This window comes from Streptomyces sp. NBC_01506 (assembly GCF_045040295.1).
Taxonomy (GTDB): Bacteria; Actinomycetota; Actinomycetes; order Streptomycetales; family Streptomycetaceae; genus Streptomyces.
This window is the reverse complement of sequence record NZ_CP109422.1, coordinates 5,674,834-5,903,996: the sequence shown is the minus strand read 5'-3', so window position 1 is coordinate 5,903,996 and position 229,163 is coordinate 5,674,834. Positions and strand designations below refer to the sequence as shown.

The window sequence follows — 229,163 nt, the reverse complement described above, 5'->3', positions numbered from 1 at the left end:
GGAGCTGTACTGGCTACGACAGCACGACGAACTGGGCGGGAGCCGAGTCCGGATCGTCACCGTGGATCAGGTGGCGGACGTCGAGAAAATGCGACAGCTTCCAGAACTGTTGATCCTCGACAGCCAGGTTCTTTACAACGTCGTCTACAGCGACTCCGGCGTTCCGATGGGCTCCATCCGCTTCACCGACCAACAGCACGTTCAGTCCTGGGAGCAGTACATCCGATCGCTTTTCGAGATCGGCGAGGACATCGCCCCGTACTTCGCCCGCGAAATCGCACCCCTGCCCGCGCCAGTCCCGTAATCCGGAGCACATCATCAACGAGCACAGCGGTACACCGGACGTTCCCGACAGCTCGCACAACGACCTGTCGGGAACGTCCCACGACGTCGTCCAGGCCGGGAACGTCACCGGCGGAGTCCACTTCCATCGGCATGGAGAGAGCGATTCGGGCCGTGAAGGCCCCGTGCCACGCCAGTTACCGGGCGACGTGCACCGCTTCGTCAACCGCACCAGCGAACTGGGCCAGTTGAACGCCGTGCTGCCCAGCGAGGACGGTGACGGCGCCCCCGTCGTCGTCTCGGTCGCCGTTGTCGCGGGCACCGCCGGTGCGGGAAAGACCTCGCTCGTCCTGCACTGGGCGCACCAGGTCCGTGAGCGTTTCCCTGACGGGCAGTTGTACGTCAACCTGCGCGGGTACGACCCCGCGCAACCACTGAGTGCCCAGGAAGCTCTGCGCGGGTTCCTCTCCGCGCTTGGGGTGCGCGCCGACTCCGTGCCCCAGGAACCCGACGCCGCCGTCGCGCTCTACCGCTCCCTGCTGGCCGACCGGACGATGCTGATCGTCCTGGACAACGCGGCCACGGTGGCGCAGGTCCGTCCGCTGCTGCCCGGCGGATCGAACTGCCTGACCGTGGTGACGAGCCGCAGCAGGCTCTCCGGTCTTGCCATACGGGACGGCGCGCACCGGCTGACGCTCGGCACACTGCCCGAGCCCGAGGCCGTTGCCCTGCTGCGCGCCGTGACCGCCGGCTACCGGCCGGAAGACGATCTGCGTGAACTCGCCGAACTTGCCAAGCTGTGCGCTGCGTTGCCCTTGGCCCTACGCATCGCCGGTGAGCGCGCCGCCAGCAACCCGCACTTGCGGCTGGCCGACCTGATCGAGGAGCTGCGCGACGAGTCCGCGCTCTGGGACGCGCTCAGCATCGGGGACGCGGATGAGGCCGAGGCCGTCCGCACCGTGTTCGCGTGGTCCTACCGAGCCCTCTCCGAACCGGGCGCGACGCTTTTCCGGCAGCTCGGCGTCCACCCCGGACCGGAGTTCGGCCTGCCCGCTGCCGCCGCGCTCGCCGCGCTGCCAGCCGTACAGACTCGCCAGCTCCTCGACTCCCTCGTCGGCGCCCATCTGCTGGAGCAGACAGGGCCGGACCGCTACCAGTTCCACGACCTGCTGCGCGCGTACGCCGCCGGGCTCACCCGGAATGAAAAGCCCCAGGAAGAGGGACAGGCCGCCCTTCGACGGGTGCTGAGCTGGTATCTGTGCACTGCGGAGGCTGCACGAACCAAGCTCGCCCCCTCCGAGGAGTCCGTATCTCACCCTGAGCTGCCCGAGGCCGTCCGGCCACTGGATTTCGCGGACTACGACGCGGCGATGGACTGGGCGGAGCGTGAACACACCAACCTGCTGCGGACGGTCGCAGCCGCCACCGCAGGGGAACACGACGTACTGGCCTGGAAGTTGGCGCTGGTCCTGTGGTACGTCCAGCCGCCGTCCGCGTCCATGACGGACTGGGTGGCCGTCGGCACTACGGGGCTGGAAGCTGCCCGCCGAGTGAACGACTCCGTCGCCGAGGCGGAACTCCTTAGCTGCCTCGGCATGGCCCACCACCGGGTCAACGCGTGGGACGAGAGTCTGGACTGCCATCAGCAGGCGCTGGCGATCCGTCGCACCAGTGGCGACGGCAGCGCCGAGGCGGACTCGCTCAATCTGATCGGGCTCATCCATCTGCGCCGCCGTCAACTGCGCGACGCCGCAGCCCATTTCGAGCAGGCGGCGACACTGTGGCAGGCGGCGGGTTCCGAGAGCTGGGCGGCCTCGGCCCTGTCGAACCTGGCGACCACGCACTACAACGCAGGGCGCCTGGAAGAAGCCTCTGTCTGCGTCCAAGGGGCGCTGGCCGCGTACCGCGCCCTCGGAAACGCCGGCCCCGAGGGCAACGCGCTGCGCATCGTGAGCTGTTTGCAGCGTGAACGCGGCGAGCTGGACGCCGCCCTCGGCTCGGCCGAAGAGGCCATGAACATCGCCCTTGCCCTGCGTGACCAGATCTACGAGGGCTACTGGCTGCTCACACTTGGCGATGCCCGACTGGCCCTGACCCGCCACGCGGACGCCCTCGCCTCGTACCAGCGCTCCGCCGACCTGCACCGGCGGCTGGGCAACCGCAGTCGCGAAGCGATGGCGTGGTACGGCACCGGTCAGGCGTACCAGGCACTCGGCAGGACGGAAGAGGCCACCCACTTCCACCGCCGTGCGGCTGCCGTCCACCACGATCTTGGCGACTCGTGGCACGAGGCGCTTGCCTTGGAGGCACTGGCCTCGGCGCTGGACGGGGACGGTCCGCACAGCACCGAGGCCCTGCGGCTCATCGCCCCGTACGACGACAGCCGGGCGGTGGCCATGCGCCGGCGTCTCGCTGAGCGGAGCGCGTAACCTCCGCCGCGTCAGGCCGCCCGCGACCCGGTGTGTGGGTGCGCGTCGGGGGCCGTCAGCCAGACGAGGCGGGCGGACAGGTTCTCGGCCCGGCCGAAGTACCGCACGACGTGTTCGGCGGCGGCGAGTTGCCAACGCCGCTGTCCCTCGACCGCGATGACCTCGGCGGCGCCGTCCTCGTACGCGAGCCCCCAGGCGACGACGAAGGCGTCGGAGTCGGCGTCATCCGCGCCTGGGCGGTACTCCTCCACGACCGCGAAGAGGCGTGGCGCGGTGGTGCGTACGAGTTCGTAGACCTCCTGGGCGAAGTCGGACGGCTCCGGGGCGGGGCTGCTCTGCGGCGATACGGTCGTCATGGAATTCCCCTGTCGGCGAGAGGGTGACGCCTGCCCGGCGGAAGTGGTTGGGCAGGGCGAGTAAGACGCCTTGCGGCGCGGCCAGTTGAAGTGGCGTGAGTCACACGGTAGCGAGTGAGGTAGTATCTAGTCCACCCAATCGCGGTTGATTAGCCCCTAGGTTCACCCGTATGGGTAGTTCCGGAATAAGGAGAGGACGGAGACGATGCCTCCGAGCAAGCTCCCGCCGACGATCCGGCAACGGCGCCTGGGCGCCGAGCTTCGCCGCCTGCGTGAACTCGCGGAGCTTTCCGCCACGGAGGCGGGGCGGCTGCACGGCTCAACTCAGTCGCGGATCAGCAACATCGAATCCGGTGGCTATCCAGTGAGCGCCGACCGGGTGCGGACGCTGGCGCGGTTGTACGGCTGCACGGATCAACCACTCATCGACGCGCTCGCGGGCATGACCGGCGGACGGACGCGTGGGTGGTGGGACGAGTACCGCGAAATCCTTCCCTCGGAGTTCCTGGACCTCGCGGAACTGGAACATCACGCGGTGGCCATGCGCGTCGCCTGTGCGATCCACCTGCCCGGACTCCTACAGACGACGGAACATGCCCGCGCTCTCATCAAGGACATCGTGCCGCCCTTCGATCCACCGGAGGTCGAGCACATGCTCTCGTTCCGGATCAAGCGGCAGGCGGTGATCTACGGACAGAAGCCGACGCCACTGTTGACGGTCATTCATGAGGCCGCCCTGCGCATGGGGTTCGGCGGCCGGGAGGTGGCGCGAGCCCAACTGGAGCACCTGTTGGACATGAGCGAGCGCGACCACATCACCGTCCTCGTCGCGCCGTTCGGCACTGGCAGCTACCCGAGTGCCGGATCCGGCATCATCTACCTCAGGGACGCGGTGCCTCAGCTTGACACTGCACAGCTCGACACTGATGTGGCCTCGCTCTACGCGGGTGCGCAGCCTCAACTGGCCAGATACCGTGCGGTGCTGGACCGGTTGGAGGCAACCGCGCGGACCCCGGAGAAGTCCCGGGACCTGATTCACAACATCGCGCAGAGCATGTGATGAGGTAGAGAGCATGTCCACCTACGACTGGCAGAAGTCTTCCTACAGCGGAAACGCCGGCAACTGCATCAACGTCAGCGCGTCCGACGACGGCACCATCAAGCTCCGCGAGAGCGACGACCCCGACGTCATCGTCACCACCACCCCCGAAAAACTCCGCGCCTTCATCCTCGGCGTCAAAGCAGGCGAGTTCGACCACTTCGCCGTGGAGCAGTCACCGCGCGGTTGACGGCTGCCGGAGCAGGCCGTCCGGGGTGTCGAGCCAGGGGCGTTGCGTACCGTCGCGGGTCACCGTCAGGCCGTAGCGGTAGAGGTCGGGGCGGCCCGACTGCGTCCAGTGGGCGTGGGCCTGGTTGAGTTCGTCCAGCAGGGCGCGCGGTCCCCACTGCCGGGCCGTGCCGCCGCACACGTACGCCCACGACGTACGGGTGGACAGCCACCACGCCGGTTCGTCGCCGTCGCCGTCGCCGGAATCCGCGTCGTCCTGGCGGTCGACGTGTACGCCCGGGAGCATCAGGCCCACCGCGAATCGGGCGTGGTAGTCGTCGTCCAGCCAGTGCGGGCCGGACCGGACCGGGCGCGTGCGGCTGTCCTCCCACGCGTCACGGGAGTAGACGTCGCGCAGCGGCGAGTGATCGTCACGGCGCTGGCCCCGCAGGTCCATGAAGGCCATCGGGTAGCCGAAGTGGCCCTGCGCCCGGCCGTCGTCGGTGACGCGGAGCACCGCCATGCCGGACGTCGCGAGGGTGGTGCGCCACGGCGTCACGATCAGCCCGCCCGGCCGCACCTGTTGGACCCAGGCGCCCGGCACGTGGTGCGACGATGCCGTCGAGAGCAACCTGTCGTACGGTCCCCCGGACGGGTGCCCGGCCTCGCCGTCCGCGACGACGACAGCGGGCCGGTACCCGATCGCGTGCAGCGAGCTTTCAGCGCTCTCCGCCAAGGCGGGATCGATCTCGATGCTGACCACGTTCCGCATCCCGACCCGCTCGCACAGCAACGCCGCGTTGTATCCCGTACCGGTGCCGATCTCCAGGACCCGGTGGCCGGGCTCCAGGTCGGCCGTGGCGAGCATCGTGAACACCGCGTTCGGCGCGCTGATGGAGCTGGTGGGCAGGGCTCCGCCATCGGGACCGGGGCGCCCGTCGTCCACCTGCGTCACCACGGACTGCGTAGCGTCGTTGACAAGGTGGGCCCAGCCGACCGGGTCAGCGGTCCGGTCGAGCGGCCGATAGACGTCCGTCGACCACACCCACACCCGGTCGGGCACGAACGCGTGCCGCGGAGCTTTGAGGAACAGTTCGCGCATCCACGGCTGTTGGAAGCCCTCGGCGGCATCCAGTTGATCGGCTGTGCGGGCGCTCAGCGCGTCAAGGTCGGGGCCGGTCATTTCCGGTGTGTGCCGCCTCCGGGCTTGGAAACATCTGGGTGCTGGCCGTCCGAATCACGAGGCGACGGCGGTGGGGTCGGCGGTGTCGGTGGCGGCGGTGATCCGTGGTTTCCCATTCTGTCCCCCTTCACCCACCAAGTGGGTGTGCCATGTGGCATGGCGTGACGTCGCGTTCAACTACGTTCGCAGAGATGACGCTCGGTCACAACGGCGCGATAGGGCACGCCGGAGGTGAACGAGTTCCGCCCTGCGCGCCTCCCGCCGTGTAGGGGGAATGACGACGCGATGCCCAACTGGCCCTGACGCGCCGAGCATGTGATGAGGTAGAGAACATGTCCACCTACGACTGGCAGAAGTCCTCGTTCAGCGCCGAGGCGAATAGCTGTGTCTACCTCGCCGCGGCCGACGACGGCACCATCAAGCTCCAGGAGAGCGACGACCCCGACACCGTCGTCACCACCACCCCCGAAAAACTCCGCGCCTTCATCCTCGGCGTCAAAGCAGGCGAGTTCGACCACTTCGCCGTGCCGGCGTCACCCCGCGACTGAACCGGGCCCGGTCTCGGCGGACGGCCGGTGGTCGGTGGCCGGGCCGTGTCGTCGGGTCAGTCGCGCCTCGCCATGCCCGGGTCGATGTCCTCGGCCTCGGGCGTGTTGATGTAGTGCTGCGACAGGTACCGGCCGCGGATCTCGCCCGTGGTCAGCATCTCCCAGCCCTCCGGCTTCTCCTTGCCCGCCTTCTTCAGCTCGGCCGTCCACGCGGTGATCAGTTCCTCACGGGTCTGCGGCATGTCCGCGTTCGTCGCGGACTCCGGCTGGACCGTCACCTTCGCGCCGTCGTCCGCCGCCACCGTCACCGTCACCGCGAACATCGCCCCGGCGCCGACGAGGAACGCCACCACGCCCACCGCCGCCACCTCCTTGCCCGTCATTGCGGCCTCTCTCCCTCGCGTGCAGCGCCTGTCCTACCGTTCCATACATCCGAACTTCCCACAGCCTTCACCGAGTTGGGACGTGGGGGCACGTGAACCTGTGGGACCGCGCGGCCGTGTACTCCGTGGGGAGCCTGGGGAGACTGCCCGATGTGAGTCCGCCGCGCCACCGCGCAACCCGGCGCGCCGGGTGGGGGGTGGGCGGTCAGGACACGCACGGTTCACCCATAACTACGGCACAGTTCGTCGCAAGATCAGTTACACAGTCATGGCATTGCCTTTACTCTCTCCAAGGCCCCTCCGAGCCGTGCGGCACGCCCGGCGGGGCGCGCAGCACCGGCAGCGACACCCACCCCGTCCTCGGCGTGAACTGATCAAGTAGCGGAGGCCAAGTCTTGGGCGACAACGAGATGTCCGTCTTCGGCGTCTCTCCGACCGAGGAAGAGATCTACCGCCACTTTCTCCGCAACCCCGACACGTCGGCGGACGACATCCATCTGCTGGTCCACACCGAGCAGGACGACGCCCGACACAGCCTTGACCGGCTACGGGAGTTGGGGCTGCTGCACCCCGACAGCAGTCTCGAGTGCGTCTCCCCCGCCGACCCCGGTGTGGCCCTGGCCCGGCTGACCGACGCGCGGCTCAACGCGCTCCACGAGGAGCTGCGCCTGGTCATGCAGGCGCGCGACCTGGTCGAGGGGCTGCGCGCCGAGCAGGGCTCGCGGCTGCCGCCGGTGCAGGGCATCGAGCAGTTGGAGGGCCTGTCGGAGATACGGAACCGGATAGACGACCTCGCGTTCTTCGCGCGCGACGAGATCCTGTCCGTGGAGCCGTACACGAAACTCTCGCCCGAGAACATCGAACGGTCCCGTCCGCTGGATCTGCGATGTCTGCGGCGCGGGGTGCGCATCCGTAATGTGGTGCTCGCCGCCGCGCTGGACGACCTGCCGACCCGTGACTATCTGCGCGAACTGGTCAAACGCGGGGCGCAGATCCGGGTCGCCGAGAACATCACGGAGCGGATCCTGGTGTACGACGGCCGTACGGCCCTGGTGCCGCTGGATCCGCAGAACACGGCGCGCGGGGCGTTGTTGGCCCACAAGAGCGGGCTCGTCTCCAACATCATCGCCCTGTTCGAGAAGATCTGGACGCAGGCGGAGGACATTCTGACCGTCACGAAGGAGTCCGGCGACGCCGTGGGCGGGCTCAGCGAGATCGAGCAGCAGGTGCTGATCTCGATGTGCACGGTGGGCAAGGACGAAGCCGGGGCCCGGGACCTGGGGATCTCGGTCCGTACGTATCGAAGACATGTGGCCGACCTGCTTCAGTCCCTGGGCGCCGCGAGCCGTGCGCAAGGCGCGCTGCTGGCCCGCGAACGGGGCTGGATCTGACCGGCGGGTTGTGTCAGCGTTGTTCCGTCCAGCCCCACAGCGCCGCGTCCGACAGGACCGCGCGGACCGCGCGATGGATGTCGGTGTCGCTCGTCCCGCCGTCGCGGGCTATCCAGAGGCGGATCCGGTCCTCCCCCGCCTCCGGGACACATCTCCAGTGCCGGGGCAGCAGACCGAGCAGCCGGATGACCGTCGTCTCGGCGGACGGTGCCGCGCTGTTCTCGCGGACCGTCACCACCTCCACGTATCCGGGGCCGTGTTCGATGTCCGCGCTCCACTGCCACTGGGCCGTCATCGTCACCGTGTCTCCTTGAACAGATGCCTGGCGGCCGTCGCCATGGCCGCGATACCGGCCGGCAGCGCGGTCCTTACGTCGGGGGCGAACTCGGCCGAGTGGTTGGGCGGTACCGGCCGGCCGCCGGAGCGTGCCGCGCGCCACTGGCTCGGGGACGCCGTACCGAGCATCCAGTACGCCGTGCGCACACCGTCGACGGCGAAGCGCGGGAAGTCCTCGGTGGCCATCGAGCCCGGCCACCGGGCCACCCGGTGCGGGCCGAACTCCCGCTCGTGGGCGGCCCGTACGGTCGCCGTGACGGCCGGGTCGGGCAGCAGGGCCGGGGAGCGGGAGACGAGCGTGACGTCGGGGTCCTTGGGGCATCCGGAGGCCGCGCACTCGGCTCGTACGATCCGTTCCGCCGCCGCCACGGCCCGTTCCAGCGCCTGATCGGTCGCCGCGCGGACGGTGATGCTCAGCTCCGCGTCGTCGGGGATGACGTTGCCGCGGCGGCCCGCGCGCAGGGAGCCGACGGTCAGGACGACCTGGTCGGCGGGCGCCGTCTCGCGCGAGACCACCGTCTGGAGGCGCATCACGGTCGCGGCGGCCGTCACGACGGGGTCGACGGTGAGCTGTGGGGTGCCGGCGTGGCCGCCGTACCCGTGGACGACGACGTCCAGCGCGGCGCTCGCCGCCATCATCGGGCCCCGGCCGTGGGCGAGTATCCCGGCGGGCAGGGGCGCGGTGTGCTGGGCGAGGACGGTGTCGGGGGTGCCGAACCGCTCGTAGAGACCGTCCGCGAGCATCGCGCCCGCCCCCTGAAGGGTCTCCTCGGCGGGCTGGCCGACGACCAGGACGGTGCCGCTCCATGTGTCGGCCGACCGTGCGAGCAGGGCGAACGCCCCTGCGGCTGACGCGAGATGGAGGTCGTGGCCGCAGGCGTGCATGGTGCCGGGGACGGTGCTCGCGTACGCCAGACCGGTGCGTTCCTCGATGGGCAGGGCGTCCAGTTCGGCGCGCAGCAGGAGGGTGGGGCCGGGGCCGTTGCGCAGGACGCCGACCACGCCGTGGCCGCCGATGCCACGGGTGACGGCCGCGCCGTCGCCCTCCAGACGGGCGGCGAAGCGCTCGGCGGTGCGGGCCTCGGCGCCGGACAGCTCCGGGTGGGCGTGCACGTCGAGGTAGAGCTCGAGGGCGGCCCGCAGGGTCTCGCGCGGGACGGCGGCGGGAGCATGCACGGGTGGGGGTTCTCGGGGTGGGTCCGCGTTCAGCGCGTCGGTCATGCGCCGCCTCCTTGCTGAACTCGCTGAACTTGTTTGAGCATTCCTTGAGGTTCGAGCGTGCGGCACACCGCGCTCACCTGGCCCTCTTTCCGCTGACACCAGGTGTCAGCGATGTGACAGCGAAAGCCGGGCCCAACTGACAGCGCTCACCGGTCAAATGAGGCCATCGCAAGGGAGCGCCGCCGGACAAGCCGGTGAAGCCCCGGTGACCGAAGGAGACCCCCATGGCCCCGAAGACCGCTCTCACCACCCTCGCCGACGAGATCCTGGAGCTCGAGTCGGAGACCTTCGAGATCTCGGACTACTCGGACGCGTCCGAGGTCGTCCTCGCCGGTTCCACGTCGTGCTCCTCGACGTCCACCTGCTCCAGCACCACCAGCACGACCTCCTGCTCCGCCTGATCCGGCTTCGCAGCCAGGTCTGTCCGCCGGCCCCTTTCCCCGTGGGAACACCCACCGGGCGAGGGGCCGGCTGCCGTCGTGCCGCAGACCCCGACCGGTTACGGGAACGGATGCGGGACCGCCTTGATCCCCGACTCCGGCAGGTCGTCCGTGCGCCGCCCGGCCACCCGCAGCGCCGTCCGCAGTCTCGGCATCAGCAGGGCGCGCTGCCGCGTCCACCCGAAGTCGAGCGGCAGCAGACCGGGCACCGTCGTACTGACCGTGTGCAGCCCCATCCGCCGCTGCTCGGGCGTCGTCTGGTCGACGGCGATGACGTCGTACCCCGCACCCGCCAACTCGTCACGCAGCAGCCGCAGATCGTCCAGCAGATCGCCGGTACGCGGCCGGACCGGGGCCCAGTCGGCGTACGTCTCCTCAAGCGTGCGCACGGCGGTCGGCTCCAGATACTCGCGCGCGTGGTGCGCCATCTCCGGCAGGCCGTACAACTGCGCGTGGTCCTTCAGATGCAGGACCTTGCGGTAGTCGGCCGCCATCTCGCGCAGCTCGCCCTCGCGTTCGGCGACCTGGTAGGGCAAGTGGGGGATGTATGTGAGGACTTCGGACAGCGCGGCGTCGACCGTGCCCTCCGGGTCGAAGCCGGCGGCGGCGCTGAACGACAGCGTGCCGAGACCGCCGTCGCGCCGCACGGCGAGGGCCGTGACGACCGGCACGGCGAGATCCATGCGGGTGTCGAAGGCGTGCACGTCGTAACCGTGCAGCGCGGCCCGGTCGAGCATGGTGCGGATCGTGTCGCTCCGGCACGAGCCGAGGTCGATCTCGGTGAGCCGGGCCCTGCCGTACCAGGCGAGCAGGAACGCGTCGCGCTCGATCCGCTCCAGCAGTCCGAAGAGGATCGCCTCCTCCAGACTCCCGCCGGTGGCACAGCCGTTGGAGCACTCGAAGACGAAGTTGTCGGCGTCGACGCCCGCGCTGTAGTGCGCGAGGCGGGCGGGGACGAGGATCGGCCGCTCGTCGCGCAGCGAGTAACCCCACACCCAGGGGATCGGCCGGTCGGGGTCGAACGGGCTGACCAGATGGTCCTTCTCGTACGTCGCGTCCGCGTAGAAGCCGCAGTCCGCCGGGTCGAGCACGTCGAGCGCGTTGAGGGCGTCGGCGGCGAGGTTGTTGTACGAGTCGGTGACCGGGGTCGTACCACGGCGGCGGTGGGTGCCCGCGTACCGCTCAAGTCCCTCCAGGAAGGCGAGCGTTCGGCTGGTGGAGTAGCTGTTGGCCTGGCCGCTCCAGGTGACGTCGTTGAGACCGGCGTAGCCGCGTACGAAGTGGGTGCCTGCGACGGGAGCGGTCGTCGTGGACGCCGGGTTGATCCAGGTGTCCGAACCGAGCGTGCCGCAGACGGGGTTGGCGAGCGCGGCGGTCGGCAGCGGGTACGCGCCGAGCGGGCGCAGCCGGTAGCCGTCAGGATCCGGTTTGGGCTGGGCGGTCAGGCGCATGCGCGCGGCGTCGGCGGTGTCGGGGCGCCCGGGGACGCAGGACGGGCAGAGCGGTTCGGGCAGCAGCGGGAACGTCGCGAGGGCGAGGGTGCCGAGGTCGATACGGGTGACCTGCGGCAGCTCACGGTCGGCGGCGGTAGTGGCGGGCGGGGTCAACTCCCCCGTACGGACGGCGAGATACGCCGCCCAGATCGCGTCGGCGGCGTAGTCGGTGAGCAGCGGCCAGTCGGCGGCGCCGTTCGGTTCGTGGCCCAACTCCAGCGCCTCGCGCTCGGAGCGGCTGCGCAGCCGCTGCCAGCGCATGGCCAGGCACTGGCCGCAGGCGGTCCCCGTGGAGCCTCCCCACGGGCCCACGAGGGCGGCGCGCGAGGTGAGCTGGACGTTGGCGTGGGGGCGGACGGCGGCGTACGGGTCAAGGTGCCCGAAGCCGAGGACGTCGGCGGCGCCGAGGGGCACGACGAGCGGTGCGAGCAGAGCCGGCGAGGAAGCGTGCGCGGCCTCGAACCGTACGGTCAAGGCGTGTTGGAGGGTGGCACGGCCGCGCTCCAGCGGCGTGCCCTCGGAAACGACCACCCCCGCCTCCGTCCCTGTCGTCATGACTGGTCGCTCCAGCGGAAGGTCTTGAGCGCGACCGCGCCGAAGACGACGGCGAAGGCGGTGATGCCGCCACAGGCCACCAGGATGTCGCCGCTGCCGCCGTCACCGGTGATCGCGGCCGAGATGCCGTCGTTGAAGTAGCGCAGCGGCAGCACGAGCGACACATTCCGCATCCAGCCCGGCATGGCATCGAGCGGGAAGAACGACCCGGACAGGAAAGCCATCGGCACCATCAGGCAGTTGGCGACGGCGGCGACCGCCTCCGGCGTCCTGGCGAACGAGCCGACGATCACGCCGACCGCGAGGAACGCGGTGATACCGAGGAACAGCACCGGCAGCGCCAGCGGCCAGCTCCCCGCCGGTTCGAGACCGAAGAACGGCAGCATCGCGACGAGCACGAACATCGCGGCCTGCACGGTGCCGATGGCGAGCGCCAGCACATAGCGCGAGCCGAGGATCGTCGGCAGCGGGGTCGGCGTCATCCGGATCAGCCGCAGGATGTCGTCACGGCGCCACTGCATGATGACGAACCCGACGCCGAAGACGGCGGCGTTGGCGACGCCCCACGACAGCACACCGGGCGCGATGTAGTTGATGTACGGGCGTCCGCTCTCCTCGACGGTCATGCCGTGGAAGATCAGGCCGAAGACGACCAGGAAGAGGAGGGGGAAGGCGAAGGTGAAGAAGAGGGTGGTCTTGTCGCGCGTGTACGCCTTGTAACCGGCCTGGCTCAGCGCGGAGTAGGCGCTCATGGCGCGCGTGCGTGTACGTGGCGTACTCGTGGCACGTGTCGTGCTCATCGTGTCGGTGCTCCGTCTCTCGATCAATGCTCGGGGCTACGGCTGCGCGCTGCCGGTCAGTTCGAGATACACGTCCTCCAGGCTGGCGGTGCGTGTCTGTACGCCGTGCAGTCCGGCGAGCGCGTCGACCGCCGACAGCACCGGCCCCGAGTCCTCGGTCTCCAGCACGATCGAGTCGCCGTCCTCGGTGGCCCGCAGCACACCGGGGATGGCCTGCGCGTCGGCGAGCGTGAGCCGGTCGGCGGGGACCAGCAGCCGGGTCAGCGTGCTGCTGGCGGCGACCAGCTTTCCGGGGGTGTCCAGCGCGACGATCCGGCCGTCGACAACGATCGCGACGCGGTCGCACAGCGCCTCGGCCTCGTCCAGATGGTGCGTGGTGTAGACGATGGTCCGCCCGGCGCCCTTGAGCGCGCGCAGCACCTGCCACAGCGCGCGGCGGGCCTGTGGGTCGAGCGCGGCCGTCGGCTCGTCCAGGAAGATCAGCTCGGGGTCGTGGACGAGCGCGGACGCGATGGCGAGGCGCTGGCGCTGGCCGCCGGAGAGGTCGTCGACGCGGACGTCACGGTGTTCGGTGAGGTCGACGGCGGCGAGAGAGCGCTCGGCCGCCTCGCGGTCGGCCTTGTACAGCGCGGCGACCGTCTCAAGGTGCTCGCGGGCCGTGAGCCGTACGAAGAAGGCGGACGCCTGCGTCTGGACGCCGAGCCGGGGCAACAGCTCGGGATCGCGCGGCCAGGGTTTGCGGCCGAGGACGGTGACGGAGCCCGAGTCGGGGCGGCGCAGGCCCTCCATGATCTCGACCAGCGTCGTCTTGCCCGCGCCGTTGGGGCCGAGCAGCCCGAAGAACTCACCGCGCGCGACGGTCAGCGAGATGCCGTCGACCGCCCGCTTCTCCCCGTACCGCTTGTGGATCGTGTCGAGGACGACGGCGGGGCCGTCGGTCGGGTCGTCGGTGGGTGTGGGGGCCATGCGGGTCTCCTTGAGGGTGGGGCGGTGTGCGGGCTCACGTGGCGAGGAGGTGGACCGTCAGCGCGACGACGGCCGCCACGATCCCGGCGAGGACGAGCGACGAGCCCGCCGTGTAGGCGAGATAGGCGGTACGGGCCCTGCGCGGGTACGCCTTCGCCGCCGGATCGCGCCGCACGGCCAGACGTACGTACTCACGGCTGGACGCGGCGAGCGCGGTCGCGCCGCACAGTTGCGCGGCGATCTTGTACCCGTCGAGCGGCGGGAACGGTACGAGCATGGCCAGCGCCTGCACACTGCCCAGGAGCAGCAGCCCGGCCAGCGCCTCGCCGGTCGGCTCGTCCACCGGGGCGAACAGCCACACCGCGCAGAACGGCAGCAGGACGGCGAGATTCATCACCGCGCCCGCGGCGGCGGTCGCGACGCGGTGCCAACGCGTACGCAGATAAGGGTAGTTGTCGACCGTGCAGTACATGATCACGACGGGCAGGCGCCAGCGCAGTCCGATCTCGGCGACCTGCCCGCCGTAGCGTCTCGCCACCACCCCGTGGGCCAGTTCGTGCAGCGCGGTGCTGAACCAGAGCAGCGTGGCGGCGCCGGCGAGCAGGACCGGGTTGGTGAACAACGCCACCGCTCCGTCCACGAGTTCGCCGAGCCGCGCGACGGCCACCACCTCCATGGCGGTGATCAGCAGGAGCAGCGGGACCATGAAGGGTGCGGCGAGCAGGAAGCCGAAGACGCGGTGCAGGCGGTCGGCCGTCGCGTCGGCGTCGGCGACCAGGGGGAGCGTGCCGCGCAGCAGGGTGCGCTCGGGCTTCGGCGGCTCCTCGGCGGCGGGGACGGCGGAGGCGGCGGGGCCCGTCGGGGCGGCGGGGCCGCCCTCCAGCAGTCCCCGGGCTCCCAACATGCCCAGAAGTTGCTGCCAGTTGGCGTCGCCGAGGCGCTTGCCGTACTGCGTCGCGTAGTCCGCGCCCAGCTCGTCCAGACCGCGCGTGCCGTCCATGCGCGCGATCAGGAAGTGCTCCTTGACCCCGACCTCGTACGACTTGCCGCTCCCCGGGTTCTTGACGAGATGCACGGTCCGGGGGCCGAGCAGGAACGCGTCGCTGACCAGCACGTCGGGGCGCAGCGCCGGCCGGTACCGGTCGGTGGGGACCTGGTCGGGGACCTGGTCGGGGGCCCGGCCCGTGGGGGCGGTCATGGCGCGCCCACCGCCTCCGCCCCAGTCTTCTCCGAAGCCCCCGACTCCCGCAGGGTGCGGCCCAGTACGTGCGACAGATACGCCTCGTCGCGGATGGTGACATGCAGCCGGTTGTTGGTCATATGCATGTACGGGGAGAGCAGCAGCGGCAGCGCCACCGCCGGGTCTCTCACCCGCTCGTCGCGCTCGCCGTCCCAGGAGCGGAAGACGAGATCGCCGTCCAGCGTCAACTTCCTTGCCCGCTGGTGCAGTTCGGCACAGTGCTCGGCCCAGCCGGCGAGGAATCCGGGCAGCCGGCCGATCTCACCGGCACCGATCGCGGACCTGACCCTGGCGAACCGCTCGGTGAGACCGGGGGCCATCGCCGCGTAGTTCTTGTCGTACTCGACGGTCCCGATGAAGCCGGTGCCGGGGAACGCCTTGTGCCAGAACTCGTAGTAGCTCTCCAGATATTCGGTCAGCTCGCGGTCGTCGGGCAGGAAGGTCCCCGACATGACCATCATCAACTGCGCGGACGTGCCCAGCAGTACGGTCCGCAGATGGAGGTTCTTGGTGCGCAGGGCCTCGATGACGAGATCGCTGGAGTGCCTGAAGTGCCACTCGGCCAGCTCGATCCCGGCGGGGCCGCCGTACTTGCCGTACTCCGGCTCGTACGGCTCCGCGCTGCGCGAGTTGTTGGGGCGCAGATTCATCCGGCCCTGGTCGTCCTGGTAGTGGCCGCGCTCGCTGCCGGGGAACTCGATCTCGAACAGCGTGTTGTAGAAGTCGTTGAGGAAGCCGGAGTCCACCTCGTACAGCGCCGGGCGCTCGGCCAGGAAGGCGTCGACGGCCTGCTCGGTGCGGGCGCGCACGGCGGGGGCCGCCGCCTCGCTGACGGGCTTGAGGCGCAGCCGTACGTGCGGGCCCTCCAGCCAGTAGTTCATGAAGAAGTAGTTGTCGATCAGCCCTTCCGCCTCCAGCTCGGCGACGAGCGGACGCACGCACTGGAGGAGGAAGGGGCGCGGGTTGGCGGCGTAGAAGACGTGCGTGGCCTGCCAGTTGCCGGGTACGGGTCCGGGTACGGGTCCGGGGCTGGTCATCGGGCGTTCCTCCGTGCGGAGTCGGCGGATACGAGTTCTTGCGGGGCGGCAGAAGACGCGTACGGGCCCGGCAGCGTTTCGACGGCCAGCTCGGCCACATGGCGGCCACGGTCGGAGACGGCGTGCAGCCCGTCCTCGTCCGGCAGCGTCTCGCGGAACACGACACGCGCCTCGGCCGTCTTGAGCAGCGCCTCGAACGCGGTGAGCGACAGCGCGCTGTCGAAGTCCAGATACTGCGGTTTCGCGCCCGTCGCACCGCGCGCCCCGCTGTCCGACACGGTCACGAAGACCCGGTCCGGCAGCCCGGTCGCGCGCCGGAAGCGGTGCCAGCCGAGGAACCACTCGTCGTCGGAGGTCCCCGGCGTGTGCAGCGGGAGTCCGGCGGCGGGCGCGCTCCAACTGCGCCTGCTCAGTACGACGCTGCCGTGCCGCACGCGCGGCCTGCGCGTCACCCCGCCCACCGGCGCGCCCTCCGGGACCCCGCCCCACACATTGAGCGGGGCCATCGAGGTCGGCGACAGGAGCAGCAGGGTGCGGGGCAGTTCGGGCAGGGCGAGCGGCACGAGATAGCCGAGGTAGACGGGGATCACCTCGCGGCCGAGCCGTGTCGAGCGCAGCACCAGCCGGTCTGCGGACTCGTCGTGTTCGATGTGCAGGTCGTCGAGATGGATGCGGTACTGCTCCGGCAGCGTGCCGCTCTCGCCGGGGCAGACGATCTCGTACTCGGTGAGCCGCCCGTGCAGATTGAGATTGCTGGTCACCGGGCCGCCCGTGACTTCGGCGAACACCGCGCCCGGCGGCTGCACTTGGGCGGCGCCGGCCAGCAGGTCGGTGTCGAGTCCTTCGAAGCACTGGGTGAAGCGGCTGAAGGGGAAGGACAGACCGCCGTACGAGCGGTTGAGGACGATCAGCGGGTCGTGCGGGCGGTCGGCGAGCTGGATGTGGTGGCTCATCGGCGCGAACGCCGGTGCGGCCGGGGCGAGTTCGGCGGCGACGTCGGCGAGGAAACCGGCATCGAGGTCGATCTCGTCGCTGTGGCCCTCCGCGGACCACAGCGCGCGCATCCGTTCGATGAACATCTGCCGCGCCGTGTCGACGGCCTTGAGCTGCGGCAGTCCGAGCCAGTTCACCTCAGGCACGTACCGCCCTTCGGCGTCGAAGGTCGTACGGCTCGCGGTGAACGTCATGTACTGGTCGAAGAAGTCCTCGTGGAAGTCGTGCACCAGCTTGAGGAGATCGTCGCAGCGCCCGCCCTGTCCGTATCGCGCCAGGAAGAAGCCCTTGAACGTGACACGCTGAGGCAGCGTCAGATCGAAGGCGGGCAGTACGCTCTCCACCCGGCTGAGCGGCACCGCCGTCAGCTCGCGCCACGCCCCGAGGTCCATCACCGTCCCACGTCCGGCCGCCGCGTCCTCGTACAGCAAGGTCTGCGGCACCCGGGGCTTGTCGGCGCCGAGTTCCGACTGAATGTCCTGGAGCGTGGTGCGGAGCGCGGCCAGTACGTCGCGGCGCTCGGCGGGCGCCGCCCCCGCGAACCGGTCGGTCAGCGCCACGGCCTCCTCCAGCCGTCCCGCCAGCTCCGTGGCCCACGGCCGGTCCAGCTCGCGCAGCGAGCGCTGGAAGGCGCGCAGCGGGTCGGTGTCGTGAACCGCCGTGCGCAGCGCGGGTACTTGGACCATGCCGAGGTCCAGCAGCGCGGCGAGGTACTGCTCGGCCTCGTCGGCCCCGGCCCGCGCGTCGTCGGCGAGCCAGGCCGCCAACTCGCCGTAGCGGAGCACCGGATGCTCCTCGAAGAAGTCGAGCAGCCGCTCCAGCGTGCCGCTGCGGCGCAGGAAGAACAGCCGGTCCTTCACCGCGTCGAAGGTGACGGCCGTGTCGTCGTCACCGGTGGTGACCCAGCGGCGTACGTAACGCACCCGGTCGTCGTCCCGGCCCCAGCCGGAGGCCGGGGCGACGGGCAGATCGGCACGGCGTACGGGATCGGCGATCACGCACTCGGCGAGCCGGCCCAGCGCGACGACGTTGAGCCGCGCGTGCCCGGTCCACTCCTCGGCGACCCGCACCTCGAAGCCGTCGCCCTCGGCCGTCACTGCGGGCGCGTCCTCGAACTCACCGAGCGCCACCCCCGTGAACGTCGAGAACGGGCTGGTCTTGCAGACCGTGCGGTACAGGTACGACAGCAGCGACCGCTCGATCTTCCTGCGCCGCTTGTCGGGCTTGCCGTCCCCCTGCCGTACGAAGGCGTCGATCTGCGCGTCGAGCGTCGGCGAGGCCAGCAGCAGCCCCTTGCGCAGCCGCTCCTCCCCCGCGACGGCGCGCAGCGCGGCCCGCGCCTCGGTGCTCTCGCCCGCGAACAGCTCGGCGCCGGTGGCCCGCAGCTCGGCCAACTGCCGCCGGGCCAGCAGCCACCGCGACAGGGCCTCGCCCGTCGCCGCGTCGCGCCCGGCGACCAGCCCGAGGGCCGCGCCGGGCCGCTGCGGCAGCCGGTTGTTGAACACCTCGCGGCGCAGCTTCAGCAGCGCGCGCCGGTCGGCGGCCTCGTCGGGCCCGGCGTCCGCGCCGTCGCCGGTACGGCCGACCAGGTCGTGCAGCATGTCGCCGACGCGCTCCCCCGCCACCCGCAGCCGCTCCTCCTCGGCGAGCACGGTGTCCGCCCAGCGGCGGCTCGCCGGGCAGCGCAGGGCGCGCACGGTGTCGATCGGCAGCCCGGCGACGCGCAGCATGAACGCGCGCCTCGGGCCCCGGCCGTGCGCCGAGTCGTCTGGCTGGTACGCCTGATCAGGCATCCCTGTTCCCCTTGGAATAGTTCATCGGCTGCTCCATCGGCTCAGGCGATCTCGTACCGGAAGTCGGCGGGGGCGGGGCGCTCGTTGCCGACCATCATGATCAGAAGCGGGGCCTCGCCGGTGGCGTCGAGCCGCAACTCCTCGATGTACGAGACGTTGTCGAAGCCCAGGGCGACGCCACAGCCCAACTCCAGTGCGCTGCACGCGGTGTAGACGGACTGCGCGACGGCGCCGATGGTGGCGTTGACGAGGCGGTAGCCGCGGTCGCCGACGGCGTCGAGGACGGCGGAGGTGCGGATGGTGGGCACCAGTACGGCGCCGGCCTGCTCCAGGTTGTAGTTGGAGAGGAAGTAGTTGCGCTGGAGGAATTCGCCGGGGCGGCCCGCCTTGACCAGCCGCAGCTCGCGGGCGTCGGGGTCGTACTCGTACGCGCCCGGCTCCACCCCCTCGACGTGGTTGACGAACGCGTACAGCTTCGTGAGCCGTACGCCGTCCTCTTCCGGCCCCGGGGCCGTGCCCGTGCCCGTGTCGCCGCCGAGGTGCGAACCCGCGACGGACGCGGCGAGGCACGCCGCCAACTGCTCGCCCGTGACCGGGCGGCTCGCGTCGAAGCGGCCGAAGCTGCTGCGCCGGCGGCGCAGCACGGTCCGTACGTCGGCGGGCATCGGCCGCGCGGCGGGCAGCGCCGTGACCGGCAGCTCCGGGTCGGCCGGGGGCGCGGCGGCCGGGGCGAGCACGCCGGGGGCGGGTCGCTCGGCGGCGTGGGCGGACGTCGCGGCCTGCATCTTCAGCAGCGCGTCGAAGGTGAAGACCTCGCGCGAGCGCTCGACGTCCCGGCGCCGTACGGAGACGTTCGCGCCGGTCGATGCCGCTGAACTGGCCTGTGTGCCAGCCCACTTGAGCGGCACGACCGCGAACACGCCCTCCTCCTCGCCCCGTACCCCGAGCAGCTTCTGGAGCCGCGCCTCGTCGAACCACATGGCCGGCTCGACGGACAGCCCCCGCGCGCCCGCCCACATGCGCCACGTCTGGACGGCGGCGCCGAGGTCCATGCTCACGGCGTGGAAGGAGAAGCTGTTGTACTTGAAGGAGTTCTGCCAGTATTTGATGCCCAGGACCAGGTACTGATCGGTCTCCGCACCGTACCCGGCCAGCGACGCGCGTACCTCGCCGGACACATCGCCGGTGAGCAGCCGCTGCATGGCGTGGTGGCGGGTGGAGTAGTAGTGCACGCCCGGCGTGACGGGGCCGCTCGGCCCGCAGACCCAGTAGACGCTCACGGGGTAGAGGCCGCCGCCGGAGGCGGAGCCGCGCGACCAGTTGGCGAGCGGGTAGAAGGGCAGGGCGCTGAGGTCGGTGTTGGCCTGGACGCCGAGCCGGCGGCCGGTCAGTCCGTACGAGTCGAGGAGCATGCCGGAGAGCGACGTCAGGTCGAACGCTCCCGGATCACCGGGGCCGCCGAAGGCGCGGTCGAGGCTCGCCTCCGTCGGATAGTCGGCGGCGGGCAGCGGCAGGCTGTCGACCCCCGGGTAGTACTTCGCCTTGCGCGGCCCGTCGGACCAGTTCGGCACGAAATCGACCGGTGGCATCGGGACCCGGCCCCGCTGCATGATCGCGGCGGCGTAGTCATGGGCGTACCCCATGGTGGTGCTCCTCTCAGGGGTTCGGGTCAGGTGGTTCGGGTCACGGGAACGGGTGCGGCGCGAGGTTCAAGTCGGCGTCGGTCAGGTCGCGTTCACGCATCCCGGCCTCGCGCAGCGCGGTGCGCAGCCGGGGCATGCCGAGCGCGCGCTGCCGGGTCCAGCCGAAGTCGATGGGCAGCAGACCGGGCACGATCACCGAGACCGTCGTCAGACCGAGATCACGCTGCTCGGGCATGGTCTGGTCCACGACGACCACGTCGAATCCCTTGTCGGTGACGGCACTTACGCACCGGATGAGGTCGTCGCGCAGATCGTCGGAGACGGGCGGCAGGGAGCCGTCGCCGTACGCCTCGGTCAGTGACCGCTTGCGCTGCCGGGGCGCGCCGGGCTCGCCGATCAGGAAGTGGGCGTTGTTCCCCATCTCCGGGATGCCGTAGGCGAGCGGGTGGTCGTGCAGCGCCGCGACCTTGTCGTAGTCGGTGGCCATGGCGCGCAGCCTGGTCTCGTCCCGCTCGGTGCGGCCCTGGAGGTTGACGGCGTCCGTGGCGATCTCGCACAGCGCCCCGGCGAGCGCGGACTCCGGGTCGAGCCCGGCGCCCGCGCCGAAGCACATCCGGCCCCTGCCGCCGTCCGGGCGGACGGCGACGCCGGTGATGACGGGGATCGGGAAGCTGATGCGGGTGTCGAAGAAGCGGGCCTCGTAGCCGTACATCTCCAGGCGGTCGACCATCTGCCGGGTGGCGGCGCGGGTGCTGGTGCGCGAGTCGAGTTCGGGGAGGGCGGCGCGTCCGTACCAGGTGAGCAGGAACGCGTCGCGCTCCACGACCTCCATGAGGCCGAAGTAGACGGCCTCCTCCATACAGCCGCCGGACGCACAGCCGTTGGAGCTCTCCTGCACGAACCGGTTCTCCAGGCCCGGCGCGTGATAGTACGTCAGCACTTCCGGTACGAGGACGGGCCGGTGATCGCGGAGCGAGTAGCCCCAGACCCAGGGGAGTTCACGGTCCGGGTGGAACGGCTTGACGTGCGGGTTGGCGCGGTGGAACTCCTCGGAGTACAGGCCGACTTCACGCGGATCGAGTGCGTGTTCACCGGCGGCCCGCAGGCCGTTGAGAGAGCCGTGCGTGCCCGCCGCCTTGGCGCGCGCCCGCATCCCGGCGTACCGCTCAAGTCCCTCCAGGACACCGATGCGCACGCTCTGCGCGAAGGTGTCGGCGTGGCCGCCCCAGAACGTCTCGCGCAGATACTCCCCGCTGCGCATCGAGAAACAGCCGATGGTGGCGGAGGTGGACGCGGAGGAGATGTCCTGTACGACGGAGGGGCCGAGCGAGCCGCAGACGGGGTTGGCGTACGGCTCCACGGGCAGCTCGTACGCGCCGATGTCGCGGAGCCGGAAGCTGCCCGGCCTGTGTTTGGGCGCGGGGTTCAGCGTGAGGACGGCCGCCTCGGCGGTGTCCTCGTCGGCGCGTCCGCAGCGGGGGCATTCGGGGTCGGGTACGAGCGGGTAGTGGCGTACCTGAAGGGTTTGCAGGTCCACGAGGTGGACCGCCGGGAAGGAGCCGATCGACGGCCCCTGCCCGGCGAGTCTGGCCGCGACGATCCCGGCGAGGGCGTCGGCGGTGAACGGGGTGATGTACGGGGACCGGCCGGCGGCCCTGGTGCCGGAGCCCAGCTCCAGGGCCTCACGCAGCGCGACGGAGCGCACGCCCTGCCAGCGGCGGGCGAGACAGCGGACACAGGGGCGGTGCGTGGCCACGCCGGGGTCGGGGTCGGGGTCGGGGTCGGGGAATGGTCCGACGACGGCGTGGCGGCCGTAGAACCGTACGGGCACGGCGTCCGTACGCGTCGGCTCCTCGTCCGCGAAGGCGTCGTGGACGCCGAGCGGCGCGATGTCGAGCACGGGTCCGGCGGTGTCGAGACTGCGGTGCATCAAGGTGGCGAGGTCGCGGGCGGACCGCTCCCAGGGTTCAGCCGGCATCGGGCGCACCCTCCGGGCCGGTGGTGAGCAGGACGCGCGCCGTGCTGATGCCGCCGGCGGGCAGGTCGGCCGGGGTGGTGGCGACGTACAGCACGTCGCGTCCGGCCGCGCGCAGTTGGTCGAGAACCGCGTCGAAGGTGGTGGCGGTCGCGTCGGCGGCGACCGGCTCGGCGGTCAACACGACGGTGGCGGAGGCGAGTTCAGCCATCAGCGGGTCCCCGGTGTCGACGGTGGTGTCCGGGTCCTCGGCGTCGAGCTGTACCTGGCCGATGAGGTCACGCAGCGCGGCGCACGCGGCGGTGGTACGCGACAGCCCGGCGGCGACGGCCCAGCGCCCCTGCCCTTCCGCTCCGGCCCCTTCCCCTCGCGTCTCGCGGGCCAGTACGACATGGCCGCCGGAGTGCTCCTGCTCGCCGAGGTCGACGAGTTCGGCCCGTATCCCCACGTTCGGCACGGACTTGAGCAGGAACACCAGCTCCGGATCGGCGTCCGGCTCACCGGCCGCCGGGGAGGTGACGAGCGGGGAAGTGACGAGCGGGGAAGTGATCAGCGCGGTGCGGGCCTCGCCGCGTACCGCCCGCAGCAGCGCGCCGTGGGCGAGCGCCGACAGCAGACCGCGGCCCGCCGCCTCCTGCGGGCTGGGGCCCGCGCCCGCGCCGGCGGAGGTCGCCTGGTGCAGACGTCCGGAGTTGTACGGGCCGAACGGCCGTACGGCGGCGGCCGGTACCCGCACGGGCTCCTTGGTGAGCAGCGACATCGCGGTGAGCCAGGCGCCGACCGTCTCGACGCCCGCGCCGGTGCCGCCGCCCGTCGTCAGGCGGTCGGGGGCCAGCGCGGCGATGCCGGCCGGGGGCGGGCCAGCGTCGGGGGTCACGGGCACGACGTGCTCGACGTACGTCTCGGCCGCCGCGTACAGCGCGCGCAGCCGGGCGCCCGCGAGGTGGTGCACGTCGAAGGCGGCGATCCGCCTGCGCGGCCCGTGGCCGACGGCCAGCTCGACGCGGCTGATCTTGAGGGGGGTCTGGGTCAGGCTCTCGTCGTCGTAGCGGCTGAAGATGCCGGTGAAGGGGCGCACCAGCGCCGTACTGATCCGGTTCAGCCCTTCGACCAGCTCCTCGGCCTCGCCCGCACTCTCCACGGTCGGTGTGACGGGGAGGGTCAGTCCGCCGGGGAGAGTGGGGCGTACGGCCGCGGTGGCGGGCGCGCACAGCGCACAGCGCGGGTGGGGCTGGACGGGCTCGGCCATGACGTCGAGCGATTCGAGGTCCTGGACGAGGACCTGACCTTCGGTCTCGGCGGGCAGGACTCCGGTGGTGAGGCGGAAGATCTCGTAGCCGAGGAGGTTGCCGGACATCGCGGCGACGGGGCCGGTCGGGGTGGAGCGTCCCGACGCGCCGCCGGTGGCGCCGCCCGCGACCTCGCTCCAGATGTCGGCGGCGGTCCCCGCGTCGGTGTTGCCGCCGAGGCGTAGCACCGCGCAGGACCAGCAGCCGGCCGAACCGGCCTTGCTGAGCGGCCCGGTGACCGACCTGCGGCCGAACGTCCAGGCGGGGATGAGGGTGGTGCCGTCCGGCACGCCCGCCGACAGCAGGGCGTGGGTGCGGGCGGAGGAGTCGGCTCCGGTCACGACGACGATGTCGTAGCCGTCGAGCGCGGTCCAGTCGGGGTGCGGGGTGGGGGTGCCGAGGGTGTCGGGGGTGTCGGGGGCGTCGAGGGCGTCGAGGGCGTCGACGGCGTCGACGGCGTCGAGGGCGTCGAGGGCGTCGAGGGTCACCGGGCAGTCCTGGGTGGCCAGTTCGGCGATCTCGGCGCGCAGGGTGCGGTCGTTGATCGCATCGCCTTCGACGGCGAGGCGGGCGCAGCCGTTACGGACGAGGCTGAGCGCGCACCAGCGGGCGACGGGTCCGGTGCCGAGGATCGCGACGCGGGTGGTGCGGTAGCGCGCGAAGCGGGCGAGGGCGCCGTCCGCGTAGTGGTCGGCGTACGCGATCTGGGCGGCGAATCGGGTGGTGACCGCGTCGGTGAGGGCATCAGAGACGGGGGTGGGCGTCTCGTCCTCGGGGATGTCGCGGGCGAAGCCGCGCTCGTACAGCGTCTTGACCAGCTCGGCGGCCATGGCCTGCTGGGCGGGTCCGAAACCCTGGCAGATGTCGGCGAGCCGGTGGTGGCCCGCGAGGTGCGGCACCATCAGCGAGGCGAAGCGGTAGGCGGTGCGGCCGGTGAGATGGAAGCCGCCGTCCGCGTTGTGGAACAGGACCCCGCCGGGCGTCTCGGTGAACAGGACGTCCCGGCGCACTCGGGGCCGGGTGCCGGCCAGGGAGTCGAAGGCGGACACGGCGGACGCCGGCCGTGAGTGAGTCTGTGCCGCCGGAGGCGCGGCGGCCGGGGGAGTCGCTGTCGCTTCTGGAGCCATGGGATTCACACCTTCTGTATGGGTCGGGATCGAAACGGCGCGGTTCTACGCGCGTACACACGCAGCAGTTCGTGCACCCGGTACGGGCCGGGCGGCCCCTCTTCCAGCAGTCCGGCGTCGGCGAGCCGGTCCAGCACGTCGTCCGCCTCGACGGGGGACATTCCGAGCACGCGTACGCCGTCCTCGGCCGTGAAGTGGTCCGGGATCTGCGCGGCGACCTTCAGGAACGCGTCGACCAGTCGCGGATCGAGCCGGTCGAGCGCCCCGCCCAGCACACGGTGCACCGACAGTTCGGGCGAGTCGGCGAGCGAGAGCCGGGCCAGCGGGTCCTCCGCCAGCCAACTGACGGAGTCGGCCAGCCGCAGCGCCGGCCGGGTGAGCAGCCGGGCCGACATGATGCGCAGGGCGAGCGGGTGGTGGCCGCAGGCAGCGGCGAGCCGCTGGGCCGCCTCCGGCTCCGCCTCGACGCGTTCGGCGCCGAGGACGGCGAGCAGCAGCGCGTACGACTCCTCCTCGGCGAAGGTGCCCAGGCGCAGCACCCAGCCGCCATGGGTGGCGACGAGACCGGCGAGACCGCGCCGGCTGGTGACGATCGCCGCGCCGTCCGCGCCGGCCGGCAGCAGCGGCCTGACCTGGTCGGCGTCGACCACGTCGTCCAGCACCAGCAGGGCACGCTCGCCGCGCGCTTGGTCGCGCAGGGCGGCGGCCACCTCGGCCGCCGCGTCCTCGGGGGTGCGTGGCGTACCGTCCGGGCCGACCATCCGCACCATGAACAGGCCCGCGGGGAAGGCGTCCTTGACCTGGTGGGCGAGATGGCGGGCCAGCGCGGTCTTGCCGATACCGGGCGCCCCCGACACCAGGAGGGTGACGGGTTCCGGACCGGGCGCGGTCAGCCGCTCCAGCAGGGCGGCGGTCTCGGCCGCGCGCCCGGTGAAGGAGTGGACGGGCGCGACCGGTCCCACCATGGGCGAGCGCGGCACGGCGGGCACGGCTGGCGCGGTGGGCCGGCGCTCGCCACCGGAGGCGGAGGCGTACGCCGGCCCTGCGGGGTGGCGGTCGTCGGCGGGCCCCAGGTCCTCGCCGCGCAGGATGGCCAGCTCCAGTTTGCGCAGCGCGGGCGAGGGGTCCACCCCCAACTCGTCGTGCAGATACTCCTTCACCATCCGGTACTCGGCCAGCGCCTCGGTCTGTCGGCCCGTGCGGTACAGCGCCTCGATGAGCTGTTCGCGGAACCGCTCATGTCCGGGGTGGGCCCTGCTGGCGCTCCACAGCTCCACCAGCGCCTCACCGCAGCGGCCGAGCAGCAGCTTGAGGTCGCAGGCGCGTTCCAGGGTCCGCAGGCGCTCCTCGACGAGCCGGGGGACTTCGTCGCGGTGCAGTACGTCGGAGCGGACGTTGGCCAGGACGGAGCCCTCCCACAGCGACAACGCCCCTTTGAGCACGTGCAGTTCGCTCTCCGGGTCGGCGATGTCGGCGGCGCGCCGTATCTCCTCCCGGAAGCCGATCAGATCGAGATGCCGGGGCCCGGCCGTGATCCGGTAGCCACCGGGCACGGCCTCGATCGGGGTCTCGGTCACCCCGTGCTTGGTGAACAGCCGGCGCAGCCGAAGGACGCACGTCTGGAGCGCGGCCCGCGAGGTGGCGGGCTGCTCCTCGCCCCACATGGTCCGCTGCAAGTAGTCGGCGGAGACGACCGTGTTGGCGTGCAGGAGCAGTGAGGCGAGAAGGATGGTGGGTTTGGACGGCTGGAGGACGACGGTGTCGGGGCCGTCCGTGATGCTGAGCGGCCCGAGGAGCTGAAACCGCACCGGCTACGCCTCAGTCCCAGCCGTTGACAAGCTTGCCTGTGATCACGACCTCGCCGCCGGCCGGAGCGGATGCGAAGGCGGTCCCCGCGGACAGGGTCAGCGCTGCCGTACAGAGACCAAGAGCGAGGGCGGTACGTGCGGTGCAGGCGGTGTGAGCGGTGCGAGCAGTGCCAGCGGTGCGAGCGGTGCGCGAACGGGCCGTGATCTTCTTGGAGTTGCAGTGCGGTAGACCGAGCACAATTCCCCCTGTTGAATCATTTCCGTCGGACCGGATCGCTTCCGGTGGGACGACGATGACAGCGGGTGTCTCGAAATGGGGGGCCGGGGCGTGTCAGCTTGCTGCATCTACGCGCGCAGCTTGTTGTCATCACCGCTGTGACCTGCGAGAACGAAATCGGCTCCAGTGGACGTTGAGGACGCCCACCGGAGCCGAAAACCTACGTTGGCCGACTACCGGCCGGACCTAGTCCGTGGCGATCGCGTTCAGGACGTTCATGCGGCCGGCCCGGAAGGCCGGGACGAGCGCGGCGAACAGTCCCACGAAGGCCGAGGCCACGAACACCCCGGTGATGGTCGGCCACGGGATCTCCAGGACCCCCAGCCCCTCCAGGGCGAGGAGCTTCTGGGCCGCCGTGCCCCAGCCCATGCCCAGACCGAGGCCGAGCAGGGCTCCGAAGAGGGCGATGACCACCGACTCCAGCCGGATCATGCGGCGCAGTTGACGGCGCGACAGGCCGATGGCCCGCAGCAGTCCGATCTCCCTGGTCCGCTCCACGACCGACAGCGCGAGGGTGTTCACCACTCCCAGCACCGCGACGATGATCGCGAGTCCGAGCAGACCGTAGACGATGTTGAGCAGTTGGCCGATCTGGTCCTTCAAGTCCTGCTTGAAGTCCGTCTGGTCCTGCACCTTGTACTGCGGGTACGCCGCGAGCGAGTCCTTGAGCGCCGCGTACGCCTCCTTCTCCTTACCGTCCTCGGCCGCCGCGAACATGATCACGTTCCCCGGCACCTTCTCCGCCGGCAGATACCGCTCGGCCGTCGCTGTGGAGATGTACTTGGCGCCCTTGTCCACCGCCACGTCGTCCGACGTGATCGCGGCCACCTTCAACTTGGCGTTCTCGCCGCCCTTGAACGCGACCGTTATCTCGTCCCCGACCTTGACGCCGTGTTCCTTGGCGTAGGTGTCGCCGACGGACATCGAGTCCTTGCCGTACGCGTCGGTCAGCTTGCCCGCGACGGTCTCGCGGCGCAGATCCTGCGCGTACGTCGAGTCGGCCGCCGACAGGTCCTCGCTGACGGTCTTTCCGTCGGGCGTGGTCAGCTTGGTCTCGATCGACTTGTACTCGGTGATGTGCGCGATGTCCGGTGCCTTCTCCAGCGCCGCCTGGGCCTGCGGCACGATCGGCTGACCGGTGCCGGACTCGATGATGAAGTCCGCGCCGACCGTCTTGTCCAGCTCGTCCGTCGCCGAGGCGACCATCGACGAGCCGACGACCGACAGACACGCCACCAGGGCCAGACCGATCATCAGGGCCGCGCCGGTGGCTCCCGTGCGCCGTGGGTTGCGCAGCGCGTTGCGCTCGGCCATCCGGCCGACCGGGCCGAAGATCCGCAGCACCACGGCGCTCAGCACCCGGACGAAGAAGCCGGCGAGCAGCGGGCCGATGACGACGAAGCCGATGAGCGTGAACACCACGCCCACACCGAGATACAGCGAGCCCTCGCTCGCCTTGTCCGCCCCCGTGGACACGAGCAGCGCGGCGGCACCACCGGCGGTCAGGAGCAGGCCGATCGCGCCCCGGATGCGTCCGGCGCGGCCGTCGGCCGGCGTACCGGCGTCACGCAGCGCCGCCACCGGCGAGATCTTCCCGGCCCTGCGGGCCGGTATGTAGGCGGCGAGGACGGTGACGATGACACCGAGCGCCAGCCCGATCGCGGGTGTCGTCCACTTGACGGTCAGGTCGTTGGTGGACAGCTCCATGCCCATGGACGACATCAGTTCCATCAGGCCCACGGCCAGTCCGACGCCCGCGGCGACACCGGCGACGGAGCCGACGATCCCGAGCAGGACCGCTTCCAGCAGCACCGAGCGGTTGACCTGCTTACGGCTGGACCCGATGGCCCGCATCAGGCCGATCTCCCGGGTCCGCTGGGCGACCAGCATGGAGAAGGTGTTGACGATGAGGAAGATGCCGACGAGGAAGGCGATCCCGGCGAAGCCGAGCATCGCGTACTTCATCACGTCGAGGAACGAACCCATGCTGTCCCGGTTCGCGTCCGCCGCTTCCTTCTGCGTCTGGAGCTTGTACGTGCCCCCGAGCGATCCCGCCAGGTCGGCCTTGACCTGGTCGTCGCTCACCCCGTTGTCGGCGACGACGTTGACCTGTGTGAACAGACCGGTCTCGCCGAGGAGTCCACGCTGGGCGGTCTCGGTGTCGAAGTAGACGATGGCGGCGCCCGGGTTGGTCACCTTGAAGGTGGCGATACCGACGATCTTCGCGTTGAGGTCGCCCGTGACCACGATGGTGCGCAGCTCGTCACCGATCTTCAGGTCGTGCTTGTCCGCGGTGTCCGCGTCGATCATGACCTCGGTGGGACCGCGCGGGGCGTGCCCGGAGGTGATCTCCATCGACTTGAGGTCGTTGTCCGTCCAGTTGCCCGCGATCGTCGGGGCGCCGGAGGACGCTCCCACGTTCTCGTTCTCCGAGTTGACGACCGTGACGCTCATGCTGCTGACCGCGCCCTCGGCGGACTTCACGCCCGGTGACTTCTCGACGCGTCCGACGACGGAGGCGGGCAGCGACTCGGGCTTGCCGGTCCCGGACGGCGAATCGTCGGGCGCCGCCGCGTCCTTGGGGCTGACGGTGACGTCGGACGACGTCGAGGCGAACAGCTTGTCGAACGTGGTGTTCATGGTGTCGGTGAAGACGAGCGTCCCCGAGACGAACGCCACCGACAGCAGGACGGCGACGGCGGAGAGCGCCATGCGGCCCTTGTGCGCGAGGAAGTTGCGCACGGAGGTCTTGACCACAGTCACGACGTCCGCCCCCGGGCGTCGAAGTTCTTCATACGGTCCAGGACCTGGTCGGCGGTCGGGCTGCGCATCTCGTCCACGATCCGGCCGTCGGCGAGATACAGCACCCGGTCCGCGTACGAGGCGGCGACCGGGTCGTGCGTGACCATCACCATGGTCTGCCCCAGCTCGTCCACGGACTTGCGCAGGAAGTTCAGCACCTCGGCGCCGGCCCGCGAGTCCAGGCTTCCGGTCGGCTCGTCGCCGAAGATGATCTCGGGCTGGGCGGCGAGCGCGCGGGCGACGGCCACACGCTGCTGCTGACCGCCGGACAACTGGGTGGGGCGGTGCTTGAGCCGTTCGGCCAGACCGACCGTCTCCACGACCCGCCGCAGCCACTGCCGGTCGGGCTTGCGGCCCGCTATGTCCATGGGCAGCGTGATGTTCTCCAAGGCGTTGAGCGTCGGCAGCAGGTTGTACGCCTGGAAGATGAAGCCGATCCGGTCCCTGCGCAGTTGCGTGAGCTTCTTGTCCTTGAGCTTCGTGATCTCGGTCTCGTCGAGGTAGATCTCCCCCGAGGTCACGGTGTCGAGCCCGGCGAGGCAGTGCATCAGCGTCGACTTGCCGGAGCCCGAGGGACCCATGATCGCGGTGAACTGCCCGCGGTCGATGTCCACATCGACATGGTCGAGCGCGACGATCCGGGTCTCCCCCGACCCGTACGCCTTGACGACCTGTCGCGCTCGCGCGGCGACGGCCAAACGCCCTCCCGTGCCCCCGTGCCTGGGGATGGTCATAGCCGTTGTCACCGTAAATCTCCTAAGTCAGTTGATAATCCGGCGTGTTGAGGCGCGGAGCGCGCCCCGCGCCGTGTGCTGGTGTGGTGGTGCGATGTGGTGCGCGACGTTCTGTCGCGCACCCGATCGTCGTGCGGCGGGCGGTCCTGCCTGCGTTGATTCGATTCTGCTCGTCCGACGCCCTGCGGCGCGCTGGGGAAAATCTCAGACTTCTCCTGGGGTTTTCCTCAGGATTTACGGGTGGTAGCCCCCCCCTCGGGCCAGATCCCCCCTCACCGCCCGGCCCCCCGACCGGCCCCCCGCGGTGTAAGACCAACTTAAGGAACCGGCACCCCCCTTCTCCTCCTCCAGTGGGACGAACCGTCCCTGGGCGTAAGTAGGGAGAACCACCTAAGGGCTCTCCACCCTCAGATGGAGCGGCCCTGAGGGTCCCCCCGAGGAACGAAGACTGCGCCCTGCCGCGACGAGAGGGTCAAGTGAGATGGTGTCCCAGGGACATACCCGCATGGGGAAGGGATCCTGTGACCGCCACCGCCGTACCCGAGCGCCGCGGTCCCGTCGTCGCCGCCCTGATGCTCGGCATGGCACTGGCCGCGCTCGACGGCACGATCCTGTCCACCGCCGTCCCGCAGATCGTCGGGGACCTCGGCGGTTTCTCCGTCTTCTCCTGGCTGTTCTCCGGCTATCTGCTCGCCGCGACAGTCACTCTCCCCGTGTACGGAAAGCTCTCCGACACCTTCGGCCGCAAGCCCGTGCTGATCGCGGGCATCATCATCTTCCTCATCGGCTCGGTCCTGTGCGCCACCGCGTGGAACATGGGGTCCCTGATCGCCTTCCGGGTCGTCCAGGGCCTCGGCGGCGGCGCGATCCAGGGCACGGTGCAGACCATCGCCGCCGACCTCTACCCCCTCAAGGAACGCCCCAAGATCCAGGCCAAGCTCTCCACCGTCTGGGCCACGTCCTCCATCGCGGGCCCCGCGCTCGGCGGACTGCTCGCGGGATACGCCGACTGGCGCTGGATCTTCGTGATCAACCTGCCGGTGGGCGCGCTCGCGCTCTACCTCGTCGGGCGCCACCTCCACGAACCAGGCCGTACGAAGCAAGGTCCCCGCCCCGCGACCGGCGACCGGCCCGGATCACGGCTCCGAAAACGGCCCCGAATACGAGTCCGAGAACGACTCCGAATACCGCCCCGGACCGGGCCCCGCCCCCGGCCCCGTATCGACTGGGCGGGCGCGCTCGCCGTCTTCGCCACCGGCACGCTCCTGGTCACCGCCCTCGTCCAGGGCGGTGTCGCCTGGCCCTGGCTCTCCGCGCCCTCGATCGCGCTTCTCGCCGGCAGCGCGCTGCTCGCCGTCGTGACCTTCCTCGTCGAACGGCGCGCGGCCGAACCGATCATCCCCGGCTGGGTCTGGCGCCGCCGCCCCATCGCCGCCGTCAACCTCGCGCTCGGCGCGCTCGGGCTGCTGATGATCGCCCCGACGGTCTTCCTGCCGACGTACGCCCAGTCCGTCCTCGGCCTCGGCCCGATAGCCGCCGGGTTCGTCCTCTCCGCGATGACCCTGACCTGGCCGATAAGCGCGGCCCTGTCCGACCGCGTCTACAACCGCGTCGGCTTCCGCCGCACCGCGATCACCGGCATGACCTTCGCCCTGCTGATCCTGCTGGCCTTCCCCCTGCTGCCCTTCCCCGGCCAGGCGTGGCAGCCCGCGCTGCTGATGCTGCTGCTCGGCGCGGCGCTCGGGCTGTTCCAACTCCCGCTGATCATCGCCGTACAGGGGACGGTCGGCTGGTCGGAGCGCGGCACGGCCACCGCGTCGATCCTCTTCTGCCGCCAGCTCGGCCAGAGCGTGGGCGCCGCCCTCTTCGGAGCGCTGGCCAACGGCATCCTCACCAACAAGCTCTCCGACGCGCCCAGCACCGGTCTCCCGCGCGACCTCGACTCCGTGGCACACGCCCTGGACGACCCGGCGGCCCTCACCGCCCGCGCGGCCGACTTCCTGCGCCGCGCGGTCGACTCGGCGGTCGACTCCGTCTTCCTGGGGGCGGCCGGAGCCGCCGCCCTGTGCCTGCTGGTGCTCCTGTTCGTGGCACCGCGCCGCTTCCCCGTCCACCAGGACCCGGCCCCGGACCCCACCCCGAATCCCACCCCGGACCCGAAACCGGCCCCTCAGCCCTGCCCGGTCACCGACCCCGCGACGGACGCCTCCTGAGCCTCCTGAAGAGGAGCGTCGACAGCCGGGGAATCACTCGCCCGAGGTGCCGACCTCCGCGTCCACGGGCGCCCGGCCCGTCAGCGCCGCCAGGCTGTTACGGACATGCGTCATCCGTGCCTGCACGTCCTCGCGGATCTCGGTGTGCTCCCGCAGGATCCGCTCCGTCTCCCGTACGGTCCGCTCCTGGGCCGCCCGTGCCAGCGCGATCAGCTCCTCCGCGCGCGCCGTCGCGTTCTCCTGAATATGCCGGGCGTTCTCCTCCGCCTCCGCGAAAGCACGCTTCGCGTCCGCGAGTCGGGCGTCCGAGCGGGTCGCCAGCTCCGTCTGGCGCTCCTGCGCCTGCGCCTCACGTCCGGCGAACTCCCGTGTCGTCGCGGCCAGTCGCTCCGCGTGCTCCTGCGCAAGACCGGTGAGCAACGCCTCCGTACGCTGCCGGATCTCGTCGAACCGGGCCAGCGCCGCGCCCCGTACCTCCTCGGCGTCCCGGCGCGCGGCCGTACGCCACTCGTCGGCCGCGCCCTGCGCGCCCTCCACCGTCCGCGTCGCGTACCCGTCCGCGTCGGCCGTGACCGCCTCCGCGTGCGCGCGGGCCGCCTCGCGCGTGCGGCGGGCCGCGTCACCCGCCTCGTCGTACAGCGCCTGCACGTCCTCCCGCGCGGTCGCACGCGCCGCGTCCGCCTCCTCGGCGGCGAGAGCCAGGATCTTCTGGGCGCGCTCTCCCAAGGAGTCGTACGTCTGCGGCGGCAGCGCCTCGACCTGCCGGCGCAGCAGCTCCACCTGCGCCTCCAGCCGCTCGGCCAGGCCCGCGAGCCGCAGCTCCTGCCCCTGGGCGTCCTCCCGGTCCCTCGACAGCTCCGTGACCCGCCGGTCGACCTGCTCGGGGCTGTAACCACGGCCCCGGGCGGGGTCGAAGCCGTGAGCCGATGCCCGTGCAGCAGCCATTCGTGAAGCCTCTCTCCGACCTACGGTGACGAGAAGAGGCGCCCTTACGAAACGCCCCACCCGTCCATCCTGCTCAAGGATGCGGCATTTGACGCCGGTCGCCCGACGCCGCTTCCGTACCGATGACGCGGCCGACGCGTTCAAGCCATCGCCCGACCCCGGTGCCACGACGGCGAAGGCGCCCACCGTGGTCCACGGGGGCGCCTCGCGCGGGGTCGTACACAGGGACGTACGTGGCGGATCTCACCGCCCGATCAGCACCGCCGGATCAGCTCCGTACGGTCAGAGCAGCCCGTCCCACATCTGCTCCAGCAGCACCGACCACCAGCTCTCCGGCGACGACAGCGCCGCCGGATCGATCGTGGCGAGCTGCGCCTGGAAATCGACCGTCCAGCGGCCCGCCTGCTCCGGATTGAGACCGAAACGCAGCCGCCACATGCGGCCCAGCAGCGCCATCGAGCGAGTGAACTCCGGCAGCCCGGTGTTCACGAACTGCGGCGGGATCGTCTGACCGCCAGGACCCGTCTCGACCGACACGGCCATGATGTGCGCCGTGCCGTACTGGACACAGATCGCCCGGCCGAAGTCGCTGCCCATCACCAGATACGAGCCCGCGTCCGCCGCCGGCTGCACCTGCCGCTGCGTGGCCAGCTCGGCCAGCGTCGGCACCACCGGCTGCGGGGGCTGCGCCCAGAAGAACGGGCCGAAGTCGGCCGGCAGCCCCGCCCACACGAGCGTGCGCGCCACGGCTTCCGGTACGCCCTGCCGGGACACCGCCCGCTGGTCGAACCGGCAGATGCCCTGCGGGCCGAACGCGCCCGCCAGCTCCTGCGCGATCGCCTCCGGCGGCAGCGGCTGCGCGGGCGGCACCTGCGGCAGCGGAGCGCGTACGGGTGCCGGCCGCGCGGGACCGTCCGCGACCTGGTGCAACTCGCCCTGGTGGGTGATCAGATGCCGCATCCCCTGCTGACGGCTGGAGTGGTCCCTGCCGTACGGGGCGACGCTGGTGATCCGCACCTGCGGCCAGGTCTCGCGGATCATCCGCGCGCAGTAACCACCGGGCAGCTCGCAGGACTCCAGCTCGGTGTGGAGTTCGAGCACCTGCTGCGGCGGCACGTTCATGGCGCGCAGTTCGTGCAGGATCTGCCACTCCGGATGAGGGGTGCCGGGCGCCGAGCGGCGGATGAGCTGGGCCTCGGAGCCGTCGGGCGCGCGGTAGCGCAGCACGGCCTGGTAGCCGGGGCCGACCGTGGGCATGCCGGTGGGCTGCTGCGGATAGCCGTACGAGCCCGGAGGGGCGCCGGGAGGCGCACCGGGAGGGCCGGGCGGGCCGGGGGTTCCCGGCGGCGGACCCGGTACGGCACCGGGGCCGGCCAGCATCGTCGCCGCGTGGTGCACACCGCCGGGCGGCGGCGTACCAGGCGGACCGGGAGGACCGGGAGGACCGGGAGGACCGGGAGGTACTGGCGGGCCCGGCGGCATCCCCGGAGCACCGGGCTGACCGGGAGCGCCGGGCGGGCCCGGCGGCCGGGGGCCACCCGGAGGCGGAGACTGGCCGCCCTGACTCGAATCCGCGAACATCGTCGCCGCGTGGTGCACACCACCGGGCGGCGGCGTACCGGGCGCACCCGGCGCACCGGGAGGCCCCGGCGGCTGCGGGCCGCCCGGACCGACGTGCGGGGCGAGCTGCGTCGGCTGGTAACCACCGCCCGGAGCGCCGGGCGTACCCGGCCCTGACGGCATCGGTTCCTGCGGCCGGGCACCAGGCACGCCCGGGGGACCGGGCGGGGCGGGGACTCCGGGCACGCCCGGGGCACCGGGCGGCGGCGGAGCCGACGGCCCGCCGCCGCGCGTACCGCGCGGCTGCGCCGTCGCCTTGCTCGTCGCCGCGTCGGCGATGTCGGCGGCACCGGACCCGGCACCGGACCCGGGACCGGGCACACCCGGCCCGCCCTGGCTCGGAGGCGCCGAGCCGAGACTCGGGGCCAGCGACGTGCGCGGCAGATGGCTGCCGCCCGACATCAGCGCGGTCGGCGCCTCGGCCGCCAGACCGGGCGGCGGTGTGTCGTCGTCGTCCGCGCCCGACAGCGGCGGCGCGAAGACCGTCGCCGGAAGCCCCACCGAAACATCCTCACCGGCGGCGTTGGTGTCCGTACCGGCCCAGGGCGTCGCCCCGGCCGGAGCGGCGCCCGACGACGCGGGTCCGTGATCCCCGCTGCGATCGGCGTCGGGCCACGGCGAACTGCTGCTCTGCGACGCCGAGACCGAGGGCGCCGACGAAGACGCCCCCGCACCGGAACCCGAGCCCGCACCCGCACCCGCACCCGACGACGAAGACGCCGCCGCCGAACCCGAACCCGACCGCGCCCCCGACCCCGAAGTACCCATCCTGTCCGCCGCGTCCTGCAACCACTCCGGCGGCGTCAGCAGGAAAGACGTCTGATTCAGATCGATACGCTGCGGCGCCCGCGCCGGCTCCGGGACCTGCGCCTGCGACCCGTACTCCTCCTCGTACCGCCGGATCACCTCACCCACCGGCAGCCCCGGCCACAGCGTCGCCTCACCGCTGTCCCGCGCGATCACCAGCCGCTGGAGCCCGCCGTCCGACCTCGGACCCTCCGCCCGGTCCTCCGCCCACACCACGAACCCCAGCTCGAACTCCCGCACCCGCACCTCACGGTGCTGATACGCGGGCACGTCGCCGTTGACCCACTCGTCCGCGCGTTCCTGCGCCTGAGCGAATGTCACCATCGCGCTCATCCCTCCACCGGGACGGCGCGGGCGAAGCCGCCGTCCACCATCAGGTTCGCCACCGTGTCCAGCTCCGGCGGATTGCCCGCCAACCTCATAAGGAAGGCGTCGAAGTCCGCACCGCAGGGCAGCAACAGGCGCTCCACCCGCTCCTGCACGCTCCAGCCGTCCCGGTCGCGCGCGTCGTCGTACGCGCAGAACCACACCGAACCGGCCGACTCGCCCCGCACCTTCACCGCGAGGATGCCGCCCTGGACGAAGGCGACGCCCAGATAGTCCTTCGTCAGATGGTCCCGCAGACACTTGTTGACGTACAACAGGTCGTTGACCGCCGCCTCTTCACGCACCGTGAAGAACGGCTGGTCCACCAGCAGCCCCAACTCCGCGTCCAGCGCCGCGCCCACCGGGGCGCAGCCGCCCGCCGCCTTGAGGAACGAGCGGTACGCGCCGGGCAGCCGGTAGCCGAGGTCCTCCTCCACACCGAGCAACTGCTGCTCGGTCACCGACACCGAGCCCTTCGGCAGTCCGAAGTGCACCGGCCGCGTCTCCTGAAGAGGACGCGTCCCGCGCTTGCCGTGGTCCACCGGCGTCGTCACGAGACCGCCGTGGTGGCGCAGCAGCGCCTTGACCTCCACCGGCACCAGCAGCAGCCGGCGCGAACTCGGCGCGTGGTGCCAGGTCCAGCCGTGCGGAGTCGCCACGGCGGGGATGGTGTCCCACAGTTCGTGGCCGTCGGCGTGCAGCGCGGCGTTGGCCGACACATAGTCCGTGAGCCGCAGTTCGTCGACTCCGAAGCCCTCGGGGGGCTCGGCGATCTCGGCGGCGGCTCGCGCGTACGGCGAGAAGTCCGGGAAGCCGTTGCCGTCCACCGGCACACCCCTGGGGTGGCGGGAGGCCCGGACCGGGTCCGGGAAAAGCACGACCTGCCCGGCGTAAGCCGCATTCGGTGGCGCGGCTTGCTGCCCGAGCCGACCTGTCGTCATGGCGGATGCCCCCTGCTGGCTTCTGACTGGTTCGACACAGCCTATGCGGTGAAGCAATGGGGGACGCCGTCCTTCCGCTCCGCCGCCGGCCCCCTCCACGGCACCCGTTCGGGTGCCGGTGACAACCGGTCACCGCAGGTCACGCAGTGCCGACGCCACGCCCCCAAGCCGCCCCGGCTTCCCCATCACGTGTCACATTTGGCAGGCTGTCACCCGCAACTCGGGGGATTACGTGGGGATTGCGTAGGGAGGGACAACGCTTTGCACACAGCACAACAGGACACATCGGGAGATCCACGCCTCGGCTCACCGGACCGATCGGGTGCGGTGTCGGGGCGCCTCGCCACGGACACCGCCGGGACCGGGCACGAGCACGGACACGGGCACGAGCACGGACACGAGCACGAGCACGGGCCCACCGCGACCACGGACCGGACCGGCGAGACCTCCGGAGACCCGCGCCTGAGCTGGAGCAGCACCGAACCGAACCGCCCGCCGCCGCTGCGCCGGCGCCGCGACGGAATCCTGCCCGCCGTCGCCGCCGCGCTCTCCGTGCGTGGCGAAAATCTCACGTGCACCGCGGGCAAGGCCGACCAGCCGCCCGCCCTGCATCCCCTCGTACAGGACTTCCTGGACACCCTCACCAGCGGCCAGCGTGAACGATTCACCGGCCGCTGCCCCGAAGCCATCCTGCTGTCCCGGCATCTGACCGCCGTCGACGGCGCCCGCTCCAAACGCGCCCAGCGCAAGCCCCTCACCCACAGCGAGGCCCGCCGCTCCCTCAAGCACGGCAAACTCACCGCACGCCGTATCCGCGAGGACGGTGACCCGCTCCACGGCAGTTACGCGCCGCCCTGCCGCTCCTGTACGGCGATGCTCGCCCAGTTCGGCGTACGCCCCGTCGACCCGACGCAGAACGGCTGACCACCCCGTGCCCGACCTCACCACCACCCGCTTCCCCGTCGCCGTCGATGTGGCCCTGCGCGAGGCCGGCTGGCAGCCGGGCCGCTGGGACATGCGGCAGGCCGAGGAGTGGGCGGACACGCTGCGCGCCCACATCACCCCGGCAGGGCACGTGCACGCCGTGTTCGCGGCCGTCGTCGAGATCTGGGCGGAGTTCGGCGGACTGACCGTGACCGGGCCCGGACCGGGGCGGCAGATCGCCCCCGCGACCGTACGGTTCGACCCGCTGGCCGGCATCCATCTCGCCCGCACCCTCGGGGACCTCGGGCGCTCCCTGGACACCGAGATCAGCCCCATCGGCGAGGAAGGCGACGGCCAGGCCGTCCTCGCCGTCGACGCGACGGGGCGCGTCTACTCCATCGACCACACCGGCGACTGGTACCTCGGCCCGCACATCGACCACGCGCTCGCGGCACTGGTGACCGGAACACAGCCCCAGCGGCTCACGTCCGACTGAGCGCCGGACAGGACCTACGCGGCGTCCCGGTGCGGCAGCACCGCCGACACCCTAAAACCCCCCGCGTCCGTCTCCCCCGACACGAACACCCCGCCCAGCGCCAGCACCCGCTCACGCATCCCCACCAGCCCGTTCCCGCCGCTGGGCAGCCCGGCGTCGGCGGCACCGTACGACGGCCCGTTCTCCACCTGCATCGCTATCTCGGCCTCCCGGTGCGCGAGGCGCACCCTCACCTTCGAGCCCGCCGCGTGCTTGTGCACATTCGTCAACGCCTCCTGCACCACCCGGTACGCGGTCTGCTCCACCTCCGGCGCGTAGACCCGCGACGCCCCCTGCACCGTCAGCTCCACCACCATCCCCGCGTCCCGCGACTGGCCCACCAGCGCCTCGATGTCCTCCATACCGGGGCCGTCCTCCGCCGCCGCGGCAGCGGCAGCAGCCGCGGCCACACCCACCGAGGCCAGCGGCACCGTCGCCGTCCCCAAGACTCTGTCGCCCGCCTTACGGGCCGCCTGCTGCTCCCCCGCGCGCAGCACACCCAGCATCTCGCGCAGCTCCGTCAGCGCCTGCCGCCCCATGTCACCCACCAGCGCGGCGTTCTTCACCGCCTTCTGCGGATCCTTCAACGCCACCGCCTGCAAGGCCGCCGCGTGCACCACCATCAGACTCACCCGGTGCGCCACCACGTCGTGCATCTCGCGCGCGATCCGCGTCCGCTCCTCCGTACGAGCCCACTCCGCCCGCTGCTCGGCCCGGTCGGCGAGCAGCGACAGCTCCTGCTCCAGACTGTCCGCGCGCTCGCGCAGGCTCTCCATCAGCCGGCGCCTGGCTCCTACGTAGAGGCCGAGGAGCACGGGCGGCAACGAGATGCTCAGCGCCATGAAGACGGCGATCAGCGGGATGTACCACCGCGCGGATTCCAGATCCGCGCCGCCGACGTCCTGCCGCGTCCGTACGAAGGCGACGATGAGCGTCCCCACGAGCGACATCCCGGCGAGCGCGCCGATGATGCGGCGCGGCGCGTCGGAGGCGGCGAGCGTGTACAGCCCGACGATCCCGAGCAGCATGCCCATCTCGGCCGGTGTGACGGCGACGGAGACGAGCACGACGGCCATCGGCCACTGCCGCCGCACCAGCAGCACGGACCCGACCAACACCCCGAAAACGACCCCGAGACCCACCGGCAACTGGGCGGTGCCCGCGAACCGGATCCCCTCGAACGCGCACTCCAGGGCGGACACCGCGGCCAGCCCCACATCCAGCACGACGCTGCGCCGCCGCCTCCACCACCAGAAGCCACGGGTGGTCAAACCCGCGGCCTCCTCGTGTGCCCCCGTTGTGGTCATGCCGTCCAGCCTACGGGCGTGCGCGACTCAATTTCCGGCGAGTGCGATCAGCACGGGAACGGGCCCCGCACCAGCGGAACGGCCGTCGATCACACGATCCGGCGAACCGACCACACATTCGAGCCGGACGTCCGCATTCCGGACGATGATTTTCTGCATGACGAACTTGAACGGCAAATATGCCGACTTCGAAGGACTTCGCGAGCAGGCGGTGGCACTGCGGCGGGAGGGTCTGAGCCGCCGCCAGATCCGCGACCGGATCCAGGTCCAGAACAACGACATCCTGAACCGCCTCCTGGACGGCGAACCGGCCCCGGAATGGACGAAACGCCCGAACGCGAAGGACGACCTGCGGGCCAAGGCGCGGGAGCTGCGGCTCCAGGGCCTCACGTACGACCAGATCGAGCTGGAACTGGGATGCTCGAAAAGTTCGATCTCGTTATGGGTGCGGGATCTGCCGAAGCCGCCGAAGCGCACGCGCGAGGAGGCATCGGCGATCGCCAAGCGCGGGTGGGAGGCAACGCTTCAGCGGCGCGAACGGGAGCGCCAGGAGACGAAACGCACGGCCGCCGGGAGCATCGGCGCGATGTCCGACCGCGAGCTGTTCCTGCTGGGCGTGGGTCTGTACTGGGCTGAAGGAACGAAGGACAAGCCCTACGCCCGGCGCGAACGCGTGGCCTTCGTGAACAGCGACCCAGGAATGATCAGGATCTTCGTGGCTTGGCTGGACCTGCTCGAAGTCCCGAGACAGCAGCACAAGTACCACGTGCTGATTCACGAGAACGCGCATGTCCGAGAGGCGGAAAACTACTGGGCCGACCTCGTCCAGACAAGTGTCGAGAGCTTCGGCAGGACGACGCTCAAGAAGCACAACCCGAAGACCGTCCGCAAGAACACGGGCGAGGCTTATCGCGGCTGCCTGGTCGTCGAAGTGCAGCAGAGCGCTGATCTTTACCGTCGCGTCGAGGGGTGGTGGTGCGGCATAGTAGATGCCAGCGTTTCGAGCCGGGATCTCTCCGGCTCCTGAGGCGCGGTCCGCCGTAGTGTAATCGGCAGCACGGCATCCTTTGGAGATGTTCGGTCTAGGTTCGAGTCCTAGCGGCGGAGCTGCACAGTTGCGGAACTGCACAGTACGGGTCCTGACCTCTCCGGTCAGGACCCGCCTTCGTTTCCGTTCCGAAACCCCCCGGTATCCTGCGGATGTCCGTCACGCCAAGCATCCGAAGCCGAAGGGCAATCCCGTGAGCGCCAATCGCCCGGCCGCCGTCGTCGTCCTCGCAGCGGGTGAGGGCACCCGCATGAAGTCGAAGACCCCCAAGGTTCTGCACGAGATCTGCGGGCGTTCGCTCGTCGGTCATGTCGTCTCCGCCGCGCGGGAGCTTCGGCCGGAGCATCTCGTCGTCGTCGTCGGGCACGCGCGGGAGCTGGTCGAGGGGCATCTGGCCGTCTCGTACGACGGGGTGCGTACCGCCGTCCAGGCCGAGCGGAACGGCACCGGGCACGCCGTGCGGATGGCCGTGGAGGAGCTGGGGCAGGCCCCCGACGGGACCGTCGTCGTCGTGTGCGGCGACACCCCGCTGCTGTCCGGGGCGACGCTCGCCGCGCTCGCCGCGCGGCACGAGAAGGACGGCAACGCCGTCACCGTGCTGACCGCCGAGGTGCCGGACGCGACCGGCTACGGGCGGATCGTGCGGGACGAGGCGAGCGGTGCCGTCACCGGGATCGTGGAGCACAAGGACGCGACGGACGAGCAGCGTGCGGTGCGGGAGATCAACTCGGGGGTGTTCGCCTTCGACGGACGTCTGCTCGCGGACGCGCTCGGCAAGGTCCGTAAGGACAACAGCCAGGGCGAGGAGTATCTGACCGATGTCCTCGGCATCTTGAGGACGGCGGGGCACCGCGTCGGCGCCTCGGTGGCGGACGATCACCGCGAAATCCTGGGCATCAACGACCGTGTTCAGCTCGCCGAGGCGCGCCGGCTGCTGAACGAGCGGCTGTTGAGGCGGGCGATGGCCGCCGGTGTGACCGTGGTGGATCCCGGCTCGGTGCTGATGGATGTGACGGTGACGTACGAGCCGGACGCGATCGTGCACCCGGGCACGCAGTTGCTCGGTGCGACGCATCTGTCGGAGGGCGCCGAGGTCGGTCCCAACTCGCGTCTGACGGACACGAGGGTGGGCGTGGGCGCCCGGGTGGACAACTCGGTGGCCATCGGCGCGGAGGTGGGCGATTCGGCCTCGGTGGGCCCGTTCGCGTATCTGCGTCCGGGCACGAAGCTCGGCGTGAAGTCGAAGGCCGGGTCGTTCGTGGAGATGAAGAAGGCGACGATCGGCGACGGTTCGAAGGTGCCGCATCTGAGTTACGTGGGTGACGCGACGATCGGTGAGCAGACCAACATCGGCGCGGCGAGCGTGTTCGTGAACTACGACGGTGAGTCGAAGCACCACACGACGATCGGCTCACACTGCCGGACGGGTTCGGACAACATGTTTGTGGCGCCTGTCACTGTCGGGGACGGTGCTTACACCGCCGCGGGGTCGGTCATCACGAAGGATGTCCCGTCGGGTTCGCTGGCCGTCGCGCGGGGCCAGCAGCGGAATATCGAGGGTTGGGTGGCTCGTAAGCGACCGGGCAGCGCCGCCGCGCAGGCCGCCGCCGCCGCGGCCGAGGAGCTGGCGCTCGAAAGCTGACCGGAAACAGGCGCCTCGTGCAGCGCGTACCGTGATAGATGCTCACGTTCGGCTGGCTCGCAGGGACGCGCGGGTGCAGCGGCAATCAACACGTCTGAGGAGACTGTGCTGTGACCGGGATCAAGACGACCGGCGAGAAGAAGCTGATGCTCTTTTCCGGCCGCGCCCACCCCGAGCTGGCCGAGGCGGTCGCCCACACGCTGGGTGTCGGGATAGTGCCGACCAAGGCTTTCGATTTCGCCAACGGCGAGATCTACGTGCGCTATCAGGAGTCGGCCCGTGGCGCGGACTGTTTTCTGATCCAGAGCCACACCGCTCCGATCAATAAGTGGATCATGGAGCAGTTGATCATGATCGATGCTCTGAAGCGGGCTTCGGCCCGGAGCATCACCGTGATCGTTCCCTTCTACGGATACGCCCGGCAGGACAAGAAGCACCGTGGGCGGGAGCCGATTTCGGCCCGTCTGGTCGCGGACCTGATGAAGACGGCGGGCGCGCACCGCATTCTGACCGTGGACCTCCACACGGACCAGATCCAGGGCTTCTTCGACGGTCCGGTGGACCATCTGTTCGCGCTGCCGATCCTGGCGGACTACGTGGCGACGAAGGTCGACCGCTCGAAGCTGACGGTGGTCTCGCCGGACGCCGGCCGGGTACGGGTGGCGGACCGCTGGTGCGACCGGCTGGACGCGCCGCTGGCGATCGTGCACAAGCGCCGCGACAAGGACGTCGCCAACGAGGTGACGGTCCATGAGGTCGTGGGCAATGTCGAGGGCCGGGTCTGTGTCCTGGTGGACGACATGATCGACACGGGTGGCACGATCTGCGCCGCCGCGGACGCGCTGTTCGCGCACGGTGCCGAGGATGTCATCGTGACGGCGACGCACGGGGTGCTGTCGGGTCCGGCGGCTGACCGGCTGAAGAATTCGAAGGTGAGCGAGTTCATCTTCACGGACACCCTGCCGGATCCGGGCAATCTGGAGATGGACAAGATCACGGTGCTGTCGATCGCGCCGACGATCGCGCGCGCGGTGCGTGAGGTGTTCGAGGACGGTTCGGTGACGAGCCTCTTCGACGAGCAGGCTTAGACAGGCACAGCTCATAGGCTTTGAAGATCGATTTCTGGGGCGGCCTCCCCGCCGGGTAGACTCACGGAGTTGCTCGGCGAGGGAGGCCGCTTTCATTCGCGGCCGTCCGTTATCGACGCGCTCTTCGTAGCAGGCCGTATGTCGTGGCCGGGTGACCAGAAGTCCCGTCGTCACCAATGCGTCTACGTGTCACCTACGAGGAGTGCAGTCATGGCTGAGGTCAAGATCACCGCTGAGGTCCGGTCCGAGTTCGGCAAGGGCGCCGCCCGCCGTACCCGTCGTGAGAACAAGGTTCCCGCGGTCATCTACGGTCACGGCGCCGACCCCGTCCACGTGTCCCTGCCGGGCCACGACCTGATGATGGCGCTCAAGACCGCCAACGCCCTGCTGAGCATCGACATCGAGGGCCGCAAGGAGCTGGTGATCCCCAAGGCCGTCCAGCGTGACGCGCTCAAGGGCTTCATCAAGCACGTCGACCTGCTCGCGGTGAAGCTCGGCGAGAAGGTCACGGTCGAGGTCGCGGTGCACACCGAGGGCGAGCTGGCCCCGGGTCCGTTCCTCCTGGAGAACGTGCTGAGCACCCTGACCGTCGAGGCCGAGGCCACGCACATCCCCGAGTCCGTCACGGTCTCCGTGGAGGGCCTGGAGGCCGGTGCCTCCATCCTCGCCAAGGACGTCCCGCTGCCCGAGGGCACCACGCTGGTGACCGACGAGGACGCGGTCGTCATCCAGGTCCTGGCCGCGCAGGCGGAGGAGCCGACTGCCGAGGACGCGGCCGACGAGGCCGCCGCCGAGGCCTGAGCCCCGGCCGGATCCTGACAAACGCTTGCCCGACGGGGTGGCGGGCCGCTGCCCGCCACCCCGTTCCTTCTTACCGAGAGGAGACGCGGCGCAGATGACGACCGATGTCACCGCCCCGTGGCTGATCGTGGGCCTGGGCAATCCCGGCCCGGGTTACGCGGCCAACCGCCACAACGTGGGTTTCATGGTGGCCGATCTCCTCGCGGGCCGGATCGGCGGCTCGTTCAAGCGCGCGCAGAAGGCCCAGGCGCAGGTCTTGGAGGGCCGGGTGGGACCGATGGGTCCTGGCAGCCGGCGGGTGGTGCTGGCGAAGCCGCTGTCGTTCATGAATCTGTCCGGGGGGCCGGTCGCCGGGCTGCGGGACTTCTACAAGGTGCCGACGGCCAACATCGTGGCGATCCATGACGAGTTGGACATCGACTACGGCACGCTGCGGCTGAAGCTGGGCGGCGGCGACAACGGTCACAACGGTCTGAAGTCGATGACCAAGTCGATGGGCCCCGACTACCACCGGGTCCGGTTCGGGATCGGCCGGCCGCCGGGGCGGATGCAGGTGGCCGACTTCGTACTGAAGGACTTCTCGTCCGTGGAGCGCAAGGAGCTGGACTTCCTCGTGGACCGCGCGGCCGACGCCGTGGAGTGTCTGGTGACGGAAGGGCTGGAGCGCGCGCAGAGCGCGTACAACTCCTGACCACCCCCGACAACAACGACCAATTTTCGGCCACAAGTTGACCGACCGCGTCCGGATGCCCAAGGATCGCGGTCCATGAAGCCGAGCTCGTCCCAACGCGCCCTCTCGGTCGGCCGTCGCACCGTGATGGCGTGTGTCGCCGGGCTGTTGCTCGTCGCGGGTTTCTGGACGTCCTGGGGTACGGCGCAGCATGTGCTGCTCTCCAAAGGACGCGAGCACGGCACGTTGTCGGTCACCGAGTGCGGCGATACGGCGTGTACGGGCACGTACGACCCCGAGGGGACTCCCGGGCCGCGCGCGGGAACGCCCATAGAGCGCTCGGTGGCGGTGAAGAAGGGCCGGGAGTACGACGTGGTGCTCAAGCCCGGCACCGGCGAACTGGTCCGCGCGGGCTCGTCCGGCGCGCTGCTCGCGTGGGTGCCGCTGGGCGGTGCGCTGCTGCTGGCGGCGCCGGTGGTCGGCGGGGGGATGCGGCTGACGCGTACGGCGTGGGGTACGGCCCTGGCGGGCGCGCTGCTGCTCGCGGCGGCGTTCTTCGCCCTCTGACGTGGGCCGGGGCGCCGGACGGCGGCACCCCGGCCCCTTGACTCAGCCTGTGTTGCGCAGTCCCGCCGCCACCCCGTTGACCGTCAGCAGCAGCGCCCGCGCGAGCAGCGGGTCCGGTGCCTCCTGCCGGGCCGCCGCGGCGCGCTGGCGCGCGAGCAGCGAGACCTGGAGGTAGGAGATCGGGTCGAGGTAGGCGTCGCGGATGGCGAACGTCTGGCGCAGCACCGGGTTGGAGCCGAGCAGCTTCTCGTTGCCGGTGATCCGCAGGACTTCCTGCACGGTGAGCGCGTGCTCGGCCTCGATGGCGGTGAAGACGTGCTTCAGCTCGTCGGGCACGAGGGTGTCGACGTAGTGCCTGGCGATCCGCAGATCGGTCTTGGCGAGGGTCATCTCGACGTTGGACAGGAAGTTCTGGAAGAAGTGCCAGTGTTCGTGCATCTCGTCCAGGACCGGGTCGAGACCCGATTCGCGCAGCGCCTTGAGGCCGGAGCCGACCCCGTACCAGCCGGGGACGATCTGCCGGGACTGCGTCCAGCCGAAGACCCACGGGATGGCGCGCAGCCCGTCGAGTCCGGCGCCGGAGTCCGGGCGCCGGGAGGGGCGTGAGCCGAGGTGCAGATCGGCGAGCTGGTCGACGGGGGTCGCGGCGAAGAAGTACGCGGGCAGGTCCGGGTCCTCGACCAGCTCGCGGTACGCGTGGTGGGCCGCGTCCGACACGGTGTCCATGGCGGCGTCCCAGCGCGCCAGCGCCTCGTCGGACTGGCGGGGCGCGGTGTGCAGGGCGGATGCCTGGAGGGTGGCGGCGACGGTCAGTTCCAGGTTCTCCCTGGCGAGGGCGGGGATCAGGTACTTGTCGGAGATGACCTCACCCTGCTCGGTCACCTTGATCTCGCCCTCCAGGGTGCCCCAGGGCTGCGCGAGGATCGCGTCGTGCGAGGGGCCGCCGCCGCGGCCGACGGTGCCGCCGCGGCCGTGGAACAGCCGCAGCCGGACGCCGTAGCGGTGGGCGACGTCGCGGAGCCGGCGCTGGGCGCGGTGGATCTCCCACTGGCTGGTGGTGATGCCGCCGAACTTGGACGAGTCGGAGTAGCCGAGCATGACCTCCTGGACGTCGCCGCGCAGCGAGACGAGCCTTCGGTAGGAGGGGTCGGCCAGCATCTCGTCAAGGATGATGTCGGCGGCGCGCAGCTCGTCGGTGGTCTCCAGGAGCGGCACGATGCCGATCTTCGCCCAGCCGGAGTGCAGGTCGAGGAGTCCCGCTTCGCGGGCGAGGACGGCGGCGGCGAAGACGTCGTCGGCGCCCTGGCACATCGAGATGATGTAGGACTCGATGACTTCGGACCCGAAGCGTTCGAACGCCTGCTTGACGGTGTGGAAGACACCGAGGGTCTTCTCGCCTGCGGCGTCCAGGGGCGCGGGGGTGGGGGCGAGCGGGCGGCGCGAGCGCAGCTCCTTGGCGAGCAGCTTCTGCCGGTATTCGCGCGGCATGTCCGCGTACCGCCAGGACTCTTCGCCGAGGCGGTCGAAAAGCTGGCCGAGCGCGTGGTGGTGGGCGTCCGCGTGTTCGCGTACGTCCATGGTGGCGAGCTGGAGCCCGAACGCGGCGAGGGTGCGGATGGTGCGGTCCATGCGGCCGTCGGCGAACAGTCCGCCGCGGTGGGCGCGCAGGGAGGTCTGGATGAGGGTGAGGTCTTCCAGCAGTTGCGCGGTGCCGAGGTAGTCGCGGCCCGCGTTGTGCGGGGTGCCCTTGGCGAGGCGTTCGCGGGTGTTGACGAGCTTCTGCCGGATGCAGGTGGCCTTGAGGCGGTACGGCTCCTCGGCGTTGAGGCGCTTGTAGCGGGGGCTGATCTCGGGGAGCCGGTCCAGGTCGGTGGCGAGCGAGTCCAGGAGTTCCTGGGTGGCGCCGGCGTACCGGATGGAGTTGGAGAGCTGGCCGCGCAGTTGGTCGATGAGTTCGAGCGCGTCGGTGATGCCGTGTTCGTGCTGGAGGATCAGCACTTCCCAGGTGACGGCGGGGGTGACGTTCGGGTTGCCGTCGCGGTCGCCGCCGATCCAGGTGCCGAAGCTGAGGGGGCGGGTGCCGGGGGGCAGTTCGACGCCGACGCGTTCGAGTTCGGCGACGAGGTCTTCGAGGACGTCGCCGACTGCTTCGGCGTGCAGCTCGTCCAGGTAGTAGATGGCGTTGCGGGCCTCGTCGGCGGGCTCGGGCCGTACGACACGCAGCTCGTCGGTCTGCCAGATGAGGTCGATGGACTCGGCGAGCCGCAGGTCGTGGCGGCGCCGGTCGGCGGCGATGACGGGCAGTTCGAGGAGTTCGGCGATGCGGCGGAGCTTGTTCAGTACGGAGCGGCGCGCGGCTTCGGTGGGGTGGGCGGTGAAGACGGGGCGGACGCTGAGGTTCTTGACCGTGGCGCGCAGATGGTCGGGGTCGGCGTCCTTGAGGCGGTCGGCGGTACGGGCGAGGAGCCCGCCCTCGGCCTCCCGGCGCGCGCGCATCTCGCGGCCCCGGTGGACCTGCTCGGTGACGTTGGCGAGGTGGAAGTAGGTGGAGAAGGCGCGGACGAGCTTCGCGGCGGTCTCCAGGTCGGTGTCGCCGAGCAGCGCGGCGGCTGCCTCGCCGTCCTCGCGGGTGAGGGCCCGGACACGCTCGACGAGATCGAGGAGTTCGGGGCCCTCCTGGCGTACGAGGGTTTCGCCCAGGAGGTCGCCGAGCCGGCGGATGTCGGAGCGCAGCTCGACGTTGGCGGTCGAGGTGCCCTCGGCGGTCGGGGTCTGGTCGGCACTGCTCACAGGTGCGGCTCCTTGCAGTGTTTGAGCACGTCGGGAGGAGAAGGTTCTGGAGAGATTGTTCGACCGGACCGCGCTGTCCGACGTCACAAGGATAGGTGTCCTTCGCGCGCCGTTATCCACAGGCCCCTTGTCGCGTGCCTCTTCGCTGCCATACTTACGTTGCCGTAGGTTACGCGCCCGTAGACGGGCGGAATGCCGCATTCCACACCTCCAGGGGACACACCCATGTCGACAAGCCCTGACGTTCTCGGCGACTCCTCACAGGCCCAGCCTGCGCCGGACGGTTCCTCCCTTCCCTCTGCCTCCGCAGATCCTTCAGCTCCTTCCGCCACGCTCGGCGGCGAGAGCAAGCGTTCACTCGAGCAGATCACGCTGCTCCTGTTCATCGTCGTGCCTTTCATCGCCCTGCTCGGCGCCGTTCCGCTGGTCTGGGGCTGGGGGGTGAGCTGGCTCGATCTGGGGCTGCTCGTGGCGATGTATTTCATCGGCTGCCATGGCATCACGGTCGGCTTCCACCGGTATTTCACGCACGGCTCGTTCAAGGCGCGGCGCCCGCTGCGGATCGCGCTGGCCGTGGCGGGGTCGATGGCCGTGGAGGGTCCGGTGGTCCGCTGGGTCGCCGATCACCGTAAGCACCACAAGTTCTCGGACGCGGAGGGTGACCCGCACTCGCCCTGGCGGTTCGGCGAGACGCTGCCCGCGCTGATGAAGGGCCTGTGGTGGGCGCACATCGGCTGGCTGTTCGACGAGGAGCAGACGCCGCAGCACAAGTACGCGCCGGATCTGATCAAGGATCCGGCGATCCGGCGGGTCTCGCGGCAGTTCCTGCTGTGGGCGTTCGTGTCGCTGGCGATCCCGCCGCTGGTGGGCGGGCTGGTGACGATGTCGTGGTGGGGCGCGTTCACGGCGTTCTTCTGGGGCTCGCTGGTGCGGGTGGCGCTGCTGCACCACGTGACGTGGTCGATCAACTCGATCTGTCACGCGGTGGGCAAGCGGCCGTTCAAGTCGCGTGACCGGTCAGGCAATGTGTGGTGGCTGGCGGTCTTGTCCTGTGGCGAGTCATGGCACAACCTGCACCATGCGGACCCGACGAGCGCACGGCACGGTGTGCTGCGAGGTCAGATCGACTCCAGCGCCCGGCTGATCCGGTGGTTCGAGGCGTTCGGCTGGGTGCACAGCGTGCGCTGGCCCGACGCCGGACGGCTGGACGCCCGGCGGAAAATTGACCATCCCAACGCGGCATGATTGGCAACGTGGCGATCGACGGCGGTAAGAGCGACACCGACAAGAGCCGGACCCCGAGCGCGCCGACCCGGCGCTCCCGCCGGGTGCGGATGACCGGCAAGGAGCGTCGCGAGCAACTGCTGGACATCGGCCGCACCCTGTTCGCCGAGAAGGGCTACGAGGGCACGTCGGTGGAGGAGATCGCCTCGAAGGCGGGCGTCTCCAAGCCGGTGGTGTACGAGCACTTCGGCGGCAAGGAGGGGCTGTACGCGGTCGTGGTCGACCGGGAGATGCGCCAACTGCTGGACATGGTGACGAGTTCTCTTACGGCGGGCCATCCGCGTGAGCTGTGCGAGCAGGCGGCGTTCGCGCTCCTCGACTACATCGAGGAGTACACGGACGGTTTCCGTATCCTGGTCCGCGATTCGCCGGTGGCGCAGTCGACCGGCACGTTCGCCTCGCTGATCAGCGACATCGCCACGCAGGTCGAGGACATCCTCGGCATGGAGTTCAAGGCCCGTGGCTTCGACCCGAAGCTGGCCCCGCTGTACGCGCACGCGCTGGTGGGCATGGTGGCGCTGACGGGCCAGTGGTGGGTGGACACCCGCCGCCCGAAGAAGAACGAGGTGGCGGCGCATCTGGTGAATCTGGCGTGGCACGGGCTGGGCAATCTGGAGGCGAAGCCACGACTCATAGGACACCGCAAGGTGTGAGCGCAAGCCGGGCCGGGCCCGTAGTCACTCTTTGTGATGACGAAATCGGATTCTGGCCGCTACGGTGTGATGAGAGGCCCAGAATTCCGTCCATGGGAGGAATCATGACCGCCGAGCCCGTCAAGGCCGAGCATCGCTGGCCGGTGCCCCCGCAGGACGGCTACACCGTGGACGATCTGTTCACGCTGCCCGATCTCCCGCCTCACACAGAGTTGATCGACGGGAGCCTTGTTTTCGTGAGTCCGCAGAGGCGTTTCCACGCCAAGATGATCAGCCTTCTGGAGAACGGCCTGCTCAGTACTGTTCCGGAGGAAATGAAGGTCGAGCGCGAGATGACCGTGCTGCTCGACAGCCGCAACGGCCCAGAGCCGGACATCTCGGTCGTCCGCGCGGAAGCGGTCACCAATCTTGAACAGACCCGTTTCCAGGCCGCCGATGTCCTGCTGGCCGTCGAGGTGGTCTCGCCGGATTCCGAGGTCCGCGACCGGGACGCCAAACCGCGAAAGTACGCGGCTGCCGGCATCCCGTACTTCTGGTTGGTGGACATCGCAGGCTCCGACCAGCACCCCGTCGTACGGGTCTATGAACTGGACCCGGTGTCCAAGACGTACGCGCTCTCGGGTATCCACCACGAGCGGCTGAAGACGGCCGTTCCCTTCACCATCGACATGGACATCACGCTGGACGCGCTGAAGAGGCGCTGAGACCCCTCCAGGTTCTGGTCCCACCACCGGGGCGCCACGTTTCTCGTGGCGCCCCGGTGTTCTGGTGTCGGGCCGTTCAAGCCACCGGTTCCAGGAACTCCAGCCGGTTGCCCACCGGGTCGTCGCAGTAGAAGCGGCGGTGGCCCGGGAGGGTGTCGTCCCAGGTCACCGGGGCGCCCAGGCTCTCCAGGCGGGACGCGAACGCGTCGATGCCGGTGACCCGCAGGCCCGGGTGGGCCTTTCTCGCCGGGCGGAAGTCCGGCTCGATGCCCAGGTGGAGCTGGACCTGGCCCCTCTGGAACCAGCAGCCGCCGCGTACCGCCAGAGCCGGTGGTTTGGGGATCTCCGTCATGCCCAGGACGTCCGCGTAGAACGTACGCAGCGCGTCCTCCGAGCCCGCCGGGGCGGCGAGTTGGACATGGTCGACGGCCGCGATCATCAGTCCCGCCTCCTCGCCACGGCGAAGATCCGGCGGAACGGGAACACCGTGCCGTGCGGGCCGGGTGGATACGCCTTGCGCAGCAGGTCGCCGTACTGGGCGAGGAATTCCGCCGCCGCCCGTGGGTCGTCGGCCAGTTCGGTGAGGACGGGCCGCAGGGCCGTGCCCTTGACCCAGTCGAGCACCGGGTCCTCGCCGGAGAGCACTTGGAGATACGTGGTCTCCCAGGCGTCCGCCGTGCAGTTGAGGTCGGTGAGGCGCAGCAGATAGTCCGCCGGGTCCAGGATGTGGACGAAGCGCCGGCCGTGGCTGTCGAGGCGGCGGCTCCAGCGCGGGGTCTCGCACAGTTCGCCGAGGAGCGCGTGGCTGGGGGCGGTGAAGTTGCCGGGGACCTGGAAGGCCAGCGTGCCGCCGGGGGTCAGGCCGTCGATCCAGCGCGGGAAGGATTCGGCGTGGCCCGGGACCCACTGGAGCGCGGCGTTGGACACGATCAGGTCGTACGGCTCGTCGGGGGTCCAGTGCGTGGCGTCGGCGGGCCGGAAGTCCAGTCGGCCGCCGCCGGGCGTGGGGCCCGCGTACTGTTTCTGGGCCTGTTCCAGCATCTCGGCGGAGAGGTCGAAGCCGGTGATGTGGGCGGTGGGCCACCGTTCGGCGAGGAGCGCCGTGACGTTGCCGGGGCCGCAGCCGATGTCGGCTATGCGGGCGGGGCGGTTCCTGTTGGGCAGCTCGGGTATCCGGCTGAGCAGATCCAGGAACGGGCGGGTGCGGTGCGCGGAGTGGTGGAGATACTGCTGCGGGTCCCAGGTCGGTGCGGGTGCGGACGTCGGTGCGGGTGCGGGTACGGATGTCAGTGCGGACGTCGGTGCGGATGTGGGTGTCGCGGCCGTGGTGGTCGCCGGAGTCGCTGCCGAATGCATGTACGAAGCCCCCTCGGGATACGGAGCGGACGAGCGGATTCCCGTCCGCGCCCGACCATGCCCAAGCCTGCCTCCAAGTATATCTTGACGTCAAGAGACTTCATGTCGACAGACCATCTACACTGATCGCCATGGAGGACGAGGTCGACCGTCTGGTCGCAGCATGGCGCCGGGAGCGGCCGGACCTCGACGTGGAACCACTCGAAGTACTGAGCCGCGTCAGCAGGCTCGCGCGCCATCTCGACCGGGCCCGGCGGCTCGCGTTCTCCGAGCACAACCTGGAGCCGTGGGAGTTCGACGTCCTGACCTCGCTGCGGCGGGCCGGCGCGCCGTACCAGCTCTCCCCCGGTCAGTTGCTGACCCAGACCCTGGTCACGTCCGGCACGATGACCAACCGCATCGACCGGCTGGCGAAGAAGGACCTGGTCGAGCGGCTGCCCGACCCCAGCGACCGGCGCGGGGTCCTCGTACGGCTCACCCCCGAAGGGCGCGACCGCGCGGACCAGGCGCTGGCCGGGCTGCTCGCCCAGGAGCGCGCGATCCTCGCGGAGCTGTCGCGCGGGCAGCGCGCGGAACTGGCCGCGCTGCTGCGCCAGTTGACCGCGCCGTTCGACAACGTCCCCGGCCCCGGCTGACGCCCGTCCGGTGCGGTGACCGGAAGGGTTCGCCGGGTCCGTCGGCGGGCCGGTTCGTCCTCAATCGCCGGACGGGCTGGTTTTGGTTCCGGCCGTTGGTCGGGTGTCCTCAATCGCCGGACGGGCTGGTTCGGTAGCCCCTACCCCACCCGCACCGTGTCCGTGTCGCCCAGGTCCGCCGGGCCCACTCCCGCGCGGCGGGCCAGTGCAACCGCCGCCAGGGTCGAGTGGACGCCGAGCTTCCCGAGCACGTTCTGCATATGCGTACGGACCGTGTGCGGGGACAGGAACAGCCGCTCGGCCACCGCCTTGCGCCCCAGGCCCGCCACCATGCAGCGCAGCACCTCCAGCTCGCGCGGTGTCAGTGAGTCGACCAGCCGCTCGCTGTCCGTGCGGTGCTTGCGCTCGGCGGTCAGCTCCCGCAGGACGTTCGTCAGCAGCGCCGGCGGCAGATGCGTCTCGTCGCGCAGGACGCCCCTGATCACCGCCAGCAGCCGTTGCAGCGAGCAGTCCTTGGCGACCCAGCCGGACGCGCCCGCCTGGAGCGCGAGGGCCGCGCGGCTCGGGTCGTCCTTCTCCGCGAGGACCACGCAGCGCACGGACGGCTGTCCCGAACGGACGCCCGCGACCAGCGAGATGCCGTCGACCAGGCCGAGACCGGCCTCGCCGCTGTCGGGTACGGCGCGGGCCACCGGGCCGTAGCCCGGACCCGCCACGTTCCCCAGGTCGGCGTCGACCAGCAGCACGTCGTAACCGCGCCCTTCGGTCGCCGCCCGTTCGAGACAGCGCAGCGCGGCGGGACCGCTGCCGGCGGCGGTGACGTCCACGTCGGGCTCCGCCGCGAGGGCGGCTGCCAGCGACTCGGCGAATATGCGGTGGTCGTCCACCACGAGAACCCTGATACGGACCAATTGACACCCCCAGATGTCGGGGCGCGGACGACACGGGTACGGCGCCCGGCGGGGTGGATTTCACGTCGCGCGGACACTGTGCCGCCACGGCCGCCGCCGTGCGGCTGCCCACCCACCCCGGGCGTCGTACCCGACTGTCTCGCATCCCTGATCAGCACCGGCCCCCACCGGCGCTGTGCATCAGCGTACGGGCGGGGGCCCGCAGCGGAAGACTATTTACAGAACTGATCGGCGGCCCGTGGTTAGTGTGGGCTGCATGTTTCGTATCGAGACAGAAGTCGACAAGGAACGACACGCGTTGCTCGGTGAGCGGATGCGGGCGACCAACAACGCCCGTTCGCCGGCCCTGCGGGAGCTGCGGGCGTCGGCGTACGACGAGGAAGTACCGCTGCACCTATGGCTGATGGACGAGTCGACGGGCGCGCTCGCCGGTGGTCTCGCGGCCCACGTGTGGGCACGCTGGCTCCATGTCGATCTGCTGTGGATCGACGAGACGCACCGGGGCACGGGCCTCGGCACGCGCCTTCTGAACGAGGCGGAGGACCTGGCCCGCGCCCGGGGCTGTACGCACGCGCGCCTGGAGACCTGGGACTTCCAGGCCCCGGTGTTCTACCGAAGGCAGGGTTACGACCTGGCGGGTCATGTCCCCGACTATCCGCCGGGCATCACGGAGTTCCTGTTCATCAAGCGCCTGACCTGAACAACCCCGCAGGGCACTCAGCCCACCCGGTGCGCCCCCCGCGACGGGACCGCCGGGAAGACGCGCGGCGCGGTGTGGCCGGCCGTCGCGAACGCCTCCAGGACCGCCTTCGTCACCGTGTCCGCGTCGGCCGTCTCGACCAGGACGATCGCCGAGCCGCCGAAGCCGCCGCCCGTCATCCGCGCGCCGAGCGCGCCCGCCGCCACCGCCGACGAGACCACGAGGTCCAGCTCGGCGCAGGAGACGCGCAGGTCGTCGCGGAGCGAGACATGGCCCTCGACCAGCACCGGGCCGACCGCGCGGACGTCGCCCGCGTCGAGGAGGCCGATGACCCGCTCCACGCGGTGGTTGTCGCTGACGACATGGCGGACATAGCGCCGTACGTGCTCCTCCTCGCCCGCGAGCCGTTCCAGGGCGGCGGGCAGATGCGCGTACGGAACTTCACGCAGCGTGCGCGCGCCGAGCGCCCGCGCGCCAGCCTCGCAACCGGCGCGCCGCTGCGCGTACGCGCCGTCGCCCAGGGCGTGCTTCACCCGGGTGTCGACCACCAGCAGTTGGAGCCCGACGGCGGCCAGGTCGAAGGGGACCTGGCGCTGCGAGAGGTCGCGGGTGTCGAGGTACAGCGCGTGCCCGTCGGTGCAGCAGGCGGAGGCCATCTGGTCCATGACACCGCAGGGGACGCCGACGAACACGTTCTCGGCGCGCTGCGCGAGGACCGCCAACCCGGCTCCGGACAGGCCGAGTTCGTACAGCTCGTTGAGCGCGAGCGCGGTCACGACCTCCAGCGCCGCCGACGAGGAGAGTCCCGCGCCGGTCGGCACGGTCGAGGTGAGGTGGATGTCCGCGCCGCCCACCGCGTGGCCCGCGTCGCGCAGCGCCCAGACGACGCCCGCCGGATACGCGGCCCAGCCGGTGTCGGAGAGCGGCACCAGTTCGTCGGCGGCCAGTTGGACCACTCCGCCGGGGGCGTCGGCGGAGTGCACCCGCAGGACGCCGTCCGTGCGCCGCGACACCGCCGCGACGGCGGTGTGCGGCAGCGCGAGCGGCATCACGAAGCCGTCGTTGAAGTCGGTGTACTCACCGATGAGGTTCACCCTGCCGGGCGCGGCCCACACCCCCTCGGGCGCCGTGCCGTACAACTCCTCGAACTGCGCGCTGACGCTCACCCGCCGGCTCACCCGCTGATCTCCTCTCGACGTGCGAACGCCCACGCGTCCGCGACGATGCCCGCCAGGTCGGCACGGCTCGGCGTCCAGCCCAGTCGGTCGTGCGCCGTGGTGTCCGAGGCGACCAGGACCGCGGGGTCGCCGGCGCGGCGCGCGGCCATGACTTCCGGCACCGGGTGCCCGGTGACCGTACGGACGGTCTCGATGACCTCGCGGACGGAGAACCCGCTGCCGTTGCCGAGGTTGCAGATCAGGTGTTCCCCGGTGCCGACTGCCGTCAGGGCGAGCAGATGGGCGTCGGCGAGGTCGGCGACATGGATGTAGTCGCGTACGCACGTGCCGTCCGGGGTCGGGTAGTCGTCGCCGTAGACGGAGATCGACTCCCGCGCGCCGAGGGCGACTTGGAGCACGAGCGGGATCAGATGCGACTCCGGCTCGTGCCGCTCGCCGTAACTCCCGTACGCACCCGCGACGTTGAAGTAGCGCAGGGAGACCGCCGCGAGACCGTGGGCCACGCACTCGCCGCCGATCATATGGTCGACGGCGAGCTTGGTCGCGCCGTACGGGCTGGTCGGCGCGGTCTCGTCGGTCTCGGTGATCGGGATGGAGACGGGCTCGCCGTACGTCGCCGCCGTCGAGGAGAAGACGAGCTTGCGTACGCCCGCCGAGCGCATCGCCGCCAGCAGCGCCATCGATCCGCCGACGTTGTTCTCCCAGTACTTCTCGGGCTTGGCGACGGACTCGCCGACCTGGGAGGACGCGGCGAAGTGCAGGACCGCGTCGTAGGACGGGTCGAGCCACTTGGCCGCGTCATGGACCCGGCCCTCGATGAATTCCGCGCCCGCCGGGACCGCTTCCCTGAAGCCGGTGGACAGGTCGTCCAGGACGGTCACCTTGTGCCCGGCCGCCAGCAGATGCGCCGCGACCACGCTGCCGACGTATCCCGCGCCGCCCGTAACCAGATATGTGCCACTCACGCGCTCGCTACCTCTCGCAGTCTCTCGGCCGCGGTCTCCGGCGGTACGTCGTTGATGAAGACGTTCATTCCGGACTCGGATCCCGCGAGGAACTTCAACTTGCCCGACGTCCGGCGGATGGTGAAAAGTTCCAGGTGGAGCGCGAAGTCATCCCGTCCGGGGGCGCGGAACGGCGCCTGGTGCCAGGCGGAGATGTACGGCGTCGGCGGCTCGCCCGCGCCGAAGATCCGGTCGAAGCGCCGCAGCAGCTCCAGATAGACGGCGGGGAATTCGGCGCGCGCCGCGTCGTCGAGTCCGCGCAGGTCCGGCACCCGGCGCAGCGGGTACAGGTGCACCTCGTACGGCCAGTGTGCCGCGTACGGCACGAACGCCACCCAGTGCTCGCCCTCCAGGACGACCCGGCCGGCGCCGCGTTCGCGCTCCACGACCTGGTCGAAGAGGTTGTCCCCGGTGGCCGCGCGGTGTTCGGCGACCGAGCGCGACATCCGTTCGGTGCGGGGGGTGACGAAGGGGTAGGCGTAGATCTGCCCGTGCGGATGGCCGAGTGTCACGCCGATCTCGGCGCCCCGGTTCTCGAAGCAGAACACCTGCTCCACCTGCGGGAGTTCGGCGAGTTCGGCGGTGCGGTCGGTCCATACGTCGAGGACGAGGGCGGCCTGGTCCTCGGTGAGGTCCGCGAAGGAGGCGTCGTGGTCGGAGGTGAAGCAGACGACCTCGCAGCGGCCGGAGTCACCGGCGAGGGAGGGGAAGCGGTTCTCGAAGACGACGACGTCGTAGTCGCTGTCGGGGATCTCGCTGAGCCGGCCCGCAGCGATGTCGGTGGGGCACAGCGGGCACTCGCCGGCCGGCGGATGGTAGGTGCGGCCCTGGCGGTGCGAGGCGACGGCGACCGAGTCGCCGAGGAGCGGGTCGCGGCGGATCCGGGCGGTGGTGGAGATCGGTTCGAGGGGCCGCCGGTCCACGGCGTCGCGTACGGCGTCGTCGCGGGAGTCGTAGTAGATCAGCTCCCGGTCGTCGGCGAGCGCCGTCACCGTCTTCTTCATCGCTTCTTCCTCCGGCCACACCCGAGCCCAAGCCCGAGCCCACACCCAAACAGAACCGAACATAATTAACCACGAGCCAACAGTTACGTCAACGATGTGGCCCACGACACTCGATCACGATCGAACAAAGAACACCATCAAAAGTGTTCAGTTTCGGTAATGACAGGCGTAGGTTCCGGCAGGAGTTGAAGGAAACGTTCACGCGACGAAGCGGGTACCCCCATGCAGTCCCCCACGTACTACCTGGCCGAAGGACTTCGGCTGCCGACGAACGGTCTCGACTACACGATCCTGGCGATCTACTTCATCGTGGTCCTCGGCATCGGCTTCGCCGCACGGGCGAGCGTCAAGACCAGCCTCGACTTCTTCCTCTCCGGCAGATCGCTCCCCGCCTGGGTCACCGGCCTCGCGTTCGTCGCCGCCAACCTCGGCGCGACCGAGATCCTGGGCATGGCCGCGACCGGCGCCCAGTACGGCGTGGCCGTCGTGCACTGGTACTGGATCGGCGCGATCCCCGCCATGGTCTTCCTCGGCCTGGTGATGATGCCGTTCTACTACGGCTCCAAGGTGCGCTCGGTCCCCGAGTTCCTGCTCCAGCGCTTCGACAAGTCGGCGCATCTGCTCAGCTCGGTGCTGTTCGCCTTCGCCGCCATCCTCATCGCGGGCGTCAACCTCTACGCCCTGTCGATCGTGGTCGAGGCGCTGCTCGGCTGGCCCCAGTGGGTCTCGATCGTCGTCGCCGGGTTCTTCGTCCTCGCGTACATCACCGTCGGCGGCCTCTCGTCGGCGATCTACAACGAAGTCCTCCAGTTCTTCGTCATCCTCGCCGCGCTCATCCCCCTCACGGTCCTCGGCCTCAAGCGGGTCGGCGGCTGGGACGGACTGACCGACTCGCTCACCGCGAGCAAGGGCGACAACTTCCTGAGCGCCTGGGGCGGTACGGGCATCGGCGACGCCAACCCGCTCGGCGCCAACTGGCTGACGATCATCCTCGGGCTCGGCTTCGTGCTCTCCTTCGGCTACTGGACGACCAACTTCGCCGAGGTGCAGCGCGCGCTCTCCGCGAAGAACCTCTCGGCCGCCAAGCGCACCCCGCTCATCGCCGCGTTCCCGAAGATCTTCATCGTCTTCCTGGTGATGATCCCCGGCCTGGTCGCCGCCGTGATCGTGCCCAAGATAGGCACGGCGGGCTCGGACCTCACGTACAACGACGCGATCCCGCTGCTGATGCAGGAGTTGCTGCCCAACGGGGTGCTCGGGATCGCCGTCACGGGTCTGATGGCCGCCTTCATGGCCGGCATGGCGGCGAACGTGTCGTCCTTCAACACCGTCTTCACCACCGACATCTGGCAGAAGTACGTGGTCAAGGACCGCGAGGACACGTACTACCTGCGCTTCGGACGGCTGATCACCGCGATCGGTGTGGCGGCCTCCGTCGGCACGGCCTTCATCGCCGCCAGCTTCTCCAACATCATGAGCTACCTCCAGACCCTGTTCTCCTTCTTCAACGTGCCGATGTTCGTGGTCTTCATCATCGGTATGTTCTGGAAGCGGGCCTCGATGAAATCCGGTGCCTGGGGTCTGGTCGCCGGTACGACGGCCGCGATGGTCAACTACTTCTGGATCTACAAGCAGGGCGTCATCGACATACCCAGCGACCAGGGCGCCAACTTCGTCTCCGCGATCGTCGGCTTCGTCGCCGGCGCGGTGGTGATGGTCGCCGTCACGCTGTTCACCGCGCCCAAGCCGGCGGCCGAACTCGCGGGCCTGGTGTACGGGACGACGTCGCCCGGCATGAGCGAGGCGCCTTCCGAGGGCGACGACGCGTGGTACCGCAAGCCCGCCCTGCTCGGCTGGGGTGCGATCGTCATCGCCGCGGCCTGCTACATCCCGTACTCCTTCTGACCGAATCGGAGGCACACACCATGTCCGACCTGCACAAAGAAGTCTCCGAACTGGAAGGCAAGTCCGCCACGGCGGCCCGCCTGTTCGACATCCGGCTCATCATCGGCGGCCTGTTCACGCTGTACGGGGTGATCGTCACCGTCGCCGGTGTGTTCGCGTCCGACGCGGACATGAAGAAGGCCGAGGGCGTCAACATCAACCTTTGGACGGGGCTGGCGATGCTGGCACTCGGCCTGTTCTTCCTGGGCTGGATGAAGCTGCGCCCGGTGCGGATACCACCGTCGCCCGAGTCCGAGAAGTAGCCCTCGTCGATCGCCGGGCGGGCCGCACCTGTCGCGGCCCGCCCGGCGCTCACATGTCGGTGGCCCGGTCCAGCAGCCCCGTCCGCGCGGCCAGCGCCGCCGCCTCCAGCCGGGAGCCCACCCCCAGCTTCATCAGGACCCGCTGCACATGCGTACGGGCGGTGCTCGGCGCTATGCCCATTCCTTCGGCGATCAGCCGGGTGTCCTCCCCCTCGGCGACCCGCACCAACACCTCGACCTCGCGCGGCGTGAGCATCCGCAGCAGCCGCTGCCCCTCGTCGTCCGGCTGCGCCACCGGATTCAGCAGCTCGGTGAACGCCCCCTGCAACAGCCCCGGTGCCACGGCCGCGTCGCCCGCCCGCGCCTTCACGATGGCCCGTTCGACACCCTCGATGCGTTCGTCGTGCCGTACGTATCCGCATGCCCCGGCCGCGAACGCGGCGGCGATACCGCGCGGGTTGGGCACCGGCCCCAGGACCACCACCGCCACCTGCGGGCGGTCGCGCCTGATCCGTACGATCGGGTCGAAGGCACCTGGCTCGGCCGGGGCCGCCGTTCCCATGAGGCATACCTCGGGCGCCCGGCTCACGACCAGTTCGGCGGCGCCGGCCGTGGGCGCGGCGGCGGCGAGCACCCGGTGCCCGCGCAGTTTCAGGGCCGAGGCCAGCGCCTCGGCGAGCAGTCGGTGGTCGTCAACCACCATGAGCCGTACGCCCATCGAGATACCCCATCCCCGCCGGCTCCGGGCCCCCGGCCCCCTTAGGGCCTGTCGGCCCTGACCCGGCAAGCTACACGCTCGGCCGAGGTCACGAGGGCTCGTCGGCCGTGTTTGTCCTTAATCTGCGAACGGGCCGCAAACGCGATCGCCGGACGGGCTGTCACACGCTGCCCGTCCGGCGATCGGCGGCGAACCCGCCCGCTAGTTCGTGGTGAACGCCACCACGAGGTACTCCTTGCGGTCGCTGCTGTATTCGCCCGGCTCGCTGATCAGCGTCTCCGAGGTGTACATCCGGCCGTTGCCGAATCTGACCTCCGCGCCGTCCAGCGAGAAGCTGGTCTCGGCCTCGCGTACGGACTCCTCGGCCGGGTTCTCCATGAGAACCGTCTCCTTGAAGGTGCCGCCGTCGATGGAGACGATCTGTCCGCCCTTGTCGTACGGGGGCCACTTGTACGCGATGATGTTCGACCCGTCCATGCGCAGCGGGTACATCGCGTAACGCTCGCCCGCGTCGGCCCGGTCGGTCGTGGCCTTGCCCGTCGCGAGGTCGAAGGAGACGATCTCGTTGGTCTGGCCGTACTCCTCGCCGGTGCCCTCGTGCTCCTCGGTCGGCACATAGATCTTGTCGTTGCCGACCGCGAGCTTGGAGCACTGCTCCACCTCGGTGGAGCCGCACCGGCCCGCGTACTTGTCCGCGTCCACGGGGATCTTGGCGCGCAGCTTGCCGGTCTTCTCGTCGATGGAGAAGAAGTCCGAGATCCCGCTGCCGTCACCGGCGGTGTCGCCGACGTCCGCCGCGACGACGAGCGGCTTGGTGGAGACGACGGAGACGTACTCGACGCCCGCGGGCATCTTGAACTTGGACAGCGGCGTGCCGTCCGAGGGCTTCACGGACTCGATCGTGACCGTCGGGTCGTCGTACGAGCCGCACTTGCGGGCCGCGACGAGCGCGGGGCCGCCGCCGTAACCCATGTCGTAGCAGCCCTCGGCGTTGACGTCGGGCTTCCACAGGTTGTCGCCGGTGGCGAGGTCGAAGGCCGCGCCGCCGTCCGTGCCGCCGACCGCGACGGTCTTCCCGCTGAGGGTGACCTCCCGGAAGGATGCCTTGTCGTCACCGGCGTTGCCGCCCGTGACCGACTCGGTCCACAGCAGGGAGCCCTTGTCGAGGTCGATCGCGCCGACCTCGGTGCAGGAGACGTACTTCTCCTTGGCGGTGGGCTTGCTCGCGGCGAAGACGACGGCCGTCTTGTTGTCGTCGCTGACATGGCGCGAGGCCGCGCAGACCTGGCCGGGCAGCGGGATGGTCCAGAGCTGCTTGCCCGTGTCCGCCTCGTACCCGACGATCTGGTTCACACCGGTCTTGACGTACGCCTTGTCGGTGAGCCAGGAGCCGGACACATCGGTGATGTCGCCGACCTTGGGCTGCGGCAGTTGGAAGGCGACCTTCGACTTCTCGTTCGCCGGGGGCTTCTCCTTGCCGCCGGCGAGGGAACCGCCGTTCTCGTCCTTGTCGCCGCCGCCCTTGTCGCCGTCCTTGGAGTCGGAGGTTTTGGCCTGGTCGTCCTTGTCGTCGCCGCCGGAGGCGAAGTAGACGCCACCGCCGACGATCAGGACGACGGCGACGACCGCGGCGATGATGATCTGCGCCTGCGTGCTGATCTTCTTGCCGCCGCCGGGGCCGCCGGGGCCGCCGGGCGCGCCCTGGCCGGGCTGGGTGTACGGCTGACCGGGCTGGTTGTACATCTGGCCCGGCTGCTGCGGATAGCCGTACTGGGGCTGACCGGACGGCTGCCCCATCGGCCGGGTCGGCGGCTGCTGCGGGTATCCGTACTGCGGCTGACCGGGCGGCTGCTGCGGCGGCTGGCCCTGCTGCGGGTATCCGTACTGCGGCTGACCGTAGGGCGGTTGACCGGGCTGACCGGGCTGGGCGGGAGGGCCGGGCTGGCCGGGAGGCTGCTGCGGATAGCCGTAACCGGGCTGCTCGGGCGGCGGCGTCGGGGCACCGAATCCGCCGGGCGGCGGCTCGGTCGGTGCGCCGAATCCACCGGCCGGCGGCTCCTGTGGCTGGCCGAACCCTCCCTGCGGGGGCTCGTTGGGCGGCTGGGGTGGCTGGCTCATGGAGTGCTTACCTCAAGAAGTGGATGAGTGTGCATGCGTGCGTACGGAGCGGGAGACGCAGAGACGCAGAGACACGGAGAGTGTCACTTGCCGAAGGCCATCATGGTCTTCGTCTCCATCTCCGCCTTGTCGTCAGTAGCACTGACCCGGCTGCTGGTCACGTAGAACCGCCCGCCCACGTAGTCCAGTTCGGTGTCGTAGAACGAACTCTCGATCTCGGACGTCGACTGCGGGTTCTTGAGCAGCACCCTGGGCTCGCCTCCGGTGGGCGCCAGCGTCGCGACGGCGCCGCCCTTGTCGTACGACGGCTCGAAGTAGAGGAGCACGTTGGCGCCCTCCATCCGCAGCGGCGTCATGACGCGCTCGGCCGGGGCCTTGGCCCGCCACTTGGCCTTGCCGGTGTCGAGGCTGAAGGCGATGACCTCGTTGGTGCCGGTCGAACCGGTCTCGCTCGGCTGCGTCGACATGTAGAAGGTGCTGGCGTCGGCCGCGACACCTCGGCAGCCGTCCAGGTTGGCGCCGAAGACGATGAAGCTTCCGCCGCACTGGGGCTGGAACTTGTCCTTGCCGCCGTCGATCTGGGAACGCACGGTGCCGTTGTCGTTGAGGGCGACTATGGCCCAGGACTTCTTGTCCGGCTCGGTCAGCGACAGGACGATCGGATTGCTCGAATAGACCTTGTCCAGTTCCCAGTTGGTCTTGAGCTTGTACGTCCACTTGGCCTTGCCGGTGGTCGGGTCCAGCTCCTGCACCTGGTTCTGCTGCTTGTCGATGTCACCGCCGGGGCACGACTCGGCCGCGATCATCCTGGGGCCGCCGGCGATCGCGTCGGGCTGGCAGTTGCCGGCCACCTCGTCGAACAGCGCCTTGCCGTCGCTCATCCGGAAGGCGTTGATGTGAGAGGTGCGGGCCGCGGTGACGGTGTCGCCGTTGATGGCGAGGGTGATGTCGGTGAGGAAGTCGAAGTTGCCCTTCGGCTTGATCTCCTGCTTCCAGCCGCCCTTGCCGGTCTTGAGGTCGACCTGTTGGAGGACGGCGCACTCGGACTTCTCCGTGACACCGTTCTTGATCCCGATGACGATCTTGCCGTCGTCCGTGGCCGACGAGGGTGCCGCGCACGCCTCGGCGGGCAGCGTGAGGCTCCACTTCTGCTTGCCGTCCGCGGCGTTGTAGCCGACGACCTTCTTGTACATGGCCTTGACGACGATGTCGCCGGCGAACCACGGGCCGTACACGTCGGCGCCGTTCTTCGGCAGGTCGACGTCGTTCTTCTGGAGCCACAGGACCTTCGACTCGCCGTCCTTGCGCCCGGCGTTGAGGTCGTCCTGCGCCTCGCGCCCGCCGCCGGTGCCGTCGCCGGTGTCGGGCTCGTCCGACCCGTCGGGCTTGGCGTCCTGGTCCTTGTTCTTGTTCTTGTCGTTCTTGCTGACGTTGCTCTTGCCGTCGTCGTCACCGCTGAGGACGAACCAGGTGCCGCCGCCGATGACGAGCAGACCCGCGACCGCGGCGGCGATCAGCATGCCGGGCTTGCCCTTGAAGAAGCCGCCGCCGTTGCCGTTGCCGCCGTTGCCGCCGGGGGGCGGGGTGGGCGCGCCGGGGAACTGCTGGGGCGGGTAACCACCGCCGCCGCCGTACGGGTTGGGCTGCTGGCCGTAGGGCCCCGGCTGGTTGTAGGGGCCGGGCTGGCCCGGCATCTGCTGACCGTACGGACCGGGCTGGTTGTACGGTCCCGGCTGGCCCGGTTGACCCGGCTGCTGGCCGTACGGCCCCGGCTGGTTGTACGGCCCCGGCTGGCCCGGCGGCTGGCTGGGCGGCTGGCCCGGCGGCGGTGGTGGCTGGCTGGGCGGCTGAGTCATCAGCGCTTCCCCCTAGTCGTACGGTCCTTCGCCCGGTCGGTCTCCCCCGCTGTTCCGGCGACAGGAAAGCCGGCCGGCTGTCGAAAGGCCGGCCGGCGCCACCGGAACGGAGCGATTCGGGCTTGGAATCCGCAGTGTCACGTCGGTCGAGCGGGCCTTCTTTGTATCACTCGCACCCCTGTACGGCAGGGGCCGGTCCTCCCCTGTTCCCAAGGGAGAACCGGCCCGTGACGCTGTTGTTATGCGGTCTGCCGCGCGGTCTGTACGGGACCTCTACACGTCCTCGGCCAGCTCCATCCAGCGCATCTCCAACTCGTCGCGCTGCGCGACGAGTTCACGCAGCTCGCTGTCGAGTTTCGCCACCTTGTCGAATTCCGTGGCGCTTTCGGCGATCTGTCCGTGAAGTGCGGTCTCGCGCGTGGACATCTTGTCGAGCTGCCGCTCGATCCGCTGGAGTTCCTTCTTCGCGGCGCGGTTGTCCTTCGAGGACGCGGCGGAGGCGGCGGCCGTCGCGGCCGACGTACCACCGGACGTACCGCCGCCACCGCCGCCGGTACGCGCCGGGGCGGGCGCCGACTCGACCACCTTGCGCCGCCGTTCCAGGTACTCGTCGATACCGCGCGGCAGATGACGCAGGCTCGTGTCGCCGAGGAGCGCGTACACCTTGTCCGTCGTCCGCTCGATGAAGAACCGGTCGTGGCTGATGACGACCATCGAGCCCGGCCAGCCGTCCAGCAGGTCTTCGAGCTGGGTCAGCGTCTCGATGTCGAGGTCGTTCGTGGGCTCGTCCAGGAACAGCACGTTGGGCTCGTCCATCAGCAGCCGCAGGATCTGGAGCCTGCGCCGCTCACCGCCGGAGAGATCGCCCACCGGCGTCCACTGCTTGTCCTTGCTGAAGCCGAACTGCTCGCAGAGCTGCCCGGCGGTCATCTCGCGCCCCGTCCCGAGGTCCACGCGGTCGCGCACCTGCTGAACGGCTTCCAGCACCCGCAAGGTGGGCTTGAGTTCACTGACCTCCTGCGAGAGATACGCCAGCTTGACCGTCCGCCCGACGATCACCTTCCCGGCCTCGGGCTGCACGTCGCCCTGCGTACGGGCCGCGTCCGCGAGCGCACGGAGGAGGGAGGTCTTGCCCGCGCCGTTGACGCCGACGAGACCGATCCGGTCGCCGGGGCCGAGCTGCCAGGTCAGATGCTTGAGCAGCACCTTGGGCCCGGCCTGGACGGTCACGTCCTCCAGGTCGAAGACCGTCTTGCCGAGGCGGGCGTTGGCGAACTTCATCAGCGAGGAGTTGTCGCGCGGCGGCGGCACGTCCGCGATCAGCTCGTTGGCGGCCTCGATGCGGTAGCGGGGCTTGGACGTACGGGCCGGCGGACCGCGCCGCAGCCACGCCAGCTCCTTGCGCACCAGATTCTGCCGCTTGGACTCCTCGGTGGCGGCGATGCGTTCGCGCTCGGCGCGGGCGAAGACGTAGTCGGAGTAGCCACCCTCGTACTCGTGCACCGCACCGCGCTGCACGTCCCACATCCGCGTACAGACCTGGTCCAGGAACCACCGGTCGTGGGTCACGACGACGAGCGCGGAGCGTCGCTCACGCAGATGCCGGGCGAGCCAGGAGATGCCCTCGACGTCGAGATGGTTCGTCGGCTCGTCGAGGATGATCACGTCCTGCTCGGCGATGAGCAGCTTCGCGAGCGCGATCCGGCGCCGCTCACCACCGGACAGCGGCCCGATGACGGTGTCGAGCCCCTGCGGGAACCCGGCCATCTCCAGCCCGCCGAACAGCCCGGTGAGCACGTCGCGGATCTTGGCGTTCCCGGCCCACTCGTGGTCGGCGAGATCGCCGATGACCTCGTGCCGGACGGTGGCGGCGGGATCGAGCGAATCATGCTGCGTGAGCACCCCGAGCCGTAGCCCACCACTGTGCGTGACCCGCCCGGTGTCGGCCTCCTCCAGCTTGGCGAGCATCCGGATGAGGGTGGTCTTGCCGTCCCCGTTGCGCCCGACGACCCCGATCCGGTCCCCTTCGGACACCCCGAGGGAGACCCCGTCGAGCAGCGCCCGGGTGCCGTACACCTTGGTGACTGCCTCGACATTGACCAGATTGACGGCCATTTCACTCCTGCTACGGGACTGCTGGGGGACGGATGGATCGCCCTCCCAGCGTAGTCGGCGCCGGGGGTGGGGTGCGGGGGTGGTCCGGGGGGGGCGACGGGCCGCAGCGTTTCGGGCGTCAGGCGCCGACCGCTGACCGCGTCACGAGATATCCCTGTGTGCGCCGAAGCGCGTCGGCCATCAGACCGTTCGCCAGAAGCAGCAACCACCCTCCAGGCATAAACACGTCACGGAGCGTGTATCCCGGATTGTCGCCGTCCGAGGGCTCCAGGCCGAGTGTCATCGCGAGAATCCACAGACCGAAGAGCGTGACGATGGTGATCCAGACGGCACAGATCACGCCTGCCACCCGACCGCACTTCTTCAGGTCGGGGTTGCCGGACAGCCTCAGCGGGAACAGAGCCGCCAAGGCGAGGACAACCGCTGTGCCGATGACCCAGACGGCTATCCCCTGCCAGTTCGTCGTCACGTCGGACACACCGCTGGGGACTTCGTCCCACGGCCGGCTCCAGTTGAAGCCGTGGGTCACTTGTGCCACTTCGGTGCCGGAGGACTCCTCTTTCCAGGTCTCCGACATGATCGGCATGAAGGTCGCCGAGACGAGCACCAGCGCTGCCAGGACGATCTCCCTGACATGGGTGGTGATCACCTTGAGGTCTTTCGGCGTCGGGCTCGACGGGTGCGGAGTGGCCGGCGTCGCGGCGGAAGACGATGACGGGACGGGCCCGGTCTTCGGCGACTTCTTCGACGTCTCCGTCTTCTTCGTCTTCGTCTTCTTCGTCTTGGTCTTGGTCTTGGTCTTGGTCTTGGTCTTGGTCTTGGGCGTCTCGCCCCCTTCGGCGTCCGCAGTGACACCGGGAGAGCCGAGCCGATCGTGGGCAACGGTGCAACCCGCTTCCGCGTCAGCGGCGGTGAGGGCCCGCAGGGAACGGGTGCGATCCCGGATGGCCTCCCGAGCACCGGTGATGCCCATCCAGGCCCCCGGACCGAGCGCTTCACCCAGCTCGCCCTCGCACCTCTCCAGCACGCTTGCCGGTGCCGGGCGCCGGTCGGGGTCCTTGTGCAGGCAGTCGGTGATCAGCTCGCGTAACGGCGCGGCGAGGACGGAGACGTCCGGGTCGTCGGCGACGACGCGGTGGGCGACACCCCACTCGTTTTCCGCGGCGAACGCCTCGCGGGCGGTGGCGAGGAAGTACAGGGTGGAGCCGAGGGCGAAGACGTCGGACGCCGTGCCCACGGTGCGGCCCGAAGCCTGCTCGGGCGACATGTACAACGGGGTGCCGATCCGGGTGGAGTGACTGCGGTAAGTCACCGACTGCGCAAGGGATTTGACGATGCCGAAGTCGATGACCTTCGGACCGCTCTCGTCCAGGATGATGTTCCCGGGCTTGAGGTCCCGGTGCACCACCTTCGCGGCGTGGATGTCGGCGAGGGCGTGCGCGATGCCCCAGGCCAGCAGCATCACCTGCTCTGTCGGCAGCGGCCCGCCCTCGACCACCAGGTCCCGCAGGGACGGCCCGGCCACGTAGGTCGTGGCCAGCCACGGCCGCTCGGCTCGGGGGCCGGCGTCCAGCAACGGTGCCAGGTGGGCACCGCGCACCTTCTGCGCGGCGCCCACCTCGCGTGCGAACCGCTGCCCGAACTCCGCGTCCTGGGCGAACTCGCTGCGGATCACCTTCACAGCCGTGGGCTGTCCGCCGGGGGAGAGAGCGAGGAACACCTGCCCCATTCCGCCCTCACCCAGCCGCGCGACCAGTCGAAAGCCCCCAAGGCTGGCCGGATCGTGCGACCGCAGCGCGGGAAACTGAAATGCCGCCCTCGACATGAAGCGCTCCCCCTTGTGCCCCCGCCCTGGGATACCTGGCGACGACTTGACTGCCCGTCACAGACTCCTCACGAGAATAGAACCCCCCACTGACACTCCGCCAGTTCGCCCGGCGGGGCTGAGGCCCCCTGCATGAGGTGCGGCGTTCCTCGTGGCCGGGCGGGGCCGGAAACCTTCGGTGCCGAACAGGGTGGCAGTTGTCACGGGGCTCCAGCATGCCCACGACCGGGCCTACGTTCATGAGGTCGCGTCCGCCGGTCAGACAGAGGTCGGGCGTTACGGAGCCGACACGTCCGCCCTGGTCCGCAGCGCCGGGCGAGGACGGGCGCGTCCTTGGCCCCTTGCCGGGGCCTGTTCCGGAGCCGGGTCCGGACGAGCCCCACGGCGAGGACGGCGAGCCCGGCGGCGGCAAGGAGGAAGTCCCAGGACGGCGCGCCGGTGGCGGGGTGGTGCCTCATGCGGCGCCGCCCCGGCGGGCGAGGCTGAACCAGACGGCCTTGTACGAGGGCGAGCACCCGCCGTAGATGGTCAGTCCCCAGGCGCGAGCCAGGCTCTCGACGAGCCGAAGCCCCTGCCCGTTCTCCTGTACACCATTTTGTACGGCTCCGAGGCTCGCCCCGCCTGGTACCGGCAGCGCCCAGGGGTTGCTGTCGCAGACGAACACGGTCGCGTGCTTGCGGCTGACAACGGCGTCGACGCGGATTTGGTGGGTGCGGGTATGCCGGTGCGCGTTGGTGACCAACTCGGTGACACAGAGCCGGGCGTCGTCCACGAGGGGGGTGTACCCGCTGCCGCTGACGTCGAGAAGCGCGCTGACGAACTCGCGTGCGAGGCGGGGGGCGTGGGCGGTGTTGGGGACGACCAGTCGGTAGGTCTCACCGCCGGGCGGGGGTGTGGGGGTGGTGGGGGTGGCGGTCATCGGGGCCATGTCGGCTCTCCCTACGCGAGGTTGGATGCGCGGGCGGCCCGGCCCACCGTTGACGTCAACGGCCGCTGAAGCGGCTGCACTTCGGGTCGGCGGACGCGGTGCGGGCGCAATCAAAACCTTAAGGCCCAACAGTGGGACGGTGCAACAGTGGGACACCCGTCGCACTCGGACGGGTGGACCGGTGACACAGTGGGACTGCACACTCATAGACACCGCACCAGAAAGAGGGAGGGTCCATGCCGCCAAGGGCCTATCCGACCGCTCGACAGAAGCGCGTAGGGATCGAGCTGCGGAAGTTGCGCGAACGGGCGGGCATGTCCGGAAGCCAGCTCGCGGCGTTCCTGGGCGGAGAACGAGCCCAGGTCAGCCACTTGGAGTCCGGCAGGTACGGCGTCAGCGCGGAACGCGTGCGACGCATCGCCGCGCACTGCTCGGCGACGGACCAGCACCTTGTCGACGCTCTGGCGAGCATGGCCGAAGAACGCGGAAAGGGTTGGTGGGAGGAGTATCGCGGAATACTGTCACCGGGATTTCTTGATCTCGCGGAACTACAGCATCACGCCCTGTACATGCGAGCCATTGAGATGCTTTACATCCCCGGCCTCTTCCAGACGGAGGCTTACGCCCGCGAACTGATCACGAGCGGGATTTCCGACCTGCCGAAGTCGGAGATTAACGCGCGCGTAGAGCACCGTATGAGATGCCGCGACATGTTCAGCCGCCCGAACCCGCCGAAGTTCGAGGCATTCATCCATGAAGCGGCCCTGCGCATGAGGTACGGCCCGGTCGAGATCGTCCGGGCGCAGCTCGAATTTCTGAGTGAAGTCTCGCTGTGGCCGAGCGTGACCGTTCGCGTCATCCCATTCGAGGCACGGATGACCGCATCGGTTCACTCGATGCTTTATGCGGGCGCCGCGATTCCGCAACTGGACACCGTCCATGTCGACAGCGCCTTCGACGCCGGCTTCCTGGACGCCGAGGCCCAACTCGCCAAGTACCGGGCGCTGCTCGATTCGGTGGCCGGCATCTCGCTCGGCACCGACGAGTCGACAAAATTCATCCAACGCATCGCACAAGAAATGTGAGTCAAGCGGCATGACCGACCACATCATTTGGCAGAAGTCATCCTTCTCCGGACCCGACGACAACCAGCACTGTGTCGAACTGGCCGTCGCCGACGGTCAGATCCTCCTGCGCGAGAGCGACGACCCGGACACGATCGTCACCACCAATCGGGACAAGCTGCGCGCCTTCCTCCTCGGCGTCAAGGCCGGCGAGTTCGACCACCTGATCTGACGAACACGGCACCGCGAACGCCTCCCACCTCCGCAGGTGGGGGGCGTTCCTCATGTCGGGGCACACCCTTGGGACGTCCCACCATTGCGACACTCCCCCGAGTCACGCTAACGTCACTATGCGTCGCCAACGGACCGGCCAACTCGGCGGGCCGGGCCTGCGGCGACGTACCTCCCCCTGCCCTTGGCCCGGTCGGGGAGAGGCCCGAAGGGTTGTCCCCGCCGACCGCCCGTCATGCCGGCGGCAGGCGGGGACAACTCCGCACCCACGCCTCGGCGGAAGGCCCCTCCATGTACCAACCCTCAGCCTCGCCATGCCCGGATACGGAGATCCACTACTGGTTCGAGCACGTCACGTACCGTTCACTCGGCGCCGCAGGCTCGGACATCGAGAAGGTCGAGCGCCACTCGGCACGTACCCCCGCCGAGGCAATCCGTCAGATCCGGTCGTCCGTCCGCACCCTCGCGTCGACGCTCCCACCCAACGAGCACAGACGCGCCCTCAGTTGGGCCGAAGGCGGCGGCTGCGTCGGGGCCGTCGCGGCGCTGCACCGGGGCGAGCCCTGTGGGTTCTCCCTCAGCAACCGCGGCGTCTGGGTGGAGTGGACCGTGCACCCCTACCACGTGTTCCACACACCCGAGGCGCGCCAACTCCCCCTCTTACCGGGCTGCTCACCGCACTGAACGCAACCCGCACTCCACAACACTCACCGAATGGAGCCACCATCATGACCGCCCCCATCACCTGGCAGAAGTCCTCCTTCTCGGGATCCGACGCCGAGATCAAGTGCGTCGAACTGGCCCACGTCGACGGCCAGATCCTCCTGCGCGAGAGCGACGCGCCGGGCACGATCGTCACCACCGACCGCGACAAGCTGCGCGCGTTCCTCCTGGGCGTGAAGGCCGGCGAGTTCGACCACCTGATCTGACGGCGCCCCGTCACTCACGCATACGGTCTCCGGGGCGAGCACGAGGTTGTGTGACCGAACGAATCGTCAGCCAAAGGGCCCTCTGGCCAGTGGAACTGACTTTCAGTAACGTCATCGTGACGGCATCCACCCCATCTCGTCCCGGAGGCATCGCCATGATTCGTGACTTCACGCCACCACCACAGCGCCGACGACTCTTCGACGACCTGTTCGTCACAAAGGCGACCCGTCGGGTCCAGGCACCGGCCGAGTCGCATGAGTACAAGAAGGCACAAGGCTCGGCGGACGGCGCCCACACCTACGACACCACCGCTGTCTGACCGACCCCGGCAGCAGGAGCGCCACTCGACACGGCCCAGGTGTTCTACTTGGAGTACTCGTGCTCAAGCTTCAACTCACCCCTTACGCCGACGAAACCTGGCAGTGGCGCTCGGGTCGCTACATCACCGGTGATCAGCGAAGTGAGATCGCCCCACTCGCGCACCCGATGGTCGAACACCTCGCCGTGACAGACGGGCGCCGTACTCTCTTGGTGGTGCGCGAGCGCGTGGCTGGGCAGCCGTCGTGCGAGCCGGACGTGCGGCTGACAACGGTCGGCGAATACGACGCCATGCGCGGTCTCGCGCGGCAGTGGCCGGCGGACTACGTCCTGGTGGAGACCACCCCGGACGAGCCGGTACAGGTCTCCGCCGGAGCCTGCCGAACGACACCGCTCTACCTCGCCCACGACGACAGGACTCTCCACGGCTCCTGGGACATGGCCGACCTGCGGCCGTACGCCGGCGGCATCAATGTCCTGGAAGCCACACGTCTGCTCCTGTATCGGCCTCGATACAGCCAGCACACCCTCTTCACGGGGATTCACCGGCTGACAGAGCGCTCAGCCGCGCACTACGGCGGCCACCTGTTCGTGCGCTACCCGGCGCCCGCCCCGCACGCGGGTCCTCGCCAACTGGCGCCGGACGCCGACGTTCTGAACGCGTTCGTGCAGGGCCTCGATGACGCCCTGGACCTGCGACCGCTGAATCCGGAATGGACTCACTTCCACCTGACGGGCGGTTTCGACTCCGGCACTGTTGCCACTCGCGCCGCCGAACGCTTTCCAGGGAAGTTGAACACCTCCGCGCTCTTGATCGGAGGCCCCGGCCGCGAACTGCCTGCGGGTCCAGGGCGCGCCGATCAGTCCGTACGAGGACCCGCTGCACTATCCCTTCGCGACCATGACACCGCAGATAGCCGCAACCGGCGCACACTCCGTCGTCACCGGAATCGGCGGGGACGAGATGGTCGCGCTGTCACAGGAGGAATATCCTCATCGGGCGGTGGGATCGATGAAAGACGCCGGCTCCCTGCCTTGGATCGGCGCACGCGTCGCTCAAGTCGCGGAGTTCGGGGACGACGGCATCGCCCCTCCGGCGGGCGTGAACTCCATGACACTGTTGTCGCTCGAAAGCGCCGCGCCGGTGCTTCTCCGCGCCGGGCTATGGCCGGTCCACCCATTCGCCGACGAAGGGGTGGTGGCACTCGGAGAAGCGCTTCCGATGGACTGGCGCGAGCTCAAACGGCTCCAGCGCCGACGTCTGACAGCACTTGGTATGGGCCTTGAAGTGACCTGGCCAACTGAGCGCGAGAGCTTCGCGGAGGTGGTGGAGGCGGCGCTCGTTCTGCACGGTACGGCTCGGCTCTGCTCGCTGACATGATCAGGCAAGGATCTCCCCTCTTCGAAACCGGGCTCATCGACGCTGATGGGCTCCGGGACGCGACGAACGACCTGAACTCCCACGCCTACGACGAGATGCGCCACTCGCAGTTGATCGAGGTCATCCATCTCCATCTCGCCGCAACGGCCTACCTGTGAAGACCGAGCCGACGAAGCGGTCCGGCAGGTCCTCGATCGGTTCGGCGCGCCGCCCCATCAGGTACATGGGGCCGTGGGTCTTGCGCATCGTGTGAATCACCGTGAAGCCCTGGCGCTCGTAGTAGGCCACCAGGCCGTCGAAGCGGCAGCCTCGTCGTACCCACGCGGCACCCTCCCGGAAGGCGCGGTCCACAGCCCACAGGGCGATGAGTGATCCCGGCTTCCATCGGCTGATCGCCGGATCCGTGATCGTGGTGTACAGGTACAACGATGGTTCGGCGAGCTCCGCCGGGGTCCACGCCATCGGGGGTGTGGAGTCCGTCAACGTGGTGCAGCCGGCCGGCCGGCCATCGGCCTCCAGAATCCACATGGAACCGTCAGGATTCGCGGTGAGCTCACTGACCAGCCCGGCATCCTGCCGCCAGCTCGGTAGCCCCCTGGATTCAAGCCAGTCCGACCGTTTGAACACGATGTCCATAACCGCCGGAGCGTCGTGCGAACGGGCGGGGCGAATGGTGAACTGCACCGTGTCTCCTCAGAGTCTGGGTTACCTACCCACCCTGCCACCCACCCGGAGGGAGCTTGGGGACTTCAGGCCTCTGATGTGACGGTCCACTCGTACCACTGTTCCGTACCACGCCCGAGGGGCGCCAACTCCCCCTCGTAGCATGCGGTTCCGCGCTGAACCGGCCCGGGGCCGACCCGGGCGGGCTTGTCCTCAAGCGCACTTGACGTCATACGTTCGCTGCATGGCCTGCACAGCGTGCAGGCCCCGCACCGAAACGCCAGGAGGGGACATCCCATGACGACCCAGATCTCCGACGCCGAACTCGCCGCCCGGCCCGCCGCGTACTGGACCGGCGTCGCGTACCAAGCGCTCATCGCGTACATCCGGGCCCAGCAGGCCGAAAAGGGCTACACCCAGCCCCAGTTCTGGCTGCTGCGCAACCTGTCGGCGAACGACATCTCCCCCGACGGCGAGGGGATGACCCTGACCGAGCTGCGGGGGGCCATGACCTCCTACATCCGCCCCGAGGACGATCTCGCGGCGGAGGCCGAGGTTCTTCTGGAGCGTGGCTGGCTGACCCGGGACGCCGAGCACCGGCTATGGCTGAGCGAGGAGGGGGAACAGGCGCGCGTCGGCCTCGCGCGCAACGCGCCCGCGATCCGCGCCGCCCTCCACGAGGGCATCGACGACGCGGACTACGTCACCACGGTGAAAGTGCTCCAGCGGCTGATCCGCAACGCGGGCGGGACGGTCGCCTGACAGACCCGGCCAGGGGTGGCGAAGTGCCGCAGCAGCGCCTGGTGCACCGCTCTCAGTCGGCGGCGGGCAGGCCCGCCGCCGTCAGCGCCTGCCGCAGTTCGGCCACGCTCGGGGCGCCGTCCGTGGTGCCGTCCGGGTGGCGGTAGAGGCGGCACGACACGCTCGCAGGGGTGCCCGGTCGCGCGAACGGATCGACGCCGGCGACCAGGATCGTCGGCGATCCGGTCATGCCCCGGCGGGCGGCCTCCGCCTCGTCCCGTACCTCGACCAGTTCCACCTCGGCCGTGCGTCCGGCCAGCGCGGCGGTGATGCGCCGGCGGGCGACCGGTCCGTTCGGGCAGTCCGGGACTGTCAGCACCGTGATCCGCTTCGTGATCCGCATCGTGTCGACCTCCCAGGCCGGAGCTTCTGCATCCGACGGTAGTCGCCGGCGTCCGCACACCGCGATGTGCCCCGCGACCTCACATTTCGAAGGGCCGCGTCGTCGGGCGGTGAAAGGCCCCGGGCCGCTGATCGAAAGAAGAGACGCCACCATGGAACCCGTGAACCTCTCCGTCATCTACTACAGCGCCACCGGCACCGTGCACGCCCTCGCGCGGGCCGTCGCCGAGGGCGCCGAGAAAGCCGGGGCGCGGGTACGGGTGCGGAAGGTCGCCGAGACCGCCCCGGCGGAGGCGATCGGCGCCAGGCCCGAGTGGGCGCGGCACCTACGGGACAGCGGCGATGTCGCCGAGGCCGGACACGACGATCTGTCGTGGGCCGACGCCGTACTGTTCGGGACTCCCACCCGCTTCGGCAGCCCGGCCAGTCAGCTCAGGGCGTTCATCGACACCACCGGCCCCCTGTGGTTCGCGGGCAGGCTCGCCGACAAGGTGTACTCGGGCTTCACCGCAAGCAATACGGCGCACGGCGGACAGGAGTCCACTTTGCTCGCGCTGGCGAACACGTTCTACCACTGGGGCGGCGTCATCGTGCCTCCCGGCTACACCGACCCCGTGCAGTTCAAGTCCGGTAATCCGTACGGGACTTCGCATGTGGTCGGCGACGGCGTGCCGGATGAGGTGGCGTTGCAGGCGGCCCGCTACCAGGCCCGCCGCGCCGTCGACGTCGCGGCGCTGCTCAAGGCGGGGCGGAGGACGCGGTGAGCGGGCGGACCGGTCCCGGGCTGGACGCCGTCATGGGCGAGCGGCGTCAGCTCATCAATGTCGCGTACCGGCTGCTCGGGTCGCTGGCCGATGCGGAGGATGTCGTTCAGGAGACGTACGCCCGTTGGTACGCCCTGTCTCCGGAGCGGCGGGGCGCCATCGAATCCCCCGGCGCCTGGCTGACCACCGTCGCCAGCCGTGTGTGTCTGGATCTGCTCGGCTCCGCGCGGGCGAGGCGCGAGAGTTACGTGGGGCAGTGGGTCCCGGAGCCGCTGCCCGACCGTACGGAGTGGCCGGGCGGGCGGCCGGGCGGCGGCAGCGCCGATCCGGTCGACCCTGCCGACCGGGTCACGCTGGACGAGTCGGTCGGCATGGCGTTCCTCGTCGTGCTGGACTCGATGACGCCGGCCGAACGCGTCGCGTTCATCCTGCACGACGTCTTCCGCTACCCCTTCGCCGAAGTGGCGGAGATCCTGGGGCGGAGCCCGGCGGCAAGTCGCCAACTGGCCACCTCGGCGCGTCGCCGTGTCCGCGCCTCGCGGGTTCCCGCCACCGCGGCGGGCCGCCGTGCGGAGGTCGTCAGGAACTTCAAGCGGGCCTGGCAGGCCAGGGACATCGACGCGCTCGTCGCTCTGCTCGACCCGGACGCCACGGCGATCGGCGACGGCGGCGGTCTGGTCAGCGCCACGCTCAGTCCGGTGGTAGGCGGTGCGGAGATCGCGCGCTTCCTCATCGAACTCACCGACCAGGTAACGGACTTGACCATCCTGGAGCGGTCGGTGAACGGCCAGCCGGGGCTGGTGACCCAACTGGACGGCGTCACGGCCGCGGTGCTCGCGTTCGATGTCGCGGGCGACCGGATCACCCACATCTGGAGCGTACGGAACCCTGAGAAGCTCAGATCGTGGACGACGGGCTGAGGGGGCGGGTTGTCAGTTGTGGGTGGAAGACTGCCCGGCATGATCGAACCGAATCCGAAAGCCGACCTTCTCCTGTATCTCCAGTCCGCTCGGGACACGCTGCTGTGGAAGCTCGACGGCCTGTCGGAGTACGACATCCGCCGCCCGCTGACGCCCACCGGGACCAATCTGCTGGGGCTGGTCAAGCATGTGGCCGTGGTGGAGTTCGGCTACTTCGGCGAGACGTTCGGGCGGCCGGTCTTCGACGCGGCCGACGCGGCCGACGTGCCCGCGTGGTACGGCGACGGCGCCGAGGCGAACGCCGACATGTGGGCCACGGCCGACGAGTCGCGCGACGAGATCGTGGGGCTGTATCACCGCGCGTGGGAGCACTCGGACAGCACCGTCGCCGCCCTGCCGCTCACCGCGGTCGGTCATGTCGCCTGGTGGCCGGAGGAGCGGCGGGAGGTGACGCTGCACCGCATCCTGATCCATGTGATCGCCGACACCACCCGGCACGCGGGCCACGCCGACATCGTGCGCGAACTTGTCGACGGGGCGGTCGGGATGCGCGAGGGCAACGACAACATGCCGCCGGGCGACCGGGTCTGGTGGGAGAGCTACCGCAGCCAACTGGAGGACGTGGCACGGGTCGCCGGCAACGGCTGATCGTGACACGGGCAGCGGCACGGGCACGGGCACGGATCGGGAGGGGAGGGGGCGCGGTGGGCGTCATCAGTGAATTGGTACGCGCCGAGTTGGACCGGCACGACTGGGACGCCCTGCGGTGCGGCTGCGGCGGCACCGCAGGGCACGTACCGACCATGTTCGAGGCGATCATCGAGGCCGGGACGCCCGGCGACATGGTGGGACACACCCTCGACAACCACCTCGAGGTCGGCACGAACCTCTTCGAGGTGTCCGTGCCCGCGGTCGGTGTGCTGCTCGCCGCGCTGGCCGGGGACCTGTCGCCCCTGGCACGGGCCGAGTTCATGATCACCCTGTGGCGCCTGGCGAGCGGTGAGTCCCACAGCACGGAGGTGGCCGCCGGGCGCGCGGGGCTCGGCGACGAGTGCCGGGCCGGGTGCCGTGAAGGGCTCTGGGTCGTCGGGCGGACCGGGCTCACGGGCAGCGCCGACGAGGCGGAAATGGCGGCGGACATCGTGGAGTTCATCGACCTGGACGAGGAGAGGTCCGCGTACTACCAACCGCTTCTCAGGGACCGTACGCGGACGAAGACCAAGCGCCGCCGGGCGGTATGAGGGCGGTATGAGGGCGGTACGGCGTACGACGGTACGGCGTACGAGACGGTTGACCGGCGCGGCCGTCAGACCTGGAGCAGGATCTGGGCCAGCTCGTGCGGCTGCGAGAACATCGGCCAGTGGCCCGTGTTCATCTCCACCAGCCGCCAGTGCTCGCTCTTGAGCAGCTCGGCCACCTCGGGGCTCGGCTCCGGCCAGTCCAGCAGGCATTTGATGTACGTCGCCGGGAGGTCGCCAAGTGGGCGCTCCAGCCTGGCCGGTTCGGTCAGGGTCGGGCCAGGGTGCGGCGTCGCGCCGGAGACGATGCGGGCGATCTGCTCGTCCGTGAGGCCCTGGCCGTCGAACTCCGCCGCCGGGAGGGGCGGCCAGAAGCCGCCGCTCTCGGCGATCGACGCCTCCACCGCCGCCCGGCCGTCCGGCCAGCCGGAGACGAACGACTCGCCGTCCGCCGGCACATTCGAGTCGACGAACACCACGCGGGACAGCCGATCACCGATGCGCTCGGCGGCCTGGCCGACCGGGATGCCCGAGTAACTGTGCCCGACCAGGACGACATCACGCAGGTCAAGGCGCTCGACGGCGTCCACGATGTCGCGCACATGCGTCTGCTGGTCGACGGGCGCGTCCCGCCGCTCATGCTGTCTGTCGGCGAGGCCCGAGAGCGTCAGCGCGTGGGCGTCGTGCCCGGCGGCGCGCAGGTCGGGCACCACGTCGTCCCACGCCCACGAGCCGAGCCACGCGCCTGCCACCAGTACGAATCGAGTCATGGCCAAAACGCTAGCGCAGGGGTCTGACATCGGCTCCGCCCAGCACGTCGCGTCCCAGCACGTAGCGTCGGATGCCTCCGAGACCTTCCGGAGGCATCCGACGCTGTTCGGCCGACTCTCAGCTCGCCGCGCGGTCGAGGGCGGCGATCTCGCGTACGGACTCGGCGACGGCCGCGAAGTCCTTCTTGAGGATCGCGTCGTGATTGCTGGCGACCTTCGCGCTGATCTTGAAGTTCGCGTTGCGTGCGACGACCGCGTCGAGGCTGGCGCGGATCACCTCCTGCTCGTCACCCTTGCTTCCGAGGGACGTCCCCGAGGCGACCACGTACCGCGCCGGGACGGTGATGTTGTCCAGTACGGGGGCCAACTCGCGCTCGCGGGCGAGCTTGCCGAGTTCGATGTTGCACTCCGCCATCTGTGCGGCGTTCATGCGCGGGGTCAGGCCGGTCGGGCGCAGCAGCGGCATGAACAGGTTCAACCGCCGGAAGGTCTTGCGGATCCGCTCCTCCATGGCGTCGTCCAGCCAGTCGTGCGGCTGTGCCCCCTCGACCATGACCGCCCCTAGGGCGCGGTCGGGATTGCGGCTGGCCCAGTGCGCCGCGACGAACGCTCCGTAGGACCAGCCCACCACCAGCGCCCGCTCCACGCCCCTGGCGGCGAGAACGGCGTCGACGTCCCGGACGGCGGCCTCGAAGGAGTAGTCCGCCGAGCGCTTCGACTTCTTGCCGCGGGCCCGCTCGTCGTAGGTGATGTGCCGCCACTGTGTGCCCAGTTCGGCGATGACCCGGCGCCAGTACCCCTGGGTGGCGAACTGGCCGTTGAGGTAGATCACGGGGATCCCCGGACCGCCGGTGTCGGTGACGGCGAGGGCCGTGTCGTCCACCGGGACCATGCCGCTCCATGGCGCATCGCTGTTCTTGTTTATGGGCACGGCTGGAGTTCCTTCTTTAGAAGCGGGGGTTGAGAGGCTGCGGGCGGTGATGTCGCCGTGGGCCGTTGTCGCGTGGATGGTCAGGGCGGCGGTGGCACCGTCGGCGCCGTCGGTGTTCTTCAGCGCGTTGTGGATCCGGCCGTAGGACGTACCGGCGTCCAGGGAGGCGGAGACTCCTCGGGCCGCGCCGACCGTGATGTCGCCGGACTCGGTGCGCAGGGTGACCGTGCCGCGTACCGCCTCGGTGATGCGCAGGTCGCCCTTCTGCGTGCTGATCTCGCCGGGCCCGTTCAGGCGGGCGACCGAGACGTCGCCGGACTGGAGGGTGAGGCGGGCGCTCTCGGCCTCGTCCAGTTCGACCGTGCCCTGCCCGCCTTCGAAGGTGACGTCGCCGAGCCGGCCGCTGCCCGTGAACCTGGCGCCGGCCGCCTTCGCCTTGACGTGGGAGCCCGCGGGCAGTTGGACGGTGACCTCGATGGACCCGGAAGGACCGAGGATCTGGTTCTCCGTCTCCGGGGACTTGATCCGCAGGACGCGGTCCGCGTCGTCGTAGGTGACCTCGGTCTGCTCCGCGGCCGTCACGTCGCGGCTCTTGGCGGCGTCGGTCGGCAGGATCTCGACCGTGGTGTCGGCCCGGTCTGCGGCGATGAACTGGATACGGCCGGCGGGGATGTCGAGGACGGCGGTCATGGGGGTGGAAATGTCGAACTTCTGCACGGTGGGCTCCTACTTCGGTGGTTGCCGGGGTGTCCGGCGAACGACAGCAACGCTAGGACGTTGCCACGATGTTGGCAAGTAGTTGCCACAAGAAATTGCCAGCATGCTCAGCGACTCGGCGAGTGGGCTGGCAAGAGATTGCCTGAGCGTAGGCAAGTGGGTTAAGGTCGGGCGTGACGCACCCCTCCGGACATCGGACGACGTCACCGCTACCCAGGAGTTCGGACATGATCGAGCAGCCAGTCTTCGGCCGCCGGCTCAGGCAACTGAGGACCGAGCGCGGCCTGACACTCGCCGCGCTCGCGGGCGAGGGCATGTCCGCGGGATATCTGTCCAGGCTGGAGTCCGGCGCGCGAGCGCCCACCGAGCGGGCCGTCGCGCATCTGGCCGACCAGTTGGGCATCAGCCCGGCCGAACTCACCGAAACCACGGCCGCCTCGCTCGCGCGGAGCCTGACGCTGGCCACCGGACTGGGCCGGGACGAAGCCGGCGCGATGCTCAGCGAGGCCCTGAAGGCATCGGGGGGCGAGGATCCGATGCTGAGGTGGCAGGCCCTCTGGCAGGTCTCCGAGTGGCGCCGCCAGCGGCAGGAGCACGCCGAACAGCGGGTGTGCCTCGACGAACTGGTCGCGCTCAGTACGGAGACCGGACTGCCCGAGCTGCGGGCCAGGGCACTGGCCGAACTGGCCCGCTCCATGCGGAGCACCGGTGAGATCACCGACGCCGTCGCCACCGCGACGCACGCCTACGAACTGACCCAGAGCGAGCAACTGCCCGCCCGCGTGCGGATCGCGGCCTTGCTGGCCCTCGTGGCGGCGCTGGGAGAGGCCGGGCGGATCCCCGACGCCGTGCGACACACCGACGAACTGCTCGCCGTGACGCAGGGGGACTCGGGACCCCTGCGGGCACAGGCTCTGTGGGCCGCGGCCACCACCCGCTCCCGACAAGGCGATCCCGATGCCGCGGCGGAACTGATGGACCAGGCGTGCCAAGGCTTCGACGGCCGGGACGATCTGACGATGTGGATGCGGGTGCGCATCAATTCGGCCCGCGCCGATCTCCTGACCGATCCGCCGAAGACGGAGCGCGCTCAGCGGCGCGTCGAAGAGGTCCAGGCCGCTCTGCCGTTCGCGGGCGCACCGGCCATCGAGCAGGAACTGCTGGCGGTGCGCGCCCGGATCGCCGTCATCGCCGGCCTCCCCGACCAGGCGCGCGCGGCGCTGGACCGGTTGGTCGGCTTCGACGACCGGCTGACGTATCAGGACCGGCTCAGGCTCGACGTACTGCGCAACCGTGTGCTGCTGCTGGAGGGCGAGCAGACCGCGGCCCTCGCCGGACTGCGGGAACTGGCCGAACAGGCCCAGCAGAGCGGCAGCATGGCCCTGGCGGCGGAGATCTGGCGGTTCGTCGCCGAAGCCCTGGCGAAATGAGCGCGCCCGGTACGCACCGGGGCCCTCGGTCCCGGTCCCTCCGGGCCGTCCTCAAGTAGCCGTACGGGGACGGGATAGCGTTCGTCGCGAGGCGAGTTCGCAGACGAGAGGCGCGTGCAGGCATGGGGAAGCGAAGACGGCGTACAGCGGTGCTGTCCGCGATCGTGGTCGTGGCGGTGGCAGTGGGCGGGTGCGGTAGTTCAGGGGCGGAGGATGACAAGTCCTCGGCGGGGAAAGGCACGAGCGATGTCGCGCGCATGTCGTCGGCGTTGAAGACCCTGAAGGGGTACGACACGGTCCATATGGACGGGCATTACATGTCGAGGGGTGGCGTGGGCCTCCAAGTGGACCGGAAGGGCAACTGCGTCGGCACCGTCGAGTACGGCGGACAGGGCATCGTCGAAGTGATCCACGTGGGCGGCGAGCGGCTGTGGTACCGGTACGACGACGCCACCCTGACGAGTTGGCGCAGGCTCGCCGAGCAGATCGGCCCGGACGCGGTCGCCCTGCACGACAAGGCCGCGAAGAAGGCCCGTGGAAAGTACATCGAGTCAGTGGCCGACGAGGTGACGAACGACCGGCTGCGCGGTCTGTGTGATCTGGACGAGGCGTTCGCCGAGGTGCCCGACTCGGTGGACAAGGTCAAGCCGCGCAACCCCGAGACGAAGGACGGCAAGCGGGTGGTGGGGCTGGTGCAGCAGCCGGAGGGTGACGAGGTGACCGTCTACGTGCCGGTGGAGGGAGATCCCGTCCCACTGCGCGTCGAGTTCGAGATCGACGACGAGCCCGTCGAACTCGACATCGTGGACGCCGGAAAGCCGGTGAAGGCCACGCCTCCCCCGGCCGACCAGACCGTGACATGGGCTGAAGTGCCCGGCCTGCTCCCGGAGATCCCCGAGCACATGCAGAGTCAGCAGGAGTAGCAGGAGTAGCAGGAGTAGCAGTACGAGTAGGAGCACCGTTGACCGTCGAACTGCGCGTCGATGCGACCCCCGCCGGGCGCCCCGCGCTCGTCCTGCGGCCCTGGGACATCGGTGACATCCAGCCGTTGATCGCCGCCTACCACGACCCGGTCCTACGGAAGTGGACTCGGCTGCCTGTCACGGGAGTTGAGGACGCCGCGCGGTGGCTGGAGATTCAGTGGGACGGGTGGCGCAGCGGGGAGCGGTTCAGTTTCGCCGTACTGGAAGAGGACCGGGGCCGGCTCGTCGGCAACGTCGCCGTCAAGCGCGGTGCGGCGCACGGCGATTGCGCCGAGGTCGGGTACTGGACCGCCGCCGAGGTACGCGGGCGGGGGATCGCGCCGCGTGCCCTGGAGGCCCTGACCGGCTGGGCGTTCGGCAGCCTCGACGGGGTCACGCGGCTCGAACTGCTCCACCAGATCGACAACGTGGCCTCGTGCCGGGTCGCGGAGAAGACCGGTTACGCGTACCGCCGGACCCTGGCCGCCCGGCCGCCGTTCCCCCTGGACGGGCACCAGCACGTACGCGAGGCTCCTCGCTAGGCCGCGTCGCGTCAGGACACCACCCGCGCGCCCGCCGCCGGTGCCGAAGTCGCCCTCGCCGTACGGCAGTTGCCCGACGCCAGCAGCGCCTGCGCCACCGTCGCCGCCGACTCCTCGTCCTTCGTCAGGAACGCGGTCGTCGGGCCCGAGCCCGACACCAGGGCCGCGAGCGCGCCCGCCGCCGTGCCCGTGGTGAGCGTCGTCGCCAGGGACGGGCGCAGGGACAGGGCCGCCGGCTGGAGGTCGTTGGTGAGGGTGGCCGCCAGGGCCGTCGCGTCGCCGGTGCGCAGGGCCGTGAGCAGCGCGGGGTCGGCGGCGGGGGGCGGGACCTCGGCCGTCGCGGTGAGGCGGTCGAACTCCGCGTACACCGCCGGGGTCGACAGTCCCCCGTCCGCGACGGCGAACACCCAGTGGAACGTGCCGCCGACCTCCAGCGGCGTCAGCCGCTCCCCGCGCCCGACGCCGAGCGCCGCGCCGCCCAGCAGGCTGAACGGCACGTCACTGCCCAACTCGGCGCAGATGGCGAGCAGTTCGGCTTGGGACGAGCCCAGCGACCAGAGCGCGTCGCAGGCGAGCAGCGCTCCCGCGCCGTCCGCGCTGCCGCCGGCCATGCCGCCCGCGACGGGGATGTCCTTGTCGATGTGGATATGGACGCGCGGCTCGATCCCGTGCCGTGCCGCGAGCGCGAGCGCCGCGCGTGCCGCGAGGTTCGTCGCGTCGAGCGGGACCTGGTGCGCGTCCGGGCCCGCGCAGGTGACGCGCAGTTCGTCGGCGGGGGTGACGGTGATCTCGTCGTAGAGGCCCACCGCCAGAAAGACGTTGGCGAGGTCGTGGAAACCGTCCGGGCGCGCCGCGCCCACCGCCAGTTGGACGTTGACCTTGGCCGGGACTCGTACCGTCACCGCGCCCCGGACACGTGCCTCGGTGTCACTCACGCGACCGCTCCCTTCGACTCCGCGATCCGTGCGAACTCCTCCACCGTCAGCGACTCCCCCCGCGCCTGCGGCGAGACCCCCGCCGCCACCAGCGCCGCCTCCGCCGCCGGGGCCGACCCGGCCCAGCCCGCGAGCGCCGCCCGCAGCGTCTTACGGCGCTGCGCGAACGCCGCGTCCACGACCGCGAACACCTCGGTCCGCGAGGCGGTGGTCGTCGGCGGCTCGGCGCGCCGGACGAGCGAGACGAGGCCCGAGTCGACGTTCGGCGCGGGCCAGAACACGTTGCGCCCGATGGCACCGGCCCGCTTGACCTGCGCGTACCAGTTGGCCTTCACGGACGGCACGCCGTACACCTTGTTGCCCGGCGCCGCCGCGAGCCGGTCCGCGACCTCCGCCTGGACCATGATCAGGGTGCGTTCGATCGTCGGGAAGTGCTCCAGCATATGGAGCAGGACGGGCACGGCGACGTTGTACGGAAGGTTCGCCACCAGCGCCGTGGGCGTCGGCCCCGGCAGCTCGCGTACCTGCATCGCGTCCGCGTGCACCAGCGAGAAGTGGTCCGCGCGGGCCGGCATCCGGGCCTCGATCGTGCGCGGCAGCGCGGCGGCGAGCGTGTCGTCGATCTCGACGGCCGTCACATGCTCGGCCGCCTCCAGCAGCGCGAGCGTCAGCGAGCCGAGCCCGGGGCCCACCTCCACGACCACGTCGTCGGGCCGTACGCCCGCGGTGCGGACGATCCGGCGCACGGTGTTGGCGTCGATGACGAAGTTCTGGCCGCGCTGCTTGGTGGGGCGTACGCCCAGGGCCGAGGCCAGCTCGCGGATGTCCGCGGGGCCGAGAAGGGCGCCGAGGGCGTCAGGGGCGCCGAAGGCGTCGCGTGCGTCGGGTGCATCGGGGGGCTCAGTGGTGCTCACCCGTGCAGCCTACGGCCGCAGTGCGGCCACGGACTCGCCCCCCTTTGCACATAGAGCTTCTTCGCCCGGTACGTCTGCTCGCCCGCCGACGCGTCCTGCGGGCGTCCGCTGCCGCCGAGCGCCTGCCAGGTGCCGGTGTCGAACTGATACAGCCCGCCGTACGTCCCCGAGGGGTCGACCGCGTCCGGCCGGCCGCCCGACTCGCAGGCGGCGAGCGCGGCCCAGTTGAGGCCGTCCGCGCCCGCGACGGAGGCCGGGCGCTGCTTCGTACCGACCCTGACGCGCTCGGTGACCGGTGCCCGGACGATCCTCTCGGCGACCTTGCGGGGCTTCTGCTTCACACCGTTGACCGCGCGCACGGCGTACGTGAGACGGCGCGTGCCCTGCTCGCCCTGGCGTGTGACGACCTCCGTGCCGGTGAAGATCGAAGCGTCCTGGACGCGTTCGGTGTCGTACGGGATTGCCTCGTCGCGCACGATCTCGCCTTCGGTGATACGCATCACGGTGATCGTCTGGCCGTCGCGCGGGAAGCTGTCGGGCCGTACCGAGGTGGTGTCCTCGCCGCGCAGGGCGAGCCCGGCGTCGGCCAGGGCGTCACGTACGGTCGCGGCGTTCGTACGGATGGTGTGCTCGCGCCCGTCCGCCATGAACGTCACGGTGCGCTCGGTCAGGACGCGCAGGGCCAGACCGCTGCGGGGGATCGCGGCGGAGCGCGAGACGGACAGGAGCGCGCCCTCCGCGCGTACGCCGAGCTGGCGCAGGGCGCCCTCGACGGTGTCGGCGGTCGTCCAGATCTGCCGGCGGCGGCCGTCGACGGTGAGCATGACGGGGCGGCCGTGGTGGACAACCACCGCGTCGCCGTTGGTGAGTTCGGCGCCCCGGCCGGGGGCGACGAGGTCGTGCTCACCGATCCGTACGCCTGCGTCGTCCAGGAGTTCGTCCACGTCGTCGGCGAAGGTGTGGAGCGTGCGCGGGGTGCCGTCGACGCTGAGCCTGACCTCCTTGTCGCTGGCGACGAACGCGGAGGTGCCGCCGGCCAGGACGGCGACGACGAGGGCCTGTGGGACGAGACGGCGGCGGGAGGTACCGCCGTGGTTGGCGTCGGCGTCGGCGTCGGCGGCCAGTGGTGGCTGTTGGTGCTGCTGGTGCGGGAGAGGCGCCGGGGTGGGGGCGAACCACGGCACGGTGGGCGCCGGTTCGGGCGGATACGGCCACGCCGCGGCGCGATGCCCGCCGCGTACCGCACGGTGACTGCCCTGCGCATTGCTCACGACGCTCGACGCTCCACAAGTCCGGTCCGGCCCCCGATGCCCGGCGGACACTAGCGGAGCGACGGTCACTCTCCAAAGCAACGCGACTACACAGGGTCGCTGTTCGAGTGGGCGTCCCTCCGCTTCGAACCGAACGGGACCGGCCGCGTCAGTACCCGAAGGCGCGCGCCGTGTTGGCCGAAATCGCCGTCGCCATCACGCCCTCGCCGATCCCGCGCACCTCGGCCATCGCGCGCACCGTGACCGGAATCAAATACGGCGCATTGGGCCGTCCGCGGTACGGAACGGGCGTCAGAAAAGGCGCATCCGTCTCGACCAGAACGAGTTCGAGTGGAGCGGCGCTCAACGCCTCGCGCAACGGGCGCGCGTTCTTGAACGTCATATTTCCCGCGAAGGACATGAAGTAGCCTGCGGCGGCACAGATTTCGGCCATTTCCGCGTCGCCCGAATAACAGTGGAAAACGGTCCGTTCCGGAGCGCCTTCGTCGGCGAGTACGCGCAACACGTCGGCGTGCGCCTCGCGATCGTGGATCACGAGTGCTTTTCCGTGCCGTTTGGCGATCTCGATATGCGCGCGGAACGAGCGTTCCTGCGCGGCCATGCCCTCGGGACCCGTACGGAAGAAGTCGAGCCCCGTCTCGCCGACGGCCTTCACCTGCCCGAGCGCGGCCAGCCGGTCGATCTCGGCGAGCGCGTCGTCCAGGGCCGCGTCACCGCCGGCCTCGCGCGCGCCCTGACGCGACCAGCCGTCGGGGTCGCCGTGCACGATGCGCGGCGCCTCGTTGGGATGCAGCGCGACCGCCGCGTGCACGCACTCGTGCGCGGCGGCGGTGTCGGCCGCCCAGCGGGACCCCTTCACGTCACAGCCCACCTGGACGACGGTCGGCACTCCTACGGAGGCCGCCTTGGCGAGCGCGTCCTCGACGGTGCCGCTCTGCATGTCCAGGTGGGTGTGTGAATCGGCGACCGGCACCCGCAGCGGTTCGGGGGCCGGCGGCGCTTCATCCGTACTGCTGTTGGCGCTTTTCCTGCTGCGGCTCGGGCTGGGGCTCATGGGCACGATCGTACGAGCCCCGCCGGAGCCAGGGGCGCGCGCTACTTGCGGTGGAAGGGGTGCAGAAGATCGGAGAGGTGCCAGTGGTGGTGCTCCGCCTTCGCCCGCGCGCCCTCGGCGACCGCCGCCACGGCCGCCCCGCCCGCCTCGTCCGTCACCGGCACGGGCTTGGCCGCCTTCGCCGCCTTCTCCGCTTTCGCCGTCTTCTGGGCCTTGTGAGCCTTCGGCTCCCTCGGCGCCCTGGGCGTCCAGGTGGGGTTCCACTGCTGGCTCATCAGGGCATGCACCGAGGACACCTGTCCCGAGCGCATGATGCGCACGACGTGGTGTCCGCAGTTGAGGCAGGTGGGACTCGACAGCGGTGAGGGCACCCGCAGTCCGTCCGCCTTGTAGACGACGTATTGCTGACCCGAACTGTCCGTGTGGTGTTCTATCTCGTACGCCTGCTCCCAGCCGTGACCGCATCGCATGCAGCAGAACGCATATGCCTCGTGGGCGACGGCGTTGCCCGTGATCTCACTCATGCCAGCTCCTCTCCACTCGATCCAGTGGACGCCTATTCGGGCGGGAGCGCATCAGCGCTGTCGATTAATGGCAGGCTCTTGGCCTCCTCATGCCGAAAGGGCCCGGCACACGGTCTGCGCTTTGCTTTTCAAGATAGTCCTTTACCCGCACCGGGGCTTTTCCGGGCGGCGTTCTTTGCCGCGACCACCGCGTCGAACACCTCGCGCTTGGGCACCCCCGCTTCCGCCGCCACCGCGGCGATGGCCTCCTTCCGCCGCTCCCCCGCCTCCTCCCGTGTCCACACGAGGCGCACCAGCTCATCGGGGTCCGTCACGGGCGCGCTCCGCGGGGCTCCCTCCACGACGACGGTGATCTCCCCGCGTACGCCTTCGGCCGCCCACACGGCGAGTTCACCGAGACCGCCGCGCTTCACCTCCTCGTACGTCTTCGTCAGCTCGCGGCACACGGCGGCCCGCCGCTCGGGGCCGAAGACCTCGGCCATCGCGGCGAGGGTGTCGTCCAGCCGGTGGGGCGCCTCGAAGTAGACGAGGGTGCGGCGCTCGTCGGCGACCTCGCGGAGCCTGCCCAGCCGCTCGCCCGCCTTGCGCGGCAGGAACCCCTCGAAGCAGAAGCGGTCGACGGGCAGACCGGAGAGCGCCAGCGCGGTCAGTACGGCGGACGGGCCCGGCACCGCGGTGACCTTGATGTCGCGTTCGACGGCGGCGGCGACGAGCCGGTAGCCGGGGTCGGAGACGGACGGCATGCCCGCGTCGGTCACCAGCAGCACGCGGGCGCCGCCGGCCAGCGCCTCGACGAGTTCGGGCGTACGGGCGCTTTCGTTGCCCTCGAAGTACGACACGACGCGGCCCGTCGTGTTTACGCCGAGCGCCTGGGTGAGCCTGCGCAGCCGCCGGGTGTCCTCGGCGGCGACGACGTCCGCGGTCGCCAGCTCGGAGGCGAGGCGGGGCGGGGCGTCGGAGGTGTCGCCGATGGGGGTCCCGGCGAGGACGAGAACGCCGGTCGGAACGCCGGTCGAAACGCCGGTCGGGGCTGCGGGGGCCGTTCCCCGGGAGGGCACAGTAGTCACGTACGCCATCCTCGCAGGGCGGCGCGGGGGTCCCGTCCCGCGCGGTCGGACGCCCGGTCGGGGGCCGCCTCCGGCCCCGTGTCCGCAGCGTGTGACCACGGCACACAGTGGCGTTCCCTACGATGGCGCGGTGACCAGTACTGCGCCAGAAGCCCTTCAGGGTCGGGACGCCGAGGAGATGCCGCCGTCGTGGCCCCAGCGGCTGCGGCGGTTCGGCTATGCGCCGAGACCCGTGATCGGGCTGCGCGAGCGGCTGGTCCCGCCGTACACGGAGCCGTCCGACCGGCTGTGGATCGTGCTCGGCGTGCGCCCCCTGCTCGCCGAGCGGCTGACCCGCTGGTCCGGGTGGCTCGGGCCGCTGCTGGTGGCGCTGGTCGCCGGGCTGATGCGGTTCTGGAATCTGGGCAAGCCCGATTCGGTGATATTCGACGAGACGTACTACGCGAAGGACTCGTGGGCGCTCGTCCAGCAGGGGTACGAGGCGAGCTGGCCCAAGGACGTCGACAAGCTGATCCTGGACGACCCCTCCCAGGTCCCGGTGCCGCTCGATCCCGGCTATGTGGTGCACCCGCCGGTGGGCAAGTGGGTCATCGGGCTCGGCGAGCTGATGTTCGGCTTCGACCCGTTCGGCTGGCGCTTCATGGTGGCGGTCCTCGGCACGCTCTCCGTACTGATGCTGTGCCGCATCGGCCGCCGGCTGTTCCGTTCGACGTTCCTGGGATGTCTGGCGGGCGGGCTGCTCGCCGTAGACGGACTGCACTTCGTGATGAGCCGCACGGCGCTGCTCGACCTGGTGCTGATGTTCTTCGTACTGGCCGCCTTCGGCTGTCTGCTGATCGACAGGGACTGGGCGAGACGGCGGTTCGCGGACGCGCTGCCGGTGGACGCGGAGGGGGTGCTGCGGCCGGTCGTCGCGGTCGCCGAGGGCCTGCGGCTGGGCTGGCGGCCGTGGCGGATCGCGGCCGGGGTGATGCTGGGGCTGGCCTTCGCGACGAAGTGGAACGGCCTCTACATCCTGGCCGTGTTCGGTCTGCTCACGGTCTTCTGGGACGTGGGCGCGCGGCGCACCGCCGGTGCCATAAACCCGTATCTCGCCGTGCTCAAGCGCGATCTGCTGCCCGCCTTCGTCTCCACGGTCCCCGTCGCGATCGGCACGTACATCGCCTCGTGGACCGGCTGGATCGTCACCGACAAGGGCTACTTCCGCGACTGGGCCGCCACCGAGGGCAAGGGCGGGATCTGGTCCTGGCTGCCGGACTGGCTGCGCAGTCTGTGGCACTACGAGAACGAGGTCTACAGCTTCCACGTCAATCTGACCTCCGGCCACACCTACCAGTCCAACCCCTGGAGCTGGATCGTCCTGGGCCGCCCGGTCTCGTACTTCTACGAGGACCCGAGGGGCGGTACGGAGGGCTGCACCGCCCCTCCGGGGGAGAAGTGCGCCCAGGAGGTCCTGGCGATCGGCACACCCCTGCTCTGGTGGGCGGCGTGCTTCGCGATCCTGTACGTCCTGTGGCGCTGGATCTTCCGCCGCGACTGGCGCGCGGGTGCCATCGCGTGCGCGATCGCGGCGGGCTGGGTGCCGTGGTTCTTCTACCAGGAACGCACGATCTTCCTCTTCTACGCGGTGGTCTTCGTGCCGTTCCTGTGCCTGGCGGTGTCCATGATGATCGGCGCGATGCTGGGCCCGGCGGGCTCGGACGAGAGACGCAGAACGATCGGCGCGGTGGGCGCGGGTGTGCTGGTGCTGCTGATCGTCTGGAACTTCATCTACTTCTGGCCGATCCTCACGGGGCAGACGATCCCCATCGACCAGTGGCAGGACCGGATGTGGCTCGACACCTGGGTGTAGGCCGTGTCTTCAAGGTCCTGCGAACGGCCCGTCCGACCCCCCTCGTCGCGGTCCGATAACGGGTCCTTCCCAGTTCACCCCCGTCCCGTAGAGTGCCGAAACGTTGCCCCTGGAACACGTTCACCATGGCGGAGGGGCACTCCTGGGGGAGGGGACTGCACTCATGCGCAGTGGCGCGAAGGTCGCCATCGTCGGCGGCGTGTTCGTCGTGATCGCCGGTGGGATCGGGTACGGGGCGTACAGCGTCGTGGCCGGCGACGGAGGCTCGGACTCGGACGTCGGGTCGAAGTCGGCGGAGGTGCGGACGGGGCCGCTCGGCGCGGACGAGGTCAAGGAGACCGCCGAGCAGTTCCTGACGGCGTGGGCCGAGGGCAAGGACCCCGGCCTCGCCGCCGAGTACACCAACAATCCGGCCGCCGCGAAGGTCGCCGTCGCCGGGTACGGCGAGCAGGCGCACATCACCGGCGCCGTGATCACTCCAGGAAAGGCGACGGGCGCGAAGGTGCCCTTCACCGTCAAGGCGACGGTGAAGTTCAAGGGGCTGAGCAAGCCCCTGTCGTACGCCTCCGAGCTGACCGTCGTCCGTGGGCTGACCACCGGGAAGCCGCTGGTCGACTGGGTGCCGACCGTCATTCATCCCAAGCTGACGAAGACCACGAGCCTGGTCACCGGCGAGGCGGCCACACCGCCGATCAAGGCGGTCGACCGTAACGGGACCGAGCTGACGGCCGAGAAGTATCCGTCGCTCGCGCCGATGCTCGACCAACTGCGGGACAAGTACGGCGAGAAGGCCGGCGGCACGTCCGGCGTCGAGATGTGGCTCCGGAGCGACGACGAGAACGCGCCCGCCACGACACTGCTGACGCTCTCCAAGGGCAAGTCCGGTGAGCTGCGGACGACGCTCGACGCGAAGGTGCAGGAGGCCGCCGAGCAGGCGGTGAAGAAGTACGACGAGGCGTCCGTGGCCGCCGTGAAGCCGAGCACCGGCGAGATCATCGCCGTCGCCAACAACCGCCAGGACGGCTTCAACGCGGCGATGCTCGGCAAGCAGGCGCCGGGGTCGACCATGAAGATCGTGACCGCGGCGATGCTGCTCGAGAAGGGGCTGGTGGGCGCGGAGAAGCCGGCCGAGTGCCCCAAGACGGTGCTCTACCAGGGCACTTCGTTCCACAATCTGGACCAGTTCGACATCCAGGGCGGCACGTTCACCCAGAGCTTCGCCCGCTCGTGCAACACCGCCTTCATCAAGCTGATCAACGAGGCGAAGGACGACCACGCGCTGCCCGCCGAGGCCCGGGAGGTCTTCGGCCTCGGGCTGAACTGGCAGACGGGCGTGGTGTCGGCGGACGGCACGGTGCCGGACTCCGAGGGGGGCGGAGCCGCCGCGCAGTACATAGGCCAGGGCACGGTCCAGATGAACGTGCTGAACCTCGCGTCGGTCACGGCCACCGCGAAGGACGGCACGTTCCGCCAGCCGGTCATCGTCCCGCGCGACCTCGACAACCGCCAACTGGCGGTCGCGGAGCGGCAGTTGCCGGGTGCGGTCGGCCAGCAACTGCGCGACATGATGCGGGCGACGGCCTCGTGGGGCACCGGCAAGGCGGCGATGGCCGCGCTCGGCGGTGACAAGGGCGCGAAGACGGGGTCCGCCGAGGTGGACGGGCAGGCCACGTCGAACAGTTGGTTCACCGGCTTCCAGGACGACCTGGCGGCGGCGGCCAGCGTCGAGGCGGGCGGGCACGGCGGTGACGCGGCGGGACCGGTGGTCGCGGCCGTACTCGCGGCGGGGTGAACGGGGGACACAGCCCGCCCCCATCGCCTTGGTCCAGGCAGAACGCATCCGCAGAGCGGGAGCGCGAGGGCTTTCGTGTCTCAGCGCCTGGTACTCAGCAGGGCCCGTTCGCAGACCTCCCGCGCTGCCGGGTTGGACCGATAGGGCTGAAGGCGGCGATTGATATGTGCAACGAAGCCGTCCACTGCCCCCGATTGAATTCCAGGGTGCTCTTCAAGCACCTGGCCCCATGTACTGCAAGCCAATTCCAAATGACCTAACTCTAGCTGCCTTTCCGCCAACATGGAGCGGAAGCGCAATTCGGTGACCCGAGAGTCGGTCGGTGCTCTCAACTGAAAGTGCACCTCAAGGGAATCGACACTACCGGCCACATCCCCCAACGAGTAGCGAACCTGCGCAGTATGGTACGCCAAAGTGGCTAGGGTGTAACCGCCCAATTGGGTCTTTCCACTCCCAGCCGCATCCATTGCTCTTTCCGCTTCTCCGATGCTGCGCAACGCGGCTGCACGATCACCCGAAAGAGCATAGCTATGCGCCTGCTGACCTGCCATGAAAGCACGCATGAGCGGTCCCGTCATTGGAGCTGCGGCAGCCGCCGCATTTGCTAGACGTGTGGCAGGAGCACTATGACCCAGGTCCGCAGCTTGGACCGACATACCCCGGAGCACATGGCAATACGTGAGGTAATCACTGCTCGCACCCGCCAATTCCAATGCCTTGGTGTAGTATCTCTGCGCCAAGCCGTGAAGTCCCTCATCCACTGCCATCCACCCCGTGATATAGCACAGGAATGCGGCGGCAGTCATCATCGCTTTGCGTACTTCTTCGGAGGCATCGGCACGAAGGTACGGAGCGGCGGTATTTGCTAAGAATGCCGCCGCCATCGGGCGAGAGGTTCGGCCGCCACGCTTGTTGTAGATGTCATTCAATTGGTCCGTCATCTCGGTGACCAGGTCGACTTCTGGCATCCCGATGCGCATCGTCGCACCGGACTGAACGGATTCCATTCTCCCTATGACATCCGGCCAGCCGGGGATTGCCAGCGCGACGGAGAACAGGCCCGCGCCGATGACGCTACGACGTCCAGGCAACATGTCTGCGGAGCCGAGGTCGATGAGCGCGTCTACAGTGCCGGTATCTCTGGACTCATCGACAGGCGGCGGGAACCCCGCTTCGGCATGGGTGATCGGTCGGCCCAACTTACGCGAAAGAGCTTCCAAGACCAGCGGGCGCGTCGATTCCTTGGGCATGTGCCCACTCAACCACTGGTGGGCCGAGGGTTGTTGGTACTTGGTCGGCGTCCCTCGCTCCGTACCGGTGCGATTGACCCGTTGCACGAGTTGGCGCAGCGTCCATCCTGTCTCGCGGTGCAATCGCGCCAGATGTTCGTTCGGTTCACGATCGGCCACAGATCGTCAACTCCTCACGCCACAAGGGATTTTAAGGGTTTTAAGCCCTGGCACCTCCTCAACGATACCGCCGTGCCTGACTGAGGGGTTCCCTAGAGCGACCAGGCCAACACGGCGGCCGTCGGGAAGGGGCAGCCGGGCCGGTGAACGGAAGCGGCGCGGGGACCGACTCCCCGCAGAGTTCAGGAAAGGAAGCACCATGACCGAACAACCCTCATTCGACTTCGTCGGCATGTCCATGTGCCGTCCCCGCTCCGGAGTGGAGAACTGCCCGGAGGTGGCGACCAACGTGCCGGGAATCGTCGCGTTCAGGGACAGCTCGGAGCCCGGAACCGTCGTTACGATGACGGTGGACTCGTGGTCGCTGTTCACCAGCGCCGTCAAGGCCGGGGAGTACGACATCACGGCATGACCTGAAAGGCCGGACATGCAGAAGTGCCCACTCTGTCAAGGAGCTTGCCTGACAGATCCGGAAACCCGGTGGGCTTACTGCCTGGTCTGCGATGAGCCCGTGGCACCCCCGCGGCCGGAGCCCTGCCCGGGGCCGCAGCCGTGGAGCGGAAGGGCGACACAGCTTCCGTACCAGCCACGGGAGCACTGAACGGGATCGGCGCCGGGCCCGCCCATCTGCCGAACTCCGGCCAGGTGGGCGGGTTACATCTGCGCGACATGATGCGGGCAACTGGTACTACTGAGTGCATGCATGAAGAGACCGAGACCGGGACCGCGCGGTCCGCGATCGATACGTTCATCGCCGCGTTCAACACCTCGGACGACAGTTATGTGGCCGGGCTGCTCTCCCAGGCCCTGACCTCGGACGTGGTCTTCTGGGGGCCGCTGGGCCGCAGTGAGGGAGTCGAGGCGGTCGAGCGGTTCGTGCTGGACATCCGGCGGCATCCGGCGGGGACCGGCTCGATGGTGCGCTGTTCGGCGGTGGACATGCCGGGTGAGTGGGCCCGGTACCAGTGGGTGTTCACCACGCCGGACGGCGGCCCGCGTCTGGCGGGGACGGACGTGGTCCATCTGCGGCGCAGCCTGATCGACCAGGTCATCGTCTTCGCCGGGGAGATCGAGCCGGACAGGGCTCAGCCCAGCGACGGCGCCCGGTAGGGGCGGAAGAACGCGCGCAGTTCGTCCGCGTACAGCTCGGGCTCCTCGAACGCCGCGAAGTGGCCGCCGCGCGCGGGCTCCGTCGCGCGGACGACGTTCGCCGTGCGTTCGAGCCACGCGCGCGGCGGGCGGACGACGTCGCCGGCGAAGATCGAGAAGCCGGACGGCACTTCGACCCGGCGGGTGAGCTGCGCGGGCGGGATCGCGGCGTTCGCGCCGTACATGCGCATCGACGATCCGATGGTCCCGGTGAGCCAGTAGAGCATGACGTTCGTCAGGATCTCGTCCTTCGTGAAGCTCCGCTCGATGTCGCCGTCGCAGTCGCTCCACGACCGCATCTTCTCCACGATCCACGCGGCGAGCCCGGCCGGTGAGTCGGTGAGCCCGAAGGCGGCGGTCTGCGGCTTCGTACGGTGCATGGCGCCGTACGCGCCCTCGCTCGCGCCCCATGCCGCGACCGACTCCAGCCAGGCGCGTTCCTCGGGCGCGAGGTCCGCCGGATCGCCGGTGAACAGGGGCACGCCCGCGTCGGTACGGTGGACGGCCACGACCCGGTCGGGATGGTCGAGGGCGAGATAGCGGCTCACATGGCTGCCGATGTCCCCGCCCGCCGCGCCGAACCGGGCGTAGCCGAGCAGTCCCATCAGCTCGGCCCAGAGACCGGCGACGTCGATGGAGTTGAGGGGCGGGCCGGTGGGGCGGTCGGAGTATCCGTAACCCGGCATGTCCGGCACGACCACGTCGAACGCGTCCGCCGGGTCGGCGCCGTGCGCGCCGGGGTCGGTGAGCAGCGGGACGACCTTCGAGTAGCGCCAGAACGAGTCCGGCCAGCCGTGGCTGAGCACCAGCGGCAGCACGGACCCGGTGGGTGCGACGGCCCGCGCGTGGACGAAGTGGATCCCGAGGCCGAGACCGAGGCCGGGACCGAGACCGAGACCGAGGCCGCCGAGCGCGACGCGGAAGCGGGGAAGCCGGGCGAGGGCGGCCTCCTGGGCCGGCCAGTCGAAGCCGTTCGCCCAGTGGTCGACCAGCTCGCGGTGGTAGGCGAGATCGGTCCCGAGCGACCACCCGGCGCCCTGCGGCACATCCGGCCAGCGCGTCGCGCGCAGCCGCGCGCGGAGGTCTTCGAGCACGTCGGGATCGGTCCGCGCGGTGAACGGCTCGGGGTGGGGCGGGGCTTCCGGCATGAGGCGCATCCTACGGATCGGGTACGGCGCCCGCCGCGCGACGGGCTGGGCGTGGACGGGGGCTCGGCGCGGACCCGTTGACGACGGAGTAGACCGGTCGTATAGTCATCGGTGTCGGAACACGGCGCACATCGAACTCCCGGAAGGGACACGCATCATGGGACGCATCAAGGTCGGCACCGAGAACAGCACGGACATCGAGCTGCACTACGAGGACAAGGGGACCGGGCAGCCGGTCGTGCTCATCCACGGCTACCCGCTGGACGGCAACTCCTGGGAGGGACAGGCGCCGGCGCTGCTCGACGCCGGCTACCGGGTCATCACCTACGACCGGCGCGGCTTCGGCAAGTCCAGCCAGCCGGCGACCGGTTACGACTACGACACCTTCGCGGCCGACCTGAACACCGTGATGGAGACCCTGGACCTGCGCGAGGCGGTCCTGGTCGGCTTCTCGATGGGCACCGGCGAGGTCGCGCGCTATCTGTCGGTCCACGGCTCCGACCGCGTCGCCAAGGCCGCGTTCCTTGCCTCCCTGGAGCCGTACCTGGCCATCACCGACGACAACCCCGACGGCGCCGCACCGCTCTCCTTCTTCCAGGGCATCTCCGAGACGGTGAAGAAGGACCGCTACGCCTTCTTCACCGGCTTCTACAGCGACTTCTTCAACCTCGACGACAACCTCGGCACCCGGGTGAGCGAGGAAGCCCTCCGCAACGCCTGGAACGTCGCGGCCGGCGCCGGCCCCATCGCCTCCGCCGCCGCACCCCTGACCTGGCCCACCGACTTCCGCCCCGACATCCCCCGCATCGACGTCCCCACCCTGATCGTGCACGGCACCGCCGATCGCACCCTGCCCATCGACGCCACCGGACGCCGCTTCGCCAAGGCGCTCCCCGCCGCCCGGTACGTCGAGATCGAGGGCGCCCCGCACGGACTGCTCACCACCCACACCGCCGAGGTCAACGAAGTGCTGCTGGAATTCCTCGGCCGCTGACCCGCGACGGCGGAGGCGGCGGGTGGTCACGCATGGACACTGTTAGACGACTGGTCTATTCAGCGGTACGGTGAAGAACATGCCAGCCATCCACGGCGACACCCGCCGCAGCATTCTCGACGCCGCTCAGCGGATCATGTCCCACAAGGGATTCGCCGCCGTGGGCATCAACGAAGTCCTCACCGAGGCCGGTGTGCCGAAGGGGTCCTTCTACCACTACTTCGGTTCCAAGGACGCCTTCGGTGAGGCGATGATGCGGTCCTACTTCACCGACTACCTCGCCGACATGGACCGTGTCCTCGCCCAGCCGGGCCTGACCTCGGCGCAGCGGCTGATGAACTACTGGCGGAACTGGCGCGAGACGCAGAGCGTGGACGGGTGCCAGGGCAGGTGTCTGGCCGTCAAGCTCGGCGCGGAGGTCTCCGACCTGTCGGAGACCATGCGGCTGGCGCTGAAGGAGGGCACCACCGCCATAGTCGACCGTCTGGAACGGACCATCACCGCCGGTGTGGAGGACGGTTCGCTGAGCGTCGACGGCGACGCCCGCGACACCGCGGAGGTCCTGTACAACATGTGGCTCGGAGCCAGCGTGATGGCCAAGATCCACCGGGACGTCGGCCCCCTCGACACCACGACGGCGGTCACCCGCCGCCTTCTGCACCTGTAACAGCCCGCGTCGGTCGTCTCGCCTCGCCTCGCCTTGCCTTGCCTTGCCTTGCCTCGACTTGTCACGAGCGAGACGACCGGTCCACCAGATCACTTGGGAGAGACATCATGAAGGTCCTCATCGTCCTCACCTCGCACGACCAGCTCGGCGGCACCGGCCGCAAGACCGGCTTCTGGCTGGAGGAACTGGCCGCCCCCTACTACCGCTTCAAGGACGCCGGCGCCGAGATCGTCCTCGCCTCGCCCAAGGGCGGACGCCCCCCGCTGGATCCCAAGAGCAACGAGCCCGGCTTCCGGACCGACGACACCCGCCGCTTCGAGTCCGACCCCGGCGCCACGGCCGCGCTGGAGCGCACCGTCCGCCTCGACACCGTCTCCGCCGACGACTTCGACACCGTCTTCTACCCCGGCGGCCACGGTCCGCTGTGGGACCTCGCCGAGGACCCGCACTCCGTCCGGCTCATCGAGAGCACCCTGCGCGCGGGCAAGCCCCTCGCCCTGGTCTGCCACGCGCCCGGCGTCCTGCGCCACGCCACCGCCGCCGACGGCACGCCCCTGGTCCGGGGCCGCAGGGTCACCGGCTTCACCAACGAGGAGGAAGCCGCCGTCGAGCTGACGGAGGTGGTCCCCTTCCTCGTCGAGGACGAACTCATCAGGCTCGGCGCCGACTACGCCAAGGCGGGCACCTGGGAACCGTACGTCCGCACGGACGGCCTGCTCATCACCGGCCAGAACCCGGCCTCCTCCGCCCCGGCCGCCGACGCGCTCATCACCCTCGTCGCCGACACCGCCAAGAGCTAGGCCGTGTTTTAGAAGTCCCGCCTGCCCCGCGACGCCCGGCACGCGCACTCGCCGCGTTGTCGGAGTCGCCCAAGTACGCCCAGTACGAGAGCGATCCTCCGCCTTGCGATCGCACGCACCGGACGCCGCAGGGCCCGCCCTCCGGGCGGACGTCGCTACTTCCAAAACACGGCCTAGGCCGGGTCAGATGAAGTCGAGCAGGTCCGCCAGCGGCGGCGGGACGGCTTCGTGCGGGAGCGCGTCGACCAGCACCCGGCCGTAGTGGATCTTGCGGCCCTTCTTGGTGCCGAGAAACCGCTGCAACTGCTGCTGCGGAGTGCGGCCCCGCTGCGCGGGCTGGGCCAGAAAGATCTGTAGCGGGCGCAGATCGCCCTGCTCCTGGATCAGCTCGGTCACCCGTTCCGGGCCCAGGGCGCGGATCAGCTCGTCCTCCAGGTCCGCGTCACACACGAAGTGGTGCGGCGGCAGCCCGGCCCGCGCGAAGGCCCGCTCGTAGTAGCCGCGTTCGCGCTGGTCGCACAGGCCGGTCAGCCGCAGGTCCAGGCCGCCCGGCCCGAGCAGGTCGACGAAGCGGGCCACGTTCATGGCGCCGCCCATCCCCAGGACGCAGACGGCCTCCGCCGCGAGGTCACGGCCGTAGCCCTCCGCCAGCGCCTCGACCGCGGCGGCGTCGCTCGGACCCTCGACCAGGACGGCGCCCTCGACGGACAGCTTCGTGGCCAGCTCGTACGCCAGATCACTGGAGTCACCCGCCGCCCATGCCATGACCGCGTCCCGGAAGGACCTCATATCAGCCAAGTTGCCCACCCATCCGCGCGGGCACCGGCCGCCGCGCCGTTTCCGGGGACGCCGGGGCGCCCGTTTCGCCGAAGGACGGCAGGTTTGGGGAGTGACGCTCGACCAGCTCCGCCAGTCCGGCGACGGTGGCGGCCTCGAAGAACTCGGCCGCCGGCAGATCCACCTGGAGCACGGTCCGGATGCGGGCGAGGAGATCCATGGCCATCAGCGAGTTGCCGCCGATCTCGAAGAACTCGTCGTCGATGCCGATCTCCTGGAGGGCGAGCGCGTCCGCCAGCAGGTCCGCCAGCAGTGCCTCGAGGGGGGTGCGCGCGGCCACGTAGGGCACGTCCGCCGTGCGCGGCAGATGCGTGGGGGCCGGCAGGGCCCGCCGGTCGGTCTTGGAACCCAGCGTCAGCGGGAACTCGTCCATGACGATGATGACGGAGGGATGCATGTACCGGGGCAGCCGGTGGTGCAGGGCCAGGCGCAGCCTCGGTACGAGACCTTCGGCGGGGCCGTTCGGCACGACGTACGCCACCAGGACCTTGCGTCCGGGCATGACGTCCTCGCGGGCCAGCACGACGGCTTCCTTCAGATCCGGCAGACCGGACAGGGCGGCCGCGATCTCGCCGGGCTCGATCCGGTAGCCGTCTACCTTGACCTGGTCGTCGGCGCGGCCACGGAACTCCAGAGCGCCCTCGGCGTCGAGCCGCACCACGTCGCCGATGCTGTACATCCGCTCGCCGGGGACGAACGGGTCGGGCACGAACCGCTCGGCGGTGAGCGCCGGGCGCCCCACGTAGCCGCGGGCCACACCGCTGCCGCTGGTGTACAGCAGGCCCCACTCCCCTTCGGGGACGGGCTCCAGGTTGTCGTCCAGGACGTACAGGCGGGTGTCGGTGACCGCGCGGCCGATCGGGACGCTGTCGCCGATCACGTCCGTGATGACGTGGCAGGAGGTGAAGCAGGTGTCCTCGGTGGGGCCGTAGCCGTTGACGATCAGCAGGTCCGGGTAGGCCCGGTGCAGCGTGTTCATATGCAGGGGGGACAGCGGCTCACCGCCGCCGAGCATCTGGCGCAGGCCGGCCATGCTGTCGAGATGGTCGTCCACCAGGCGGTGGAACAGGCCGGTGGTCAGCCACAGCGTGGTGATCCGTTCCTTCTCCAGGAACGCGGCCAGTTCGTGCATCGCCACCGTGCCCGGCGGATAGATGACCAGCTTGGCCCCGTTGAGCAGCGATCCCCAGATCTCGAAGGCGGAGGGGTCGAAGCGCAGCGAGCAGAATTGCAGGAAGGTCTCGGCCTCGGTCAGTGAGGCGTAGTCGCCGGACTGCACCAGACGGACCACGCCTCGGTGGCGTACGGCGACGCCCTTGGGCATGCCGGTGGAGCCGGAGGTGTAGCAGACGTAGGCCAGGTTGTCCGGCCCTGTGCCGGGCTCGATCGGCCCCGCGACGGGGGCCGTACGCCACGGGTGGTCGAGGTTGACGACGGTGCCGTCGATCTCGGGCACCCTCTCGCTCAGCCGGTCGTGGGTCAGCAGGACGCGGGCCCCGGCCTGCTCCAGCATGTAGCGGAACCGCTCGGGGGGTTCGTTCTGGTGCACGGGCAGATACGCGCCGCCCGCCTTCAGGATGCCGACGAGCGCGACGATCATCTCGAAGGAGCGCTCGACGAACAGGCCGACCACGCTCTCCGTGCCGACCCCGAGCGCGCGCAGGTGCCGGGCCAGCTCGTCGGCCCGGCGGTCCAGCTCCGCGTAGCTCATGTCGACACCGTCGAAGCGCAGCGCGGTCGCGTCGGGGCGACGGCGCACCTGCTCCTCGAAGAGATCAGTGATGGTCACGGTCCGCCAGTCGTCAATCGTCGTCTGAGTCACCGAACTTACTCCTTCCCGCGCCGGGCACAACCGGCTCGCCGTAGTCACACGACCCCCTGCTTGCGCAGGCCGTCCAGAATCGTCGCGGCACGCAGCGACAGCAGGCTGAACGATCCCGCGTCGCCGATGCCGTGGCTCGACTCGCACAGCCCGTTGAGGAACAGCGGTGGTGTGCCCCCGGTACGGGGCCGCACCTGGTAGTCGGGGTCGACGGCCAAGTAGCCGTCGCCGTCGAACTCGAAGCGGTCGATCACCCCCGACAGCAGCGCCGGGTACGCCTCCTGGCCCTGCCCCGGTCCCAGGTCACGGAACCCGGTCGCGAGGATCACCAGGTCCACCTGGTCCGTCGACACGTCCTTGGTGTGGACTTCCTCCACCTCCAGGCGCACGCCCGTGCCGTCCGGTTCCGCGTGCCGTACCTCGCTGTTGCCACGGACGAATATCCGCTGATCGCCGTCCAGGCGCTGCTCGTACATCAGCGCGTACAGGTGGTGCAGGACGTCGGCGTCGGTGGATGAGTAGTTGGTGGGGCGCATGTACGCGTCCAGCTCGTTCTTGCTCGCCCGGCTCGCCCGGTAGTAGTAGTCCGTGAACGCGGGGTAGAAGCCCTCTTCGCTGAACGGGCTGGTGTCCTTGAGGCGCAGCCCGAACTTCCGTACGTAGTTGACGACGCGCGCCTGCGGAAAGCGGTGCGCGAGATCGAGGATGATCTCGACGGCGCTCTGGCTGCCGCCGATGACGGCGATCGACCGCGGGGGCTTGTCGGCCAACTCCCTCACGGTGGGCAGATACCGGGTCAGATGGCAGACCCGGGGGGTGTCGAGGCCGGCGAACGGTTCGGGAACGAACGGCGTACGCCCGGTGCCCACCACCAGTGAGCGGGCCCGCTGCCGTGAGCCGTCCGCGCAGGTCACCACGTACTCAGGGGTGCCGTCGCTCTCGGCGACGGCGATGTCCGTCGCCCGCGCCCCGAACGCCACCTGTGGCTGGAACTGCCGGGTGGCCCAGTCGATGTAGCGCGCGTACTCCTTGCGCAGCGGGAACTCCAGGGGCAGGTTCAGGTGCTCGATGAGCCTGCCCTCTTCGAAGAGGTAGTTGAGGAAGCTGTAGCGGCTGCGCGGATTGCGCAGGGTGACGAGGTCGCGGTTGGGGTGATTCTGCATGTTGGAGCCGTCCAGCAGGAGTCCCCCCTGCCACACCGGGTCGGGTGCGGCCTCCAGGAAGAAGGCGCCCGCCTGGGGCAGGTCCTCCTGGAGCGCGATGGCGAGCGACAGGTTCGCGGGTCCGAACCCGACGCCGAGCACATCGACGGGTTGTTCATCGACGGGTTGTTCATCGACGGGTTCATCGACGGGTTCGCGGGCCGGCGCGGTCGCCTGGACGTCGGGTCGGTCGATCATGCGGCACCTCGGTGTATGTCATCCCGCGTGAGCATTGTTCTCCCGTTCTGTGTGCCGGCCGGTGATCAGGGCCGGGTCCGTCCGCATCTCCTCGTACCAGCGCCGCCACTTCGCCACGTCGCCCGCGAGGCCGGCGGCGGCGATCGCGGCTTCCTCCCGCTCCCAACTGATCTCGCTCCTGGGCTGGATGCCGCTGCTGCCCAGGACCTTGCGGTAGAAGGGGTCGTCCGCCGTGCGGGCGTCCCCCATCAGCGCGCCCACCTGGGGCGAGACCAGTCGCAGGCCCGGCCGGGGGGACCAGTTCTCCAGTCCGTCGACCGGCGGCAGTCCGAGCGCCGCCATCAGGGCGGCGGTGACACCGGCCGGATCGGCCCGCATGTCGTCGGAGTCGACCAGTACGTACGGGGTCTTCCGCGCCCGGCACAGCTCCAACTGCTCGCGCAGCGACCGCCATCCGCTCTCGAAGGGCGGGAAGGTCGTCGCCCCGTTCAGCTCGCGCACGATGCGCAGCCGGGAGGTGGTCGACAGCCGGGGGTCGCAGATGACGAAGACCGGCGGCGCCGTGGCGAGCCCGACGAGCTGGGTGAACTGTGCCTCGCCGAGCTGGAAGCTCATCTCTTTCATCAGCAGGCCGCTGCCCGGCTCCACGCCGTCCAGCGCGACCCGCTCGCCCGACGCGACCACCATGGGCTCACGCAGGACGCCTTCGACCGATTCCGGTCCCTGGTCATCCCAGTAGCAGGCCTCGAACGGCTCGTGACAGTGGTGTGTCACGCGGGGGTGCTGCCACAACAACCGGGCCACGGCGGTCGACCCGGTGCGCGGGGGCGATATCAGCGCCAACCGGGTGTCGTACACGCGGGTCAGCGCGGTTTGCCATTCCACTGTCTCCTCCTCCTGCTCCTGCTGACTGACCTGGCGGCGCGCGTCGGGACTCTCACCGCGTCCGCAGCGCCTGGTCGAGATCCGAGATGATGTCGTCCACGTGCTCGATTCCGACGCTCAGCCGGATCATGTCCGGCGGCACCGGGGCCCGGCCGGGGTCGGCGTCCGCGGCCTGCTTGTGCGTGGTGGCGCCGGGAATCGTCGCCGTGCTCCTGACCTGGCCGAGGTTGTTCGCCCGCCAGACGAGCCCGAGGCGGTCCATGGCCTCGTACGCGGCACGGACACCGCCGGCCGGGCGGAAGCAGACCAGGAAGCCGAATCGGTTCTGCGCCTCGCCCCCGTCCAGCTCGCTGTCGACCAGCCACATGTCCCGCCGGGCGATGTGGTGCGAGCGGTGGCTCTCCAGTCCCGGGTAGAACACCTCGGTGACACCGCTGTGTTCGGCGAGGTGCCGGGCCACTTCGTGCGCGGTACGGGACATGGTGTCCACCCGGCCGCGTACCTCCCGGATGTCCGCGAGGATCGTCCACGCGTTGAACGGGCTGATGACCGCGCCCATGTCCCGCAGGGGACCACGGCGCAGATGGCCGGCGTAGTCGGCCGACAGCTCCGCGGGCTGCCCCCGCAGCCCCAGGTCGTGCCGGGCGATCACCGCTCCGCCCATGCTCCGGCCGCTGGCGCCGGCCGCCTTGGTGAGCGAGTGCACCACCACGTCCGCGCCGAGGGCCAGCGGGCGCAGCAGTGCGGGCGTCGCGAGCGTCGCGTCGACGATGAGCGGGATCCGCGCCTGGCGGGCCAGCGCCGACAGCGCCGGGATGTCCACGAGCTGCACCGTCGGGTTCGACGGGACCTCCGCGTACAGGAACCGGGTCCCGCCGTCGATGCGGCGGGCCCAGGCGTCGACCGACAGCGGGTCGCCGACCCACCGTACGTCGACGCCGCGTTCCTGCCCGTACCGCTTGTCGAAGACCATCGTGGTGGAGCCGTAACACTGCGGCGAGGCGACGATGTTGGGCGCCGGCCCGGCGGCCGTGGACAGCAGCCCCGTCGTGGCCAGGGTGATCGCGCCCATCCCGGTCGCGGTGAGGGTGGCGCTGACCTCGGCGTCCACCCCGTACCCCTCCAGCGCCGCCACGGTCCGCTCCAGGAGACGGACCGTCGGGTTGCCCCGTCGCGCGTACACCCAGCCGTCGCCGTCCTCCGCGGTGGCCGCGAGCATGGCGTCCATCGACGGGAAGCTCTGCGCGGTCGCCAGATGGGCCGGCTCGCTCAGCGAACCGAGGTGCCGGTCCGCCTCCGTGTGGTCGTAGGCGCCGCTGATGGCGAGGGTCGTGAATCGGGCGCCCTTCACAGCGGCGACCCGCCTTGCGCCTGCGCCGGCTCGTTGCTCACGAGTGCTTCCCTTCCGTCCCGGTGCTGCCGTGGGGTCTGGTGATCTGCGTGGTGGCGCTTCGGCGCGGCGGGGCCTCCCCCAACGCCGGCTACAACCCGGCCAGTTCGTCGTGAAGATCGTCAAGACCGAGCGGGCCGAGCGCGAGTGCGGCCGTGTGCCAGGACTTCAGGTCCAGCCGCCCCCCGCGCCCCGCGTGCGCCGCCTCGGCCGCCGCCCGTCCCTCCAGCCAGGCCCGCTCCCCCAACTTGTAGGAGATCGCCTGGCCGGGCAGGCCGAGATAGCGGCCGATCTCGCTGTCCACGTACTCGGCCGACTGCCCGCTGTGTGCGGCCAGGAACTCCTTGGCGAGCGCGGGGGTCCAGGTCCGGCCCGCGCCCAGCGGGGCATCGTCCGGGAGGTCGAGGGCCAGGTGTACGCCGATGTCGACCAGGACCCGTACGGCGCGCAGCATCTGCCAGTCGAGGAAGCCGAGGCGTTCGCCGGGGGTACGCAGATGGCCCAGCTCGTCCATCAGCCGCTCCGCGTACATGGCCCAGCCCTCGGTGCACGCGTCGATGGCCCCGAGGCCGGCCTGGTACGTCGACAACTCGTCGCTGAGGTGTCTCCACTGGGCGAGTTGCAGGTGGTGGCCCGGCACGCCCTCGTGGAACCAGACGCTGCGCAGGCTCCACAGGGGGAACCGGGTGCGGCCCTGGGTGGGCAGCCAGGTGCGGCCGGGGCGCGTGAAGTCCACGCTGGGCGGGGTGTAGTACGCGGCCGAGCCGGTGCCCGCGGGTGCGATCGCGGATTCCACCACCCGTACGGGCGGCGCCACTTCGAAGTACGTGCCGTCGAGCGCGTCGAGCGCTTCGTCCATCCAGCTCTGAAGGCGCAGCCGGACCGCCTCCGTACCGTCCACCGCCTCGCCGTGCAGGTCGAGGTGGTGCATCGCCTCGCGCGGCGTGGCACCGGGCAGCACGGAGCGCGCCTCGGTGCGCATCTCGGCGAGGATTCTGCGGTACTCCCCCCAGGCCCACGCGTACGTCTCGGTCAGGTCGAGTTCGGCGCCGGTCCAGAACCGGGCCCAGGTGCGGTAGCGGTCGGCGCCCACGCCGTCGGGCCGGTCCTGGACGCGGGGGAGGTAGTCGGCGCGCAGCCAGTCCCGCGTCCCGGCCAGCGCGGCGGTGGCCAGGGCCGCCGACGCGTCCAGTTCGGACCGCAGCGCCGCCGGTACGTCGGCGTCCGCGCAGAATCCGGCGTACCAGCCCCGGCCGTCGCCGTCGCGGACCCACGTGTCGAGCTGGTCGGCGATGACGTGGGCCTGTCGCGGCGCCGCGACGAACTGGCCCTTGTCGAGTCCGCGGGTGAGGGATGCCCGGAGGCCGTCGAGCGTGCCGGATACACGGCTCATCCGCCGTGCGACCGCCGTCCAGTCGTCCGCGGTGCGCGTGGGCATCAACTGGAAGATGTCCTGGACGCGTTGTTGCAGGCCGTAGACGTTGACGATCTCACGCAGGTACTCGTCGTCGGTGCTGATGGCCAGGTCGGCGCCCAGCCGCTCGCGCAGCAGCCGCCCGCAGCGGCGCTCCTCGGCGGCCAGGGGGCCCGCCGTCGCCCGCTCGGCCCGGTCCAGGTCGAGGAGCGTCGCGCGGGACAGGTCGTCCGCCCGGTCGCGGCCCTCGGGCGACAGGTCCGGCATCTCGTCGCGCGCCACCGGCAGACCCAGATACGTGGCGATGCCGGGGTCCACCCCGGCGAGCCCCGTGACGTAGGCATCCGCCACATCACGCACCGCGCGGAAGTCGTCGGACAGGTCGTCGCCCACGTGTCTCCACCTCACTGTGTGTCGATCGGTCACTTGGCGCTGTCCGGGGGCACGGCGATACGCCGTGGACCACGCAGCGGACTGGGGAGGGCGGTGCACGGCACCGCCGGGGAACAGATCATGTCCCGGCCACAGGGGCGGGTCAATCGACGCCGATTGAACGCCGACCGGCGTACGGAGACGGCGAGTTGACCGCCCCGATCCCCGTCAGGTCAGGTCAGGTCGGCTCAGCTCGGCTCAGCGGGGCAGGAACACGCCGGCGTCCTCGTCGCGGGCCATGGCGTGGACGCGGGCCGCGAGGGCCACGTCGTGGACGCCCATGCCGAACGGGTTGATCACCGTACGGTCGGTGGAGGTGATCGGGCGCGGATAGGCGCCTGACAGGAGCGTGGCGAGGTCCGCGTCCACCTGCCGGGCTCCCGCGACCACGGTGCCCGGCGCGGTGGCACGGCCGGCCCGCGCGAGGCGCCCCAGGAGCCGGGTGTCGTCCTCGCTGACGAGGTGCCAGTCGTCGACGAACAGGTGCTCGGCGCCCAGGAGTACGTCCTCGGCGGCGTCGTCCAGGGACACGTTGAGGAAGACGGAACCCTCCGGCAGCCAGGCCAGCGGTACGTACGCGGTCGTGGTCGTCGTGGCGGCCACCGTGACCGGGGCCGCCCGTACCGCCGACTCGGCGTCGGCAGCGATCTCGACGTCGATCCGCGGCAGTTCGGCGCGCAACTCGTCGGCGAAGGCCACGGACCGGGACGGCGACAGGTCGTGGACGATCACCGACTTCACCGCGCCGTGGGCCGCCAGCAGCCTCAGATGGGTACGGGCCTGGACACCGCACCCCAGCAGGGCCACCCGGTCCACCGTGTGCAGCGGACGGACCGCGCGCAGCGCCGCCACGGAGACCGCCGCCGTACGCAGGGCGCTGATCTGCGCGCCCTCCATGAGGCAGACCGGTTCGGCCGTTTCGCTGTCGTACAGCAGGATCAGGCCGGCGGCACGGGGCAGACCGCGCTCCACGTTGCCCAGACTGGCGTTGATGATCTTGCAGCCGTACGCGCCGTCGTGCCAGGCGGGCAGGACGAGGCTGCGGGCCGCGGATCCGTCGGGCGCGGTCCACCGCAGGGCGGCCTCGGTCGCCACTCCGGACCGGTTCTCGCGTACGGCGAGCAACGCCTCGGTGACCGCGTCGAGCGGGTCGAGCCGCGCGCACAGCGACGCGACGGTCGCACGGTCGAGATACCGCATCGGTTGGGGCTGGGCCTGCATGGGTCAGGTCCTTTCTCGTTGTGAAACAGGGGAATTGCACATCCTTGAAGGGCTCGGACGGCCTCCTCTACGGTCGCCCGCATGAACTCACCACAGCCCCGTCCCAAGAAGCCGCCGCGCTGGCTCCTGCGCCGCCCGGACCCGGACGCGCCGGCCCGCCTCTTCCTGTTCCCCTACTCGGGGTGCGGCGCCTCGATGTACCAGGCGTGGCCGCGCCGTATCGGTGCGATCGACGTCTGCCTGATCCAGCCGCCCGCCCGGCAGAACCGGATCGCCGAACCGCACTACGGGACGTACGAGAACATGGCGCGGGAGCTTGTCGAGTACCTGCGGCCGCATCTGGACCGGCCGTTCGCGTTCTTCGGGCACTGCGGTGGGGCGCTTCCCGGCATCGAGGTGACCCGGCAACTCGCCGCGGCCGGGCTGCCGTTGCCCGAGCGGGTCTTCGTCTCGGGGCAGGTGGCGCCGCACGACGGGCCGTACAGCCGGCTGTTCGAGCTGGACCGGGACGGGCTGCGCACCGAGCTGGGACACATCATCACCAGGCTCGGCGGCGAGCCGGGCGGACCGCTCATGGAGATGGGCCTCGATGTCCTCGTCAACGACCTCGAGGCGAACAGGCGGTACGCCCCCGGCCGCGTCACGGTCGCCTCCGGTATCACGGCGATCGGCTGGTCCGAGGACACCGAGATCCCGGCGAAGCTCATGGGCGGCTGGCAGGACACCTCCGCCGACTGCCGGTCCGTCGAACTGCCGGGCGGACACTTCGAGTTCCTTTCCGCACCGCAGGCGCTGCTCGCCGAGATCCGCCGCGACTTCGGCGAGGTGGCGGACGTCCCGGCGGACGCGGAGCCGGAGCGGGCGGTGCGCTGAGCCGGGGGCGGCTCGCTCGTCACGAGCCGCCGTCCCCCTGCGTCGACACGGGGCATGTCAGCGGTCCGCCGAAGGCCGCAGCACATGGCCGCAGTTGGACCGTCGCGCCCGCTGCCGCGCCGGGGCCAGGCTCGCCCAGCGGGCGTGCCGGTCCGCGTAGTGCGGGCTCAGCGGGTGCCCGGACTGGCCGGCCGGCAGCTCGGCGGTGACGAGGGCGTCCACCGTGGCCACGACCCGGCCGGCCGCGCCGAATCCCGGCACGGCGGTACGCACGCTGTGCAGCATCCCGGCTTGTGAGCGCGGCCGGATGCCGAGGACGGCGTCCGCCCACGGCACGAGAGCGCCGAGCGGATGCCGCAGGCCCACCCGGTTCAAGTGGCCCCATTTGCGGGGGCGTTCACGTACCGCCGCCGCGACGCACTCGGCGATGAAGGCGTCGGCGTCGGTGGTCCCGGCGGGCAGCAGCGCACAGTCGCGGGCGTGGAGGATCGCGAGCAGCGGGCGGTCGAGATCGCGGAACGGGAAGCGGAACGCGGGTTCGTACTCGCGGCACACCGCGACGTACGGCGCGAGGACACGCCGGGCCAGGACATTGCGCAGCCGTACGAGGACACCGAAGGCGCGGGACTCGGTCGCGGCGGTGCCGTCCCACTCCGCCAGCAGGGACCGGGTGGGGTCGCCCGGCGGCAGCGCGGCCACCGCGAGGTCCCGGTAGGGCAGATAGAGGTCGGCGGCGATGTCGTGCTGGAGCGCGCGCATGCCGGCCGCGTGGTGCCGCCGGGCCGCGCCGAGGACGTCGCGGATGCGGCGGGCCCGGTGGCCCGGGTCGAGGTCGAGGCCGATCCGGAACTCGTCCTCGGGCAGGGCCGCGTCGTTGGCGGAGACGAGGACGCGGTCGGCGGGGTCCACGGACCGGGGGCGTTCGGGTCCGGTGAGGTGGCCGTCGGCGGGTTCGGTGCGCGGGGTACCGGCCGGACGGCGGGGCAGCAGACCGGTCGCCAGATGTGCCATCCGCTCCCGGTCGGCGACCAGGACGTTGAGGGCGACACCGTGTGCGCCGTCGAGGACCGCGACGGCCTCGTCGACGTCGTGGGCGTGGGCGAGGCGGTGGAATCGCAGGTCCGCGGTGCGGGGGTCGTGCCCCGTCCAGCGAACGGCGATCTTCTCGCCGCACAGCGAGGTCCGCGAGACCGGCATCGTGCCGTCCGTCGTGATCTCCACGGTGACCGGCGCGCCGCCACGGACGCGGATCTGTTCCGTCCTGGTGCGCAGCGAGTCCGTACCGGCGGGGACGAGGTCGAGCACATCGGCGGTGAGGTTGGTGACCCCCCAGACGATCCGCCCGTTGGTGCCGGTCAGGGCGACCGGAAGGCCGGGGCTCGCCAGTCCGCGCAGCCGGGTGCCGGGCCACGCGAGGTCGATCTCGTACAGGACGTTGGGCACACCGAACGCCAGGTGCAGATCGCAGGCGAGCAACGGCTCGTCACCCGTGGCGATCCAGCAGTTGGAGCCCGGCACGGCGCCGTCGAGGGCGACGAGGTCGGCGGACCCCTCCTCGCCGCGATGGCGCGCCAGGCCGGCGGGCGGGGACGTGGCGCCGCCGGGCAGGAGGAAATCGGCGACGGGTCCGGGCAGCGCGCGGCGCATGACCGACTCCGCCCGCTTGGCCTCCTCGTTCCATGACAGCGAGTGGGACAGCACGAGCGCGGTGAGCACGCTGTCCGCCACCCGCCACGGCTTCGGCCGGTAGGACAGGAACCGGCACTCGAACGGGGTCTCGCGTTCGAAAGCGGCGTTGACCCCTTCGGCGAACGCGGTCAGCAGCTCCCGCTCCGGTGCGGCCAGCCGCTCGGCGGCGGCTTCGGCCGCGGCGGCGAGCTGGAGGTGGCGGTACGCGGTGTCCAACGGCACGGCGGTACGTCCCCATACCTCCGCGACCCTGCCCCTTCCGGTGCGGCGTACGAGGTCCATCTGGAAGCCCCGGTCACGCCCCATGGTGTAGCCGAGCGCGCGGACCGCGTCGTGGTAGCTCCCCGCCGTGATCCGGGTGACGCCGTCGCCGCCGCACTCGGCGCGTACCGGCGCGGTCAGCGTGGGCACCTCGATGTCGCCGGGGCAGCGTGGCGCCGACTCCCGCAGGGCCCGCACCATCCGTCGCTCAACTGCGACCCGGCCACAGTTGCGGTGCGCATAGCCGGCGATCCCGGCCGCGCCCGCGAGCAGTACGGCCGCCGACAGCCACGGCCACGCGAGCGCGGCACCCGCGAGCAGTACGGTGGCCGCGCCCGCGCCGCTCACCGCCCGGACCGTGGGCAGCAGCAACAGGCGGCGCAGGCGCGGACGGTGCGCCGGGCACGTCGTCACGAGGTCTCCAGGAGGGCCGAGGCGGTGGTCCGTACGGCGGTCGTGATCGCGGTGAGCAGTTCGGTGGCCAGCTCCATCGACGTCGTCGCGGGCTTGTGGCGCAGCTCGAACAGCAGCTCGCCGCCGGTCGGTGCGACGCCGAGGACGAAGTCGCAGGCGGTGGCCACGACTTGGGCACCGAGCACGTCGCGTTCGGACCGGTACGGCGCGAACACGAGGCCGTCGTCGAGAGTCACGGTGGCGGTCTCCTGCTGGGCGACGAGCATCGCCTCGAACACGGGGCCCGTATCAGGGTCCGGGTGCCGGTCGCGGGTCTCGGCGAGCACGTCCTCGAAGGGCAGCTCCTGGTTCTCGAACGCGGCGACGCAGACCTCGCGGGCCTGCCGGCTGATCGCGACCGGGTCGGTGTCGCCCAGGCGCATGCGCAGCACGACGGTGTTGGCGACGAGCCCCACCACCTCGTCCAGACCCGGCTCGACGCGGTTGGCGAGCATGGTGGCGACACGGATGTCGTCCTGGCCGCTCCACGCCCGCAGGGTCGCCGCGTACGCGCCGAGCACGAGCATGAATTCGGTCATGCCGCGCTTACGCGCCGCTTCGCGGACCGCGCGTGTGTCGTCGGCCGACAGTGTCACCCTGGTCGTCCTCGACCTCAGCCGTTGCGCGAACGACGCCGTGCCCAGCTCGGCGAAGCGGCTGCCGGGGGTGTCGGCGAGCGCGGGCCACGGCGGGGTGAGCTGCCCGATCCAGTACTCCCGCTGCCGTGCCGCCTCTCCGGTGGTCAGCCACGCGGCCCGGTCCTCGGCGAGCCAGCCGCTGCCGCGCGGGATTGGCCGGGGCGCGGGTGCGCCGTCGACGGCGATCTCGCGGTAGATCCGGCCGGCGTCGGACAGCAGCAGCGTCAACGACCCGCCGTCACACACGATGTGATGGATGTTGAGGAAGATCACGTGCTGGTCGGTGGCGAGCCGGTACACGACGACGCGCATGAGCGGCGCTTGGTCGAGCGGCAGCGCCTCCCGCGCGGCGGCGGCCATCAACTGCTCGCACCGGCGGGCCGGTTGCTCGTGGGCCGAGAGGTCCTTGACGTCGACGCGGACCGCGACGTGCGGTTCGACCACCTGGACGGGTTCGTCGCCCACGGTCTCGAACCGGGTGCGCAGCGCCTCGTGCCGGGCCGCCAGCTCGGCGAAGGTCCGCTCCAGGACGGTGAGGTCGAGCGGGCCGTCTGCGCGCAGTGCGCCCGCCATGCCGAACAGGCCGATGCCGGGGAGCCGGCCGGCGATGTCCCACATCTGGCGTTGCGCGCGGGACAGCGGGTGGCGGGCCGCCGTCCCGGACGTGTCCGGGACGGGAGCAGGAGCCTGTGCCTGTGCCTGCGTCTGCGCGGCGGGGGAGCGCAGCGCGTTCGCCAGACCCGCGATCGTGGGCCGTGACATGAAGGTGCGCATCGACAGGGCGCCGTGGCGGGCCCGGAGGCGGCTGACGACCTGCATGGCGGTGAGCGAGTCGCCGCCCGCGTCGAAGAACGGTGTCGCGGCGTCGATGTCCGTGGTGCCCAGAACCTCGGCCCACACCTCGCGGACGCTCTCCTCGAGCGGTGCGTCGGCCGGCTCCGCAACAGGCGCCGGGGCTGGAACCGGAGCCTCCGCCGTCGTGCTCCCCGTAGCCACGGACCCCTCGGACCCTTCGGACGCCAGTAGCCGGGCCAGGTCGGCCATGCCGGGCAGCGGGGTGTCCCGCAACGACCGCCCGGCGTCCTCCACGATCGCGGCGAGCGCCGCGCGGTGCACCTGCGCCGCCAGGGCCATCGTGCTCCGCGGCAGCGCCCCGGCGTCGTACTCCATCAGCAGCCGCAGCTCATGGGTGCGGACGTCGACGGTGAAGGCGGAGCTGTAGGCGTAGTGGGTGGACTCCAACTCCTGTGCGTCCAGCAGCTCCAGGCCGCCGGCGCCGACCATCCGGCGGGTGTTGTGGTAGTCCGTGAAGTTGAAGCCGGAGTCGAACAGCGGTGCCGCGCCGTGTCCGGCCTGGATCGCCGCGTACGGGTACCAGCGGTGCCGCATCATCTCCTGTTCCTCCTCGTGCACCCGCACCGCGAGGTCCGCCCACGACCGCTCGCCCAGGGCCACCCGCAGGGGCAACTGGTTGAGGAACAGCCCGAGTACGCGGTCGGCGTCGGAGTCCTCAGGGCGGCACGCGAACACCATGCTGGTGGCGACGTCGTCGGAGCCGGTCAGCCAGGACATCACCCGCAGATGCGCGGCGCACAGCAGCGCCTTCACCGGCACGCCCAGTCGGGCGGCGACGGCCCGCAGGCCGTCCAGTCGGCCCGTGAGGTCCACATGGAACTGCCGCATCACGGGCTCGCCCGACCGCTCGGGGGCGACCAGGCGCGCCGGGCCCGAGGTGCGCCCGGCCCAGAACGTCCGCCTGTCCTCCTCGGCGAGCGCCGCCCGCTCCAGCGCCACGTAATCGCCGAAGGTGGTTCGCGGGCTCGGCCTCGGCGTCGCCGTACCCGTGTCGAGCAGTTCGCGGTAGCGGGCGTGCAGGTCCTCGAAGAACAGGTTCACCGACCAGCCGTCGAGGATGGCGTGGTGGTGGGTGAATATCAACTGGTATTCGGTCGTTGACGTGTTGAGCGCCACGAGCCGGAACGGGCCGGGCCGGGACAGGTCGAAGTCCTCGGCGGTCTCGCGCGCCACCACCTGCTTGATCCGTGCTTCCCGGGCCTCGGTGTCGAGGCCGGTCAGGTCCTCGAATGTGAAGGGCACCGTGACAGCGGTGTGCACCCGCTGCACCGGGCCGCACTCGTTGGCGAGGTCGAAGCTGGTGCGCAGCACCGGGTGGGCGTCCGTGACGGCCTGAGCGGCGGTACGGAACGCGACCGGGTCCAGCACGCCGCGTACCCGGTAGCTGAGCATGATGTGGTAGACGCGGGCGTCGGGCGCCATCTCCTGGTGGTACATCATCCCGGACTGGAGGGCGGTCATCGGGTAGGCGTCCACGACGTCCGGCGGGAGGACGACGCCCGCCGGGAGCCCCGCGAACGGCGCGCGGACGGCGCGCCCGGCCCCGACCTCGCTCGCGCGGGGCGCGAGGGCGGCGACCGTGGGTGCGGCGTACACGTCCCGTACGGTCAGGCCCAGGCCGCGGTCCTTGGCGAGACTCACCAGGCGGATCGCGCGCATGGAGTCTCCGCCGGCGTCGAAGAAGTCGGTGCCGGTGTGTGCGGTGGGGTCCGCGAGCACGTCACGGAACACCTCGAGGAGCAGGGCGTCGCGCCGGCCTGACGGCGCGTCACCGCGCGCGGCAGGTGCTTTCCCAACTGCCGTGTCCCTGGGGGCTGTGGCGGCGACCACGGCCGCGCGGTCGAGCTTTCCGTTGTTGGTCAGCGGCAGTTCGGCGACCACCGCGAGGGTGCGCGGCACCATGTAGCGGGGCAGCGTCGAGCGCACCGCCGCCAGCAGGTTCTCCGGCTCGGGCGTGGCACCGGCCTCGGCGACGACGACGGCCACCAGGTGCGCGCCGCTGCTGTCCGTCGTGACGGCCGCACCGGCCGCGGCGACGCCCGGCCGTGCGGAGAGCGCCGCCTCGATCTCGGCCAGCTCCACCCGGAAGCCGTTGACCTGCACCTGCTGGTCGCGGCGGCCGAGGTAGGCCAGGGTGGTGCCGTTGCGCCGGGCGAGGTCGCCGGAGCGGTACATACGGGCACCCGGCACCTGGCTGAAGGGGTCCGGAAGGAAGCGGAGCGCGGTTTCCCGGGGCCGGCCGAGGTAGCCGTCGCTGACCTGTGGGCCGCCGACGTAGATCTCGCCGACGCAGCGGTCGGTGACCGGGGTGCCGTCGTCGTGCAGCACGTGCAGCGCGGTACCGGGCAGCGGGGTGCCGATGTCGGACTCGGCGGTACGGGTGTCCTCGGGCCGCAGCCGGCGCCATGAGGCGTGCACGGTCGTCTCGGTGATGCCGTACATGTTGACGAGCTGGGTCCGTCCGCCGATCTCGTCGTACCAGCGCTCGACCAGCCGGCGGTCCAGTGCCTCGCCCGCGAACAGCACGTACCGGATGTGCTCCGTGGCGTCGGGGCGCGCGGCGAGCGCGGGCAGCATCACGGTCAGCGCGGACGGGGTCTGGCTGAGCACGGTCACCCGCTCGCGGGCGCACAGTTCGGCGAACTCCTCCGGCTCCCAGGTGGTCAGCCGGTCCACCACGACGAGCTTGCCGCCGTGCACGAGGCAGCCGAACATCTCGTACATGGACACGTCGAACGAGCAGGCGTGGAAGAGGGTCCACACGTCGTCGGGGCCGAGGCCGTAGCCGTCTGCGGTCGCGTCGAGCAGGCTCAGTACGTTGTGGTGGGTGACGCGTACGCCCTTGGGCCGGCCGGTGGAGCCGGACGTGTAGATCACATAGGCGGCGGCGTGCGCGGGCACGTGGGCGAGCGGCGCCCTGTCCGGGCCGTGCGCCAGCTCGGCGAGAGTGGCCCGCTCCCCCGGCACCGTGTCGTCCTCGGTGATGGTGAGCCGGGCGCCGGAGTCGGTGAGGATGTCGCTCACGCGCGCCGTAGGCCAGGACTCGTGCAGCACCAGGCTCGCCCCGCCCGAGGCCATCACACCGATGACGGCGACGACGAGATCGAGGCCGCGGGGCAGGGAGACGGCCACGACGTCCCCGGCGCCGATCCCACGGGCGCGCAGGGCCCCCGCGGTCGCCTCGATCCGCGCCCACAACTCCGCGTAGGACAGGGCACCTTCGGGCGCGGTGACGGCGACCGCCGCCGGGCGGGTACGTGCCATCGCCGCCAGCCGCCCGGTCAGCGACTCGTCGGCGCGCGGAATCCGGTCGGGCGCGGCGATCGCGCCGGGGGCGGGCACCCCGAACGCTCCGGTGGCGAGCGCCGTGACCGGGGCGGCCGGGTCGGCGCCGGCGGCCGTCAGCACGGCCAGGACGGTGCCCGCGACGGCCTCGACGTCCTGGCCGGTCACCGCCCGGTGGTCGGCCTCGACGTACAGGGCGAGCGTGTCGCCCTCGTCGCGGAGCAGGAAGTTCAGGTCGTACTTCGCGCCGGTCTGCGCCACCTCGACGTGTTCGATCGCCAGCCCCGGGAATTCGGGCGCGGGCAGGGTGGCCCCGAGGTCGGTGACGATGACGTTGAACGCCGCGCGGGCGGCGGCGACGTCCTCGGGCACGGGCGCGTGGCGTACGGCGCCGAGGACCGCCGAACGGGTCCGGCGCACCAGCTCGGTGAAGGGGGCGGGGCCGGCGTCGAGCCGCAGCGGCACCATGTCGAGCAGCAGGCCGACGACCCGTTCCAGGCCGGTGCGGTCGCGGCGGGAGACCGGCATGCCCACCACCAGGTCCTGGCGCCCGGTGTAGCGGGACAGCGCGACCGCGACGGCGGTGGAGACCACGGTGAAGACGCTCGCGCGTGTCTGCTCGGCGATCCGCCGCACGGCGGCGGTGGTGTCGGCGGGCATGACCACGCGGTGGGCGTGGCCGCGCTCGCCGTCCGCGCCGTCGAGCGGCGGGGGCAGCGCGAGCGCGCCGAGCGAGGCGTCGTCGAACCGCTCCTGCCAGTACCGGCGGGCCCCGGCGAGATCGGCGTGGGCGATCCGCTCGGCCTCCCAGCGGGCGTAGTCGACCACGGGCACGGCGGCGCCGAGGGGCGGCGGCGGCTGCCCGGTGACCCGGCTGCCGTAGCAGCGCGCCAGATCGTCCAGGAGCGGGCCGAACGACGAACCGTCGGCGATCACATGGTGCAGTACGAAGAAGAAGACGTGGTCCTGCGGCGCGAGCCGGAACAGCCGCATCAGCACCGGCGGGGCCGTGTCCAGGGACAGCGGCAGATCGGTGAGGCGCGCGCACTCGGCCAGGCAGGCGTCCAGGTCGGCCATCTCGCCCTGCGTCAGCGGGGGTTCGACCGAGGGCAGGATCCGCTGCCGGGGCTCGCCGTCCGTCACCGGGAAGACGGTGCGCAGCGACGGGTGCCGCTCGTGCAGATCCCGCAGCGCCGTGACGAACGCGTCCCGGTCGAGCGGACCGCGCATGCGCAGCGCCCCGCACAGGTTGTAGGTGCCGTCGTCGGCGAAGTACGAGGTGGCCCAGAGCGAGCGCTGGGCGGCGGTCAGCGGCCCGGTGTCCCCTTCGGCGGTCGCGGGCGCGGGCGGCGGCGGCCAGGTCAGTCCGGAGCGCCGGCCGACCAGGCCAACGAGGTCGGCGCGGTGCCGCTTCATCTCCGTCAGCAGCTCGGGCGGCAGCTCCTCGCCCCGGCCCCGGTAGCGGAGCCGTCCGTCGGTCAGGGTCAGGGCCACGCCGAGATCGTCCAGGCGGCGCAGCACCTCCAGCGCGCTCACAGCTCTCCCTCGAAAACCGGTACGGCGGCGCTGTCGGCCCGCAGGCGGTCCAGCTCCTCGGCGACCTCCTCGACCGTGCCCAGCTCGAAGAAGTCCTCCAGCGCCAGTTCGACGCCGGTCACCTCGGAGAGCCGGTAGAGCACCTGCACGGCCAGCATCGAGTGGCCGCCCAGCTCGAAGAAGTCCTGGTCGACCGCCACCGTGTCCAGCTCCAGCAGTTCACGCCAGACCTCGGCGACCTGATCCTGTGTCGACACCTTCATCACCGCCTTCACCGCCTTCACCACCTTCATCACCTCTCGCCGAAAGTCGGTACCGCGTCGGGGTCGGCCGCGCCGGCGCGCAGCACACCGGCCAGCGCCCGCGCCCAGGCCGCGACGGTCGCGTTGTCGAACGTCTCCGGCCAGAACAGGACCTCCAGGCGCAGTTGGTCGCCCTCGCCGGAGACGTCGATCATCAGGTCCAGGTCCATCACGGGGTCCGCCAGCTCGCGCGGCACGGCCCGCAGGTCCCCGAGCCGCGTCGCGGTCCGCCACGCGCCCTGGTGGGTGACCTTGACCTGGAACAGCGGGAACCGCCCCGCCCGGCGCGGCGGGTTCACCGCCGCGACGATCTTGTGGAACGGGAGCCGGTCGTGTTCCTGGGCGCCGAGCACCTGGCGCCGGGTCAGGTCGAGCAGGTCACCGAAGGACGGTGCGGCGCCGGGCGCGAGCCGTACGGGCAGTTGGTTGACGAACGTGCCGAGCAGTTCCTCGCTGCCGGGCCACGAGCGGTTCACCGAGTCGATGCCGAGCACCAGGTCGGTGGTCGCGGTCACATCCCGCAGTACGGCGTACGAGGCGGCGAGCACCGCCATGAACGGGGTGGCGCCACGGGCGCGGGCCGTCGCGGCGAGGGTCTTGGTCTCCTCGGCCGTGAGCAGGGTGACCACGTGATCGGTCACGAAGGCCGGGCGGGCCGGCCGGGGCCGGTCGAGCGGCAGGTCGATCGCGCCCGGTGTACCGGCCAACTGCTCCGTCCAGTACCGGGTGCACTCCTCGGCGTCCGGGCCCGCCAGCCATGCCCGTTCGGCGGCCACGTAGTGGGAGAACGAGGTGCGGGGCGGCGTCACCTCGGTGTCGCCGGCCAGCGCCTTTTCGTAGTGCTCGGCGATGTCGCGTTTGAGCACTTCCAGGGACCAGCCGTCGGCGACCAGGTGGTGCAGGGCGAGGGTGAGCACGTGGTGCTCGTCGCCGACCCGCTCCAACCGGGCCTTGGCGAGCGGCGGTTCGGGGATACGGGCCGAGATCCCGAACTCGCCGGAGGTGCCTGTCTCCAGGGTGATCTCGGCGGTGGGCCGTACGACGGCCTTCGGGACGCCGCGCTCCTGGGTGAAGACGGTGCGCAGCGGCTCGTGCCGGGCGACGACCGCCGCCAGCGCGTGCCGCAGCGCGTCCTCGCGCAGGGGGCCGTACAGGTCGAGCGAGAGGATCAGCAGATTGGGCGCCTTGCGGCGGTGCAGTTGTTCGAAGAACCACAGCCGCTCCTGCCCGGACGACAAGGCGCCCAGCGTGCGCGGTTCCTCCGGGGTGGCCACCGGTTCCGCGGCCTCGATCGCGGCGAGGAGACCTCGCGGCGTCGGCCGGGACAAGAACGCCCGCAGGGACGTGCCCTGCGCGCCGAACCGGGTACGGGCGGCGGCGACCAGGGTCATCGCGAGCAGCGAGTCGCCGCCCGCGGTGAAGAAGTCGTCGTCCGGGCCGATGACGCTCACGCCAAGGGTCTCGGTGACCAGGGCGCGCACCGCGTCGAGGTCGGCGGCCGGGGCGGCGGCCGGGGCGGTGGCCACGGCGGGAGCCGTGGGCGTGTCCTCGGCCGTGGGCGTGTCCTCGGCGCACAGGGCCTCCAGGGCCCGGTGGTCGGTCTTTCCCGAGGTGTTGACGGGCAGTCGGTCGAGCACGGTCACCTCGTGCGGGACGAGGTAGTGCGGGGCGTCGGCGCGTACGGCGGCGGCCACGTCGGCCGGCCGGTCGAGGGTCACGAACGCCCGCAGCCTGCCGCCGGTGAACACGCAGGCGGCCGAGCGGACTTGGGGCACCCGCAGCAACTCGGCCTCGACGTCGCCCAGTTCGACCCGGTGACCGCGGATCTTGACCTGGCGGTCGCGGCGGCCGTGGAAGTCGATGGTCCCGTCGGGGGCGCGGCTCACCCGGTCCGCCGTGCGGTAGAGCCGGGCGCCGGGCGTGCCGGACAGGGCGTCGGGGACGAAGGTGAGGGCGGTACGCACGGGGTCGCCGATATAGCCCCGGCCGACGCCGGTGCCGCCGACCAGCAGTTCGCCCTCGGTGCCGGCCGCGACCTCGCGGCCCCGCGCGTCCACCACGTACAGGCGGGTGTTGATGATCTCGCGGCCGATGGAGGGCCAGGGCCGCCCGGCGCTCTCGGCGGCGGTCACCACGTGGTGGGTGACGTCGTCGGAGCACTCGGTCGGGCCGTAGGCGTTGACGATCGGGATGTCCGGGCAGTGCTCGTACCAGCGTGTGGCGACCGCGCCGGGCAGCGCCTCCCCGGTGGCGACGAGGTAGCGCAGCGACGACAGGCCGGCCCGCAGGTCGTCGTCGAGCTGCGCGGTGAGCACGGCGAGGAAGGACGGGACGATCTCCAGCACGCTCACCCGGTGCCGGCGGACCCACGCCACGAGTTCCGCGGGCTCGGAGATGTTGCGGGTGGATGCCACGGCGGTGCGGGCACCGGTGGCGAGCGCGGTGAGGGTCTGCCACACGGAGATGTCGAAGGACAGCGGGGCGGTGAGGCCGATGACGTCGGCGGGTCCCAGTCCCAGGTCCGCGATCTTGGCCGCCATGTGGTTGTCCATGCCGACGTCGGCGACCATCGCGCCCTTGGGTGTGCCGGTGGACCCGGACGTGAAGATCACATACGCGAGGCCGTCGCGCGGCCGGTCCGGCACCGCGTCCGCAACCGCGTCCGCGTCCGCAACCGGCTCCGGCCTCCCCGGCTCCTGAGCGGCGACGAGCACGCTCGGCGCCGGGTCGAGACCGGCCACCACCCGGGCGGCGAACTCCTGGTGCCCCGGCTCGACGAGCAGGGCCCGTACATCGGCGTCGGCGCACATCCGGCGGGCGCGCCGCTCCGGCACGCCCGGCTCCACCGGCAGGAAGGCCGCCTCGGCGAGCAGCACACCGAGCACCATGGCGACGTAGCCGGGGCCCCGGTCCGCGACCAGTGCCACCACGGTCTCCCGGCCGACGCCGGCCGCCCGCAGCTCCGCGGCGTGACGGCGGGCCAGCGCGTCCAGTTCCGCGTACCCGTGGGTGACGTCGTCGGAGACGACGGCGGGCGCGTCGGGGTGCTCCCGCCGGTACGCGGCGAATCGGGCCAGCAGGGGGCTCACGATCGGTTCGGGTTCGGGCATGTCAGGTCCTCTCCACCAGGTCGCTCACGGGAAGCAGTTCGGCCAGTGACGCGGCACCGGACACCGCGTCGGCACCCGCCAGCGCGCGCACCGTGGCGCGCATACGACGGGCCAGCTCCGCCACACCCGCCGCGTCGAACCGGGCGGCCTGGTAGCGGTAGGCCACCTCGTAACCGCCGTCCCGCTCCTCGATGTCGACCAGCAGCGGGTAGGGGGCGACCGCGGTGTCCAGGTCGGTCGTCCGCACGTCGAGACCGGTCAGTTCGACGGGCCGGGAGGGCGGCTGCATCACGAGCATCACGTCGAACGGCGATCCGTCCCCGTCGAGGGCCGGGGTGAGCAGCGGCGCCAGCTCCTGGAAGGGCACGTTCGCGGACCGGTAGGCCCGCAGCGCACCGGCCCGGACGGCGGCCAGCGCGTCGGCCGGCGAGTCGGCCGGGGACAGGTCCACGGCCAGCACCGAGACGTTGAGCAGCGGGCCGACGACCCGCCGCCACTCGGGCCGGTCGCGCTGGGCGATCAGCGTGCCGAGCATGATCTGCTCGCGCTCGGCCGCCCCGCTGTGGGTGAGCGCGGCCAGCGCGGTCGCGAACACCATGTAGGGGGTGGTGCCGGTACGGACGGCGAGGTCGCGCACCGCCTCGGCGAGGCCGGGGTCGTAGGTGTCGGTGTGCCGGGCCGACACCTGCCCGCCCGGCACCTGCGCGCCCGGCGCGGACGGCATGGACGGCATGGACGGCACGGACGTTACGGCCCGGTCCGGCAGCGGGGACCGCCGCGCCGGGCGGCCCGCCACGTCCCGCCACAGCGCCGCCGTCTCACCCCGGTCGCGCCGCTCCCACCAGGCCCGTTCGTCCTCGCAGTAGTCCGCGAATCCGTAGCCGTCCGCCGGGGGCGTCCGCCCGTTGTAGCGGTCGGCCAGCTCGCTCAGGAACACCGACACCGACCAGCCGTCACACACAATGTGGTCGATGTTGATGAACAGGCCCCACTCCTGTTCCCCGAGCCGGGCGAGCAGCGCGCGCAGCGGCAGCTCCCGGCGCAGGTCGGCGACGACCGCCGCCTCGTCCTCCACCAGTCGGTCGAAGACCGCGTCGCCCAGCTCGGCCACCGGGCCACGCAGGTCCAGTCGGGCGAGATCGAACTCCTCGACCGGGCCTGCGGTCCAGGTCAGTTCGCCGCCCTCGGTGGCGAACCGGGCGAGCAGTACGGGGTGCGCGGCCAGGGTCGCGCGCAGCGCCGCCTCCAGCGCCTCCTCGTCCAGGTCGCCGCGCAGGCGCAGCACCCCGGGCATGTTGTACGTCGGGGAGTGCGGGTCCATCTCGCGCAGGAACCAGAAGCGGTGCTGGGCGGCGCTGGCGGGGACCGGCCGGGTCGGGTCCGAGGGGGTCCGGTCCGCCACCCTGCCGGGGGTCGCCGGATCGGCCACGCGCACGGCGGCGACGAAATCGCCCAGCCTCGGGTTGGCGAACACGGTGTCGACCACGAGGCGTACGCCGAGCAGCGCGTTGACCCGGTCGATCATGGCGAGGGCGAGCAGGGAGTGGCCGCCGAGCTGGAAGAAGCTGTCGTCCTGGCCGACCGTGTCCAGCTCCAGCAGGTCCGCCCACAGGGTCCGGACGGTGGCGGCGAGCGGGTCGTCCAGCTCGGCCGTGGCACGGGTGGCCGCCGGTGCCGTGAACGACAGCGACCGGTAGTCCACCTTGCCGTTCTTGGACCGGGGCAGCAGGCCGAGTTCGGCGATGATCGTCGGGATCATGTGCCGGGGCAGCAGATCGGCGAGTACGGCGCGGAACCGCTCGTCCTCGTCCAGGCCGAGCACTCCCGCCGGGCCGGACGGGCCGCCGGGCCGGGACACGTATCCGACGAGCGAGGCGCCCGCCGGCCCGTGGTGGACCTTCACCGCGGCCTCGACAACGCCGGGGCACCGGCGCAGCGCGGCCTCGACCTCGCCGACCTCGATCCGCTGGCCGCGGATCTTGATCTGGGTGTCGGCACGCCCCAGGAACTCCAGGTCGCCATCGGCGTTGACGCGGCCGAGATCGCCGGTGCGGTAGAGCCGCCCGCCGGGGGTGGCCGCGTACGGGTCCGGTACGAACATCTCGGCGGTCCGCCTCGGGTTGCCCCGGTAGCCGCGGCCGACCGCGCCGCCGCCGACGTGCAGCAGACCGACCACACCGGTCGGCACCGGCCGCAGGTGCTCGTCCAGGACGTGCACGGTGGTGTTGGCGAGCGGGCGGCCGACCGCCGTGGTCATCGGTGCGTCGGGGCCGGCCGCGCAGAGCCCGGCGGTGACGTCGTCGGTGCACTCCGCCGGACCGTAGGCGTTGTGGACGGGGATGCCGGGCAACTCCCGTACCCAGCGCCGCAGTACGTCGTGGGTCAGGGTCTCGCCCGTGGAGAGCATCACCCGCAGCGCGCCCGGGGTCGCGGCGAGCCCGGCGTCGAGCAGCGCCATGATGTTGGACGGCACCAGCTCCAGCATGGTCACGCCGCCGTCCACGACGGCCGTCAGCAGGCTCGCGGGCGACTGCGAGTCCGGCTCGGGCACGATCCGCACCCGGCCGCCGGTCATCAGCGGGGTCAGGAGCTGCCATACGGAGATGTCGAAGGAGACCGGGGCGGTCTGGGCCACGCAGTCGTGCTCGGTGAGCCCGAAGTGCTCGGCCAACTGCCACATGTGGTTCGTGACGCCGTAGTTGGTGGAGACGGCGGCCTTGGGGACACCGGTGGAGCCGGAGGTGTGGATGATGGTCGAGGTGGCGTGGTCGTGGCCGAGCCGTGGCGGCCGGGCGTCGGTGCCCCCCGAGACCAGCTCGGCGAGGTCGAACACCTCGCGGTCGCCGAACAGATGGCGGCCCGAGGGGCCGGCGATGATCGCGGCCGGCTCGACCGCGTCGACCATCGCCTCGGCGCGCCGGGGCGCCTCGCGGGGGCTGACGGGCACGTAGGCGCCGTCGGCCTTGTGCAGGCCCACCAGCGCCACCAGGTAGTCGGCGGACCGGTCCGCGCTCATCACGACGGTGCCGTCCGTGGCCACGCCGGCCGCCCGCAGCCGGCCGGCCACGTGGTTGGCGCGGGCGTCCAGCTCCGCGTAGGTCAGCCGGACCCGGCCGTCGTCGACGGCGACGCTGTCGGGGGCGCGGTCGACCCAACTCTCGAACGAATCGAGGTAGTTACCCGGGCGCGGCACGTCGGGGCCGGTCCCCCGGGCGACCAGCGCGGCGGCCTCGTCCTCGGTCAGCAGCGGCGGCGGGCTCGCCCCGGCACCGATCCCGGCGAGCAGCACCGGCAGGGTCCGGGCCACCAGCTCGGCCTGGTCGCGCGAGACCGTGGCCTGGTCGTACTGGAGCTGGAAGTCCAGCACGTCGGCGCGGACCGCCACGTTCAGGCCGAGGTCGGACTGTGTGGTGTGGTCGGGGACCGGGTGACCGTGCAGGGTGACGTCACCGGCCGCCAGTTCGGCGTGCTCGTCCCCGGTCACGATGCCGGCCGCGCCGGGCAGGGACGCCGTGTAGCAGGTGAACATGGCCTGGAAGATGGTGGCCGTCGCGCTGTCGCGGTCGGGGTTGACCAGGCGCACGATGTCGGACAGCGGTGTGTCCGCGTGGTCGAGCACGTCGAGGACGTCGCGGTGGGTGGCGGCGGCGAAGTCGGCGAACGGTGTCTCGGGGCGGTAGGCGGAGCGCACCGGCACCACGTTGACGAGGTAGCCGACCCATTCGGCCAGGGATCGTTCCGTACGGCCTGCGGTGGGTACGCCGACGATCAGATCCGACTGGCCCGACAGCCGGTGCAACAGCGTCTGGTAGGCGGCGAGCAGCAGGTTGTGCAGGGTCAGCCCGTGCTCGCGGGCGTACGCGGCCAGTGGGGCGCCGGGCACCTGGAAGGCCAGGGACTCGCGGGCTGTCGTGGCAGCGGGCCGACCGAGGCCCAGGTCGGGAAGGGCGAGGGTGGGCAGTTCGCCGTCGAGTCGTGCCTGCCAGAAGCCGGCGTGGTCGCGGGGTGCGGCCGGGGCGGGTACGGGGCGGGGCGCGGGGCGCTCGCCGCGCAGTTCGGCGGCCAGGTCGGCCATGACGATCGCGACGGACGACACGTCGCACACGAGGTGATGCAGCGACAGCGCGAACAGCCAGTCGGACCCCCGGCGCAGCAGGGCGGCCCGCAGCGGTGTACCGGAGCCGAGGTCGAACGGGCGGGTCGCGAAGTCGCGGTACCAGGCGGCCTCCCGCTCGGCGGTCCCGTCGCGCCCGTCGCTGACCTCGACGTCGGGGGCGGTGGTGTCGCACACCTCGGCGTGCGGGGCGCCGTCGCGCGTGGTGATCGCCACGCGCAGGCTCGGGTGGCGGGCGGCGACGGCCGCCAGGGCGGTGCGGAAGGCGTCGGGGTCGACGGTCCCGGTGACCCGGAACGCGCGGGTCACGTTGTAGTCGCCGCTGTCCGGCGCGGCACGGTGCAGGAACCACAGGGCGCGCTGGGCGGGGTTGAGGACGTAGCCGTCCGCCGGGGCGGCGGGAGCGGCCGGCGCGGTCGCGGCGGCCGTGGCGGTCGTGGCGGCCGTGGCGGTCGTGGCGGCCGTGGTCGCGGCGGCGGCCAGCTCGGCGATCGACTCCGCCCGCAGGGCCGCGGTGGGCGCCAGTTCGCTCCCGACCGCCTCCTCCAGGTGGTGGTGCAGTCGCACCGCCGTCAGCGAGTCGGCGCCGAGGGCGGCGAGTGAGGCGTCGGCCGGCGGTGGCTCGGGCAGCCCGAGCAGGGCGGCGATGTGCAGGCGCAGCGCGTCCGTCAGGGAATGGTCCGTCAGCAGGTCCGTGAGCGAGGAGGTGTGCCCGCTGTGCTCGCCGAGGGTGTCGTCCAGCAGGACGGGCAGGTCGCCGTCGAGGTGGCGGCGGCGGGCCGCGAAACGCTGGATCTTGCCGCTGGAGGTCTTGGTGAGGGTGCCGGGCGGCACGATCAGGACGGTGCGGGCGGTGACACCGTGGACCCGCGAGAGCGTGGCCCGTACCCGTACGGCGATCTCGGCGTAGCGCTCGGGCGGCGTGTGCGCGGCCACCTCCTGGCACACCACGACCGCTTCGTCGTGGTCGTGCTCGACGCCGAAGACGGCGCACCGGCCGGGCCTGACCTGCGGATGGCAGGTGCCGGCGTCGGCCTCCAGGTCCTCGGGGTAGATGTTGCGGCCACGCTGGACGATGAGGTCCTTGGCGCGGCCCACCACGAACAGTTCGTCGCCGTCGCGGAAGCCGAGGTCGCCGGTGCGCAGGAAGGTCCCGAACCGCTGCCCGCCCCAGTAGCCGGCGCCGTTGCTGCCGCTGGCGACGGCGATCTCGCCGACCTGCCCGTCGCCGAGTTCCGAGTCGAGTCCACCGTCGAGTTCCGTGCCGAGTCCGCCGTCGCCTTCACGCTCGACCACCCGTACGTCGGCGTGGTCGGGCAGTCGGTAGGCGGTCAGCTCCCGGCCGTCCTCGAAGGTCCGCGAGACGGCGGGTGCGACGGTCGTGACGAGCAGGGTCGACTCGGCGAGGCCGTAGCAGGGCAGATGCGCCTCGGACCGGAAGCCGGTGGCACGAAATGCCTCGGTGAAGGCCCGCAGGGTACGGGGGTAGACCTGGGCCGCGCCGTTGAACGCCACGCGCCAGTTGGACAGATCGAGGCCGGCCTTCTCCTCCTCGGTCACCTTGCGCACGCACAGGTCGTAGGCGAAGTTGGGGCCGCCGCTGATGTCGGCGCCCTCCTCGCTGATGGTCCGAAGCCAGCTCACCGGGCGCCGGACGAACGACAGCGGGTCGAGGATGACGCCCTTGGCACCGGTGTACAGCGGCTGGAGCATCGCCCCGATGAGACCCATGTCGTGGTGGAGGGGGAGCCAGCTCACGATCGTGGAGTCCGGGGTGACGCCGAACGACCGCTGGATGGCGGCCTCGTTGTGCATCAGCGCACCGTGGGTGACGACGACGCCGCGGGGCGTGCTGGTGGAGCCGGAGGTGTACTGGAGGAAGGCGACGTCGTCGGCGCCCGCGAGCGGCAGACCCGCGCCGTCGTCGGCGGCGGTGGGCTCGATCAGGTCGGCGAGCAGCCAGTCGTGTCCCTCGGCGAACGCGCGCAGGTCCGGGTCCTCGCCCGCGGCGGCCAACTCCCGTACGAACGACAGGGAGATGACGAGCGACACGTCGCAGTCGCGGGCCACGTTCAGCACCCGCCGCCGGGCCCCGTCGTCGGTCGGCAGCGGTACGGGCACGGCGATCACGCCTGCGGCGAGGCAGCCGAGGAAGGCGGGGGCGAACTCCGGCGCGGTCGGGAACAGCAGCAGCACGCGCGCGCCGGGCCGCACCCCCCGCTCGGCGAGGGCGCGGGCCACGGCGGTCGACCGGTCCCACAACTGCCCGTAGGTCAGGTCGACTTGTGGGCCGCCGCCGAACGGCGCGATCGAGAGCGCCGGCTTGCGCGTCGAGTCCTGCGCGTGTGCGGCGAGCCGTGCGATCAGCCCGCCCGGGACGAACCCCGTCATTGGTCTTCCTTCCATGTGAACCGGACGGTCGCCTCACTCGCGCCGAACATCAGCCGCGGGTCGAGCAGTCGGGTGCCGGCCGGGTCGATCGCGAAGTCCGTGGTGGAGTCGAGCAGTTCACGCAAGGCGATACGGATCTCCAGGCGGGCCAGCGGCGCGCCCAGGCAGTAGTGGATGCCGTGGCCGAAGGCGATGTGCGGGTTGTGGGCGCGCTCGATGTCGAAGACATGCGCCTGTTCGAAGACCCGCGGGTCGCGATTGGCCGCCGCGATCCACACCGACACCGACTGCCCGGCGGGGATCTCGTGTCCGCCGATCACGACGTCCTTCAGGGTCTTGCGTTCCACCCGGGTGGTCTCGGAGCGGTAGCGCATGACCTCGTCGATGGCCGAGTCGAGGAGTTCGGGCCGGGCCCGCAGCTCGGCGACCGCCTCCGGGTGCCGCCCGAAGACGATCATCGCGTTCACGAGGGTGATGGTGGCGGCCTGCCCGGTGGACATCAGCAGCGCGACGAGGCCGGCTATCTCGTCGTCGCCCAGGCGCTCGCCGTCGATCTCGGCCGCGACGAGCTTGCTGATCAGGTCGTCGGTGGGAGCGGCGCGCCGCCTGGCGATGAACCGGTGCAGATACGCCTCGGCGACCTGGGTCAGCCTGAGCACCGTCTGAAGGCCGTTGCCCTGGGCGCTCGGGTCGGCCAGCCCCAGGAGGTTGCCGGACCACTCCTGGAACAGCCGCTGCCCCTTGTCGGGGATGCCGAGCATCCGGGCGATGGCCGTGGCGACCACCGGGGAGGCGAACTCCCGTACGTAGTCCACCTCTTCCCGGCCGCGCAGCTCCGCGAGGAAGGTCCGGACGGTCTCGAGGATCATCGGTTCGAGCCCCGCGACCCAGCGCGGGGTGAACGCCTGGCTCACCAGGCCCCGCAGATTGCGGTGCCGGGGCGGGTCCATCCACGTGAGGTTGCCCGTGCGGTACAGCCGCATCGGCGAGTCGTCGGGCACCGGGCGCACCACGGCGTTGGAGAAGGCGCCGTGGTGGGCCAGCACCTCCTTGACCTCCGGGTAGCCGAAGACGTGCCAGCCCCCGGACCCCGGGGCCCGGGTGACCGGATCGCGAGCGCGCAGCCAGTCGGTCAGCGCGGCCTCGTCGGCGGGCGGCGGTGTCCACACGCTCGTCGTCACGCTCATGCTCCCTCGGTTGCTACCGGTGTGAGGTGTCGGGCGACCCAGTCGTCCGCGTAGACCGTGTCGGCGTACGGCGTACCGCTGTCGGCGCACAGGAACGCCACCACCGGCTCGGGGCCGGCGCCCGTGTGTCCGTCGAAGTGACGGGTGATCGCGGTGTAGACGCAGCCGGTGGAACCGCCCGCGTAGATCCCGTGGTCGCGCAGCAGGGCCCGGCAGCCGGCCACCTCGTCCCGCTCGGACAGCACGACCACTTTTCGGATCCAGGCGTCGTCGATGAGCGGCGGACGGATGCTGGAGCCGATGCCCGGTATGCGTCGGCGGGCCGGCGGGGCGCCGAAGATCGCCGAGCCCTCGACGTCGACGGCGACCACGGCGGCCTGCGGATGTTCCTCGCCGATCCGGCGGGAGAGCCCGTTGATCGTCGCGCCGGTGCCGACCCCCACGAAGAGGTAGTCGATACGGCCGATGTCCTCGAGCAGTTCGCGCGCGGTCAACTCGTAGTGGCCGCGCGCCCCGTCCGGATTGGCGTACTGGTCCGGCCAGTACACGTCGGACAGTTCCGCGCGCAGCTCGGCGACCCGCGCGAGCCGGCTCAGCAGATAGCCGCCGGTGCCGTCCGGCTCGGTGGCCTTCTCCACCCGCGCGCACAGCCGCCGCAGCGTCCGCTCGGTGGACGCGTTCACGTTCGGGTCCAGCACCGGTACGAACGGCACGTCCAGCTCGTTCAGGAACGAGGCGAGGGCGAGGGCGAAGTTGCCGGAGGACGACTCGACCACCGTGGTGGCCCGGGTGATCTCGCCGCGCCGTATCGCCTCACGCAGGATCCAGATCGCGGCCCGGTCCTTCGCGCTCCCCGTCCGGTTCTCCAGCTCCATCTTGGCGTAGAGCCGGATGCCCGGGTGGGGCAGCCGCACGACCGGGGTCCTGGGCAGGTCGCCCAGGAGTGCGCCGGCCCGGTCGAGCAGTTCCCCGTCGGTACGTCCTCGGTCAACGTGCGCAAACACGGAAACCCATGTCGTAGCAGGAGTAGTCGGGCAGGTTGTAGATCCGCACCCACGCCAGGCAGCCACGGGGGTCGCAGTTGTTGTAGAACGAGCCGCCGCGGATCACGCCGAGCGCGACCGAGCCCGCCTTCGTCTTCAGGACACGGCCGGGCTTGTTCTCGTCGTACGGGTAGTGGTGGAAGGCGCTGGAGGTGATCTCCCAGACGTTGCCCGTGAGGTCCTGGTGGCCGTAGGGGCCGACGTTCTTCGGATAGGCGTCGACGGGGGTGGTGTCGGCGACGTTCATGGTGTGGTTGCACAGCTCGGCGGTGGGCTCCTCCTCGCCCCACGCGTAGGGGCGGGCGTCGGTGCCGCGTGTCGCCTTCTCCCACTCGGCCTCGGTGGGCAGCCGGGTACCGGACCACTCGCAGTAGGCGCGGATGTCGAAGGAGCTGACGTGGGTGACCGGGTGGCGGTCCTTGCCCTCCAGGGTGGAGTCCGCACCGTGCGGGGTGCGCCACGTCGCGCCGTCGATCTCCTTCCACAGATAGTCCTGGTCGGGGATGACGACGCTGGGGTCGCCGATCCACACCCAGCTCTTGCCCTTCTTCTCCGCGCTGGTCACATGGCCGGTCGCCGCGACGAAGCGGCCGAACTCCGCGACGGTGACGGGGTACTTGGCCATCCGGAACTCGGCCACGTCGACCTGGTGCCGGGGCGCGGCGGCCCGCGGCTTGCCGTCCGGTCGCAGCTCGTCGGCGCCCATGGTGAAGGGGCCACCGGGGACGGTGATCCAGTAGTCCGCGGGAATCTCCTCGGTGGGCGTCACTTCGGCCAACACCTCAGTCACGGTTTCTCCTTGGTCGTTGTGGTTGCGGCCGGCTCGGGCCGGCCGTCGAGGTAGTAGCGCCATACGGTTGCCAGCGGCGCGCTGCCGCAGCGCAGCAGCCGGTCATGGAACGGCTTCAGGTCGGCAGCCGAATCACGGACACCGGCCAGCTCGCGCCACCGCCGGAAGTGCAGTTTGCCGAGCGTGTACATGGCACCGGCCGGGTAGGCGGCGACGGCCAGCACCTCGCGGCCGGCCCGCTCGGGCGACCACGCGCACAGCGTGGCGGCCTCGGCGGCGGCGGCGCCGAACTTGCTCCGTCCGCTGTGGACGGAGAGGAACACCAGCAGGCGTGCGGCGGCCTCCAGCGCATGGCGCAGGGCGGCGACCTCGACGAGCGGACGGCCCTCGGCGAGGCCGCGCTCGATCGCCAGTTCCTCGGTGTAGTGGGCCCATCCCTCGCTGGTGCCGGGGAACCACGGCATACATCTGCGGATCACGCCGGCGTGCTCGGGTGTGGCCTCGTGGTGCAGGTAGTGGCCGGGGACGGCCTCGTGGACGGCGATCATTTCGAGCATCGGCTCGTTGAGGTAGTCCCGCAGCGCGGCGGGGTCCGCCGGCTCGGGGACGTGCAGCACGTGCGGCTGCGGCACCGTCTCGAGCGCTCCGGCGTGGTCGAAGACGACGGCCGCCGAGGTCGACGCGTCGCGGGCGGGCCGGATGTCGAGCCCGTAGCGGCTGGTGAGGGTGACGACGTCCTGCTCGGCCCAGAACTCCCGCAGCCGCCCGATGATTTCCGACAGTGCGGTGACCACCGACCCGGCCGGTGGCCGGGCGCTCAGCAGTTCGTACGTCTGCGGCCTGCCGCGTGTGCCCAGTCGCGCGGCGAGCGCGTCGAGGCGGGCCACCAGATCCCGTATCTCGGCCTCGGTCCGCTCGAGCAGTTCGTCCACCGGTGTGTCGATCCCCTCGGCCGCCTCGAGGTAGCCGGCGAGCAGTTCGGGACCGAGGACCGCACGGGCCGGCCGGGTGGCCGTGACCGCGTCCGCGAAGCCCGCGAACGCCGCGCTCGCCGAGCCGGCCAGTTCCGGCAGAGAACTGTCGGCGAGATCCGGCCGCACCGCGACGAGTTGCGCGACGACCTTCGGTACGGAGGCCGCGCGGGCCCTGGCGTTCTCGATGCCGCTGACGCGCTCGCCCGCCGGCAGCGAGCCGCCGAACGTCTTCGCCGTGGCGGCGAGGAAGTCCGGGAGCTGCGCGAGGTGCCGCGACAGAGCCGCGACGCGCTCGTCCAGCGGCGCGTACTCGCTGCGCAGATAGACGTTCACGTCGGTCTCGGCGAGCCACAGGTCGGGCCCGCGGTGCGGCCGGCCGCGCTCGGCGATGCGGAACCGCTCGTCGGTGAGCACCCGCATCGCCGTGCCGAGATCCGCCCGCACCTCGGGGTCGGCGCCCTCGGGCAGGGCGTCGAGCCGGGTACGGACCGCGGTCAGCAGACGGTCCACGTCGGACACGGAGTCGGGCGAGACCTCGGGCAGTCGGGCGTCGAATTCGTGACAGCCCGCCCGCCTGCCCACCTGCGGATATCGCGCGAAAACATGGTCGACCACGGCGGATACGGAAATCGAGGCAGCAGACGTCATTTCACTTTTCTCGGCAGAGCGCGAGCCGGCGGCCCGCGGGAAACGAACGCGGAATTTCCGTTCGCGCCATGCGCGAAGGAGTTACCCGAAGCGGATCAGGCGACTTCGGGACCCACACTGGGTTCGATGACGTCGCCGTCCTCGCCGTAAATCAGGTCGTCGTCGAGGCTGGCCAGCATATTGCGCAGCTCCTCCGGAGACATGGCCTTGAGTTCATCGGCGTCCACAAGCTGTGAGAGAACCATTCGACTTCCCTGTGCGATCAGTGATCCGGAATTTTCGAGGGCTTCGCGCACACTCTTCGGGCGCATGTCGGTCCATACGCTCTCTATGTGGTCGAGGCATTCCTTGCGCGGGCGGGGGGCGCCCAACGCCGTCCAGCCGCCCGGTACTTCGCGGGCCGCCGGCCAAATCGAGTACTGCTCCTCGCCGTTGACCACCACGAGGTATTCGGCATTCTCGTCGTCGAACATCAGATCAGTTTCTCCATACAGTCGTTCCCGATTGGAGAGAGGCATGACGCGCTAATCATTGCGAGCGGTCCCGAAACCGCGTCCCGGCAGTTCGGCGGGGCTCAAGCTAGGTCAGGTCGTTTCAGAGTGTCAAGAACACCAAGAGCCCGACGGAACACCCGGATGAACAACCCGGATGAACAACACCGCCGACTGAACACAACCACCCTTGACCATATGGCGAGATCTGGGAATCCTCGAATCCCTGCGGAAGCGCCGAACTCGCCGCCCCCGCAATACGGAAGATTACGAGTCGGGCGCAGACCGTCCAAGTGGCGCCGCCCGAACATGAGCTGTTCGACAACCGGCCACCGCCACTGTTCGACCGGTGCCGGGCTCCACTTGGACAGCGGCCCCTCCCGGGGAACCCACGAACGCGGAAGACGATAGGAGATGTCAGTGACAACGACGGCCCAACCGGTCTCTGTGGACGTACGGACCGAGCTGAGCCCCGAGGAGTTCCGCGCCGAGTACGTCGGGCGCAGACCGGTGGTGATGCGCGGCGCGGCGGCACACATGCCCGCCGTGTCCACCTGGTCGGCGGCCCATCTCGGCGAGGTGGCACCCGACCAGCGGGTACGCGTCAAGGTCGGCACGGTCTCCGCGGGCCGCACGGAGGCCGTCCGGCTGGCCGACTACGCCCGCGAACTCGCGCGGTGGGACGCCGCGGTCGCCGCGGGGGACGACGCCGGCGATCCGCCCGGCTATCTGCACGACGTACCGCTGCTGTCGATGGTGCCCGCGCTGCGCCGCGACCTGGAGCCGTTCCCCCGCGACTACTTCCCGCCGTTCTTCCGTGATCAGTGGTGGGCGTTCACCCAGTTCTTCGTCGGACCCGCGCGCGCGGTGACCCCGCTGCACTTCGACACACTGCTCACGCACAACCTGTTCTTCCAGATACGCGGAGCCAAGCGGTTCGTCATGGTGGCCGACGCCGAGCGCGACAAGTGCCACACGTACAACTGGCGATGGGCCGGGGTCGACCCGGAGGCGCCGGACCTCGAGCGGTATCCGCGCTTTCGCGACGCGACCGTGCTGACCTGCGACCTCGAGGCGGGCGACGTCTTCTACATGCCGCCTGGGACCCTCCACAAGGTCACCTCGCCCGGCGCGTCGATCTCGTTCAACATCGACTGGCACGACCGCGCCAGCGCGCTGCGCGGCGTCGCCGCGGTACGCGAAGGCATGCCGCTGAAGAACCTGCGCTACAACCTGCTGTTCGCGCTCGGGGTCGTCGCCGGTGTGCCACGCGGCCTTCTGATGCCGGGACTTCGCTCGTACTACTCCTACATCTCCTAGCGAGGCCGGGCTCCGGCCGCGCTACTCCTGTCCCAGGGAAGGGGCTTCATGAGCAACTTCAGCCAGTACGAGTCGAACGTGCGGACCTACAGCAGGCGTTGGCCGGTCGTCTTCTCCCGTTCCAGCGGCAGCCGCCTGTACACCGCCGAAGGCCGGCGCTGGCTCGACTTCTTCGCCGGGGCCGGCTCGCTGAACTACGGGCACAACAACCCCGTCCTCAAGCGCGCGCTGCTGGACTACATCGGCAACGACGGCGTCACCCACTCGCTCGACATGTTCACCACCGCGCGGCACAACCTGCTCGAGGCCCTGGTCGAGGTCGTCCTGCGACCACGGGGAATGGACCACAAGGTGATCTTTCCGGGGCCGGGCGGCGCCAACGCCGTCGAGGCGGCCCTGAAGGTGGCCCGCACGGTCACCGGCCGCGGCGAGGTCGTGCACTTCACCAACTCCTTCCACGGCGCGACGCTCGGCGCGCTCGCGGTCACCGGCAATCCCGCGCACCGCCGCGCCGCCGGCGTGCCGCTCACCGGCGCGACCCCCGTGCCGTTCGACGGCCCCGACGGGCACCCCCGCCCGGAGCATCTGGCGCGGCTGCTGGCCAACCCCGGCAGTGGGCTGGACCGGCCGGCCGCGGTGATCGTGGAGACCGTCCAGGCCGAGGGCGGGGTGAACGTGGCGAGCACCGAGTGGCTGCGGGGGCTCGCGGAGCTGTGCCGGGAGTACGGGATCCTGCTGATCGTCGACGACATCCAGGCAGGGTGCGGACGGACCGGTCCGTTCTTCAGCTTCGAGGACGCGGGCATCGTGCCGGACCTGATCTGCCTGTCGAAGTCGATCGGCGGATACGGGCTGCCGCTCGCGCTCACCCTGGTCCGGCCGGAGCTGGACGTGTGGCAACCGGGCGCCCACAGCGGCACGTTCCGCGGTGTGAACCCGGCGTTCGTCACCGCGACGGCGGCGCTGCGCACCTACTGGCAGGACGACGCGCTGGAGAAGTCGACGCGCGCCAGGGGCGAGTGGATAGGAAACGCCCTTCAGGACATCGTCAACGCCCACCCCGGCGCGGGCCTGTCCACCCGGGGCCGCGGCCTCATCCACGGCCTGGTGGTCGGCGAGGGCCGTGCGGACGCGGTGGCCGACGACGCCTTCGCGCGCGGCCTGCTGGTGGAGACCGCCGGGCCCCGGGACGAGGTCGTCAAGCTGCTGCCGCCGCTGACGGCCTCCGACGCGGAACTGGCCGAGGGCCTTGCCGTCCTCGAGGCGTCCGTGCGCGGGGTGGTTGAACGGGCCGGGTGATCACGATCATGACAGCTCCGACAGTCAGTCCGCCCGTCAGTCCGCCCGTGACCCGAGACAGGAATCCGCTTGTGACGCCGCAGTACACCGACACCGAGGGAGCACACCGATGACGCGAGGAAAGGGCAAGGGCACCAGCAGGCGGCGCGCCCTGGCCGAAGCGCTCGCGCCGCTGTCCCTGCGGGAGTTCCGCATCCTGTGGACCGGGCAGGCCGTGTCGGCCGCCGGGGGCGGGATGACCAAGGTGGCGCTGATCTTCGCCGTGCTGGCGGTGGACGGCTCGGTCACCGACATCGGGCTCGTGATGACCGCGCAGGTCCTGACGCAGATCCTGTTCACGCTGGCCGGCGGGGTGTGGGCGGACCGGATGCGCCGTCAGGTCCTGATGCTGACGTCCGATCTCATCCGTGCGGGCGCCCAGCTCTCGCTGGCCGTCCTCCTGCTGTCCGACGCCGCGCAGGTGTGGCATCTGGCCGCCGGCGCGGCGGTGTTCGGCGGCGCCCAGGCGTTCTTCGGCCCCGCCTCCCGAGGTCTGATGGCGGAGATCATGCCGCCGGAACAACTCCAGCGCGGCAACGCGCTGATGTCGTTCTGCATCAGCGCCTCCACGGTGCTGAGCCCGGCGCTGGCCGGTGTGGTGATCGCGTGGTGGGGGCCGGGGCTGGTACTGGCCCTGGACGCCGTCACGTTCATCGTGAGCGCGGTGTCGCTGACGATGCTGCGGCTGCCCCCTCGTACCATCCCCGCGCCCGAATCGTTCTGGCGGGACCTGGGCACCGGCTGGCGCGAGCTGTCCGTACGGCGGTGGCTGTGGCTGAACATGCTCGTGCACATGATGCAGAACCTGGCGATCGCGGCGTACTACGTGCTCGGCCCGGCGATAGCCAACGATTCGCTCGGCGGACCGTCCGCCTGGGGCGTCATCGTCTCGGGCTTCGCGGCCGGCGCCATCACGGGCGGAATCGTCGCGTTGAAGCTGGAGCCGCGCAGGCCGCTGATCGTCGGCAACCTCGCGCTGGCCCTGACCGCGATACCGCTGCTGGCGTTCGCGGTGCCGCTGCCGCTGTGGGCCATGGTGTGCTCGGCGTTCGTCAGCGGCGCGGCCACCTTGTTCCTCGACGCCCTGTGGCAGGCGTCGATGCAGCAGTTGATCCCCGCCGAGGTGATGTCGCGGGTCGAGTCCTACGACTGGCTGATCTCCACGATCGCCGCCCCGCTCGGCCTCGCCCTGGTGGGCCCCCTGGCCAATCAGACCGGTCAGACCCAGACTCTTCTGATAGCCGCCGTGATGATCGTCATCCCGTGCGGCCTCACCCCGCTGGTGCCCGGCATCCGCGCGGTCCGGCGCGCTGCCGACGGCAAGATCACCGGCCCGGTGGTCCCGCAGCAGCCCGCCCATGTGTGAGACGACGAACGAGGAGCCATGACCAAGGGACAGGGTGAGTGGATCCGCCGGTACCGGGCGGCGCCCGGGGCGGCGGTGCAAGTGGTGTGCCTCCCCCACGCCGGCGGATCCGCGAACTACTTCCGGCCGATGGCGCAGGCGCTGGCTCCCACGGCCGAGGTGCTGGCCGTGCAGTATCCGGGCCGGATGGACCGCGTCAACGAGCCGTACGCCGGCGACTTCGAGGAGCTGACCGAGTGCGCGCTCGCCGCGGTGCGCCGCGAAGTGGACAGGCCGGTGGTGCTGTTCGGGCACAGCATGGGCGCGCTGCTGGCGTTCCAGGTGGCCAGACGGCTGGAGGCCGAGGGAGCCGTACCGCTGGCGCTGTTCGCGTCGGGCGCGCGGCCACCCGGCGCCGCGCTCCCCCGCCACACGCGCGCGGAGACCGACGAGGAGATGATCACGGACCTCGCCACGCTGGGCGGCACCGACGAACGGCTGCTGGACAACGAGGACATGCGCGAGCTGGTGCTGTCCGCGCTGCGCGCGGACTACCGGATCCTGGCGTCCCACCGCCGCGACAACTCCACGGTGGCGTGCCCGGTGGTGGCCCTGACCGGCGACAGCGACCCCGTTGTCTCGATCGACGACGCCCGCGCGTGGGCGAGTCACACCGCCGGCCGGTTCGACCTGCACGTCTTCGCCGGCAGGCACTTCTACCTCGACGACCACTGGGCCGCTGTGAGCGCGGTGGTCACCCGCCATCTCGGCACGCACGAGCGGACGCGGACGGGATGACACCGGGACGGGCACCGGCACCGGCACCGGCACCGGCACCGGCACACCGTACGAAGCACCCCCAGGGCGTGTCCGCGAAGTCCGGCCTGACCGGCGACGCCCGGACGGCACCTCTCCCCCGTAGCCCCCCCCCGGGGCACGGGAGGTGCCCCTGCGTTGTCTTCAGCCGTCCAGGTACGGCCGGGCCGTCCACAACGCCGGTCCTCCGCCTTGCGACGCACCGCACCGACGAGACATCCGCCGCCCTACGGGCGGACGGCGCTACTTCGCGAAGCACCCCTCGCCCGCACTGTCGCGGACGAGGGGTGCTTCGCGCTCCGTGAAGCCCGGCGGCAACGGCCGCCCCGGTCTCAGTGACCGGCCTGCCACGCGGGCTTCGTCACGATCTCCAGTACGGCGCAGCCGAAGGCGAATCCGGTCGAGTCGCCCAGCATGACGACCCGGTCCCCCACCTCGACGGCCCCCGTCTCCAGCAGATGGGTGAGCCCGACGAACGAGTCACCGCCGCTGGTGAAATGGCCGACCGTGCGCCCCAGCTCCCAGGTCGTGCGCGCGGCGTCGATCCCGAACTCGGCGAAGAAGTCGCCGTCCACCAGGAACCGCCCCGTGTACGGCAGGAGCCAGTGCCTGATGTCGCCGGCCTCGACCCCGGCGTCGGCGAGCGCGCCCCGCACACAGTCGCGTCTGGCTTCGGTCATCGTCCGCATCATCGACATGACCCGCTTGCGCTGCGCCCGGCGGTACTCCTGGCGGTCCTCGAACCGGCTGGCGTCGAGTCCGCCCGGCGCGCTGAATCGGCCGTCGCCGACGGTCTCGGTGGCGAGGAGCCGCGCGACACCGTCCCCACGGCCCAGCACCATGGCGGTCGCGCCGTCGGCGGGCACACCGCCCTGGTCCTCGCGGTAACGCCCGCCCCCACCCTCGTACTTGTCCGCCGAGGTCAGCACGGCCGCACCGCCGGCGGACACATACATCGCGCCCACCTCCAGCGACGCGAGCGCGCTGTTGCAGCCCTGCCGCAGCCCGAGCGCCCGGGCCCGGCCGTCGTGGACCATGCCCTGGACGTACGAGGCCGGCTCGGCGACTCCCTTCGGGCCCTGTTCGTCCACGTAGGCGTGGACGAACACACCGATGTCGGCCGGGTCGACGGCGGACCGGGTGAGCGCGACCCGCGCGGCCTCGACGGCCATGTCGGCGGCGCAACCGCCGCCCGCGACCGCGATCGACTCGTAGCCGTGCGCCTCGCTCAGGGCGGGGTCGTAGCGGCCGGCCGCCACCGCGCCCGCCACCGGCTCCCGTTCCCCCAGGTTCATGGCACAGGACCGAACGTACACATCGCCCCAACGCATGAGGCAGCCTCCCGGGGTGGTAGGTGGGTGCGTGCTGACGGTGAACGGCTGCGACCGTAACGGCCCGCGCTCCGTTCCGGCAACGCTCGTGCCGGGCGGCCGGATCGGGCGCCGCGTGCCTGGTCACAGCGCCACCGAACGGCTCGCCGCCCCGCCCTCGAAGGTGTTCAGGCTCCGGCGTGCACACCTTCACCGAGCGGCGCCGCTGTGGATACGATCCCGCGACGAACCGGGCTGCGGCGGACGGGAGTTGATGGCGCCTCGTCCCGCCGCGGTGTCCGAAGGACCTGAGCTGGAGAGGAGCACCGCCGTGACCGCAGCCGCGCTGCCGGACGGAAAGACCGTGGATGTCGCGGGAGTCAGGATCGCTCCCGAGGACAAGGATCCCGCGATCCGCGAACGGGTCGCCACGAGCACCGGCGACGACGGTGACCGAACGGGGCGGGAGCGGACGGCGGGACCGCGACCCACGCTGTGGGGCGGTGCCACGGAGCCGCGGTGCCTGCTGGACGGGCTGACTCGGCACGTGGCCGAGCGGCCCGACGCGCTCGCGCTGGTCGACGGGGCGACCCGGCTGACGTACGCGGAGCTGTGGGCGTGGGTCGCCGAACTCGCCACGAACCTCACCCGCCGGGGCGTCGAGCCCGGCAGCCGGGTCGCGGTGACCGGCGGACGCGGCGGACGCACCGTCGCGGCGCTGCTCGCCACCATCGCGGTCGGCGCCACCTACGTACCGCTGGACGCGTCGTATCCGGTGAGCCGGCTCGCGTTCATGCTGCGCGACAGCGGCGCGAGTCTGCTGCTGCACGACGGCCCCCGGCCGGCGTTCGCCGGTGAGGTCGCGACCCTCACCATCGAGGACCCGTTCAGGGACGAATCCGGGGCCGGGGTCGGCTCCGGCGACTTCCGGCCGGTGGCCTGCCGGCCGGACCTGCCGGTGTACGTCATCTACACCTCCGGATCGACCGGACAGCCCAAGGGCGTGACGCTCCAGCACAGTTGTCTGGACAACCTGGTCGCCTGGCAGCGCGGCGACTCAGTCCGGCCCGGCCTGCGGACCGCGCAGTTCGCCCCCCTGAATTTCGACGTGAGTTTCCAGGAGATCCTGGGCACCCTGTGCGACGGCGGCGCTCTGGTCATCGCCCCCGAGCCGCTGCGGCGCGACCCGTTCGCCTTCCTGGCCTGGCTCGCCGACCAGCGCATCGAGCGGCTGTTCCTGCCCTACGTCGGCCTCCACATGCTGTCCGTGGCGGCAGCGGGGCAGGACGGCGACCTGGGCCTGTCCTTGCTCGAAGTGAACACTGCGGGCGAGCAGTTGCTGTGCACGCCGCCCATCAAGGCACTGTTCGAGGCCCTGCCACAGGCCCGGCTCGGCAACCACTACGGGCCCTCGGAGACCCATGTGGTGACGGCGTGGACGCTGCCCGCCGGCCCCGCCGACTGGCCGACGCTGGCACCCATCGGTCGCCCGCTGCCGGGCTGTGAGCTGCTGGTGGACCCCACCGACCCACAGGACCCGGCCACCGGCGAACTGCTCGTCGCCGGCGCCGCGGTCTCCCTGGGCTACCTCGGCCGGCCGGAGCTGAACGCCGAGCGCTTCGTCACCGTCGAACGCACGCCGCACGGACACACCGTGGCCTTCCGCACCGGCGACCTGGTACGCGTCGAGGACGGCCTCGTGTACTTCCTCAGCCGGCTGGACTACGACGTCAAGATCCGCGGCGTCCGGGTCAACCTGCTGGAGATCGAGGCATGTCTGATGAAGCTGCCCGGTGTCGCCACCGCGGTCTGTGTGGCCCTGGAGCCGGTCCCCGGCTCGCGCAAGCTGCGCGCCGCCGTCACCCTGCACCCGGACGTGACCGAGCCCGGCGACCTTCGCGCGGCGCTGGCCGAGCTGCTGCCGGAGGCGTCGGTGCCCGCGTCGGTGAACGTGCTCTCGGGTCTGCCGCAGACCCCGAGCGGAAAGATCGACCGCGACTCGGTCGCGAAGTCCCTTGCGACCGGAGGTGCCCGATGACGACCGGACCGACCACCCACGAGGCCACCGGGACCTACCGGCAACGCGTCGCCGAGATCTGGTCGACCGCGCTCGGCACCCAAGTCACCACGGAAGACCACCAGTTCTTCGCGGACGGCGGCGACTCCTTCCAGGCCGCGCTCGCGACCGCGACGGTGCGCCGCGAATGGGGGCTGGAGATCACCGTTCAACTCCTCATCGATCACCCGGTGTTGAAGGACTTCGCGGACCGGGTGGCACAACTGGCGGCACAACTGGCGGACGACCGGGCCCGGTGAGGGAGACACGGAACATGCTGATGGTCCTGGACTACCCGGGGCGCCGCCCGGAGGCCCCGGTCACCGCACTGGGGCTCGACAACATGGCCACCCTGCTGACCGACCCGCTGCCGGTCGAGACCACCGGCCCCGCCTACGCGGCCCGGCTCGACGACGGTCCCCATCCGATCCTGGCGTACTGCGCCGCCTCGGCGATCGCGGTGCACCTCGCCCGCCGCTCCGAACACCCGCGCCCGCTGGTCCTCTTCGACCCGATGCCGGCCACCGACGACGACGTCACCCGCGCCTACGCCGACGCGGTCGCCCAGGTGCCCGGAGGCCACGAGCCGCCGCTGCCGGCCGGTGAACTGCCCACCGCACCCGGGCCGTTCCTCAGGGCCGTCCACGCGGACCTGGCACGGCGCGCGGAGACGGCCCTGCGGGCGCAGGGGCTGGACGACGACGTGATCGCCGAACCGGTCGCGCACTTCGCCCGGCAGCATGTGTCCTATCTCGCCTATCTGCTGGCGGCGCGGGGCGCGCTGCCCAGGGCGCCGGTCGGGCCGATGCTCCAGGTTCTCTCCCGCGACCACCCCGACCACCGGGACTGGCTCCCCGAGGGGGAGCTGACCACCCTGCGTACCGACAGCGACCGGGCCGGGCTCACGGCCCACGAGCCGGCCAGGACCGGCGTGGTGTCGTTCCTGTCCACGACCCTGTCCACGACCGTGTCCACGACAACGAGGAGGCAACACCCATGACGGAGGAAGAACTGCGGACGTCGGTCCGCACGATCTGGCGGGAAGTGCTCGGAGCCGAGGTGGACGACAGCACCGACTTCTTCGACGCGGGCGGCACCTCGTTCGCCGCGCTGCGCATCATCGCGATGCTCAACGACCGGCACGGGACCCCGACGCCGGTGAAGACGCTGTTCGACAACTCCCGGTTCAGCGAATTCGTCGCGGCCCTGGACGAGAAGTCCCGGCTCAGCGCGCCGAGTTGAGCCACCCCACGGCTTTTCACGCACCACGTGTCAACCGCCATGAGGTCATGAGGTCTGCCAGGCCACCGAGAAGCAGGGGGCTCCTTGTCCGTGTCAGTGACAGTCGACTTGTTGAATCCCGCGCTGTACGCGCGGGGGAATCCCCACGAGGTGTGGCGGGCCATGCGCGAGGCCGGCCCCGTACACCACCAGGTGGCGAGGACCGGCGCGGAGCACTGGGCCGTGGTCGGGTACGACGCCGGCAGACAGGTGATGCACGACTGGAAGGTCTTCACCTCCACCCGCGGCGCGCTGCTGCGCGAGGACGACAACTCCGCCCCGTACCCCGGCGCCGGCAAGATGCCGGTCCTCACCGATCCCTCGCGCCACACCGAGCTGCGCAGGGCTGTCGCCCAACTGTTCACGCCGCGCGCGGTGGAGAAGCTGGGCGCGCTGGCCGGGGAGGTGGCGGGGTCGCTCCTGGCGGAGCTGCGCGCACGGGGCGGCGGCGACTTCGTCACCGATGTGGCCGCGAGGTTCCCCCTCGCGGTGCAGGCCGAGATTCTGGGCATCCCGCCCGAGGACATACCGGTGATCATGGAGGCCACGGGCCGCTCCGTGGACGAGGCGGACCACGGGGCCTCCGGCCACCACGACGTGATGACGTACTTCCTGAAGGCGCTCGGCACCCGGCGCGGAGAGGCCGGCCGGGACCTGGTCGGCACGCTGCTCGCGGCCCGCGCGGGCGGGCTGCCGTTGTCGGACGAAGAGATTGTGCTGACGTGCGACAACATCGTGGTGGCCGCGAGCCAGACGGTCCAACATGCGTTGAACGGCGGGCTGTTGGCCCTGCTCGAGCACCCGGCGGCCTGGTCGGCGCTGCGCGAGGGGCGGGTCGGTGTCGACTCCGCCATCGACGAACTGCTGCGCTGGACCGCGCCGGCCACGCATGTGATGCGCACCGCCGTCCGCGACACCGAACTCGCGGGCACCCCGATCCGGGCCGGTGACGCGGTGGCGGTGTGGATCCCCTCCGCCAACCGCGACGCCGCCGCCTTCGCCGACCCGGACACGCTGGTCCTGGACCGCGCTCCCAACGCGCACCTGTCCCTCGGCGCGGGCATGCACTTCTGCCTCGGCAGCGCCCTGGTCCGGGTGCTGCTGCGGGCGCTGCTGACGGACCTGATCAGCGCCGATACGTCCCTGGCGCTCGCCGGTCCGCCTGTCTGGCAGTCCACCTGGGCCGTCAACGGCATGCGCTCGCTGCCGGTGACGGTGGTCCCCGCCTGACCGGCCACGGCCCCCGATACGCCGACGCCGCCGATACGCCAACGCCCCCGAGGTCCGGGGGTGTTGGCGTATCGGCGGCGCTCCGCGACGACTACGCGTTCCGGTGCTCCCCGGCGCCCTGCCCTGCGAAGGCGTGGCCGACCATCCCGGCGCTCAGCGTGGTGCCGTCCGCCGCGTCGATGAGCAGGAAGGAACCGGTCCTGCGGACGTCGGCGTAGGCGTCGACGGGCAGCGGCTCGGCGGTACGGATCGTGACCCGGCCGATGTCGTTGGCGACGAGCTGTCCCGGCGCCTCGTGCTGGGACAGGTCGTCCAGCGTGAGCCGGGACGGGATGTCCCTGACGACCGCCTTGACCGTGCGGGTGGCGTGCTTGAGCAGCACCCGCTGCCCTACGGTGAGCGGCCGGTCCGCGACATGGCAGACGGTGGCCTCGATGTCGCGGGTGAGGGCCGGCGCGGCGGCGGCCGGGGCGATCAGGTCACCGCGCGAGATGTCCAGTTGGTCGGCCAGGCGCAGTGTCACCGACTGCGGGGTCCGGGCGGCGTCCACGCTCTCGCCGAGCAGGTCGATGCCGGTGATGGTGCTCGTACGGCCCGAGGGCAGGACGGTGACCTCCTGTCCGACGCGCAGGGAGCCGGCGGCGATCTGGCCGGCGTAACCGCGGTAGTCGGGGTGCTCGGGGGTCTGCGGGCGGATGACGTACTGCACCGGGAAGCGCGCCGGGCACCCGGCCTGCTCGAGGCTCACCGGGACGGTCTCCAGGTGTTCGAGGACGGTGGGGCCGCCGTACCAGTCCATGTGCGCGGACGGCTCCACGACGTTGTCCCCGGCGAGTGCGGAGATCGGGATCGCCATCACGTCGGGAATGCCCAACTCCCCTGCCAGTGCGTCGAATTCGGCGCAGATGCGCGCGAAGGCCGACTCCGCGTAGCCGACGAGGTCCATCTTGTTGACGGCGAGCACCACGTGCGGGACGCGGAGCAGGGCCGCGACGGCCGCGTGGCGGCGGGTCTGTTCGACCACTCCGTTGCGTGCGTCGACCAGGACGACGGCGAGTTCGGCGGTGGAGGCGCCGGTGACCATGTTGCGGGTGTACTGCACATGCCCCGGCGTGTCGGCGAGGATGAACCGGCGCCGGGGGGTGGCGAAGTAGCGGTACGCGACATCGATGGTGATGCCCTGCTCGCGCTCGGCGCGCAGCCCGTCCGTCAGCAGCGCGAGATCCGGCGTACCGGTGCGGGAGATCGACTCCAGTTGGTCGGCGAGGATCGACTTGGAGTCGTGCAGGAGCCGGCCCACCAGGGTGGACTTGCCGTCGTCCACGGAGCCCGCGGTGGCGAAGCGCAGCAGCGTGGTCGGCGACGGCTGTGGCGTGGTGCCGGTCATGGTGGTCATGGCTAGAAGTACCCTTCGCGCTTGCGGTCTTCCATGGCGGCCTCGGACATCTTGTCGTCGGCCCGGGTCGCGCCGCGCTCGGTGAGCCGGGACGCCGCGATCTCGGCGATGACCTGGTCGAGCGTCTCGGCCTCGGAGTCGACGGCGCCGGTGCAGGACATGTCGCCGACGGTGCGGTAGCGCACGCGTCGTTTCTCCACCACCTCGCCGTCCTTCGGACCGCCCCAGTCACCCGCCGTCAGCCACATGCCGTGGCGGTCGAAGACCTCACGCTCGTGCGCGAAGTAGATCTCCGGCAGCTCGATGCCCTCCCGGGCGATGTACTGCCACACATCCAGCTCGGTCCAGTTGGACAGCGGGAAGACCCGCACATGCTCACCCGGCGCGTGCCGCCCGTTGTAGAGCTGCCACAGCTCCGGGCGCTGCCGCCGCGGATCCCACTGCGAGAACTCATCCCGCAGCGAGAACACCCGCTCCTTCGCCCGCGCCTTCTCCTCATCACGCCGCCCGCCGCCGAAGACCGCGTCGAACCGCTCCGCCCGGATCCTGTCCGTCAACGGCACCGTCTGAAGCGGATTACGCGTACCGTCCGGGCGCTCACGCAACGTCCCCGCGTCGATGTACTCCTGCACCGACGCCACATGCAGCCGCAGCCCGTGCTCGGCCACCGTACGGTCCCGATAAGCCAGCACCTCCGGAAAGTTGTGACCCGTGTCCACATGCAGCAGCGTGAACGGCACCGGCGCCGGCGCGAACGCCTTCAACGCCAGACGCAGCATCACGATGGAGTCCTTGCCACCGGAGAACAGAATCACCGGCCGCTCGAACTCACCCGCCACCTCACGGAAGATATGCACACCCTCCGACTCCAGAGCGTCCAGGTGGGTGAGGGCGTACGGGACACCCACGTCCTCGGCCGTCGCGGTGGATGACGTCATGCGATGCCCCTTCTCTTCAACAGATCCAGCAGCGCCCCCGCCGACTCGTCCACGCTCTGCCGGTGTGCCTCGATCCGCAGATCGGGATCGGCAGGCGGCTCGTACGGGTCGTCGACCCCGGTCAGCCCCTTGAGGCGGCCCGCCGCCTGACGGGCGTACAGACCCTTCACATCCCGTACGGAGCACACCTCGACCGGAGTCGCGACATGCACCTCCAGAAACAGGGTGCCGCTCGCCTCGTGACGCTCGCGGACGGCCTCACGGCTGTCCGCGTACGGGGCGATGACGGGCACCACGGCCAGGATGCCGTTGCGCGCGATGATCTCCGCGACCAGGCCGATGCGCTGCACATTCGTGTACCGGTCGGCGCGGCTGAAGCCGAGGCCCGCCGACAGGAAGCGGCGGACCTCGTCGCCGTCAAGCACCTCCACGCGCCGCCCGCTCGCGCGCAGTCGCCCGGCCACCTCGGTGGCGATGGTCGTCTTGCCGGCGCTCGGCAGCCCCGTCAGCCAGACAGTGGCACCACGCTCCCCCGCTCCGGAGCGAACCATGATCGGGTTCAACCTCTCTCCCCCTCGGTCTTGTCGCCTATGTCTTCCGCGCCCATGTCTTCCGCGCCTACGCCTTGTGCGCGAACCGGCCCACGGTGTCGATGACGTCCTCGCCGTACAGCCGCAGCGCCTGCTGGAGCGCGAACTCGGCCATGTAGCGCCGGAATTCGTCCACCGGCTCGTCGGCCAGATTGAGCATCTTCCGGTTGGGTACGACCGCCGGGCCGCGCAGTCGGTCGACGGCTCGGGCCACGGCCGCGTCGATCTCCTCCGGCTCCACCACCTCGTCGATCAGCAGCCCGGCGGCCGGTTCCGTGGCCCGGATCCGGCGGCCCCGCAGAATGATCTGCCGGGAGACGCGGGCTCCGGTGTGCCGGCCGAGCCGGAAGTTCCCGGCCCCCGGCACGATGCCCTCGCGGGCGGCGGGCAGGCTCAGATAGGCGTCCGACGCGGCGATGACGTGGTCGAAGGCGAGCAGCACCTGCGTGCCGCCGCCGATGGCGAAGGTCTCGACGGCCGCCACCCACGGCTTCTCGACCGTGCGGGAGTGCCAGGGCGCGTCCTCGGTCCGTACCCCCCGCACGAGTTTGTGGATGTACCCCAGCTCGCGCCGCAGCAGGAACCCGACCAGCGAGATGTCCCCGGCGTGCAGGCTCTTGAGGTTGATGCCCGCGCTGAACACCCGCCGGCCCCGGTAGCGGGGGTGGGTCATCGTGCCGCCGCGCAGGACGCCCACCTTCGTCCCCGGATCGAGGAGCGCCACGTCGACGGCGGTCTCCATGTCGTCCACCTGCTGGTCGTCCTCGGCGTTCAGGCAGTCGTCGCGGCACATGGTGAGATACGCCGCGCCGCCTTGCCTCTCCACCCGGACCGACCGTGTCTCGAGGACGCCCGTGCGGCGGAACTCGGGCAGCAGCCGTAGCGCCCGGGGGGTGGGCCGGAGCATCGTGTCGAGCAGATGCGCACCGGCCCGGGGTGCGGCGAGTACGGCTCGCAGGAAGATGCCCTGGTCGATCTCGTACCCCTCCTTGTCCGCCTGCCGCCGGCCCCGGTCGGCCTCGATCTGACCGGCCGTCGGCACCAGCGCGGGGAACTCGTCGGCGGCGGCCTCGACAAGTTCCGCGATGCGCAGCTCCTTGGTGCCGCCGTCGGTCAGGTGGTCGTACACGGCGTCGGCGTACGTCCGCAGATAGCGCGTCCGCAGGGTGCGTACGGCGTCCCGCGCCTCGGCCAGCTCCGCCCGCTGACCGGGCAGCCGGGCGCCGGGCTCCGGCAGCGCGGCCACCAGCTTGTCGACGCGAGCGGCCGACTCCACGAGCGCCGGCCGGTCCGGGACGCTCACGACGCCACCCGCTCGGGCTCGCGCAGCATCCGGTCGCAGGCGGCCAGGTGCGGGCCCAGGGCCTCCTCGAAGCTGGTCGTCGCGGCGTCGAAGAGCAACTGCCGGCGGATGGCTATCTCCGCGCCGGCCAGTTCGCCGACCAACCTGGCGGCAGCCGCGAGCGCCCCCGCCGGGTCGTCGGTCAGCTCGTCGGCGAGGCCGGCCGCCAGCGCCTCGGGGGCCTCGATGGGCAGCCCGAACAGCAGCGCGCGGCGCACCCGGGCGGCCCCGGCCAGTTGGACGAGCCGGTAGCCGGCCATCCCGGGCCAGGTCGCCGCGGCGTCCGTGGACACCAGCAGCCGGGTGCCGGGTGTGATCAGGCGGATGTCGCAGGCGAGGAAGGCGTCGAGGGCCGCGCCGCCGCAGTCGCCCGAGGCCACCGCCACGGTGGGGCGGGCAAGCCGCTCCAGCCGGCGCAGCGCCCGCTCCCACTTGCTGACCTTCGTCACATCGAGGCCGCTGGTCCATCCCTCGGCCGGGGCCCCGCCGACCTGGACGACCAAAGCTCCGGTGCCCGCCCGGTCCTCGGCCGTGTCACAGGCCGCCAGCACGGCCCGTACGGTCGCCGCCGACGGCGGTTCGGTGCCGTCGATCACGAGGGTCAGTACTTCTTCCATGGCGTCCTCCGCATTCACCACTGCACCAGTGCCGTTTCGATCGTTGAGCCCGGACCCATGGTCATCAGCACGCCGTACTCACCGGGTCGGGCGACTGACTCGTCCAGGAGCCGTTCGTACGAGAACAGGAACGAGCCGCTCGACACGTTCCCCAGGTCGCGCAGCACCCGCACGGTGTGCCGTACGTCGTGCCGGGTCAGCCCGAGGTTGACCACGACGGCGTCGATCACCTTCTTGCCGCCGGAGTGCACCAGCCAGTGGGCGATGTCGCTGCGCCGCAGCCCGGTGTCCGCGAGCAGCCGGTCCACGGCCAACTCGGCGTGGGCGCCCACCACATAGGGGACCTGCGGGTCCAGATAGAAGCTGAAGCGGCCCTGGTCGCGGTCCCAGTCGTAGCGCATGGCGTCGACGGCGTCCGGGATGAGGCAACTGGCGAACTTCAGGATCCGCGGGCCTTCGGGGACGGGCGCGTCGTGCGGGTCGGGGCCCGAGCGGATCGCGATCGCGGCGGCGCCGTCGCCGAAGAGGCTGTTGACCACGGCGGTGCGCATCGTGGAGTCCATGGCGTACGCGGCGGAGCACGCCTCCGCGCAGAGCACGACGGCGAGTTCGCCGGGATGGGCGGTGGCCCAGCCGGACACCACGCCCAGGGCGTTGAGGCCCGCGTTGCAGCCCATGCCCACGATGTCCGAGCGGCTGACGTGCCGGTCGATGCCCAGCTCCCTGATGAGCAGGGCGCTGAGTCCCGGGGTGAGGAGTCCGGTGGATGTCACGCAGCACAGATGGCGCAGATCGGAGAGTTCGGCCCCGGCCCGTTTGAGGCAGGCGCGCAGCGCCTCGGCGCCCATCTCGACGGCCTTGGCCTTGTGCTTGTCGAGCAGGTCGCCCTGTGGCTCGGGGACGCGGCGGCCCGCGCCGTCCGGCGGCGGGAGTGTCAGGTGTCGGCGCTCGATGGCGCTGTTGAGGAAGACCGAACGGATCTTGGGATCGGTGATCTCGAAGGCGTCGAGCACCTCCTGCTGGGTGTACGACGTGGGCGTCACCGCCGTGCCCACGCCGAGGGCGCGAGGCCGCGACTGGGCTGCCAGGGTCATCGGAACGTCCACCCCCACATACGCGGTTTGCTCCGCTGTCGTCGGTGCCGGCTTGGTCCGGACATGTGCGTGTCCTCTCTCGCTACGAGTTGAGCTGCCCGCACCGCCGGTCAGAGCGGTGCGCTCTGTGTCTCGACGAAGCGCACGAGCCTCGCGGTGCCCTCCTCGATCTCGGCGGGTGTCAGATAGCTGATGGACAGCCGGATGCCGTGGTGGCCTCCGGTGCCGGGGCAGAAGTGCGACATCGGCGTCCAGATCACTCCGAAGTCCTGTGCGGAGGTGACCAGTTGGGCGTTGTCGACCAGGAAGGGGACTCGCATGGTGAGGAAGAAGCCACCGGTCGGCTCGTTCCAGCTCACGCCGAGACGGGCGCGGCGTTCGGCGGGCAGCCTGGCGTCGAGCTGCCGCAGCGTCTCGCGCATCGCGTCGCCGTAGTGGGCAGCAGCGCGGACGTTGAGCCGCGAGAGCCGGCCCTGGGCCCCGAGCAGCGCGCCGGCCACGGCCGCCTGGCTCAGTGACGAGGTGTTGACCGTGACCATGCTCTTGATCTTGGCGAGGTCGTCGGCCAGCAGATGCTCGCCGCCCGTCGCGTCACGCACGCGCTGGTCGGCGACGACGAAGCCGACCCGGGCGCCGGGAAAGACCGTCTTGGAGTACGAGCCCACATGCACCACCCGGCGCGCCCGGTCGCGGGACTTCAGGGTCGGCAGTGGTGTGCCGGGGCTCACCAGCCGGTACGGGCTGTCCTCCAGGACCAGGAAGTCGTACCGCTCGGCAAGCTCGAGCAGGTCCGCACGGGCCCGGGTCCCCATCGTGGTGCCGGAGGGGTTGGAGTGGTCGGGCACCACGTAGAACGCGCGCGGCCGGCGGCCGTTCGCCAACTCCTCGCGTACCGCGGCCTCCAGATCGGCGGCGCGGAACCCGTCCTCGCGCTCCTCCACCGGGCGTACGCGTACGTCGAGCAGCCGGGCGGCGCCGGTGATCCCGACGTAGCAGGGGCTGGAGACCAGCAGCACATCGTCGGGGCCGGCCATGAGCGCGCGCAGCACCAGAAGCATGGCCTCCTGGGCGCCGACGGTCACCACGATGGACTCGGCCGGCACATCGGTGTCCTCGTCCGCCCGCAGCGAGTCGGCGATGATGCCGCGGATCAGCCCCGCCGTGGGCCCGTACTGGTACAGCGCGGTGCGGATGTCGTCGGGCGAGCCGCCTTGCCGGGCCAAGTGGTCAAGGTAGCGGCGGATATCGGCGATGACCTGATCGGTGTCGAAGAATTCGTCGTAAGGCCGTCCTGGTGCGAACGAGATCGCGTCCGGATAGCGGTGGGTCACCTCATTGAGGAAATTCATGGTGTCGAGCACCGGCTCGGAAACACTGCCGTGCAGCTCTGCCATTTCCAGTTGGCCCCGTGAACGGGTGCCGGCGGTAGCGGTGTTTCCTGGCATGAAACTCCCCTGAATTCACTTGAATTCATCGGACGGGTGGGACGGGTCGCACGGTCGGACGGGTCGCACGGTCAGACGGGGACGACGTCCCCGGTGTCGGGGGCGAAGGCCCGGTGCCCGGGATCGGCCACGACCGTCGCGAGCAGCGCGGCGTAGCGCTCACCGATCCGCTCGACGGTCGACGCGTCGAACAGGGCGGTGTCGTACTCGATGTAGCCGGTGATACCGGCGGGGCGACGCTCGGCGTCGTACTGCTCGGTGACGCTGATGAGCAGGTCGAACTTGGATGTCGACGTGGCCTCCTCGACCACCGAGACGTCGAGGCCCGGCATCTCGAACTCGTAGCCGGTGACGTTCTGTAGCACGAGCATGACCTGGAACAGCGGGTGCCGGGAGAGCGAACGGGGCGGGTTGACGGCCCCCACGACCTGCTCGAAGGGGACGTCCTGGTGGGAGTAGACGGCCAGGGCGGTCTCCCGTACCTGGACGAGCAGTTCGGTGAAGGAGGGGTCGCGCGACAGGTCGGTGCGCAGGACGACCGTGTTGACGAAGAAGCCGACCAGGTCGTCGAGGGCCACGTCACCGCGCCCGGCCACCACGCTGCCCAGGGGGATGTCCGCCCCTGCACCGAGCCGGCGCAGCAGCATCGCGAGTCCGGCCTGGAGCACCATGAAGGGTGTGGCGTCGTGATCGCGCGCCAACGCGGCTATCGCCGCCTGGAGTTGGGCATCGAGGCGCAGCGGGAGCGCCGCGCCCCGGTGATCGCTGTCGGCGGGACGCGGCCGGTCGAACGGCAGGGCCAGCTCGTCCGGCGCACCGGCCAGGGCGTCCTTCCAGTACGCGAGCTGACGCCCGGCGAGGCTGTCGGGGGAGTCCGGGTCGCCGAGGAGCGTCCGCTGCCAGAGCGTGTAGTCCGCGTACTGCACGGGAAGTTCGCGCCACGCCGGGGCCTCGCCGCCGCGTCTGGCCGCGTAGGCGGTCGCCAGGTCGCGGCTGAGGGGCGCCTTGGACCAGCCGTCCGCGGCGATGTGATGCAGCGTCAGCACCAGCACGTGCTCGCGCTCGCGCTCGTCCAGGACGAACAGTTCGGCACGCAGGGGCGGGTCGGCCGTCAGATCGAACGGCCGGCGGCCGGCCTCCCGTACCGCGCTGTCCAGCTCCGCCGCGTCGACGGCCCTCACGGGCAGGGCGAGACGCAGATCGGCCGGGTCGAGCACCACCTGATACGGCACCCCGGCCTCCTGCCCCACGACGGTGCGCAGGCTCTCGTGCCGGACGGTCACGTCCCGGACCGCCTCCTCGAGCGCGGCGCGGTCCAGGTCGCCGCCGAGCCGCAGGACGACGGGCAGGTTGTAGAGCGGGGAAGGGCCGTCCCACTGTTCCAGGAACCACATCCGGTGTTGCGCGGTGGACAGCGGTACGCGGGCGGGGCGCCCGCTCCGGGCGAGCACCGGGCGCCGGGCCCGCGGCTCCTGGGCACGTACGAGCGCGAGCAGCGCGGCGACCGTCGGGGCGGCGAAGATCTGCCGGATCGATACGTCCGCGCCGAAGGCGGTCCGCAGCTCGCCGATCAGCCGGGTGGCCCGCAGGGAGTGGCCGCCGAGGTCGAAGAAGCTGTCGTCGATGCCGACCCGCCCGGTGCCGAGGACCTTCGCGAAGATCGCGCAGAGCGTCTTCTCGTCCTCGGTGCGCGGGGCGCGGTAGGCGGCGGTCGCGGTGAACTCCGGTACGGGCAGGGCCCGTTGGTCGACCTTCCCGTTGGAGGTGAGGGGGAAGGCGTCCAGGGCCACGAAGGCGGCGGGGACCATGTAGTCGGGCAGGGCGGACGCGGTGTGGTCGCGCAGTGCGCCGGCGTCGACGGTCCCGTCGCCGACGACGTAGGCCACCAGACGCTTCTCGCCGTCGACCTCCCGGGCAGTGACCACGGCCTGGGTGAGCCCGGGGAACGCCGACAGGACGGTTTCGATCTCGCCCGGCTCGACGCGGAAGCCACGGATCTTGACCTGGTCGTCGGAGCGGCCGAGGAAGTCGGCCATGCCGTCCCGGTTCTGGCTCACGACGTCACCCGAGCGGTACATACGGCCGCCGGCCGGCCCGTACGGGTCGGGGACGAAGCGCTCGGCGGTACGGGCGGGCTGGTGCAGATAGCCACGGGCCAGTCCGGCCCCCGCGAGGTACAGCTCACCGGGGGTGCCGGCCGGGACCGGGGTCAGTTGCTCGTCCAGGACGTAGGCGCGCATGCCGTCGAGCGGGCGGCCGATGGGGACCCGGTCGGCGACCTGGGCCGCGTCGGTGTAGGGATGCTGGGTGGCGTACAGCGTGGTCTCGGTGGGGCCGTAGGTGGCGCGTACCACCGTGCCGGGGCAGGACTTCAGGATCCGCCGCACCGCGACCGGGGAGATGATGTCGCCGCCCGTGGACACTTCGCGCAGCCCCCGGAAGGTCTCCGGGGCGGCCTCGGCGATGGTCCGCAGCAGACCGGCGGTCATCTCCACACTGGTGATCTTCTCCGTGTCGAACAGCTCGCGCAGTCGGGGCGCGGACACCTCCCCGGCCGCCGCGACGACCGAGGTGGCGCCGCGCAGCAGGGGCATCCACAGGCCGTGGAGCGAGGCGTCGAAGGCATACGGGGCGATCATCAGGACCCGGTCGTGATGCCCGGTGTCGAACAGCGTGTCGTCCACCAGATCCAGCACGTTGCGGTGGCTGACGGCGACGCCCTTGGGCGTCCCGGTGGAGCCGGAGGTGAACATCACGTACGCCAACTGGTCCGGCACGCACCCCACTTCGACCGGCCCGGCCTCGATCTCGGCGTCGGCAGCCGCCTCGGCATCGGCGCCGGTCGGCCCGTCCACCCGTACGACGGTGACATCACCCCCGGGAAGACCCCGCGCTGCCGTCACCGCGTCGGTCAGCAGGATGCGGGTGCCGGTCCGGCGGATGATCCCTTCCATGCGCTCGGCCGGGAACCCGGCGTGCAGGGGCACATAGCAGCCACCGGCCTTGAGAACGCCCAGGAGCGCCACCGTGACATCGACGCTGCGGTCGGTCAGCACCGCGACCGGCGTCTCGCGGCCCACTCCCAGACCGATCAGGACCCGCGCCAGCGCGTCGGAGCGCCGGTCCAATGCCCGATACGTCAGCTCACGCCCTGCCGAACGCACCGCCACCGCGTCCGGAATACGCGCGGCCTGCTGACGGAACCTCCCGTGCAGGGAAAGTGAATCAGGCATCTGGTTCGACTCCACATCATGTCCGAGGCGGTGTTCCGCAATCACGGGAATAGCGTTGTCCCCAGCTCTGAAAAGAGTTCTCCACGGCATACGAATAACCGCCGGCCGGAGATCTCTTGCTGTGGTGCACCACAAGACCCGAAAGGACGGCGGAGCGTCAACGCGGCCGTTCCGCACGGCACTTGAATACCTGTTCAGCCGGTCGGACACCGGCGGCGCGGGCCGTCCAGGCGCGACGGCACGTTCAAGCGGGTCCCGGAATCACTTGGACACCGGACGCGGGCACAGGCGCAGGCTCGGGCAGCGGCGCGGACCGGCCGGCGCTTCGGACCGGCCGGCGCTTCTTGACAGGACCTGGTCAGCCGGCGCGCGGCGGGAGGAAGCCCTGCCGGAAGGCGATCACCCCGGCCTGGAAGCGGCTGCGCGCGCCCAGGTGGGCCATGAGGCCGGAGGCGATCCGGCGGGCGGTACGCGGTGACACCCCGAGGCGCTTGGCGATGGCCTCGTCGGTGTGGCCGAGCGACAGCAGTCTCAGCGCCTCGGCCTGCTGCCCCGTCAGCTCTCCGGGAGCCGCGTGCTGCGGTGCGTCCAGCGGATCGGCGGACTGCCACACACTCTCGAACAGGCTGTGCAGCGCTGTGACCATGCCCGGCGAACTCACCTGGACGGCTCCGGCGGCGGTGTCGTCGGCGTTGGCGGCGATCATCACGAATTTACGGTCGTAGATGATCATCCGGTTCGGCAGCGACGGGACGGTGCGCACCTCACATCCCTGTTCGGTCAGCCAGTGCGCGTGATCCATCGTCGGCCGGTCGTGCCGGATGCTTTCCAGGTAGATGGTGCGCATATGGACGCCGCGGCCGAGCAGTTGCTGGTTGAGCGGCCGGGACGCGCGCATGTTCTCCGGCCGCTGCGGGCCGCCGGGCGCGAACGTGAGCAGTTCTTCGGCCACTTGGCCGTTGAGGACGGTCAGATGGTCACGTATGGCGTCCAGCCCCACCAGATACTTGACCTCGGCCTCGGAGCTGCCGGGAGCCTGACGTCCGTCGTAGTCGAGGACGAACCTGGCCGCCGCGGCCTGCGCCGCTTCCAGCCTCTGCTGTTGTGCGGCGACCTCGGAGCGCTGTTGGGCGATCAGGATCTCCATGCCCACATGCGGGCTGACCGCGTACAGCAGATGGGGTGAGTCGGCCGAGGCGCGTACGAGGGCCAGTTCGCTGAGGCGGTCGAGGATCCTCCGGACGACATGCTCGGGCAGGTCCAGCCGGCGACAGATGCCGGCCACGCCGTTCACTCCCTCCAGCAGGGCGACGTACACGGACTCGACGAGCGGCTCCAGCCCGAGCGCGCCCAGCGCGCCTGAATGGACCTCTCCCGTTTCAGCCATGCGGCCCCCCGCCCCAAAGCGTGTCGAGACATATCCCGACCAGTTGACCAACTCTATTTGGCCACGACATGGCAAGGCAAGAAGCTGCCCGAGTTGAACAGAGTTGCAGCATATTTCCTCAGATGACCCCACCTGTGTACTGTCAGGAGCCCCCGGACGGCGGCCAAAAACCTGCCCCGATGAATACGGAATCACATCGTCCGCAATCAAATGTTCGGATGGCAATGAATCTATTTCTCGTGCACATATCCCTGCGGCCGCGTCAACCCGCCGCTCAAATGCCGCCCTCGGCCGCGGAGTCCATCGCCCGGACCTGCGCAGGGCGCGACGGCTTCGAGCACGCGAGCGTGCACCCGGGCGCACTCCCCCACCCGGTCGTCGGCTTCTACGTGACGGCCGGCTCGCTGAAGGAGGCCGAAGCGGCGGCCATCTCCCTGTGGGGCCATGCCAGTTCCTCGGTGGCGGAGCTGGCGGCCTGGGAGCCGGCGCGGGCCGAGGTCCCCCTGTTCAGACCTGACGTCGAGACCCGTCCGCCTCCATGGACGGGATGGACGCAGTAGATCCACGGTGTGGACGGAGTAGGTCATGGACGGTTTACCTCCCGGCCACCCACTTTCTTTCTCCTACCGCTGACGCCAATCTATTTCTTGTCGGCGAGATCAGCCACGGAGAAGGGAAACGCAATGTCCCGCACGGTTCTGCGCAGCACCTTTGGCAGCATGGCCCTGACCGGTGTTCTTGTGATGGCGGCCGGAATTTCCGCACACACCGAGAACGCCCACTCCCGAGCGCTGGAAGTTCATACGCAGCCCGCTGACCCGGATTCGAATCCGGACGACCACGGATGGCAGTGACCCCGACCATTCGCGAATCGGACCGGCTTCGTAGAACGGGGAAATGGCCATGGACCCAGCAGACTCGGAATATCTGACAAAGCTGCAATCCACCCTCAAAGAACTGCCCGTCGAGCACGTTCCGGTGGAACGTCTGCGGACCGGCTTCTCCCCACGGGTGGACGGCGAGGACACCGATCACATCCGGCTCCTCAGCGAGACCGCCGACGAGCTGCCGCCGATCCTCGTACACCGCGCGAGCATGACCGTCATCGACGGCGCCCACCGGTTGCGCGTGGTCGAGCTCCTGGGGGCGGACCACATCGCGGCGCGCTTCTTCGAGGGCGATCAGGAAGACGCCCGGCTCCTGGCGGTGGCGGCCAACATCACGCACGGGCGCCCCCTGTCGACGGCCGACCGTGCGGCTGCCGCGATGCGTATCTTCGCCGCACATCCCGAGTGGTCCGACCGGGCCGTCGCGGCGGTCACCGGTCTGTCCCCGAAGAAGATCGCGCGGCTGCGCAGGGAGCTGATGCTGCCGCAGTCCGAGTGCCGGGTCGGCCGGGACGGCCGGGTCCGGCCCGTCGACTCCGCGCACAGACGCGAACGGGCCGGCGAGCTGATCCGGAGCAATCCCGGCTTCTCGCTGCGGCAGATCGCGGCGCAGGTGGGACTGGCCCCGGCGACCGTAGCGGACGTACGCAACCGCGTCCGGCGCGGCGAGAGCCCGGTACCGAGCGGCGCACGGGGTCGCACGGCTCAGGCCGCGGAAACCGCGCAGCACACGTCGGCGGCGGAAATGGCCCTGGTCCGGACCTCGTCGAGCGGGGCCACCATCACCCGGCTCCCCGCCGCGGGGCAGCGGGCGCGCGCCGATGACAAGACCCCGGGCATGGCCCTGGAGGACATCAGGAAGCTCATCACCATGCTGGCCCGCGACCCTTCGCTGCGTCACAACGCCTCGGGACGCACGCTTCTGCGTCTGCTCGACGCCTGCGCGCTGATCACCCAGGACCGGCAGAAGATCACCGAGACGGTGCCCGCGCACTGCAAGGAGTCCGTGGCGCGGCTCGCTCAGGGATACGCCGGGATGTGGCGGTGGCTGGCGGACGATCTGGCGCGGCAGATCGAGGAGATGCACACGCTCGGCGAAGGCGACGGGGCGCTCAGCGCCTGAGAGCTGATCCCCGGTTTCCGCGCCGAGTTCTTCCTTTCCGGACGAGGTAGGCATGACGGCATGACATCGGCAGTCGTTTACGAGAAAAGCGGACATGTGGCCCGCGTGACGCTCAGCCGCCCGGCGGTTCTCAATGCGATGAACCTGGCGATGCACGAACAACTCGCCGAGATCTGGGACGATTTCGAGCACGATGACGATATGTGGGTCGCCGTGCTGTCAGGTGCCGGCGACCGGGCTTTCTGCGTCGGCCAGGACCTGAAGGAGCTTCAGCGGCGTACGAGAGAGGGGATCGCCGAGCCCTCGACATTCGGGAGCCGTGGCAAACCGGGCTGGCCACGGCTGACCGAGCGGTTCCGGATGGCCAAACCGGTGGTGGCACGCGTCCACGGATACGCGTTGGGCGGCGGGTTCGAGCTGGCACTGGCCTGCGATGTGATCGTCGCCGCCGAGGACGCCGAGTTCGCGCTCCCCGAGGCGCGGATGGGCCTGATAGCCGGCGCGGGCGGGGTCTTCCGCCTCACCCGGCAAGCTCCGCCGCGTATCGCGCTCGGTCACCTCATGACGGGCCGCGGGATGAGCGCGGCCCGTGCGTACGAGCTGGGTCTGGTCAACTCGGTCGTACCCGCCGAGGAGTTGGACGCGTGTGTCGACGGCTGGGTGGAGGACATTCTGCGCTGCGCCCCGCTGGCCGTGCGTGCCGTCAAGGAGGCCGCGCTGGCCTCCCTCGACCTTGGGCTGGAGCAGGCGTTCGCCACCCGCTATGTGTGGGAGGAACGCCGTATGCACAGCGACGACGCCACGGAAGGGCCCCGTGCCTTCGTGGACAAGCGCGCGCCCCGATGGCAGGGCCGCTGACCCGACGAATGTCGTCTCCCGGGAATTGCGAAAAGCCCCTGTACCGTGTCCAGAAGGACCAGTTGATCACGGATGCGGAGATACACGGGCCATGACCAGCCAACTGTTCGCGATCTGCTTCAACGCGACCCGGCCGCCGGACCTGGCGCGCTTCTGGTCCGGCGTCCTGGGCAGGGAGTTGGCCGACGGTCCGGACGACGACGTCACGATCCTGCCCCCCGATACCGGCGGGTTCCGCATCCGTTTCCTGCCGAGCCAGGAGCCGAAGACCAGCCAGAACCGGGCGCACTTCGACCTGACAAGCACCTCCCCGCAGGACCAGCGGCAGACGGTGGCCAGGGCACTGGAACTCGGCGGCAAGCACATCGACGTGGGTCAACTCCCCGAAGAGGGACATGTGGTGCTCGCCGATCCGGACGGCAACGAGTTCTGCGTGATCGAGGCGGGCAACGAATTCCTCGCCGACACCGGTTTCATCGGAGCGCTCTCCTGCGACGGTACGCGCGAGGTCGGTCACTTCTGGAGCGAGGCGCTGGGGTGGCCGCTGGTCTGGGACCAGGACCAGGAGACCGCGATCCAGTCGCCGGACGGAGGTACGAAGATCACCTGGGGTGGTCCTCCGGTGGCCCCGAAGACCGGCACGAACAGGCTGTACTTCGAGCTGTCGCTGCCCGCCGGCGCGGACGGCGAGGCGGAGGTCGCCCGCCTGCTCTCGCTCGGTTCGACGCGCACCGACAGCGGCGAGGGCGACGGCGACGGCGTCCGGGTGCTGATGCTCGACCCGGACGGCAACGAGTTCTCCGTACGAAGGCCCCGACCAGCCGTCGCCGGGTGACCGGTAGGGACTCGGGACCACGCCACGGACACGTTCAGTCCAGGCAGAACTCGTTGCCCTCCGGATCGGTCATCACGATATGGCCGGGGCTCAGCGGCGCCGGCTCGTCGCGGCGTACCCGGGTCGCTCCCAGCGCGACCAGCCGGTCGCACTCCGCCTCCAGCGCCGCCATCCGCTCCTCCCCCTGAAGTCCGGGGGCCGCGCGGATGTCGAGGTGGACGCGGTTCTTGGCGACCTTGTCCTCCGGTACCTGCTGGAAGAACAGCCGCGGGCCGTCCCCGTCCGGGTCCTCCACGGCCGATCGGCTGTTGCGCCGCTCCTGCGGTACGCCGATCTTGGCCAGGAAGTCGTCCCACGCGGCGAGCGGGTCGGCGCCCGCCGGCAGGTCGACTCCGGGCGGGCCGGGGTGGATGTAGCCCAGCGCGTCGCGCCAGAAGGTCGACAGGGCCTGCGGGTCGTGGGCGTCGAAGGTGATCTGGATCTGGCGGCTCATGAGGTCGCTCCGTTCGTAGCGCGTTGTGCAGCGGGTTGCGCGGACGGTTGTGCGGCGGTTTTCGTCGCGATTCGATGTCGTACCCGTCCCTGGAACCACCCTGACACCCATGGCGGACAGGATCGGTCCGCTATCTCTGCCAGGCTGGCCGTATGGACGCGGGGAGCGAGCGAGACACGACGGAGCGGGGCACCACCGAGCGGGTGCTGACCCTGCTCGGGCTGCTGCAACAGCGCCACGTCTGGACCGGCCCCGAGCTGGCCGGCCGGCTCGGCGTCACGACGCGCACGGTACGGCGCGATGTCGAACGGCTGCGCGTGCTCGGCTATCCGGTACGGGCCGGCCAGGGCGTCGGCGGCGGCTATCAGCTCGGTGCGGGGCAGGAGCTGCCGCCGCTGCTCCTGGACGACGAGGAGGCGATCGCCACCGCGGTCTCGCTGCTCGCCGGGGCGGGTGGCGCGGTCGCCGGGGCCGGCGACGCCGCGCTGCGGGCGCTGACCAAGCTCGACCAGGTGCTGCCCGTGCGGCTGCGGCACGAGGTGCGCGCGCTCTCCGGCTCGGTGGAGTCCTTCGGCGGTGGCCGCTCGCCGGTCGACTCCGACGTGCTGATGACGCTCGCCAGAGCGTGCCGCGACGAGGTCGAGGCCGGCTTCGACTACCCCTCGCGCGGTGAGGTGCGGCGCCGGCGGTGCGAGCCGTACCGGCTGGTCGCCTCCGACCGGCGCTGGTATCTCCTCGCCTACGACCTCGACCGCGACGACTGGCGCACCTTCCGTGTCGACCGGATGACGGAGGTGTCCGTACGGACCTGGCACTTCCGCCCGCGCCCGGCGCCCGACGCGGCGGCGTACGTGCAGGAGGGTGTGGCGATCCGCGTCTACCCGTGTCAGGCGCGCTTCCTCGTGCACGCGCCGGCCGACAGGGTGCGCGAGCAGATCCCGGGGGCGGCGGCCGTCGTCCAGGAGCGGGAACCGGTGGGCGGAAGCGAACGCTGTGAAGTACTCAGCGGCGGCGACCGCCTCGACGCCGTGATGATGCATGTGCTGTTGCTGGGGCACGACTTCGAGGTGCTGGACCCTCCGGAGCTGGCGGCGCGCGCCCGCGAACTGTCGGAGCGGCTGCGGGCGGCCGGTGCGTGAGGCGTACGCGTCGGTGAAACGGGCTCGCACGGCCCCTCCCCCGCCCACTAACGTGCCCGTCATGAGCAACCCCGACGGCACGCCTGACAACGACACCCCCAACGCCACTGCCTCCGCCGCCCATCCTCGTTTCGTCGAGGCGCTGCGCGAACTCGGCCTCGACGACCTGCCCGGCCAGGTCCGCACCTTCCCCGACGCCACCCGTACGGCCGCCGAGGCCGCCGCCGCCATCGGCTGCGGACTGAGCGAGATCGTCAAGTCGCTGATCTTCGAGGCCGACGGCGTCCCGGTCCTGGTGCTGATGGACGGCGCGTCGCGCGTCGATGTGGAGCGCGTACGGCAGGAGTTGGGCGCCGGGGCGGTCACGCGGGCGCGCGCCGATCTCGTACGGGAGACCACCGGTTACGCGATCGGAGGCGTACCGCCCTTCGGCCACCGCACCCGTACCCGCGTGCTCGCCGACCGGGGGCTGCTCGACCACGACGTGGTGTGGGCGGCGGCCGGCACCCCGCACACCGTCTTCCCGATGGACCCCAAGAGCGTGGTCTCGTACGCCGGCGGCACCCTGGTGGACGTCCGCGAGCGCCCGGCGTGACGCCAGGCGTCGCCGCCGCCGTCCTCCTGGCGGCCGTCACGCACGCCACCTGGAACGCGATGGCGCACACCATCAAGGACCAGTTGGTCGCCTTCACCCTGATCGCGGGCGGCAGCACCGTGATCGGCGCGGTCGCCGTCTGCTTCGCGCCGTTCCCGGCCGCCGGCGCGTGGCCGTATCTGATCGTCTCGGCGGTGCTGCATCTCGGCTACCAGGCGCTGCTGATGCGGTCGTTCAGCCTTGGCGACTTCGGCCAGATGTATCCGATCGCTCGCGGCACCGCGCCGCTGCTGGTGACCGTCCTGGCGGCGGTCTTCGTCGGCGAGTCGCTGGACAGATGGCAGGCGGCGGGCGTCGCCGTCGCCTCGGCGGGGCTGGTGGGCGTGGCGCTGTGGGGCATGCGCGGCGCGGAGACGAAGCCGCAGTGGCCCGCGCTGCTGGCGGCGGTCGCGACGGGGGTGTCGATCGCCGCGTACACGGTCGTGGACGGGGTGGGCGTACGCGAATCGGGCACGGCCCTCGGCTATATCGGCTGGCTGTTGATCCTTCAGGGCTCGCCGATCCCGCTGTACGCGCTGTACGCGCGCCGCGGTCAACTCCTCGCCCAACTGCGCCCGCACGCACGGCTCGGCCTGCTCGGCGCGGTGCTGTCGGTCAGTGCGTACGCCCTGGTGCTGTGGGCCCAGACGCGCGCGGCGCTCGCGCCGATAGCGGCGCTGCGGGAGTCGTCGATCATCGTGGGGGCTCTGATAGGCGCGGTGTTCTTCAAGGAACGGTTCGGTGTGCCGCGCATCGCGGCTGCCGGGCTGATGGTGATCGGCATCGGCCTGATGCTGCGCGCGAGTTGAGACAGGGATTCGTCACGGAGGGCCGGAATGAACAGACGGACACGGAAGAAGCTGTCGCGGCGCCTGGTGTGGGCCGCGAGGATCGGTGGCGCGAGGGAGGTGGCCGCGCTGCTGCGGGCCGGTGCGCCTGCGCAGACGTACGACTCCGAGGGGTCGACGCCCCTGTACGCGGCGTCCGTGCAGGGCGACGCCGACTCCGTACGCCTCCTGCTGGCGGCGGGCGCGCTGCCCGACACCGAGAGCGGGGACCGCTCGGAGGGCACGCCGCTGTGCGGGGCCGCGTGCTGGGGGCATGCCGACGCCGTACGCGAACTGCTCGCGTACGGCGCCGATCCGCATCTGCGCGAGGACGGCGGCAGCGGGCACTCGCCGCTGGAGTGGGCGCGGAAGGGGCCCTATCCGCAGACGGTGCGGCTGCTGGAGGAGGCGGGCGCCGGCACTACCTGACCCGGTCGGAGAGCTTTTCGAGCCGGGCCAGATAGCTGTTCAGGCCCTTGGCCCGAGCCGCCGTCTCCTGGACGAAGCCCACGATCCCGCGCAGCAGCAGCGGGTGCCTGACCTCGGGCAGCAGCGTGCCGAGCGCCGTCCGCAATTCCGTTTCCGAGGTGGCCGCCGCCGCCAGCAGTGCCCGCACGGTGTCCTCGGAGATCTCGCGCAGGGCACGGGAGCCGGGGAGATCGCGGGGCCTCAGGAAGTGCCAGTAGGCGGACGGCGGCATACGCGCGGTGCCCATGGCCGTGTACGAGGGCTCGTTCGGCATCCAGTTGCAGTCCTGCATGTATGCCCGCCAGTAAGGCTCTCCGGTCTCGGGGTCGCGTGCCGTGACTTCCCCGTCCCTGCTCCGTCCCCCCTTCTCGCCGTCCCCGTCGAGCAGCAGGCCGCGCGGCGCGCCCGGCAGGTCGAGCAGCCCCCACGGGCCGGACGCACCGGGCTGCGGGCGGATCGTGCCGTGGACACCGTCGACACGGTGGTAACGGAACCGGCCGGTGCGGTCGCGGGAGACCCGCATGCCGACGCGGGTGCCGTCGCTGCCCAGCGGTGAGCCCGTGACGCCGTACGGCAGTGGTGCCAGGGACGAGGCCCGGACGAGCCACTGTTCGCCGGCGGCCTCGTCCAGCAGGGACGGATCGAGGAATTCCGGCAGGCTGGATTCGCCGAGGTCCCCGGTTACGGGGTCCAGCCGCCGTACGCCGTGACCCGGTTCGTTGTCGCTGTGCCACCAATAGGTCCGGCCGTCGTGGAACATATGGCCGTTCGGGCCGACGTGCCGGTCACCCGCCGCGAGCGGCCGATGGCCCGTGAACCGCCGCCCGTCGGGTGCGACGAAGGTATAACCGGCCTGTTGTCGCTCGTAGTACAGCGTGCGGTACTCCGGCTCCGGCACAGTGAAGATCTCCTGCGGGGAGTTGGACCAGTAGAGCGTCCGCGCGCCGTTGACCTGGTGGCACACCAGGAACTGGCCGTCGGAGAAGAAGACTTCGACGTCGTACGAGAACGCGTTGGCCCCGCGCGGCACCCGTATCCGGTGCTCGGCGATCCGGCCGAAGGCGGGATCGATGGCGATGGCCTTGGTCTTGCTGTGCACGGTCAGGACCGGCCAGCTCGCCCGGCACCAGGTGTCCTTGGTCCCGGCCCCGATCTCGGCGGCGGCCTCGTCCAGCGCGTCCCAGCCCAGCTCGTCGAGGATGCCCGCCCGCAGGGTGCGGGTCAGGGGCGTCACCAGGTCGCAATCCGCGATCCGGCGGAGCAGGTCCGGGACGGCCGCCGCCGTCCGCCGTTCGGTGGTGCGCCAGATCTGGGTGAGCGCGGTGAGGGCGCTCTCCAGACCGCCGGAGACCACGGCGCTCAGCCGGCTTTCGACAACATCGCGCAGGACGGGGTACAGCGGCTCGATCTCCCACCAGGTGTCGAAGTCGCTTTCGTCGTACGCGCGGTGGACGACGGACCGGGTCAGTGCCGCGCGATGGCGGGGGTCGGCGATCAGCGTGGGCAGGTCGACCCGGACGGGGTCGCTCCAGTGGGACAGCCGCATCGCCGGGTCGGGGTCGGCGAGCGGGATGCCGGCGGCGAGGCAGCGGGCGGGAACTGCGGCGTCGATGTAGTACGCGTCGAAGTCAGCAGAGCCGGAGCCACCGGAGCGACCGGAGCGGCCGAGACGCAGTGGGGCGCCGGTCGCGCGGACGGGCGCGGCGAGGCGAGTGATCAACTGAAGCAGTTCGTCCGGCGCTTTGGGGCATGATCCGGGTCCGGAACCCTGGTAGCGGATGAGCATGGCGGACAGCCAGTGAGCGGCACCGGCGTCCGTGCCGAACTCCTCGAAGGCGCCCGCCTCTTCGAGCAGCGCCGTCCACCAGCCGTCCATCATGTCCGAGTGCGGCAGGTCGGTCAGTTGCCACAGCAGCCGCGTCTTCAAGAGGGCCGAGCCGGCGATCGCGGGCAGCAGGACCTTGCGCTGCGACGTCCAGAAGCCGTCGGCCGCACGCCACAACGCCGGTGCGTCCACGAGGACTTCGAGCAGACCGCGCCGCTCGGTGACGACGTCGAGGCCGGCGGCTAGGGCGAGCTTGTCGAGCTGGGCCGTCATGTCGTTCCACGGCGGCAGACCGCCGAGGGTACGGCGCAGGGCCAGCTCCCGCAGCTCACGGTAGGGCGCGCCGGGGTCGGCCGCCCCCGCGCCGGCCCCCGCCCCCGCGCCCCGGCTCAGCTCGGCGACGTAATTCTTGATGTCCTTGGCGGACAGCGCGCCGGCGAGCGCGAACTCGAGGAACACCGCACGCCGCCGGGCCGGATCGACGGCCGCGCGGGCGGCGCGCTCCGCCTCACGGGCCCGGCCGAACATCAGCGCGCCCTGCTTGTGCCGTCCGGCGGCGATCATCACCCGGCCGACCTGTTCCCAGTACGCCGGGTGGTGCTCGGACGGAAGGCCCTCGGAGACCTTCCTGTACGTGTCGAGCGCGGGCCCCGGTTTACGTACGGCCAGCCGCTCGGCCCGCTCCATCTCGGGCAGGGCGGCCAGCGCCACGGCCGCGTTCCCCGGATCGTGGACCAGGGCCCACGCGGGGTAGCCGGGCTCGCGATGGCGGCCGGTGGCGACCGTGGGCCCGACGTCCGGTGCGGAGAATCCGGCGGCGGCCAGCAGCAGGTCCTCGCCGGGTGCGGCGGTCTGACCGGCGAGCCGGACGACGGGCCGGCCGCCGAGGTGGGCGTGCCGGTAGCGGCGGGCGGTGATGGGGTCGCCGTCAGGGGCGTCGGCGGGGCCGAGCCCGACGTCGAGGGAGAGGCCGAGTGCGGGGTCAGTGGTCATGGGTCGTACCGCCCGCGTGGATCAGTGCGGCCATCCGGACGCCTTCGGACCAGGCCACCGGGCCGACATCACCGAGCGCGACGGCCCGTTCGGAGCCGTCGACCCACAGCAGCCGCCCGGTCTCGGTGGGCAGCCCGGGATCGTAGGAACCCAGCCAGTAACGCGCCTGGAGGCCGACACCGCCGTCCGCCACGGCCAGCGAAGCGAAGCCGCCGCGCATGACGAAGCCGTGCTGCGCGGCCCGCGAGGTCGCGTGGCGCAGTTCCTCGAAGTGACTGCCCGCGTAGTCGTCGACGCTGGTGGCCCGCAGGTCGGCGGTGGCCGGCCTGTGGTGCACCTCGCGCTCCAACTGCTCGATCCCCTGGGTCAGTTCAGCTATCTCCAGCAGCTTCCACCACCGGGCGGCATCGGCCAGCAGGACAGGGTGCGGCAGCGAGAGCGGCCCGGCGGGCAGTGTGCGCGTAACGCCGGCCTCGTCCCCGGTGTCGACCCCGCCGTCCTGGGCGTCGACCCCGCCGTCCCCGAACTCCAAAAGCGTCGTTCGGCCGTCGTCGGCCACGTCTGTCAGCAGCCCCGTGACTCCCCCGACGGTCACGGCGAGATGCTTCAGACGGTCCCGCCAGGCCGGGTCGGGCCATACCCGGCCGAGAAGCGCGGCGGGTATCGGCACGCCGGCCGACATCCAGGATTCGACGGTGGCCCGGCACTCCTCCTCGTGCCGTAACAGCCGCTCGCGCAGCTCGATCAGCCGCTCCCCCACACGACTGGATCGCGCGGCCCGGGGGACCGATTTCAGGATCTGTCCGCTGCCGCTCTTGCGGCAGATCAACGTAGAGCCGTCCAGGGCCAGTTCATGACCGTGGACAGCGGGCACCCAATGGGGCCCGGTGGAATGGATCGACATGGCTACGACTATGCCAAGGACCACTGACAACGCCGCCCCACGTCGCGCCGCCCACTGACAGTGGATCAGGCCGCATCGGGCGCGGGAAGCCGCCAGTACTGCCGCTTCTTCTCGTCGCGGACCGCCAGCCCCAGACCGTTCAACTCCTCCCGCAGCGCCCGGACATCGCCCTCCGTACCCGGCTTCCGCATCGCCTGCGCGCGGGCACTCAGCAGCGCGTTCGCACCCACCGGAAGGCCCGGGGTGTCCGGGACCCAGAGCCGGAAGTCGGCCTTGTGCGGGTCCTCGGGGACCCAGTGGTAGCCGTGGGCCGTGAAGGCGGCGGCCAGGGCCGCGCGGTCCAGGTCGGAGGGCTCGCGGGCCGTTTCCTCGGTGCGGTGGCCGAGCAGTACGAGGAACTTGCCGTCCAGGAAGACCGCGCCGATGTCGGCACGGCGCAGGTCGCGGGTCTCGTCGCGGATCGTCAGCGTCACTCGGGTGTCGCTCACGCGTACGGTCAGCGCCTCGTGCAGCGCGATGAACGCCACCAGCAGGCCGAGCAGCGCGCCCGCCGTCACGCCGATGACGGTGAGCCACGGCTCGGGGATCGAGTTCAGCAGCTCCGCCGGACCCTTCATCGGCGCCCAGCGCAGCGTCACCAGCCAGTTGGCGAGGAGTTTGACGAGCCAGCCGGCGACCGCGCCGATCGCGGCGAAGACGGGGACGATCCAGACCCCCTGGCTCAGTACGGTGGCGCGGCTTTTCTCGGCGTTCGGCTTCATACGCCCGAGGCTAGGAAGCGGCGGCCAAGGCCGGTACCGGCCGAAGGGATCCGCGGGAGTGACCAAAGTATCGGGAGTGCGCGGTGCTCGGGAGTGCGCGGTGCTCGGGAGTGCGCGGTGCGGGGAGTACCGGACCCGCCGCCGGCACCCGCCCTCCGGTCGGCCTGTCGCGCCTTGCCCTTGAGCGCACTCCAGGTCCTAGAGTTCCGGCGTACCCCCGGCCGAGCCTGACCAGCAAGGGAGCACCACCTATGCGTTACCGCACTCTCGGCGGCACCGGTATCGAGGTGAGCGTCCACTGCCTCGGCACCATGATGTTCGGCTCCGTCGGCAACAGCGACCACGACGACTCCGTACGCGTCATCCACGCCGCCCTCGACCAGGGCATCAACTTCGTGGACACGGCCGACATGTACTCCGCCGGCGAGTCCGAGCACATCGTCGGCAAGGCGCTCAAGGGCCGCCGCGACGATGTCGTACTCGCGACCAAGGTGCACTTCCCGATGGGCGAGGGCCGCAACCGCGGCGGCAACTCGCGGCGCTGGATCGTCAAGGAGGTGGAGGAGAGTCTGAAACGGCTGGGGACGGAGTGGATCGATCTCTACCAGATCCACCGGCCCGACCACACCACGGACATCGAGGAGACGCTTTCCGCGCTGACCGATCTCGTGCACCAGGGCAAGATCCGCGCCTTCGGCTGCTCGACGTTCCCCGCCGAGGAGATCGTGGAGTCGCATGTCGTCGCCGAGCGCCGCGCGCTCATGCGGTTCAGGACGGAGCAGCCGCCCTACTCGATCCTGGCGCGCGGCATCGAGACGTCGGTGCTGCCGGTGTGCGAGCGGTACGGAATGGGTGTGCTGACGTGGAGTCCGCTGGCCTCCGGGTTCCTCACCGGCAAGTACCGCCAGGGCGGCACGGTCGACATGACCTCGGGCCGCGCCGCACTCACCCCGGCGCGGTTCGATCCGTCGCTGCCGGTGAACGCCACCAAGCTGGAGATTGTCGAGCAGTTGGTCGAACTGGCGGACGACGTCGGCTGTTCGCTGCCCGAGCTGGCCGTGGCCTTCCCCGTCGCGCATCCCGCCGTGACGTCGGTCATCATCGGCCCGCGCACGATGGAGCAGTTGGACGGTCTGCTCAAGGGCGCGTCGCTCACGCTGGACGACGCGACGCTCGACCGTATCGACGAGATCGTGGCGCCCGGGACGGACGTCTACCACCCGGACGGTGTCTGGCGGCCGCGCGCGCTGACGGAAGCCTCGCTGCGCCGCCGCCCGGTCGGCGACCGGGCCGCGGCGTAACTCTTCACCCCCTGTATCCGAAGCCTGAGCCCTCGTCAGGCGGGCTGCCGAGGCGGCGCGTCGGTGCCCCGGCCGGTCAAGCCATCAGTCGGAAAGGTGACTTGACCGGCATGGGACCCGAGGATCGGATCCTTCGGCATACGCGCCGCCACCATCCGCCGGTAGCGGGCGAGTTGGGCGGGCCGGTTCATGCACAGCGCGCCGGTGATGTGCTGTCCGTCCGTGTACAGGGCGACGAACCGGCGCTCGGCGAGAGTCCCCGCGACGATGTGCGGGACGCCGATGCCACGTCCGACGAACTGGATCGTGCTGCCGTACTGCTCCGATCGGAAATACGGCACCGACTCGAAGGGCCGCCTCTCCTCGCCGTCCGCGAGGAGGGTGTCGGCGGCGGCCACGGCCTGATCCGCCGTGTCGTCCCGGTGCCCGACCCGCATCACCACGCCGAACAGCGGGTTGTACCAGCGGGCCACACCGCCGGCCGCGACGACGCGCGAGGCACCCACCGCCGCGCACGTCGCGTCCAGCAGCACGCCGTCCGCGATGTCGAGGCCGCTCCCGCGCAGCCACTCGGTGCGCGACGCGCGGCCGACCGCGACGACCACCAGGTCGGCCGGTACGCGGGTGCCGTTGGCCAGCTCGACCCCGTCGGGGTGGAGCGCGGCGACCGAGGCGCCGGCCCTGACGACCGTGCCGTGGTCGCGGTGCAGCCCGGCCAGCTCCCGCCCCATGGCCGTACCGACCACCCGCCCCAGCGGGCCGGCGCCCGCCTCGATGACGGTGACGTCCAGCCCGAGCGCCCGGCAGTGCGACGCGACCGCGCAGCCGACGAATCCGGCACCGACGACGGCGACCCGTGGGCCGCCGAGGAGCGCGGCGCGCAGTGCGAGGCAGTCCTCGAAGGTGCGCAGGACGTGGACGGCCGGGTGGCCGCCGCGCATCTGGGCGGGCTGCCGGGCCGCGGCGCCGGTCGCGATGACCAGCCCGTCGAAGTCCAGGGTGCGCCCGGTCGACAGTCGCAGGGTGCCGCCGCTGCCGCCGGTACCGCCGGTGTTCCTGCCCGGACGACGCGCGCGGCTGGTGAGGCCGGTGAGACCGCCCGTAAGGTCCGTGCGGCCCGTGAGACCCGTAAAGCCCTCGACGCCCCTGAGTCCCTTGAGGTCGAGCCCTTCAGCCGTCGTGTTCAGCAGCAGCTCGGCATCGAGGTCCGGCGCGACCGGCAGCCGTGTCCCGTGGACGTCCCCGCCGGTCAGCACGGCCTGGGCGAGCGGAGGATGGTCGTACGGCGGGAAGTCGCCCTCCGCGCCGACCAGGCTGAGCCGCCCGTCGAAGCCCCGTCGACGCAGCGCCTCAGCGGCGCGGACCCCGGCGAGGGAGGTACCGACGACGGCGATGTGACGGAGCGTTCCGCCGGACCTGCGCCCCCGCTCGGTCTCGATCTTCATAATGAGTCCCTTCACCCAATCAGCCCCTACCCACGCCCTGTCAAAAGGCGCTAAATATCGGCTGCGCGTCGCCCCTCGCCTCCCCGCACGCCTAGCTGAAAGCGGACCTGCGGGGCACGCTGATGGCACGACGTACCGCATAGACATCGACACCGACATCCGACTTCGGGGCGACGAGGAGACGGTCTTCCTTGACTTCCGCCGAGCACACCGACGACGCCGGGCTGCTCTCGCCCGGCCGGGCCGGATCCGCCGCCGAGGCGGCCACCGGCGACGCCGCCTTCCTGCGGGCGATGCTCGACGCCGAGGCCGCGCTGGTCCAGGCTCAGGCGGCGGTCGGTCTCGCGCCGGAGGCGGCGGCCGACGCGGTCACGGCGGCGGCGACGGCGGAGCGGTTCGACGTACGGGACGTGGCGCTGCGGGCGCGCGCCGACGGCGATCCGGTGGCCCCGCTGGTGGCGGACCTGACGGCTGCGGTGGCCGACGAGGACACGGCGCGGTACGTCCACCGGGGCGCGACCGGCCAGGACATCGTGGACACGGCGATGATGCTGGTCGCCGCCCGTACGCTGCCGCTGATCCTGGCGGATCTGGACCGTACGGCCGACGCGCTGGCCGCCCTGGCCCAGGCCCACCGCATGACCCCGACGGCGGGACGCACCCTCACACAGCAGGCGGCCCCGACGACGTTCGGGCTCAAGGCGGCGGGCTGGCTCTCGTCGGTACGCGACGCCCGCACCCGGTTGGCGGCTGTCCGGCTCCCGGCCCAACTGGGCGGCGAGACAGGCACGTTGGCGGCGTTCTCGGCGGCCGACGACACGGTGGAGGGCACACCGGACAGGACCTCCACCGCCGCGTCCTGCGAGCCGGTGTACGACCTGACCGGCGCGCTCGACACCACGCTGGACACCCCGCCCGAGCCGCTGCCCGACTACCCGCCCGCCACGGGACCAACTACGGGCGCGGACCCCGAGCCCGACCTCGGGGTCGGCCCCGCGCCCGACGAGCCGATCTACGACCTGCCGGGCGAGGCCGCGCAGGGCACGGCCACCGACCCCGCCCCCGAAAGCCCCGCCCCCACCCGCACGGCCACCGACCCCGCCCCCGAAAGCCCCGCCCCCACCCGCACGCCCACCGCCACCACCGCCACCGCCACCACCCATCCGGACGCCGAGACCGGCGTACGTCTCCTCGCCGCGTACGCCGCCCGGCTCCGACTCGCCGAACCGACGCTGCCGTGGCACACCCTCCGTACCCCCGTCGCCGATCTCGGCTCCGCCCTCGCCTTCACCGCGGGCGCGCTCGGGAAGGTGGCCGCCGACGTGCTCGTACTGTCCCGGACCGAGATCGGCGAGGTCGCCGAGTCGCGCGGCGGCGGTTCATCCGCGCTGCCGCACAAGCGGAACCCGGTACGGGCCGCCCTGATCGCCGCCGCCGCGCGACAGGCGCCCGCGCTCGCCTCCGTACTGCTGGGCGCGCTCGTCGCCGAGGACGAACGCCCCGCCGGCCCCTGGCACGCCGAATGGCAGCCGCTGCGCGAGCTGCTGCGGCTGACCGGCGGCGCCGCCCGCGACGCCGCCGAACTCACCCACGGCCTGCGTGTCTTCCCCGACCGGATGCGCGACAACCTCGCCCTCACCCACGGACTGCCCACGGCCGAACGGCTCGCGACGGCCCTGAGCTCCGCCGTGGGCCGGTCCCGCGCGCGGGAACTGCTCGGCGCCGCCGCCCACCTCGCGACGAGCGCGGGCATCCCGCTGGCCCAAGCCCTGACGGAGACCGACCCGGCGGTGGCCGAACTGATCGGGGAGGAGCGACTGCGCGCGCTCACCGACCCGACGCAATACACGGGCTCGGCCCCGGCATTCGTGGACCGCGCGCTGGCGGAACACGGGGACACCTCAAGCGGCCCGCCCGATTGACCACGTACGCCCGCCATCCCCTTCCCCTCCTTTCGAGGTCGAGTCGCGCGTCCGGTTCGCCCGTTTTACAGTCAGATCCGGTGAACGGTGGCGTTCCCTGTCCGAGGGCCCGCACCACCCCGTGTCACCACCCCCACCTATGACTGAATCACCGCCCACGCCGCCCACGCCGCCGAACACCGCGAAGAGTGCCGACGCCCCCGAGGGGGGCCACGGCAACGGGATCGCGCTGACCATCATCGCCTCCTGCCAGTTGATGGTGGTCCTCGACGTCACCATCGTGAACATCGCGCTCCCCCACATCCAGAACGCGCTGGGCTTCTCGACCCAGAACCTGTCGTGGGTGGTCAACGCGTACACCCTCACCTTCGGCGGTCTGCTGCTGCTCGGCGGGCGCCTCGGCGACATCCTGGGGCGGCGCAGGGTCTTCATGTTCGGCGTGGCACTCTTCGCCGTCGCCTCCCTGCTCTGCGGTCTGGCGCAGGACTCCTGGCAGTTGCTCGCCGCCCGCGCCCTCCAGGGCATCGGCGGCGCGATCGCCTCCCCGACGTCGCTGTCCCTGATCACCACCACGTTCCCCGAAGGGCCCGCGCGCAACAGGGCGTTCGGCGTGTTCGCGGCCGTCTCGGCGGGCGGCAGCGCGATCGGGCTGCTGGCCGGCGGCATCCTGGTGGAGTGGCTGGACTGGCGGTGGATCTTCTTCGTCAATGTGCCGATCGGGCTGGTGATCATCGCCCTGACGCCCCGCTTCATCAAGGAGTCCGAGCCGCGCCCCGGCCACTTCGACATCGTCGGCGCGCTCACCGCGACGCTGGGCATGGTGTGTCTGGTGTACGGGTTCATCCGGGCGTCCGAGGAGGGCTGGACGGACGGCCTGACGCTCGGGTCCTTCGCCGCGGCCGTCGTACTCCTGTTCCTCTTCATCACCATCGAGCGGCGTTCGCAGCAGCCGATCACTCCGCTGTGGATGTTCCGTGACCGCAACCGCGCGGGTGTCTACGGGATGATGCTGAGCCTGGCCGCCGCGCTGTTCGGCATGTTCTTCTTCCTGACACTCTTCGTGCAGGAGGTCCTGAATTTCAGCCCGCTCCGGGCCGGTCTCGCCTTCCTCCCGGTGAGTGTGGTCATCGCGATCGGTTCGGGCATCGCCTCGCAGCTCCTGCCGCGCTGGGGTCCGAAACCGTTCATGGTGTCCGGCGCGGTCCTGGCCTCCGCGGGTCTCGCGTGGCTGACGCTGGTGAACGTGAACAGCACCTACGTGGGCAGCCTGCTGGGCCCGGTGCTGGTCTTCGGGCTCGGTATGGGCTTCCAGTTCGTGTCGCTCACCCTGATGGCGCTGTCGGGCGTCAGCCAGGAGGAGGCCGGTGCCGGATCCGGTATTTTCAACGCGACGCAGCAGGTGGGCGGTTCACTGGGCCTGTCCATCCTGGTGACGGTGTACGGCACCGCCAGCAGGGACGAGGCGAAGACCCAGGCCCAGGACTTCATGGCGCACGCGACGCAGGCCCAGAAGCTGACGTTCCAGAAGACGGGGACGCTGCCGAAGCCGTGGAGCGACGAGGTGCTGACGTCGGGTGTGATGAACGCGTTCATCGTGGCGGCGGTGTTCGCGGCCGTGTCGGCGGTGATCGCGGTGTTCGTGATCCAGGTACGGGCCTCCGACCTCGACCGCCTCCAGGGCGGCATGCCACCGCCCGCCGCCTGACCCTTGTTTCACGTCGTCGCCGAGACGATCCCCAACGCCCGGACCAGGGCGGCCTCGGCGGTCCGCGAGGGCGGGTAGCCGCGCGGTACGGCTTCGACCAGCATGATCAGGTACAGGTAGGAGCGGTACAGGGCCATACGCAGCCGCGCGGCCTCGCCGAAGCCGGTGCCACCGCCACCGGCCCGGTAGCCGGCCAGCAGGGCGGGGTCGTCCTCGGGCTCACCGAACAGATTGAGCGAGACGAACTCCGCCAACGGATCGCCCCAGAACATCCGTTCACCGTCGATGACCCCACCGATCGTCCACCGCCCCTCTTCCTGGGCCAGGAGGATGTTCCCCTCCCACAGATCGAAGTGAACGAGCGCGGGAACGGCAACCTCGTCCAACGCCGGGGCCGCGCCCCGTACCAACTCCTGTACGCGCTCCCCGGACACCGGCAACGTGACCCCGAACCGCTCGGCGTCCCCCAGCACGGCCTCCAGCATGGCGGTGAACGCCTCCCGCCAGGTGCCGGCGGTGGGCACGGCCCCGGAGGGATAGCCGAAGCGCGTACCGATGACGGCGTGCAACTGAGCGACGTAAGACCCGAGTTCACGTCGCAGCCGGTCACGCTCAACGTCTGCGAGCCGACCCGCCAGACCGCTCCAAGGCTCCCCCGGACACTCGGTCATCAACAACGAATCTCCAGCGAGACGCACCACCTCGGGCACGGGCACATCGGTCCCACCCCGGGCCCGCCGATAGAACTCGCCTTCGTTGACGAGCAGTTCGGATTCGTACGTCAGGTGCGGCATACCGGGCTCCGGCGGCAACTTCAGAACCAACCGCCTGCCGTCGTCCATGCGAACGCGGTAGAGCGAGTTGTAGGTCCCCCCACCCAACACCTCACACCCACCCACCGACGCCCCACCTACCCCGGCGGCTTCCAGGACGGCGGCGAGCCGGGACGCGCTCAGCGCGGACATGTACGGACCCTTCCGATTCGGTCCGGTCCTAGGAGAACTCCCCACCGGCCAGAATCTCTTCGACTGCCCGCACTGCTTGTGCGGTCGTCGAGCGTACGTCTTCCGAGGAGTCGGTAGCCGCTACCTCTTGCAGGGTGGGGAAGGTGAGTGCATCGCCCGGCCACCCAAAGGCCAGCATCCACACGACGCCGCTCCTGACCGCCTCACTTTCATCGTGGCGGGCACGCTCTCGTAGAGCATCGCGAGCTTGGTCTGTGGTTTCTCCCGCCCAGAGCCGAAGCGCCTCAAGTCTTAGCTCGGGGTAGGGGTCGGTGGTGGCGCGGTCGTGGATCAGGGCACGAGTCTCCGGGTCATCGGGCCAGCTCCGGGCCAGCAGCTCCAAAGCCTTGGAACGGGCGATCTCGTGGGGGTCACTGATGACACGGTCCCGAATCAGCGCACGAGTCCCCGGATCCTCCAACCAGTGCCGGGCCAAGAGCCACAGGGCAGTGGAGCGAGCATTTCCGTCGGGGTCATTGGTGACACGGTCATAGGCCAGCGCACGAATCCCCGGATCATCGCGCCAGTAGCCCCAGGCCAGCATCTCCAAAGCGGTGGAGCGGGGGGTTCCGTCGGGGTCGCTAGTGGCACGGTCCCGGAACAGCGCACGAATCCCCGGATCATCGCGCCAGTGCCGGGCCAACAGCTCCAAAGCCCTGAAACGAGGGATCTCGTGGGGGTCGGCTGTCACACGGTCATAAACCAGCGCACGAGTCCCCGGATCCTCCAACCAACGCCCTGCCAGCAGCCGCAGGGCCCTGTAGCGAGCGACCACGTCGGGATCGCTGGTGACACAGTCATAAACCAGCGCACGAGTCCCCGGATCCTCAGGCCAGAGCCGGGCCAGCATCTCCAAAGCGGTAGAGCGAGCGGTCCCGTCGGGGTCACTGGTGACACGGTCCCGAATCAACGCACGAATCCCCGGATCATCGGCCCAACGCCCTGCCAGCATCTCCAAAGCGGTAGAGCGAGCGAACCCGTCGGGGTCACTGGTGACACGGTCATAAACCAGCGCACGAGTCCCCGGATCCTCCAGCCAACGCCCTACCAGCAGCTCCAAAGCGGTAGAGCGAGCGGTCCCGTCGGGGTCACTGGTGACACGGTCATCAACCAGCGCACGAATCCCCGGATCATCGCGCCAGCCCCAGGCCAGCAGCTCCAAAGCGGTAGAGCGAGCGGTCCCGTCGGGGTCACTGGTGACACGGTCATAAACCAGCGCACGAATCCCCGGATCATCAGGCCAGTCCCGGGCCAACAGCCACAGGGCAGTGGAGCGAGCGGTCCCGTCGGGGTCACTGGTGACACGGTCCCGAATCAACGCACGAATCCCCGGATCATCGGGCCAGCGCCGGGCAAGCAGATTGAGAGCTTCTGCACGTGCGGCGGACTCCGGCGCGAATCTGGCGAGCAGCACTGGAGTTGTGGGGGTTCCATACAGAGCGCCGGCCACCTTCGCGGCCCATTCGAGGTCCCACTGGAACTGACCAGACGCGTGGAACCAGCGCAAGTAGTGCTGGCGCCCGCTCCAGTACTCGCTGAAGGTCATCAGGGCAGGCAGCGCGGCGCTAAGCGCATTGTCAGCTCGATCCGACGAAGGTCCGCTGACGGCCTGGATGAGGGCGTCGACGACAGCATGGCTCTGCGCGGCGAGGGGACCGATCTTGCGTACTTCGGCCAGGGCCCGTACCGCCAGGGACAGCATGCTGTTGTCCTCGCTGGGCAGCTCACCGTGAAGTTGCAGCAGGCAGTCGATGGCCGGGCCCGCGTCCCGTTCGCTCAACTGGCCGATCACCAGGAGCAGGACCTCATGCCAGGAGGGGTCTGCCGCACGCGCCTTGAAGACCTGTTGGATGAGTTCGTCCTGGCTCCATTCGCGGTCTTCCTTGTACCGGTGGGCGATGTCGGCTGCGGCAAGGTATTCGAGGAAGGCGCGGTGGACGAACCCGTAGACCTCCCCTCCATACCTGCTCAGGATGAAGTTCCGTGTCCGCAGCCGGTCCACCATGGCGCGTGCCGCCGCCTTGGCCTTCATCGGGGGGAGTTCGTAGTCCCGCAGATAGTCGCGGAGAACGGCTTCCAGCTCGCGGCCGTGGATGTGGTTTCCGGCGATGCCGCTGCTGCCGTTCTGCATGGAGCGTGCCAGCAGGCGCAGCAGTTCGAGTAGTTCCTCGGGGTCCAGGACTTCCCAGGCTTCCGCGCCGGGTTGTCCCTTCAAATGCTTGACGTCCTGGTCCAGGTGCGCGACCAGGACCGTCACCGCGTGCCGGTACACACCCTGGCGGTCCCGTGGCAGCGTCTGGCGGCGTCCGATGATGGCCAGGATCGTCAGGAGCAGCGGATTGCCCGCCAGTTCACGCACCGGCCGGGAGTGGGATACGGCGTCGGTGACCCGTCGTACCAACTGGGCTACCTGCACAAGATTGTTGGGGCAGGCGTTGGCGTACCAGAGCTGGGCGAACTCGGCGATCTGATCCTCGTTCAGATCTTGCAGCATGTGGTGATTGAAGTCCGCGCCGTCCAGGGTCGCCCGCTGATAGCCGATGACGCGCGAGGTGACGACCACGCGGATGTCCGGGTACCGGTCGGCGAAGGCGGCGATGCGCCGTGCGGTCTCCGCTCGTACGCGGGGATCGAACAGTTCGTCCAGACCGTCGAAGACGACCAGCGCCTTTCCGCTCCGCAGGCGGTCTCGCAGCACGGCGGCGGGGACCGACATTCCTTCTGTGGTGTGCAGGTGTTCCAGGAAGTCCTCGAAGGTCCGCTCGCGCCAGCGCTCCTCCGCGTAGAGCCGAAGTTCGATGACCTGGGGCAGCCACCCGTTCAAGGCGCCCAAGGGACCGGGCGGTTCGGGGCTGGTGAGAGCCAGCGCGAGATAGCGGGCCAGGGTGGACTTCCCCGCCCCCGGGTCCCCAAGGAGGACCACCCGCTTGGCCTGCGGGTCGGCCACGACCTCAAGCACATCGGTGGGCGGGCGCTGACGGTACGCCTCACGTACCTGGTGCAGTCGTACGGAATCGGTCCCTGGGGGAAGGTCGCTGCTCTCCAGTAACTCGCCCTGCTCCACCAGCCGTTTCATCAGCTCGCGAGGCAACTCGACCTGCGGTGGGTCCGCTCGCACAAGCGGGGCGACGAAGACCTCGCGCAGCTCCACGACCGGATGCTCGTTCTGCTCCGACAGAGGCGTCAGGACCTCCAGGTCCAGTCGCCCGTAGTGGCCACGGACCCGGCCCGCGTACGCCTCTACCGCCGCGTGCGCGTCCTCGGGTGTGGTCTCAGCCGGTAGCGGCCCGTGCTGGTGCAGTTCCCCGATGTTCATGACCCCGCTGTTGGCCACACCACCGCTCTGGGCCCGCGCGTCCCCCGTATCCGTGGCCTGAACGGTCGGCTTCTTCCCCAACACCACTGCCCGCGCCCCTTAGTTGAGCTGGATCCCGCTGTTCGCCCCGCTGCCGTCGCCGTCCGCCTCGACGTCACCGGTGTCCGTGGCACTCGCCTGGACCGGTCCGCCCGAACCGGTGCGTGTGATCCCGGTATTGGACGTGCCGCCGCCCCGCACCGTGTTCTTGCCGGTCCGCGTGACACGGAAGCTGCTGGGCCGCTGCTCCGCACCGGCGATGAGGGCGTAGACGATACCGACGACGCCCACCGACGCCCCGACGACACTGGCCACACCGTCGGCGGTCCCAAGGTCCACGACCACCCAGACCACGACCATCGCCACGATCAACGCGCACGAACCGACGATCAGCGCTGTTCTCTGCCATCCCCGCATGGGCGAATTCTCGTCCAACACGCCAGAGCAGCAGGCCGACTTCGCACAAGTTCTGGTCCAACAGCGTTGTCAGACCCCGGTGGCATGCTGTCGATCGCGTGTCCTCTTACGAACGGAGCTGCTGGCCATGGCTGTCAACTTTGATGCCGCGTGGTGCGCGACAGATCTCGGTGAACACCGCCCCTGTCGCCATACCTACGAGCGATACCCCTACGGCACCCTGCCGGTTCTGGACGAGAAGCAGTTCACCGGCGCATTCCAGTGGCTGGGCGATCCAGGCGAAGTCGATGCCGAACAAGCCACGAAATTCCGGCAGTTGGGGGAGGGGCTGGCTGCCGAAGGACTGGAGCTGCCGCAGGACTTCGTCACCTTCCACGTGTCGTCGAAGTTGCGGGGATCCTTGGACGCGGTGTCGGTGACGGGTTGCTGGAGCAGTCTCTCCGAGCCTCTGCCCAGCCCCGTCGAGCCTGGCGCGTTCCTGCTCCGGTTCTTCCGTGACCAGCAGGACTGCGTTCATTGGTACCTCTACTTCCGCCCGTCCGGCGAGGTCTTCGTGATCAACTCCCACATTAACTATGAGTACGAAGCACGTGACTCGGAGGACTGGGAGCCGGAGAGCGACCTGTCCGATCTCGCCGCTCAGACGGCGGCAATCCTGTGGTGCGCGCCCTCCTTCGAGAACTTCGCCTACCGCTTCTGGCTTGAGAATCGTCTCTGGCACGCTGTCAACGGCGGGGGCGATGCCTCGCTCGACGCCGAGATGCGGCGCTATCTGGACCACTACGAGGTCACCGCACCCCAAGGGGCTTGACTACCCGGCAACCGCGGGTCGGAGCTTCACCACAGAGTGGCTTGCGTATCGGGTTCGGGGTTTCCGGGCATGCGAGGCGGCACGGCCACGGCGACGAGTTGGCCCCACGTCTCGTACTCGCCAGCCATGGCGATGAGGATCTGAGCGGTGGCGTACGCGTCGTACGTCGCGCGATGGCGGCGGCCGGGCGCGTGGGTGAGGTCGGGCTCGACGTGCTCGATCAGCGCGTCGAGCGTGTACGAGGGGAGGCTGCGGTAAGTCGCCCTGGCCAGGCGCAGGGTGTCGATGACGCCGGCGGGCTCCCAACTCGGGAAGGTGCCGCGTCAGGACCTTGTGGTCGACGTGCGCGTTGTGCGCACAGATCCACGCCCCACCCAGCAACGCGCGAACCTGGCCGGCGACCTCCCCCCAGGAGGGCCGGTCGGCCAGCGCCTCGTTGGTCAACCCGTGCACCCGCGCCGCGAACGGCGTGACCGGCCTGGCCGGCCGCACCACCCAGGCCCCGGCCGTGCCGGTGTCGGGAAGGCCGTCGCGGATGGGCAGCGCGGCGACCTCCACAAGGTCGGGAGGACTGGCCCCGTTGCCCTCCACATCGACTACCAGGAGCGGGGGCCAGGTGGTGAAGTTCATGGCGCTGATGTTCCTTCCTGCTACAGCCCGCGCAGCGCGGTCAGCGTCCGTTCCAGGTGTACGGCGTCGGCCAACAACTCGGCACCGGCCTCCGGCCCCAGCGGCGACGCGTCGGCGGGCAACGGCAGTTCGGCCCAGATCACCTTCCCCCCGGCACGGGGCCGGCAGACGCCCCATCGTGTCGCCAGCGCCTCAACGAGGCGAAGGCCGCGGCCGTCCTCGGCGTCGGTATCGGCGTGGTTCACCTCGGGGACGCCCGGAGCCCTGTCCCATACTTCGACGTAGAGGCTCCGCCCGGCGATCCGGAGCTGGAAAGCCACAAGGTCCGTGCCTCGGACCGCGTTCGTGACCAGTTCGGACGACACGAGCAGGACGTCGTCCAAGGCATCGGCCGGCAGTACGAGCCGGTCCCCGGCGCAGTGTCGTGACACGGCACTACGCGCCGGCACCGCGCCCGTGGGCGCTCGCCGCGTACTCGTCCAGGGCATGCACGCGCGCCTCGACGCCGAATTCGATGCGATCGAGTAAGGCCCCGCGCAGTGGACCGTTCTCCGCGAGATGGGAGAGCGACGGCACCAGCACATCGCGGGCGCCGGTGTAACGCAGGGCGTCGATCAGCTCGTTGAACGCGTCGAGCGCTCCACAGATGAACTCGTGGTGGATGGCGACGAGTTGAAGCCCACGTTCCTCCGCGAAGCGCTTCATGTCGCGCTCTTGCGCGTACGCCGCGCGCTCGGCCGCGTCGGAGAGGACGCGGAGATAGCCGTAGGCCATGCACGGCTCGTCGGTCAGGGAGTTCATGACGTTTTCCTCCGGTGGGGGCTTGCGAAAGCGCCGCCGACAATGCCCGGCTCGCCCTGGAATGAGCCGTAGCCGACCGATTGACACATTGAAGAATGGCCCGCAGTTCTAGAAGTGTGATTGACTCAACGAGTCGAGAGGAGTAGTCATGTCACCCACAGTGCCCAAATGGCGCCGGATCGCCGACCGCCTCGCCGCTCAGATCTCGGACGGGACGTACCCGCCCGGGAGCCGCCTGCCGCACATCCAGGAACTGGTCAGCGGGGGCGAGGGCTCGACCGCGACCGTTCACCGTGCGTACCAGACGCTCGAAGCGGAAGGACTGGTGCGCAGCTCGCGGGGACACGGCACGACGGTGCTGGGCGCTGACGACGCGGCACGATCCGCAGTGACCGGAGCGGGTCGTCTGGCGCGGCTGACTCGCACCGGTCAGCCCTACTCGCCTCGGGAGACGGCCGAGAACCGGCACTCAGGTCTCCGGTCGTGCGCTGACGACCAGGTCGCAGCCCTGCTGGGGATCGATCCGTACGACGAAATCGTGGTACGAAGCCGCACTTTCGTCCGGGACGGGAAGCCAACGATCCTCGGCCTGAACTTCATTCACGTCCGCGCACTTGAACATCTGCCGGAACTGCTCGATCCGAACCCGACGCCGAGGTGGCGGCACGACCTCTACACGGAGCGCACCGGGCGCACCGTCACGGCCGAGCCCGAACGCCGAAGCGCTCGTCTGGCATCCGCCAACGAGCTCAGCGAGTTCGGCATCGACGTACTACCGGGCATTGCCGTACCCGTCCTCGTGCTGCGGACCATGTTCCGCGACGACATCGGCCCGCTGGAGCTGTGGGAGGACATCTACCGGCCGGGTATGGAGCAGGTGGACCAACACTGACCAGTCGAGGAAATGGAATAGCCGATGAAGTCACACAGCGGGGCCGCGACCGCACCGGGACTGGCATGGGTCAAGTCCTCGTATTCCGGCAACAACGGCAACTGCGTGGAAGTAGCCGCCCTGCCCGACGGCAGCCGGCGGCTGCCGCGCGACAGCAAGCGACCCCACGGGCCCGCCCTCGCCCTCACGGCCGGGCTGTTCGACTCGTTCGTACGCACCACGCGACGGACGGGTTCAGCGCGCGCTAACCACCGGCGACAACCGCCGAGCGCCCAGCCACCGCCGTGGTTGGGCGCTCCGCGCCGTCATACGGGAAGCTGCCAACTCGGGCCCTGTGGCGAGCCGATCCACACCGTCTGAGCGTCGGGCGTCGCTGTCATGCCGAACTCGCAGAGACCGGCCGCACCCGCTTGTTGCCACCGCGCCAGTCCGTTTTCGACTTGGTCCCACAGCCGCAGAGGCCCATGCTGGTGCACGACCCAGCCGGCACCCTTGGCTTCTGTCCACGCCTGCGACCCGGTGGCGACGTCGCGGAGGATGACGCCGGAGCTGGTCTCCATCAGCTCGGCGGACGGAGCCGAGAGCTGGGCGACGAACCGCGCTTCCCACTGCTCCAGAAGCGCCGGGTCCACGCGGGCGGGAGTGGTGTCGCCGTCGATCTTGAAGAACAGCGGGGACGGTGGGCGCTCGTGCGGGCGGGCGAGCATGTACGTGATGGTGTCCGCCGTGAAACGCCCGTGGGCGGTTCCTTCGTCGTCGAGGACGAGACGGATCAGACCGGCCACCTGCATCCAGCCGCAGATCGTGGTGGTGATGGAGCCACCGTCGTTGAGCTGCCAGAACCAGTGCGGGGGGATGGATCGCACGGAGCAGGTGGCGGTCACCGCGTCGTAGTCGGCGTGTTCCCCGCACCCGCGCAGGCCGTCTCCGACGGCGAGGGTCGGCGTGTACCCGGCGGCTCGCAGGTGGGTAGCGGCGGTGGCGGCCAGGCCCGCGTCGTACTCGATGCTGACAACGTTCTCCGCTCCGAGCCGGTGACACAGCACCGCCGTGGAGTAGCCGGTGCCTGTGCCCACTTCAAGGACGCGTTGGCCTGGTTGGAGATCAGCCACCTGGGCTGTGCGCACCACGAGTGAGGGCAGTGTGGCCGAGGAGGTGGGGCTGCCGGTGATCGGGCCGTCGACGTCGGCCACGTCCCGTCCGTCGACCTGGGTGACCCACGTCGAGTCGGTGTAGACCATCTCCAGCCACTCGGCGTCGCCGCTCTCGGCCCGGCGTACGGGCGTCCATCCAGTCCCGACGTGGCGGAAGAAGGCGTCGTCCACGAACAGCTCCCGGGGAACGGCCGCGACGGCGTCGCGCCAGGAGGGATCGAGCGTGGGGTTGCCGGCCGCGATCTCGTCGGCGAGGGCGTGACGTAGTGCGGCGGAGTCAGCGGGCATGGTGCCCTCCTGCGTGCTGGAGTCGGTCGGCGACGGCCGTGACGATCCTGTCGGTCACAGAAGTCGGAAACCAGGCGAATTGGTCAGCAGCGTGGGCGGGATGCTGAACCCGCACGCCGCTGCGGCGGCGAGTTGCGCGGGCTTGTGCTCGGCGTCCCGGTTTCGCCACGGATGGTTGACGTAGTGGGCGCCGGGCAGCGCGGCGAGAATGCCGCCGAGGCCGTAGCGGGCCTCCTCTCGGCACCACCGGCCGGTCTGCTCATCCGGACCGGGCGGTGCGGCGTACGGCCGAGGGCGCCGCCAGTACACGGATCGGACGCCGCCGAGGTCTGCGACGCGGGTGGCGGTCCGTGCCGCACCCCGAAGGCCGTCCTGTCCGAAGCGGGCCGTGACGGTGAGGCCGGTGGGGAAATCCCCGGGGTCAAGCCGTACGACGGGCACACGCCGGCGGTTCAGCTCCTCGATGACCATGTCCGCCGTCGCGTCGTCCGCCTGTGTGACGACGAGGACGGATCTGCCGGTCAATCGGTGTCGCCTTCCTGGTCGCTGCCGTGATCGGGGTTGCCGTCCAGACTCGTCTTCGTCGAGGTCTCCTTGTTCGTCTCGGACCGCTTGTGTCGCGCCGTCGCGGGCAGGATCTCCCCGTCCGGGCCGACCCAACGGCCAGTCTGTGTGACCGGATCGACGGTCGCCGTCGCTGCCGGCAGAGTCACGGCCTCGGGGTAGGGCCTCATGCGGGTGATGCCCCAGGGGACGGTAGTGGGCACGCGTACCTCCATCGTTGTGACCGTTGGGGCCATTATGTTCCTTGGACAAATCCCTTGGTTACATCACAACAGGCCGATTCCTTGGCCGGACTGGCGCTCCGCTCGCAACAGCGCCTTGCCCGCTCGACGGCGGCACAATCCCCCACGGGCGGCACTACTCTGCCGGGAGACAGGTCCCCGGAGCGTAGGGATGCACGATGGACGACGAGGCGTTGTCGGACTGGGCGGAGCGCCGGGAGGCGAAGATCGGACGGCTTCGAGCCGTGCCGCTGGCGTCCGACGACGGCCTCAAGGGATCACACCTGAACCCCGACGCGCCCCGTGTCATCCAGCGGTGGAACGGGTACGCCTGGGAACCGCACGGGACCGTGCCGAACCTCGCCGAAGCCCAACGGCTCATGCGTCCGCGCGACGAGGAACCACCGACGGTGGCAACCCCCGAGTCTCGGCCTCTCGACGCCGGCCGAGGCAGGCACCGCAAGCCCCGGCCGGGTGAGTGAGCGCCGGCAAAGACGCCGGCCCTTCGGCCGTGCGGGAGGCGTTGGAGCGGCACCGCTGACGGCCCGGCACTAGCCCGCCTCAGCCCCCCAACACCTTCCGCAGGACCTCCGCGAACTCCCCCGGCGACTCCACGAACCCCCCGTGCCCGCCCGGGAATTCGGCCGGTCGGGAGCCGAGGCGGGTGGCCAGGGCCGTGGAGGTGCGGTACGTGAGCAGGGGGCCGGACGTGGCGCCGATGCCGATCACGACGCGGGCCGGGCCGGCCGTCAGTGCGTCGATGTCCGGCAAGTACCCGGCGGTGCCGCGCAGTTCGTGGCCCAGGAAGCGGGCTCCGTCCGCCAGGTCCTGGGCGGAGGGCTCGCCCGGCGGCTCGGCGGGGGCGCCCTCCTCGCCGGTCTCCAGCCCGGAGGTGGCCATGAACTTCGCGAACGCCGGGCCGACACCCTCCCGGTGGAACGTCTCCACGATGTCGTCCGTCTCCGCGAGCCGTTCATCCGCGTCGGGCAGCAGCCCCAGCACGGGCGGTTCGTGCGCGACGAGGGTACGGACGCGGGCCGGGTGGCGCGCGACCAGCGCGAGGCCGGTCACGGCCCCGCCGCTGGACCCGAGCACATCGGCGGACTCCGCGCCGAGGTCGTCCAGGATCGCGGCGATGTCGTCGGCGCGCAGCTCAGGGGTGGAGTCCTGCTCGGGATCGTCCAGTGTGCTGCCGGAGATACCCCTGGGGTCGTGCGTGACGACGGTGTACGAGTCGGCGAGCGTGTCGGCCAGGGGTGCGAAGTGCGCGGTGCCCATGGGCGCGCCCGTGAGCACCAGAACGGGGCCGGAGCCCCGTACCTCGTAGCGCAGGCGCGCGCCGGGGACGCCGAGTGTGTGGGTGGTGGCCATGGTGGAGCCGTCCTTACCTAGAGCCTCGCGGCTACATAGGTATGACGCCTCCGGCCACCGAAACTCATCGGTCCTGTGGCGTACGCCAGTACTCCGGGCACTGCGTGTTCGTAGCCGGCGGCAGATAGTGGTCAAGGACCTTCCGCCGGCTCTTGAGCTGTTCCCCGGACAACGCGGACGCCTCCAGGTCGCGGCGCAGCGGCACACTGAGCAGTACCGGCACGCCCTCCCGCCACGGCTCCTGCGCCTGGGCCACCGCCGGGTCGACCATGTCGAGTTCGATACGGTCGGCCCCGCTCGCGGGCTTGATCCACTCCTTGACGTCGAAGGTGACCAGGAGCCTGCCCTCCTCCGGCGCGTCCCGCACGGCCACCACCGCGGCCTCGACGATCAGCCGCGCACAGGCGATGCCCTCCCGGTTGTTGGCGCACTGCCCCTGCTAAAGGTCGGGACCATGTCGCCGGGGCCGGTTTGGCCGCGTCCGCGCGCGACCACAGCACCCGGTCGACCTTCGACCGCACATTCGGGACCCGCCTTCGGGGTGGCGGCCGTACCCGCCAACGCGGCTACCGCGTCGCGCGACCGCCGCGTCCGGTGCGTCAAGTGCCCCCGCAGGCCCGCCCGTTACTCCGCCGCCCCCGCCAGCGCCGTCCGCAGCGCCACATGTGCCGACAGGATCCCCCCGTCCACCGGCAGCGTCACCCCCGTGATCCATCCCGCGTCCGACGACGCCAGGAACGCCACCGCCGACGCGACGTCGTCCGGCAGGCCCACCCGGCCCGCCGGGTAATGGGGCGCCGCGCGTTCCAGGTTGGCCTCGCGGCCCTGCCAGGCGTCCGTACGGATCGTGCCGGGCGCGACGAGGTTCACGCGGACCCCGCGCGGCGCCGCGTGGCCGGCCAGGGTGCGGGTCAGGCTCGCCAGGCCCGCCTTCGCCGCGCTGTAGGCGTGGTTGCCGAAGTCCTGCTCGCCGTTGACGGAGCCGATGTTCACGATCGCGCCGCGCCCCGACGCCGCCAGGTGCGGCAGCGCCGCCCGCGCGCAGCGGAAGGCGCCGGTCAGGGTGAGGTCGAGGTCACGGGCCCAGTGTTCGTCCGGCTCGTCCTCGAAGAGGGGCATGTCCGGTGTGCAGGAGTACGCGTTGTTGACCAGGACGTCCAGCGAGCCGAAGCGCTCGACCGCGTACGCCACGGCCGCCTCGACCGACGCGCGGTCGGCGACATCGCACGCCAGCGACGAAGCCCCGTCGATCAACTCCGCTGCCTGCTCCGCCCGTTCACCGTCCACGTCCGTGAGCAGCACCCGCGCGCCCTCGGCGGTCAGCCGCCGGGCGATCGCCTCGCCGATGCCGCGCCCGGCTCCGGTGACCAGTACTCCAAGATTCTCGAATCGCCTCATGGGCCGATCATGAGGCCGACCTGACGGCCCGCACCAGAGCCTGGGCACGGGGGTCCGCTGTCACTCCCTTCCGCATGCCGTTGGTGACGTAGCCGAAGGCGATGCCCGACTCGGGGTCGGCGAAGCCGAGCGAGCCGCCGCTTCCCGGGTGTCCGAAGGAGCCGGGGCCGAGCAGTGGCACGCCCGCGCCGTGCAGCATGAAGCCGAGGCCGAAGCGGGTGCCGACGACCAACACCCGGTCGGGGCCCGCCGATTCCTCGGTACGGGCCAGGGTCAGCGTCGCGGGGGCGAACAGCCGCTCGCCGCCCCGGTAGCCGTGCCCGGGGCCGTCGACGGGGCCGATCATCGCCGCGTAACAGCGCGCCAGTGCCCGCGCGGTGGAGATGCCGCCGCTCGCGGGCATCTCGGCGGCGCGGTAGGCGGCGCTGTTGAGGTCAGGCAGCGGATCGATCGCGCCGAAGGCCCGCCGCGTGAGCGACTGCGGGTCCTTGTACGCCTGGGCGACCGAGCGCTTCACGCGCAGCCGCAGCTCGCCACCGCCGGCACCGCCGGCCCCCTCGCCAGTGCCCCCCGCGGGCTCCTCGATCCGCCCGATACGGCCCACCCGGTGCGCCTCCTCGGCGGGCAGCCCGATCCAGAAGTCCAGGCCCAGCGGCCGGGCGATCTCGTCGGCGATCCACTGACCCACCGAGCGCCCGGTGACGCGTTTCACCAGCTCGGCGACGAGCCAGCCGTAGGTGTACGCGTGGTAGCCGTGGTCGGTGCCCGGCTCCCACACGGGCCGCTGCGCGGCGACCGCGCGGGCGCCCGACTCCCCGTCGAGCGCTTCGGCGGGGCTGAGCGGCCGGTCGAGCACGGGCACGCCCGCGCGGTGCGACAACAGGTGCCGTACGAGGACCCGTTCCTTGCCCGCGGCCTTGAACTCCGGCCAGTACGTGCCCACCGGCGCGTCCAGGTCGATCCGCCCGCGCTGGTGCAGCAGAAGCGGTACGGCGGCGGCGACGCCCTTCGTCGCGGAGTGGACGATCTGCGCGGTGTCCACGGCCCACGGCTCCGTGCCGTCGACGTCGCGCGTACCGGCCCACAGGTCCACGACCTTGTGCCCGTCCCGGTACACGGCGACGGCCGCGCCCCGTTCACCGCGCTCGTGGAAGTTGCGTACGAAGGCGTCCTTGACGGGTTCGAAGCCCGCGGCCACCGTGCCCTGGACGTCAGCGACGCCTACCATCCCGCTCATGCCTCCATGGTGCACGGTTCGCGGCGCCTTCAGGGCCACCCGACTCAGCGCGACGGGACCGCCGTGGGATCGAAACCGAACGGCAACTCCAGCCGGTGCGCGCCCATCAGCTCCGCGTCGCCCAGCAGTTCGCGCGTCGGCCCGTCCGCCACGATGACGCCCTCGCTGAGGATCACGGCGCGCGGGCACAGTTCCAGCGCGTACGGCAGGTCGTGCGTGACCATCAACACAGTGACGTCCAACGCCCGCAGGATGTCGGCGAGTTCACGGCGCGACGCCGGATCGAGGTTGGACGAGGGCTCGTCCAGGACCAGGATCTCGGGCTCCATCGCCAGGACCGTCGCCACCGCGACCCGGCGCCGCTGCCCGAAGGACAGATGGTGCGGCGGCCGGTCCGTGTACTCGGCCATGCCGACCCGGGTGAGCGCGGCCACGACCCTGGCCTCCAGCTCCGGGCCGCGCAGTCCGGCCGTGGCGGGGCCGAAGGCCACGTCCTCACGCACCGTGGGCATGAAGAGTTGATCGTCGGGGTCCTGGAAGACGATGCCCACGCGCCGCCGGATCTCGGCGAGATGCTCCTTCGCGACGGGCAGCCCGGCGACGGTGACGGACCCGGCGCCCGCCGTGTTGATGCCGTTGAGGTGCAGGACGAGGGTGGTCTTCCCGGCACCGTTGGGGCCGAGCAGGGCCACCCGCTCGCCGCGCGCGACGGTCAGGTCGACGCCGAAGAGTGCCTGGTGCCCGTCCGGGTACGCGTAGGCGAGCCCGCGCACCTCCAAAGAGGGCGGGGGCGGCGCGGACTGCTCGGGAAACCGCGTGTTCACAGCGTCCAGCCAAGCACACAGACCGCGAGCGCCGAGAGCGGGAGTGCGGCGGCGGACGTCCACTGCGCGCGCGACGCCGTCATCTCGTCGATGACCGGCATCGTGCCCGTGTAGCCCCGGCTCATCATCGCCAGATGCACCCGCTCCCCGCGCTCGTAGGAGCGGATGAACAGCGCGCCGGCGGATTTGCCGAGCACACCCCAGTGCCGTACGCCGCGTGCCTCGAAGCCGCGCGAGCGGCGGGCGATCGACATCCTGCGCAGCTCGTCGGTGATCACGTCGCCGTAGCGGATCATGAAGGACGCGATCTGGACGAGCATCGGCGGGAGCCGGAGCCGGCGCAGCCCCAGCAGCAGCGCGCGCAGTTCGGTGGTGGAGGCGAGGAGTACGGAGGCGGCGACCCCCAGCGTGCCCTTGGCCAGCACGTTCCAGGCGCCCCACAGTCCGGGTTCGCTCAACGACAGCCCCAGGAACCGCACTTGGTCGCCGGGCACCACGAACGGCATGAGGACGGCGAACGCCACGAACGGCACCTCGATCAGCATCCGGCGCAGCAGGAACCCGGCCGGGACGCGGGCGAGGGCGGCGACGACGGCGAGCAGCACCGCGTACAGGCCGAAGGCCCACACGGCCTCGCGCGGGGTGGAGACCACGACGAGCACGAAGCACAGGACGGCGGCGAGCTTGCAGTGCGGCGGCAGCGCGTGGACCGGCGAGTGCCCGTGCCGGTAGAGCTTGTGGGCGTGGCCCGCGCCCATGTCAGGCCCGCTCGGTGGAGACCGGCCGGGACGCGGAGGTACGGCGGCGGTGGACCACGTAGAAGATGCCGCTGCCGACGACGACCGTGGCGCCGACGCCGATCACGCCCGCGAGGCCGCCGGAGAGCCGGGTGCTGGAGATGTCCTTGATGCCGTAGTCGGCGAGCGGCGAGTCGGCGGCGGCGTGCTCCTCGACCTTCTTGTCGATGCCCTTGTCGGCGGCGACCTTCTCCAGACCGTCCGGGTCGGCGGAGGCGTAGAAGGAGACGACACCGGCCAGCAGCAGGGCCGTACCGAGACCGGCGGCCAGCAGCCCGCGCGGCGAGCGGGCGGAAGCCGCCGCGACCGGGACGGCCGGGGCGGGCGCGTCCACCAGTTCGCCGTCCACCCGCAGCTTGAGCGGCGCGGCGAGCCCGCGCGCCCCGTGGACCAGATCCGGCCGTACGGCGATGACCGCCCCGACCGTCAGCGCGGTGATCGCCGCCTCGCCGATGCCGATGAGCACGTGCACGCCGACCATCGCGGTGAGCACCTTGCCGATCGGGATGTCCGTCGTCCCGCCGATCGCGTAGAGGAGGGTGAAGGCCGCGGCGGCGGCCGGCACGGACACCAGCGCGGCGACGAACGCGGACACGGTCACCGAGCGGCGCGTGCGCGGCAGGATCCGCAGCAGGCCGCGGAAGATCCCGTACGAGACGAGCACCGTCACGACGCCCATGACCGTGACGTTCACGCCGAGCGCGGTGAGCCCGCCGTCGGCGAAGAGGATGCCCTGCATCAGCAGGACGACGGCGATACAGAGCACGCCGGTGTACGGGCCGACGAGTATCGCCGCCAGCGCCCCGCCGAGCAGATGCCCGCTGGTGCCTGCCGCGACCGGGAAGTTCAGCATCTGCACGGCGAAGATGAAGGCGGCGACGAGACCCGCGAGGGGCGCGGTGCGCTCCGCGCCGTGGCCTTCGGCGAGCGGCCCGTCGCCCAGCTCGCGGCGGGCGCCGCGCAGGCTGACCGCCACGGCCCCGGCCGCGACGACGCCGGCGGCGGCCGACACCGGCAGGTTGATCATTCCGTCGGGGACATGCATGGGCGGGCTCCGCTTCCGGCAGGCGTGGGTGAACCGCTCGAAGTGAACCGTTCGAATAGATAGTCCTCTACTGCGAACGAGTTGCAAGAGCGCGCGGCATGCGAACCGGTGTACGGACATCGAACGGCACGGAAAGTTTGGGATTCCGTGACACTCGGAGTTAAATAACGGACAAAAGGTATGTTGTGCAGTAAAGCGCCACACAACTCCTCGGGGAGCGTCACAGAGGAGCAGGAGCGAGCGATGTCAGCCGTGTCAGCCGTCGTCGAGCAGTCCGCCAAGGTCCGCCTCATCGCGGACACCCTCCACCACCGGCGTCTGTCGGTCGTCCTGCGCTACGACAGCGCCGATCCGCCGACCGTACGCGTCGCCTTCCCCGCCGAGGTGTCGCGCGACGGCCGCGAGGTGGTGTGGGCCTTCGCCCGCGAACTCCTCGAAGCGGGCCTGCGTACGCCCTCCGGCCACGGCGACGTACGCGTGTGGCCCTGCGGCCGGGCCCAGACGATGATCGAGTTCCACTCGCCGGAAGGCGTCGCGCTGGTCCAGTTCGACACCTCCGCGCTGCGCCGCTTCCTGCGCCTGACGCACCAGACGGTCCCGGCCGGCGAGGAGCGCTACCCACTGCGCGCCAAGCGCGGCCTGGACCGCCTGCTGCACAACACCTGAGTCAGACCTGGGCCCTGTCGGGGCGGACAGGGCCCAGGAAACCCAGGTGAGTCCCAGGTGAGTCCCGGGTGAGTCCCGGGTGAGTCCCGGGTGAACTCAGACCCGCACCAGCTCCTTCTCCGAGCCCGGCCCCGCGTCCGGCCCCCGGCCGTCCGACTCCTTCTCCAGCATCTTGTGCAACTGCTCGCCTTCCACGTCCACGTTCGGCAGCAGCTTGTCCAGCCAGCGCGGCAGCCACCACGCCTTGTTGCCGAGCAGCGCGAGCACCGCCGGGACGATGGCCATCCGGACCACGAACGCGTCGAAGAAGACCGCGATGGCCAGCGAGAAGCCGATCATCTTGATCATGGACTCGCCGGAGCCGATGAAGCCCGCGAAGACCGCCATCATGATCACCGCGGCGGCGGTGACGACCCGCGCCCCGTGCCGGAAGCCGGTGACGATCGCCTGGCCGGGCCGCTCCCCGTGGACGTACGCCTCACGCATCCGCGTGACCAGGAAGACCTCGTAGTCCATCGCGAGACCGAAGACCACACCCACCATGAAGATCGGCATCATCGACATGACCGGACCGGTCTGCTCGACACCGAACAGGCCCGACAGCCAGCCCCACTGGAAGACCGCGACCACCGCGCCGAGCGCGGCGACGACCGACAGCAGGAAGCCGAGGGCCGCCTTCAGCGGCACCAGGATCGACCGGAAGACCAGCATCAGCAGCAGGAACGCCAGACCCACGACGAGCGCGAGGTAGGGCAGCAGCGCGTCGTTCATCTTCTCGGAGAAGTCGGTGTTCATCGCGGTGGCGCCGGTCACCAGGACCTTCGCCTCGCTGTCGGCGGCGATCTCACCGCCCGCGTCGCGGATGGTGTGGACCAGGTTCTCCGTCTCCACCGATGAGGGACGGTCCTTCGGGACGACCGTGATCGTCGCCGTGTCACCGGCCTTGTTGTACGTGGCGGGGGTGACGGCGGCGACGCCCTTCAGGTCCTCCACCGCGTCGGTGACCTGCCCGGCGATCTGCTTGGCGTTGTCGTCACCCTTGCCGTCCACGACGACCATCAGCGGGCCGTTGAAGCCGGGGCCGAAGCCGTCGGACAGCATGTCGTACGCCTTGCGCTGCGTGGTGCTCGTCGGCTGTGAACCGTCGTCGGGCAGACCCATCTCCAGCGAGGACGCCGGTACGGCGATGATGCCGAGGCCGACGACTCCGGCGACGAGTACGGCGACCGGGCGGCGCAGTACGAAACGGGCCCAGCGGGTGCCCATGTTGGGCTTGCCCTCGGCCACCTTGCCGTCCGCCGACTCCGCCCGCTCCCGGTCGTGCCTGGCGCGCAGCTTCTTGCCCTGCACACGCCTGCCCGCGTATCCCAGCACGGCGGGGACGAGCGTGAGCGCGATGAGGACGGCGATGACGACCGTACCGGCGGCGGCGACACCCATCTTGGTGAGCATCGGGATGTTGACGACGGAGAGCCCGACGAGCGCGATGACGACGGTGAGTCCCGCGAAGACGACCGCGGATCCCGCCGTCCCGGCCGCCCGCCCGGCGGCTTCCTCGGGTTCACGCCCCTCCGTCAGCTCCGCCCGGTAGCGGGAGACGATGAACAGGGCGTAGTCGATGCCGACGGCGAGACCGATCATCATCGCGAGAATGCTGGTGGTGGAGCCGAGGTCCATCACACTGGCGAGCGCGGTGATGGACGAGACGCCGATCCCGACGCCGATGAGCGCGGTGAGCAGTGGCAGCCCCGCAGCGATCAGTGAGCCGAAGGTGATGACAAGGACGACGGCGGCCACGGAGACACCGATGATCTCGGTGGCCCCGGTCTCCGGCACGGCCTGGAGCGCGTCCCCGCCGATCTCGACCGTCAGGCCCGTGTCCCGCGCCTCGGCCCCGGTCTCCTCCAGCGCCGTGCGGGTCTCGTCGGTCAGCTCCATCGAGCTGACCTTGTACGTCACCGACACATAGGCCGTCGAACCGTCCTTCGAGACGGCCTTGGCGGCGTACGGGTCGGTGACCTGCGCGACCTGGTCCGAGCCGGCCGGCAGCTCGTCGACGATCTTCTTCACCTCGGCCTTGTGCGCGGCGGAGGTCATCTTCTCGCCGTCCGGCGCCTTGAAGACGACACGGGCGGTCGCTCCGTCGGCACTGCCGCCGGGGAAGCGCTGTTCGAGCAGGTCGAAGGCTTTCTGCGCCTCCGTCCCCGGAATGGAGAAGGAGCTGGAGGTCGCGGTGGACGCGGATGCCGCGCCGACGCCGGCCAGGGCCAGCAGCGCCACCCATACGAGGGCGACGAGATTTCGGCGTCGGAAGGAGAACCGTCCGAGCTTGTACAGGAACGTGGCCACGAGGCGTACTCCCGGTCTGGGGGTGGATCAGGGCATGGGGAGCCGACCGACGGCGCGCGAGCGGACACGCGTCAGGTGCTGGGTACTGCTGGGGAACCCCGGAGTTGGGCGAGCGGCCCAGGGAGGTGACGCTGCGGAGCTGCGGGGAGCGTCAGACGCCGAGTGCGGGGAGGAGCACGGCGTCGACGTAATCGCGGAGGAACGCCTGATCGACAGAGCGGTCCTCTACGAGCTGCCGGGCGACGAAGGCGCCGACCAGCATATGTGTGACGTAGTTCAGCGCGGGTCGGTCCGCGCTGACCTCACCGCGTTCCACGGCACGGCGCAGAAAGACACCGAGCCCGTTCAGTTCGGGCTCGATGAGCAGTTCACGCAGCGCGAGGTGGAGATCGGGGTTGTTGTGGACGGCATGGACCAGGCCCCGCATCAGCGCGGAGTCCCGTTCCATCTGACAGTCGTCGGCCAGCGACACCATGGCGTGGAAGTCCCCACGCAGCGAGCCGGTGTCGATCTGACTGACATCGGCAGGCTTGTTGTTCCGCATGGCTCGTGCGACAAGCTCCGGCTTGCTCCCCCACTGGCGGTAGAGGGTGGCCTTGCTGGAGTGGGTACGAGCGGCGACGGCGTCCATGGTGAGGGCGTCGTAGCCGACCTCGCGCAGCAGGTCGAGCACGGCTCCGTACAACTCGCTCTCGCGCTCCGGCGTGAGTCTGGTGCGTCCCATGGTCGACCTCCCGTCAAGAAATCAAGGAACCAAGCGAAACGGTTTCGTACAGTACGAAGATAACCCCACCCTCATCGAAACGGCAACGTTTCGCTTGTGTCCTCCACCACACCGCGCCGCCACACCGCGCCGCAACCCCTCCCCGCACACCTCCACACACACGACCGAGTGCCCGCCGAACACATCCGGCCAACTGGCCTCGGCCCACGAGTTGCCCCGCCCCTCCCGCACGGAAAGCATTGGGGGGTGAGTGACGACGTCGCGTATCTCCGTTATCCGCATCTGCACGACGACTTGCTGTGCTTCGCCGCCGAGGACGACCTCTGGGTCGCTCCCCTCTCGTCGGCCAAGCACCGCCCCGACCGCGCGTGGCGGGTGACCGTCGACCGCACCAGGGTGGGGCATCCCCGGTTCTCGCCGGACGGCAGCCAGATCGCCTATACGACCTGGCGCAGCCTCGATCCGGAGATCCATCTCGCGCCGGTGGCCGGCGGTCCGGCCCGCCGGCTCGGTTACTGGGGCTCCACGGACACCCGCGTCTGCGGCTGGACGCCACCGGACAAGGACGGCTCGGCGCAGATCCTCGCCGTCTCCTCGCACGGCCAGCCGTTCTCGTACTACTCGTGGGCCTACAGCGTCCCCACCGACGGCTCCCCCGGCGGCAAGCTCCCCTGGGGCCCGGTCGCCGACATCGCGATCGCCGACATCGACGGCGAGCGGCGCACCCTGCTGCTCACCGGGAAGCCGCCGCATGAGCCGGCCGCCTGGAAGCGGTACCGGGGCGGGGCCATGGGGCGGCTGTGGCTGCACGGCGAACGGCTGCTGGAGGATCTGCCCGGCCATCTCGACTGCCCGATGTTCGTGGACGGGCGTATCGCCTTCCTCTCCGACCACGAGGGCGTCGGCAATCTCTACTCGACGCTGCCCGACGGCACCGATCTGCGCCGGCACACCGACCACGACGCGTTCTACGCCCGCCACGCGTCGTCCGACGGACGCCGGGTCGTCTACCAGTGCGCGGGAGACCTCTGGCTGGTCGACTCGCTGGCGCCCGACTCGGTGCCGCGCAAGCTGTCGGTACGGCTCGGCGGTCCGCGCGCCGGGCGGCGCGTCTACCAGGTCCCGGCGGCCCACCACGTCGACTCGATCTCCGTGGACACCACGGGCCGGGCCAGCGCCGTCTCCGTACGCGGCAGTCTGTACTGGCTCACCCACCGCGACGGCCCGGCCCGCACCATCACGGACACTCCGGGCGTACGGGTCAGGCTCCCCGAGATGCTGGGCAGCGGCGGCAAGGTCGCGTACGTCACGGACGCGGAGGGCGAGGACGCGATCGAGATCGCCTACCTGCCGCGCGCGAGCGGCGACCGGCCGCCGGTACGCCTCGCGGCCGGGCGGCTGGGGCGCGTCCACGAGCTGATCGCGGACCCGGACGGCGAACGGCTGGCGGTGACGACGCACGACGGAAGGCTGCTGATACTGACGGTCCCTGACGAGGCGTCAGAGACGGCCGGAACAGCGCCGGTTGAGCCCACGACCACCACCGGGGACACCACCGAGCCGGTCACCGAATCCGTCACCGAGGACATCACCGAGCTGATCCGCTCCGTCAACGGCCCCGTCACCGACCTCGCGTTCTCCCCGGACGGCGACTGGCTCGCCTGGGCGCACCCCGGCGTCGGCCGCACGCTGCGCCAGATCAAGATGGCGCGGATCGCGGACCGTACGATCATCGATGTCACCAACGGCCGCTTCGAGGACGAGAATCCGGTCTTCACCCGCGACGGCCGATATCTCGCCTTTCTTTCCTGGCGCGGATTCGACCCCGTGTACGACGTGCACACCGGCGACCTCTCCTTCCCGCTGGGCTGCCGCCCCTATCTCGTACCGCTGTCGTCGGCGACGCCCTCGCCGTTCGCGCTGTCCCCGGACGGCCGCCCGGCCGCCGGCGGACTCGACCCGGTGCCGGTCGTCACGTCCGACGGCACGGCCGCCGTGGCCGAAGGGACGGTCACGGTCGAGGTCGAAGGGCTCGCGAGCCGCGTCACGCCGTTCCCCGTCTCCGCCTCCAAGTACTCGGCCCTGCAACCGGTGAGCGGCGGCGGCCTGGTGTGGCTGCGCTGGCCGATCTCCGGCGCGCTCGGCGAGACGTTCGCCAACCCCGCCGACACCTCGGGCCGGCCGACGCTCGAACACTTCGACATCACCAAGGCGCGTAAGAGCGAACTCGTCGACCACCTCGACTGGTTCGCACTCAGCGGCGACGGCTCACGCCTCGTGGTCGTGGACGACGACGAACTGCGCGCCGTGCCCGCCACCGAGGCCGGCGACAACGACTCCACCGTCCATCTCGATCTGCGCCGCATCCTGCACGAGGTCGACCCGGCGGCCGAATGGCGCCAGGCGTACGACGAGGCGGGCCGCGTCATCCGCGCGTACTTCTGGGAGCCGGACATGTGCGGCATCGACTGGGACGCGGTGCTCAACCAGTACCGCCCGCTGGTCGAACGCGTCGCGACCCCCGACGAGTTCGCCGATCTGCTGCGCGAGGCGCTGGGCGAGCTGGGCACCTCACACGCGTACGTCACCCCCGCCCGCCGCAACGAGGGCCCGCCGCACTACCAGCGCGCCATGGGCCTGCTCGGCGCCAACCTCGTGTGCCGGGACGGCGAATGGCTCGTCAAACGAATCCTGCCCGGCGAGTCGTCGGACTCCAAGGCCCGTTCCCCGCTGGCCGGTACGGGCATCCGCGAGGGCGCCGTCCTCACGCATGTCGACGGCCGGCCCGTCGACCCGGTGGCCGGCCCCTACCCGCTGTTGTCCGCCGCCGGCGGCACGACGGTCGAGCTGACCTTCCGCCCCGCCGAGGACCTGTCGACGGCCAACGACGGTACGGCGAACGGCGGTTCACGGCGCGTCGCGATCGTCCCGCTCATCGACGAACGGCCGCTGCGCTACCAGGACTGGGTGGCCAAACGCCGCGAGGTCGTCCGCGAGATGAGCGGCGGCAAGTGCGGCTACCTCCATATCCCCGACATGGGCGGCTCGGGCTGGGCACAGTTCAACCGGGACCTGCGCCTCGAGGTGTCCAGGCCCGCGCTGATCGTGGACGTACGCGGAAACGCCGGCGGCCACATCAGCGAACTCGTCGTGGAGAAGCTGACCCGGCGCATCCTCGGCTGGGACCTGACACGCAACGCGCAGGCGGTCAGTTACGCCTCCAGCGCCCCGCGCGGCCCGGTCGTCGCGATCGCCGACGAGGCCACCTCCTCGGACGGCGACATGATCACCGCCGCCTTCCGGCTGCTGAAACTGGGCCCGGTGGTCGGACAGCGCACCTGGGGCGGTGTGGTCGGCATGACCGGCAGACACCAACTGGGCGACGGCACGGTGATCACGGTGCCGATGAACGCGGCCTGGTTCGACACGTACGGCTGGTCGGTCGAGAACCACGGCGTGGAGCCGGACATCGAGGCGCTGCGCACACCGCTGGACTGGGCGGAGGGCCGGCACGCGCAGTTGGACGACGCGGTGTGGGTGGCGCTGGAACTCCTGGCGAAGCAGCCCGCGGCGACGCCCCCGGGTTACGCCGATGTCCCGGACCTCCGCCGCCCGTTGCTACCGCCGCGAAGCTGAGCCCCGGGGGATCGCCGGACGGGCTTCAAGCCCGCCCGGCGATTGAGGGCAAAAGAAGCCCGTCCGGCGATTGAGGACACCACCCACGGCCCGCACAGAGAAGCGCACCTGGTGCACACCGCACCAAGCGCGCTGCTCAAGCAATCGGCTCAGGCGTCGTCCCGCGAGCCGCCCTCGCGCTCGTCCCGCGAGCCGGCCCGCTCCGACGCCCCGTCCCGCTCGTCGTTGTTCTCGTTCGTCTTCTCGTTCATCTTCGCCCTCGCCTTCGCCTGTTCGGCGAGCGACCGCGACTTGTCCTTGAACTGGTCGGCGATACCCATGAGGAATCCGCTCCTGGAAGTTGGAAGTCGGTGGGGCCCTGGATGAGTCCTGGGCCTCGACCAGACTTACACGCGCCGACATAGCTCGCATTTCGATCAATTACGCTGCGTACGCTCCCGCTCGTCGGCCGCCCCGCCCGCCCCCACGAGCCCCTTCCCCACCCCGCCGAGCCGCGGGTCGAGGCTCCGCATGTGGCGGCTGCCGACGGTCGCGATGATGCCGGGCAGAAGTCCGCGTACGGACTGTGTGCCCCGCAGCCACCACTGCGCGTACACATGCGACGAACGCCGCTCGATCCCCGTCACGACGCGCTCGACGGCGGGCCCCGGCGGATACGTCTTGTTGGCCGGCCACGGCAGCCGCCGTCGCATCTCGCGCATCACCTCGTCCTCGTCGGCGCCGCGCACCATGTCGGTGTCGGTCCAGGACAGATAGCCGACGCCGACCCGCACGCCCTTGTAGCCGAACTCGGCGCGCAGGCTGTGCGCGAATGCCTCGACGCCCGATTTGGAGGCGCAGTACGCGCTCATCATGGGCGCCGGTGCGATCGCGGCGAGCGAGGCGATCTGGAGGAAGTAGCCACGGCTCTCCAGCAGTACGGGCAGGAACGCGCGCGCCGTCACCGCGCCGCCGATGAGGTTGACCTCGATGACCCGCCGCCAGGCGACGGGGTCGGAGTCCAGGAACGGACCGCCCGCCGCCACACCCGCGTTGGCCACGACGATGTCGACCTTCCCGAAGCGCTCCTTGACCTCCGCCGCGACACGGGTCATCGCCTCGTGGTCGGTGACATCCGCGTACCAGTACTCGCAGTCGCCGTGCAGCCTGCTCGCCACGTGCTTGAGCGCGTCGGCCTCCAGCCCCACCAGCGCGACCTTGGCGCCGCGCGCCGAGAGTTTGCGGGCCAGCAGTTCGCCCACGCCGCGCGCCGCCCCGGTGACGACGGCGACCTGTCCTTCAAGACTGACCCTGCTCATACCGCACTCTCCTCACCGACACCGGCCCGCAGATGATCGTCCACCAGTCGCCGGATCACGGCGGTCACCGCCTCGGGCGCCTCCACCGGCGTCATATGTCCCACGCCCGTCAGCTCGGTGAGCCCGGCACAGTCGGGCAGCGCCTCCGCGAGCCGGTGCGCCTGCACGGCCGGCGTCAGCCGGTCCGCCGTCCCGACGACGACCGCCGTGGGAACGCTCAACTCCCTTACGCCCGCTTCGAGATCGAGTTCGGCGAGCACATGCGACCAGGCCACCCGCACCGCGCGCGGACACGCGTGCACGATCCGCGCGCACGCGGCGACCCGGTCGGGCGCCGTGCCGGGCCCCATGGTCCCGTATCGCAGGATCCGCTTCGAGACCGGCGTCACCGGCCCCAGCGGGGCCCGCGAGCCGAGGATCAGCCGCGTCAGCCGGGTCCGTACGCGCCCGGGGCGCATCGGCACCACCCGCGATTCGGCCACCAGCCCCGAACTGCCCGTGCTGCACAGCAGCGCGGCGGCGGCGTGCTCGCGGAAGGCGGGCCGCGCGGAGGCGGCCATCAGCGTCATGCCGCCCATGGAGTGCCCGGCCAGGACGGCCCGCTCGCCCGGCGCGAGGGTGGCGGCGAGCACCGCCTCCAGGTCGTCGGCGAGCGCGTCGGTGGTGTAGCCGCTCCGGTCCACGGCGGGCGAACGGCCATGCCCGCGCAGGTCGTAGACGATCACGCGGTGGTCGGCGGACAGGTCCTGGATCTGCGCGGCCCAGAAGAGAGTCGAGCAGGTCCATCCATGGATCAGGACAATCGCGGGCGCCCCCTCGGAGCCGTACACCTCAATATGAAGGCGCGAGCCGTCGGCGGAAGTCGCCATCAGCACACGGGAGTTGGGGGTCGCTGTCATCGAAGTGCCTCCTTGCCGCGCGGCTTCCCGTCCCATACGCGGACGATGTCGTACTCCCCAAGGTCCACGGCCCGTGTCGCCCGCCGGAACTCGGTCGTCGTCCCCGGCCAGATGGTGGTGTTGCGCCCGTTTGCGTCCAGATACCAGCTCGTGCAGCCGCCGGTGGCCCACACGGTGCGTTTCATCCGCTCCTGCACCCGGTGGTTCCAGGCGTCGACGGCCGCCTGCCGGGGGATGAGCGCGGCGCCCGCGCCGAGCGAGCCGAGGGTACGCAGATAGTCGCCGAGATAGTTGAGCTGCGCCTCGATGACGAGGATCATCGAGGTGTTGCCGAGGCCGGTGTTGGGGCCGATGACGGTCATCCAGTTGGGGAATCCGACCGCGGTCGCGCCGCGCAGCGACTCCATGCCGTCCTTCCACGCCTCGGCGAGGGTGATCCCGTCCGCCCCCACCACCCGCTCGGCGACGGGCATGTCGGTGACATGGAAGCCGGTGCCGAAGATGATCGCGTCCACCTCGGTCTCGGTCGAGTCGGCGGCCACGACGGTCGACCCGCGCACCTCGGCCAGCCCGGACGCGACGACGTCCACATTGGGCCGCGCGAGCGCCGGATAGTACTCACTGGACAGCAGGATCCGCTTGCAGCCGATGCGGTACGAGGGGGTCAACTTGGCCCGCAGCGCCGGGTCTTTGACCCCGCGCGCGATGTTGGCCTTGGCCAGCAGCTCCACCAGCCCCAGCTCCTGAGGCCACTTGGTGAACGCCTGGACCTGCAACTCCCTTATCCCCCACAGCAGTCCACGCCGCGCCGCACCGGTGACCGGCACCGTGCGGTGCAGCCACCGCTCGGCGCCGGAGATCGCCCGGTCGGCGCGCGGCATCACCCACGGCGGGGTGCGCTGAAAGAGCGTCAGCCGGGCTACGTCGGGCTGGATCGCGGGCACGATCTGGATCGCCGACGCACCGGTCCCGATCACGGCGACGCGCTTGCCCCGCAGGTCGTAACCGTGGTCCCAGCGCGCGGAGTGGAAGACCTTGCCGGGGAACGAGTCGAGACCGGGCACCTCAGGCACCTTCGGGTCCGACAGCGCCCCGGTCGCGGAGACCACGACGTCCGCCGTGATGATCCCGCGCGTGGTCTCGATCTCCCAGTGCGCCCGCTCGGCGATCCAGCGCGCCAGCCGCAGCTCGTGGTTCAGCCGGATGTGCGGCCGGAGCCCGAAGGTGTCGGCGACGCGCTCCAGATACGCGCGGATATGCCGCCGGCCGGAGAACGTACGCGGCCAGTCGGGGTTGGGCGCGAAGGAGAACGAGTAGAGGTGCGAGGGCACGTCGCAGGCGCAGCCCGGATAGCTGTTGTCGCGCCAGGTCCCGCCGATCGAGCCGGCCCGTTCCAGGACGACGAAGTCGGTGATCCCCTCGCGCCGCAGCCGCACGGCGGCCCCCAGCCCGCCGAATCCGGACCCGATCACCGCCACCCGTACGTGTTCGGCCATACCAGCACCTCCTCGGACCGTGCCAGTAATCACTGGCACTGTGGGGAGAGTAGGACAGCGCCTTACTCATGGGTAGGGGCCGGACAGGAAAAAGTTACCGACGGTACGAGACATAGGCTGACCGCCATGTCCGACCAAAAGGAAGCCCGCGAGGACTTCCACGAATACCGCGAGTACCGCATGCAGGAGCTGGCCGAAGCGGCCGGCATCACCGTCCGCACGGTGCGCTTCTACCGCGAACGCGGACTGATCCCGCCGCCCCGCAGACAGGGCCGGATCGCCTGGTACGACAGCCACCACCTCGCCCGGCTCCGTACGATCGCCGCCCTGCTGGAGCGCGGCCACACCCTCAACGGCATCGCCGACCTCGCCACCGCCTTCGAGAGCGGACGGGACGTGGGCGAGGTCCTGGGCCTCGGCGAACCGACCGAGGAGACCCCCGTCCGCCTCACCCCCGAGGCCCTGGCCGACCACTTCGAGGGCGAGGTCACGGCCGAGAACCTGGCCACCGCGCTCGAACTCGGCTATCTCGCCACCGACGGCGACGACCTCGTCCACATCAGCCGCCGGCTGCTGGACGTCTCCGCCGCCCTGGTCCGCGAAGGCGTCCCACTGGCGGCGGTCTTCGAAGCCGGCCGCCAGGTCCGCGCCCACGCGGACGCCCTGGCCGACCTCTTCGCGACGACGCTCCAGACCCACGCGGCCACCACGTCCCCCACGACCCTGCGCCCACTCGCCAAAAGCGTGGTGGACGCGGAACTCTCGATGGCCCTGGACCGCCGCCTGCGCGACAAACGGAACGAGCCGGATCAGCCCAGCTCGTAGGTGACACTCACCGGCGCGTGATCGCTCCACCGCTCCCCATGACTCGCCGCCCGCTCCACCCACGCCTTCACCGCACGCCCCGCCAGCCCCGCCGTCGCCACGTGGTAGTCGATGCGCCAGCCGGTGTCGTTGTCGAAGGCGCGCCCCCGGTAGGACCACCAGGTGTACGGCCCGGTCTGATCCGGGTGCAGGGCACGGACCACGTCCACGTACGCCGCCTCGTCGAAGACCCGCGTCAGCCACGCGCGCTCCTCGGGCAGGAAGCCGGACTCCTTGCGGTTGCCCTTCCAGCTCTTGAGGTCGGCCTCCTGGTGCGCGATGTTCCAGTCGCCGCAGACCAGCACCTCCCGGCCGTCCGCCGCCGCGCGCTCCCTGAGACCGCCGAGGTAGGTCAGGAACTCGTCCATGAACCGGACCTTCTGGTCCTGGCGCTCGGTGCCCACATCACCCGACGGCAGATAGAGACTGGCCACCGTCACCCCGGGCAGATCGATCTCGACGTACCGCCCGCTCGTATCGAACTCCGCACTCCCGAACCCGGTCCGCACCCGCTCCGGCTCCCGCCGCGAGTACAGCGCGACCCCCGCCCGCCCCTTGTCGGCCGCCGGCGCGAACACCGTGTGCCACCCCTCCGGCTTCCGTACGCCCTCGGCAAGTTGCCCCTCCTCGGCCCGCACCTCCTGCAGACACACCACATCGGCCCCGGTCCCGGCCAGCCACTCCACAAACCCCTTCTTCGCGGCGGCCCGGAGCCCGTTCACATTCACGGAAGTCACAGTCAGCATTCCGGCACTTTATCCAGGCTCTAGAATCGGTGCTGTGGCCATCCAAATACGTCAGGTCCCCTACGACCACCCCGACGCCGTAAAGCTCGACGCCGAGGTCCAGCTCGAATACGCGGCGCGCTACGACAGCGAGGGCGACGCCACCGTGCTCCACGCCCGGATGTTCGACCCGCCCCGCGGTCTCTATCTCCTCGCCTACGACGCCGACGAGCGCCCGCTGGCCACCGGCGGCTGGCGCTCGCAGGAGACCAACGACGAGGGCTACTCGGACGGCGACGCCGAGATCAAGCGCATGTACGTCACGGTGGAGGCGCGCGGCCTCGGGCTGGCCCGCCGTATCCTCGCGCGGCTGGAGGAGAGCGCCCGCGCGGCGGGCCGTACCCGCATGGTGCTGGAGACGGGCACCATGCAGCCGGAGGCGCTGGCGCTCTACCGATCCAGCGGCTACACGGACTGCCCGAAGTTCGGTCACTACCGGCACAACCCGCTGAGCGTCTGCCTCGCCAAGCCGCTCGGCTGAGGACCTGGCGCGCGACACACAACAGGCCCGGTCGGGCAGTCGAGCTGCCGGACCGGGCCTGAGGCGGGAACGTCAGTGGTTGCCCACGCCGTTCGCCGAGAGGACCGGGATGTCCTCCAGGATGTGCGACAGGGGCTCGTCGCCCTTGGCCTGCGTGGAGTTCTCGGTGCACTGCTGGTTCTGCGGGGAGGACAGGACGTTGATGTCCTGGACCGCGATCGGCACGAGGCCCACGAGCGAGCCGACGTTGGCCTTGACGGGCAGACCGACACACGGCTTGTTGAGCGTGCCCTGCACGAGGCTGAGCGCCGGGCTCATGTCCCCGTGGGTCTCCGAGTTGCCGAACGCCTGCTTGGCACCGTTGCCGCTGAGCGACGTCGTACCCGTGTCGTTGCCGATCGCCAGCGCCGGCGACGCGGTGGCGGCGAGGCCGCCGACCATCGTGGCCGCTACAGCAGCGGTAGCCCACAGCTTGTTCATTTTGTTGCCTTTCCGGAAAGTCGGCACCCCACCGGTGGAGTGCCGATTCGTTCAACTCACCACGCGACGTTTGGTTGCGCCCATTCGCCCGAACAGCCCATAAGGCATATCGGTAGGTCACGGCGGCATGAATACGGCCGAACGCGACCGAACACGGCCGGGCCACCGCCGAATTCAGAAAATTCGGCGGCGGCCCGGCCGCGGTGATTCAGGGGCGATATCAGCCGTTGCCCGCACCGTTGGCGGACAGGATCGGGATGTCGTTCAGCAGGTGCGACAGCGGCTCGTCGCCCTTCGCCTGCGTCGAGTTCTCGACACACTGCTGGTTCTGCGGCGACGACAGGATGTTGACGTCCTGGACCGCGATCGGCACGACACCCAGCAGGGAACCGGCGTTGACCTTGGCCGGCAGACCGATGCAGGGCTTGTTGAGCGAGCCCTGGATGAGCGCCATCTGCGGGCTCATGTTCCCGTACGTCGCGGAGTTGCCGTACGCCTGCATGGCACCGTTGCCGCTGAGCGACGTGGTGCCCGCGTCGTTGCCGACGGCGAGGGCGGACGGCGCGGCCATAGCCGACATGCCGATGACGGAGGCAGCGACGGCCGCAGTGGCCATAACCTTCTTGATCACGATGAGTCCCCTTCTGAAGGATGCCCCAAAGTCCCCGGGGCGCCATGAGCAACTTCATTCCGCAGGTTTAGTTATCGCGCTTCACTCCAACAGCCCATTAGGCACTCAATCAACCGCTCAACGCCCGCAAGCCGAACGAGTGAAGCAGCGGAACCAAACCCAGGGCATCCGGTTGGGCAGGCCGCATCACCTGCATTTCTTGAGAAAAGGAACCAACCGTGATCAAGAAGATTCTGGCGACCGCGGCGGTCACCGCCTCCGTGGTCGGCGTTTCCGCCGCGGCGGCGGCGCCCGCCCTCGCCGTCGGCAACGACACCGGCACCACGTCGCTCAGCGGCAACGGCGCCGAGCAGGCGTTCGGCAACTCCGTGACCCACGGGAACCTGAGCCCGTCGGCCAGCCTCGTGCAGGGCTCGCTCAACAAGCTCTGCGTCGGCCTCCCGGCCAAGGCCAACGTCGGCTCCCTCGTCGGCCTTCTGGTGCCGGTCGCGGTCCAGGACATCAACGTCCTGTCCTCCCCGCAGAACCAGCAGTGCACCGAGAACTCCACGCAGGCCAAGGGCGACGAGCCCCTGTCGCACATCCTGGAGGACATCCCGGTCCTCTCGGCCAACGGCGTGGGCAACGGCTGACAGCCATTGCCGTCGCGGCGCCGTTCCGGCGCCGTTGCGGGCCGACGAAGGCCGGCCGGGGTGAATTCGCCCCGGCCGGCCTTCGTGTCGTACGAGCGGTTTCCCCGCCGCCCGCGGAAGCGCCGCAGAAACGTCATTTCTCGCGGCGATCGGGTGAACCAACAAAGGCCATAAATCAGGGCAGTTTCCTCATTAGCGCGTACTCGTTGGAGTTCCAGCAGCGGCGGTGCGGGCTGAGAGAGCCGTGTTCGCGTGGCACGAGAGCCGCGCGCGCGACCCCGTTGCGGAAAGGCTCAACCATGAATGCCAAGAAAGCAGCCGCCGTCGTCGCGGGCGTTCTCCTGTCCGTCGGTGCCGCGGCGCCGGCCATGGCCGACGCGGGCGCGCAGGGTGCCGCCGTGGGCTCCCCGGGCGTCCTGTCCGGCAACGTCGTCCAGATCCCCGTGCACATCCCCCTCAACGTGTGCGGCAACAGCATCAACGTGATCGGTCTGCTGAACCCCACCTTCGGCAACACCTGCGTCAACGCCTGACGCCTGGCGTCCGGCACGTACTGACACGCATCGAAGCGCCCTGAGGGGCGTACCCGGGGCCGGCCCCGAGGCGTACGGCGATACGCGCCTCGAGGCCGGCCTCAGTCGACACCGAGACACCGACGCACCGGCGACACACCGGCGATATCAGGAGAACCAGATGCGAGAACTCATCGGCAAAGGACTGCTCACCGCCGCGGCGGCGTCGAGCGTGCTGACCATGAGCGGTGGATACGCCCAGGCCACCGACAGCGGCGCCACCGCCGCCGGGTCCCCGGGGCTGCTGTCCGGCAACAGTGTCCAGGCACCCGTCGAGGTCCCGGTCAACGTGTGCGGCAACACGGTGAATCCTGTCGGCGTGCTCAACCCCTCCTTCGGCAACGGCTGCGGCAACTCCTCCGGCGCGCACGCGGCGCCCCACGGGGCGTCCAAGCCCCGTCCGGCCCCCCACGGGCAGCACACCGCCCCGCGCGCCGAGCCCGCGACGCACCCGGCGCCCGCCCAGGCGCCGCCGTCCGCCCCGTCTCGGCCCGGCAACGGCAACGGCAACGACCACGGCGGCAGCGGCGACGACGGCAACAGCGACGGCAGGGACAACCACGCCAGTTCGACGCACGGCGGCGGCTCGCCGTCCGGCGACCACGGCCGCCACCAGGACGACGGCGGCTCCTCGGCCTCCGGCGCCGCGGTCGGTTCCCCGGGTCTGCTGTCGGGCAACCTCCTCCAGGCCCCGCTCGACATCCCGGTGAACGTCTGCGGCAACAGCGTCGACCTGGTCGGTCTGCTCAACCCGGCCTTCGGCAACTCCTGCGCGAACGGCGCCGAGGGCGAGACCCCGCACGCCCCGCTGCTGCCGCCCACCCCGATCGACCCGCTCGACCCGTCGACCCCGCCCGGGGAGCACGAGGTGGAGCCCCCGAACGTGCCGGTGGCCCACGACCCGATGCTCCCGGAGCGGCCGCGCGCCGTCGAAGAGGCCCACGCGGTCGACCAGTTGGCCGAGACCGGCTCGGACCGGAACCTGCTCGCCGGGGCCGGTCTCAGCGCCGGCCTGCTGCTCGCCGGCGCCATCCTGTACCGCCGCAACGCCGCCGCCGTACGCGTCTAGCACGTCTAGACGAGGTCATCGATCGCCGGACGGGCCTGAAGCCCGTCCGGCGGTTGCACCCGCCCCGCCCCCGCCCCCGTTCCCAGCCGCCGGCGTACGCCGCGTACCACCCGCCGCGCCGTGTACGTCGCGCCGAACACGAACCGCATCGACGGGCCGAACGACGGCGCGCTCAGCAGACCCGTCACGAACAGACCGGGGTGCGAGGTCTCGAAGACGGTGTCCGTGTCGGGGGCGGTGCTCGCGCCCACCGTGCGCAGTCGCCGGCGCAGCCGCTCGTCCAGCAGCCCCAGCCTGTCCAGGCCCGGTGTGAAGCCGGTGGCGGCGATGACATGGTCGGTCGTGACCGTGCCCACGGATCCGTGGGTGGAGACCAGGTCGAGCCGTACGCGCCCCCCGCCCGGGACGGCGGCGGCGACGCTCTCGCCCAGCCGGACCTCCACCGCCGGTTCGAACCGCTCGCGCAGCCACCAGGCGCCGGCGGGGCCGAGCGCCGAGGTGAAGACGCGGGCCCGGGTCGAGGTGGGCAGTTGGTGGAAGAGGCCGGGGGTCCGCGCGTAGAGCCAGTTCCGCCAGCCGCAGCCCAGGCCCGTGTGCGGGGCACGGGCTGCCTCGCCGAAGGGGCGCTCCAGGGGCGGCGGGAGGGTGTTCCAGTTCAGCGCGTGCGACCGGGCCACCACGCGTACGGCCGTCCCCTGTTCCGCGAGCAGCGTCGCGGTCTCCAGCGCGGCCTGGCCCGCCCCGACGACCGTGACGTCCATGCCCTTGAAGCGCGTCAGGTCAGCGTGGTCCACGCTGTGCGACACCCGCTCGGGCGGCAGGGCGCGCAGCGGTCCGGGGATGTCGGCGAAGGGCCGGACGCCCACGGCCAGCACCACCGTGCGGGCGAGGAACGTCTCGCCGCCGTCCTCGACGGTGACCTCGAAGCCGCCACCGGCGCGCGGCCGTACGGCGGTGACGGTCCGTTCCTCCACCGGCGGCGCCGCGTGGGCGGCGAACCACAGGCCGTACGAGGCGAAGAAGCCGACCGGCAGCGGGACCCCGTGCCGCACCCGCACCCCCTGGGTGGCCGCGTAGGCGGCCAGCCCGTAGGCGCCCTCGGGGTCGGAGAGGTTCGACGCCCACGGCTCCGACTTCAGGAACATGCCGGGCGGCATCCCGTCCCGCCACGCCGCCATCGGTCTGCCGAACACGCGCGGTCTCAGACCGGCCGCCGCCGCGTGCGAGGCGATGGAGAGCCCGTACGGGCCTGCACCCACAACTACCAGGTCCTGCATAGGAGTTCGCCGTTCTTTCGCTGTTCTCGGGAGTCTCGGGAGTCTGCTGATCAACGCGGGACGAGCGGGGTGGCACTGTCCGGGGCGGGCCGGCGCCGGCGTGCGCCGCCGCGCGCCGCGTGCCGGAGCCAGGCCACGCTCATGGCGTACGCCGGGCGCGGGTCGTCCCGCGCGAACCACGCCGTCTCCGTCCCCGCCGCCCGGATCCGGCCCTCGACGCGCCCCGGGCCACCGCGTCCGGCCGAGGACAGCAGGGACAGCAGCGCGTAGTTCTCGACCACGAACGTCCGCCCGTACGCGGGAATCTGCGGCGGGACCGGCCGCCCGGTCAGGTCCAGATGCAGCGCCCGTACGACGTCCATGCCCGACGCGTCGGTGAAGAGACGGAACTGGGCGCCGGGCCGGGGGTTGAAGTCGAGCAGGTGGTACGCGCCGGTGGCGGCGTCGAGCCGGAAGTCGAGATCCACGATGCCCCGGTAGCCGAGCGCGGCGACGACCTCGCGCGCCAGGCGCTCCACGGCGGGGTTGGGCAGCCATCGGCCGACGGCGGTCAGCCCCGCCCCCACCGGCCACGACCGTTCCTTGCGCCCGGTCGCGCCCATCAGGAGCGTGCCGTCGCGACCGCTGTAGCCGTGGAAGAACCAGTCGAGATCACGGCCGCGCGGCAGGAGTTCCTGGAGCAGCAGCCTGCTCCCCGCCTCCGCGCCGCGCCCGAACAGCTCCCCGGCCTCGCGCGGCGAGCGCACCACGACGGTGCCGCGCAGCCCGGAGCCCTCGGGCAGCAGCCACGGCCGGCTCCACTTGGCGACCACCGGCAGCCCGAGCGTCCGCGCCGCGCGCGTGGCCTCCTCGGGGCCGCCGGGGACGACCGTACGGGGATGCGGCAGACCGAGCGTGCCGCAGATCGCGGCCAGCTCCACCTTGTCGGCGACCCGCTCCGGCAGCCCTGACGGCTGTTCGGGCAGGAGATAGCGGCCGGCCAGCCGGGGCCGCAGCCGGGCGACCGCGATCGCGCTCAGATCGTCCAGGGGGATGAGGACGGCGGGCGTGCCCAGTTGCTCCGCGATCCGCAGCAGCAGACCGTGCAGCTCCGCCTCCGAGGTCCGGTCGGGACGCGGATGCCCGCGGTGCAGATACCGGGAGGCGGCGACGGGGCTGCGTAGCGATTCGATCACCGCGTGCACCGTGATTCCTCCCCGGCCGAGGGATCTGACGGCGCCGAGGGTTCCGTGGTGAAACGGATTGTGGTCGAGCCGTACGAGTACGGCGGGGACGCTGATGTCAAAGCTCACCACGGTGGTGTCCTTCATTTCCGATGACCCATGCGGGGGGTGAAATTCACGAACGGTCTAGTGAAGCGACTGACCGGGTTACCGATCGGCTTAACAGAAATACTTTTGGGCCAGTGCGACCACGGACCGCGTCCCCTTCATGAGGAGCACAAATGTCCTATCGACGTCGACGGCTGATCAGCACCTGGCTGGGTGTCATCACGGCCGGCCTCCTTGTTTCGGGTTCCGTCCTGCCGATGGCGAGTTACGCCGCAGGTCCCGACGTTCCCGGCAGTCCCGAACCGCCGGAAGTGACATCACCGGCGATCGGCGCGTACCTCGATTACGGCCCCGAGGGTGTCCGCCGTATCGCCGAAATGCAGAAATGGCTCGGCGGCACGGAACTGCGGGTCGGGCACACCTACCTCCCCGGTGACGTCTGGTCCAACATCGAGGGCGCCCCGAGCTTCCTGGGGGACTGGGCCGAGTGGAAGAAGGCCCGCGCCGACCGGATGTTCGTGCTCAACGTCCCCATGCTCGAACGCAACGAGGACCGGGTCCACGACCAGGTCGTACGCAGGGAACTGCGCCGGGGCGCGCGCGGGGAGTACGACCGGCACTTCGAGGCGCTGGCCGAGCGGCTGGTCTCGCTCGGCGTGCCGGACACCGTGGTCGTACTCGGCTGGGAGATGAACGGCACGACGTACACCCATCGCTGCGGCCCCGATCCCCGGGCGTGGAAGGCGTACTGGAAGCGGATCGTCGGCGCCATGCGTGCGGTGCCCGGCCAGGAATTCCGTTTCGATTTCGCTCCGAACCGCGGAAAGGACGCCATCGCCTGGACCAAGTGCTATCCGGGCGACGACGTCGTGGACATCGTGGGAATGGACTCCTACGACCAGCCGCCGGGACGGACGTTCGACGAGCAGGTGAATGAGCCTTTCGGGCTCCGTCAGCATGTGGACTTCGCCGCTGAACATGGAAAGGTTATCTCCTATCCGGAGTGGGGCCTCTTCCGCAACGGCGACAACCCCGAGTACATGCGGGGCATGCTCAAGTGGATCGAGGAGCACCGGCCGCTTTATCAGACGCTCACGGATTACTGTCCGCACGGTGTCTGGCAGTGCGAGGAGAATCCGCGGTCCTCGAAGGTGTTCCGCTCGGCGCTGTACGGGCTGACGCCGGAGCCGGAGCCGACGCCGACGCCCACGCCCACGCCCACGCCGACGCCGACGCCGACGCCCGAGCCCAGCACCCCGGTCACGCCGCCGGTGCTCGAGCCGACCCCGGAGCCGACGCCCGAGCCCAGCACGCCGGCGAAACCCGAGGCACCCACGAACTGCCGTCAACTGACGCTGAGTTCATGGATCGAGGCCCTGCTCGGCCGGAAGGTCTGCCTGCGTATCGGCGGTTGGGACCGCTGGCTGTCCTGACCGGACCGGACCTCATCGCGGCGGCGGCAAGGGAGACAACCCCTTCGGGGTCATTCCTTGCCGCCGCCGCGCCGTGTCCGCTTCGCCAGGCCCGCCTTCATCGCCGGCAGCCGCTCGTTGACCAGGACGGCCGCCTGGCCGCGCGCGGCGGCGTGGGCGGCGATCAGCCGCAGCGAGGGGGCCAGCAGACCGCGCGCCAGCAGCAGCCGCCGGTTGCAGACGGTCTCCGGGCGCCAGTGGTGTTTGTACGGCTCGTTGCCGCGCAGCATGCTCAGCGTGGAGCGCCCGTCGGCGCTGATCCGCCGGGCGCTCTCGCGCAGCAGCATCGTGGCCACGTCCACCTTCTGCTCGCGCAGCATCGGGTCGGCGCCGTACAGATAGCCGCCCGCCAGGCGCGGTGACATCAGGGTGAGATCGGCGGCCACCACCTCGCCCGCGAGCCGGAATTCGGTGATCGCCGCGTCGCCGCACTCGACCATGGACCGCACCGAGCGGGTCAGATGTTCCGAGAAGCGCGCGCTGAGGTGTTCGGGGGTGACGCCGCGCCCCTGCCACTGGAGCCGGTGCAGACGCAGGAGGCGTGCGACGGCGGTCGGGATCTCGTCCCCGGGCACCACGCGCTCCTCGATGCCGAGCGAGTCGATCCTGCGCATCTTGGCCCTGGCGCGCTGGGCGCGCGACGACGGGAGGCGGCCGAGCAGTTCGTCCATGGGGACGGCGGGCAGTTCGAGGCAGGGCGAGTCGGCCAGTTGGCCGCGCGGGCCGTCCCAGCACTCGTAGAGACGTTCGGCGGCGGCTCCGGGCCGTACCTCCCGCAGGTCGATGACGGCGGTGCGCGCGGCGGTGGCGAGGGCCTTCGCGAGCGCCGGGGCGGCGCTGTCGACGCAGTCGTCGTCCAGCAGGACGTCGGAGAAGTCGGAGATGGTGCCGCCGAGTTGGACCAGGACGGGGAACGGGCGGTGCGTCAGCATCAGCGGGGCGGCGGCGACGAGGGTGCCGCTCCGGCGTACGAGGACGACGCGCAGCCGGCCGGGGGTGCCGTACGACAGCCACCAGGAGTGGAGCCAGGCGTGGCTCTGGAAGGGGGTGGCCGGGCCGGATCGGCGGTGCAGCGCGGTCCACTCGGCGGCGAGCGCACCGAACCGGTCGGGGTCCCGGCAGATCTCCGAGGTCAGCGGCGCGAAGGCGGCTCTGCCGGCCCTGCCGACGGGCGCGAGCGCGGCCGTCGCCGTGGCCGCGCGCACGCGATGCCGGGTGGTGGTCGGTTCCGCCGCCATCACACGCTTTCCGTCTGTGGCACGAGTGCCGTCGACGGACCGGGAACCGCCGCGCGCACCTCGCCGCGCCGGCGCTTCGGCCGGACCAGCAGACCGAGTCCGCCGAGCAGTCCGCCCGCGGCTCCGCCGACGAGCGCGGCCAGCGGCGCCGAGGGTGACACGGGGCTGGTGGGCTTGACCGCGCGGGAGAACTGGACCACCCGTACGTTCGTACTGCCCTGCATCTGCGTGCCGTTGAGCACCAGCGAGCGCGCGACGCCGTCCGCCATGCTGACGGCCGCCTGCGGGCGGCGCGACGTGGCCGTCACCGAGATCATCGGGGCGTCGGGCGAGGTGACGGTGGTGACGTTCTCCTTGAGGACCTTCGCGGAGACCCCGGCCCACACCTGCGCGTCCCCCACCGCGGCGACCTGCGAGGCGACCCGCCCGTACGCCTGCGCGAAGCCGAGCGCGGCGGCCGGGTCGGCCTTGTCGGTCGGTACGACGAGTACGTAGCTGGTGGCGGAGTACTGCGGGGTGCGCAGCATGCCGTACGCGCCGCCCGCGAGCGCCCCGATCAGGACGCCGACCGGCACGATCCACCAGACGAGCAGCGCCCCGATCCTCGCCAGGACGCGGCCGGGCCACCTGCCCGTGCGGCGTCCGCCGCTCTCGTTGTCGGTCATCTTCGAACTCACTCCTCGGGGGTGGCCGGGCGCCGGAGGGCGGGCTCGGACGAGCCGTTCCGGTGCAGGGCTCGGTCGTAGACGGACATCAACTGTTCGGCGGTGCGCGCGATGTCGTAGTGGCGCGCCGCGGGTGGTACCGGCAGCCGGTGCGGGCCGCCGCCGGCCGCGAACTCCCTCTGCGCCGAGGCCAGTTCGGCGACGAGATCCCACACGGATCCGGTGATCCGGCGGGCGCCGGGAGCCGCTTCGGCGGGCAGGTCCGCCAGGGCGGGGCAGGTGACATACCGGACGTGCAGCCCGGCGGCCAGGGCCTCGATCACGGCGAGGCCGAATGCCTCGTCCGCCGACGTCGAGACGGACAGATCCATGGCGGCGAGCAGTGACGGCAGATCAGGTCCCGTACCGACGCCGGGGTTCGGGGGCGGGTCCTCGCACGCGCCATGCAGCAGGACCCGGTCGGCGGCGCCCAACTCCGTTGCCAGCGCGTGCAGTCGGTCGCGCTCCGGGCCTTCGCCGACAAGCAGCAGTCGGGCGCCGGGCACGGCGGCGACGGCCCTGACGAGCGTGTCGAAGCGCTTGCCCGCGCACAGCCTGCCGACGCCGCCGACCACGAACGCGTCTGCGGGCAGGCCGAGTTCGGCCCGCGTCTTGTGCCGGGCCGTCTCGTCGTAGGAGAAGCGCGGCACATCGATGCCGTTGGGCACGACATCGATACGGTCGCGGCGTACGCCCCAGCGGCGCAGCCGGTTCGCGACGGTCGTGGATACGGCGACGGTCCGCGTGCCGAGGCGTTCACTGCCCAGATAGAGGGCGCGGGCCCCGGCGGTCAGCGGGCGGCCCTCGATCTGGGTGGCGCCCAGCGAGTGCTCGGTGGCGACGACGGTGCGTACGCCCGCGAGGCGCGCGGCGAGGCGCCCGTACACGCAGGCGCGGTAGAGATGCGTGTGGACGAGGTCGTACCGGCCGTCCTTGATCAGCCGCGTCAGCCGGGGCAGCGCGCCGAGGTCGCGGTTGCCTCTTATGCCGAGGTCCGTGACGGGGAAGCCGTCGTCGGTGATGCCCCGGGCGACGGCGCCCGGGTTGGTGAGCGTGACGACTGCGCTGTCGGTGGGCAACTTCCGCAGCAGGAGCCGGAGTTGCTGTTCGGCGCCGCCGATGCCCAGGCCGGTGATGATGTGCAGCACCTTCATGCGCCGCCGCCCTCGGGCGCGGTCACGGCTTCGGCTCCCGCTCTGTCGGCCGGATACGGGCCGTACGGGACCGGTTCGCGGCGCCGCCCGTGCAGTGCGCGCTTGAGGAACAGCCGGGGCGCGGTGTCCTCCTGGCCGATATGGAGGCGCGGCAGCGCGAACAGTCCGGTGAGGGGTCCGGGGCTGATGCCGACCGCGTACCGGTAACCGGCGTCCCGTACGGCCGCCATCACGCGGGGGTCGACGGTGCCGTACGGATAGCAGAACCCGGTCACCTCCCCGCCCGTGATCGCGCGCAGCGCCTCGCGGCTGCCGCGCGTCTCGTCGGCCAGCAGCGCGTCGTCGGCCTCGGTGAGATCGGTGTGCCGCAGCCCGTGCGACCCGACCTCCATGCCGGCCGCCGCCGCCTCGCGGATGCCGTCCTCCGTAAGGAGGGGCTTGCGCGGGCCGAGGGCGTCCCACTCGTTGGTGCCGCCGAGCCGGCCGGGAAGCACGTAGACGGTGGCGGTGAACTCGTAACGGCGCAGCAGCGGCACCGCGTGCGTCAGGAAGTCCGCGTAACCGTCGTCGAAGGTCAGGCCGACGAGTCCGGCGTGCCGGCCCCGCGCGCGGGCGAGCAGCAGCCGCTCCATGCTCACGCCGGTGAGCCCCCGGCGGCGCAGCCAGCGCAGTTGCCGGTCGAGCCGGCCGGGCGAGACCGTCACCCGGTAGGGGTCGTCGGTCGGGTCGGCGATCGAGTGGTACATGGCAGCCCACAGAGGGCCTGCGGGCACCGTGTCAGCGGGCATCGACGAACTTTCGTGTGACGGAGCGGAGGACGGAGTCGATCTCCGGTGCCTGGAGGGCGCGGGCGATGACGAGGAACACGGCGGCGACCACGAGACAGGCGATGGCCGCCGCCGGTACGGGCGCGGGGATGAGGGCGCCGCAGAGCCAGCCGGCGCCGGTGGCGGCAGCGGCGGCGGCGCTGAGTTTGACGAGCCCTCCGGTCATGTGGCGCACCCGCACCGGAACGCTGTGGCGGGCGACGCCGTGCAGCAGCAGTACGGCGGTGACGGTGATGCCCAGCGCGTTGCCCGCCGCGATACCGAGGACCCCCCAGACGCCGACGAGCAGCGCGCCGCCCGCGGTGGTGAGGGCGAGCCCGAGGAGCATGGCGAGCGCCGGGAACCACAGCGGGCGCGCGGCGGAGAAGTAGCAGCGGACGAGGGCACCGACGAGGGTGTGGCCGAGCAGCCCCAGTGCGTACACACGCATCACGGCGGCGGTGGCCGCCGTGTCCGCACGGTCGAAGGCGCCGCGCTGGAAAAGGATTTCGATGATCTGCGGCGCGCACGCGACGACCGTCGCGGCGCCCACCAGCACGATGACACCGGCGAGGGCGAGGTCACGCTCGACGCGCCGCCTGGCCCGGTCGGTGTCCCCCGCCGCCATGGCGCGCGCGACCACGGGAAAGGTGACCGTGCAGAGCATCAGGGACAGCACCATCGGCATCTGCGCGACCTTCTGCGCGTAGTTGAGATGCGAGATGGCTCCGGCGGGCAGGGGTGCGGCGAGGAAGCGTTCGATGAGGACCTGGGACTGGCGGGTGAGGGCGAAGACGACGACGGGGGCGAGCAGTCCGAGGGCGACGAGCGGCCGGCCGGCGCCGCCCGGCTGCTCGCCGGGGGGCTGGTGTTCTTGTGTGTGCTCCGCCGTGGCGCGGCGCTCGCGCAGCCGGCGCAGGACCATCGGTGTCTGGACGAGGACCATCAGGACCCCGCCGACAGCGACGCCGGCCGCCGCCGCGCGCACCCCGAGCCGGTCGCTGAGCAGCAGCATCGTCGCGATGATGCCGACGTTGTACGCCACGTAGATCATCGCGGGCGGTACGAAGCTGCCGTGCGCCCGCAGCGCGGCGCTGCAATATCCGGCGATACCGAAGCTGAACGCGCAGGTGGCCGTCAACCGGGTGCAGTCGACGGCCAGTTGGGTGTCCGGGAGGCCGGGGGCCAGCAGGGCGACGACCCAGGGCGCCGCGAGCATCAGCAGGACGGCGCCCGCGCTGAGTGCGAGCAGCAGGCTCGGCAGGGTCGTACGGAGCAGAGTGTGTACGGGGTCGGGGGCCCGGTCGCGGTCGCGGTCGCGATCTCGCTCGAGGTCGCCGTCGAGGAGTGGCTGGTGCGCGGCGCGGCGTGCGAGAGCAAGGCTGAAGGCGGGCACCAGGATGAGCGCCATCGCGTCCTCGATGAGCAGCGTCGACGCGACTTCGGGGACGGTCCAGGCGACGAGGAACGCGTCGGTGCCGGGGCCGGCGCCGTAGAGGTGGGCGATGGTCTGGTCGCGTACGAGACCGAGCAGCGCGCCGGCGGCGGTGAGGAGGGCGGTCAGCAGGGCCGCGCGGGCGAGGAAGCGGTTGGAGAGGTAGCCGCCGCGACCGCCCGAATCGGCCTTCTCGGCGTTCTCGGCGTTCTCGGCCGTCTCGGCATCGGGCGTCTCGACCGGCGCGGTGGCGGGGGCAGGTGGCGGTGCCGACCGTCGGCCGGGGACGGTGGGCCCGGTGGACGGAACAGGTTCAACGGGCTTCGCGGGCCCGGCAGTCGGGGACTGTGTCGCGTCCGTCAGATCGGTCACGCGGCACCGGCTTCCCTGCGCTCCGACAGGCGGTCCGCCCGACGATCCGCCCGCCGGTCGAGCGCCCACCACGCGGCCAGACCCAGAACCACGGCGGTGAGCACCGTGGAGGGACCGCCGATGTCCGCGTAACCGAAGTCCACCAGTTGCCAGATCAGCAGCCCGGCGGCGACGAGCGCGCAGTCGGCGCCCGCAGGGCCACGGCGCGCGCCCGGCAGCCGCCTCAGTACGAGGACGAGCAGCGCCGCCCAACTCCCGGCGAGAGCGAGCAGACCCACCAGCCCCTGCTCGCCGAGGATCAGCAGATACATGTTGTGCGGCGAGAGCAGCGGCTGGCGCCGGAAGGCCGTCCCGGCGCCGGCCGTGTCGCTGCCCGACGACAGCGCGATCGAGGAGTGGCTGTCGCGGTAGGCCGGGAATGCCTTCAGCCCCACGCCGGTGACCGGGTCGGTGCGCCACATCCCGGCCGCCGCCGCCCACATCGTGTACCGGTCGGTGACCGACCGGTCGGGCGCCTCGGTGACTTCGGTGATGCTGCCGAGCCGGTCGGCGACCATCTGCGAGCCGATGCCGAGTCCGCCGACGAGTACGACACCGAGGGCCGCCGTCACGAGCGCGACGCGGGCCGCGCGGCGCGGCCCGGAGAGCGCGAGTTGCAGCGAGAGGGCCACGACCGTCGCGATCCACGCGCCCCGGCTGAACGAGAGCACGAGCGGCAGGAACAGCAGCGCGGCGCAGCCGAGCGCGGCGGCGCGCTGACGCCTGCCGTCCTCCGCTCCCGCGCCGAGGGCCAGTCCGACCGCGGCGACCAGACCGTACGACACGACGGTGGCCATGCCCATGACGTCGGTGGGACCGAAGGTGCCGACCGCGCGGACGTCCTCGCCCATGTACGAGGCGCCGGTGCCGGTCGTGTACTGGACGACGCCGATGAGCCCCTGCACCAGCGCCAGGGCCACCATCGACCAGGCCACGACCCGGAAGTCCCGGCGGTGCCTGATCAGCAGCAGCAGCGCGCCGGGCACCAGCACGAAGATCTGGAGGTAGCGCGCCACACCGGGGAGGCTGGACGCGGGGTCGTACGACGTGATCGCGGCGGCGCAGACCCCGAACACCGGAAGTCCCAGGACCAGCGCGGCTGTTCGGGTCAGCGGCCGGGCGCGCTCGCGCACCACCCGGACCAGACAGAAGACGACCAGCAGCCCGGACGCGAAGTCGGCCACCGTCCCGGAACCGGCCGACCCGTCGGCGGCGGGGCCGGCCACCGGGACGGCGAGGAGCGCCACGACCGCCAGGACGGGCAGCAGCGGCGCGTTCCGGCGCAGCGCGTCGCGCCAGTCGCGTTCTCGGTCGGGGGCAGGGAGGCGCAGGGGGTCCAACTCGCGGCGGGGGGCGAGGAGTTGTGCGCCCCGGGCGTCGGCCACGTCAGCTCCCCGCCGGGCGGACGAGCGAGAGGGCGGTTCGGATGATGATGCACACGTCCTGCCACAACGACCAGTGGTCGATGTAGTGGTTGTCGAATCGGGAGCGGTCCTCGATGGAGGTGTCCCCGCGCAGTCCGTGGATCTGCGCGAGGCCGGTGATACCGACGGGCATCCGGTGGCGTGCCGCGTAACCGGGGTGGGTCTTGCTGAAGTTGGCGACGAAGAAGGGGCGTTCGGGGCGGGGGCCGACGAGGCTCATGTCGCCGCGCAGGACGTTCCAGATCTGCGGCAGCTCGTCCATCGACGTACGGCGCAGGAAATGGCCGACCGCGCTCATCCGCCGGTCGTTGGCCACGGACCAGCGGGTGGCCGCCTCGTTGTCGTCGGCCGGGCGCAGGGTGCGGAACTTCAGCAGGGTGAAGGGGCGGCCGTTCTGCCCGACGCGTTCTTGACGGAACAGCACACCGGGGCCGTCGAGGAGCCGTACGGCGAGCGCGCAGGCCAGCAGCACCGGCGAGATGGCGACCAGGACGGGTCCTGCCACGGCGATGTCGAGCAGTCGCTTGGCGAGGCTGCCGCGGCGTGCGGTGGGCGGGTCGACCCGGTGGCAGGTGTGGCCCCAGATGTGCTGGGACATGCCGCGCCCGCCACCCCCGCCGCTACCGATGAACCAGGTGGCGCAGCCGTACTCGTGGAAAAGCGCGACGAGCGCGGACCGGTCGGCATCGCCGCCGTTCCCGGTACCGGCCGGGCTGTCGACGAACACGGCCTGCTGGACGCCGTTCTGGATGACGGCGCGGTGGATCGCCTCGATGGTGGTCAGCACGGGAAGCGCGGGAGCGAGGGCGTCGGCGTCCGCGTCGGACGGGTGCTCGTCGCCGACGTCGGGCCCGTCGCCGCGTACGGGGGCGACGATGCCGACGGGCCGCAGGCCGTACTCGGGATGCCGGGCGAACAGCGCGGCGAACCGCCGCCCCGCCGGCCCCGTTCCCACGACCAGCGCGGAACTCGGCCGGCCGCGTGCCGTGCGCCGCCGGTGTCCGTGGACGACGGCCCGGCCGCAGCACGCGACGAGCAACTGCGTGCCGCCGCCGCCCAGCAGGGCGGCGAGGCTGAGCGCGTGCGCGGGCAGGAGCGCGGCGAGCAGCGCGGCGGCGGCGCACCAGACGACGAGGGTGCGCGCGGCCAGCGCGGGAAGTTCGTCCAGTGCGGTACGCGGGGTACGCGGTCCCGAGGGGCGGTAGAGACCGGCGTACGCGTTGAGGACCGTGAAGGAGACCAGGAGTTGCGCGATCAGCGGTGTGTGGCGCTGGGCGGAGTTGAGGACGACTGTGCTCAGCAGGGCGGCGGCCCAGTCGGCGGCCAGGAGCGGCAGCCCGACGCGCAGCGGAGCGGCCTTACGCCGGCGCCGGGAGGGCAGCGCGACGCGGTCGGTCGCGTCGCGCCGGGATGCGATCGAGTCGAACCCGAGCGGCGGCCGGCCGGTCGCCGTGACGGTCCCCGGACCGAGTCCGGCGGAGGTGTGGCCGCCCTGACCGCGCCGCCCTCGCTGCCCGACTCCCGCCGCCGGGTGGCCTGTTGAGGCGGCGGATCCGGTCGAGGCGACCGATCCACGCCGCTTCGATCCAGGTCCGGACGGTGCGGGGACACTGGTGCTTTCCGTGGTCACTGGGGGATCGGCTCCCTGCGTTCGGAGCGCGGCACGGTGGCCACGTCGCGGTACACGTCCGCGATGGCACTGGCCGTCCGCCGCACGTCATAGGTGCCGCGTACGTGCTCCAGTCCCTGGCGGCCGAAGGTGTCGAGCAGCGACCGGTCGCGCAGCAGCGCGGTGATCGCCGTCGCCGTCGCCCTGTGGTCCCCGGGCGCGGTCAGGCACTGTGCCCGCTGGGCGGGCGGCAGGCTCTCGCGCGCCCCGTCCACGTCGCTGAGCAGTACGGTCCGCCCGCTGGCCATCGCCTCGAGCGGCGCCACCGCCATGCCCTCCCAGCGGGACGGCAGGACGACGAGGTCGGCGGCCCGGTACCAGGGCGCGGTGTCCGGTACGGCTCCGGCGAAGAGCACCGAGGGCGGGGCACCGGCGCGCAGGCGCGCGGCGTCGGGGCCGTCGCCGACGAGTACGAGACGGGCCTCGGGCATGTCCTTCAGGACCAGTGTCCAGGCCCGGAGCAGAATGTCCTGCCCCTTCTGCCGGCAGAGCCGGGCCACGCACACGACGAGGGGCGTGTCCGGCGGGAGTTCGGCGAGCCGGGGCAGCGCGGCACGGCCGGCGGCGGTCGAGGCGAGGGGGTCGGTGGCGTCCGCCGGGCGGAAGCGGTCGGCGTCGACGCCGTTGTGGACGACGGACCAGGGCGCCCGTACCCCGGCACGCTCGCCCCGCTCGCGCTCCGCCTCGCTCACGCAGACGACGCGGGCGGTCCAGCGGGCGGCCAGCCGCTCCCAGCCCCGGGCGAGTGCCGCCTTCGTACCGCCGACCGCCTCGAACGACCAGGCGTGCGGCTGGAACACGGTCGGGACCCGGCCCCGTACGGCCAGGCGTCCGGCGAATCCGGCTTTCGAGCTGTGCGCGTGCACCACGTCGGGGCGGATCCGCCCGACCAGCTCGGCGACGCGGCGGATCTCGGCGGGCAGTGCGGACCCGGGGTCGCGGGTGGCGTCCCAGACGCACGTCTCGGCGCCCAGCGCGGCCACGTCCGCCATGAGCGGGCCCCGGTCGGGGCAGGCGACGACGACCCGCACCCCGGCGGTGACCTGCGCGTGGACGAGATCGGCGACGACGCGGGCCACTCCCCCGTCGACCGGCTGGACGAGATGGAGCACGGTGAAGCCGGGACCGGGGCCTTTCCTTGATGGCCGCACGCGCAACTCACTCCACTCGTGGTCTCTGGTGTCGTGGATCGGACAGTCGGGAAAGCCCGAAAGCGCGCTGACGCGCAGACGAATGAACCGGATCAGCGCCGCGCGTCCACCGCTACGTAAAGCGCGCCGAGCCAGATCGAGTCGCGCCCGGTCCGGAAACTGACGTGCATAGTGTCGCCTCCCGGGACGAGTGCTTCGCGCAGGTCGAAGAGATCTGAGTCATATCCAAGAGTGTTCTTGTAAGCGGGTTGTCGTTTAATCTGCGTGGATCCGGCATCAGAAATACTGGAATTCATCACATTGCTCACCGGGTTGACGGTGTCACCGATCGAACGTGCTTTCCCTCGCCCTGTCCCGACCGTCAGCGAGTCACCGGCGGTCCCGGGATCCCCGTCGTACGAGACGACGCCCATCGCACCCGTGCCGTCCGCCGGCGTACGCAGCTCCCCGAGCCCGACCCGCAGCTCCTGCTCGCGTGCGTCAAGCGCCTCGAAGCCGTCCCAGATCGCCAGATGACGCAGCGGGTCCTCGGCCCTCTCGTACGCGACGACCATCGTCCAGCCGCCCCACGCGCCCGCCGCGGTCCTGCCCATCGCGACATTGATCTGCGCCACCGTGTACAGACCCGAACCGGCGGCGCGCACCAGCGGTGTGATGTCCGCCGATGCCTGGTAGGCATCGGCACCGCCGGCCGTACGGTGGCCGATCACGGTGTCGGACAGGACTTCCTTGTACGCGCCACCGGGCTCGGCGATCAGTACGCGGCCGTTGTCCTCGGGCGGCTTCTGCTCGCCCACCCGCAGATTCCCGCCCCAGTACAGACGCGCGTAACTGACCTTGGCACCGGCCGGTACGCGCAGTTCGCCCCGGGTCGAGTTGTAGGTGTTCGGGTCCTTGTCGAGGTCCGTGTAGAACATGTCGTACTGGTCGTTGGACGCAGTGGCGCTGTCCCGCGCGGCGACGCAGGCGGAGGCGTCGGCCGGGGTGACGGTCGTGAACTCGCCCGTGGTACGGCAGGTGATGGCCGAGTTGGCCGCCCGGACGATCCCGCCGTGCTGGACGGCGTGAAAACGCTCGCCGAACGGAATTCGGGTGGCCGATTTCGCGGCCGGGACGGTGGAAGCCGTCGAAACGGAGGGCGGAGCCACAGCCACCGCAGTCGCCGTCGTCGCCACCGCCGTGACGGCGAACAGAAGACCGCGCCTTACAGCATGAACGACGTAATCGCGCATTAAGACTCTCCGACCCGAAGAATGAATCGACAGTGCACCCTTACAGAGCGCGGACTGAAAATCACGTGAGACGCGCGGACCGTACCAAAGCACCGGGATTTCGCGGCCTTTCCAACTCTTGGGGTGATGCCGCGTTTCCCGAACGGCCGCCGGTCGTTGAGCCTGACGCACCATTGGTAAATCGAAAGGATATGGTGATGAAGCGAGTCGCTAAGTCCGTCGTCATGGCAACGTCGAGCGCCGCCTTCCTCCTCGCCGGCGCCGGCATGGCCTCCGCCACCGGCCACAGCGGCGCCTCCGCCGAGGCAGTCGCGGCCAACTCGCCGGGCGTCCTGTCCGGCAATGTGATCCAGATCCCGGTCCATGTGCCGATCAACCTCTGCGGCAACACCGTCAACGTGATCGGACTGCTCAACCCGACCTTCGGCAACACCTGCGTCAACGCCTGACCTTCGCCGGGCTCCGCCCGGTGACCGACGAAGCTCCCCCGAGCGCTCCGTCGGTCACGGCCGGTCCACCGGTCCGTACTCCGGTCGGCACAACGGGTCCGGCGGCACCGCCGCCGGACCCGACACCGTTTCTTCACTCATTCGGACCGCAACCGATCAGCACGCACCGCGTTGATCGGTAAGTCGGGCAACCGCGCCCGTACCCGCATTCCCTTAACACCGAGGAGCTCATCCCCATGTCGCGTATCGCCAAGGCTGTTGTTCTGTCCTCCGCGGCCGCCGCCGCCGTCATCGGCACCTCCGGTGCGGCCATGGCCGACGCCGGCGCCCAGGGTGCGGCTGTCGGCTCCCCCGGTGTCATCTCCGGCAACGCCATCCAGATCCCGGTCCACATCCCGGTCAACCTGTGCGGCAACACCATCGACATCGTCGGCCTGCTCAACCCGGCCTTCGGCAACACCTGCGTCAACGCCTGAATCTGACAGCAGCACCACTGCCGTCACCCACGGCAAGAGCCGCTCCCCCCGTTCCGGGGTGGGCGGCTCTTGCGCTGTACGAGGGCATACCCGGCCACCCTTTCGGCGGCGACACGCGCCTCGGACGGGTGAGAATTCCCGGCGGTCCGGTCCAGGTCAGGGGGGTCGCGACGGCCGATTGGCGGACACCGCGCGGCGGTCTCGAACAGTTGCGGGCCACGTCCACGCGACCCACGGTGAAGACGAAACCCCCACCGTGTCCTGAAAGGACCTTTTCATGCGTTCCCATGTCTCGTCCCGTGCCGCAGCCGCCGCCGTCTGCGCCGTACTCGTCCTCGGCTCCGCCGGTACCGCCGTCGCCACCACCGTCCACCGCACGCCGGCCGGCGTCGGCGCGGACCGTGCCCCGATCGCGGACGCCGCGACCGTCAAGCAGCAGGCGGAGTCGCTGAGTTCGCTGTCCGGCGCCATCGCGCCGGTCACCGACCTGCTCGACGCCGTGCTCGCCGCCGACAACGGCCAGCTCAGCGCCGCGGACGTCCAGAAGCACCGGGCGGCCGTCCAGAAGGGGCTGGACGCCGTGAAGAACGCCGCCCCGGCCGCCCCCGCCAAGCCCGGCAACAACGCCGGCAACGCGGACGCGGTCAACCCCGTGAACGCCGTGGGCGCGGACGGCAAGGCGTCGGCCCCGGCCGACCTGACGGCCCAGGCCGTCGCCTCCGTACAGAGGTCGACGGACGCGCTGCTCAAGGCGGCCACCGGCAAGGACGCGCGGGCTGTCGTCACGCAGTCGCAGGCCGTCGTGACCTCGCTGGTCAACCTCACCACCGCGCTCGTCATGAACGGTGGCCTGCCGGCCCCGAACCTGCCGGGCCTGCCCGAGCTGCCGAAGCTGCCGGGCGCCGAGGTTCCCGCGCCGGCTCCGGAGCTTCCGGGTGTGCCGTCGACGCCGAAGCTCCCGTAGCACCACGTAACACCGCGTACGTCACAACGGCCGTGCCGGTCCCCTCACCCGGGGCCGCACGGCCGTTGGTCGTGTCCGGGACGGCCGGAGGTCGTTAGTGAGGACGAGGCCAGGCAAGAGAACTACCGCTGAAAGAAGGATTCACCATGAAGCCCATGAAGGTCGCCGCGGTCGTCGCCGGTTCCGTGCTGGCGCTGGGTGCCGCCGCCCCCGCGTTCGCCGCCGAGAACATGCCGACGAGCCTGAACGGCGGACTGGGCACGGCCCTTGAGACGGTGACCAACCAGGAGACGCTTGACGTCCAGCCGGTGCGGACGAACGCGCTCGACCCCAAGAACGACGGCTCGCTCATCAACAGCGTGGGCGACGTGGCGAAGGGGCTGAGCGGCGAGGGCAAGGACGCCAAGGGTGGAAAGGGCGGCAAGGGCGGTAAGAGCAAGGACGGCAAGGGTGGGAAGGGTGGCAAGGGCGGGGCCAAGACCGGCAAGGGCGGCGCGATGCTCGGCGGGCTCCCGCTCGGCCGCTAGGCCCTGTTCCCCCGCAACTTCCGTACCAACGGCGGCTGTTCGGTGTCCCCGCACGCGCGTGCGGGGACACCGTACGGCCGCTTTCAGCTTGTCCAGAAGTCCCACCAGCGGGTCAGGACGAGCATCCCGATGGTCCCGATCCACAGCACCGGCAGCACCCAGTGGAACTCCCCCAGCGCGGTGCGCAGTCCGGCCGGCGCCGGCAGGATCCGGTGCGTGACGTTGTGCGTGGTGACGTAGCTGAACATCACGATCGTCGCCACCCACGCCAGCGAGCACCACAGGCACAGCGAGCCGATGTTGTACAGCGACTGGTACTGAAGCCAGGTGCAGAAGGCGACGCCGAACAACATCCCGGCGTTGAGCCCGAGCCAGAACCAGCGCCGGTAGCGCGCCCCCGCCAGCAGCCCCGCGCCCACACACCCCACGACCGCGTACGCCGCCAGGCCCAGCATCGGGTTGGGGAATCCGAAGGCCGACGCCTGGTCGCTGGTCATGATGTTCCCGCACGAGACAACGGGGTTCAGGCTGCACCCCGGTGTGAAACCGGGATCCTCCAGCAGCTTGAACTTGTCGATCGTGATCACCCACGACGCCAGCACACCCGCCGCGCCCGTCACCACCAGCAGCCAGGCCAGCGCCCGGCCCGCCCCGAAGCGGGGCTGCCCGTCAGGCGCGCGCCCGCCGTGGTCCACGTCCGGCTTCGACGCGTTGTCGATCTCTACTGTTGTCATGGTGTGCTCCACCGATCCGGTCACGCATTCGAAGTAGCGTTTCAGCTTTCCCCCTCGACACGCCGGGCACAGTGACTCCGGGGTCAAGTACGGCGTTGCCAGAGCATGAACTCCGTGCGAGCACCCCGATGGCAGCGCCTCACAGCGGTGCCCGAGCTCCGTGCCGAAGCGGTTTCCCCGCCCCCTTCGCCACCCCCTCCCTCTCCCACCGCCACGCCCGCCCCCACTCCCATCTACAGCGCTCTCGTACGGGAGTGGGGCGCGGCGGGACGTTCGGTCCCCGCGAACGACGGGCCCGGCCGCAACGGCCGTTGATCGGCGGCGCTCAGCCGCGCAGGCTGCTCACCGGGACCAGGCAGTGCGCGGCACCGGTGAGGACGGCCTCGTCGCCGACGAAGGCGCGCAGCGTCTCCTCGCTCACCGGCTTGCCGGGAGTGCCCTCGGGCCAGGGCCGGGTGGCGATGATGAAGTACACGCCGCCGGTGTCGTGCGCGTCCTGCTCCCACTCGGGCGGCACGGCGCACTGGGCCTTGAGATACGGCATGGTCAGTACGGCCCGCCCGGCCTGTACGAGCAGGGTGATCGGGACGTTGGGCGACTTCCCCACATCGACGAGGCCGGCGCCGGTCGTGAGGCCGACCTCCTTGATGACGGCGTGCATCGCCTCTTCTCCGGCCTCGGCGCCGTCACGGCCGTCGCCGAGTGAATAGGCAAGCAGGAAAGGCGGGTTGCGCTCGCCGTCGGAAGGTTCGCCGGTCCAGGGAATTACCGTGAGGGTGCCGAGCAGAGGGGCGTATTGCCGGCTTCCCTGCGCGGTGTTGGTAGAGGTCATGCTCCGGCACAGTAGCGGCCCGTCGGCGTGCGTCGTGAGTTCGCTTCACCCGAGTGGAGGAGTATTCGTTCCCCAGTACGACGGTGGTTCGCCGATACGCCCGTCTGTCCTACATCCGGGGCACTCTGACAACGTGTCAGCCGTGGGAAGCTCCAAGCCACGGAAGGAATGAACAATGACGCCGAATCTCGCCGATCCCTCGTTCTGGCAACTGCCGCGTTCCGAAAGGCTGGCGGGCTTCGCACAGCTCCGCGCCGCCGGGACGCCGCGGTATTTCGTGGAGCGGCCCGGTGGCCGACTGCGGCCTGAGCGGGGCTTCCACGCGCTGGTCAGCCACGCGGATGTGGTGGAGGCCAGCCGAAATCCCCGGGTGTTCGGCAGCGCGCCCGGCGTCACGACCCCCGAGCCGGCCCGCTGGGTACGGGCGCTGTTCGGGGAGTCGCTGGTCAATCTGGACGAGCCGCAGCACACGCGATTGCGCAAAATCGTCTCCCGGTCCTTCACTCCCCGCATTCTCGCGGCGACGGAGGACGACGTCCGTTCGGTGGCCACCCGCATTGTGGACGACATGCTGCGGGAACGCCCGGCCGATTTCGTCACGGCGGTCGCCTCGCGCATGCCGTTCGAAATCATCTGCAATCTGATGGGCATCCCCGAGAAGGAGCGTCCCTCGATCCTCGCGCAGGTGAATCGGGCATCCGTCGAAACGGGTGTCGCACGCACCGTACGGCAGCGAATTCGCGTACCCGGAAAGGGCCTTCGGGCACTGGCCGCCATGCAGGGAATGGTCGCGGATCTCGGACGGCAACGGCGGGCGAATCCGGCCGGGGATCTCATTTCCGCGCTCGTGAGCGCCGATATCGACGGACAGTCGTTGAACGGCCGCCAACTCGGCTCGTTCTTCTCGCTGTTGATGGTCGCCGGGGTGGAGACCACGCGTAACGCGATCGCGCACGGTCTGTCGCTGCTGACCGACCATCCCGACCAACGCTCGCTGCTGATCGGCGATTTCGACCGGTACGCGGACGGTGCCGTCGAGGAGATCGTGCGCCACTCGACACCGATCATCCAGTTCCGGCGCAGGCTCACCGAGGACCACCGGATGAACGGCCACGACTTCCGGCGGGGCGAGCGGGTGGTGCTGTTCTACGCCTCCGCCAACCGCGACGAGTCGGTGTTCACCGACCCGGACCGCTTCGACATCACCCGCAGCCCCAACCCGCATGTGGGGTACGGCGGGGGTGGCCCGCACTACTGTCTGGGCACGTTCCTGGCGAAGCAGGAAATGAAGGCGCTGTTCCGGGAGTTGCTGACGAGGCTGCCCGAGCTGCGCTCGGTGGGCGCGCCGGTGCTGGTGCCGTCGAACTTCGACAACCGGGTGCGCTCGATGCGGTGCGCGTTCGCGGGAGACCGTCAGGGGGTGTGACCGGCGCCGGACGGGCCGCACACGCGGGCCGTCCGGCACAGGCGGGTGCGTACTGTCACGCGGCGGCGCCCGCCGCCTCGGTCTCGACGTCCGCGAGACGCGTGAGGAATTCCGCGATCGTGGTGAGCTGCGCCTCGTCGTAGTCGGCGAGCAGCGCGCGCAGCCGCTTCAGCCGGGGCGCGTCCTCCTGCTCCAGCCACTCGGTGTTCAGCGACACGAGCACCCTGCGGCGGTCGTCCCGGCAGCGGGAGCGCGTGACGTAACCGACCTGCTCCAGGCGGTCGATCACGCCGGTGATGGTCCCCGACGAGCCGACCCCGGCGAGCCGGCCCAACTGCCCGGGGCTGAGCGAGCCGTGCAGCCGCAGCAGGTTGACGAAGTTGGCCTCCATCGTGCTGAGCGTCAGGCCCGCCTGGGCCCCCACCTCGTGGTCGAACCGGGCGGCTGCCGCCGCGTGCCGGAGCGCCGCGGCCTGCATGCGGTCGCACAGCGCGGCTGACGGGTTTGTCATCGACGGCCTCCTTGCCTAGTCTGTCGTCGTCACGACATAGTCGCCCAGGCGACACAGTCGACACGGCGACCCTCTCGCCGGGCTGCCATTTTACCGCCGCCGACCGGACAACCAGGGGTGCTGTCATGACCACGGAGAAGCTGGCCGTACGACCCGAGGGCGGGGGCGGTGGTGACACCGGGCAGCAACCGCCGTACCCACGCCGCTGGGTGGCCATGGTCATCCTGATCCTGGCGTTCATGCTGGACCTGCTGAACGTCACGATCGTCAACGTCGGGCTGCCCGCCATCCAGCGCGACCTC

Annotated in this window: 201 protein-coding genes, 1 tRNA gene and 3 pseudogenes (2 of these 205 only partly in view); 86 read left to right on the top strand and 119 right to left on the bottom strand. The window is 70.9% G+C overall.

What is annotated here, in order from left to right; all coding sequences use genetic code 11:
• On the top strand, positions 1–304 hold the 3' portion of the coding sequence (locus tag OG329_RS26250) for a DUF6879 family protein (RefSeq protein ID WP_405798584.1). 320 nt of this gene lie to the left of the window's left edge; only the last 304 of its 624 coding nucleotides appear in the window; its start codon lies beyond the left edge, outside the window; the stop codon is at positions 302–304.
• A gap of 163 nt (positions 305–467) precedes the next feature.
• Positions 468–2,711 carry an ATP-binding protein gene (locus tag OG329_RS26245; RefSeq protein WP_405798583.1) on the top strand — a complete coding sequence of 748 codons (2,244 nt, stop codon included), beginning with the start codon at positions 468–470 and terminating at the stop codon, positions 2,709–2,711.
• Positions 2,712–2,722: 11 nt separating this feature from the next.
• On the opposite strand, the gene OG329_RS26240 is transcribed toward OG329_RS26245, so the two are convergent.
• The gene (locus OG329_RS26240) at positions 2,723–3,067 is read right to left on the bottom strand and encodes a hypothetical protein (RefSeq protein ID WP_405798581.1); all 345 of its coding nucleotides are present in this window, start codon (positions 3,065–3,067) and stop codon (positions 2,723–2,725) included.
• Between the two features lie 205 nt (positions 3,068–3,272).
• Between OG329_RS26240 and OG329_RS26235 the strand changes: the two genes are divergently transcribed.
• On the top strand, positions 3,273–4,127 hold the full coding sequence (locus OG329_RS26235) for a helix-turn-helix domain-containing protein (protein WP_405798580.1): 855 nt from the start codon (positions 3,273–3,275) through the stop codon (positions 4,125–4,127).
• A gap of 13 nt (positions 4,128–4,140) precedes the next feature.
• Complete coding sequence (locus OG329_RS26230; protein WP_405798579.1) at positions 4,141–4,356, top strand: DUF397 domain-containing protein; 216 nt, start codon at positions 4,141–4,143, stop codon at positions 4,354–4,356.
• On the opposite strand, the gene OG329_RS26225 is transcribed toward OG329_RS26230, so the two are convergent.
• Positions 4,342–5,517, bottom strand: coding sequence for a methyltransferase domain-containing protein (locus tag OG329_RS26225; RefSeq protein ID WP_405798578.1), 1,176 nt, complete (start codon positions 5,515–5,517; stop codon positions 4,342–4,344). The two genes, OG329_RS26230 and OG329_RS26225, sit on opposite strands and share 15 nt — an antisense overlap.
• Positions 5,518–5,849: 332 nt before the next feature.
• Between OG329_RS26225 and OG329_RS26220 the strand changes: the two genes are divergently transcribed.
• Entirely contained in the window at positions 5,850–6,065 is a 216-nt protein-coding gene (locus tag OG329_RS26220) for a DUF397 domain-containing protein (RefSeq protein WP_405798577.1), read from the top strand.
• 56 nt (positions 6,066–6,121) lie between these two features.
• Here OG329_RS26220 and OG329_RS26215 read toward each other — a convergent pair whose 3' ends face one another.
• Positions 6,122–6,448, bottom strand: a complete 327-nt coding sequence (locus tag OG329_RS26215) for a hypothetical protein (RefSeq protein ID WP_405798575.1) — start codon at positions 6,446–6,448, stop codon at positions 6,122–6,124.
• 395 nt (positions 6,449–6,843) lie between these two features.
• Here OG329_RS26215 and OG329_RS26210 point away from each other — a divergent pair, with 395 nt between their 5' ends.
• Positions 6,844–7,839, top strand: a complete 996-nt coding sequence (locus tag OG329_RS26210; protein WP_405798574.1) for a helix-turn-helix transcriptional regulator — start codon at positions 6,844–6,846, stop codon at positions 7,837–7,839.
• Positions 7,840–7,852: 13 nt separating this feature from the next.
• Here OG329_RS26210 and OG329_RS26205 read toward each other — a convergent pair whose 3' ends face one another.
• Both OG329_RS26205 and OG329_RS26200 read right to left on the bottom strand, forming a co-directional pair.
• Positions 7,853–8,134, bottom strand: a complete 282-nt coding sequence (locus tag OG329_RS26205; RefSeq protein WP_405802019.1) for a hypothetical protein — start codon at positions 8,132–8,134, stop codon at positions 7,853–7,855.
• A 2-nt stretch (positions 8,135–8,136) separates the two neighbouring features.
• The gene (locus OG329_RS26200) at positions 8,137–9,396 is read right to left on the bottom strand and encodes an amidohydrolase (protein WP_405798572.1); all 1,260 of its coding nucleotides are present in this window, start codon (positions 9,394–9,396) and stop codon (positions 8,137–8,139) included.
• Positions 9,397–9,620: 224 nt separating this feature from the next.
• On the opposite strand from OG329_RS26200, the gene OG329_RS26195 reads away from it, so the two are divergent.
• The gene (locus OG329_RS26195; RefSeq protein ID WP_405798570.1) at positions 9,621–9,797 is read left to right on the top strand and encodes a thiazolylpeptide-type bacteriocin; all 177 of its coding nucleotides are present in this window, start codon (positions 9,621–9,623) and stop codon (positions 9,795–9,797) included.
• A gap of 98 nt (positions 9,798–9,895) precedes the next feature.
• Here the strand turns inward: OG329_RS26195 and OG329_RS26190 are convergent, their stop codons facing one another.
• The 12 genes from OG329_RS26190 to OG329_RS26135 all read right to left on the bottom strand — a co-directional run bounded on the left by OG329_RS26190 (position 9,896) and on the right by OG329_RS26135 (position 30,380).
• On the bottom strand, positions 9,896–11,884 hold the full coding sequence (locus OG329_RS26190) for a TOMM precursor leader peptide-binding protein (RefSeq protein ID WP_405798568.1): 1,989 nt from the start codon (positions 11,882–11,884) through the stop codon (positions 9,896–9,898).
• Positions 11,881–12,636: an ABC transporter permease gene (locus OG329_RS26185; RefSeq protein ID WP_405798566.1), complete on the bottom strand. Its 756-nt coding sequence runs from the start codon at positions 12,634–12,636 to the stop codon at positions 11,881–11,883. The genes OG329_RS26190 and OG329_RS26185 overlap by 4 nt, the downstream gene beginning before the upstream one ends.
• Before the next feature lie 84 nt (positions 12,637–12,720).
• Entirely contained in the window at positions 12,721–13,650 is a 930-nt protein-coding gene (locus OG329_RS26180) for an ABC transporter ATP-binding protein (RefSeq protein WP_405798564.1), read from the bottom strand.
• 34 nt (positions 13,651–13,684) lie between these two features.
• Positions 13,685–14,848, bottom strand: coding sequence for a site-2 protease family protein (locus OG329_RS26175; RefSeq protein WP_405798563.1), 1,164 nt, complete (start codon positions 14,846–14,848; stop codon positions 13,685–13,687).
• Positions 14,845–15,927, bottom strand: a complete 1,083-nt coding sequence (locus tag OG329_RS26170; protein WP_405798562.1) for a lantibiotic dehydratase C-terminal domain-containing protein — start codon at positions 15,925–15,927, stop codon at positions 14,845–14,847. Before OG329_RS26170 ends, OG329_RS26175 begins: the two co-directional genes overlap by 4 nt.
• The gene (locus OG329_RS26165; protein ID WP_405798560.1) at positions 15,924–18,713 is read right to left on the bottom strand and encodes a lantibiotic dehydratase; all 2,790 of its coding nucleotides are present in this window, start codon (positions 18,711–18,713) and stop codon (positions 15,924–15,926) included. Before OG329_RS26165 ends, OG329_RS26170 begins: the two co-directional genes overlap by 4 nt.
• A 41-nt stretch (positions 18,714–18,754) precedes the next feature.
• Positions 18,755–20,356 (bottom strand): nitroreductase family protein, encoded by a 1,602-nt coding sequence (locus tag OG329_RS26160; RefSeq protein ID WP_405798558.1) that lies wholly within the window; start codon positions 20,354–20,356, stop codon positions 18,755–18,757.
• 40 nt (positions 20,357–20,396) lie between these two features.
• Positions 20,397–22,334, bottom strand: coding sequence for a TOMM precursor leader peptide-binding protein (locus OG329_RS26155; RefSeq protein ID WP_405798557.1), 1,938 nt, complete (start codon positions 22,332–22,334; stop codon positions 20,397–20,399).
• Positions 22,324–24,747: a TOMM precursor leader peptide-binding protein gene (locus OG329_RS26150; protein ID WP_405798555.1), complete on the bottom strand. Its 2,424-nt coding sequence runs from the start codon at positions 24,745–24,747 to the stop codon at positions 22,324–22,326. The genes OG329_RS26155 and OG329_RS26150 overlap by 11 nt, the downstream gene beginning before the upstream one ends.
• Before the next feature lie 5 nt (positions 24,748–24,752).
• Positions 24,753–26,555, bottom strand: a complete 1,803-nt coding sequence (locus tag OG329_RS26145) for a BTAD domain-containing putative transcriptional regulator (protein WP_405798553.1) — start codon at positions 26,553–26,555, stop codon at positions 24,753–24,755.
• A gap of 463 nt (positions 26,556–27,018) precedes the next feature.
• Positions 27,019–29,595, bottom strand: coding sequence for an ABC transporter permease (locus OG329_RS26140; protein WP_405798551.1), 2,577 nt, complete (start codon positions 29,593–29,595; stop codon positions 27,019–27,021).
• Positions 29,592–30,380 carry an ABC transporter ATP-binding protein gene (locus OG329_RS26135; RefSeq protein WP_405798549.1) on the bottom strand — a complete coding sequence of 263 codons (789 nt, stop codon included), beginning with the start codon at positions 30,378–30,380 and terminating at the stop codon, positions 29,592–29,594. Before OG329_RS26135 ends, OG329_RS26140 begins: the two co-directional genes overlap by 4 nt.
• Before the next feature lie 560 nt (positions 30,381–30,940).
• On the opposite strand from OG329_RS26135, the gene OG329_RS26130 reads away from it, so the two are divergent.
• Complete coding sequence (locus OG329_RS26130; RefSeq protein ID WP_405802017.1) at positions 30,941–32,581, top strand: MFS transporter; 1,641 nt, start codon at positions 30,941–30,943, stop codon at positions 32,579–32,581.
• Positions 32,582–32,614: 33 nt separating this feature from the next.
• Here the strand turns inward: OG329_RS26130 and OG329_RS26125 are convergent, their stop codons facing one another.
• The 3 genes from OG329_RS26125 to OG329_RS26115 form a co-directional block, all read right to left on the bottom strand.
• Positions 32,615–33,526 carry a cellulose-binding protein gene (locus tag OG329_RS26125; protein ID WP_405798548.1) on the bottom strand — a complete coding sequence of 304 codons (912 nt, stop codon included), beginning with the start codon at positions 33,524–33,526 and terminating at the stop codon, positions 32,615–32,617.
• A 282-nt stretch (positions 33,527–33,808) separates the two neighbouring features.
• Entirely contained in the window at positions 33,809–36,277 is a 2,469-nt protein-coding gene (locus OG329_RS26120; RefSeq protein ID WP_405798546.1) for an SUKH-4 family immunity protein, read from the bottom strand.
• A 5-nt stretch (positions 36,278–36,282) separates the two neighbouring features.
• Complete coding sequence (locus OG329_RS26115; RefSeq protein WP_405798544.1) at positions 36,283–37,260, bottom strand: SMI1/KNR4 family protein; 978 nt, start codon at positions 37,258–37,260, stop codon at positions 36,283–36,285.
• Positions 37,261–37,722: 462 nt separating this feature from the next.
• Here OG329_RS26115 and OG329_RS26110 point away from each other — a divergent pair, with 462 nt between their 5' ends.
• Together OG329_RS26110 and OG329_RS26105 are read left to right on the top strand one after the other, a co-directional pair.
• Positions 37,723–38,184, top strand: coding sequence for a YwqJ-related putative deaminase (locus OG329_RS26110; protein ID WP_405802015.1), 462 nt, complete (start codon positions 37,723–37,725; stop codon positions 38,182–38,184).
• 7 nt (positions 38,185–38,191) lie between these two features.
• On the top strand, positions 38,192–38,680 hold the full coding sequence (locus tag OG329_RS26105; protein WP_405798542.1) for an SUKH-3 domain-containing protein: 489 nt from the start codon (positions 38,192–38,194) through the stop codon (positions 38,678–38,680).
• A 14-nt stretch (positions 38,681–38,694) separates the two neighbouring features.
• Here the strand turns inward: OG329_RS26105 and OG329_RS26100 are convergent, their stop codons facing one another.
• A complete protein-coding gene (locus tag OG329_RS26100) occupies positions 38,695–40,026 on the bottom strand; it encodes a sensor histidine kinase (protein ID WP_405798541.1) in 1,332 nt (443 codons plus the stop codon).
• A 157-nt stretch (positions 40,027–40,183) separates the two neighbouring features.
• On the opposite strand from OG329_RS26100, the gene OG329_RS26095 reads away from it, so the two are divergent.
• The 7 genes from OG329_RS26095 to OG329_RS26065 all read left to right on the top strand — a co-directional run bounded on the left by OG329_RS26095 (position 40,184) and on the right by OG329_RS26065 (position 45,842).
• A complete protein-coding gene (locus OG329_RS26095; protein ID WP_405798539.1) occupies positions 40,184–41,053 on the top strand; it encodes a hypothetical protein in 870 nt (289 codons plus the stop codon).
• Positions 41,054–41,060: 7 nt separating this feature from the next.
• Positions 41,061–41,133 (top strand) — tRNA-Gln (locus OG329_RS26090).
• A 134-nt stretch (positions 41,134–41,267) separates the two neighbouring features.
• Entirely contained in the window at positions 41,268–42,716 is a 1,449-nt protein-coding gene (glmU, locus tag OG329_RS26085) for a bifunctional UDP-N-acetylglucosamine diphosphorylase/glucosamine-1-phosphate N-acetyltransferase GlmU (RefSeq protein WP_405798537.1), read from the top strand.
• Between the two features lie 110 nt (positions 42,717–42,826).
• Positions 42,827–43,804: a ribose-phosphate diphosphokinase gene (locus tag OG329_RS26080; protein ID WP_405798535.1), complete on the top strand. Its 978-nt coding sequence runs from the start codon at positions 42,827–42,829 to the stop codon at positions 43,802–43,804.
• 210 nt (positions 43,805–44,014) lie between these two features.
• A complete protein-coding gene (locus tag OG329_RS26075; protein ID WP_405798534.1) occupies positions 44,015–44,605 on the top strand; it encodes a 50S ribosomal protein L25/general stress protein Ctc in 591 nt (196 codons plus the stop codon).
• Between the two features lie 94 nt (positions 44,606–44,699).
• On the top strand, positions 44,700–45,296 hold the full coding sequence (gene pth, locus OG329_RS26070) for an aminoacyl-tRNA hydrolase (RefSeq protein WP_078076916.1): 597 nt from the start codon (positions 44,700–44,702) through the stop codon (positions 45,294–45,296).
• 75 nt (positions 45,297–45,371) lie between these two features.
• On the top strand, positions 45,372–45,842 hold the full coding sequence (locus tag OG329_RS26065; protein WP_405798532.1) for a hypothetical protein: 471 nt from the start codon (positions 45,372–45,374) through the stop codon (positions 45,840–45,842).
• A gap of 42 nt (positions 45,843–45,884) precedes the next feature.
• Here OG329_RS26065 and ppc read toward each other — a convergent pair whose 3' ends face one another.
• Positions 45,885–48,632: a phosphoenolpyruvate carboxylase gene (ppc, locus tag OG329_RS26060; protein ID WP_405798530.1), complete on the bottom strand. Its 2,748-nt coding sequence runs from the start codon at positions 48,630–48,632 to the stop codon at positions 45,885–45,887.
• Between the two features lie 225 nt (positions 48,633–48,857).
• Between ppc and OG329_RS26055 the strand changes: the two genes are divergently transcribed.
• From OG329_RS26055 to OG329_RS26045, 3 genes are all read left to right on the top strand, one after another.
• Positions 48,858–49,877 carry an acyl-CoA desaturase gene (locus OG329_RS26055; protein WP_405798529.1) on the top strand — a complete coding sequence of 340 codons (1,020 nt, stop codon included), beginning with the start codon at positions 48,858–48,860 and terminating at the stop codon, positions 49,875–49,877.
• A complete protein-coding gene (locus OG329_RS26050; protein WP_405798527.1) occupies positions 49,874–50,569 on the top strand; it encodes a TetR family transcriptional regulator in 696 nt (231 codons plus the stop codon). The genes OG329_RS26055 and OG329_RS26050 overlap by 4 nt, the downstream gene beginning before the upstream one ends.
• A 104-nt stretch (positions 50,570–50,673) precedes the next feature.
• Positions 50,674–51,273 (top strand): Uma2 family endonuclease, encoded by a 600-nt coding sequence (locus tag OG329_RS26045; RefSeq protein ID WP_405802014.1) that lies wholly within the window; start codon positions 50,674–50,676, stop codon positions 51,271–51,273.
• A 76-nt stretch (positions 51,274–51,349) separates the two neighbouring features.
• Here OG329_RS26045 and OG329_RS26040 read toward each other — a convergent pair whose 3' ends face one another.
• Together OG329_RS26040 and OG329_RS26035 are read right to left on the bottom strand one after the other, a co-directional pair.
• Entirely contained in the window at positions 51,350–51,712 is a 363-nt protein-coding gene (locus OG329_RS26040; RefSeq protein ID WP_405798525.1) for a VOC family protein, read from the bottom strand.
• Complete coding sequence (locus OG329_RS26035) at positions 51,712–52,629, bottom strand: trans-aconitate 2-methyltransferase (RefSeq protein WP_405798523.1); 918 nt, start codon at positions 52,627–52,629, stop codon at positions 51,712–51,714. Before OG329_RS26035 ends, OG329_RS26040 begins: the two co-directional genes overlap by 1 nt.
• A 131-nt stretch (positions 52,630–52,760) precedes the next feature.
• Between OG329_RS26035 and tamR the strand changes: the two genes are divergently transcribed.
• Complete coding sequence (tamR, locus tag OG329_RS26030; protein ID WP_405798522.1) at positions 52,761–53,264, top strand: MarR family transcriptional regulator TamR; 504 nt, start codon at positions 52,761–52,763, stop codon at positions 53,262–53,264.
• A 140-nt stretch (positions 53,265–53,404) separates the two neighbouring features.
• On the opposite strand, the gene OG329_RS26025 is transcribed toward tamR, so the two are convergent.
• The gene (locus OG329_RS26025) at positions 53,405–54,175 is read right to left on the bottom strand and encodes a LuxR C-terminal-related transcriptional regulator (RefSeq protein WP_405798521.1); all 771 of its coding nucleotides are present in this window, start codon (positions 54,173–54,175) and stop codon (positions 53,405–53,407) included.
• Between the two features lie 256 nt (positions 54,176–54,431).
• On the opposite strand from OG329_RS26025, the gene OG329_RS26020 reads away from it, so the two are divergent.
• Positions 54,432–54,875: a GNAT family N-acetyltransferase gene (locus OG329_RS26020; RefSeq protein ID WP_405798519.1), complete on the top strand. Its 444-nt coding sequence runs from the start codon at positions 54,432–54,434 to the stop codon at positions 54,873–54,875.
• Between the two features lie 17 nt (positions 54,876–54,892).
• Here OG329_RS26020 and galK read toward each other — a convergent pair whose 3' ends face one another.
• The 3 genes from galK to galT are packed head-to-tail and all read right to left on the bottom strand — an operon-like array spanning position 54,893 to position 58,061.
• On the bottom strand, positions 54,893–56,053 hold the full coding sequence (gene galK / locus OG329_RS26015) for a galactokinase (RefSeq protein WP_405798518.1): 1,161 nt from the start codon (positions 56,051–56,053) through the stop codon (positions 54,893–54,895).
• Positions 56,050–57,018, bottom strand: coding sequence for a UDP-glucose 4-epimerase GalE (gene galE, locus OG329_RS26010; RefSeq protein WP_405798516.1), 969 nt, complete (start codon positions 57,016–57,018; stop codon positions 56,050–56,052). Before galE ends, galK begins: the two co-directional genes overlap by 4 nt.
• Entirely contained in the window at positions 57,015–58,061 is a 1,047-nt protein-coding gene (gene galT / locus OG329_RS26005; RefSeq protein WP_405798515.1) for a galactose-1-phosphate uridylyltransferase, read from the bottom strand. The genes galE and galT overlap by 4 nt, the downstream gene beginning before the upstream one ends.
• Before the next feature lie 222 nt (positions 58,062–58,283).
• Between galT and OG329_RS26000 the strand changes: the two genes are divergently transcribed.
• On the top strand, positions 58,284–59,966 hold the full coding sequence (locus tag OG329_RS26000; protein ID WP_405798513.1) for a sodium:solute symporter family protein: 1,683 nt from the start codon (positions 58,284–58,286) through the stop codon (positions 59,964–59,966).
• A gap of 20 nt (positions 59,967–59,986) precedes the next feature.
• On the top strand, positions 59,987–60,268 hold the full coding sequence (locus OG329_RS25995) for a hypothetical protein (protein WP_405798511.1): 282 nt from the start codon (positions 59,987–59,989) through the stop codon (positions 60,266–60,268).
• Between the two features lie 49 nt (positions 60,269–60,317).
• Here OG329_RS25995 and OG329_RS25990 read toward each other — a convergent pair whose 3' ends face one another.
• From OG329_RS25990 to OG329_RS25965, 6 genes are all read right to left on the bottom strand, one after another.
• Positions 60,318–60,986, bottom strand: a complete 669-nt coding sequence (locus tag OG329_RS25990) for a LuxR C-terminal-related transcriptional regulator (RefSeq protein WP_405798510.1) — start codon at positions 60,984–60,986, stop codon at positions 60,318–60,320.
• Positions 60,987–61,187: 201 nt separating this feature from the next.
• On the bottom strand, positions 61,188–63,104 hold the full coding sequence (locus tag OG329_RS25985; protein ID WP_405798509.1) for a PQQ-binding-like beta-propeller repeat protein: 1,917 nt from the start codon (positions 63,102–63,104) through the stop codon (positions 61,188–61,190).
• Positions 63,105–63,187: 83 nt separating this feature from the next.
• The gene (locus OG329_RS25980) at positions 63,188–64,960 is read right to left on the bottom strand and encodes a PQQ-binding-like beta-propeller repeat protein (RefSeq protein ID WP_405798507.1); all 1,773 of its coding nucleotides are present in this window, start codon (positions 64,958–64,960) and stop codon (positions 63,188–63,190) included.
• A gap of 273 nt (positions 64,961–65,233) precedes the next feature.
• Positions 65,234–67,075: an ABC-F family ATP-binding cassette domain-containing protein gene (locus OG329_RS25975; protein WP_405798505.1), complete on the bottom strand. Its 1,842-nt coding sequence runs from the start codon at positions 67,073–67,075 to the stop codon at positions 65,234–65,236.
• A gap of 118 nt (positions 67,076–67,193) precedes the next feature.
• A complete protein-coding gene (locus tag OG329_RS25970) occupies positions 67,194–68,900 on the bottom strand; it encodes a serine/threonine-protein kinase (protein ID WP_405798503.1) in 1,707 nt (568 codons plus the stop codon).
• 454 nt (positions 68,901–69,354) lie between these two features.
• Positions 69,355–69,828: an ATP-binding protein gene (locus OG329_RS25965; RefSeq protein ID WP_405798502.1), complete on the bottom strand. Its 474-nt coding sequence runs from the start codon at positions 69,826–69,828 to the stop codon at positions 69,355–69,357.
• 236 nt (positions 69,829–70,064) lie between these two features.
• On the opposite strand from OG329_RS25965, the gene OG329_RS25960 reads away from it, so the two are divergent.
• The 7 genes from OG329_RS25960 to OG329_RS25930 all read left to right on the top strand — a co-directional run bounded on the left by OG329_RS25960 (position 70,065) and on the right by OG329_RS25930 (position 73,910).
• Positions 70,065–70,913 carry a helix-turn-helix domain-containing protein gene (locus tag OG329_RS25960; RefSeq protein ID WP_405798500.1) on the top strand — a complete coding sequence of 283 codons (849 nt, stop codon included), beginning with the start codon at positions 70,065–70,067 and terminating at the stop codon, positions 70,911–70,913.
• Positions 70,914–70,923: 10 nt separating this feature from the next.
• Positions 70,924–71,124, top strand: coding sequence for a DUF397 domain-containing protein (locus OG329_RS25955; RefSeq protein WP_405798499.1), 201 nt, complete (start codon positions 70,924–70,926; stop codon positions 71,122–71,124).
• 290 nt (positions 71,125–71,414) lie between these two features.
• Positions 71,415–71,807, top strand: a complete 393-nt coding sequence (locus OG329_RS25950; protein ID WP_405798497.1) for a hypothetical protein — start codon at positions 71,415–71,417, stop codon at positions 71,805–71,807.
• A gap of 44 nt (positions 71,808–71,851) precedes the next feature.
• The gene (locus tag OG329_RS25945; protein ID WP_405798496.1) at positions 71,852–72,052 is read left to right on the top strand and encodes a DUF397 domain-containing protein; all 201 of its coding nucleotides are present in this window, start codon (positions 71,852–71,854) and stop codon (positions 72,050–72,052) included.
• 155 nt (positions 72,053–72,207) lie between these two features.
• Positions 72,208–72,372 (top strand): hypothetical protein, encoded by a 165-nt coding sequence (locus OG329_RS25940; protein WP_405798494.1) that lies wholly within the window; start codon positions 72,208–72,210, stop codon positions 72,370–72,372.
• 900 nt (positions 72,373–73,272) lie between these two features.
• Positions 73,273–73,752 carry a hypothetical protein gene (locus OG329_RS25935; protein ID WP_405798492.1) on the top strand — a complete coding sequence of 160 codons (480 nt, stop codon included), beginning with the start codon at positions 73,273–73,275 and terminating at the stop codon, positions 73,750–73,752.
• Positions 73,749–73,910: a hypothetical protein gene (locus OG329_RS25930; RefSeq protein WP_405798490.1), complete on the top strand. Its 162-nt coding sequence runs from the start codon at positions 73,749–73,751 to the stop codon at positions 73,908–73,910. Before OG329_RS25935 ends, OG329_RS25930 begins: the two co-directional genes overlap by 4 nt.
• Here OG329_RS25930 and OG329_RS25925 read toward each other — a convergent pair.
• On the bottom strand, positions 73,873–74,436 hold the full coding sequence (locus tag OG329_RS25925) for a GNAT family N-acetyltransferase (RefSeq protein WP_405798488.1): 564 nt from the start codon (positions 74,434–74,436) through the stop codon (positions 73,873–73,875). The genes OG329_RS25930 and OG329_RS25925 overlap by 38 nt on opposite strands.
• A gap of 276 nt (positions 74,437–74,712) precedes the next feature.
• On the opposite strand from OG329_RS25925, the gene OG329_RS25920 reads away from it, so the two are divergent.
• Positions 74,713–75,177 (top strand): MarR family transcriptional regulator, encoded by a 465-nt coding sequence (locus OG329_RS25920; protein WP_405798486.1) that lies wholly within the window; start codon positions 74,713–74,715, stop codon positions 75,175–75,177.
• Positions 75,178–75,229: 52 nt separating this feature from the next.
• On the opposite strand, the gene OG329_RS25915 is transcribed toward OG329_RS25920, so the two are convergent.
• Positions 75,230–75,559 (bottom strand): alkylmercury lyase, encoded by a 330-nt coding sequence (locus OG329_RS25915; RefSeq protein ID WP_405798485.1) that lies wholly within the window; start codon positions 75,557–75,559, stop codon positions 75,230–75,232.
• 151 nt (positions 75,560–75,710) lie between these two features.
• On the opposite strand from OG329_RS25915, the gene wrbA reads away from it, so the two are divergent.
• The 4 genes from wrbA to OG329_RS25895 are packed head-to-tail and all read left to right on the top strand — an operon-like array spanning position 75,711 to position 78,483.
• A complete protein-coding gene (wrbA, locus tag OG329_RS25910; RefSeq protein WP_405798483.1) occupies positions 75,711–76,322 on the top strand; it encodes an NAD(P)H:quinone oxidoreductase in 612 nt (203 codons plus the stop codon).
• 32 nt (positions 76,323–76,354) lie between these two features.
• Positions 76,355–77,242: an RNA polymerase sigma factor SigJ gene (gene sigJ / locus OG329_RS25905; protein ID WP_405802013.1), complete on the top strand. Its 888-nt coding sequence runs from the start codon at positions 76,355–76,357 to the stop codon at positions 77,240–77,242.
• 39 nt (positions 77,243–77,281) lie between these two features.
• Positions 77,282–77,890 (top strand): DinB family protein, encoded by a 609-nt coding sequence (locus OG329_RS25900; protein ID WP_405798481.1) that lies wholly within the window; start codon positions 77,282–77,284, stop codon positions 77,888–77,890.
• A gap of 56 nt (positions 77,891–77,946) precedes the next feature.
• Positions 77,947–78,483: a hypothetical protein gene (locus OG329_RS25895; RefSeq protein WP_405798480.1), complete on the top strand. Its 537-nt coding sequence runs from the start codon at positions 77,947–77,949 to the stop codon at positions 78,481–78,483.
• A 65-nt stretch (positions 78,484–78,548) separates the two neighbouring features.
• On the opposite strand, the gene OG329_RS25890 is transcribed toward OG329_RS25895, so the two are convergent.
• The 3 genes and pseudogenes from OG329_RS25890 to OG329_RS25880 all read right to left on the bottom strand — a co-directional run.
• The gene (locus OG329_RS25890; RefSeq protein ID WP_405798478.1) at positions 78,549–79,250 is read right to left on the bottom strand and encodes an alpha/beta fold hydrolase; all 702 of its coding nucleotides are present in this window, start codon (positions 79,248–79,250) and stop codon (positions 78,549–78,551) included.
• Positions 79,251–79,368: 118 nt separating this feature from the next.
• Positions 79,369–80,073, bottom strand: a pseudogene (locus OG329_RS25885) (alpha/beta fold hydrolase); the annotation flags it as partial.
• A 141-nt stretch (positions 80,074–80,214) separates the two neighbouring features.
• Positions 80,215–80,898 (bottom strand): annotated as a pseudogene (locus tag OG329_RS25880) (DUF4097 family beta strand repeat-containing protein); the annotation flags it as partial.
• A gap of 227 nt (positions 80,899–81,125) precedes the next feature.
• On the opposite strand from OG329_RS25880, the gene OG329_RS25875 reads away from it, so the two are divergent.
• From OG329_RS25875 to OG329_RS25865, 3 genes are all read left to right on the top strand, one after another.
• Positions 81,126–82,328 (top strand): helix-turn-helix domain-containing protein, encoded by a 1,203-nt coding sequence (locus OG329_RS25875; RefSeq protein ID WP_405798476.1) that lies wholly within the window; start codon positions 81,126–81,128, stop codon positions 82,326–82,328.
• A gap of 122 nt (positions 82,329–82,450) precedes the next feature.
• Positions 82,451–83,251 (top strand): hypothetical protein, encoded by an 801-nt coding sequence (locus OG329_RS25870; RefSeq protein WP_405798474.1) that lies wholly within the window; start codon positions 82,451–82,453, stop codon positions 83,249–83,251.
• A gap of 38 nt (positions 83,252–83,289) precedes the next feature.
• Positions 83,290–83,832: a GNAT family N-acetyltransferase gene (locus tag OG329_RS25865; protein WP_405798472.1), complete on the top strand. Its 543-nt coding sequence runs from the start codon at positions 83,290–83,292 to the stop codon at positions 83,830–83,832.
• Between the two features lie 11 nt (positions 83,833–83,843).
• On the opposite strand, the gene OG329_RS25860 is transcribed toward OG329_RS25865, so the two are convergent.
• From OG329_RS25860 to rsmI, 6 genes are all read right to left on the bottom strand, one after another.
• Positions 83,844–84,767, bottom strand: a complete 924-nt coding sequence (locus OG329_RS25860) for a 4-(cytidine 5'-diphospho)-2-C-methyl-D-erythritol kinase (RefSeq protein WP_405798471.1) — start codon at positions 84,765–84,767, stop codon at positions 83,844–83,846.
• The gene (rsmA, locus tag OG329_RS25855) at positions 84,764–85,591 is read right to left on the bottom strand and encodes a 16S rRNA (adenine(1518)-N(6)/adenine(1519)-N(6))-dimethyltransferase RsmA (RefSeq protein ID WP_405802012.1); all 828 of its coding nucleotides are present in this window, start codon (positions 85,589–85,591) and stop codon (positions 84,764–84,766) included. The genes OG329_RS25860 and rsmA overlap by 4 nt, the downstream gene beginning before the upstream one ends.
• 86 nt (positions 85,592–85,677) lie before the next feature.
• A complete protein-coding gene (locus OG329_RS25850) occupies positions 85,678–86,805 on the bottom strand; it encodes a ubiquitin-like domain-containing protein (protein WP_405802010.1) in 1,128 nt (375 codons plus the stop codon).
• A 295-nt stretch (positions 86,806–87,100) separates the two neighbouring features.
• On the bottom strand, positions 87,101–88,006 hold the full coding sequence (locus OG329_RS25845) for a TatD family hydrolase (RefSeq protein ID WP_405798469.1): 906 nt from the start codon (positions 88,004–88,006) through the stop codon (positions 87,101–87,103).
• A 41-nt stretch (positions 88,007–88,047) separates the two neighbouring features.
• Positions 88,048–88,530: a hypothetical protein gene (locus OG329_RS25840; RefSeq protein WP_405798467.1), complete on the bottom strand. Its 483-nt coding sequence runs from the start codon at positions 88,528–88,530 to the stop codon at positions 88,048–88,050.
• A gap of 128 nt (positions 88,531–88,658) precedes the next feature.
• The gene (gene rsmI, locus OG329_RS25835; RefSeq protein ID WP_405802009.1) at positions 88,659–89,588 is read right to left on the bottom strand and encodes a 16S rRNA (cytidine(1402)-2'-O)-methyltransferase; all 930 of its coding nucleotides are present in this window, start codon (positions 89,586–89,588) and stop codon (positions 88,659–88,661) included.
• Between the two features lie 139 nt (positions 89,589–89,727).
• Here rsmI and OG329_RS25830 point away from each other — a divergent pair, with 139 nt between their 5' ends.
• Together OG329_RS25830 and OG329_RS25825 are read left to right on the top strand one after the other, a co-directional pair.
• A complete protein-coding gene (locus OG329_RS25830; protein ID WP_405798465.1) occupies positions 89,728–91,449 on the top strand; it encodes a dolichyl-phosphate-mannose--protein mannosyltransferase in 1,722 nt (573 codons plus the stop codon).
• Positions 91,450–91,612: 163 nt separating this feature from the next.
• On the top strand, positions 91,613–93,241 hold the full coding sequence (locus OG329_RS25825) for a penicillin-binding transpeptidase domain-containing protein (RefSeq protein WP_405798464.1): 1,629 nt from the start codon (positions 91,613–91,615) through the stop codon (positions 93,239–93,241).
• A gap of 80 nt (positions 93,242–93,321) precedes the next feature.
• Here the strand turns inward: OG329_RS25825 and OG329_RS25820 are convergent, their stop codons facing one another.
• Positions 93,322–94,650 carry a tetratricopeptide repeat protein gene (locus tag OG329_RS25820; RefSeq protein WP_405798463.1) on the bottom strand — a complete coding sequence of 443 codons (1,329 nt, stop codon included), beginning with the start codon at positions 94,648–94,650 and terminating at the stop codon, positions 93,322–93,324.
• A gap of 199 nt (positions 94,651–94,849) precedes the next feature.
• Between OG329_RS25820 and OG329_RS25815 the strand changes: the two genes are divergently transcribed.
• Together OG329_RS25815 and OG329_RS25810 are read left to right on the top strand one after the other, a co-directional pair.
• Positions 94,850–95,062 (top strand): DUF397 domain-containing protein, encoded by a 213-nt coding sequence (locus tag OG329_RS25815; protein ID WP_405798462.1) that lies wholly within the window; start codon positions 94,850–94,852, stop codon positions 95,060–95,062.
• A gap of 287 nt (positions 95,063–95,349) precedes the next feature.
• Positions 95,350–95,760 (top strand): nuclear transport factor 2 family protein, encoded by a 411-nt coding sequence (locus OG329_RS25810; RefSeq protein WP_405798460.1) that lies wholly within the window; start codon positions 95,350–95,352, stop codon positions 95,758–95,760.
• Here OG329_RS25810 and OG329_RS25805 read toward each other — a convergent pair.
• Positions 95,736–96,947: an epoxide hydrolase family protein gene (locus OG329_RS25805; protein ID WP_405798458.1), complete on the bottom strand. Its 1,212-nt coding sequence runs from the start codon at positions 96,945–96,947 to the stop codon at positions 95,736–95,738. The genes OG329_RS25810 and OG329_RS25805 overlap by 25 nt on opposite strands.
• Before the next feature lie 157 nt (positions 96,948–97,104).
• Here OG329_RS25805 and OG329_RS25800 point away from each other — a divergent pair, with 157 nt between their 5' ends.
• The 3 genes from OG329_RS25800 (at position 97,105) to OG329_RS25790 (ending at position 99,408) form a co-directional block, all read left to right on the top strand.
• A complete protein-coding gene (locus OG329_RS25800) occupies positions 97,105–97,941 on the top strand; it encodes an alpha/beta fold hydrolase (RefSeq protein WP_405798457.1) in 837 nt (278 codons plus the stop codon).
• Positions 97,942–98,020: 79 nt separating this feature from the next.
• On the top strand, positions 98,021–98,608 hold the full coding sequence (locus tag OG329_RS25795) for a TetR/AcrR family transcriptional regulator (protein ID WP_405798455.1): 588 nt from the start codon (positions 98,021–98,023) through the stop codon (positions 98,606–98,608).
• Positions 98,609–98,715: 107 nt separating this feature from the next.
• Positions 98,716–99,408, top strand: coding sequence for a type 1 glutamine amidotransferase domain-containing protein (locus OG329_RS25790; protein WP_405798454.1), 693 nt, complete (start codon positions 98,716–98,718; stop codon positions 99,406–99,408).
• Between the two features lie 183 nt (positions 99,409–99,591).
• Here the strand turns inward: OG329_RS25790 and OG329_RS25785 are convergent, their stop codons facing one another.
• From OG329_RS25785 to OG329_RS25755, 7 genes are all read right to left on the bottom strand, one after another.
• Positions 99,592–100,206 (bottom strand): TOPRIM nucleotidyl transferase/hydrolase domain-containing protein, encoded by a 615-nt coding sequence (locus OG329_RS25785; RefSeq protein ID WP_405798452.1) that lies wholly within the window; start codon positions 100,204–100,206, stop codon positions 99,592–99,594.
• On the bottom strand, positions 100,199–102,067 hold the full coding sequence (locus tag OG329_RS25780) for an amino acid adenylation domain-containing protein (protein ID WP_405798450.1): 1,869 nt from the start codon (positions 102,065–102,067) through the stop codon (positions 100,199–100,201). Before OG329_RS25780 ends, OG329_RS25785 begins: the two co-directional genes overlap by 8 nt.
• Positions 102,068–102,111: 44 nt before the next feature.
• On the bottom strand, positions 102,112–103,467 hold the full coding sequence (locus tag OG329_RS25775) for a lysine N(6)-hydroxylase/L-ornithine N(5)-oxygenase family protein (RefSeq protein WP_405798449.1): 1,356 nt from the start codon (positions 103,465–103,467) through the stop codon (positions 102,112–102,114).
• A gap of 18 nt (positions 103,468–103,485) precedes the next feature.
• Complete coding sequence (locus OG329_RS25770; RefSeq protein ID WP_405798448.1) at positions 103,486–104,352, bottom strand: hypothetical protein; 867 nt, start codon at positions 104,350–104,352, stop codon at positions 103,486–103,488.
• A gap of 52 nt (positions 104,353–104,404) precedes the next feature.
• Positions 104,405–105,703 (bottom strand): trans-sulfuration enzyme family protein, encoded by a 1,299-nt coding sequence (locus tag OG329_RS25765; RefSeq protein ID WP_405798447.1) that lies wholly within the window; start codon positions 105,701–105,703, stop codon positions 104,405–104,407.
• A gap of 130 nt (positions 105,704–105,833) precedes the next feature.
• A complete protein-coding gene (locus OG329_RS25760; RefSeq protein WP_405798445.1) occupies positions 105,834–107,549 on the bottom strand; it encodes a DUF885 domain-containing protein in 1,716 nt (571 codons plus the stop codon).
• 237 nt (positions 107,550–107,786) lie between these two features.
• Positions 107,787–108,809: an ornithine cyclodeaminase gene (locus OG329_RS25755; protein WP_405798444.1), complete on the bottom strand. Its 1,023-nt coding sequence runs from the start codon at positions 108,807–108,809 to the stop codon at positions 107,787–107,789.
• 81 nt (positions 108,810–108,890) lie between these two features.
• On the opposite strand from OG329_RS25755, the gene OG329_RS25750 reads away from it, so the two are divergent.
• Entirely contained in the window at positions 108,891–109,682 is a 792-nt protein-coding gene (locus tag OG329_RS25750) for a thioesterase II family protein (protein ID WP_405798442.1), read from the top strand.
• Between the two features lie 57 nt (positions 109,683–109,739).
• Here the strand turns inward: OG329_RS25750 and OG329_RS25745 are convergent, their stop codons facing one another.
• From OG329_RS25745 to OG329_RS25700, 10 genes are all read right to left on the bottom strand, one after another.
• Entirely contained in the window at positions 109,740–112,046 is a 2,307-nt protein-coding gene (locus tag OG329_RS25745) for a penicillin acylase family protein (RefSeq protein WP_405798440.1), read from the bottom strand.
• Positions 112,043–118,399, bottom strand: coding sequence for an amino acid adenylation domain-containing protein (locus OG329_RS25740; protein WP_405798438.1), 6,357 nt, complete (start codon positions 118,397–118,399; stop codon positions 112,043–112,045). Before OG329_RS25740 ends, OG329_RS25745 begins: the two co-directional genes overlap by 4 nt.
• Positions 118,396–118,692 (bottom strand): phosphopantetheine-binding protein, encoded by a 297-nt coding sequence (locus OG329_RS25735; protein WP_405798437.1) that lies wholly within the window; start codon positions 118,690–118,692, stop codon positions 118,396–118,398. Before OG329_RS25735 ends, OG329_RS25740 begins: the two co-directional genes overlap by 4 nt.
• Positions 118,692–121,811, bottom strand: a complete 3,120-nt coding sequence (locus OG329_RS25730; RefSeq protein ID WP_405798436.1) for an amino acid adenylation domain-containing protein — start codon at positions 121,809–121,811, stop codon at positions 118,692–118,694. The genes OG329_RS25735 and OG329_RS25730 overlap by 1 nt, the downstream gene beginning before the upstream one ends.
• A gap of 1 nt (position 121,812) precedes the next feature.
• Positions 121,813–128,316 carry an amino acid adenylation domain-containing protein gene (locus OG329_RS25725; protein ID WP_405798434.1) on the bottom strand — a complete coding sequence of 2,168 codons (6,504 nt, stop codon included), beginning with the start codon at positions 128,314–128,316 and terminating at the stop codon, positions 121,813–121,815.
• Positions 128,313–129,497 (bottom strand): cytochrome P450, encoded by a 1,185-nt coding sequence (locus OG329_RS25720; protein ID WP_405798433.1) that lies wholly within the window; start codon positions 129,495–129,497, stop codon positions 128,313–128,315. The genes OG329_RS25725 and OG329_RS25720 overlap by 4 nt, the downstream gene beginning before the upstream one ends.
• A gap of 2 nt (positions 129,498–129,499) precedes the next feature.
• Entirely contained in the window at positions 129,500–130,507 is a 1,008-nt protein-coding gene (locus tag OG329_RS25715) for a pyridoxal-phosphate dependent enzyme (protein WP_405798432.1), read from the bottom strand.
• Positions 130,491–131,336, bottom strand: coding sequence for a formylglycine-generating enzyme family protein (locus tag OG329_RS25710; RefSeq protein WP_405798430.1), 846 nt, complete (start codon positions 131,334–131,336; stop codon positions 130,491–130,493). The genes OG329_RS25715 and OG329_RS25710 overlap by 17 nt, the downstream gene beginning before the upstream one ends.
• Positions 131,333–132,958: a DUF885 family protein gene (locus OG329_RS25705; protein ID WP_405798429.1), complete on the bottom strand. Its 1,626-nt coding sequence runs from the start codon at positions 132,956–132,958 to the stop codon at positions 131,333–131,335. Before OG329_RS25705 ends, OG329_RS25710 begins: the two co-directional genes overlap by 4 nt.
• 95 nt (positions 132,959–133,053) lie before the next feature.
• Complete coding sequence (locus OG329_RS25700) at positions 133,054–133,431, bottom strand: MbtH family protein (protein WP_405798427.1); 378 nt, start codon at positions 133,429–133,431, stop codon at positions 133,054–133,056.
• A 438-nt stretch (positions 133,432–133,869) separates the two neighbouring features.
• Here OG329_RS25700 and OG329_RS25695 point away from each other — a divergent pair, with 438 nt between their 5' ends.
• The 4 genes from OG329_RS25695 to OG329_RS25680 all read left to right on the top strand — a co-directional run bounded on the left by OG329_RS25695 (position 133,870) and on the right by OG329_RS25680 (position 138,250).
• Positions 133,870–134,769, top strand: coding sequence for a cupin-like domain-containing protein (locus OG329_RS25695; RefSeq protein WP_405798426.1), 900 nt, complete (start codon positions 133,870–133,872; stop codon positions 134,767–134,769).
• 48 nt (positions 134,770–134,817) lie between these two features.
• Positions 134,818–136,068 (top strand): diaminobutyrate--2-oxoglutarate transaminase, encoded by a 1,251-nt coding sequence (gene ectB, locus OG329_RS25690; protein WP_405798425.1) that lies wholly within the window; start codon positions 134,818–134,820, stop codon positions 136,066–136,068.
• Positions 136,069–136,177: 109 nt separating this feature from the next.
• Positions 136,178–137,473, top strand: coding sequence for an MFS transporter (locus OG329_RS25685; RefSeq protein ID WP_405798424.1), 1,296 nt, complete (start codon positions 136,178–136,180; stop codon positions 137,471–137,473).
• 18 nt (positions 137,474–137,491) lie between these two features.
• Positions 137,492–138,250 (top strand): thioesterase II family protein, encoded by a 759-nt coding sequence (locus OG329_RS25680; protein ID WP_405798422.1) that lies wholly within the window; start codon positions 137,492–137,494, stop codon positions 138,248–138,250.
• Positions 138,251–138,600: 350 nt separating this feature from the next.
• Here the strand turns inward: OG329_RS25680 and OG329_RS25675 are convergent, their stop codons facing one another.
• Positions 138,601–139,563 carry a ketoacyl-ACP synthase III family protein gene (locus OG329_RS25675; protein ID WP_405798420.1) on the bottom strand — a complete coding sequence of 321 codons (963 nt, stop codon included), beginning with the start codon at positions 139,561–139,563 and terminating at the stop codon, positions 138,601–138,603.
• 346 nt (positions 139,564–139,909) lie between these two features.
• Between OG329_RS25675 and OG329_RS25670 the strand changes: the two genes are divergently transcribed.
• From OG329_RS25670 to OG329_RS25650, 5 genes are all read left to right on the top strand, one after another.
• Complete coding sequence (locus OG329_RS25670; RefSeq protein WP_405798418.1) at positions 139,910–141,616, top strand: amino acid adenylation domain-containing protein; 1,707 nt, start codon at positions 139,910–139,912, stop codon at positions 141,614–141,616.
• Complete coding sequence (locus OG329_RS25665; RefSeq protein ID WP_405798417.1) at positions 141,613–141,894, top strand: phosphopantetheine-binding protein; 282 nt, start codon at positions 141,613–141,615, stop codon at positions 141,892–141,894. Before OG329_RS25670 ends, OG329_RS25665 begins: the two co-directional genes overlap by 4 nt.
• A gap of 14 nt (positions 141,895–141,908) precedes the next feature.
• Positions 141,909–142,634: a hypothetical protein gene (locus OG329_RS25660; RefSeq protein ID WP_405798415.1), complete on the top strand. Its 726-nt coding sequence runs from the start codon at positions 141,909–141,911 to the stop codon at positions 142,632–142,634.
• A complete protein-coding gene (locus OG329_RS25655; RefSeq protein ID WP_405798414.1) occupies positions 142,631–142,876 on the top strand; it encodes an acyl carrier protein in 246 nt (81 codons plus the stop codon). Before OG329_RS25660 ends, OG329_RS25655 begins: the two co-directional genes overlap by 4 nt.
• Positions 142,877–142,987: 111 nt before the next feature.
• Complete coding sequence (locus tag OG329_RS25650) at positions 142,988–144,145, top strand: cytochrome P450 (RefSeq protein ID WP_405798413.1); 1,158 nt, start codon at positions 142,988–142,990, stop codon at positions 144,143–144,145.
• A gap of 91 nt (positions 144,146–144,236) precedes the next feature.
• Here OG329_RS25650 and OG329_RS25645 read toward each other — a convergent pair whose 3' ends face one another.
• From OG329_RS25645 to OG329_RS25605, 9 genes are all read right to left on the bottom strand, one after another.
• Complete coding sequence (locus tag OG329_RS25645; RefSeq protein ID WP_405802007.1) at positions 144,237–145,532, bottom strand: sulfate adenylyltransferase subunit 1; 1,296 nt, start codon at positions 145,530–145,532, stop codon at positions 144,237–144,239.
• An 11-nt stretch (positions 145,533–145,543) separates the two neighbouring features.
• Positions 145,544–146,479, bottom strand: a complete 936-nt coding sequence (gene cysD, locus OG329_RS25640) for a sulfate adenylyltransferase subunit CysD (RefSeq protein ID WP_405798412.1) — start codon at positions 146,477–146,479, stop codon at positions 145,544–145,546.
• Positions 146,476–147,030: an adenylyl-sulfate kinase gene (gene cysC, locus OG329_RS25635; RefSeq protein ID WP_405798411.1), complete on the bottom strand. Its 555-nt coding sequence runs from the start codon at positions 147,028–147,030 to the stop codon at positions 146,476–146,478. The genes cysD and cysC overlap by 4 nt, the downstream gene beginning before the upstream one ends.
• A gap of 67 nt (positions 147,031–147,097) precedes the next feature.
• Positions 147,098–148,372: a (3,5-dihydroxyphenyl)acetyl-CoA 1,2-dioxygenase DpgC gene (dpgC, locus tag OG329_RS25630; protein WP_405798409.1), complete on the bottom strand. Its 1,275-nt coding sequence runs from the start codon at positions 148,370–148,372 to the stop codon at positions 147,098–147,100.
• A complete protein-coding gene (gene dpgB / locus OG329_RS25625) occupies positions 148,369–149,028 on the bottom strand; it encodes an enoyl-CoA-hydratase DpgB (RefSeq protein WP_405798407.1) in 660 nt (219 codons plus the stop codon). The genes dpgC and dpgB overlap by 4 nt, the downstream gene beginning before the upstream one ends.
• A gap of 14 nt (positions 149,029–149,042) precedes the next feature.
• On the bottom strand, positions 149,043–150,122 hold the full coding sequence (gene dpgA / locus OG329_RS25620; protein WP_405798405.1) for a 3,5-dihydroxyphenylacetyl-CoA synthase DpgA: 1,080 nt from the start codon (positions 150,120–150,122) through the stop codon (positions 149,043–149,045).
• Between the two features lie 110 nt (positions 150,123–150,232).
• The gene (locus OG329_RS25615) at positions 150,233–151,567 is read right to left on the bottom strand and encodes a PLP-dependent aminotransferase family protein (RefSeq protein ID WP_405798404.1); all 1,335 of its coding nucleotides are present in this window, start codon (positions 151,565–151,567) and stop codon (positions 150,233–150,235) included.
• 71 nt (positions 151,568–151,638) lie between these two features.
• On the bottom strand, positions 151,639–154,800 hold the full coding sequence (locus OG329_RS25610; RefSeq protein ID WP_405798403.1) for an amino acid adenylation domain-containing protein: 3,162 nt from the start codon (positions 154,798–154,800) through the stop codon (positions 151,639–151,641).
• Positions 154,801–155,158: 358 nt separating this feature from the next.
• Entirely contained in the window at positions 155,159–156,187 is a 1,029-nt protein-coding gene (locus OG329_RS25605) for a helix-turn-helix domain-containing protein (RefSeq protein ID WP_405798401.1), read from the bottom strand.
• A 218-nt stretch (positions 156,188–156,405) separates the two neighbouring features.
• Between OG329_RS25605 and OG329_RS25600 the strand changes: the two genes are divergently transcribed.
• From OG329_RS25600 to OG329_RS25580, 5 genes are all read left to right on the top strand, one after another.
• On the top strand, positions 156,406–156,747 hold the full coding sequence (locus tag OG329_RS25600; protein ID WP_405798400.1) for a hypothetical protein: 342 nt from the start codon (positions 156,406–156,408) through the stop codon (positions 156,745–156,747).
• A gap of 123 nt (positions 156,748–156,870) precedes the next feature.
• Entirely contained in the window at positions 156,871–157,041 is a 171-nt protein-coding gene (locus OG329_RS25595) for a hypothetical protein (RefSeq protein ID WP_405798398.1), read from the top strand.
• 49 nt (positions 157,042–157,090) lie between these two features.
• Entirely contained in the window at positions 157,091–158,197 is a 1,107-nt protein-coding gene (locus OG329_RS25590) for a ParB N-terminal domain-containing protein (protein WP_405798397.1), read from the top strand.
• 60 nt (positions 158,198–158,257) lie between these two features.
• Positions 158,258–159,055: an enoyl-CoA-hydratase DpgD gene (dpgD, locus tag OG329_RS25585; protein WP_405798395.1), complete on the top strand. Its 798-nt coding sequence runs from the start codon at positions 158,258–158,260 to the stop codon at positions 159,053–159,055.
• A gap of 91 nt (positions 159,056–159,146) precedes the next feature.
• On the top strand, positions 159,147–159,890 hold the full coding sequence (locus OG329_RS25580) for a VOC family protein (RefSeq protein WP_405798393.1): 744 nt from the start codon (positions 159,147–159,149) through the stop codon (positions 159,888–159,890).
• A 34-nt stretch (positions 159,891–159,924) separates the two neighbouring features.
• Here the strand turns inward: OG329_RS25580 and OG329_RS25575 are convergent, their stop codons facing one another.
• A complete protein-coding gene (locus tag OG329_RS25575; protein ID WP_405798391.1) occupies positions 159,925–160,383 on the bottom strand; it encodes a VOC family protein in 459 nt (152 codons plus the stop codon).
• A 152-nt stretch (positions 160,384–160,535) separates the two neighbouring features.
• On the opposite strand from OG329_RS25575, the gene OG329_RS25570 reads away from it, so the two are divergent.
• The 4 genes from OG329_RS25570 (at position 160,536) to OG329_RS25555 (ending at position 163,412) form a co-directional block, all read left to right on the top strand.
• A complete protein-coding gene (locus OG329_RS25570) occupies positions 160,536–161,522 on the top strand; it encodes a helix-turn-helix transcriptional regulator (protein WP_405798389.1) in 987 nt (328 codons plus the stop codon).
• A gap of 61 nt (positions 161,523–161,583) precedes the next feature.
• Positions 161,584–162,117, top strand: a complete 534-nt coding sequence (locus OG329_RS25565) for a YbaK/EbsC family protein (RefSeq protein ID WP_405798388.1) — start codon at positions 161,584–161,586, stop codon at positions 162,115–162,117.
• Positions 162,114–162,965: an EamA family transporter gene (locus OG329_RS25560; protein ID WP_405798386.1), complete on the top strand. Its 852-nt coding sequence runs from the start codon at positions 162,114–162,116 to the stop codon at positions 162,963–162,965. Before OG329_RS25565 ends, OG329_RS25560 begins: the two co-directional genes overlap by 4 nt.
• Before the next feature lie 27 nt (positions 162,966–162,992).
• Entirely contained in the window at positions 162,993–163,412 is a 420-nt protein-coding gene (locus OG329_RS25555; RefSeq protein WP_405798385.1) for an ankyrin repeat domain-containing protein, read from the top strand.
• Here OG329_RS25555 and OG329_RS25550 read toward each other — a convergent pair.
• From OG329_RS25550 to OG329_RS25540, 3 genes are all read right to left on the bottom strand, one after another.
• A complete protein-coding gene (locus OG329_RS25550) occupies positions 163,405–166,269 on the bottom strand; it encodes a hypothetical protein (protein WP_405798383.1) in 2,865 nt (954 codons plus the stop codon). The two genes, OG329_RS25555 and OG329_RS25550, sit on opposite strands and share 8 nt — an antisense overlap.
• The gene (locus tag OG329_RS25545) at positions 166,259–167,173 is read right to left on the bottom strand and encodes a DUF4132 domain-containing protein (RefSeq protein ID WP_405798381.1); all 915 of its coding nucleotides are present in this window, start codon (positions 167,171–167,173) and stop codon (positions 166,259–166,261) included. Before OG329_RS25545 ends, OG329_RS25550 begins: the two co-directional genes overlap by 11 nt.
• 65 nt (positions 167,174–167,238) lie before the next feature.
• Entirely contained in the window at positions 167,239–167,934 is a 696-nt protein-coding gene (locus OG329_RS25540) for a hypothetical protein (protein ID WP_405798379.1), read from the bottom strand.
• Between the two features lie 251 nt (positions 167,935–168,185).
• On the opposite strand from OG329_RS25540, the gene OG329_RS25535 reads away from it, so the two are divergent.
• Positions 168,186–169,235: an aldo/keto reductase gene (locus OG329_RS25535; RefSeq protein ID WP_405798378.1), complete on the top strand. Its 1,050-nt coding sequence runs from the start codon at positions 168,186–168,188 to the stop codon at positions 169,233–169,235.
• A 35-nt stretch (positions 169,236–169,270) separates the two neighbouring features.
• On the opposite strand, the gene OG329_RS25530 is transcribed toward OG329_RS25535, so the two are convergent.
• Positions 169,271–170,680, bottom strand: a complete 1,410-nt coding sequence (locus tag OG329_RS25530) for an NAD(P)/FAD-dependent oxidoreductase (protein ID WP_405798376.1) — start codon at positions 170,678–170,680, stop codon at positions 169,271–169,273.
• 191 nt (positions 170,681–170,871) lie between these two features.
• On the opposite strand from OG329_RS25530, the gene OG329_RS25525 reads away from it, so the two are divergent.
• Positions 170,872–172,602: a lyase family protein gene (locus tag OG329_RS25525; RefSeq protein WP_405798374.1), complete on the top strand. Its 1,731-nt coding sequence runs from the start codon at positions 170,872–170,874 to the stop codon at positions 172,600–172,602.
• 139 nt (positions 172,603–172,741) lie between these two features.
• Positions 172,742–174,307 carry an MFS transporter gene (locus OG329_RS25520; protein ID WP_405798373.1) on the top strand — a complete coding sequence of 522 codons (1,566 nt, stop codon included), beginning with the start codon at positions 172,742–172,744 and terminating at the stop codon, positions 174,305–174,307.
• Between the two features lie 8 nt (positions 174,308–174,315).
• Here OG329_RS25520 and OG329_RS25515 read toward each other — a convergent pair whose 3' ends face one another.
• Genes OG329_RS25515 through OG329_RS25505 form a run of 3 tightly spaced genes read right to left on the bottom strand, consistent with a single transcriptional unit; the run spans position 174,316 to position 179,083 of the window.
• A complete protein-coding gene (locus tag OG329_RS25515) occupies positions 174,316–175,272 on the bottom strand; it encodes a phosphotransferase family protein (protein ID WP_405798371.1) in 957 nt (318 codons plus the stop codon).
• 28 nt (positions 175,273–175,300) lie between these two features.
• Positions 175,301–178,711 (bottom strand): HEAT repeat domain-containing protein, encoded by a 3,411-nt coding sequence (locus tag OG329_RS25510; RefSeq protein WP_405798369.1) that lies wholly within the window; start codon positions 178,709–178,711, stop codon positions 175,301–175,303.
• A 15-nt stretch (positions 178,712–178,726) separates the two neighbouring features.
• The gene (locus OG329_RS25505; protein WP_405798368.1) at positions 178,727–179,083 is read right to left on the bottom strand and encodes a hypothetical protein; all 357 of its coding nucleotides are present in this window, start codon (positions 179,081–179,083) and stop codon (positions 178,727–178,729) included.
• Between OG329_RS25505 and OG329_RS25500 the strand changes: the two genes are divergently transcribed.
• Complete coding sequence (locus OG329_RS25500; RefSeq protein WP_405798367.1) at positions 179,082–179,894, top strand: hypothetical protein; 813 nt, start codon at positions 179,082–179,084, stop codon at positions 179,892–179,894. The genes OG329_RS25505 and OG329_RS25500 overlap by 2 nt on opposite strands.
• Positions 179,895–179,920: 26 nt before the next feature.
• Here OG329_RS25500 and OG329_RS25495 read toward each other — a convergent pair whose 3' ends face one another.
• From OG329_RS25495 to OG329_RS25480, 4 genes and pseudogenes are all read right to left on the bottom strand, one after another.
• Positions 179,921–180,166, bottom strand: coding sequence for a hypothetical protein (locus OG329_RS25495; RefSeq protein WP_405802005.1), 246 nt, complete (start codon positions 180,164–180,166; stop codon positions 179,921–179,923).
• Between the two features lie 103 nt (positions 180,167–180,269).
• Positions 180,270–180,524: pseudogene (locus tag OG329_RS25490) on the bottom strand (exonuclease domain-containing protein); the annotation flags it as partial.
• A gap of 20 nt (positions 180,525–180,544) precedes the next feature.
• Positions 180,545–180,955, bottom strand: a complete 411-nt coding sequence (locus OG329_RS25485; RefSeq protein ID WP_405798365.1) for an ATP-binding protein — start codon at positions 180,953–180,955, stop codon at positions 180,545–180,547.
• A 4-nt stretch (positions 180,956–180,959) separates the two neighbouring features.
• Complete coding sequence (locus OG329_RS25480; RefSeq protein ID WP_405798363.1) at positions 180,960–181,325, bottom strand: recombinase family protein; 366 nt, start codon at positions 181,323–181,325, stop codon at positions 180,960–180,962.
• 148 nt (positions 181,326–181,473) lie between these two features.
• Here OG329_RS25480 and OG329_RS25475 point away from each other — a divergent pair, with 148 nt between their 5' ends.
• Entirely contained in the window at positions 181,474–182,217 is a 744-nt protein-coding gene (locus OG329_RS25475) for a GntR family transcriptional regulator (RefSeq protein WP_405798362.1), read from the top strand.
• 24 nt (positions 182,218–182,241) lie between these two features.
• Positions 182,242–182,577: a DUF397 domain-containing protein gene (locus OG329_RS25470; protein WP_405798360.1), complete on the top strand. Its 336-nt coding sequence runs from the start codon at positions 182,242–182,244 to the stop codon at positions 182,575–182,577.
• Here OG329_RS25470 and tgmC read toward each other — a convergent pair.
• The 3 genes from tgmC to tgmA are packed head-to-tail and all read right to left on the bottom strand — an operon-like array spanning position 182,523 to position 184,438.
• Positions 182,523–183,659 (bottom strand): ATP-grasp peptide maturase system methyltransferase, encoded by a 1,137-nt coding sequence (gene tgmC, locus OG329_RS25465; protein ID WP_405798358.1) that lies wholly within the window; start codon positions 183,657–183,659, stop codon positions 182,523–182,525. The genes OG329_RS25470 and tgmC overlap by 55 nt on opposite strands.
• Before the next feature lie 54 nt (positions 183,660–183,713).
• A complete protein-coding gene (locus OG329_RS25460) occupies positions 183,714–184,184 on the bottom strand; it encodes an MvdC/MvdD family ATP grasp protein (RefSeq protein ID WP_405798356.1) in 471 nt (156 codons plus the stop codon).
• On the bottom strand, positions 184,181–184,438 hold the full coding sequence (gene tgmA / locus OG329_RS25455) for a putative ATP-grasp-modified RiPP (protein ID WP_405798355.1): 258 nt from the start codon (positions 184,436–184,438) through the stop codon (positions 184,181–184,183). Before tgmA ends, OG329_RS25460 begins: the two co-directional genes overlap by 4 nt.
• A 185-nt stretch (positions 184,439–184,623) precedes the next feature.
• Here tgmA and OG329_RS25450 point away from each other — a divergent pair, with 185 nt between their 5' ends.
• A complete protein-coding gene (locus tag OG329_RS25450; protein WP_405798353.1) occupies positions 184,624–184,926 on the top strand; it encodes a DUF6087 family protein in 303 nt (100 codons plus the stop codon).
• A 79-nt stretch (positions 184,927–185,005) separates the two neighbouring features.
• Here OG329_RS25450 and OG329_RS25445 read toward each other — a convergent pair whose 3' ends face one another.
• The 7 genes from OG329_RS25445 to OG329_RS25415 form a co-directional block, all read right to left on the bottom strand.
• Positions 185,006–185,815 carry an alpha/beta fold hydrolase gene (locus OG329_RS25445; protein ID WP_405798352.1) on the bottom strand — a complete coding sequence of 270 codons (810 nt, stop codon included), beginning with the start codon at positions 185,813–185,815 and terminating at the stop codon, positions 185,006–185,008.
• Between the two features lie 64 nt (positions 185,816–185,879).
• Positions 185,880–186,182 carry a hypothetical protein gene (locus OG329_RS25440; RefSeq protein ID WP_405798350.1) on the bottom strand — a complete coding sequence of 101 codons (303 nt, stop codon included), beginning with the start codon at positions 186,180–186,182 and terminating at the stop codon, positions 185,880–185,882.
• Between the two features lie 257 nt (positions 186,183–186,439).
• Positions 186,440–187,213 carry an SDR family NAD(P)-dependent oxidoreductase gene (locus OG329_RS25435; protein ID WP_405798348.1) on the bottom strand — a complete coding sequence of 258 codons (774 nt, stop codon included), beginning with the start codon at positions 187,211–187,213 and terminating at the stop codon, positions 186,440–186,442.
• Positions 187,214–187,220: 7 nt separating this feature from the next.
• Positions 187,221–188,450: a serine hydrolase domain-containing protein gene (locus OG329_RS25430; protein WP_405798347.1), complete on the bottom strand. Its 1,230-nt coding sequence runs from the start codon at positions 188,448–188,450 to the stop codon at positions 187,221–187,223.
• A 44-nt stretch (positions 188,451–188,494) separates the two neighbouring features.
• Positions 188,495–189,283 (bottom strand): energy-coupling factor ABC transporter ATP-binding protein, encoded by a 789-nt coding sequence (locus tag OG329_RS25425; protein ID WP_405802004.1) that lies wholly within the window; start codon positions 189,281–189,283, stop codon positions 188,495–188,497.
• Positions 189,271–190,032, bottom strand: coding sequence for a cobalt ECF transporter T component CbiQ (gene cbiQ, locus OG329_RS25420; protein WP_405798345.1), 762 nt, complete (start codon positions 190,030–190,032; stop codon positions 189,271–189,273). Before cbiQ ends, OG329_RS25425 begins: the two co-directional genes overlap by 13 nt.
• A 1-nt stretch (position 190,033) precedes the next feature.
• A complete protein-coding gene (locus tag OG329_RS25415) occupies positions 190,034–191,116 on the bottom strand; it encodes an energy-coupling factor ABC transporter permease (protein ID WP_405798343.1) in 1,083 nt (360 codons plus the stop codon).
• A 243-nt stretch (positions 191,117–191,359) separates the two neighbouring features.
• On the opposite strand from OG329_RS25415, the gene OG329_RS25410 reads away from it, so the two are divergent.
• Positions 191,360–191,782 carry an SsgA family sporulation/cell division regulator gene (locus tag OG329_RS25410; protein ID WP_405798342.1) on the top strand — a complete coding sequence of 141 codons (423 nt, stop codon included), beginning with the start codon at positions 191,360–191,362 and terminating at the stop codon, positions 191,780–191,782.
• A gap of 96 nt (positions 191,783–191,878) precedes the next feature.
• Here OG329_RS25410 and OG329_RS25405 read toward each other — a convergent pair whose 3' ends face one another.
• Both OG329_RS25405 and OG329_RS25400 read right to left on the bottom strand, forming a co-directional pair.
• The gene (locus tag OG329_RS25405) at positions 191,879–194,131 is read right to left on the bottom strand and encodes an MMPL family transporter (RefSeq protein ID WP_405798340.1); all 2,253 of its coding nucleotides are present in this window, start codon (positions 194,129–194,131) and stop codon (positions 191,879–191,881) included.
• A gap of 151 nt (positions 194,132–194,282) precedes the next feature.
• The gene (locus OG329_RS25400) at positions 194,283–194,855 is read right to left on the bottom strand and encodes a TetR/AcrR family transcriptional regulator (protein ID WP_405798338.1); all 573 of its coding nucleotides are present in this window, start codon (positions 194,853–194,855) and stop codon (positions 194,283–194,285) included.
• A 246-nt stretch (positions 194,856–195,101) separates the two neighbouring features.
• Between OG329_RS25400 and OG329_RS25395 the strand changes: the two genes are divergently transcribed.
• Positions 195,102–198,491 carry a S41 family peptidase gene (locus OG329_RS25395; protein ID WP_405798337.1) on the top strand — a complete coding sequence of 1,130 codons (3,390 nt, stop codon included), beginning with the start codon at positions 195,102–195,104 and terminating at the stop codon, positions 198,489–198,491.
• 149 nt (positions 198,492–198,640) lie between these two features.
• On the opposite strand, the gene OG329_RS25390 is transcribed toward OG329_RS25395, so the two are convergent.
• From OG329_RS25390 to OG329_RS25375, 4 genes are all read right to left on the bottom strand, one after another.
• Positions 198,641–198,811 (bottom strand): hypothetical protein, encoded by a 171-nt coding sequence (locus OG329_RS25390; protein ID WP_405798336.1) that lies wholly within the window; start codon positions 198,809–198,811, stop codon positions 198,641–198,643.
• A 96-nt stretch (positions 198,812–198,907) separates the two neighbouring features.
• A complete protein-coding gene (locus tag OG329_RS25385) occupies positions 198,908–199,789 on the bottom strand; it encodes an SDR family oxidoreductase (RefSeq protein WP_405798335.1) in 882 nt (293 codons plus the stop codon).
• The gene (locus OG329_RS25380; protein WP_405798333.1) at positions 199,786–200,688 is read right to left on the bottom strand and encodes an alpha/beta fold hydrolase; all 903 of its coding nucleotides are present in this window, start codon (positions 200,686–200,688) and stop codon (positions 199,786–199,788) included. Before OG329_RS25380 ends, OG329_RS25385 begins: the two co-directional genes overlap by 4 nt.
• Positions 200,685–202,184 (bottom strand): flavin-containing monooxygenase, encoded by a 1,500-nt coding sequence (locus tag OG329_RS25375; RefSeq protein WP_405798332.1) that lies wholly within the window; start codon positions 202,182–202,184, stop codon positions 200,685–200,687. The genes OG329_RS25380 and OG329_RS25375 overlap by 4 nt, the downstream gene beginning before the upstream one ends.
• A gap of 180 nt (positions 202,185–202,364) precedes the next feature.
• Between OG329_RS25375 and OG329_RS25370 the strand changes: the two genes are divergently transcribed.
• A complete protein-coding gene (locus OG329_RS25370) occupies positions 202,365–203,009 on the top strand; it encodes a MerR family transcriptional regulator (protein WP_405802003.1) in 645 nt (214 codons plus the stop codon).
• Here the strand turns inward: OG329_RS25370 and OG329_RS25365 are convergent.
• Entirely contained in the window at positions 202,994–203,794 is an 801-nt protein-coding gene (locus OG329_RS25365) for an exodeoxyribonuclease III (RefSeq protein ID WP_405798330.1), read from the bottom strand. The genes OG329_RS25370 and OG329_RS25365 overlap by 16 nt on opposite strands.
• A 40-nt stretch (positions 203,795–203,834) precedes the next feature.
• On the opposite strand from OG329_RS25365, the gene OG329_RS25360 reads away from it, so the two are divergent.
• Entirely contained in the window at positions 203,835–204,314 is a 480-nt protein-coding gene (locus OG329_RS25360) for a GNAT family N-acetyltransferase (RefSeq protein WP_405802002.1), read from the top strand.
• A 72-nt stretch (positions 204,315–204,386) separates the two neighbouring features.
• On the opposite strand, the gene OG329_RS25355 is transcribed toward OG329_RS25360, so the two are convergent.
• Positions 204,387–204,794: a rodlin gene (locus OG329_RS25355; protein ID WP_405798329.1), complete on the bottom strand. Its 408-nt coding sequence runs from the start codon at positions 204,792–204,794 to the stop codon at positions 204,387–204,389.
• 220 nt (positions 204,795–205,014) lie between these two features.
• The gene (locus OG329_RS25350) at positions 205,015–205,425 is read right to left on the bottom strand and encodes a rodlin (RefSeq protein ID WP_405798327.1); all 411 of its coding nucleotides are present in this window, start codon (positions 205,423–205,425) and stop codon (positions 205,015–205,017) included.
• Between the two features lie 218 nt (positions 205,426–205,643).
• Between OG329_RS25350 and OG329_RS25345 the strand changes: the two genes are divergently transcribed.
• From OG329_RS25345 to OG329_RS25335, 3 genes are all read left to right on the top strand, one after another.
• Complete coding sequence (locus OG329_RS25345; protein WP_405798326.1) at positions 205,644–206,057, top strand: rodlin; 414 nt, start codon at positions 205,644–205,646, stop codon at positions 206,055–206,057.
• 299 nt (positions 206,058–206,356) lie between these two features.
• Complete coding sequence (locus OG329_RS25340; RefSeq protein WP_405798325.1) at positions 206,357–206,590, top strand: chaplin; 234 nt, start codon at positions 206,357–206,359, stop codon at positions 206,588–206,590.
• Between the two features lie 160 nt (positions 206,591–206,750).
• A complete protein-coding gene (locus OG329_RS25335) occupies positions 206,751–207,698 on the top strand; it encodes a chaplin family protein (RefSeq protein ID WP_405798323.1) in 948 nt (315 codons plus the stop codon).
• Positions 207,699–207,703: 5 nt separating this feature from the next.
• Here OG329_RS25335 and OG329_RS25330 read toward each other — a convergent pair whose 3' ends face one another.
• Together OG329_RS25330 and OG329_RS25325 are read right to left on the bottom strand one after the other, a co-directional pair.
• Positions 207,704–208,975, bottom strand: coding sequence for an FAD-dependent oxidoreductase (locus OG329_RS25330; RefSeq protein ID WP_405798322.1), 1,272 nt, complete (start codon positions 208,973–208,975; stop codon positions 207,704–207,706).
• Between the two features lie 50 nt (positions 208,976–209,025).
• Entirely contained in the window at positions 209,026–210,267 is a 1,242-nt protein-coding gene (locus OG329_RS25325; RefSeq protein WP_405798320.1) for an ATP-grasp domain-containing protein, read from the bottom strand.
• A gap of 152 nt (positions 210,268–210,419) precedes the next feature.
• Between OG329_RS25325 and OG329_RS25320 the strand changes: the two genes are divergently transcribed.
• Complete coding sequence (locus OG329_RS25320; protein ID WP_405798319.1) at positions 210,420–211,679, top strand: glycoside hydrolase family 26 protein; 1,260 nt, start codon at positions 210,420–210,422, stop codon at positions 211,677–211,679.
• A gap of 50 nt (positions 211,680–211,729) precedes the next feature.
• Here the strand turns inward: OG329_RS25320 and OG329_RS25315 are convergent, their stop codons facing one another.
• The 9 genes from OG329_RS25315 to OG329_RS25275 all read right to left on the bottom strand — a co-directional run bounded on the left by OG329_RS25315 (position 211,730) and on the right by OG329_RS25275 (position 222,942).
• Entirely contained in the window at positions 211,730–212,956 is a 1,227-nt protein-coding gene (locus OG329_RS25315; RefSeq protein WP_405798318.1) for a GNAT family N-acetyltransferase, read from the bottom strand.
• Complete coding sequence (locus OG329_RS25310; protein ID WP_405798317.1) at positions 212,956–213,621, bottom strand: lipopolysaccharide biosynthesis protein; 666 nt, start codon at positions 213,619–213,621, stop codon at positions 212,956–212,958. Before OG329_RS25310 ends, OG329_RS25315 begins: the two co-directional genes overlap by 1 nt.
• 8 nt (positions 213,622–213,629) lie before the next feature.
• Complete coding sequence (locus OG329_RS25305) at positions 213,630–214,814, bottom strand: glycosyltransferase (RefSeq protein WP_405798315.1); 1,185 nt, start codon at positions 214,812–214,814, stop codon at positions 213,630–213,632.
• Positions 214,811–215,602 carry a polysaccharide deacetylase family protein gene (locus OG329_RS25300; protein WP_405798314.1) on the bottom strand — a complete coding sequence of 264 codons (792 nt, stop codon included), beginning with the start codon at positions 215,600–215,602 and terminating at the stop codon, positions 214,811–214,813. The genes OG329_RS25305 and OG329_RS25300 overlap by 4 nt, the downstream gene beginning before the upstream one ends.
• Complete coding sequence (murJ, locus tag OG329_RS25295; protein WP_405798312.1) at positions 215,592–217,427, bottom strand: murein biosynthesis integral membrane protein MurJ; 1,836 nt, start codon at positions 217,425–217,427, stop codon at positions 215,592–215,594. Before murJ ends, OG329_RS25300 begins: the two co-directional genes overlap by 11 nt.
• The gene (locus tag OG329_RS25290; protein ID WP_405802000.1) at positions 217,424–218,797 is read right to left on the bottom strand and encodes an O-antigen ligase family protein; all 1,374 of its coding nucleotides are present in this window, start codon (positions 218,795–218,797) and stop codon (positions 217,424–217,426) included. The genes murJ and OG329_RS25290 overlap by 4 nt, the downstream gene beginning before the upstream one ends.
• Positions 218,798–218,852: 55 nt before the next feature.
• On the bottom strand, positions 218,853–220,520 hold the full coding sequence (locus OG329_RS25285) for a sugar transferase (protein WP_405798311.1): 1,668 nt from the start codon (positions 220,518–220,520) through the stop codon (positions 218,853–218,855).
• Positions 220,517–221,710, bottom strand: coding sequence for a glycosyltransferase (locus OG329_RS25280; RefSeq protein ID WP_405798310.1), 1,194 nt, complete (start codon positions 221,708–221,710; stop codon positions 220,517–220,519). The genes OG329_RS25285 and OG329_RS25280 overlap by 4 nt, the downstream gene beginning before the upstream one ends.
• Before the next feature lie 92 nt (positions 221,711–221,802).
• Positions 221,803–222,942, bottom strand: a complete 1,140-nt coding sequence (locus OG329_RS25275; protein ID WP_405798308.1) for a DUF3344 domain-containing protein — start codon at positions 222,940–222,942, stop codon at positions 221,803–221,805.
• Between the two features lie 197 nt (positions 222,943–223,139).
• On the opposite strand from OG329_RS25275, the gene OG329_RS25270 reads away from it, so the two are divergent.
• The 4 genes from OG329_RS25270 (at position 223,140) to OG329_RS25255 (ending at position 225,358) form a co-directional block, all read left to right on the top strand.
• Positions 223,140–223,391 carry a chaplin gene (locus OG329_RS25270; protein WP_405798306.1) on the top strand — a complete coding sequence of 84 codons (252 nt, stop codon included), beginning with the start codon at positions 223,140–223,142 and terminating at the stop codon, positions 223,389–223,391.
• 236 nt (positions 223,392–223,627) lie between these two features.
• Complete coding sequence (locus tag OG329_RS25265; RefSeq protein WP_405798305.1) at positions 223,628–223,867, top strand: chaplin; 240 nt, start codon at positions 223,628–223,630, stop codon at positions 223,865–223,867.
• 277 nt (positions 223,868–224,144) lie between these two features.
• Positions 224,145–224,831, top strand: a complete 687-nt coding sequence (locus OG329_RS25260; RefSeq protein WP_405798303.1) for a hypothetical protein — start codon at positions 224,145–224,147, stop codon at positions 224,829–224,831.
• 146 nt (positions 224,832–224,977) lie between these two features.
• Complete coding sequence (locus tag OG329_RS25255; RefSeq protein WP_405798301.1) at positions 224,978–225,358, top strand: hypothetical protein; 381 nt, start codon at positions 224,978–224,980, stop codon at positions 225,356–225,358.
• An 83-nt stretch (positions 225,359–225,441) separates the two neighbouring features.
• On the opposite strand, the gene OG329_RS25250 is transcribed toward OG329_RS25255, so the two are convergent.
• Positions 225,442–226,092, bottom strand: a complete 651-nt coding sequence (locus OG329_RS25250; RefSeq protein ID WP_405798300.1) for a vitamin K epoxide reductase family protein — start codon at positions 226,090–226,092, stop codon at positions 225,442–225,444.
• Positions 226,093–226,417: 325 nt separating this feature from the next.
• Positions 226,418–226,924: a DUF5949 family protein gene (locus OG329_RS25245; protein WP_405798299.1), complete on the bottom strand. Its 507-nt coding sequence runs from the start codon at positions 226,922–226,924 to the stop codon at positions 226,418–226,420.
• A 175-nt stretch (positions 226,925–227,099) separates the two neighbouring features.
• Here OG329_RS25245 and OG329_RS25240 point away from each other — a divergent pair, with 175 nt between their 5' ends.
• Positions 227,100–228,350, top strand: a complete 1,251-nt coding sequence (locus tag OG329_RS25240) for a cytochrome P450 (RefSeq protein ID WP_405798297.1) — start codon at positions 227,100–227,102, stop codon at positions 228,348–228,350.
• 55 nt (positions 228,351–228,405) lie between these two features.
• Here the strand turns inward: OG329_RS25240 and OG329_RS25235 are convergent, their stop codons facing one another.
• On the bottom strand, positions 228,406–228,861 hold the full coding sequence (locus tag OG329_RS25235; protein WP_405798295.1) for a MarR family winged helix-turn-helix transcriptional regulator: 456 nt from the start codon (positions 228,859–228,861) through the stop codon (positions 228,406–228,408).
• Between the two features lie 125 nt (positions 228,862–228,986).
• Between OG329_RS25235 and OG329_RS25230 the strand changes: the two genes are divergently transcribed.
• A protein-coding gene (locus OG329_RS25230) for an MFS transporter (RefSeq protein ID WP_405798293.1) crosses the window boundary here: on the top strand, positions 228,987–229,163 show its beginning. It continues 1,332 nt past the right edge of the window; the window shows 177 of its 1,509 coding nt (coding positions 1–177); its start codon is at positions 228,987–228,989; its stop codon lies off the right edge, out of view.

Coding starts and splice junctions, on each gene's coding strand:
- OG329_RS26240 (WP_405798581.1), bottom strand. CDS start 3,067: ATGACGACCGTATCGCCGCAGAGCAGCCCCGCCCCGGAGCCGTCCGAC.
- OG329_RS26235 (WP_405798580.1), top strand. CDS start 3,273: ATGCCTCCGAGCAAGCTCCCGCCGACGATCCGGCAACGGCGCCTGGGC.
- OG329_RS26230 (WP_405798579.1), top strand. CDS start 4,141: ATGTCCACCTACGACTGGCAGAAGTCTTCCTACAGCGGAAACGCCGGC.
- OG329_RS26225 (WP_405798578.1), bottom strand. CDS start 5,517: ATGACCGGCCCCGACCTTGACGCGCTGAGCGCCCGCACAGCCGATCAA.
- OG329_RS26220 (WP_405798577.1), top strand. CDS start 5,850: ATGTCCACCTACGACTGGCAGAAGTCCTCGTTCAGCGCCGAGGCGAAT.
- OG329_RS26215 (WP_405798575.1), bottom strand. CDS start 6,448: ATGACGGGCAAGGAGGTGGCGGCGGTGGGCGTGGTGGCGTTCCTCGTC.
- OG329_RS26205 (WP_405802019.1), bottom strand. CDS start 8,134: ATGACGGCCCAGTGGCAGTGGAGCGCGGACATCGAACACGGCCCCGGA.
- OG329_RS26200 (WP_405798572.1), bottom strand. CDS start 9,396: ATGACCGACGCGCTGAACGCGGACCCACCCCGAGAACCCCCACCCGTG.
- OG329_RS26195 (WP_405798570.1), top strand. CDS start 9,621: ATGGCCCCGAAGACCGCTCTCACCACCCTCGCCGACGAGATCCTGGAG.
- OG329_RS26190 (WP_405798568.1), bottom strand. CDS start 11,884: ATGACGACAGGGACGGAGGCGGGGGTGGTCGTTTCCGAGGGCACGCCG.
- OG329_RS26185 (WP_405798566.1), bottom strand. CDS start 12,636: ATGAGCGCCTACTCCGCGCTGAGCCAGGCCGGTTACAAGGCGTACACG.
- OG329_RS26180 (WP_405798564.1), bottom strand. CDS start 13,650: ATGGCCCCCACACCCACCGACGACCCGACCGACGGCCCCGCCGTCGTC.
- OG329_RS26175 (WP_405798563.1), bottom strand. CDS start 14,848: ATGACCGCCCCCACGGGCCGGGCCCCCGACCAGGTCCCCGACCAGGTC.
- OG329_RS26170 (WP_405798562.1), bottom strand. CDS start 15,927: ATGACCAGCCCCGGACCCGTACCCGGACCCGTACCCGGCAACTGGCAG.
- OG329_RS26165 (WP_405798560.1), bottom strand. CDS start 18,713: ATGCCTGATCAGGCGTACCAGCCAGACGACTCGGCGCACGGCCGGGGC.
- OG329_RS26160 (WP_405798558.1), bottom strand. CDS start 20,356: ATGGGGTACGCCCATGACTACGCCGCCGCGATCATGCAGCGGGGCCGG.
- OG329_RS26155 (WP_405798557.1), bottom strand. CDS start 22,334: ATGCCGGCTGAACCCTGGGAGCGGTCCGCCCGCGACCTCGCCACCTTG.
- OG329_RS26150 (WP_405798555.1), bottom strand. CDS start 24,747: ATGGCTCCAGAAGCGACAGCGACTCCCCCGGCCGCCGCGCCTCCGGCG.
- OG329_RS26130 (WP_405802017.1), top strand. CDS start 30,941: ATGCTCGGCATGGCACTGGCCGCGCTCGACGGCACGATCCTGTCCACC.
- OG329_RS26125 (WP_405798548.1), bottom strand. CDS start 33,526: ATGGCTGCTGCACGGGCATCGGCTCACGGCTTCGACCCCGCCCGGGGC.
- OG329_RS26120 (WP_405798546.1), bottom strand. CDS start 36,277: ATGGTGACATTCGCTCAGGCGCAGGAACGCGCGGACGAGTGGGTCAAC.
- OG329_RS26115 (WP_405798544.1), bottom strand. CDS start 37,260: ATGACGACAGGTCGGCTCGGGCAGCAAGCCGCGCCACCGAATGCGGCT.
- OG329_RS26100 (WP_405798541.1), bottom strand. CDS start 40,026: ATGACCACAACGGGGGCACACGAGGAGGCCGCGGGTTTGACCACCCGT.
- OG329_RS26095 (WP_405798539.1), top strand. CDS start 40,184: ATGACGAACTTGAACGGCAAATATGCCGACTTCGAAGGACTTCGCGAG.
- OG329_RS26075 (WP_405798534.1), top strand. CDS start 44,015: ATGGCTGAGGTCAAGATCACCGCTGAGGTCCGGTCCGAGTTCGGCAAG.
- pth (WP_078076916.1), top strand. CDS start 44,700: ATGACGACCGATGTCACCGCCCCGTGGCTGATCGTGGGCCTGGGCAAT.
- OG329_RS26065 (WP_405798532.1), top strand. CDS start 45,372: ATGAAGCCGAGCTCGTCCCAACGCGCCCTCTCGGTCGGCCGTCGCACC.
- OG329_RS26055 (WP_405798529.1), top strand. CDS start 48,858: ATGTCGACAAGCCCTGACGTTCTCGGCGACTCCTCACAGGCCCAGCCT.
- OG329_RS26050 (WP_405798527.1), top strand. CDS start 49,874: ATGATTGGCAACGTGGCGATCGACGGCGGTAAGAGCGACACCGACAAG.
- OG329_RS26045 (WP_405802014.1), top strand. CDS start 50,674: ATGACCGCCGAGCCCGTCAAGGCCGAGCATCGCTGGCCGGTGCCCCCG.
- OG329_RS26040 (WP_405798525.1), bottom strand. CDS start 51,712: ATGATCGCGGCCGTCGACCATGTCCAACTCGCCGCCCCGGCGGGCTCG.
- OG329_RS26035 (WP_405798523.1), bottom strand. CDS start 52,629: ATGCATTCGGCAGCGACTCCGGCGACCACCACGGCCGCGACACCCACA.
- tamR (WP_405798522.1), top strand. CDS start 52,761: ATGGAGGACGAGGTCGACCGTCTGGTCGCAGCATGGCGCCGGGAGCGG.
- OG329_RS26020 (WP_405798519.1), top strand. CDS start 54,432: ATGTTTCGTATCGAGACAGAAGTCGACAAGGAACGACACGCGTTGCTC.
- galT (WP_405798515.1), bottom strand. CDS start 58,061: ATGAAGAAGACGGTGACGGCGCTCGCCGACGACCGGGAGCTGATCTAC.
- OG329_RS26000 (WP_405798513.1), top strand. CDS start 58,284: ATGCAGTCCCCCACGTACTACCTGGCCGAAGGACTTCGGCTGCCGACG.
- OG329_RS25995 (WP_405798511.1), top strand. CDS start 59,987: ATGTCCGACCTGCACAAAGAAGTCTCCGAACTGGAAGGCAAGTCCGCC.
- OG329_RS25990 (WP_405798510.1), bottom strand. CDS start 60,986: ATGGGCGTACGGCTCATGGTGGTTGACGACCACCGACTGCTCGCCGAG.
- OG329_RS25985 (WP_405798509.1), bottom strand. CDS start 63,104: ATGAGCCAGCCACCCCAGCCGCCCAACGAGCCCCCGCAGGGAGGGTTC.
- OG329_RS25980 (WP_405798507.1), bottom strand. CDS start 64,960: ATGACTCAGCCGCCCAGCCAGCCACCACCGCCGCCGGGCCAGCCGCCC.
- OG329_RS25975 (WP_405798505.1), bottom strand. CDS start 67,075: ATGGCCGTCAATCTGGTCAATGTCGAGGCAGTCACCAAGGTGTACGGC.
- OG329_RS25970 (WP_405798503.1), bottom strand. CDS start 68,900: ATGTCGAGGGCGGCATTTCAGTTTCCCGCGCTGCGGTCGCACGATCCG.
- OG329_RS25965 (WP_405798502.1), bottom strand. CDS start 69,828: ATGGCCCCGATGACCGCCACCCCCACCACCCCCACACCCCCGCCCGGC.
- OG329_RS25960 (WP_405798500.1), top strand. CDS start 70,065: ATGCCGCCAAGGGCCTATCCGACCGCTCGACAGAAGCGCGTAGGGATC.
- OG329_RS25955 (WP_405798499.1), top strand. CDS start 70,924: ATGACCGACCACATCATTTGGCAGAAGTCATCCTTCTCCGGACCCGAC.
- OG329_RS25950 (WP_405798497.1), top strand. CDS start 71,415: ATGTACCAACCCTCAGCCTCGCCATGCCCGGATACGGAGATCCACTAC.
- OG329_RS25945 (WP_405798496.1), top strand. CDS start 71,852: ATGACCGCCCCCATCACCTGGCAGAAGTCCTCCTTCTCGGGATCCGAC.
- OG329_RS25940 (WP_405798494.1), top strand. CDS start 72,208: ATGATTCGTGACTTCACGCCACCACCACAGCGCCGACGACTCTTCGAC.
- OG329_RS25935 (WP_405798492.1), top strand. CDS start 73,273: ATGACACCGCAGATAGCCGCAACCGGCGCACACTCCGTCGTCACCGGA.
- OG329_RS25930 (WP_405798490.1), top strand. CDS start 73,749: ATGATCAGGCAAGGATCTCCCCTCTTCGAAACCGGGCTCATCGACGCT.
- OG329_RS25920 (WP_405798486.1), top strand. CDS start 74,713: ATGACGACCCAGATCTCCGACGCCGAACTCGCCGCCCGGCCCGCCGCG.
- OG329_RS25915 (WP_405798485.1), bottom strand. CDS start 75,559: ATGCGGATCACGAAGCGGATCACGGTGCTGACAGTCCCGGACTGCCCG.
- wrbA (WP_405798483.1), top strand. CDS start 75,711: ATGGAACCCGTGAACCTCTCCGTCATCTACTACAGCGCCACCGGCACC.
- sigJ (WP_405802013.1), top strand. CDS start 76,355: ATGGGCGAGCGGCGTCAGCTCATCAATGTCGCGTACCGGCTGCTCGGG.
- OG329_RS25900 (WP_405798481.1), top strand. CDS start 77,282: ATGATCGAACCGAATCCGAAAGCCGACCTTCTCCTGTATCTCCAGTCC.
- OG329_RS25890 (WP_405798478.1), bottom strand. CDS start 79,250: ATGACTCGATTCGTACTGGTGGCAGGCGCGTGGCTCGGCTCGTGGGCG.
- OG329_RS25875 (WP_405798476.1), top strand. CDS start 81,126: ATGATCGAGCAGCCAGTCTTCGGCCGCCGGCTCAGGCAACTGAGGACC.
- OG329_RS25870 (WP_405798474.1), top strand. CDS start 82,451: ATGGGGAAGCGAAGACGGCGTACAGCGGTGCTGTCCGCGATCGTGGTC.
- OG329_RS25845 (WP_405798469.1), bottom strand. CDS start 88,006: ATGAGCCCCAGCCCGAGCCGCAGCAGGAAAAGCGCCAACAGCAGTACG.
- OG329_RS25840 (WP_405798467.1), bottom strand. CDS start 88,530: ATGAGTGAGATCACGGGCAACGCCGTCGCCCACGAGGCATATGCGTTC.
- OG329_RS25825 (WP_405798464.1), top strand. CDS start 91,613: ATGCGCAGTGGCGCGAAGGTCGCCATCGTCGGCGGCGTGTTCGTCGTG.
- OG329_RS25815 (WP_405798462.1), top strand. CDS start 94,850: ATGACCGAACAACCCTCATTCGACTTCGTCGGCATGTCCATGTGCCGT.
- OG329_RS25810 (WP_405798460.1), top strand. CDS start 95,350: ATGCATGAAGAGACCGAGACCGGGACCGCGCGGTCCGCGATCGATACG.
- OG329_RS25805 (WP_405798458.1), bottom strand. CDS start 96,947: ATGCCGGAAGCCCCGCCCCACCCCGAGCCGTTCACCGCGCGGACCGAT.
- OG329_RS25800 (WP_405798457.1), top strand. CDS start 97,105: ATGGGACGCATCAAGGTCGGCACCGAGAACAGCACGGACATCGAGCTG.
- OG329_RS25795 (WP_405798455.1), top strand. CDS start 98,021: ATGCCAGCCATCCACGGCGACACCCGCCGCAGCATTCTCGACGCCGCT.
- OG329_RS25790 (WP_405798454.1), top strand. CDS start 98,716: ATGAAGGTCCTCATCGTCCTCACCTCGCACGACCAGCTCGGCGGCACC.
- OG329_RS25775 (WP_405798449.1), bottom strand. CDS start 103,467: ATGATCGACCGACCCGACGTCCAGGCGACCGCGCCGGCCCGCGAACCC.
- OG329_RS25755 (WP_405798444.1), bottom strand. CDS start 108,809: ATGCAGGCCCAGCCCCAACCGATGCGGTATCTCGACCGTGCGACCGTC.
- OG329_RS25750 (WP_405798442.1), top strand. CDS start 108,891: ATGAACTCACCACAGCCCCGTCCCAAGAAGCCGCCGCGCTGGCTCCTG.
- OG329_RS25735 (WP_405798437.1), bottom strand. CDS start 118,692: ATGAAGGTGGTGAAGGCGGTGAAGGCGGTGATGAAGGTGTCGACACAG.
- OG329_RS25730 (WP_405798436.1), bottom strand. CDS start 121,811: ATGCCCGAACCCGAACCGATCGTGAGCCCCCTGCTGGCCCGATTCGCC.
- OG329_RS25725 (WP_405798434.1), bottom strand. CDS start 128,316: ATGACGGGGTTCGTCCCGGGCGGGCTGATCGCACGGCTCGCCGCACAC.
- OG329_RS25705 (WP_405798429.1), bottom strand. CDS start 132,958: ATGACGTCTGCTGCCTCGATTTCCGTATCCGCCGTGGTCGACCATGTT.
- OG329_RS25700 (WP_405798427.1), bottom strand. CDS start 133,431: ATGTTCGACGACGAGAATGCCGAATACCTCGTGGTGGTCAACGGCGAG.
- ectB (WP_405798425.1), top strand. CDS start 134,818: ATGAGCAACTTCAGCCAGTACGAGTCGAACGTGCGGACCTACAGCAGG.
- OG329_RS25685 (WP_405798424.1), top strand. CDS start 136,178: ATGACGCGAGGAAAGGGCAAGGGCACCAGCAGGCGGCGCGCCCTGGCC.
- OG329_RS25680 (WP_405798422.1), top strand. CDS start 137,492: ATGACCAAGGGACAGGGTGAGTGGATCCGCCGGTACCGGGCGGCGCCC.
- OG329_RS25675 (WP_405798420.1), bottom strand. CDS start 139,563: ATGAACCTGGGGGAACGGGAGCCGGTGGCGGGCGCGGTGGCGGCCGGC.
- OG329_RS25665 (WP_405798417.1), top strand. CDS start 141,613: ATGACGACCGGACCGACCACCCACGAGGCCACCGGGACCTACCGGCAA.
- OG329_RS25660 (WP_405798415.1), top strand. CDS start 141,909: ATGCTGATGGTCCTGGACTACCCGGGGCGCCGCCCGGAGGCCCCGGTC.
- OG329_RS25655 (WP_405798414.1), top strand. CDS start 142,631: ATGACGGAGGAAGAACTGCGGACGTCGGTCCGCACGATCTGGCGGGAA.
- OG329_RS25645 (WP_405802007.1), bottom strand. CDS start 145,532: ATGACCGGCACCACGCCACAGCCGTCGCCGACCACGCTGCTGCGCTTC.
- cysD (WP_405798412.1), bottom strand. CDS start 146,479: ATGACGTCATCCACCGCGACGGCCGAGGACGTGGGTGTCCCGTACGCC.
- cysC (WP_405798411.1), bottom strand. CDS start 147,030: ATGGTTCGCTCCGGAGCGGGGGAGCGTGGTGCCACTGTCTGGCTGACG.
- dpgB (WP_405798407.1), bottom strand. CDS start 149,028: ATGGAAGAAGTACTGACCCTCGTGATCGACGGCACCGAACCGCCGTCG.
- dpgA (WP_405798405.1), bottom strand. CDS start 150,122: ATGACCCTGGCAGCCCAGTCGCGGCCTCGCGCCCTCGGCGTGGGCACG.
- OG329_RS25615 (WP_405798404.1), bottom strand. CDS start 151,567: ATGCCAGGAAACACCGCTACCGCCGGCACCCGTTCACGGGGCCAACTG.
- OG329_RS25610 (WP_405798403.1), bottom strand. CDS start 154,800: ATGCCTGATTCACTTTCCCTGCACGGGAGGTTCCGTCAGCAGGCCGCG.
- OG329_RS25605 (WP_405798401.1), bottom strand. CDS start 156,187: ATGGCTGAAACGGGAGAGGTCCATTCAGGCGCGCTGGGCGCGCTCGGG.
- OG329_RS25600 (WP_405798400.1), top strand. CDS start 156,406: ATGGCAATGAATCTATTTCTCGTGCACATATCCCTGCGGCCGCGTCAA.
- OG329_RS25595 (WP_405798398.1), top strand. CDS start 156,871: ATGTCCCGCACGGTTCTGCGCAGCACCTTTGGCAGCATGGCCCTGACC.
- OG329_RS25590 (WP_405798397.1), top strand. CDS start 157,091: ATGGACCCAGCAGACTCGGAATATCTGACAAAGCTGCAATCCACCCTC.
- dpgD (WP_405798395.1), top strand. CDS start 158,258: ATGACATCGGCAGTCGTTTACGAGAAAAGCGGACATGTGGCCCGCGTG.
- OG329_RS25580 (WP_405798393.1), top strand. CDS start 159,147: ATGACCAGCCAACTGTTCGCGATCTGCTTCAACGCGACCCGGCCGCCG.
- OG329_RS25575 (WP_405798391.1), bottom strand. CDS start 160,383: ATGAGCCGCCAGATCCAGATCACCTTCGACGCCCACGACCCGCAGGCC.
- OG329_RS25570 (WP_405798389.1), top strand. CDS start 160,536: ATGGACGCGGGGAGCGAGCGAGACACGACGGAGCGGGGCACCACCGAG.
- OG329_RS25565 (WP_405798388.1), top strand. CDS start 161,584: ATGAGCAACCCCGACGGCACGCCTGACAACGACACCCCCAACGCCACT.
- OG329_RS25555 (WP_405798385.1), top strand. CDS start 162,993: ATGAACAGACGGACACGGAAGAAGCTGTCGCGGCGCCTGGTGTGGGCC.
- OG329_RS25550 (WP_405798383.1), bottom strand. CDS start 166,269: ATGACCACTGACCCCGCACTCGGCCTCTCCCTCGACGTCGGGCTCGGC.
- OG329_RS25545 (WP_405798381.1), bottom strand. CDS start 167,173: ATGTCGATCCATTCCACCGGGCCCCATTGGGTGCCCGCTGTCCACGGT.
- OG329_RS25540 (WP_405798379.1), bottom strand. CDS start 167,934: ATGAAGCCGAACGCCGAGAAAAGCCGCGCCACCGTACTGAGCCAGGGG.
- OG329_RS25535 (WP_405798378.1), top strand. CDS start 168,186: ATGCGTTACCGCACTCTCGGCGGCACCGGTATCGAGGTGAGCGTCCAC.
- OG329_RS25530 (WP_405798376.1), bottom strand. CDS start 170,680: ATGAAGATCGAGACCGAGCGGGGGCGCAGGTCCGGCGGAACGCTCCGT.
- OG329_RS25520 (WP_405798373.1), top strand. CDS start 172,742: ATGACTGAATCACCGCCCACGCCGCCCACGCCGCCGAACACCGCGAAG.
- OG329_RS25515 (WP_405798371.1), bottom strand. CDS start 175,272: ATGTCCGCGCTGAGCGCGTCCCGGCTCGCCGCCGTCCTGGAAGCCGCC.
- OG329_RS25500 (WP_405798367.1), top strand. CDS start 179,082: ATGGGCGAATTCTCGTCCAACACGCCAGAGCAGCAGGCCGACTTCGCA.
- OG329_RS25505 (WP_405798368.1), bottom strand. CDS start 179,083: ATGCGGGGATGGCAGAGAACAGCGCTGATCGTCGGTTCGTGCGCGTTG.
- OG329_RS25480 (WP_405798363.1), bottom strand. CDS start 181,325: ATGAACTCCCTGACCGACGAGCCGTGCATGGCCTACGGCTATCTCCGC.
- OG329_RS25475 (WP_405798362.1), top strand. CDS start 181,474: ATGTCACCCACAGTGCCCAAATGGCGCCGGATCGCCGACCGCCTCGCC.
- OG329_RS25470 (WP_405798360.1), top strand. CDS start 182,242: ATGAAGTCACACAGCGGGGCCGCGACCGCACCGGGACTGGCATGGGTC.
- tgmC (WP_405798358.1), bottom strand. CDS start 183,659: ATGCCCGCTGACTCCGCCGCACTACGTCACGCCCTCGCCGACGAGATC.
- tgmA (WP_405798355.1), bottom strand. CDS start 184,438: ATGGAGGTACGCGTGCCCACTACCGTCCCCTGGGGCATCACCCGCATG.
- OG329_RS25450 (WP_405798353.1), top strand. CDS start 184,624: ATGGACGACGAGGCGTTGTCGGACTGGGCGGAGCGCCGGGAGGCGAAG.
- OG329_RS25445 (WP_405798352.1), bottom strand. CDS start 185,815: ATGGCCACCACCCACACACTCGGCGTCCCCGGCGCGCGCCTGCGCTAC.
- OG329_RS25435 (WP_405798348.1), bottom strand. CDS start 187,213: ATGAGGCGATTCGAGAATCTTGGAGTACTGGTCACCGGAGCCGGGCGC.
- OG329_RS25430 (WP_405798347.1), bottom strand. CDS start 188,450: ATGAGCGGGATGGTAGGCGTCGCTGACGTCCAGGGCACGGTGGCCGCG.
- cbiQ (WP_405798345.1), bottom strand. CDS start 190,032: ATGGGCGCGGGCCACGCCCACAAGCTCTACCGGCACGGGCACTCGCCG.
- OG329_RS25415 (WP_405798343.1), bottom strand. CDS start 191,116: ATGCATGTCCCCGACGGAATGATCAACCTGCCGGTGTCGGCCGCCGCC.
- OG329_RS25410 (WP_405798342.1), top strand. CDS start 191,360: ATGTCAGCCGTGTCAGCCGTCGTCGAGCAGTCCGCCAAGGTCCGCCTC.
- OG329_RS25400 (WP_405798338.1), bottom strand. CDS start 194,855: ATGGGACGCACCAGACTCACGCCGGAGCGCGAGAGCGAGTTGTACGGA.
- OG329_RS25390 (WP_405798336.1), bottom strand. CDS start 198,811: ATGGGTATCGCCGACCAGTTCAAGGACAAGTCGCGGTCGCTCGCCGAA.
- OG329_RS25385 (WP_405798335.1), bottom strand. CDS start 199,789: ATGAGCAGGGTCAGTCTTGAAGGACAGGTCGCCGTCGTCACCGGGGCG.
- OG329_RS25380 (WP_405798333.1), bottom strand. CDS start 200,688: ATGACAGCGACCCCCAACTCCCGTGTGCTGATGGCGACTTCCGCCGAC.
- OG329_RS25375 (WP_405798332.1), bottom strand. CDS start 202,184: ATGGCCGAACACGTACGGGTGGCGGTGATCGGGTCCGGATTCGGCGGG.
- OG329_RS25370 (WP_405802003.1), top strand. CDS start 202,365: ATGCAGGAGCTGGCCGAAGCGGCCGGCATCACCGTCCGCACGGTGCGC.
- OG329_RS25365 (WP_405798330.1), bottom strand. CDS start 203,794: ATGCTGACTGTGACTTCCGTGAATGTGAACGGGCTCCGGGCCGCCGCG.
- OG329_RS25355 (WP_405798329.1), bottom strand. CDS start 204,794: ATGAACAAGCTGTGGGCTACCGCTGCTGTAGCGGCCACGATGGTCGGC.
- OG329_RS25340 (WP_405798325.1), top strand. CDS start 206,357: ATGAATGCCAAGAAAGCAGCCGCCGTCGTCGCGGGCGTTCTCCTGTCC.
- OG329_RS25335 (WP_405798323.1), top strand. CDS start 206,751: ATGCGAGAACTCATCGGCAAAGGACTGCTCACCGCCGCGGCGGCGTCG.
- OG329_RS25330 (WP_405798322.1), bottom strand. CDS start 208,975: ATGCAGGACCTGGTAGTTGTGGGTGCAGGCCCGTACGGGCTCTCCATC.
- OG329_RS25320 (WP_405798319.1), top strand. CDS start 210,420: ATGTCCTATCGACGTCGACGGCTGATCAGCACCTGGCTGGGTGTCATC.
- OG329_RS25315 (WP_405798318.1), bottom strand. CDS start 212,956: ATGGCGGCGGAACCGACCACCACCCGGCATCGCGTGCGCGCGGCCACG.
- OG329_RS25310 (WP_405798317.1), bottom strand. CDS start 213,621: ATGACCGACAACGAGAGCGGCGGACGCCGCACGGGCAGGTGGCCCGGC.
- OG329_RS25305 (WP_405798315.1), bottom strand. CDS start 214,814: ATGAAGGTGCTGCACATCATCACCGGCCTGGGCATCGGCGGCGCCGAA.
- OG329_RS25300 (WP_405798314.1), bottom strand. CDS start 215,602: ATGCCCGCTGACACGGTGCCCGCAGGCCCTCTGTGGGCTGCCATGTAC.
- OG329_RS25275 (WP_405798308.1), bottom strand. CDS start 222,942: ATGCGCGATTACGTCGTTCATGCTGTAAGGCGCGGTCTTCTGTTCGCC.
- OG329_RS25270 (WP_405798306.1), top strand. CDS start 223,140: ATGAAGCGAGTCGCTAAGTCCGTCGTCATGGCAACGTCGAGCGCCGCC.
- OG329_RS25265 (WP_405798305.1), top strand. CDS start 223,628: ATGTCGCGTATCGCCAAGGCTGTTGTTCTGTCCTCCGCGGCCGCCGCC.
- OG329_RS25260 (WP_405798303.1), top strand. CDS start 224,145: ATGCGTTCCCATGTCTCGTCCCGTGCCGCAGCCGCCGCCGTCTGCGCC.
- OG329_RS25255 (WP_405798301.1), top strand. CDS start 224,978: ATGAAGCCCATGAAGGTCGCCGCGGTCGTCGCCGGTTCCGTGCTGGCG.
- OG329_RS25250 (WP_405798300.1), bottom strand. CDS start 226,092: ATGACAACAGTAGAGATCGACAACGCGTCGAAGCCGGACGTGGACCAC.
- OG329_RS25245 (WP_405798299.1), bottom strand. CDS start 226,924: ATGACCTCTACCAACACCGCGCAGGGAAGCCGGCAATACGCCCCTCTG.
- OG329_RS25240 (WP_405798297.1), top strand. CDS start 227,100: ATGACGCCGAATCTCGCCGATCCCTCGTTCTGGCAACTGCCGCGTTCC.
- OG329_RS25235 (WP_405798295.1), bottom strand. CDS start 228,861: ATGACAAACCCGTCAGCCGCGCTGTGCGACCGCATGCAGGCCGCGGCG.